This is a genomic window from Gracilibacillus dipsosauri (genome assembly GCF_003176895.1).
GTDB lineage: Bacteria > Bacillota > Bacilli > Bacillales > Amphibacillaceae > Gracilibacillus > Gracilibacillus dipsosauri.
Genome location: NZ_QGTD01000005.1, coordinates 1 through 230,686 on the forward strand (window position 1 = coordinate 1; position 230,686 = coordinate 230,686).

At 36.3% G+C, this 230,686-nt stretch carries 205 protein-coding genes, 1 tRNA gene, 1 other RNA gene, 1 pseudogene and 4 riboswitches (1 of these 212 cut by a window edge); of the genes and pseudogenes, 38 read left to right on the plus strand and 170 right to left on the minus strand.

Annotation, left to right across the window (positions count from 1 at the left end; translation table 11 throughout):
* Positions 1-207: 207 nt before the first annotated feature.
* The 10 genes from sufB to DLJ74_RS04175 all read right to left on the minus strand — a co-directional run bounded on the left by sufB (position 208) and on the right by DLJ74_RS04175 (position 7,775).
* Positions 208-1,605 (minus strand): Fe-S cluster assembly protein SufB, encoded by a 1,398-nt coding sequence (gene sufB / locus DLJ74_RS04135; RefSeq protein WP_109983479.1) that lies wholly within the window; start codon positions 1,603-1,605, stop codon positions 208-210.
* Positions 1,606-1,635: 30 nt separating this feature from the next.
* Positions 1,636-2,079 carry a Fe-S cluster assembly sulfur transfer protein SufU gene (sufU, locus tag DLJ74_RS04140; protein ID WP_109983480.1) on the minus strand — a complete coding sequence of 148 codons (444 nt, stop codon included), beginning with the start codon at positions 2,077-2,079 and terminating at the stop codon, positions 1,636-1,638.
* Positions 2,069-3,289 carry a cysteine desulfurase gene (locus DLJ74_RS04145; protein ID WP_109983481.1) on the minus strand — a complete coding sequence of 407 codons (1,221 nt, stop codon included), beginning with the start codon at positions 3,287-3,289 and terminating at the stop codon, positions 2,069-2,071. The genes sufU and DLJ74_RS04145 overlap by 11 nt, the downstream gene beginning before the upstream one ends.
* Positions 3,289-4,596 carry a Fe-S cluster assembly protein SufD gene (sufD, locus tag DLJ74_RS04150; protein WP_054859961.1) on the minus strand — a complete coding sequence of 436 codons (1,308 nt, stop codon included), beginning with the start codon at positions 4,594-4,596 and terminating at the stop codon, positions 3,289-3,291. Before sufD ends, DLJ74_RS04145 begins: the two co-directional genes overlap by 1 nt.
* Before the next feature lie 17 nt (positions 4,597-4,613).
* Positions 4,614-5,399 carry a Fe-S cluster assembly ATPase SufC gene (gene sufC, locus DLJ74_RS04155; RefSeq protein WP_054859960.1) on the minus strand — a complete coding sequence of 262 codons (786 nt, stop codon included), beginning with the start codon at positions 5,397-5,399 and terminating at the stop codon, positions 4,614-4,616.
* Between the two features lie 309 nt (positions 5,400-5,708).
* Entirely contained in the window at positions 5,709-5,861 is a 153-nt protein-coding gene (locus tag DLJ74_RS21070) for a YuzK family famiily protein (protein ID WP_277678613.1), read from the minus strand.
* A 205-nt stretch (positions 5,862-6,066) separates the two neighbouring features.
* The gene (locus DLJ74_RS04160; protein ID WP_109983482.1) at positions 6,067-6,381 is read right to left on the minus strand and encodes a thioredoxin family protein; all 315 of its coding nucleotides are present in this window, start codon (positions 6,379-6,381) and stop codon (positions 6,067-6,069) included.
* A gap of 11 nt (positions 6,382-6,392) precedes the next feature.
* A complete protein-coding gene (locus DLJ74_RS04165) occupies positions 6,393-6,746 on the minus strand; it encodes a ribonuclease M5 (RefSeq protein WP_109983483.1) in 354 nt (117 codons plus the stop codon).
* Between the two features lie 194 nt (positions 6,747-6,940).
* A complete protein-coding gene (gcvH, locus tag DLJ74_RS04170; RefSeq protein WP_054859958.1) occupies positions 6,941-7,324 on the minus strand; it encodes a glycine cleavage system protein GcvH in 384 nt (127 codons plus the stop codon).
* Between the two features lie 94 nt (positions 7,325-7,418).
* A complete protein-coding gene (locus DLJ74_RS04175) occupies positions 7,419-7,775 on the minus strand; it encodes an arsenate reductase family protein (RefSeq protein ID WP_109983484.1) in 357 nt (118 codons plus the stop codon).
* Between the two features lie 141 nt (positions 7,776-7,916).
* On the opposite strand from DLJ74_RS04175, the gene DLJ74_RS04180 reads away from it, so the two are divergent.
* The 4 genes from DLJ74_RS04180 to DLJ74_RS04195 all read left to right on the plus strand — a co-directional run bounded on the left by DLJ74_RS04180 (position 7,917) and on the right by DLJ74_RS04195 (position 11,312).
* Positions 7,917-8,669, plus strand: coding sequence for a metal ABC transporter ATP-binding protein (locus DLJ74_RS04180; RefSeq protein WP_109983485.1), 753 nt, complete (start codon positions 7,917-7,919; stop codon positions 8,667-8,669).
* A gap of 15 nt (positions 8,670-8,684) precedes the next feature.
* Positions 8,685-9,557 carry a metal ABC transporter permease gene (locus DLJ74_RS04185; protein ID WP_109983486.1) on the plus strand — a complete coding sequence of 291 codons (873 nt, stop codon included), beginning with the start codon at positions 8,685-8,687 and terminating at the stop codon, positions 9,555-9,557.
* Positions 9,554-9,961 carry a Fur family transcriptional regulator gene (locus DLJ74_RS04190; protein WP_054859956.1) on the plus strand — a complete coding sequence of 136 codons (408 nt, stop codon included), beginning with the start codon at positions 9,554-9,556 and terminating at the stop codon, positions 9,959-9,961. Before DLJ74_RS04185 ends, DLJ74_RS04190 begins: the two co-directional genes overlap by 4 nt.
* 202 nt (positions 9,962-10,163) lie before the next feature.
* A complete protein-coding gene (locus DLJ74_RS04195; protein WP_109983487.1) occupies positions 10,164-11,312 on the plus strand; it encodes a glycosyltransferase family 4 protein in 1,149 nt (382 codons plus the stop codon).
* 55 nt (positions 11,313-11,367) lie between these two features.
* Here the strand turns inward: DLJ74_RS04195 and DLJ74_RS04200 are convergent, their stop codons facing one another.
* Positions 11,368-12,258 (minus strand): M14 family metallopeptidase, encoded by an 891-nt coding sequence (locus DLJ74_RS04200; RefSeq protein ID WP_109983488.1) that lies wholly within the window; start codon positions 12,256-12,258, stop codon positions 11,368-11,370.
* Between the two features lie 61 nt (positions 12,259-12,319).
* Positions 12,320-13,468 carry an acyl-CoA dehydrogenase family protein gene (locus tag DLJ74_RS04205; protein WP_109983489.1) on the minus strand — a complete coding sequence of 383 codons (1,149 nt, stop codon included), beginning with the start codon at positions 13,466-13,468 and terminating at the stop codon, positions 12,320-12,322.
* A gap of 168 nt (positions 13,469-13,636) precedes the next feature.
* Between DLJ74_RS04205 and DLJ74_RS04210 the strand changes: the two genes are divergently transcribed.
* The 3 genes from DLJ74_RS04210 to DLJ74_RS04220 are packed head-to-tail and all read left to right on the plus strand — an operon-like array spanning position 13,637 to position 17,310.
* Entirely contained in the window at positions 13,637-15,127 is a 1,491-nt protein-coding gene (locus tag DLJ74_RS04210; protein ID WP_109983490.1) for a spore germination protein, read from the plus strand.
* Between the two features lie 7 nt (positions 15,128-15,134).
* Positions 15,135-16,241 (plus strand): GerAB/ArcD/ProY family transporter, encoded by a 1,107-nt coding sequence (locus DLJ74_RS04215; protein WP_109983491.1) that lies wholly within the window; start codon positions 15,135-15,137, stop codon positions 16,239-16,241.
* Positions 16,228-17,310, plus strand: coding sequence for a Ger(x)C family spore germination protein (locus tag DLJ74_RS04220; protein ID WP_109983492.1), 1,083 nt, complete (start codon positions 16,228-16,230; stop codon positions 17,308-17,310). Before DLJ74_RS04215 ends, DLJ74_RS04220 begins: the two co-directional genes overlap by 14 nt.
* Positions 17,311-17,377: 67 nt before the next feature.
* On the opposite strand, the gene DLJ74_RS04225 is transcribed toward DLJ74_RS04220, so the two are convergent.
* The 6 genes from DLJ74_RS04225 to DLJ74_RS04250 form a co-directional block, all read right to left on the minus strand.
* Positions 17,378-17,845: a chemotaxis protein CheW gene (locus DLJ74_RS04225; protein WP_109983493.1), complete on the minus strand. Its 468-nt coding sequence runs from the start codon at positions 17,843-17,845 to the stop codon at positions 17,378-17,380.
* 16 nt (positions 17,846-17,861) lie between these two features.
* Positions 17,862-18,329, minus strand: a complete 468-nt coding sequence (locus DLJ74_RS04230; RefSeq protein WP_054787531.1) for a chemotaxis protein CheX — start codon at positions 18,327-18,329, stop codon at positions 17,862-17,864.
* A 231-nt stretch (positions 18,330-18,560) separates the two neighbouring features.
* Complete coding sequence (locus tag DLJ74_RS04235; protein ID WP_109983494.1) at positions 18,561-19,601, minus strand: siderophore ABC transporter substrate-binding protein; 1,041 nt, start codon at positions 19,599-19,601, stop codon at positions 18,561-18,563.
* Positions 19,602-19,779: 178 nt separating this feature from the next.
* Positions 19,780-20,550: an iron ABC transporter ATP-binding protein gene (locus tag DLJ74_RS04240; RefSeq protein ID WP_109983495.1), complete on the minus strand. Its 771-nt coding sequence runs from the start codon at positions 20,548-20,550 to the stop codon at positions 19,780-19,782.
* The gene (locus tag DLJ74_RS04245; RefSeq protein ID WP_054787533.1) at positions 20,547-21,503 is read right to left on the minus strand and encodes an iron chelate uptake ABC transporter family permease subunit; all 957 of its coding nucleotides are present in this window, start codon (positions 21,501-21,503) and stop codon (positions 20,547-20,549) included. Before DLJ74_RS04245 ends, DLJ74_RS04240 begins: the two co-directional genes overlap by 4 nt.
* Positions 21,490-22,446, minus strand: a complete 957-nt coding sequence (locus DLJ74_RS04250) for an ABC transporter permease (RefSeq protein WP_054787534.1) — start codon at positions 22,444-22,446, stop codon at positions 21,490-21,492. Before DLJ74_RS04250 ends, DLJ74_RS04245 begins: the two co-directional genes overlap by 14 nt.
* Before the next feature lie 266 nt (positions 22,447-22,712).
* Here DLJ74_RS04250 and DLJ74_RS04255 point away from each other — a divergent pair, with 266 nt between their 5' ends.
* From DLJ74_RS04255 to DLJ74_RS04265, 3 genes are all read left to right on the plus strand, one after another.
* A complete protein-coding gene (locus DLJ74_RS04255; protein ID WP_054859948.1) occupies positions 22,713-23,303 on the plus strand; it encodes an anthranilate synthase component II in 591 nt (196 codons plus the stop codon).
* A complete protein-coding gene (gene pabB, locus DLJ74_RS04260) occupies positions 23,300-25,027 on the plus strand; it encodes an aminodeoxychorismate synthase component I (protein ID WP_109983496.1) in 1,728 nt (575 codons plus the stop codon). The genes DLJ74_RS04255 and pabB overlap by 4 nt, the downstream gene beginning before the upstream one ends.
* 121 nt (positions 25,028-25,148) lie before the next feature.
* The gene (locus DLJ74_RS04265) at positions 25,149-25,577 is read left to right on the plus strand and encodes a BrxA/BrxB family bacilliredoxin (protein WP_054787535.1); all 429 of its coding nucleotides are present in this window, start codon (positions 25,149-25,151) and stop codon (positions 25,575-25,577) included.
* A gap of 164 nt (positions 25,578-25,741) precedes the next feature.
* Here the strand turns inward: DLJ74_RS04265 and DLJ74_RS04270 are convergent, their stop codons facing one another.
* The 10 genes from DLJ74_RS04270 to DLJ74_RS04315 all read right to left on the minus strand — a co-directional run bounded on the left by DLJ74_RS04270 (position 25,742) and on the right by DLJ74_RS04315 (position 36,875).
* Complete coding sequence (locus tag DLJ74_RS04270; protein WP_109983497.1) at positions 25,742-26,482, minus strand: class I SAM-dependent methyltransferase; 741 nt, start codon at positions 26,480-26,482, stop codon at positions 25,742-25,744.
* A 188-nt stretch (positions 26,483-26,670) separates the two neighbouring features.
* Entirely contained in the window at positions 26,671-27,075 is a 405-nt protein-coding gene (locus DLJ74_RS04275) for a hypothetical protein (protein WP_054859945.1), read from the minus strand.
* A gap of 218 nt (positions 27,076-27,293) precedes the next feature.
* On the minus strand, positions 27,294-28,016 hold the full coding sequence (locus tag DLJ74_RS04280; protein ID WP_109983498.1) for a YkgJ family cysteine cluster protein: 723 nt from the start codon (positions 28,014-28,016) through the stop codon (positions 27,294-27,296).
* Between the two features lie 122 nt (positions 28,017-28,138).
* Complete coding sequence (locus DLJ74_RS04285; RefSeq protein WP_054859943.1) at positions 28,139-29,374, minus strand: C40 family peptidase; 1,236 nt, start codon at positions 29,372-29,374, stop codon at positions 28,139-28,141.
* Positions 29,375-29,606: 232 nt separating this feature from the next.
* A complete protein-coding gene (locus tag DLJ74_RS04290) occupies positions 29,607-30,239 on the minus strand; it encodes a YesL family protein (RefSeq protein ID WP_054859942.1) in 633 nt (210 codons plus the stop codon).
* A 68-nt stretch (positions 30,240-30,307) separates the two neighbouring features.
* Positions 30,308-31,147 (minus strand): carbohydrate ABC transporter permease, encoded by an 840-nt coding sequence (locus DLJ74_RS04295; RefSeq protein WP_054787538.1) that lies wholly within the window; start codon positions 31,145-31,147, stop codon positions 30,308-30,310.
* A gap of 3 nt (positions 31,148-31,150) precedes the next feature.
* Positions 31,151-32,047 (minus strand): carbohydrate ABC transporter permease, encoded by an 897-nt coding sequence (locus DLJ74_RS04300; protein WP_109983499.1) that lies wholly within the window; start codon positions 32,045-32,047, stop codon positions 31,151-31,153.
* A 70-nt stretch (positions 32,048-32,117) separates the two neighbouring features.
* Positions 32,118-33,422: an ABC transporter substrate-binding protein gene (locus DLJ74_RS04305; RefSeq protein ID WP_109983500.1), complete on the minus strand. Its 1,305-nt coding sequence runs from the start codon at positions 33,420-33,422 to the stop codon at positions 32,118-32,120.
* 155 nt (positions 33,423-33,577) lie between these two features.
* Positions 33,578-35,119, minus strand: coding sequence for a response regulator transcription factor (locus DLJ74_RS04310; protein WP_109983501.1), 1,542 nt, complete (start codon positions 35,117-35,119; stop codon positions 33,578-33,580).
* Positions 35,094-36,875 (minus strand): cache domain-containing sensor histidine kinase, encoded by a 1,782-nt coding sequence (locus tag DLJ74_RS04315; RefSeq protein WP_109983502.1) that lies wholly within the window; start codon positions 36,873-36,875, stop codon positions 35,094-35,096. Before DLJ74_RS04315 ends, DLJ74_RS04310 begins: the two co-directional genes overlap by 26 nt.
* Before the next feature lie 150 nt (positions 36,876-37,025).
* On the opposite strand from DLJ74_RS04315, the gene DLJ74_RS04320 reads away from it, so the two are divergent.
* A complete protein-coding gene (locus DLJ74_RS04320) occupies positions 37,026-37,484 on the plus strand; it encodes a hemerythrin domain-containing protein (protein WP_054787545.1) in 459 nt (152 codons plus the stop codon).
* A gap of 58 nt (positions 37,485-37,542) precedes the next feature.
* Here the strand turns inward: DLJ74_RS04320 and DLJ74_RS04325 are convergent, their stop codons facing one another.
* The 5 genes from DLJ74_RS04325 to DLJ74_RS04345 all read right to left on the minus strand — a co-directional run bounded on the left by DLJ74_RS04325 (position 37,543) and on the right by DLJ74_RS04345 (position 41,595).
* Complete coding sequence (locus tag DLJ74_RS04325) at positions 37,543-37,986, minus strand: SRPBCC domain-containing protein (RefSeq protein ID WP_109983503.1); 444 nt, start codon at positions 37,984-37,986, stop codon at positions 37,543-37,545.
* Positions 37,986-38,429: an SRPBCC family protein gene (locus DLJ74_RS04330; RefSeq protein ID WP_054787547.1), complete on the minus strand. Its 444-nt coding sequence runs from the start codon at positions 38,427-38,429 to the stop codon at positions 37,986-37,988. The genes DLJ74_RS04325 and DLJ74_RS04330 overlap by 1 nt, the downstream gene beginning before the upstream one ends.
* Positions 38,426-38,929 (minus strand): MerR family transcriptional regulator, encoded by a 504-nt coding sequence (locus DLJ74_RS04335; protein ID WP_109983504.1) that lies wholly within the window; start codon positions 38,927-38,929, stop codon positions 38,426-38,428. Before DLJ74_RS04335 ends, DLJ74_RS04330 begins: the two co-directional genes overlap by 4 nt.
* Before the next feature lie 127 nt (positions 38,930-39,056).
* Positions 39,057-40,970, minus strand: coding sequence for an FIMAH domain-containing protein (locus DLJ74_RS04340; RefSeq protein WP_181397427.1), 1,914 nt, complete (start codon positions 40,968-40,970; stop codon positions 39,057-39,059).
* Positions 40,971-41,178: 208 nt separating this feature from the next.
* Positions 41,179-41,595, minus strand: coding sequence for an Lrp/AsnC family transcriptional regulator (locus DLJ74_RS04345; protein ID WP_109983505.1), 417 nt, complete (start codon positions 41,593-41,595; stop codon positions 41,179-41,181).
* A 107-nt stretch (positions 41,596-41,702) separates the two neighbouring features.
* Here DLJ74_RS04345 and DLJ74_RS04350 point away from each other — a divergent pair, with 107 nt between their 5' ends.
* Positions 41,703-42,755: an oxidoreductase gene (locus tag DLJ74_RS04350; RefSeq protein WP_109983506.1), complete on the plus strand. Its 1,053-nt coding sequence runs from the start codon at positions 41,703-41,705 to the stop codon at positions 42,753-42,755.
* A 301-nt stretch (positions 42,756-43,056) separates the two neighbouring features.
* On the opposite strand, the gene DLJ74_RS04355 is transcribed toward DLJ74_RS04350, so the two are convergent.
* Both DLJ74_RS04355 and DLJ74_RS04360 read right to left on the minus strand, forming a co-directional pair.
* A complete protein-coding gene (locus DLJ74_RS04355; RefSeq protein ID WP_109983507.1) occupies positions 43,057-43,386 on the minus strand; it encodes a CotD family spore coat protein in 330 nt (109 codons plus the stop codon).
* A gap of 242 nt (positions 43,387-43,628) precedes the next feature.
* Positions 43,629-48,644 carry a SwmB domain-containing protein gene (locus tag DLJ74_RS04360; protein WP_109983508.1) on the minus strand — a complete coding sequence of 1,672 codons (5,016 nt, stop codon included), beginning with the start codon at positions 48,642-48,644 and terminating at the stop codon, positions 43,629-43,631.
* Positions 48,645-49,087: 443 nt separating this feature from the next.
* A riboswitch (cyclic di-AMP (ydaO/yuaA leader) is annotated at positions 49,088-49,243 on the plus strand.
* Positions 49,244-49,383: 140 nt separating this feature from the next.
* Between DLJ74_RS04360 and DLJ74_RS04365 the strand changes: the two genes are divergently transcribed.
* Both DLJ74_RS04365 and DLJ74_RS04370 read left to right on the plus strand, forming a co-directional pair.
* Entirely contained in the window at positions 49,384-49,974 is a 591-nt protein-coding gene (locus DLJ74_RS04365; protein WP_425454562.1) for a potassium channel family protein, read from the plus strand.
* Entirely contained in the window at positions 49,974-51,296 is a 1,323-nt protein-coding gene (locus DLJ74_RS04370) for a TrkH family potassium uptake protein (RefSeq protein WP_109983509.1), read from the plus strand. Before DLJ74_RS04365 ends, DLJ74_RS04370 begins: the two co-directional genes overlap by 1 nt.
* Before the next feature lie 500 nt (positions 51,297-51,796).
* On the opposite strand, the gene DLJ74_RS04375 is transcribed toward DLJ74_RS04370, so the two are convergent.
* Positions 51,797-52,081: a hypothetical protein gene (locus tag DLJ74_RS04375; protein ID WP_109983510.1), complete on the minus strand. Its 285-nt coding sequence runs from the start codon at positions 52,079-52,081 to the stop codon at positions 51,797-51,799.
* Positions 52,082-52,268: 187 nt separating this feature from the next.
* On the opposite strand from DLJ74_RS04375, the gene DLJ74_RS20360 reads away from it, so the two are divergent.
* Complete coding sequence (locus tag DLJ74_RS20360; RefSeq protein ID WP_181397428.1) at positions 52,269-52,418, plus strand: hypothetical protein; 150 nt, start codon at positions 52,269-52,271, stop codon at positions 52,416-52,418.
* A gap of 38 nt (positions 52,419-52,456) precedes the next feature.
* Here the strand turns inward: DLJ74_RS20360 and DLJ74_RS04380 are convergent, their stop codons facing one another.
* Entirely contained in the window at positions 52,457-53,023 is a 567-nt protein-coding gene (locus DLJ74_RS04380) for a CBO0543 family protein (RefSeq protein WP_109983511.1), read from the minus strand.
* 212 nt (positions 53,024-53,235) lie between these two features.
* Between DLJ74_RS04380 and DLJ74_RS20710 the strand changes: the two are divergent.
* A pseudogene (locus tag DLJ74_RS20710) lies at positions 53,236-53,415 on the plus strand (site-specific integrase); the annotation flags it as partial.
* Between the two features lie 62 nt (positions 53,416-53,477).
* On the opposite strand, the gene ssrA reads toward DLJ74_RS20710, so the two are convergent.
* From ssrA to secG, 5 genes are all read right to left on the minus strand, one after another.
* Positions 53,478-53,840, minus strand: a transfer-messenger RNA (tmRNA) gene (ssrA, locus tag DLJ74_RS04390).
* 114 nt (positions 53,841-53,954) lie between these two features.
* Positions 53,955-54,416, minus strand: coding sequence for an SsrA-binding protein SmpB (smpB, locus tag DLJ74_RS04395; RefSeq protein ID WP_109983512.1), 462 nt, complete (start codon positions 54,414-54,416; stop codon positions 53,955-53,957).
* Between the two features lie 94 nt (positions 54,417-54,510).
* The gene (gene rnr, locus DLJ74_RS04400) at positions 54,511-56,790 is read right to left on the minus strand and encodes a ribonuclease R (RefSeq protein ID WP_109983513.1); all 2,280 of its coding nucleotides are present in this window, start codon (positions 56,788-56,790) and stop codon (positions 54,511-54,513) included.
* A 31-nt stretch (positions 56,791-56,821) separates the two neighbouring features.
* Positions 56,822-57,562 carry an alpha/beta hydrolase gene (locus DLJ74_RS04405; protein WP_109983514.1) on the minus strand — a complete coding sequence of 247 codons (741 nt, stop codon included), beginning with the start codon at positions 57,560-57,562 and terminating at the stop codon, positions 56,822-56,824.
* 242 nt (positions 57,563-57,804) lie between these two features.
* On the minus strand, positions 57,805-58,035 hold the full coding sequence (secG, locus tag DLJ74_RS04410; RefSeq protein WP_054859929.1) for a preprotein translocase subunit SecG: 231 nt from the start codon (positions 58,033-58,035) through the stop codon (positions 57,805-57,807).
* Between the two features lie 142 nt (positions 58,036-58,177).
* Here secG and DLJ74_RS04415 point away from each other — a divergent pair, with 142 nt between their 5' ends.
* The 3 genes from DLJ74_RS04415 to ptsP all read left to right on the plus strand — a co-directional run bounded on the left by DLJ74_RS04415 (position 58,178) and on the right by ptsP (position 61,257).
* Positions 58,178-59,125 (plus strand): alpha/beta hydrolase, encoded by a 948-nt coding sequence (locus DLJ74_RS04415; RefSeq protein WP_109983515.1) that lies wholly within the window; start codon positions 58,178-58,180, stop codon positions 59,123-59,125.
* 139 nt (positions 59,126-59,264) lie between these two features.
* Positions 59,265-59,534: a phosphocarrier protein HPr gene (locus DLJ74_RS04420; protein WP_054787040.1), complete on the plus strand. Its 270-nt coding sequence runs from the start codon at positions 59,265-59,267 to the stop codon at positions 59,532-59,534.
* 7 nt (positions 59,535-59,541) lie between these two features.
* On the plus strand, positions 59,542-61,257 hold the full coding sequence (ptsP, locus tag DLJ74_RS04425; protein WP_109983516.1) for a phosphoenolpyruvate--protein phosphotransferase: 1,716 nt from the start codon (positions 59,542-59,544) through the stop codon (positions 61,255-61,257).
* Between the two features lie 38 nt (positions 61,258-61,295).
* Here the strand turns inward: ptsP and DLJ74_RS04430 are convergent, their stop codons facing one another.
* The 16 genes from DLJ74_RS04430 to DLJ74_RS04505 all read right to left on the minus strand — a co-directional run bounded on the left by DLJ74_RS04430 (position 61,296) and on the right by DLJ74_RS04505 (position 80,337).
* The gene (locus DLJ74_RS04430) at positions 61,296-63,335 is read right to left on the minus strand and encodes an iron ABC transporter permease (RefSeq protein ID WP_109983517.1); all 2,040 of its coding nucleotides are present in this window, start codon (positions 63,333-63,335) and stop codon (positions 61,296-61,298) included.
* A gap of 4 nt (positions 63,336-63,339) precedes the next feature.
* On the minus strand, positions 63,340-64,332 hold the full coding sequence (locus DLJ74_RS04435) for an ABC transporter substrate-binding protein (RefSeq protein ID WP_054859927.1): 993 nt from the start codon (positions 64,330-64,332) through the stop codon (positions 63,340-63,342).
* A gap of 210 nt (positions 64,333-64,542) precedes the next feature.
* Positions 64,543-64,851, minus strand: a complete 309-nt coding sequence (locus DLJ74_RS04440) for a rhodanese-like domain-containing protein (protein WP_054787042.1) — start codon at positions 64,849-64,851, stop codon at positions 64,543-64,545.
* A gap of 100 nt (positions 64,852-64,951) precedes the next feature.
* On the minus strand, positions 64,952-66,238 hold the full coding sequence (gene eno, locus DLJ74_RS04445; RefSeq protein WP_054859926.1) for a phosphopyruvate hydratase: 1,287 nt from the start codon (positions 66,236-66,238) through the stop codon (positions 64,952-64,954).
* A 40-nt stretch (positions 66,239-66,278) separates the two neighbouring features.
* The gene (gene gpmI, locus DLJ74_RS04450; protein WP_109983518.1) at positions 66,279-67,823 is read right to left on the minus strand and encodes a 2,3-bisphosphoglycerate-independent phosphoglycerate mutase; all 1,545 of its coding nucleotides are present in this window, start codon (positions 67,821-67,823) and stop codon (positions 66,279-66,281) included.
* On the minus strand, positions 67,820-68,578 hold the full coding sequence (tpiA, locus tag DLJ74_RS04455) for a triose-phosphate isomerase (RefSeq protein WP_054787043.1): 759 nt from the start codon (positions 68,576-68,578) through the stop codon (positions 67,820-67,822). Before tpiA ends, gpmI begins: the two co-directional genes overlap by 4 nt.
* A gap of 19 nt (positions 68,579-68,597) precedes the next feature.
* Positions 68,598-69,779: a phosphoglycerate kinase gene (locus DLJ74_RS04460; protein WP_109983519.1), complete on the minus strand. Its 1,182-nt coding sequence runs from the start codon at positions 69,777-69,779 to the stop codon at positions 68,598-68,600.
* A 104-nt stretch (positions 69,780-69,883) separates the two neighbouring features.
* Positions 69,884-70,891 carry a type I glyceraldehyde-3-phosphate dehydrogenase gene (gap, locus tag DLJ74_RS04465; RefSeq protein WP_109983520.1) on the minus strand — a complete coding sequence of 336 codons (1,008 nt, stop codon included), beginning with the start codon at positions 70,889-70,891 and terminating at the stop codon, positions 69,884-69,886.
* A gap of 51 nt (positions 70,892-70,942) precedes the next feature.
* A complete protein-coding gene (locus DLJ74_RS04470; RefSeq protein WP_054859923.1) occupies positions 70,943-71,962 on the minus strand; it encodes a sugar-binding transcriptional regulator in 1,020 nt (339 codons plus the stop codon).
* 179 nt (positions 71,963-72,141) lie between these two features.
* Positions 72,142-72,387 (minus strand): glutaredoxin family protein, encoded by a 246-nt coding sequence (locus DLJ74_RS04475; RefSeq protein ID WP_054787044.1) that lies wholly within the window; start codon positions 72,385-72,387, stop codon positions 72,142-72,144.
* 590 nt (positions 72,388-72,977) lie between these two features.
* Entirely contained in the window at positions 72,978-73,877 is a 900-nt protein-coding gene (locus tag DLJ74_RS04480; protein WP_054859921.1) for an alpha-hydroxy-acid oxidizing protein, read from the minus strand.
* Positions 73,878-74,047: 170 nt separating this feature from the next.
* A riboswitch (SAM riboswitch) is annotated at positions 74,048-74,157 on the minus strand.
* 18 nt (positions 74,158-74,175) lie between these two features.
* Positions 74,176-75,855 carry an acetate--CoA ligase gene (gene acsA / locus DLJ74_RS04485; protein ID WP_109983521.1) on the minus strand — a complete coding sequence of 560 codons (1,680 nt, stop codon included), beginning with the start codon at positions 75,853-75,855 and terminating at the stop codon, positions 74,176-74,178.
* A gap of 22 nt (positions 75,856-75,877) precedes the next feature.
* Positions 75,878-76,615, minus strand: a complete 738-nt coding sequence (locus DLJ74_RS04490) for an ABC transporter ATP-binding protein (RefSeq protein ID WP_425454563.1) — start codon at positions 76,613-76,615, stop codon at positions 75,878-75,880.
* A 12-nt stretch (positions 76,616-76,627) separates the two neighbouring features.
* Positions 76,628-77,401 (minus strand): ABC transporter permease, encoded by a 774-nt coding sequence (locus tag DLJ74_RS04495; protein WP_245902279.1) that lies wholly within the window; start codon positions 77,399-77,401, stop codon positions 76,628-76,630.
* Between the two features lie 104 nt (positions 77,402-77,505).
* A complete protein-coding gene (locus DLJ74_RS04500; protein WP_109983523.1) occupies positions 77,506-78,507 on the minus strand; it encodes an aliphatic sulfonate ABC transporter substrate-binding protein in 1,002 nt (333 codons plus the stop codon).
* Positions 78,508-78,540: 33 nt separating this feature from the next.
* Entirely contained in the window at positions 78,541-80,337 is a 1,797-nt protein-coding gene (locus DLJ74_RS04505) for a PLP-dependent aspartate aminotransferase family protein (RefSeq protein ID WP_109983524.1), read from the minus strand.
* A 102-nt stretch (positions 80,338-80,439) separates the two neighbouring features.
* Positions 80,440-80,546: riboswitch (SAM riboswitch) on the minus strand.
* Between the two features lie 73 nt (positions 80,547-80,619).
* A riboswitch (SAM riboswitch) is annotated at positions 80,620-80,733 on the minus strand.
* 251 nt (positions 80,734-80,984) lie between these two features.
* Between DLJ74_RS04505 and DLJ74_RS20955 the strand changes: the two genes are divergently transcribed.
* Positions 80,985-81,104 (plus strand): SDR family NAD(P)-dependent oxidoreductase, encoded by a 120-nt coding sequence (locus DLJ74_RS20955; RefSeq protein ID WP_342767725.1) that lies wholly within the window; start codon positions 80,985-80,987, stop codon positions 81,102-81,104.
* Between the two features lie 13 nt (positions 81,105-81,117).
* Here DLJ74_RS20955 and DLJ74_RS04515 read toward each other — a convergent pair whose 3' ends face one another.
* The 4 genes from DLJ74_RS04515 to DLJ74_RS04530 all read right to left on the minus strand — a co-directional run bounded on the left by DLJ74_RS04515 (position 81,118) and on the right by DLJ74_RS04530 (position 84,046).
* A complete protein-coding gene (locus DLJ74_RS04515; RefSeq protein ID WP_054787050.1) occupies positions 81,118-82,236 on the minus strand; it encodes an N-acetylmuramoyl-L-alanine amidase family protein in 1,119 nt (372 codons plus the stop codon).
* A 257-nt stretch (positions 82,237-82,493) separates the two neighbouring features.
* Positions 82,494-83,078, minus strand: a complete 585-nt coding sequence (locus DLJ74_RS04520; RefSeq protein ID WP_109983525.1) for a DUF7010 family protein — start codon at positions 83,076-83,078, stop codon at positions 82,494-82,496.
* 3 nt (positions 83,079-83,081) lie between these two features.
* A complete protein-coding gene (locus tag DLJ74_RS04525) occupies positions 83,082-83,708 on the minus strand; it encodes a hypothetical protein (protein WP_245902254.1) in 627 nt (208 codons plus the stop codon).
* A 265-nt stretch (positions 83,709-83,973) separates the two neighbouring features.
* Positions 83,974-84,046: transfer RNA gene (locus DLJ74_RS04530), tRNA-Arg, on the minus strand.
* 262 nt (positions 84,047-84,308) lie between these two features.
* Here DLJ74_RS04530 and clpP point away from each other — a divergent pair.
* Positions 84,309-84,905 (plus strand): ATP-dependent Clp endopeptidase proteolytic subunit ClpP, encoded by a 597-nt coding sequence (clpP, locus tag DLJ74_RS04535; RefSeq protein WP_054787051.1) that lies wholly within the window; start codon positions 84,309-84,311, stop codon positions 84,903-84,905.
* 35 nt (positions 84,906-84,940) lie between these two features.
* Here the strand turns inward: clpP and DLJ74_RS04540 are convergent, their stop codons facing one another.
* The 17 genes from DLJ74_RS04540 to DLJ74_RS04620 form a co-directional block, all read right to left on the minus strand.
* Positions 84,941-85,201: an HPr family phosphocarrier protein gene (locus tag DLJ74_RS04540; protein WP_054787052.1), complete on the minus strand. Its 261-nt coding sequence runs from the start codon at positions 85,199-85,201 to the stop codon at positions 84,941-84,943.
* 124 nt (positions 85,202-85,325) lie between these two features.
* A complete protein-coding gene (gene whiA, locus DLJ74_RS04545; protein WP_109983527.1) occupies positions 85,326-86,279 on the minus strand; it encodes a DNA-binding protein WhiA in 954 nt (317 codons plus the stop codon).
* A gap of 59 nt (positions 86,280-86,338) precedes the next feature.
* The gene (locus DLJ74_RS04550; protein WP_109983528.1) at positions 86,339-87,295 is read right to left on the minus strand and encodes a gluconeogenesis factor YvcK family protein; all 957 of its coding nucleotides are present in this window, start codon (positions 87,293-87,295) and stop codon (positions 86,339-86,341) included.
* A gap of 4 nt (positions 87,296-87,299) precedes the next feature.
* Positions 87,300-88,184, minus strand: a complete 885-nt coding sequence (rapZ, locus tag DLJ74_RS04555; RefSeq protein ID WP_109983529.1) for an RNase adapter RapZ — start codon at positions 88,182-88,184, stop codon at positions 87,300-87,302.
* Between the two features lie 286 nt (positions 88,185-88,470).
* On the minus strand, positions 88,471-89,421 hold the full coding sequence (gene trxB / locus DLJ74_RS04560; protein ID WP_054859913.1) for a thioredoxin-disulfide reductase: 951 nt from the start codon (positions 89,419-89,421) through the stop codon (positions 88,471-88,473).
* A gap of 70 nt (positions 89,422-89,491) precedes the next feature.
* Positions 89,492-90,499 (minus strand): tetratricopeptide repeat protein, encoded by a 1,008-nt coding sequence (locus DLJ74_RS04565; RefSeq protein WP_181397429.1) that lies wholly within the window; start codon positions 90,497-90,499, stop codon positions 89,492-89,494.
* A 200-nt stretch (positions 90,500-90,699) separates the two neighbouring features.
* Positions 90,700-91,221, minus strand: a complete 522-nt coding sequence (locus DLJ74_RS04570; RefSeq protein ID WP_054859912.1) for an acyltransferase — start codon at positions 91,219-91,221, stop codon at positions 90,700-90,702.
* 2 nt (positions 91,222-91,223) lie between these two features.
* Entirely contained in the window at positions 91,224-91,865 is a 642-nt protein-coding gene (ppaX, locus tag DLJ74_RS04575; protein ID WP_109983531.1) for a pyrophosphatase PpaX, read from the minus strand.
* A gap of 325 nt (positions 91,866-92,190) precedes the next feature.
* On the minus strand, positions 92,191-93,027 hold the full coding sequence (gene lgt, locus DLJ74_RS04580; protein WP_109983532.1) for a prolipoprotein diacylglyceryl transferase: 837 nt from the start codon (positions 93,025-93,027) through the stop codon (positions 92,191-92,193).
* Positions 93,028-93,054: 27 nt separating this feature from the next.
* The gene (gene hprK, locus DLJ74_RS04585; RefSeq protein WP_109983533.1) at positions 93,055-94,014 is read right to left on the minus strand and encodes an HPr(Ser) kinase/phosphatase; all 960 of its coding nucleotides are present in this window, start codon (positions 94,012-94,014) and stop codon (positions 93,055-93,057) included.
* Between the two features lie 355 nt (positions 94,015-94,369).
* Positions 94,370-94,711: a phage holin family protein gene (locus DLJ74_RS04590; RefSeq protein ID WP_109983534.1), complete on the minus strand. Its 342-nt coding sequence runs from the start codon at positions 94,709-94,711 to the stop codon at positions 94,370-94,372.
* Positions 94,712-94,713: 2 nt separating this feature from the next.
* Positions 94,714-94,911 (minus strand): PspC domain-containing protein, encoded by a 198-nt coding sequence (locus tag DLJ74_RS04595; protein ID WP_109983535.1) that lies wholly within the window; start codon positions 94,909-94,911, stop codon positions 94,714-94,716.
* A 103-nt stretch (positions 94,912-95,014) separates the two neighbouring features.
* The gene (bshB2, locus tag DLJ74_RS04600; protein WP_054859907.1) at positions 95,015-95,680 is read right to left on the minus strand and encodes a bacillithiol biosynthesis deacetylase BshB2; all 666 of its coding nucleotides are present in this window, start codon (positions 95,678-95,680) and stop codon (positions 95,015-95,017) included.
* Positions 95,681-95,702: 22 nt separating this feature from the next.
* A complete protein-coding gene (locus tag DLJ74_RS04605) occupies positions 95,703-96,056 on the minus strand; it encodes a YojF family protein (protein ID WP_054787057.1) in 354 nt (117 codons plus the stop codon).
* A gap of 252 nt (positions 96,057-96,308) precedes the next feature.
* Complete coding sequence (uvrA, locus tag DLJ74_RS04610; RefSeq protein WP_109983536.1) at positions 96,309-99,164, minus strand: excinuclease ABC subunit UvrA; 2,856 nt, start codon at positions 99,162-99,164, stop codon at positions 96,309-96,311.
* 6 nt (positions 99,165-99,170) lie between these two features.
* Positions 99,171-101,156 (minus strand): excinuclease ABC subunit UvrB, encoded by a 1,986-nt coding sequence (gene uvrB / locus DLJ74_RS04615; RefSeq protein ID WP_109983537.1) that lies wholly within the window; start codon positions 101,154-101,156, stop codon positions 99,171-99,173.
* A gap of 167 nt (positions 101,157-101,323) precedes the next feature.
* On the minus strand, positions 101,324-102,910 hold the full coding sequence (locus DLJ74_RS04620) for a peptide chain release factor 3 (RefSeq protein WP_109983538.1): 1,587 nt from the start codon (positions 102,908-102,910) through the stop codon (positions 101,324-101,326).
* A gap of 170 nt (positions 102,911-103,080) precedes the next feature.
* Here DLJ74_RS04620 and DLJ74_RS04625 point away from each other — a divergent pair, with 170 nt between their 5' ends.
* Positions 103,081-106,290, plus strand: coding sequence for a DEAD/DEAH box helicase (locus tag DLJ74_RS04625; protein ID WP_109983539.1), 3,210 nt, complete (start codon positions 103,081-103,083; stop codon positions 106,288-106,290).
* A gap of 271 nt (positions 106,291-106,561) precedes the next feature.
* Here the strand turns inward: DLJ74_RS04625 and DLJ74_RS04630 are convergent, their stop codons facing one another.
* From DLJ74_RS04630 to DLJ74_RS04705, 16 genes are all read right to left on the minus strand, one after another.
* Entirely contained in the window at positions 106,562-107,722 is a 1,161-nt protein-coding gene (locus tag DLJ74_RS04630; RefSeq protein ID WP_109983540.1) for a PDZ domain-containing protein, read from the minus strand.
* Between the two features lie 131 nt (positions 107,723-107,853).
* A complete protein-coding gene (locus DLJ74_RS04635) occupies positions 107,854-109,335 on the minus strand; it encodes a S41 family peptidase (RefSeq protein WP_109983541.1) in 1,482 nt (493 codons plus the stop codon).
* Positions 109,336-109,515: 180 nt separating this feature from the next.
* Positions 109,516-110,907, minus strand: coding sequence for a murein hydrolase activator EnvC family protein (locus DLJ74_RS04640; protein WP_109983542.1), 1,392 nt, complete (start codon positions 110,905-110,907; stop codon positions 109,516-109,518).
* A gap of 126 nt (positions 110,908-111,033) precedes the next feature.
* Positions 111,034-111,927, minus strand: a complete 894-nt coding sequence (ftsX, locus tag DLJ74_RS04645; protein ID WP_109983543.1) for a permease-like cell division protein FtsX — start codon at positions 111,925-111,927, stop codon at positions 111,034-111,036.
* Complete coding sequence (gene ftsE / locus DLJ74_RS04650) at positions 111,917-112,603, minus strand: cell division ATP-binding protein FtsE (protein WP_054859900.1); 687 nt, start codon at positions 112,601-112,603, stop codon at positions 111,917-111,919. Before ftsE ends, ftsX begins: the two co-directional genes overlap by 11 nt.
* 472 nt (positions 112,604-113,075) lie before the next feature.
* Positions 113,076-114,180, minus strand: a protein-coding gene (prfB, locus tag DLJ74_RS04655; RefSeq protein ID WP_109983544.1) for a peptide chain release factor 2 whose coding sequence is annotated in 2 segments (ribosomal slippage) — positions 113,076-114,107 and positions 114,109-114,180 — 1,104 coding nt in all. Because the reading frame shifts where the segments join, the coding sequence is not laid out codon by codon here.
* A gap of 19 nt (positions 114,181-114,199) precedes the next feature.
* Positions 114,200-116,707 carry a preprotein translocase subunit SecA gene (gene secA, locus DLJ74_RS04660; RefSeq protein WP_109983545.1) on the minus strand — a complete coding sequence of 836 codons (2,508 nt, stop codon included), beginning with the start codon at positions 116,705-116,707 and terminating at the stop codon, positions 114,200-114,202.
* Positions 116,708-117,173: 466 nt separating this feature from the next.
* Positions 117,174-117,734, minus strand: coding sequence for a ribosome hibernation-promoting factor, HPF/YfiA family (gene hpf / locus DLJ74_RS04665; protein WP_054787065.1), 561 nt, complete (start codon positions 117,732-117,734; stop codon positions 117,174-117,176).
* Between the two features lie 554 nt (positions 117,735-118,288).
* Positions 118,289-118,642, minus strand: a complete 354-nt coding sequence (gene fliT, locus DLJ74_RS04670; RefSeq protein WP_054859898.1) for a flagellar protein FliT — start codon at positions 118,640-118,642, stop codon at positions 118,289-118,291.
* The gene (gene fliS, locus DLJ74_RS04675; RefSeq protein ID WP_054859897.1) at positions 118,642-119,037 is read right to left on the minus strand and encodes a flagellar export chaperone FliS; all 396 of its coding nucleotides are present in this window, start codon (positions 119,035-119,037) and stop codon (positions 118,642-118,644) included. Before fliS ends, fliT begins: the two co-directional genes overlap by 1 nt.
* Positions 119,038-119,052: 15 nt before the next feature.
* On the minus strand, positions 119,053-119,415 hold the full coding sequence (flaG, locus tag DLJ74_RS04680) for a flagellar protein FlaG (RefSeq protein ID WP_054859896.1): 363 nt from the start codon (positions 119,413-119,415) through the stop codon (positions 119,053-119,055).
* Positions 119,416-119,527: 112 nt separating this feature from the next.
* Positions 119,528-119,704 (minus strand): YjfB family protein, encoded by a 177-nt coding sequence (locus DLJ74_RS04685; RefSeq protein WP_109983546.1) that lies wholly within the window; start codon positions 119,702-119,704, stop codon positions 119,528-119,530.
* Between the two features lie 21 nt (positions 119,705-119,725).
* The gene (gene fliD / locus DLJ74_RS04690; protein ID WP_109983547.1) at positions 119,726-121,780 is read right to left on the minus strand and encodes a flagellar filament capping protein FliD; all 2,055 of its coding nucleotides are present in this window, start codon (positions 121,778-121,780) and stop codon (positions 119,726-119,728) included.
* A 97-nt stretch (positions 121,781-121,877) separates the two neighbouring features.
* Entirely contained in the window at positions 121,878-123,188 is a 1,311-nt protein-coding gene (locus tag DLJ74_RS04695) for a DUF4129 domain-containing protein (protein WP_181397430.1), read from the minus strand.
* Positions 123,178-124,299: a DUF58 domain-containing protein gene (locus DLJ74_RS04700; RefSeq protein ID WP_109983549.1), complete on the minus strand. Its 1,122-nt coding sequence runs from the start codon at positions 124,297-124,299 to the stop codon at positions 123,178-123,180. The genes DLJ74_RS04695 and DLJ74_RS04700 overlap by 11 nt, the downstream gene beginning before the upstream one ends.
* The gene (locus DLJ74_RS04705; protein ID WP_109983550.1) at positions 124,296-125,258 is read right to left on the minus strand and encodes an AAA family ATPase; all 963 of its coding nucleotides are present in this window, start codon (positions 125,256-125,258) and stop codon (positions 124,296-124,298) included. The genes DLJ74_RS04700 and DLJ74_RS04705 overlap by 4 nt, the downstream gene beginning before the upstream one ends.
* Positions 125,259-125,576: 318 nt before the next feature.
* Here DLJ74_RS04705 and DLJ74_RS04710 point away from each other — a divergent pair, with 318 nt between their 5' ends.
* From DLJ74_RS04710 to DLJ74_RS04730, 5 genes are all read left to right on the plus strand, one after another.
* On the plus strand, positions 125,577-126,638 hold the full coding sequence (locus DLJ74_RS04710; RefSeq protein ID WP_109983551.1) for an NAD(P)/FAD-dependent oxidoreductase: 1,062 nt from the start codon (positions 125,577-125,579) through the stop codon (positions 126,636-126,638).
* A 162-nt stretch (positions 126,639-126,800) separates the two neighbouring features.
* On the plus strand, positions 126,801-127,421 hold the full coding sequence (locus DLJ74_RS04715; protein WP_054787073.1) for a CalY family protein: 621 nt from the start codon (positions 126,801-126,803) through the stop codon (positions 127,419-127,421).
* A gap of 112 nt (positions 127,422-127,533) precedes the next feature.
* Positions 127,534-128,346: an amyloid fiber anchoring/assembly protein TapA gene (tapA, locus tag DLJ74_RS04720; RefSeq protein WP_109983552.1), complete on the plus strand. Its 813-nt coding sequence runs from the start codon at positions 127,534-127,536 to the stop codon at positions 128,344-128,346.
* The gene (gene sipW, locus DLJ74_RS04725; protein ID WP_245902255.1) at positions 128,285-128,875 is read left to right on the plus strand and encodes a signal peptidase I SipW; all 591 of its coding nucleotides are present in this window, start codon (positions 128,285-128,287) and stop codon (positions 128,873-128,875) included. The genes tapA and sipW overlap by 62 nt, the downstream gene beginning before the upstream one ends.
* 23 nt (positions 128,876-128,898) lie before the next feature.
* Entirely contained in the window at positions 128,899-129,528 is a 630-nt protein-coding gene (locus DLJ74_RS04730) for a hypothetical protein (RefSeq protein WP_109983553.1), read from the plus strand.
* On the opposite strand, the gene DLJ74_RS04735 is transcribed toward DLJ74_RS04730, so the two are convergent.
* From DLJ74_RS04735 to DLJ74_RS04830, 20 genes are all read right to left on the minus strand, one after another.
* Positions 129,506-130,495 (minus strand): hypothetical protein, encoded by a 990-nt coding sequence (locus tag DLJ74_RS04735; protein ID WP_109983554.1) that lies wholly within the window; start codon positions 130,493-130,495, stop codon positions 129,506-129,508. The two genes, DLJ74_RS04730 and DLJ74_RS04735, sit on opposite strands and share 23 nt — an antisense overlap.
* Before the next feature lie 356 nt (positions 130,496-130,851).
* On the minus strand, positions 130,852-131,841 hold the full coding sequence (locus DLJ74_RS04740; RefSeq protein ID WP_109983555.1) for a hypothetical protein: 990 nt from the start codon (positions 131,839-131,841) through the stop codon (positions 130,852-130,854).
* A 142-nt stretch (positions 131,842-131,983) separates the two neighbouring features.
* Positions 131,984-133,264 (minus strand): nucleotide sugar dehydrogenase, encoded by a 1,281-nt coding sequence (locus DLJ74_RS04745; RefSeq protein ID WP_109983556.1) that lies wholly within the window; start codon positions 133,262-133,264, stop codon positions 131,984-131,986.
* 36 nt (positions 133,265-133,300) lie between these two features.
* Entirely contained in the window at positions 133,301-135,391 is a 2,091-nt protein-coding gene (locus DLJ74_RS04750; protein ID WP_109983557.1) for a GSCFA domain-containing protein, read from the minus strand.
* 21 nt (positions 135,392-135,412) lie between these two features.
* A complete protein-coding gene (locus DLJ74_RS04755) occupies positions 135,413-137,461 on the minus strand; it encodes a glycosyltransferase family 2 protein (RefSeq protein WP_109983558.1) in 2,049 nt (682 codons plus the stop codon).
* A complete protein-coding gene (locus tag DLJ74_RS04760) occupies positions 137,445-137,786 on the minus strand; it encodes a DUF8042 domain-containing protein (protein WP_109983559.1) in 342 nt (113 codons plus the stop codon). The genes DLJ74_RS04755 and DLJ74_RS04760 overlap by 17 nt, the downstream gene beginning before the upstream one ends.
* Positions 137,787-137,836: 50 nt before the next feature.
* A complete protein-coding gene (locus tag DLJ74_RS04765) occupies positions 137,837-138,808 on the minus strand; it encodes a flagellin N-terminal helical domain-containing protein (protein WP_109983560.1) in 972 nt (323 codons plus the stop codon).
* A 126-nt stretch (positions 138,809-138,934) separates the two neighbouring features.
* Positions 138,935-139,165, minus strand: coding sequence for a carbon storage regulator CsrA (csrA, locus tag DLJ74_RS04770; RefSeq protein ID WP_054787088.1), 231 nt, complete (start codon positions 139,163-139,165; stop codon positions 138,935-138,937).
* A 1-nt stretch (position 139,166) separates the two neighbouring features.
* Positions 139,167-139,613 (minus strand): flagellar assembly protein FliW, encoded by a 447-nt coding sequence (gene fliW, locus DLJ74_RS04775; RefSeq protein WP_054859878.1) that lies wholly within the window; start codon positions 139,611-139,613, stop codon positions 139,167-139,169.
* 12 nt (positions 139,614-139,625) lie between these two features.
* Positions 139,626-140,216 carry a DUF6470 family protein gene (locus DLJ74_RS04780; RefSeq protein ID WP_109983561.1) on the minus strand — a complete coding sequence of 197 codons (591 nt, stop codon included), beginning with the start codon at positions 140,214-140,216 and terminating at the stop codon, positions 139,626-139,628.
* 58 nt (positions 140,217-140,274) lie between these two features.
* Positions 140,275-141,195: a flagellar hook-associated protein FlgL gene (gene flgL, locus DLJ74_RS04785; protein ID WP_109983562.1), complete on the minus strand. Its 921-nt coding sequence runs from the start codon at positions 141,193-141,195 to the stop codon at positions 140,275-140,277.
* A 9-nt stretch (positions 141,196-141,204) separates the two neighbouring features.
* A complete protein-coding gene (gene flgK / locus DLJ74_RS04790) occupies positions 141,205-142,881 on the minus strand; it encodes a flagellar hook-associated protein FlgK (RefSeq protein ID WP_109983563.1) in 1,677 nt (558 codons plus the stop codon).
* A 15-nt stretch (positions 142,882-142,896) separates the two neighbouring features.
* Positions 142,897-143,388, minus strand: a complete 492-nt coding sequence (locus tag DLJ74_RS04795; RefSeq protein ID WP_109983842.1) for a flagellar protein FlgN — start codon at positions 143,386-143,388, stop codon at positions 142,897-142,899.
* 26 nt (positions 143,389-143,414) lie between these two features.
* Positions 143,415-143,663, minus strand: coding sequence for a flagellar biosynthesis anti-sigma factor FlgM (gene flgM, locus DLJ74_RS04800; RefSeq protein WP_054859875.1), 249 nt, complete (start codon positions 143,661-143,663; stop codon positions 143,415-143,417).
* A gap of 133 nt (positions 143,664-143,796) precedes the next feature.
* A complete protein-coding gene (locus tag DLJ74_RS04805; RefSeq protein WP_109983843.1) occupies positions 143,797-144,207 on the minus strand; it encodes a TIGR03826 family flagellar region protein in 411 nt (136 codons plus the stop codon).
* 21 nt (positions 144,208-144,228) lie between these two features.
* Entirely contained in the window at positions 144,229-144,927 is a 699-nt protein-coding gene (locus tag DLJ74_RS04810) for a ComFC family protein (RefSeq protein WP_109983564.1), read from the minus strand.
* Entirely contained in the window at positions 144,924-146,276 is a 1,353-nt protein-coding gene (locus DLJ74_RS04815; protein WP_109983565.1) for an ATP-dependent helicase ComFA, read from the minus strand. Before DLJ74_RS04815 ends, DLJ74_RS04810 begins: the two co-directional genes overlap by 4 nt.
* 132 nt (positions 146,277-146,408) lie before the next feature.
* Positions 146,409-147,251 carry a DegV family protein gene (locus tag DLJ74_RS04820; RefSeq protein WP_109983844.1) on the minus strand — a complete coding sequence of 281 codons (843 nt, stop codon included), beginning with the start codon at positions 147,249-147,251 and terminating at the stop codon, positions 146,409-146,411.
* 207 nt (positions 147,252-147,458) lie between these two features.
* A complete protein-coding gene (locus DLJ74_RS04825) occupies positions 147,459-148,160 on the minus strand; it encodes a response regulator transcription factor (protein WP_109983566.1) in 702 nt (233 codons plus the stop codon).
* Positions 148,161-148,261: 101 nt separating this feature from the next.
* A complete protein-coding gene (locus DLJ74_RS04830) occupies positions 148,262-149,392 on the minus strand; it encodes a sensor histidine kinase (RefSeq protein ID WP_109983845.1) in 1,131 nt (376 codons plus the stop codon).
* 141 nt (positions 149,393-149,533) lie between these two features.
* Between DLJ74_RS04830 and DLJ74_RS04835 the strand changes: the two genes are divergently transcribed.
* Entirely contained in the window at positions 149,534-150,184 is a 651-nt protein-coding gene (locus DLJ74_RS04835) for a YigZ family protein (RefSeq protein WP_054859870.1), read from the plus strand.
* Positions 150,185-150,257: 73 nt separating this feature from the next.
* Here the strand turns inward: DLJ74_RS04835 and DLJ74_RS20365 are convergent, their stop codons facing one another.
* From DLJ74_RS20365 to DLJ74_RS04845, 3 genes are all read right to left on the minus strand, one after another.
* Positions 150,258-150,401, minus strand: coding sequence for a hypothetical protein (locus tag DLJ74_RS20365; RefSeq protein WP_181397431.1), 144 nt, complete (start codon positions 150,399-150,401; stop codon positions 150,258-150,260).
* 40 nt (positions 150,402-150,441) lie between these two features.
* Complete coding sequence (locus tag DLJ74_RS04840; protein ID WP_109983567.1) at positions 150,442-150,936, minus strand: VanZ family protein; 495 nt, start codon at positions 150,934-150,936, stop codon at positions 150,442-150,444.
* A 179-nt stretch (positions 150,937-151,115) separates the two neighbouring features.
* Positions 151,116-151,445: a helix-turn-helix domain-containing protein gene (locus DLJ74_RS04845; RefSeq protein ID WP_054859869.1), complete on the minus strand. Its 330-nt coding sequence runs from the start codon at positions 151,443-151,445 to the stop codon at positions 151,116-151,118.
* Positions 151,446-151,735: 290 nt separating this feature from the next.
* On the opposite strand from DLJ74_RS04845, the gene DLJ74_RS04850 reads away from it, so the two are divergent.
* Complete coding sequence (locus tag DLJ74_RS04850) at positions 151,736-152,323, plus strand: class D sortase (RefSeq protein WP_109983568.1); 588 nt, start codon at positions 151,736-151,738, stop codon at positions 152,321-152,323.
* 65 nt (positions 152,324-152,388) lie between these two features.
* Positions 152,389-154,407 (plus strand): penicillin-binding transpeptidase domain-containing protein, encoded by a 2,019-nt coding sequence (locus DLJ74_RS04855; protein WP_109983846.1) that lies wholly within the window; start codon positions 152,389-152,391, stop codon positions 154,405-154,407.
* A gap of 265 nt (positions 154,408-154,672) precedes the next feature.
* On the opposite strand, the gene DLJ74_RS04860 is transcribed toward DLJ74_RS04855, so the two are convergent.
* Both DLJ74_RS04860 and DLJ74_RS04865 read right to left on the minus strand, forming a co-directional pair.
* The gene (locus DLJ74_RS04860; protein ID WP_109983569.1) at positions 154,673-155,668 is read right to left on the minus strand and encodes a Gfo/Idh/MocA family protein; all 996 of its coding nucleotides are present in this window, start codon (positions 155,666-155,668) and stop codon (positions 154,673-154,675) included.
* A gap of 192 nt (positions 155,669-155,860) precedes the next feature.
* On the minus strand, positions 155,861-156,304 hold the full coding sequence (locus tag DLJ74_RS04865) for an IDEAL domain-containing protein (RefSeq protein ID WP_054859868.1): 444 nt from the start codon (positions 156,302-156,304) through the stop codon (positions 155,861-155,863).
* 188 nt (positions 156,305-156,492) lie between these two features.
* Here DLJ74_RS04865 and DLJ74_RS04870 point away from each other — a divergent pair, with 188 nt between their 5' ends.
* Positions 156,493-157,533 carry an FUSC family protein gene (locus DLJ74_RS04870; RefSeq protein WP_109983570.1) on the plus strand — a complete coding sequence of 347 codons (1,041 nt, stop codon included), beginning with the start codon at positions 156,493-156,495 and terminating at the stop codon, positions 157,531-157,533.
* Positions 157,534-157,636: 103 nt separating this feature from the next.
* Here the strand turns inward: DLJ74_RS04870 and DLJ74_RS04875 are convergent, their stop codons facing one another.
* On the minus strand, positions 157,637-159,352 hold the full coding sequence (locus DLJ74_RS04875; protein ID WP_109983571.1) for a methyl-accepting chemotaxis protein: 1,716 nt from the start codon (positions 159,350-159,352) through the stop codon (positions 157,637-157,639).
* Positions 159,353-159,547: 195 nt separating this feature from the next.
* On the opposite strand from DLJ74_RS04875, the gene pxpB reads away from it, so the two are divergent.
* The 3 genes from pxpB to DLJ74_RS04890 are packed head-to-tail and all read left to right on the plus strand — an operon-like array spanning position 159,548 to position 161,920.
* Positions 159,548-160,237: a 5-oxoprolinase subunit PxpB gene (gene pxpB, locus DLJ74_RS04880; RefSeq protein ID WP_109983572.1), complete on the plus strand. Its 690-nt coding sequence runs from the start codon at positions 159,548-159,550 to the stop codon at positions 160,235-160,237.
* Positions 160,234-161,178, plus strand: coding sequence for a 5-oxoprolinase subunit C family protein (locus tag DLJ74_RS04885; protein WP_245902256.1), 945 nt, complete (start codon positions 160,234-160,236; stop codon positions 161,176-161,178). The genes pxpB and DLJ74_RS04885 overlap by 4 nt, the downstream gene beginning before the upstream one ends.
* 4 nt (positions 161,179-161,182) lie before the next feature.
* Complete coding sequence (locus DLJ74_RS04890) at positions 161,183-161,920, plus strand: 5-oxoprolinase subunit PxpA (RefSeq protein ID WP_054859863.1); 738 nt, start codon at positions 161,183-161,185, stop codon at positions 161,918-161,920.
* 30 nt (positions 161,921-161,950) lie between these two features.
* Here the strand turns inward: DLJ74_RS04890 and DLJ74_RS04895 are convergent, their stop codons facing one another.
* The 8 genes from DLJ74_RS04895 to lacZ form a co-directional block, all read right to left on the minus strand.
* Positions 161,951-162,583, minus strand: a complete 633-nt coding sequence (locus DLJ74_RS04895; protein WP_109983573.1) for a DUF624 domain-containing protein — start codon at positions 162,581-162,583, stop codon at positions 161,951-161,953.
* 103 nt (positions 162,584-162,686) lie between these two features.
* Entirely contained in the window at positions 162,687-163,697 is a 1,011-nt protein-coding gene (locus tag DLJ74_RS04900) for a LacI family DNA-binding transcriptional regulator (protein ID WP_109983574.1), read from the minus strand.
* Positions 163,698-163,791: 94 nt separating this feature from the next.
* Positions 163,792-164,424 carry a YesL family protein gene (locus DLJ74_RS04905; RefSeq protein WP_054859861.1) on the minus strand — a complete coding sequence of 211 codons (633 nt, stop codon included), beginning with the start codon at positions 164,422-164,424 and terminating at the stop codon, positions 163,792-163,794.
* 36 nt (positions 164,425-164,460) lie between these two features.
* Positions 164,461-165,297: a carbohydrate ABC transporter permease gene (locus DLJ74_RS04910; RefSeq protein ID WP_109983575.1), complete on the minus strand. Its 837-nt coding sequence runs from the start codon at positions 165,295-165,297 to the stop codon at positions 164,461-164,463.
* Positions 165,298-165,311: 14 nt separating this feature from the next.
* Positions 165,312-166,241, minus strand: coding sequence for a carbohydrate ABC transporter permease (locus DLJ74_RS04915; RefSeq protein ID WP_109983576.1), 930 nt, complete (start codon positions 166,239-166,241; stop codon positions 165,312-165,314).
* 69 nt (positions 166,242-166,310) lie between these two features.
* Positions 166,311-167,594 (minus strand): ABC transporter substrate-binding protein, encoded by a 1,284-nt coding sequence (locus tag DLJ74_RS04920; RefSeq protein ID WP_109983577.1) that lies wholly within the window; start codon positions 167,592-167,594, stop codon positions 166,311-166,313.
* Between the two features lie 339 nt (positions 167,595-167,933).
* Complete coding sequence (locus DLJ74_RS04925; RefSeq protein ID WP_054787101.1) at positions 167,934-168,116, minus strand: cold-shock protein; 183 nt, start codon at positions 168,114-168,116, stop codon at positions 167,934-167,936.
* A 124-nt stretch (positions 168,117-168,240) separates the two neighbouring features.
* Positions 168,241-171,345 (minus strand): beta-galactosidase, LacZ type, encoded by a 3,105-nt coding sequence (gene lacZ / locus DLJ74_RS04930; protein ID WP_109983578.1) that lies wholly within the window; start codon positions 171,343-171,345, stop codon positions 168,241-168,243.
* 141 nt (positions 171,346-171,486) lie between these two features.
* Here lacZ and DLJ74_RS04935 point away from each other — a divergent pair, with 141 nt between their 5' ends.
* A complete protein-coding gene (locus tag DLJ74_RS04935; protein ID WP_109983579.1) occupies positions 171,487-172,449 on the plus strand; it encodes a LacI family DNA-binding transcriptional regulator in 963 nt (320 codons plus the stop codon).
* Positions 172,450-172,466: 17 nt separating this feature from the next.
* Here DLJ74_RS04935 and DLJ74_RS04940 read toward each other — a convergent pair whose 3' ends face one another.
* From DLJ74_RS04940 to DLJ74_RS04960, 5 genes are all read right to left on the minus strand, one after another.
* On the minus strand, positions 172,467-173,225 hold the full coding sequence (locus DLJ74_RS04940; RefSeq protein WP_109983580.1) for a sugar phosphate isomerase/epimerase family protein: 759 nt from the start codon (positions 173,223-173,225) through the stop codon (positions 172,467-172,469).
* Entirely contained in the window at positions 173,226-174,221 is a 996-nt protein-coding gene (locus tag DLJ74_RS04945; RefSeq protein ID WP_109983581.1) for a hydroxyacid dehydrogenase, read from the minus strand.
* A gap of 169 nt (positions 174,222-174,390) precedes the next feature.
* The gene (locus DLJ74_RS04950) at positions 174,391-175,002 is read right to left on the minus strand and encodes a hypothetical protein (protein ID WP_109983582.1); all 612 of its coding nucleotides are present in this window, start codon (positions 175,000-175,002) and stop codon (positions 174,391-174,393) included.
* Positions 175,003-175,099: 97 nt separating this feature from the next.
* Positions 175,100-175,468, minus strand: a complete 369-nt coding sequence (locus DLJ74_RS04955) for a VOC family protein (RefSeq protein ID WP_054787107.1) — start codon at positions 175,466-175,468, stop codon at positions 175,100-175,102.
* Positions 175,469-175,478: 10 nt separating this feature from the next.
* Positions 175,479-176,489 carry a dienelactone hydrolase family protein gene (locus DLJ74_RS04960; RefSeq protein ID WP_109983583.1) on the minus strand — a complete coding sequence of 337 codons (1,011 nt, stop codon included), beginning with the start codon at positions 176,487-176,489 and terminating at the stop codon, positions 175,479-175,481.
* 182 nt (positions 176,490-176,671) lie between these two features.
* On the opposite strand from DLJ74_RS04960, the gene DLJ74_RS04965 reads away from it, so the two are divergent.
* Both DLJ74_RS04965 and DLJ74_RS04970 read left to right on the plus strand, forming a co-directional pair.
* Positions 176,672-176,923 (plus strand): YkuS family protein, encoded by a 252-nt coding sequence (locus tag DLJ74_RS04965; protein ID WP_054787109.1) that lies wholly within the window; start codon positions 176,672-176,674, stop codon positions 176,921-176,923.
* Positions 176,924-177,107: 184 nt separating this feature from the next.
* On the plus strand, positions 177,108-178,505 hold the full coding sequence (locus DLJ74_RS04970) for a Na+/H+ antiporter NhaC family protein (RefSeq protein ID WP_109983584.1): 1,398 nt from the start codon (positions 177,108-177,110) through the stop codon (positions 178,503-178,505).
* A gap of 148 nt (positions 178,506-178,653) precedes the next feature.
* On the opposite strand, the gene DLJ74_RS04975 is transcribed toward DLJ74_RS04970, so the two are convergent.
* The 27 genes from DLJ74_RS04975 to DLJ74_RS05110 form a co-directional block, all read right to left on the minus strand.
* The gene (locus tag DLJ74_RS04975) at positions 178,654-179,307 is read right to left on the minus strand and encodes an SGNH/GDSL hydrolase family protein (protein ID WP_109983585.1); all 654 of its coding nucleotides are present in this window, start codon (positions 179,305-179,307) and stop codon (positions 178,654-178,656) included.
* Positions 179,308-179,718: 411 nt separating this feature from the next.
* On the minus strand, positions 179,719-181,908 hold the full coding sequence (locus tag DLJ74_RS04980) for a YhgE/Pip domain-containing protein (RefSeq protein ID WP_109983586.1): 2,190 nt from the start codon (positions 181,906-181,908) through the stop codon (positions 179,719-179,721).
* Between the two features lie 185 nt (positions 181,909-182,093).
* On the minus strand, positions 182,094-184,358 hold the full coding sequence (yicI, locus tag DLJ74_RS04985; RefSeq protein ID WP_109983587.1) for an alpha-xylosidase: 2,265 nt from the start codon (positions 184,356-184,358) through the stop codon (positions 182,094-182,096).
* Between the two features lies 1 nt (position 184,359).
* On the minus strand, positions 184,360-186,393 hold the full coding sequence (locus DLJ74_RS04990; RefSeq protein WP_109983588.1) for a beta-galactosidase: 2,034 nt from the start codon (positions 186,391-186,393) through the stop codon (positions 184,360-184,362).
* A complete protein-coding gene (locus DLJ74_RS04995) occupies positions 186,383-187,285 on the minus strand; it encodes an ROK family protein (RefSeq protein ID WP_146202423.1) in 903 nt (300 codons plus the stop codon). The genes DLJ74_RS04990 and DLJ74_RS04995 overlap by 11 nt, the downstream gene beginning before the upstream one ends.
* An 86-nt stretch (positions 187,286-187,371) precedes the next feature.
* Positions 187,372-189,054 (minus strand): ABC transporter substrate-binding protein, encoded by a 1,683-nt coding sequence (locus DLJ74_RS05000; RefSeq protein WP_109983590.1) that lies wholly within the window; start codon positions 189,052-189,054, stop codon positions 187,372-187,374.
* 54 nt (positions 189,055-189,108) lie between these two features.
* On the minus strand, positions 189,109-189,990 hold the full coding sequence (locus tag DLJ74_RS05005) for a carbohydrate ABC transporter permease (RefSeq protein WP_109983591.1): 882 nt from the start codon (positions 189,988-189,990) through the stop codon (positions 189,109-189,111).
* Positions 189,991-190,018: 28 nt separating this feature from the next.
* Positions 190,019-190,879, minus strand: a complete 861-nt coding sequence (locus tag DLJ74_RS05010) for an ABC transporter permease (RefSeq protein WP_425454566.1) — start codon at positions 190,877-190,879, stop codon at positions 190,019-190,021.
* A gap of 453 nt (positions 190,880-191,332) precedes the next feature.
* On the minus strand, positions 191,333-193,015 hold the full coding sequence (locus tag DLJ74_RS05015; protein ID WP_109983593.1) for an ABC transporter substrate-binding protein: 1,683 nt from the start codon (positions 193,013-193,015) through the stop codon (positions 191,333-191,335).
* Between the two features lie 528 nt (positions 193,016-193,543).
* Positions 193,544-194,884 (minus strand): DUF4340 domain-containing protein, encoded by a 1,341-nt coding sequence (locus tag DLJ74_RS05020; protein WP_181397433.1) that lies wholly within the window; start codon positions 194,882-194,884, stop codon positions 193,544-193,546.
* Positions 194,871-195,554, minus strand: a complete 684-nt coding sequence (locus tag DLJ74_RS05025; RefSeq protein ID WP_245902257.1) for a YesL family protein — start codon at positions 195,552-195,554, stop codon at positions 194,871-194,873. Before DLJ74_RS05025 ends, DLJ74_RS05020 begins: the two co-directional genes overlap by 14 nt.
* 15 nt (positions 195,555-195,569) lie before the next feature.
* Positions 195,570-197,087 (minus strand): response regulator, encoded by a 1,518-nt coding sequence (locus tag DLJ74_RS05030; protein WP_109983596.1) that lies wholly within the window; start codon positions 197,085-197,087, stop codon positions 195,570-195,572.
* A gap of 32 nt (positions 197,088-197,119) precedes the next feature.
* Positions 197,120-198,877 carry a sensor histidine kinase gene (locus tag DLJ74_RS05035; RefSeq protein WP_245902258.1) on the minus strand — a complete coding sequence of 586 codons (1,758 nt, stop codon included), beginning with the start codon at positions 198,875-198,877 and terminating at the stop codon, positions 197,120-197,122.
* A 613-nt stretch (positions 198,878-199,490) separates the two neighbouring features.
* Positions 199,491-200,966, minus strand: coding sequence for a glycoside hydrolase family 1 protein (locus tag DLJ74_RS05045; protein WP_109983599.1), 1,476 nt, complete (start codon positions 200,964-200,966; stop codon positions 199,491-199,493).
* Between the two features lie 18 nt (positions 200,967-200,984).
* A complete protein-coding gene (locus tag DLJ74_RS05050; protein ID WP_245902259.1) occupies positions 200,985-203,237 on the minus strand; it encodes a glycosyl hydrolase family 95 catalytic domain-containing protein in 2,253 nt (750 codons plus the stop codon).
* 3 nt (positions 203,238-203,240) lie between these two features.
* Positions 203,241-206,030, minus strand: coding sequence for a beta-glucosidase (locus DLJ74_RS05055; RefSeq protein ID WP_109983600.1), 2,790 nt, complete (start codon positions 206,028-206,030; stop codon positions 203,241-203,243).
* Between the two features lie 404 nt (positions 206,031-206,434).
* Complete coding sequence (locus DLJ74_RS05060; protein ID WP_109983601.1) at positions 206,435-207,568, minus strand: MFS transporter; 1,134 nt, start codon at positions 207,566-207,568, stop codon at positions 206,435-206,437.
* Between the two features lie 180 nt (positions 207,569-207,748).
* Positions 207,749-208,798 carry a Gfo/Idh/MocA family protein gene (locus DLJ74_RS05065; protein WP_109983602.1) on the minus strand — a complete coding sequence of 350 codons (1,050 nt, stop codon included), beginning with the start codon at positions 208,796-208,798 and terminating at the stop codon, positions 207,749-207,751.
* A gap of 14 nt (positions 208,799-208,812) precedes the next feature.
* Positions 208,813-209,676, minus strand: a complete 864-nt coding sequence (locus DLJ74_RS05070; protein ID WP_109983603.1) for a sugar phosphate isomerase/epimerase family protein — start codon at positions 209,674-209,676, stop codon at positions 208,813-208,815.
* 107 nt (positions 209,677-209,783) lie between these two features.
* Entirely contained in the window at positions 209,784-211,157 is a 1,374-nt protein-coding gene (locus DLJ74_RS05075) for an extracellular solute-binding protein (RefSeq protein WP_109983604.1), read from the minus strand.
* Positions 211,158-211,244: 87 nt separating this feature from the next.
* Positions 211,245-212,051: a carbohydrate ABC transporter permease gene (locus DLJ74_RS05080; RefSeq protein ID WP_245902280.1), complete on the minus strand. Its 807-nt coding sequence runs from the start codon at positions 212,049-212,051 to the stop codon at positions 211,245-211,247.
* 105 nt (positions 212,052-212,156) lie between these two features.
* The gene (locus DLJ74_RS05085; RefSeq protein WP_109983605.1) at positions 212,157-213,095 is read right to left on the minus strand and encodes a carbohydrate ABC transporter permease; all 939 of its coding nucleotides are present in this window, start codon (positions 213,093-213,095) and stop codon (positions 212,157-212,159) included.
* 34 nt (positions 213,096-213,129) lie between these two features.
* Complete coding sequence (locus tag DLJ74_RS05090; protein WP_109983606.1) at positions 213,130-214,119, minus strand: Gfo/Idh/MocA family protein; 990 nt, start codon at positions 214,117-214,119, stop codon at positions 213,130-213,132.
* The gene (locus DLJ74_RS05095) at positions 214,116-215,108 is read right to left on the minus strand and encodes a Gfo/Idh/MocA family protein (RefSeq protein ID WP_181397434.1); all 993 of its coding nucleotides are present in this window, start codon (positions 215,106-215,108) and stop codon (positions 214,116-214,118) included. Before DLJ74_RS05095 ends, DLJ74_RS05090 begins: the two co-directional genes overlap by 4 nt.
* A gap of 24 nt (positions 215,109-215,132) precedes the next feature.
* Positions 215,133-216,098 carry a Gfo/Idh/MocA family protein gene (locus DLJ74_RS05100; RefSeq protein WP_109983608.1) on the minus strand — a complete coding sequence of 322 codons (966 nt, stop codon included), beginning with the start codon at positions 216,096-216,098 and terminating at the stop codon, positions 215,133-215,135.
* 2 nt (positions 216,099-216,100) lie between these two features.
* On the minus strand, positions 216,101-216,937 hold the full coding sequence (locus DLJ74_RS05105) for a sugar phosphate isomerase/epimerase family protein (RefSeq protein ID WP_109983609.1): 837 nt from the start codon (positions 216,935-216,937) through the stop codon (positions 216,101-216,103).
* 18 nt (positions 216,938-216,955) lie between these two features.
* Complete coding sequence (locus tag DLJ74_RS05110) at positions 216,956-218,191, minus strand: ROK family transcriptional regulator (RefSeq protein ID WP_109983610.1); 1,236 nt, start codon at positions 218,189-218,191, stop codon at positions 216,956-216,958.
* 338 nt (positions 218,192-218,529) lie between these two features.
* On the opposite strand from DLJ74_RS05110, the gene DLJ74_RS05115 reads away from it, so the two are divergent.
* Positions 218,530-219,321, plus strand: coding sequence for an alpha/beta fold hydrolase (locus tag DLJ74_RS05115; RefSeq protein ID WP_109983611.1), 792 nt, complete (start codon positions 218,530-218,532; stop codon positions 219,319-219,321).
* A 103-nt stretch (positions 219,322-219,424) separates the two neighbouring features.
* Here DLJ74_RS05115 and DLJ74_RS05120 read toward each other — a convergent pair whose 3' ends face one another.
* The 9 genes from DLJ74_RS05120 to DLJ74_RS05160 all read right to left on the minus strand — a co-directional run.
* Positions 219,425-220,579, minus strand: a complete 1,155-nt coding sequence (locus DLJ74_RS05120) for a Gfo/Idh/MocA family protein (RefSeq protein WP_109983612.1) — start codon at positions 220,577-220,579, stop codon at positions 219,425-219,427.
* Between the two features lie 23 nt (positions 220,580-220,602).
* Entirely contained in the window at positions 220,603-223,995 is a 3,393-nt protein-coding gene (locus DLJ74_RS05125; RefSeq protein WP_109983613.1) for a glycoside hydrolase family 2 TIM barrel-domain containing protein, read from the minus strand.
* A gap of 13 nt (positions 223,996-224,008) precedes the next feature.
* Positions 224,009-224,692: a YesL family protein gene (locus DLJ74_RS05130; protein ID WP_054859839.1), complete on the minus strand. Its 684-nt coding sequence runs from the start codon at positions 224,690-224,692 to the stop codon at positions 224,009-224,011.
* 89 nt (positions 224,693-224,781) lie between these two features.
* Positions 224,782-225,567 carry a Nif3-like dinuclear metal center hexameric protein gene (locus DLJ74_RS05135; protein ID WP_109983614.1) on the minus strand — a complete coding sequence of 262 codons (786 nt, stop codon included), beginning with the start codon at positions 225,565-225,567 and terminating at the stop codon, positions 224,782-224,784.
* A 105-nt stretch (positions 225,568-225,672) separates the two neighbouring features.
* The gene (locus tag DLJ74_RS05140) at positions 225,673-227,307 is read right to left on the minus strand and encodes an ABC transporter substrate-binding protein (RefSeq protein WP_245902260.1); all 1,635 of its coding nucleotides are present in this window, start codon (positions 227,305-227,307) and stop codon (positions 225,673-225,675) included.
* Between the two features lie 90 nt (positions 227,308-227,397).
* Entirely contained in the window at positions 227,398-228,270 is an 873-nt protein-coding gene (locus tag DLJ74_RS05145) for a carbohydrate ABC transporter permease (RefSeq protein ID WP_109983615.1), read from the minus strand.
* A gap of 11 nt (positions 228,271-228,281) precedes the next feature.
* On the minus strand, positions 228,282-229,172 hold the full coding sequence (locus DLJ74_RS05150; protein ID WP_245902281.1) for an ABC transporter permease: 891 nt from the start codon (positions 229,170-229,172) through the stop codon (positions 228,282-228,284).
* Positions 229,173-229,573: 401 nt separating this feature from the next.
* Positions 229,574-230,467 carry a carbohydrate ABC transporter permease gene (locus tag DLJ74_RS05155; protein WP_109983851.1) on the minus strand — a complete coding sequence of 298 codons (894 nt, stop codon included), beginning with the start codon at positions 230,465-230,467 and terminating at the stop codon, positions 229,574-229,576.
* Positions 230,468-230,509: 42 nt separating this feature from the next.
* Positions 230,510-230,686, minus strand: partial view of an ABC transporter permease gene (locus DLJ74_RS05160; RefSeq protein WP_245902261.1) — the end only. Its footprint extends 786 nt past the window's final position; 177 of the gene's 963 nt are visible here — the last part of the coding sequence; its start codon lies off the right edge, out of view; its stop codon occupies positions 230,510-230,512.

The following is a 230,686-nucleotide window of genomic DNA, read 5'->3' on the forward strand; positions in this document are numbered from 1 at the left end:
GATAAGTACCATTTTGAGGGTAGACGCTGGCTTTTTGGGCTTTACCTACTTGATAAGTACCATTTCGATTGATCTCTTCCCAAAGCCTGGAATGCCTGCTACGTTTTCCTCCTCTGCCACACGAGAAAAGAGGCACAAATCTGGCATGAATATACAAAATAAATTAGACCCCTGCCACACACTTTGTGTAGCAAGGGTCTTTTCATATTAACCGATTGAGCCTTCCATTTCAAACTTGATCAAACGGTTCATTTCTACTGCGTATTCCATTGGTAGTTCTTTTGTAAATGGCTCGATAAAGCCCATTACAATCATTTCCGTTGCTTCTTCCTCTGAAAGACCACGACTCATGAGATAGAATAATTGTTCCTCAGAAACCTTAGAAACTTTTGCTTCATGCTCAAGCGAAATGTTTTCATTTAGAATCTCATTATAAGGAATCGTATCAGATGTTGACTTATTATCCATAATTAATGTGTCACACTCAATATTAGAGCGCGCACCTTCCGCTTTACGACCAAAGTGAACCATACCTAAATAGGTTACTTTACCACCTTGTTTAGAAATTGATTTAGATACGATTGTGGAAGAAGTATTTGGTGCTAAGTGATGCATCTTGGCACCAGCATGCTGGTGTTGCCCTTTACCTGCTAATGCAATGGAAAGGGTATTACCACGCGCACCTTCTCCTTTCAAAATAATCGCAGGGTATTTCATCGTTAATTTGGAACCAATGTTACCATCAATCCATTCCATTGTGGCATTCGCATCACATGTTGCACGTTTTGTTACAAGGTTATACACATTGTTTGCCCAGTTTTGAATGGTTGTATAACGGCAATATGCATCCTTTTTAACAAAGATCTCTACAACTGCACTGTGAAGAGAGTTTGTTGTATAAGTTGGTGCTGTACAACCTTCTACATAGTGTACGGAAGCTCCTTCGTCCACAATGATAAGCGTACGTTCGAATTGACCCATATTTTCTGAGTTAATTCGAAAATATGCTTGGAGTGGTGTATCAGCTTTTACTCCTTTAGGTACATAGATAAAGGAACCACCAGACCATACGGCAGAGTTAAGGGCAGCGAATTTATTATCTGACGCTGGAATAACTTTACCGAAGTATTCTTTAAATAAATCTTCATTTTCTTTTAGAGCAGTATCCGTATCTTTAAAGACAATACCTAGCTCTTCTAGGTCTTCCTTTAAATTGTGATAAACCACTTCAGATTCATATTGTGCAGAAACACCTGCAAGATATTTTTGCTCTGCTTCTGGAATACCTAATTTATCAAAAGTTTGTTTGATTTCATCAGGTACTTCATCCCAAGAACGTTCAGAACGCTCGGATGGTTTTACGTAATACGTAATTTCATCAAAGTCAAGCTCTGAAAGATCACCACCCCATTGTGGCATCGGTTTTTTATAAAATTGTTCTAATGCTTTTAAGCGGAATTCTAGCATCCACTCAGGTTCTTCCTTCATTCGAGAAATCTCTTCCACGACTTTACGAGTTAAACCTTTTTCTGTACGGAAAATGGAAACATCTCTATCATGGAAACCATATTTATATTCGCCAATTTCAGGTGCTTTTTTCGCCATGTTAATACCTCCTATATTGGGATTTCTTGCTTAGTGCTCTTGATCTGTTGCGACCGCTTTTTCCATCGCCTTCCACGACAAGGTTGCACATTTAATTCTTGCAGGAAATTTAGAAACACCTTGTAATGCTTCAATATCTCCTAAATCGAAATCCACTTCTTCTACATCTTCACCAAGCATCATATCAGAAAAGATCGAAGACATCTTTAAGGCATCTTCTACTTTTTTTCCTTTAATTGCTTGGGTCATCATTGATGCGGATGACATACTGATAGAACAACCCTCCCCCTCGAATTTAGCATCTTGAACAATGCCATCATCAATTTGAAGGTGTAACTCAATTCGATCCCCACAAGTAGGGTTATTCATATCAATTGTAACAGATCCATTGTCTAAACTTCCACGATTACGCGGATTTTTATAATGATCCATAATGACTTGTCGGTACAGTGTATCTAAGTTATTAAAAGACATCGCCGAAATACTCCTTCGCTCGTTGTATTCCTTCCACTAGGCGGTCAACATCATCCGTCGTATTATACAAGTAAAAGCTTGCCCTTGCAGTTGCGGTAACATCTAGCCATTTCATTAATGGCTGAGCACAGTGATGACCTGCACGTACCGCAATTCCTTCTGCATCTAGTACTGTAGCCGTATCATGCGGATGAACTCCCTCGATATTAAAGGTGATAAGTCCTCCCCGATTTACAGGTCCGTAAATCGTTATTCCTTCTACCTCTGATAATTTTGATTGGGCATATTGAACAATTTCTTGTTCTTGCTTTTCAATGTTATCTAAACCTACCTCTTGAAGAAAATCAATGGCGGCTCCTAAGCCAATTGCCCCAGCAATAATAGGGGTTCCACCTTCAAACTTCCAAGGAAGCTCTTTCCATGTAGAATCATATAGATCAACAAAATCAATCATTTCTCCACCAAATTCTACTGGCTCCATTTTCTCAAGCAATGCTTTTTTTCCATAGAGAACACCTACACCAGTTGGTCCGCACATTTTATGTCCAGAGAAAGCATAAAAATCACAATCTAACTCTTGTACGTCCACCTTCATATGAGGAACACCTTGCGCGCCATCTACGACAATTATCGCTCCATTTTGGTGAGCAATTTCTGCTATTTCCTTCACAGGATTAATGGTTCCTAATACATTGGAAACATGGGCAATCGCCACTATTTTAGTTGCCTCGGTAATGGTCGAACGAACCGCATCTAAGGAAAGGGTCCCATCCTCTTCCATCGGTATATACTTTAGCTTTGCTCCAGTATACTTAGCCGCCTGCTGCCATGGAATAATATTACTGTGGTGCTCCATTTGTGTAAGCACAATTTCGTCACCTTCTTGTAGAAAATGACGAGCATAACCATAGCCGATCATATTGATAGAAGTAGTAGTTCCTCTTGTAAAAATCACCTCTTCAGTTGAGGAGGCATGAATAAACTGCTTTACTTTATCTCTTGCACCCTCATACTGATCGGTGGCTCTAGTTCCTAATGTATGCACCCCACGATGCACATTGGAATTGTTTTGTTTATAGTAATTATCTAAAGCTTCCATCACTGCAATTGGCTTTTGTGATGTAGCTGCTGAGTCTAAATAAACTAAAGGATGTCCATTAACTTCTTGGTTTAAAATAGGAAATTGCTCACGAATGGCACGTGCATCCATTAGTATACTTTCCTTTCAATAACCTCAGTTAATTGTTCACGGACTGCTTGGATTGGTATTTCCTTTACCACTGGTGCCAAGAACCCATGAATAATTAATCGTTCTGCTTCTTGTTGAGAAATACCACGGCTCATTAAATAGTACAGTTGAACAGGATCAACACGTCCTACAGATGCAGCGTGACCTGCTGTTACATCATCTTCATCAATGAGTAAAATTGGGTTGGCATCACCACGTGCATCCTTGCTTAGCATAAGGACACGTGACTCTTGTTCTGCATTTGATTTTGATGCACCATGTTCAATCTTACCAATACCATTAAATATAGAGGAAGCACTATCCTTCATTACACCATGTTGAAGGATTAAACCTTCTGATTGTTTACCATAGTTCACAATTTTCGCCGTATAGTTTTGTGATTGGTCACCACGGCCAACGGCAACGGTTTTAGCATAAGAATAAGAATTGTCACCAATCAAATGAGTAATATTTTCGGAAACCGTATTTCCGTCATTCATTTGACCTAAATTCCATTCGATTTTAGCATCTCGGTATGCGACACCACGACGGTTCACATACACCGTTGTACCACTAGAGAAATTGTCAACAGAGCCAAAATTAATGCTTGCATTATCATGTGCAATTACTTCAGCAACGATATTGGCTACCGCATTTTCTGATTTGTTTTGAGAAATATAATTTTCTACATATGTTAAAGAACTATTCGCTTCTGCTACCACGATGACATGATTAAAGGTCGCCGCTTCTGGATCTTCCTGCCAGAAAATTGCTTGAAGTGGTTCCTCTACCTGTACATTTTTTGGTACATAGACAAAGACACCACCGTTCATCAATGCTGTATGCAAAGCGGTTAGACGATGCTCATCTATTTGAACCGCATCCTTCATAAAGTATCTTTGAACTAATTCACTGTGTTCTTTCAATGCTGTTTGAATATCGGTTAAAATGACACCTTGTTCTGCTAATTTAGGCGCAATCGATTTATAGGCAATTGTTTGATTACGTTGAATAACCAGGTTTTCGTTTTGATTTTCCATATCAAGGAAAACTTGAATATCTTCTGGCAATTCATTTAATGACGAAATGGTAGTACCATCTACATCATGTTGATAATCATCAAAGTTCCAACGAACAATACGTGTTTTATCTGGTTTTGGCATTTCTAATCCTGCTGCCAAATCTAATGCTTGTATTCGTAAGTCTTGCATCCATTTCGGTTCATTTCGTTTTTCGGAAAAGGACCGAACATATTCCTGATCATATGGTAATTTTGTTTCCACAGTCATACGATACCTCCTAATCCTTATGCGTTTTGTCCTACTGTTTCATCTTCGATTCCAAGTTCTTTTTTAATCCATTCATATCCTTCTGCTTCAAGTCTTTGTGCTAATTCTGGTCCACCTGATTTCACGACACGTCCTTGCATCATAATATGAACATGATCAGGTGTAATGTAATCTAGCAAACGTTGATAGTGTGTAATAATTAAGCAACCGAAATCGTCACTACGCATTTTGTTAATACCTTTTGCTACAACTTTCAGTGCATCGATATCAAGACCTGAATCAATTTCATCAAGGATTGCAATAGCTGGTTGGATCATCATTAATTGAAGAATTTCATTTCTTTTCTTCTCTCCACCAGAGAAACCTTCATTTAGGTAACGCTGTGCCATGTTCTTATCCATTTCTAGATAATCCATAGCAGAATCCATTTCTTTGATGAATTTCATTAAAGAAATTTCATCTCCTTCTTCACGGTGTGCATTAACAGAAGAACGTAAGAAATCAGATGTGGTCACACCACTAATTTCACTTGGATATTGCATTGCTAAGAATAAACCTGCTTGTGCACGCTCATCTACTTCCATTTCTAATACATCTTCACCATCTAATAGGATTTGTCCTTTTGTTACCTCATATTTAGGATGTCCCATTATTGCTGATGCTAAGGTAGATTTACCCGTTCCATTTGGACCCATTACCGCATGGAACTCCCCACCATTAATCGTTAAATTAACACCTTTTAATATTTCCTGACCTTCAATTTCAACATGAAGATCTTTAATTTCTAAAGTAGATCTAGCCATAAATAACAACCTCCAAAACATATTTATCTTGATATTAAGTGAAATTTACATCCATTCTCACTTTATTCTCATTATAATCTTATACTATTTCGAATCTATAATCAACCATTAAAACATCGCTTCGGTTCATATTATATCACAATTACTCATAGATGATCGAACATTCCAAGACAACAATCTTCTCAGAAAAGTCTAAATACTGATTATAGTGTTGTAACTGTAACCGTAGAGTACTAGTTTTCTTCGTAACAAGCAAAAAAACAACAGCCTAAGATCAGCTGTTGTTCTATTTATTTCTATTATAATGATTTATCTATGGACTTGACGTTCTACATCTTGGACTACTCTTTGGCTTTCCATGTAACTTTTCTCTCTAGCTCTTTCTACGTTCATTCGCTTAGAAAGTTGTCTACTGTATTGTGCATAGCCAACTCCATGGTTTTGTAGCATAGCTTTTTCCATCTCTGTCGTGTAGTTAAGATGTAACTGTTGGTCATTAATAATAAATCAATCCTTTCTTTTGATTACAGATAATATTTTACCATCAACCTCTTTATCATCCAACTTGACTGACGGCGATTCTGAAGTACTGTGTAACCATTAAAGAAGGATATCATTAGATGATTACGGTATTTATCCATTTTTTCTTAAATACTCGTATTTTTTACTAAATACTCCATTTTTGCTTCCAATCTTCTAGCACCCCAAACAATTTCGTAACAGACTCAAACGCATATAATCGTGATTCCACCACATCTTCTTTTACTAATAATAGGGATGGAACACTCTCTATTTTATTTTTTTGCATAAACTCTGGAAAAAAAGAGGCATTCATGCGATGTATCGTCAGATTGATGTCTGCCTCTTCTAATACATGTAACATTTTTTCTGCTAATTGACAGGTTGCACAAAAAGGAGTATGAACAAAAACAATTGCTGGTTTGTGAAATGGGCGCCAGTTGTCTTTTGTTATTTCTTTCATATTTATCCCCTTTATAGCAAATAGTTCGGATTTATCATGATGTGTGAAGAAATCAATGCTGCCGCGAGCTCAGGTTCCGGGGTTGCCGCAACCTCCCTAAAAGCTTTATCAACATAGATATGCACAGCATGCGGTAGTTCTCTCGATAATTGTTTCCTTAACTTTTTTCCAGCATTATCCTCGTCTACTAGAATATAAACATCGCGATGATCCATATGATAAGCTTCAATCAAATTTTCTAGCCGTTCTAATCCAATGGTTCCATTTGTACAAACAATTTCCACTTGATCATCAATCACTTTTTCAATTTTTTCTTTATCTGTTCGACCTTCCACGATAATTAGTTTTGTATCTAAATTTAGCATTGGCTCACCTACTTCATCAGACTACAAACACCGGAGACAAATTAGTATCTGTCTCTAAGACATCCCTAATTAGAAGTCTTACTTTATTGTATGGATAATTGGATAAAAGTTATGAGTATTAACATGAAAACGGAACAGATTCTTATACAAATTAAGCATTCGCCTATTATGCGAATGCCAACTTGTCGTAATGATTACTCTTCATTAATCATATTCTCATAGTCATCTGCAGACATTAAATCATCAAATTCTGCCTCATCACTAGGTTCCACTACGATCATCCATGCCTTTTCATATGGTGATTCGTTTACTAATTCTGGGCTATCCTCTAAATCTTCATTCACCTCAACGACCTTACCGCTAACCGGTGCATATAGCTCAGAGACCGTCTTCACAGATTCTGCACTGCCAAATGGCTCGTCTGCTTCTACTTCATCTCCAACCTCAGGTAATTCGATAAATACAATATCACCAAGTTCTGATTGGGCATGATCTGTAATACCAATTCTTACTTTTCCATCTTCTTTTTTTACCCACTCATGTTCTTCTGAATACAATAATGATTCTGGTAAATTCATCTAAAACCCTCCATAAACTAAGACTGGTGGGGTTTCGCACGCCCCCACTATTAATTAGCTTTTTGTAAATGCTCTCCTCTATTTAATATAATCGTTATTTCCAAGTTTGGTCAAATATTTCCTCTTTAAATCCTACCGTTACTTCTTCGTCACCCACAACTAATGGTCGCTTAATTAACATACCATCTGAAGCTAAATATTGAATTAATTCTTCCTCACTAGCTTCGTTAATTTTATCCTTTAGACCTAGTTCACGATATTTTTTCCCACTAGTATTGAAGAATTTCTTTATCGGAAGATCACTTTTTTGAACAATTGCTCTTAATTCTTCTTCAGATGGTGGATTTTCGACAATATGTATTGGTTCATAATCCACACCATTTTCATCTAGCCATTTTTTTGCATTTCTACAAGTACCGCACTTTGGATACCAAAAAAATTTAATACTCATCGATTTTCCTCCATCCTTTGCTAGTCTAACTTGCTATGCTTATTTTAGCTGATATGAATTAATGGAAGCAAGTAATTCATATTTACAAAACGGAATGATTACGATAAAATGTTTCTATATATTTCTTTAAGGAGTTTTTCTATGAATGAAGACATTGTAAACATGCATAGTGTCGATTTTTATTATGGTAGCAGACAAGCATTATCGAATATAGATTTTTCCATTAAATCCGGTGAGTTTATTGGTTTAGTTGGTCCAAATGGTGGTGGTAAAACTACCTTAATAAAGCTATTACTTGGTCTTGAAAAACCAACTAATGGTTCTATTTCTTTATTCGGGCAATCCATCGAAAGATTTAAACAAAAAAACAAAATTGGTTATGTATCACAAAAATCCAATACCTTTAATCGTGGGTTCCCCGCAACCGTAGAGGAGGTAGTAGCCATGGGCTTAACCTCAAAAAAAGGATACTTTAGGAGATTTACTAAACAAGATAAGCAGAAGATTAAACAAGCCATTGCTCTTGTTGGAATGGAGGCGTATAGTCATGATAATATTGGAGATCTCTCAGGAGGACAGCAGCAACGAATTTTTATCGCTCGCGCCTTAGTAAGTGACCCTGAATTACTTATCCTTGATGAGCCAACAGTTGGAGTAGATGCGGAGAACGTTGAAAAATTCTTTAATTTACTTCATGAGCTAAACAAGAAAAACATTACATTATTACTTGTTACTCATGACATCGGCACAATGACTCATCATGCATCACAGGTTGTATGTCTAAATAAAACGTTGCATTTTCATGGTGATCCTAAAGTATTCCAAGAAATGACGGATCAAGAGGTTTCTCAATTCTATGGACATCAACTGAATCTCGTGTCACATCAGCACTAAATCGGAGGAACATTCATGTTAGCAAATTTATTAGAATTCGAATTTTTAAGAAATACATTTTTAACTGGTATCATCATTGGTATTATTGCACCATTACTAGGTGCTTTTATTGTGGTAAGAAGACTTTCCTTAATCGCTGATGCATTATCACATGTCACTCTAGCGGGTATTGCATTTGGATTATTAATGGAAAAAAAGACTGGAATTCTATGGATTACTCCTTTTTATTCTGGACTAGGCTTCTCCGTTATCGGTGCTATATTAATTGAACGTTTGAGACGTGTTTATACAGCCTTTCAGGAATTGGCAATCCCGATTATATTATCTGGGGGCGTTGGTTTAAGTGTTATTTTTATTTCCATTGCCAACGGATTTAACACGGATTTATATAACTACTTGTTTGGATCTGTCTCAGCGGTAAGTAGAAACGATTTATTTAGTATTATCGTAATAGCTATCATTGTTTGTGCCGTCATTTTTTTGTTTTATAAGGAATTATTTCTTCTTTCTTTTGATGAAGAACACGCAGAAGTAACTGGGATTCATGCAAAAAGAATTCATTTTATTTTCATTCTACTGACAGCACTTGTCATTGCAGCTTCGATTCGAATTGTTGGAGTGTTACTCGTTTCTGCCCTAATGACCTTGCCTGTAGCCGCAAGCATAAGAATAGCAAAAGGGTTTAAACAAACGATTATTTATGCGATAATATTTGGAGAGGTAGCAGTAATTTTAGGACTTATCAGTGGATATTACCTCGAAATTCCACCAGGGGGAACGATTGTGGTTCTTCTAATTTTCTTATTAATAGCTACTATTATCGGTAAAAAAATAACTCAAAGCTTGCTTAATAGAAAGCATCAAAGCCATGGTGAGGTGTTGAAATGAATAAACAAGAAGCTTTAGGTTTGTTAAAGGAAAAAGGATATAAATATACAGAAAAAAGAGAGCATATGATTGATTTCTTCGTTGTGGAGAATCGTTATAGAACAGCACGAGATCTTCTTGAAAATATGGAACCTAACTACGAGGGGATTAGTTTTGATACCATCTATCGGAATTTACACTTATTTGATCAGCTTGGTATCTTAGAGTCGACAGAACTGAATGGAGAAAAACATTTTCGACTGAAGTGTGATCACCATCATCATCATCATTTTATTTGTAAAAACTGTGGAGTAACGAAAGAAATTCATCATTGCCCTATGGAACTAATTGATGAAGAATTAAAGCAATATATGATAGATGATCACAAATTCGAAATTTATGGCTTTTGCCCTTCCTGCCAGTAAGAGGTAAAATTGATTTTTAAACCGTGTAAATCCACCAAGAGATTTATACGGTTTTTTTCATCATAAAAAAATCCTTCATTCCCCTCCTCTACTTGCCCACACCTTTTATGTTTTACATTTATTTTACAATAATAAGTTGTTCTTTACATTTATTCGACATATGTTTGAATGGAAGGACTCAATATACGAGGGGTGTGACAAAATGAAAATCGCCATCTTCACAGACACGTTTCTCCCTGATGTAAATGGTGTAGCGAAAACACTAGGTAGATTAACCCGTTATTTGGATAAGACGAATCATTCTTATATTGTTATTTCACCAAAAAGGAGTCGAAAGGAGCAAGGAACGAAACAAATCTATTTGCAATCAAGCTTTCCTTTCCCACTTTATCCAGACTGTCGTATTTCAGTCCCTAACAAAAATGAAATCAAGGAGCTTTTACATTCCTTTAATCCTGATATTATCCACGTTGCAACGGCTTTTTCAATTGGTTTATGCGGAATTCGCTATGCCAAAAAATTCGATATTCCTTTAGTAGGCTCCTATCATACTGACTTTGATCACTATCTTCAATATTATCATCTTCCTCTATTATCCAAACCATTATGGCGTTATATGGAATGGTTCCACCAATCTATGGCCCGCATTTTTGTTCCATCAACCTATACGTTCGAACAATTAAATAAACGAAATTTCTCCAACATTCAAGTATGGGAGCGTGGTGTCGATTCTTCGATATTTCATCCAAACTATTCGAAGGATCAAATCAGACAAAAATATAATATATCGAAAAAATATATACTCAGCTATGTAGGGCGACTTGCACCAGAAAAAAATATGGATACTTTATGCTATCTTATTAATCATATGTCAGCAGAATTCAATGACCAAATCCATTGGATGATTGTGGGAGATGGTCCAGCCAAAGCAAGCCTTGAGAGTCAAATCGAAAATAATAATGTAACATTCACTGGTTTTCTACCACAAAAAAGAGTAGCGGAAATAGTTGCTTCTAGCGAATGTTTTGTATTTCCTTCTGAAAGTGAGACCTTCGGAAATGTAGTACTTGAAGCACTTGCATGTGGTACAGCAGTTGTAGGAGCTAATGCAGGTGGTGTGAAAACGATTATTAAGGAAAGCTTTACAGGGATTCTTTGTGACAAGGGTGATTATTCTATGTACCTTACTGCTATCGCAAGCATCTTAGGTAACGATAGCTGGCGAAAACAATTAGAGGAAAATGCCGTTCGCTATGCACACAAGCAAAAATGGGAGGATCGCTTTGAAGAGCTATTGGCAGCATATCAAGCCGTTATTTCTCACAAGCAAACGATCACATTAGAAGCATAAAAGGTAAGCATCATCAGCAAGTGGCTTAAGATTGCCGCATGGATAAGAAGCATGTTTAGGTACCTAAACATGCTTCAGCTAAAAAGATACCAACCTCTTTATTTTGTTCCCAAATTTGATCAAAATAGGTAATTGGAACTGGCCTAGGTCCAATATATGGGGCGATTTCAATCGTGAAGCTTGGTCTTTTCATTTGCATCAAAAACCAATCAGTAAACCCCCCACCACTTGGTTCACCGTCTGGTTCGACAAGCTGATAACCTGTCAGCTCTGCCAAATCGTTAGCTAATCCTTTTGCCTGATTTAGAAGTTCGCCAGTAATTTTATATTTCCAAAAAATTTCTTCTCCGGAAGAATGATAACAAGCAGCATTACAAAAGTCTTTCTCAAGGACAAATTGATACAATGCTTTTACTTCTGGTTCACTTAAAGGTTGTGCCCCTTTATACATTGCAGGTGCTGGTTTCTTCATTTGATCATCAATTGATTCCCAATCAACTGGATATTGTCTGTTTAGATCAACTCCACGGATATTTGCCTTCCATGCACGAAAATCGTCTGATTCATTGTTTAATGTGCGGAGAAAAGGAAGATTACTTCCTGTTTGTACAAGAGTAACCCCATCTGGATTGACCATCGGGATAAACCAAATCGAAACATCCTGTAGCAATTTACGGAAATCTGCTTTTAATTGCACTAACTCACAATAATATTCGATCATATTCATCAAAAGCGCTGTCGTTAGCCATTCCCTTGCATGATGTGCACCATTTAATAGGACATTTTTCGAACCTGTACCAAGTTTTATGGCAAACAACTCTCTCTTTTCCACCGAATAACCGATTATTTCCTTTGCTAAGTAAGGATATTTGATACAAAGACAGTCGATGTCCACCTTCATCTGTTCAAAGGTATATATTTTCCTCGGATCAACAATTGCTCCCATTTAGCATCATCCTTAAGCTATTCTTCTATAGCTTATGTATCAAATATAGTCTGGTGTCTATTTACGAAGAAAAAGCGTTCTTTGCTAACATCTGTAATACCATATCATCCATTGGAGGGTTGTGTAGACCTGCACGAACATCACGATAATACTGTTCGAATGGCATTGTTTTCGATAGCCCTCTTCCACCAACGATGCGCATGGCAAGATCGACTACCTCATTTGCAGCATTGGTTGCAACTACTTTTACTGCTGCTAACTCACCCGCGAGGCTTTTTCTTGACTCTGGATGTTGATCCCATTTTTCTGCCACACTATACATAAAATATCGTGCTTGCATTAATTTTAACTCTATCTCTCCCATTTTCTGTTTCACATGCTCTACTTCAGATATCGGATGCTTTAAACTGTTAGGTTGAAAGTTTTTAGCAAATTCGATGACATCGTTCCTTGCAGCCATTGCAATACCTAAATAGCATGCAGGAATATGTAATAGCCATCCTTTTGGCTTTGGCTTTTTCGGTTTATCATTAATTTCTACTAAATACTTACTTGGCACTTGACAGTTTTCTAAAACCAAATCATCACTACCCGTACCTCTCATACCGAGAGTATCCCATGTTTTCTCGACATGAAGACCATTAGTCTCTTTCGGTATGAGAATCGAGCCAATCGCTTTCTTTTCTTCAATATATGCCGTAACGATAAAATAGTCCAACACCTCTGCCATGCTGGTAAAGGACTTTCTACCATTGATAACATACTGATCTCCCTTCTTTACCGCCTTCGTCTCAGGAATTCCCCCTCTCGTTGGACTACCAGTTGCCGGTTCCGTTGCTGCACGATTTACAAGCATTTGTTTTTCGCCCACCTCTTTGGCAAGAAAGTCATACATTGCTTCTTCCCAGATATGCTCCTCACTTAATTCCTTGACAACTCCTAAGTGCCATCCTACAGAAAGCGCAGTAGACGCGTCTCCTTCCGCTAGCTTTTCTTGCAATAGTAAGAATTCATATAAGGATAAAGCTTCTCCTCCATATTTTTTCGGAAGAGTTAATGATAGATAGTGTGCTTTTCTTAGATCCTCTATCGTTTCGATAGGCAATGAAGCCGCTTGATCAGCTATTTTCCGTCTTTCACGAATTTTGATAGATAATTCTGTTGCCATCCTATACAATCTTTTTTCATGTTCTGTTTGGACAAAATTCATCTTCGATTACCTCCTCATGTCTTTATTGTGATCATAACGAACCAAATGAAAAAAAGCCAATAAATTGTAAACAAATCCTTCATGTATAGGATTATGATTTTGATCTAGACTAAAAAACAATCGTCCATTTTAAAAATGGAGCTTACAGCATAGAGAGGGAATTATTTTATGTTACGTAGATTATGGAAAAAAACAAATCACTCTCCTTCTATTGAGAGCTTTCAAGACCTTATCACTTTCATGAGAGAAAGCGATGATTTCAAGCAATTACGTTTTGGCAATAATTCGGCTATTACTGTCTATTATTATCAATCCCTAATCAATACAGAAAAAATTAAAACGAATCTCTTACCATATTTCCAGGATCTATCTATCCATAATGTTCAAGAAATTAAAAACATACTACCTTTTGATGAAACAGAAGTGACCTCTGATTTAGGGGCAATCGAAGAAAAAATACTATCAGGATTTATTGCGATCACTTTAAAAGACGATGACCAACAAGTACTACTAATGCCTGCTAAGTTTGAAACTGACCGAAATGTGGATATGCCTGAAATAGAATTTAGTGTTATTGGACCTAAGATTGCATTTATAGAAGATCTGCATACGAATGTGAACTTAATTAGAAAACGAATCAAATTACCACATTTGCAAATGAAACTATTAAAGGTAGGTAAAGTCACAAAAACGTCTGTAGCGATCATGTATATTGATGGCATAGCCAATCAAGAAAATATCGATACCATTATTCAGAGAATTAAAGATATTGAATATGATCAGATCATCGACAGTTCTTTCATTGGACAAATGATTGCAGATAATTCTACCTCACCATTTCCACAATTAATGGATACCGAAAGACCAGATCGAGTTACTAGTGCAATTATTGAGGGGAAAATTGCGATTATTTGTGATGGTTCCCCCCATGTGTTAACAGGACCAACAACATTGGTCGAGTTCTTTGCATCCTATGAGGACTATTTTCTTACATGGCCACTTGCAACAGCGTTTCGTATCATTCGAATTTTTGCGGTGATGTTTTCTGTTTTAGTAACACCATTGTATATTGCTGTCTTAACTTATCATTATCACGTTGTACCGATTGATTTACTTGGTACAATCATTTCCTCTCGAAAGGATATTCCATTTCCACCAATTTTGGAAGTGCTTATTCTTGAATTAACGATTGAACTTTTACGTGAGGCTGGAGCGAGACTTCCTACGAAAATTGGCCAAACCATTGGTATCGTTGGGGGTATTGTTATTGGAACGGCAGCTGTTGAGGCTGGTATTACGAGTAATGTCTTATTGATCTTAGTTGCATTAGCAGCACTGGCTTCTTTTACAACACCTATCTATCGCATCGGTAACACAATTCGCCTACTTCGTTTTCCCTTCATTATTCTTGCACAGATGTGGGGAATTATCGGATTGGCGTTCGCGATTATGTTTCTTGTTACACATCTATTAAGGCTTACTTCCCTAGGAAGGCCATTTACAGAGCCATTCTATCCACCTAGATGGCCTGATCTAAAGGATGCCTTTGTACGATTACCCTTCAGTGTACAGGGGAAGCGACCTATTTTTACTTCTTCAATTGATAAAAATCGGATTCAATTAAAAAGAACTTTGGCAAAGGAAGGGAAAAGAAAGTAGGGAACTTATGAGCAGTCAAAAACGAAAGATAGATATTTCTCAAATGGTTTCCCCATTTCTAGTTCTTTACATTCTGCACGGAACTCAGATGGGAGAAGGGGTATTAACTTTTACGCGAAGAATTGCAAAGGTTGCAGGATATGATGCCTGGATAGGGATTCTACTAACATGGCTTCTTACAACCATCATTATTGTTATTGTATGGAAAATAGTGCCGGATGGCCAGGATTTAATCGATATTCATCACTCAATATTCGGCAAACGATTTGGTAATTTACTCTCCCTTCTTTTTGGTGTTCATTTACTCTCTCTCTCTTTTTATGTAATGAGATCCTATATAGAGGTGATCCAAGTCTGGTATTTTCAAGATCTTTCAATTGGTTGGTTTTCTTTATTTCTATATATACTCATTTTATATCTTGTATTAGGAGGATTTCGAACGGTTGTAGGCTTTATTTTTTTTAGCTTTTGGATTCCACTTGTCTTGTCCTTCTCGATTTTGATTGCTTTTCAACATGGACATATGGAAAATTTATTACCAATTATGAATACTAGCTATTGGAATATCGTAAAATCTGTGGAACCAATGGCTACTGGTTATTTAGGAATCGAGTTGATTCTAATGTTTGCACCATTTATTCATAAATTTCACAAAGGGTTAAAATGGGCAGTAAGTGCTAATGGGTTAACCACCCTTATCTACTTACTTGTAGCACTTTCTAATTTCGTTTATTTTAATCAAGAACAAATTCAATTATTAGCATGGCCATCTCTACACGTATGGAAGATTATTAGCTTTCCTCTCATTGAGCGATTTGAATATGTTGGAATTAGTCTTCATTTTATCGTAATCATCGCGACAAGCTGTATTTACTTCTGGGGAAGCGTACAATGCTATTATCGCATCAGTAAAGTTTCGTTTCGAGGCATCTCCATATTTCTCGCAATAATAGGATTCATCTCTATGTTCTTAGTTAAAGATTATTTAATGATTGAACAACTTTCAAACATAATATCTAAAATTGGTTTTTGTTTGTTGTTCATCTACATCCCTTTTCTCTATATTTTGAAGTTAATCAAATCAGGAGTGACAAAATCCCATGAGACTATTTAAAAAAAGTTCTATAATTTTTTGTTCACTTCTATTATTGACAGCTTGTGTAAAAACAAAGGTTATCGATGATGTGGAAATTATTATGCTATATGGGTTTGATTGGGAGGCATCGACCAAGGAATACATCGGCACAGGAGTATCTCCATTATATGGATATAGTGAACAAGCAGATACGAGAGAAAACGCTGCATACACAAGTCAATCTAGCTCTATACAAGGAATTACCTCACAAATTCAACATAAGGCACCTTTTCAAGTGGAAACAGGTAAGCTAACCTCCGTTCTTTTTGGAGAGGAGGTAGCGCAAATAGGAATTTCAGACATTTTACAGGGGATTAACGAAATGCCTGACATTGGGAGAATGCTTCATCCTCTAATCGTTGAAGGAAGGGCAGAGAACCTCTTATCGGAACAATATCAATTAGAGCAAACACTTCCTCGTTATATCAAAAGCTTGATTGACAGCAATATTAAAAGGAATTTACCAAAAATGACTTTACATGATCTCAATTATCGTTATTACGGTGAGGGAATGGATCCATTTATGCCGATAATAGCAGATAGAGAAACCATTGTAGATATCGTCGGATTAGGATTTTTTAATCATGACAAATTAGTATACAAGACTGGAACCGATTCATTTTTTGCTTTTAAAGCTTTATATGAGGATAGTAATGATGCGACTTATCAATTCGAATGGAAGAAAAAAAATAAATCACTTTCCGTCATTTCGATTCAATCCAACCAAAAGAAGAAATGGGTTTCGAAAAATAAGCTTGAGATTACCGTAAAAATTGAAGGATATATTGCAGAAGCAGAATCGTTGGGACTGGACAAGCCTCAAAACAAAAGAAAACTAGAAAAACAAATAGGAGAGAAATTAGAGGAAGAGTGCTCTGAGTTAATTAAAAAATTTCAAGAGCTTGATATCGACCCATTGATGATCGGAGCCTCTGCCAAAAGTACTTTTAGAGATTGGAACAAAAAAGAATGGGAAGAAACCTACCCAACTATAGACATTCAGCCTAAGATATATTTTCATATCAAACAAACCAATCTTACCAAATAGTATCGATAAACATATTAAAACTCGCATTCATCATGATGGAATGCGAGTTTTTTCAAAACTTTTGACATTATTCGTCTATAACCTGTTGCACCTCATCTAATTCCTCATAGCTAAGCACATGGTCTAAATCTAAAAGTAGTAACATACCTCGATCCTCAAGCTTTGCTACACCCTTTAAATACCGGTGATCTACATCACTAACTAATTCAGGTGTCTCTTCTACTAAATCATTGGTTATATCGATCACATCTGTCGCCTCATCGACGATCAATCCTACCTGAATATTTCGTACATTTGCAATTAGAATTCTAGTTTGCTCTGTTGCTTCTAGCTCCTCTATGCCTAATCTTGTCCGAAGATCAATAATAGGTGTAACTTTTCCTCGAAGATTAATAATACCTTTAATAAAATCTGATGTTTGTGGTAGTGCAACTATTTCTTGTAATCGTTCGATGGATAGGATCTGTCCAATATTGGCCCCATATTCTTGATCATTTAATTTAAATATTATCGTTTTGGTCATTACTTCTTCCATTACTACCACCTACTTATTATTGATTGATTAACAGTGCCATCGTCATACTTCCAATATTCACAAATTGGATTTGGACTTCTAACACTCTCTTGAATCCAGTTAATTTGGCATCACCACTTATTACAGTGGGATGCGTAATATCCGTTTCGATACCTTGTTCAGCTAAATGTGTCGAAAGACCCCCTGCAATCATATTGCCTAATTCACCTGAGAAGGAATCGAGCATCTCATCTGATAACGGCATTCCATAAAGAGCTTCACCGATCGCACTAAATACCTCTTTGTTGGCGCGTATTAATAAATCACCTTTAAAACTACCACTATAACCAATTAATACACCATAATTCACGAACAATGGATCTGTAGATAATTTAGGTGCTTCAAATTGAGGATCAACAGGTACTACTTTCTTTATCGACTGAACAGATCCATTATAAAGCTCTTTAATTATTTCATTAATATTCACTTCCGCAGACGTTACCATATACTCACTTCTCCTAACCTTAACACAAAATATAGTTATTTTTCATTATGTTCTATAATACATAATACCTAATATATTTGAATAACACAATAAAATTTTATCGATAGATAGTCTAAACTTACTAATAAACTACATTTCATTCATGCTAAGGTTAGGCAGAGTATACATTTCCCCATACAAAAGGGCTATTCCCCGTCAGTCTTGCCGAATTGGAATAGCCCTCTATCATCATTATTGACCTAATTCATTTATAATTTCCTCGATCTTAGCAAGCTCGGATTGAAGACCTCCACCGCTTAGGTACCATAGTGCACCATCTAAATAAATGATGTGCTCATTTTTATAGGCTTCTGTTTGTTGGATGATATCATTCTCCATATCTTTTTCGATATTAGATTCCCCATTTATAGCAGCAGTACGGTCGATTACGAATAAAACCTGTGGATCAAATTCTAATATTGCTTCAAACCCAAAATTAGATCCATGTGAAGAGGATTCAATGTCTTCTGTAACTGGCTTAAACCCATATTCATCATATATGTAACCAAAACGCGAATTGGATGCAAAGCCAGAAAGCTTTCCTTCATTATACATCGTAACTAAACTAGTCTCATAGTTTCCTGCTAATGTGTTTATTTCTTCTAGGGCAGAATCAAATTTTGCAAGATGCTCCTCCGCTTCTGCTTCTTTATCAAACATTTTCGCTGCAATGTCTACTGAGTCTAGAAATGTATTCCAATAATTATTCTGATCTGTACCTACAAATACAACATTTGGTGTGATTTCCTTCAATTGATCATAAAATGCAGATTGACGACCAGATATAAAAATGACATCAGGCTCTAATGCCGCTATATCTTCCAGTAAGGGTTCTTTTAATGTACCAATGTTCGTATATTCGTCTGATGCGTACTCTTCCAGATGAGAAGGTAATGTACTACCTTTTGCTACACCAACAATCCCATCAACACCAAGTGCATCTAATGTATCTAACATGCCATAATCAAATACAACGATTTTCTCTGGCATTTTCTCGAATTCCACTTCTTCAAAGCTATAAGCGGTACCATCTCTGCCTTCAGATTTAGTAACGGTTGGAGTTATTGTCATCGGATAAGCACCTGAACTACCCTCTTCAGCTGTTTCATTAGCATTTTCCTCCGATGCAGTAGCTTCATCTGCTCCCTCTGAGTTAGAGTCCTCGTTAGACCCACATGCTACTAGCATAAGGGTTAAAATTAATAATGCAATTGCTAATTTCCAATATTTCATGTTTTTCTCTCCTTTTAAAATAGATCGATGACAGCAATAATGATAATCATTATCACTGATAATAATTATCATTATATATATATTCCACATGACAGTCAATACCATATTTAATATTTAAACTATATTTATCCCCCAGTAAGATCATCACTGAGGGATAGGAGTGGACTTTAAGCATTGTCTAGGAGGTTTGCGAATTAAAATAAACACAAATTCGACAACCATTTTGCTCTTGTATAGGAATATCCATATCGTAAATATCACGGAGTGCATCTGAATTAATAATCTCATTGGTTGCCCCATTTTTAACTAATTTGCCATTTTTCAAGGCAACAATCCGATCCGAATATACAGATGCAAAATTAATATCATGTAATACGATCACGACTGTTCTACCAAGATCATCGACAAGTTTGCGTAATATTTTCATAATTTGAACAGAATGCTTCATATCAAGGTTATTTAAAGGCTCATCCAGTAAAATATAATCTGTATCCTGTGCAATAACCATCGCTATAAATGCTCGTTGCTTTTGACCACCAGACAATTCATCTAAATACATATCCTGCATATCTGTTAAGTTCATGTATTCCATCGCTTGATCGACAAATTTGTTATCTTCACTATTTAAGCGTCCTTTTGAATAGGGATAACGACCAAATGATACAAGCTCACGAACGGTTAAACGCACATTAATATAGTTTGCCTGCCTTAAGATCGAGACACGTTTTGCAAATTCTGTAGATTTCCATTTTTTTACGTTGTTTTGATCAAGCAGAACTTCTCCTGTATCTGCTTCTAAGAGACGACTAACCATTGAAAGAAGTGTAGATTTACCAGCACCATTCGGACCTATAAATGATGTAATTGTTCCCGGCTCAATCGTTACGGATACATCTTCTACGACAGGCTTTTTACCAAACTGCTTTGTTAATCCTTTAATTTCTATCATCCTGATGCCCTACTTTCTTTTATTAATAAATAAATGAAATATATTCCACCGACGAAGTTAATAATGACACTAATGGTTGTGCGTAATTCAAAGATATGCTCTACCAAGAATTGACCACCAACTAATGCAACAATACTGATTAAACTAGCACCTAAAATTAATACAGAATGTTTATAAGTGACTAAATACTGATAAGATAAATTCGCTACAATTAAACCTAAAAAGGTAATCGGACCAACTAATGCTGTTGATGTCGCTATTAGTATGGAAGACAAGATGAGAATATTCATTACCATTCGATCATAGTTAATCCCTAAATTGATAGCATTTTCACGACCTAATGACATAACATCTAATTTCTTCATAATCCGGTAACCATATATAAACGAAAGCAATAAAATACCAATAGCAATATATAATAGCTCTGCTTTCACATTTGTAAAGCTTGCAAATAATAGTGTTTGTAAACCTAAATATTCTACAGGATCAATCATTACCTGTAAAAAGGTAACAAAGCTTCCTAATAGTGTTCCAAGAATCATACCAATTAATAGCAGTAAGTAAATCGGATGCTTATCAGCCCTAAATAAAAATCGATACAAAAATAGGGCAAATAAAACCATCGCCAATACTGCTGCTCCAAAATTTAAATATTTATTAATAATCCAAACTGACATCGATCCTGCAAAGAAATAAATGAATGTCTGGACCACCTCATACATAGAATCGAGCCCCATTACAGAAGGGGTTAAAATACGATTGTGAGTAATGGTTTGAAACACTACCGTAGAATACGATATAGCGATCCCTGTAATTATCATGGCTGCAACACGAATCATCCTTCTAGGAAATGCATAATCAAATCCACCCTTGATATCATAAAATCCATATAACAGTACACAGATAATGACTAATAGGATTAGAAAGATCAGTTTAGTACTATTTTTTTGCATAGGCTCTCCCCCTAAATAACATAATTAAGAAGATCGCACTACCTATTACCGCTACCGTTATATTGACTGGAATTTCATATGGGTGAATAATAATTCTACCAACAATATCACAGACTAATAGAAAAACAACTCCTAATAACATGGTATGTGGAATGGTTTTGCGTAAATTATCACCAAAATATAATGAAACAATATTAGGTACGATTAAACCTAGAAAAGGGATCATTCCAACCGTAAGTACGACCGTTGTAGAAATGATAGCAACAAGTATTAGTCCAATATTCAAGACTACTTTATAACTTAAGCCTAAGTTTTTCGCAAATTCTTCCCCCATCCCTGCAACGGTAAATTTATTAGCATAAAGATAGGCTAGGATAACTGCTGGTATACTTACATATAACAATTCATACCGACCAGCAATAATTAAGGTAAAGCTGCCCATAAGCCAAGCAGAAATATTTTGAATAATATCTGCCTCATAGGCGAAGAAGGTTGTAATAGATGACAAAATATTACCAAACATAATTCCGATTAACGGAACAAAGATCGCATCTGTAAATTTAATTCGATCTAAAATTTGCATAAAAAGCAATGTTCCCAATAATGCGAAGATAAAGCTAAAAATAATTTGTTCCGTATAGGTTACATTCGTAATAAACAACATAGATATTAAGATTCCTAGTTTTGCTGCATCTAATGTACCTGCTGTTGTTGGAGAAACAAATTTATTTCGACTTAATGCTTGCATGATTAATCCCGCAATACTCATTCCGGCACCTGCTAATATAATAGCGACCAATCGTGGGATACGACTAATTAAGAAAATTTGTGTCTCTTCTGACTTCCAATCTAGTAAGTCACTTAAGCGAATATCAATCGCACCGATAAATAATGATACAATTGACAGAATAATTGTAGCTATTAATAACATCCAAAGTCTCATATGTAATCCTCTTCTAATCGAAATAAATGAAAATGATTATCATTCCAATTGCGATTATATTATATTAAAGCAAATAAGGAAAGTCAACCTAAAAATGCTATGATACTAATAAATGAAATGAAATTTCTCCTTTTCATCCTAGCTCTGGGAATTTATATTAAAAAAACACCTTCCTTCCATTTTGAATCTTGCGTTTTTAAGCTTTAATATCTATCATTAACAATGAATGTTCATTCTATAAAGTAAGAAGCAAAGGAGAATATAGCTTGATTATTATTATCGATAATTATGATTCTTTTACATATAACTTGGCACAATACTACCTTCAACTAACAGGTAATGTCACGATATTTCGCAATGATCAAATAACGATTGAAGAATTAAAAGCATTAAATCCCACATTAATCGTTCTATCACCTGGTCCTGGTTCACCTACTAATAGCGGAATTTGTCGGTCTATATTGCAGCATTTTTTTCAAACCATCCCAATTTTTGGTGTTTGCTTAGGCATGCAAATTATAGTTGATTTTTTTGGCGGAAATATTATTCAGGCTCGTGAACCAATGCATGGGAAAACCTCTCTCATCACACATGATCAAACAGGTATTTTCTCTTCGTTGCCATCACCACTTAAGGTAACTAGGTATCACTCTTTGAAAGTAGAGAATACTAGTTTTCCCACACAGCAATTATCGATTACCGCAACAACCGTTGATGATACCATTATGGGTGTCCGACATAAGTCTTTACCTATTGAAGGAATACAATTTCACCCTGAGGCGATTTTAACGGAACATGGTTTTCAAATGGTACAACAAAGCTATGATCATGCATTAAGAACGGAGGTGCTTGATTGAGACAACATATTGTGCAATTTGACTTTGAGAATCAACCTACTATGGCCTTTACCAAACCAGTTGAGATTTTGACTACGTATAACTTGCATGAGATTGAAATAATATTTAAAAAAATAGAAAAAGCATTAAATAACGGTTATTATGTAGCAGGATATGTATCCTATGAAGCTGCCCCTGCTTTTGACTCAAGCTATCAAGTTCATGATCCATCCTCGATGCCACTAGTTTGGTTTGGTGTTTATCCCGATCCTGAGTCATCGTTGCATTTCGAAAATAATGAGATGTATCAAATAGCAGCCTGGAAAAATACTATCAGTGAAAAACAGTATCATCAAAATATAGCAAAGATCCAACATGCCATTTCTGAAGGTTTTACCTATCAAGTCAACTATACAACAAGATTAACCTCACATTTTTCAGGAGACAGCTATTCTTATTATCATCAATTACGCAAGAACCAGGGGACTTCCTATAGTGCTTTCTTGGATATAGGCGATCATCAAATTATCTCTGTTTCTCCTGAATTATTTTTTAAAGTGCATCAGAACACGATTACTACGAAGCCAATGAAAGGAACGGTACATAGGGGAAAGACTTTAGCAGAGGATATACAATTAAAAAAAGGGCTTTACGAATCAGAAAAAAATCGTGCAGAGAATGTGATGATTGTTGACCTATTGCGCAATGACTTAGGTCGTATTGCTATCCCTGGTTCTGTTAAGGTGAAGCAACTATTTAATATTGAGCCATATCCTACCGTGCATCAAATGACCTCTACAATTGAAGCAAAATTAGCTGCGAGCAGCAATGTCTGGCAATGGTTTGAAGCATTATTTCCTTGTGGCTCCATCACTGGGGCACCAAAAGTAGAGACAATGAAATATATTAAAAAATTAGAGAATTCACCTCGTGAAGTTTATTGTGGTGCCATTGGCTGGATTTCTCCAGATCGTGAGGCAACATTTAATGTTCCTATAAGAACCGTTTGGTTGGAAAAGGAAACAGGTGTAGCTTATTACGGCACAGGAAGTGGTGTTACATGGGATTCATCCAGTGCAGATGAGTACAAGGAGCTCATCCAAAAAGCTGCCGTACTTCATGAAAATCGATCTGCTTTTTCACTTTTGGAATCGATGTTACTTAAGGACGGGATTTTTCCATTACAATTTTATCATCTAGAAAGACTGCAGCAATCCGCTGAATATTTTCATTTTCCTTATAAAGAAAAAGAAGGTAAAGCCTTATTAACTGAAGTAGCAACAAATTATCCGAATGGATGCTTTAAAGTGCGTTTAATGCTTAATTCTAGTGAGCTGAACTATACAATTGAACCTATACAGACCACCACTTCCCCGATCAAGGTACGTTTAGCTGAAGATTCAATAGATAAGAATAATATATTTTTCTACCATAAAACGACCAATCGATCTATCTATCAGTCATTCGATCAAAAGTTATCAGAGGAACATTTTACTACCCTACTCTGGAACAATTATGGTATGGTTACCGAATTCACTACTGGAAATGTCGTATTCGAGAAAAACGGAAATTATTATACTCCTCCAGTAAGTGATGGTTTATTGCCGGGAACGCTTCGTGCAAAGCTTTTAGAAGAAGAAAAAATAACGGAACGTCAAATTCGAGTAGATGACATTGATTTATTTGAACGAATTTGGTTTATTAATAGTGTGCGAGGATGGCTGGAGGTGTGTTTAGAAGTGTAAATTCCTAATAAGGAGTCACATACAATTAGTTTTGTGAAATATTTCTAAACAAATCATTCGTCTGCTTATTGGACATTTGGTACAATGCAATTAAATGGTATGTTTTTAAGGAGGATTATCAATGAATGCATATGAAGAATACATGAGGGAAATGGCTCGCCCTATGCGCGAAGAATTAACAAATGCTGGTTTTGATGAATTAACAACACCTGAATCAGTGGACCAATTTATGGCTGAAAACAAAGAATCAGCACTTGTTGTAATAAATTCTGTGTGTGGTTGTGCAGCTGGACTGGCTCGTCCTGCGGCAATTGCCTCACTTACAGGTGATAAAAAGCCTTCGAAGCTCGTAACCGTTTTTGCTGGGCAGGACCGTGAAGCTACATCCCGAATGAGAGAATACTTTGAAGGAACCGAGCCCTCCTCTCCTTCGATGGCGCTTGTAAAAGACGGGAAACTGCAATACTTCATACCTCGGGAGCAAATAGAAGGCTTCGAAGTGGAAGAGATTATGACCCAATTAACAGATGCTTACTCAAAATATTGTTAAGGAGTTAATAAAGAGCAAGTTTTACCTTTATAAAAGGATAAAACTTGCTCTTCATTTGTATTCTCTTAGTTTAAATTAAAATCTGATTATAATGGGGCTATAAAAAAGATTGATCAGAACAACTTACAATAATAGAAATTTGGACAAAGTTACTGTGATATCTATCAGCTATTTTCCTTTTCTACCGATACCATTAAAAACATAGGTCTTCGAGTCTCATCTTTCATTTCAGGAATACTCTTTAGCATTTCATTGGAAGGCACTGATTCCTTGACTGCTTTTATCATAAAACCAGTGTCAATTAAGTTATTTATATATGTCGAAATCGTCCGATGGTATTTTGTCACATTCTCATCTAAGAATATTGTTTCACGTATTCCTTCTATTTGATAATTGTCAACTGGCCAATGTAGGCGATTTCCTTTTTCATCATATATCCAATCTTGTACATTCCGAGAGGTGAAAATGGGATGTTCAACAGAGAAAACGAACCTTCCCCCAGGCTTTAGACAATCATATACCTTCTTGCAAGTTAATTTAAATGACTTAATATAGTGAAAAGCCAACGAGCTAATAACCACATCAAATTCTGAATTTGAAAAATTGATGTCTTCAATCGGTATCTTTAAATACGAAATTAAAGGATCATTTGTCATTTCACGGGCTTTTTGAAGCATGTTTTCAGAAATATCTACACCTATTACAGAACTTGCTTGCTGCTCACGTGCATAACGGCAGTGCCAACCAAAACCACAGCCTAAGTCAAGTACAATTTTACCCTTTAGTTCTGGTATTAACTCTTTTAATATATGCCATTCACCAGCACCTTTAAGACCATTAACTGATCGTGGCATTTGTTCATATGCAGAAAAGAACTTTGGATCATCATACTTATTTTGTTTCATTATTCATTCATCTCCTATTATTTAGCTCCCCGCTTTAAGAGGCTACTCGTCTTCAGTTAACCATCTCTTACCTCATTATTTAACTAAATTTTAAAAAACACAGTTACCTATACTAAATCCTTCTAAGATCAAGGAAATATATTCAGTTACCCTACGCTATTCAGAATAAATCTGTATGTTTTAAGCTCCTACATTTTACTATATCCAATAACAGCAAGGATAATAATAGTGCTGATTACAAACATGGTCTTGATTAAAAATAAACGGTCTTCCTTAAGTTTAAGGAAGAAACTCCGTATGATTTTAATAATCAGAAGTATGATTATTAGGATCGTAATTGGACCTCCGACGTCTTCACCACCTGAACCACCTTTCCCTCTACCATATACTATCCGAGTAGGGAAAATCAAAATGACGGCAATACAAACAAATGCAGTCATTACAATAAAAAAAGCTATAAGTTTATCATCAACGAGGCCAATATTTACAATCCAATCTGCTACTGTATCAATTAACCACGTTGCACCTATAAAAACAGCATAATGAAATCCTTGAATCAACTCCAAGAAGTCTTGCCCGAAACTTTTTAACATTTGATTGTAATTACTATCCTCCATCCTTATAAATCTTTTATTTATTACTTTTAAAAAGAAGCCTTTGAAATAAGTGAAATAGAGCAAAATAATTTAATAAAAATTAACCTTATTCTATGAATTTACCCGTTTGTAAAAATGTCGCAAAACTAGCCGTGAATGTAATTGTATGAAACATAATTTTCAATTATTGAACTTTACTCACACTTTTTTCAACGTCATACCTTCATCCAGTTTATCAGATAATCATGTTTATAGAGATCGTCTGGATAATAAATAATACCTGTATCCCCATCCTCATACAGAAATTGAAGAAATTCATTTAACGCACCCATATACTCTGCATATAAAAATTCAAAACTAATCGTCTCCTTCGGCATAAGGTTCTTCTCACAGACAGCTGGATCGGTATAATTCATATATGTACGACAAGGAATCGGGCGAATTTCATATGCTAAGCACTGATTGGTCTCCGTATTTAACAATGGGCATGGAAGGAGACTTTGACGATATTTCATCTTAAAATCTTCGTCCTCTTCAAAACTTATTTGACTAACTTCTTCTATTTTTTTGCTATATTTCTTATAATAAGCGGAGAGATGCCTCTGGATAACAATCTGTCTTTCATTAGAAAACTGATTGATTGCGGCCAGCATTAGCTTAGCTTCCATTTCATTTATTATGATAGGAAAGTAACAGCAAAAGGCACAGCCCATACGACAGGTCGATGATAGCTCAACATGGTCTTCCATTCTCGTTATTTCATCACTCACTACCACTAATAGCTCTGTAAAACTTGCCATAAGCTTTTCATCAATCGTAGCTTCTTTATCCGCCCATTTTTCCACGACATGATAGAATCTATCTCCATCTATTTCATATTCGTTTGTTAGTTGCTCACACTTTTTTTGGATAGTTTCAAAGGATAAATATTGTTCCATATAGTTAAACTCCCTATTTTTGATGTACCGTTCTATTGTTAACCATTTTTGAATAGAAGTAAATACTTATCCTAGTAAAACAAAAAAGCTAACCAGAACGTGGCTGATTAGCTCAAATTTCATTATTGAATTACTCGACGAACATGTCCTGTAAAGGTGCTCTTCCAGTAGCTATTACTCATGCTTTCAACCGCGACACCTGAAGAACTTTGAGACCCAATAAATTTATTGTTACCAAGATATATTCCTACATGGCCATTTGTTTTATAAGTATTGAAGAAAACTAAATCTCCTGGCTTCATCTCACTTGTTGATACCCTCTTACCTACAGAAGAAAGAGCTGAAGTACTTGAAGGGATACTTACACCACCTTGTCTAAATGCCCAACTAACAAATCCAGAGCAATCAAATCTTCCATTCGCGATATCATATGCTGTTCTACCGCCACCGAAGACGTAAACAGAATTTCCGATGTATCGATTACCAGCATTTATAATTGTTTGTAGATTTCCACTAACTGTACTATTATCTGAACTACTAGCATATAATTCAATACCTGCACTTCCAGAAGCATCATTAGAAGAAGATTGAGCTTCTAATTCCTTTTGTCGTTGCTGTGCTTCCTTTAATGCTTGTTGTTTATTTGCTAAAACTTCGTCTTCGATTTTTAATTCTTCTAAGACATCTGCATTAGCATCTTGCTTTTGTTGTAATTCTGATTTTAATTGTTCATTTTGATCTTTTTGAGCAACAATTTGCTTTTGCATTGCTTCATATTCGACTTTCATCTCTTCTAACTCTGTAAGTTTATCATCTAAAGTAGATTTCTCTTGTTCTAATTCTAGTTTATCGTTCTCTTGTTCTTCTAAAAGCTTTTGATCAGCATCTGTAATCTTTGTAACAAGTGCGAATCGATCAATAAAGTCCAAGAAATTGTCTGCACCTAAGATTACTTCAAGATAACTAGTAGAACCACCGTTTTGCTGCATTGATGAAATTCTATCCTTTAAGATCTCATTTCTTTTCTCTATCTTTTCTTCTTTTTCCTCAATGGTTTCATTTAAACCTTCTACTTCCTTCTCCGTGGAAGCGATTTCACTTTTCGTTTCTGTGATTTTTTTCTCATTGTCTTCTATCGCTTCATCTAATCGATTGGTTTGTTCTGTTAAAGAGATTAACTCTTGTTTTATCTTTTGTAATTCTGTTTCTTTTTCATTTATGTCTGATTGTAATGAAGATCGTTGTGCTTGAATGTCTTCTACTGTTTCTGCTTGCACTGTAGTATGTACGAAAAACAAACTTGACATAACCGTAGCGGTTACGGCTGAACGTTTCATAATAACTTTCCAATCTCGCACTATTTTCCCCTGCCTTCGATCTTTTTTTCTCTCGCCCTTGTAGTCTAACATAAAAATATGTCAAAAATATTATTGAAATGTTACAATTATATTTCAATAAGACTAATTCTTTTATCCTACTTACAAAAAATTGGTTCTTTTCACCTTTCTAGTATTCTGTCGGTCTCTTTTTTTCTACAAAATTAAAAACAGAAGCAAACAAATTAGCTCCTGTTTTTTTAGTAGTAAAACGTTATTCTTCAATTAAATGCTCATGCTTCATAAAATCTTGTTTTTCTTGTATTTTTTTAAAGGCCCGGTGTGCTGGCATCATAAGAGCTATTGCTAGAATACTTAAGCTGAAAAATATCGCTAACCCTTGGAATTGCCATAGAACGAATAGGATCCCGAACATTCCTAGTATCATCACAAAAGTGGATAATGGATTTAAAATCATAATAAAGAAAGCACTTTTCAAAACCTGTAAGATCTTCATATCATAGTAGACATAGACAGGGAAAACGTACATTACTGTTAAAGTAAATAATATACTAATAAACAGAAATGGAATCGTTAATAATAATGTATGGTCATTTTCTGATATTGTTATGAATAAAAAATCTAAATATAATATATACCCAAAAACTAGTAATATATACCCTATGATATTAGCACCCTTTAAAGAATCACGAAAGGCTCTCCAAAACGTTTTAAAAATAGCTACATCCGGATACCCGGTAATCCACTTTCTTACTACTGTAAATGTCGCAGCTGTTGCAGGAAATACTCCGATTACTATGCATCCTAGTATAGAAAAGGCAATCCATAACATGTTTAAATAAGCGACCTTTGTTATCCATTCCAATGCCTTATTAATTGCTTGCATCCTTCTCACCTCTCAAAAAATTACAGTAGAGGTAACTACTAATGACTGTAATTACCTCATTGATATTCTTATCCTTTTAAACCACTCGTACTGATCCCTTCTACTACATATCTTTGGAAAATAAAGAAAATAATAAAAACTGGTATCAAGGAAACTACTGACATGGCAAACATTGCCCCCCAATTGGAGACTGTTTCATTACTCAGGAACATGTTTAAAGCCATCGACACGGTGTATTTTGATGGACTGTTTAAGTAAAGAACTGGTCCTAGTAGATTATCCCATGTCCAATAGAATGTAAAAATTGCCGTAGTTGCCAATGCTGGAACAATTAATGGCAGAATGATTCGATAATAGATACCAAAAGTATTACATCCATCTATTGTTGCTGCTTCATCCAATTCTCTTGGGATTGTTCGAATAAATTGAACAAGCAAGAAAATGAAGAACGGATGACCGAAAAAGGCTGGAACAACTAATGGTTTTAAAGAATTTAGCCATCCTAATTCTGCAAAGATAATGTACTGTGGAATCATTACTACTTCATATGGAAGCATTAATGTCACAATCATAATCGCGAACCAGAAGTTTCTTCCTACAAACTTTAGTCGCGCAAATCCAAAAGCGATTAACGAACAGGATACTAAGTGACCGACTAACACAAATGCGACAAATATCGCTGTATTTTTAATAAAGGTTCCAAACCCGTGGTCACCAAAACCTTCCCATCCTTGTGCATAGTTACCTAAAACGAATGGATCAGGAATGAAGGATTCTGCTGTCACAAATATTTGCTCACTCACTTTAAAGGAACTCATTACTAACCAAAATACTGGGTACAATAACAGAATGGCAAAACCACCAACAAGCACATGATAAATGATCTTTTTTAGATGTTTTGGCTTCATCGTTTATCTGCCCCCTTCTGATTCGTAGTGAACCCAAAATTTTGATGTAAGGAAAATGATCGATGTTAAGATCGCAATAATGATTAGCATTATCCATGCCATGGCGGAAGCATAACCCATACTAAAGAACTCAAAACCTTGTTTGAATAAGTATAAAGAGTATAGTAAGGTACCATCTAAAGGCCCACCAGTTCCTTTCGAAATAATAAACGCTGGAACGAATGTCATAAATGCAGCGATCGTTTGCATAATGGCATTAAATAAAATAACAGGACTTAACATTGGAATCGTAATGTGAAAAAACTTTTGAAAAAAACTTGCTCCATCGACACTTGCTGCCTCGTAATAACTTTGCGGTATCGACTTTAACCCTGCTAAGAAGATGAGCATGGAAGAACCGAATTGCCAAACAGAAAGGAATATTAGCATCCAAAGCGCAGCAGTTGGGTCACCAAACCACCGAACAGGATCAATCCCCATTGACAATAATGCTAAGTTAACAATACCTTCGTCACCGAAAATGTTTCGCCACATAATCGCAACTGCAACACTTCCTCCAATTAATGAAGGTAAGTAATACAATGTGCGATATAAACCAACAGCGCGAGAAGCTGTATTTAATAACATGGCTACGATTAATGCAAATGCAAGACGTAAAGGTACACCTGCAAATACATAGATAAAGGTGATTTTTAAGGAATGCAAGTACCTAGGATCATTTGTAAACATTTCTTTAAAGTTATCAAAACCGATCCATTGTGGAGCGGAAAAAAGATCGTAGGATGTAAAGGAAAAATAAAGGGAAGCGATGATTGGAATGATCGTAAAGGCTAAAAAGCCAATGATGAACGGTCCAATGAATAGATATCCCCATAGATTCTGCTTTATATTTGTTTGCATTTTGTGAGCTCCCTTCACTTATTTTTGAAGGATAGCTGATCCAGACAGGATCAGCTATCCTCACCACAAATTACTTTAGTATACTTTCTGCATTCGTTCTAAAGTGTTCTGCAGCATCCTCTGGTGTAATTTCTCCATAAGAAATTTGTTCCGATAAATTGGTTAGTAACTCAATGATTTCACCTGCTGCTGCTGGATCTGCTGGTCCCATAGGTGTACTGTTTTCTTCCACCCATGAAATATATTCGAATACTTCTGCTTGAGAAGAAGATACTTCTTCAGCTAGAGCTTCTTTAACAGCTGAGGAAACTGGTACTCCACGTTCACCAAGAATTAATTTATTTGCTTCGATATTGTTAACAAAGAAATCGATAAATTTAGCTGCTTCTGCTTTCGCCTCTGAATTCTCTGCTACAGAGAAGAACATACTAGGCTTTAAGAAAAGACCATCTGAAACATTTGGACCAGGCATTGGTGCAATATTAAAGTCTAATCCCGATGTTTGCTCTAATCCTACAAATTGGTTAGACCATTGGAAGATCCCAACTCCTTCACCTTTTACAACTGGGTCATCCTCTGGACCAGCCAGTTGAGCCATAAAATCTGGTGTTGGGGTAGCGCCTTTTTCCACTTCCTTTTGAATCATGGAGAAGAAGTCAACAAATAATTGATCATCTTCATAGCCTAAACCACTACCATCCTCTGCATATAAGCGCTTACCATTTTGTCTTAAATAGTAATTGAAGAATACATCTGCTTGGAATCCGTTATCGAAATAAACACCTGCATCTGCTGCTTTTTGTGACATTTCCATAAAGTCATCCCAAGTCCAATCTTCAGGAATTTCTTCAATACCAATTTCTTTTAATTTTTCCGGGTTATATTGGAAGCCAACTGCATTTACCCCAAGATTAAAGCCATAAAGACCGTCATTCACTTTTCCTGTATTAATATTATCTTCTGAAATATTATCTACATTAATTTCACTACCTATAAAGTCAGATAAGTTAGCTAACTGTCCATTCTCTGCATATTGAGAAAGATAGGATAAATCCATCGCTATAATGTCTGGTAATTCATTTGCCGCTGCTTGCGGAGCCAGCTTTCTCCAATAGTCATCCCAGCTTGCATATTCTGGCTCAATCGTGACACCTGGATTTTGCTCTTCATATAGTTCGATAACTTCTAATGTATAGTCATTTCTACTTTGTTCACCCCACCATGCGATTCGAAGCTTTACATCACCAGATGCTTCATCAGAGCCTTCATCGGAGGAATCTCCACTTGTATTTTCTTCGGATCCTTCCTCGCCACCACATGCTGCTAGAAATAGAACCATGACTAATCCTAACAGTAATAATAAAGATTTTTTCATTTCTTTCCCCTCCCCTTTTTAAATAACGCTTATCTGAAAGCGATTACAGTTACATCATATCATTTCTTTTTCAAATGGTATGATAGAAAAATCAGAGTTAAATGTATAAAAAGTAGAGGCTTTCCTTCTTAGGAATTCGCTCTACTTTTTCCCGATTAATCATACGATTTTATTATTTCAGATGGTGTGTATCCTTTAATGCGTTTAAATAGTTGACTAAAATATTGTGGATTATTACCAAAGCCCATTCTTTCCGCTAATTCAAACACTTTAACATCTTCCTCTGTTTCAATAATTTCTACTGCCCGATTAATTCTCACATTCGTAACATACGACGAAAACCGTTGACCAACCTCTTTTTTAAATAATTTCCCTAAATAATCTGGATTCATGAACATGCAATGATTTCCGATCCATTGTAAGGATAATTCGGGGTTCTCCAATTCCATTTCAATACACTCCAACATTTGCTTTACGACTTTAGAATAACGTTTAGGATTTTGTTGTTGATCAATCAATGTTTCAAATAGTTGATGGAAAAACTGTTGGAATTGTTGAATATGAGAAAAATCCTCCATCCGAGTAATTGCCTCTATTCTATTCTCTTCCATATTCGAATGATATTTGCTCATCATTAATAAATAAATTTGAATAAAATAACCTTTGGCAGCTTTAGGTTCGATGTTATAATCCTTTAATCCTTCACAAAACGTTTGGATGAATTCGTTTGCTGTAGATATGTCTTTTTTCTTTAACAGAACAATTATTTTATCAATATCAACTATTTTTATTTGCTTTTGATTATATCCTTGATAGTTGATCCAATTCTGACTTGTAATGAAATCACAGGAGGAAGCATAAAAGGATTGTGCAATAGCATGCTCTAGCCGAAATTCAAAGAGAAGTAATTCATCAACTGTAAAACTTCTAGAGATAATGGTCGTAATATGCTGACCTGTTTCCCTTATTAATCGCTGGTGGTATTGTTTGAGTATACCCTCTGTTGTAGAAGTGAAAGGCTCCATGATCACAACACTTTCTCCCACAATTGTCCCAATAAGCTCCTTATCCTCATGATCTAACGAATATTTTTCTAATATCGTTTGTAGTGACAAGTATTCTTTTAGATCTTCTAGAAAGAATACAATAAAACAAATTGGCTGCTTAAATTTTTTCCACATTATCTCCTTTATTTGTAGCTCTAATTCCTCTGATAATTGCGGATAAATAAGATATTTTTTTAAAATATCCTCATATTCATAGTGATGGAGCTTTAGTGCTTCTTCTTGAATGGATTGCATATATTCGTTTGCTTCATCCTCTTCCTTCTTTTCCCTCACAACTTCAGTGAGAGCTTCCGAGATTTTCTCTTCATTACATGGTTTTAATAAATAGTGACGGACACCATACCGCATAGCTTGCTGGGCATACTCAAATTCACTGTATCCTGATAGAAAAATCCACTTGATTGCAGGAAATCTTTCCCTTGTTTTTGAAACAAGTCCAATTCCATCTAATCCAGGCATCGTAATATCCGTAATGACAATATCAGGTGGATCCTTCTCGATAAATTCTAATGCTTCAATCCCATTCATCGCTTTTCCAGTTAATTGGACACCATAACTCTCCCAATCAATGATCATCGAGATTCCATCCAAAATCATTCTTTCATCATCCACTAACAACACTTTGTACATAGGCTGTTTCCCCCTCTTTTGGTACCTTGATCATTACATGAGTACCTTGACCCTTTTCACTTTCAATGGTAAGACCATAATTCTCACCAAATAAAATTTTTAGTCTTTCCTCAATATTTTTCAGTCCGATTCCTGTCCCCTTCGGCTGATAGTCTCCTGTCATGATCCTATTTATATAATTTTCTTCCATCCCTGGCCCATTATCCTTAATCGAGATCAATATATCTTCCCCACGTTCTTCTATTTTTACTGTGATCGTACAAACCCCAATCATTTCTTGTAATCCATAACGAATAGAGTTCTCGACAATTGGTTGTATGATCGATTTTGGAACAAGTATATGACGATATTTTTCCGGAATATCTTGTTGAAAAACTAATCTTTCTTCAAAACGATAGCGTTGAATTGTAATATAGTGCTCAACAATCGTCATTTCTTCTATTAGAGGTATAAGTGTACCCTTCATATTTATAGATGCTCGTAATACATAGCCAAGTGATTCTGCCATTTGTGATATTTTCTTTTCTCCAACCATTTTGGCAGACCAATTAATGGATTCAAGTGTGTTATACAAAAAGTGAGGGTTGACCTGTGCTTGTAATGTTTGATATTCTGATTCCTTTATAAGCAGTTGCTTTTTATAATTTTCACTGATTAAATCATTAATTTGTTTCATCATTAGCTTGAAATTCTCATGCATTTGGCCCGCTTCATCTTTTGAAAAACTTGTCCCAAGTTCAGTATCCTTATAATCTAAATCTCCTGTTTGCACTTTTTTCATTTTTCGATTGAGGCTTTCAATGGGATTAACAATACTACCTGTAAATTTTGAACCTAAAAAGATCATGAGTAAGAATAAAACAAAATAAGTAATGAAGACTGCTGTTCTTGTTTTGGTAATGACAGTAAAAAGATTGCTGTACGGAGTTAATATCATATAAGTCCAATCTAGATGATTAGCTTCTGAATAAGTAAGAAAATATCTCTCTCCATTATATTTTACAAGTTGATACCCTTTTTCACTGAGATCATATTGAGATGGGTAAATATTTTCCACCTGACTCTGATTAGAAAATATTTGCTTTCCCGCTTTATCAAAAATAAGAAAGCTCGTCTCCTCCTGCTCCAAGTTATTCGTAAGTTCATGAACGATTTCTTCAATATCTACCCTAACTCCAACAAATCCAATTGTATCGAACGAAAACTCTAAGTATTCTCTTATCTCTCTTGTTGCAATCAAGGTTGGATCCTGTTCAGATGGTGATACCCAGCTTACCCCGCCCTCTTCTGAAGTTGCATTTTGCTTCATCGTCTTTAATCGGTCACTAGGAAGGTTCATGGAAAAATTCCCACTAACGAATTCTTTGTCCGCCACATCATAGACTTGGATAGATTGAACATATTTGTTCAGTGCACCAATATCGACAAGTCTTTTCCTTAACTCCATGCCAATTGTAAATTGATCATAATTAGAGTCTGAATTACTTAACTCTTTTAAATATGATTGGACGTACGTATCTGTTGCAATTTGATAGGAAAGCCGCTCCATTTTTTTTAATTCTGCCTCCACTGAATTGGATGAGACCTGAAGAGCTTGCGCTGATTGACGGTAAATTTCTTTATTATATTGCTGGAATGCATACTGTAAAATGGATAATCCCCCAATACTGAACGCAACTAACACTAATGATGTCAAAATAACCATTTTATATTTTAATCGTAAGTTAAGATAAGCATCCTTGATTTTACCGATCATTTTAACACCTCACCCCATCTGTTAACGCTTTCAGTCATTGCATTCTCATTATATTTCGAATTAAGGGGTTCGTCAATGTAACCCAAACTGTTTTAGGAGAGGGTATAATAAGAGTATAAGAATAAATTTTATCTGAAGGGAGTAGTATGGATGAAACGACATGAGGCTTTAAATCCTTTATCTCACCACCATCATCACGCTCTATTGATGGCAGTTGAAATGAAAAAGGCAGGAACTAAAGATAATAAGAAAAAATACAAAGAATTAATACGAGAGTTAATCGATTTCTGGGAAGGTGATGAAGAGGATCACTTTCGCGATGAGGAAGAAACTTTATATCCATTATATTTGGTTCACGCAGAGAATGCGAATACAGAATTAGTAAAAGAGGTACTTTATCAGCATGCACAAATCAGGGGCCTTGTTCACTCTTTAAGAGAAAATCAACAAACCTCTTATGATAAAATGCAGCAATTAGGTAATTTACTAGAAAAGCATGTACGCTTAGAGGAAAGAGAACTGTTTCCTTTAATTGAACAAGCTGTCCCAGAAAAATACTTATATCAAGCAAATGGAAAGTTTCACCGAGATTCTTATAGTGGATATTAGAAAAAGATTAGCTAGTGGGATTACCAAGTATCGTCAAGCCTAGTAATCCCACTTTTTGTTACATGCTACTTATCAAATTCTCTAATCTGTCAAGGTTTTGCTCATTTGCTTCTTTTACAAATGGCTTTGCTTCGTTATAGTCTTCTATTGTTTCAAAGACCATGCTCCAGCCAATACGTGTGTAACCCTCATCCGCAATCTTCATGGTGATCTCTAATGTAAAGACATGGTCTGGTTCAAGGTGCCGAATGAGCAGACGTTCATTTGGGGTTATTTTTACAAACTTGCTCTGATTTTCAAAGTCCATGCCATTAGGGCCATGCATAGTATATTTCCAAAGCCCACCTTCTGTAAAATTAAATTCATGAAAAGTATTAGTAAACCCTTTCGGTCCCCACCATTTTTTTAATAAATTTTGATCACGGAAAGCCTTAAATACTTTTTCAGGTCTAGCCAATAACATTCTAGAATGATTGATCTCTAAATGAGAAGTCGAGCCCATTATCCTTCTCCTTTCATTAATTTCACTAGCTTGTCCAACATAATCCCCGTCCCATGCTCACGAATTTCAGGTTTATCATGGCCATCTACATAGGTGCCTTGTTCTGTATAGATTAAATGTGTCCCCGTTTCTGTTGCGTTAAATTCAACCGTAACTGTAGAAACAGAAATACGGTTTTCCCCCTGGTCCATAGTATAGGAATAAATAATTCGTTCATTTGGTACAATTTCTTGATAGGTTGCTTCAAAATGAAAGACTGGTCCTTCTGGTGGTCCACCATGATTCGTTTCTTTTCCACCCACTTGAAAATTAAATTGATCTGCCTTGGCAAACCATTGGGCTTTTAATTCAGGAGTCGACCAAGCTTTAAAAACCTGCTCATTCGGTACTTCCAATGTTCTATCGATAATAAAAGTATCATGTGTTACAAATCGTTCTGTCATTTTTCATCTTCCTCCTTTTTTTGTTGATTAGTCAACATTGCCTGTAGTCGATCAAGTGATTGATCTACTTGTGTTTTTTGCTTCAAGAAATACTCTTCGTGACTTTTTCTCATCATCTGTAAAAGCATGGTGAAATGTTCAATGGTTAACTCCTCATCCTTTTGCATGAGCCTTACTACATGCTGCAACTCCTTCAGTAAAATTTGCTGTGAATGAATGTTTTTCTTCATTCGATCCATTTGAATATACAGTATATCTAATGGATTATAATCGTCACTAGCCAAGATTGCCTTAATCTCTTCTAGGGAAATATCAAGTTCCTTTAGAGCTAAAATTTGTTGTAGACGCTTTATATCTGATTCATTGTATAACCTGTAACCCGAGCTCGTGTATTCAGAAGGAATAAACAATCCAATCTGATCATAATAACGCAATGTTCTTATGGTGAGTCCTGTTAATTTGGCTAACTCCCCCACTTTCCAATACTTTTTAGTGATCATGATCACCCTCTTTTAGTTGGGTTTTTACCGGTAATTCCATTATAAACCATTACGTCACGTTAGACTCAAGAGAATAGGAAAGAAAAAATGGGATTACCAAATAACTGATAATCCCAATACCTGAATCTTATCCTTGGTTATTCAACAAACGTTCTGTATAGTAGCGAAGTGTATCATACGCATATTTGCTTATGAAGTGACGTTTGTACTGTTGATCCACTAACTTCTTAAAAATCCTCATCTGACTGGCAACCCTCTCATGCTTCCTTTTTTGTTCAAATTTCTTAGCTATATTTAATTGGGTTGACAAGAGATGTGCTACACGATCATTTATTATGTCATCATTTTCTTGATACTGAGTAACGAGATTAATGATATCCTGTACTACAGGGTCATAGTGAATGGTTAACCATTCCGTTGGGCTCATGGTAACTTTTCCTGCCCCGGCATATTTTGTAACCGTTGAGACAACTTTCTCTAATGGAACAATTTCATAAGTATAAGGGAGTTTCTCTTCATAACGATATTCAAAAGTAAAAGGCTCACTAGGTGGATCTGTTTTACTCATATTCTCACTGCCGACAATATGAGAAGACCATGCCCAATTCCCGATGGTAGATTTATCATGCCATGTAAAGCCTTTTGTGAATAGATTTTCCCCGTTATTATCCCAACTACTTCCGATATAACTTCCATACTTGTTTGTTACTTTGGAGTTGACGATTAAATTCCTGTTATAAGCATGCTGAAATAACTTTGCCCATTGTTCATCCATATTTTTTGTATCTAAGCCTTGTATTTCTGCACCTATAATTGGTTCACTAAACCCATTAAAAACAGTTGTATCTGCAGCAATAGACGCACCATTCCTAGCATTTAATGCACGTGATAATGTATCACGTGCGTAGGTTGCAATAGCATTAACATTATCTAATACCTTTATGTGGCTAGAATTGTCTAGATACGTATTATACAGATGACCGGAACCTTGACGAATCATGGGAACTCTTTGTCCTACATTTTGATAGTGGCTATAGGCGATAGTTAATCGAATTCTCTGATTACCATCTTTAATTTCATTGCCATTACTACTAACATAGTTGACATAATCTTTATCTCCTGATCCATTTAAATGTACCTTACTATGATAAGCTGCATATGCCATGATCTGCTCTTTCGTAGCACCTTCGTTTCGCATTTGATAGTAAGTACTATCAGATTTAAGGTTGTTGGCAATATATTGCTCTTCCATATATTTAATAGACGGATAAATGACACCATTAGGATCTGGATTTTCGGAAGCCGCTAGACCAATTTCATTCCAGGAAAGAGTTACGTTTGTCGATCCGTTCTCAATATCAATTAATCCATCTGAAGCAATAGAAAATGTATTATGGTCAATCCATACATTATTTGCTCCGTTTACTTTTATAAAGGTCCAGCCTACTTCCTTATGTCTTTGAGTATCATCCCACTGCCACATTCCATCGAAGTTTAAATTTCTTATCACAATATCATTACTAGAACGATTCAATTTAAATTCTACATGTTTAATCGTTGGTTCACCGTTTTCAGAAAATATGGTTAACCCATTTACATCACTGATACTAAGCTTGGAAACACCTGATTCTGCAATAACAGGGTTCGTATAGCCATTAGATGGATCTGAATACTTGGTAATAAAGCTATACTTTTTCCTTTCTTCGTCACTAAGATTTAATTCATGCCAACCGAGGTTAAGGTCACTCATTACTTCAATTACTTTCACACTACCAGTACGAGCATCTAATAGTGCTTGTAGAAATTCCCTTTCATTACTAATTTCCCGATGATACGAGGTTCCCTCATAGCTCGTTCGATCCTTAACACCTAATGAGGCAAATCCAGTTACAGATAAAAAACTTTGATCATAGTCTTTCACTTCTCTTGAGGTGTTTGGAATCGTATCTATATTCTCTGCATGGATAACTTTACTGCCATCTAAGTACAAGGTAGAAGTTACGAATACGAACAGCACTAAATAAAGAAATGTCTTCTTCATGTCATGGCTCCTTTCTTTTTTCATTTTACAAGTGATAATTTTTGATAACGCTTACAATACAGGGAGTAATAAAGGGAGTTACACATTAGAGTTAATCATGGTGAGGAATTTTATGATGATAGATAAGAGCTGAGTAACAACGTTGTAAAAGAATTATACATCGAATTTTTTTATTTGTAAAGGTGATCTTTTTCTACTAGTTCAAGTACTAATGGTCACAAACATTATATTTTCCTAAAACAGATAATATATTAGAGAACGCAAAATGAGTTGTATCTTTAGAGATTTGCTCTAACTCACTTATTTCTTCACAAACCACTTCAGCTAAATAGTTAGACTCTCCACTTATTCTCCATAAATTTATGATATTACTGTTCTTTTCACAATAATTGGTTAACCTTTCACATTTCGTTGTTTGAAATAAAACGAATCCATGAATCCCTTTATTAAGTTCTTTATTATTTACCTCTATTGTATAACGCTTGATCACATTATCCTCTAATCTTTCTATTCTTGATTTAACAGCAGGAGATGACATGTTTATTTGTTTACCAATATCAGTGTATGTAAGTCTCGAATTTTTTCGTAATAAATCTAAAATTTGGTGATCGATGTGATCCAACATTCTCTTCCCCCACTTTCTTTAAATTTTAAAGTTTTTCATAGTATATAACTTAAATATCCCATTGTAAACAACACTGCATAAAATTAAAATACTTATGAGGTGATAATATGACATGTTCGATCTTTTCCAATTACAACATTGGAAACTTAAATCTTGATAATAGAATTGTCATGGCTCCCATGACAAGGGGATTTGCTGATAATGAAACAGGTGAAGTCAATTATTTGATTGCGGACTATTATGGAAAGAGAGCAAGATATGGTGCAGGACTAATCATCACAGAAGGTATTGCCATTAATGAATTAGCCAAAGGGACATTTGGGATACCTGGAATTTATACTCACTCTCAAACTCTAAGTTGGCAAAAGGTTACTAGAGAAGTTCATCAATATAAAACCAAAATCTTTGCACAGCTTTGGCATGTAGGCAGATTAAGTCACCAGAAGGTTTTAGGAGGGCATGCTCCCGTTTCACCGTCTTCCTTAGCTGCAAATGGCTTCGTTCATAGATTAAGACACCCATATCAAACACCTAAATCATTAAGTAAGCAGGAAATATACAGCATTATAGATGATTATAAAATAGCAGCAAGAAATGCAATGGAAGCTGGTTTTGATGGCATTGAAATACATGCAGCTCATGGATATCTCATTGATCAATTTATAAATGAAAAAACAAATCTTCGCAAAGATGAGTTTGGAGGATCTTTAAAAAACAGACTAAGATTTTTAGATTTAATAATTAAACAAGTAAAGAAAGTTGTACCAAAAAATAGAATCAGTATAAGAATATCTGAAAAAAAAGATGACGATAAGGATTACACATGGGAACAGCCGGAGGAAATAGTACTAGCTATTATTGAAGTTCTCACCAAACATAAGATAAAAATCGTGCACCCTTCTGTAGAAAATTATGATTATGCGCTCAAAAATGATAAAAGATCCCTTCATGAATTATTTAGACAATACTGGGATCATACCATCATAGCAGTAGGCAATATAGATCCTGATAAAGGAAGTTCTATCATTAATAAAAAACAGGCAGACTTAGTTGCATTTGGACAATTATTTATATCGAATCCTGATTTGGTCATTCGTCTTAAAGCGAAACAAGAAATTTTTCCGTATAATACAAAAAATCAATTAACATGTTTAAATTAACAGTGAGAAAACTCTCGGGCTCCAGGGTTATCTGTACTTGGCTCAATTGGTATAGGTATTGCAGCTTACAATATGATGAATGGACAAGGCCAAGGAGGACAAATGCAAAAAATGCTTTCAAATGTAACAAATATGAATAATCAAGAACAATAGTTGTCTTCATCTAATTCTTCAATATATTCTTTGAGATATTGTGCACACAAATATTTCATTTATTATAACTATCTATTTTGTGATGGGAAATTAGTTAGGGGAGGCCACTTTAGGCTCCCCGTATACTAGTGATGGCTCTTATATTTTTTTAAATCCAGCTCCATCCTTTACGTTTTCCATCACAACCACAGTCATTACCCCTACCACTTGTTGGACTAACTCTACGACAGTTAGACGCATTTACATCAGTTCCACAGTCATAATCTTCTACTACTGTTTCATTAACATCTGAGTTATAAACTGGGTAGTAATTTTGATTTCTAATAACGGTCCTGTTCACGTTCCTTACTTCAGTCGGGTGAATATTCTTAACAGTCTGATATTCTGTACGCGTATTTTGTACTCTTCTGGTTGGATGCACAAATGTTTCCTCCCGATCAGGTGAAACAGCATTACGCTTATTACAGTGACGTCCCATAGACTATCCCCCCTTTTCATGAGATATTACATCATATGTAAAAAAGGTGGAGTTGTCCAAGACAAATATCTTTCATTATAAAAATATGTTTTTTCAACAAAAGGTTAACTCTGGTATTAAATTAAAAAAATTTATTGACAGCTCAATGCTCCAACCTTATAAAAACACCTTAGAAATTAGATTTTTGAGTCTAACTTCTAAGGTGCTGGTATCTTTATTCTTTCAAATGAAGCATAAAAAACCTAAGAAATGTCTACTTTTCCTCTGCGATTTTGTAGCATTAATAGTATAATACCTATTATTAAGATAGCTGATCCCATTAATAACCAATTGAATATATCGGTTGCTGTATCAGGTAAATCCTTCTCAGCTTTTTCTAATGCTTCTCTAGCTTTATTTAATTCTGATAAAGCTCCATTCACTTCTGCTTGTGTGGTATTTTCATCAGCAAGTACTGCTTTGGCATGTTCTAATGCTTTTTGAAAAGCATTCCAGCTTTCTTCGGAGTAATCAGAGGCTGTAAGTTTATCCGATTTTGACTCTTCTTTAACAAGTGCTTCTCTATCAACTTTAAGTGCTAAACGAGCTTTTGCTAATGCTACTTTTGCAGCATCAATTTCTGCCTGTGTTGCATTTGGATTGTTTAAGATAACTTGTGCCGCCTTTACTGCTTTTTGGTAGGTTTCCCAGCTTGCTTCAGAGTAATCCTCCCTATTAAGCTCTTGTGCTTTATTTTCTTCTGTGTCAAGTAAAGTTTTATCAACCGTTAACGCTGCTCTCGCTGCTGCCAATGCTATTTTAGCCTCATCTATTTCTGCTTGTGTTGCTTTAAGATTGCTTAATACATCTTGTGCATGCTCAAGAGCATCTCGATAACTCCCCCAACTCGCTTCAGAATAATGGCTTTCTTCCAGACCTTCTGATTTTTTCTTTTCTTCTTCTAATGCTTGTTTGTAAACAAGAGCGTTGTAGGCTTGTTCAAGATTAGCGTTTGCTTGTTCAACTTCTGTTTGAATAGCTTCAGGATTTGCGATAACATCTCTTGCATGATTAAGTGCTTCTTCAAATTGAGTCCAAGAATTTTCTGTATATTCTCCTTCGACTAAATTTTCACCTGTTATATTGTCATCTGTCGCAATTAATTCTGTTTTGTCAACAATCGTGAAATAATGATCCTTTGTTACATCTGGACGACCAGCTTGTGAAGTAGTGACTTCCACTTTGTACTTACCCGGCTCAAGTGATTCTTCAATGTTATACTCCCATGTTCCATCAGAGTTAATAACTAAGACAACACCTTCAACAACCATTTCATCACCATTCGGACCTGAAATTGTAATTGTTGCAGTTTCCGTACCATCATGCGCAGTACCTTTGATGATTGGAGTTAAATCATTTGTGATACCATTTGGATCATCTATTTGTAGTGCTTGTCCGAATGGATCACCAGCTATGAATGTAAAGTCTACTACAGCAGTTCCATTTTCTTCATCACCGTAAAGATTCGACTTTGCCGCTTCTTGATTATAGTGAACTTGCACTAAAGCATCACTTGATAAAGCAACACCTTCAGATAATATTAGCTTCACTTTGTTTGTTTTACTTTCAGTATCTGTTTTCACTAATTGTGAAGCGATAACGTCTATTTTTTCACCATCAACAGTAACAATAAAGCCTTCTTTTGGGTCTATTTCATCGTTTGTGAACAACACATTTTTGTCAAACACTATAGTGATTTCATTTTGTCCATGGTGGAAAGTTGCCTTTTCTGCAACCGCAGGATGTTTTTCTAATTCATCTCTTGTTGATTCCAGTTCGTCCAGTGCAGTATTAACATCATCTTGAGATGCTGTTGGGTTATTAAAAACTTCGATTGCTTTTTCTAATTTCTTTGCAAAATCTCCCCAATTTGCACGATGATCATCTTCGACTAATTCTTTTCCACTATTAACCGCTTCCTCTAATGTTGTTTTGTCAACCACAGTAAAGTCAGCTGATTTAGCTACTGTTCTTCCGGAATCCTTGTCTTTTGCTGTAACATAAACGGTATAGTTACCTGGTAAAAGCTCGTTAAGTTCTGTCCAATCATCCAAAATCCAACCCTCACCGTTAATAGCTGCCATTTCCTCAATTACTAGTTCATTACCTTTGCTATCAACAATGGTTAATATAACATTATCCGCATCTAGGTGCATTTCACCATTAAAAGATGGTGTACGATCATCTGTATTACCTTTTGTTCCAATAATTTGAAGACCCTTGCCAAACTCATCTGTTGCTGTAATGTCAAATGGTTCATCAGGTGCACCATTTTCTTCAGCTCCAAATAGGTTTGGATTTTCCTCATTTGGTGTATACATTACTCTTACTTCCTCAGTATCACTGTTTAGCGGCTGATCCACCGTTAACATAACTTTGTTATCATTTGCTACGGCATCTATAACATTTATTGTTGTCTCATCAACTGTTACTGTGAAGCCTTCTTCAGGAGATGCTGAATTTGCTAGTGCAATATTTTTGTCAAATTCAATTGTAATTTTATTGTCCCCATGCTCATAATTAGCTGGGTTTGTTTCTACAGGAGGATGCTTTTCTAGTGCACCTCTTGCTTCCTCAAGATCTATTAATGCCTGATCAACATCATCTTGAGAAGCAATTGGGTTGTCTAAAACCTCATCAGCATAATTACGTGCATCTTCAAAATCAGCCCAACCTTTACGATAGTCATCTTCCACAAATTCATCTACCTCATCATATTCTCGTTGAAGATTCGATTTATTAACGACTGTAATTTCTTCCTCTTTTGTAACAGGATTACGCCCCTCTTTAGCTGCAGTAACAACTACTTTATAATCGCCTTGCTCCAATCCTCCGAGTTCATCCCACTCGGCATCTGTTACAGTCCATGTACCGTCTGTAATGTCCACAACAGCAGGTATTCCTGTTTTTATCGGATTGCCAGCGAGATCCGTAATATTAAGGGTGACACTATCAACTTCTTTATCAACAGTTCCATAAAATAATGGTGTACTATCATCTGTAATACCTGTCGTACCTTCCATCTGAAGTGCTGCACCAAAATCATCAGTTGCAGGGAATTTTTCATCAAAATCTCTAACAGGTCCTGGATTTTCTGCTTCAGCACCAATTAAGTTAGATTTAGCTACTTCTTCAGCGTATGCAATGATTACTTTTTCATCACTATTTAACATTTCATCGACAATCAACGTGATCTGATTACCATTAGCAACGGCATCATTGACCGTTAGTTCTCGCACGTCTTCACCCTCACCAACTATTACAGTGAAGCCATTTGTAGCAGTTAATGGATCATTAAATGTAACATCTTTATCAAATTCAATCATTATTTCATGATAGCCGTGCTCAAAGCTAGCTGATAGTTCTTCTGGTGAGACTCTGACTAGTGCGTCTTTAGCATTTTTAAGTTCCTCTAAAGCAAGATTAATAGCTGCTTGGTGAGGATTTGGTTGACCAGGAGCTGTAATATCTTCTAAGATTTTCTTCGCATTTTCTAATGCTTCGGCAAATTCTGGATCATCATCAGAAGCATCGTCGTCCCAACCATCTTGGTAATCTGCTTCAACTAGGTCTTTCACTTCGTTGTAATAATTTTCCAACTCCAGCTTGTCTACATAGGTGAATTTGGCTGTTTTTGGATCAGACGTTGATCCGCCTTTGGAAGCAGTTGCTTCAATGTTGTATTCACCTATTATTAAGCTATTCTCAAGCTCGATTGACCAATTACCATCTTCCGCTACAGTTGCTAGACCATTAAAAACTACGTTATCACTTGGATCAGTAACAATGACACTTACTTTTGTACCAGGCTCTGTTAAACCCTCTATGGTTTTCTCTGCTGGATCATAAATAGTAGTATCATTTCTAGGCTTTTCAATGGTTAAAGCGTTACCTAATGAATCTGACGCTTCTTCTTTTGTACTCATGTGAATAGTTGCATCTGGATCCACTACCTTGCTTGGGTTCCCCTCTCCGTTTATAACACTAATATAAACAGGACGGTTACCACTATACGTGTCATTTGAGTAATGAACCATTTGGCCGATGGCGTTTACAACACCTTCAACTACTTGTGAACTCACCACACGAATATTGTCAATACTTAAAGTTGCTCCGTGTGTAGTACCATCCGTACGATTGAACGATCCAGCAACAAAGCGGAATTTATATGTACCATCTGCTGGGACTTCTCCGGAATTTGTTGTCCACCCTTGAGCAGACCCTCTACCATAAAGTATCTCTGTATGATTTCCTTCTAAATCAACTAAAAAGCCATATACTTCATAATCGTCTCCACCATCATTGGCTTTCCAATCAAATGACAGTTTATCACCTTTTTTTGCTTGAAAAGAAGAACTAATGGCCTCAATACCGAATGAAGAAGCAATTTTACCATCTTTTACAGCATAATCCCCACTGGCTAGTAATGAGCTTAAAAAGCCGATTTCAAGAGCTTTTCCAGAATGAGCTACATCATCATACACTTTTTGGACATATTTATCCAAGCTTGTAAAGATTGCTTCAAAACCTTCAACATTTTGAAGATCATTTGTAGATGCTAAGTCATTATAATTTACATTCGTATTGTAGGTATATTCAATATCTGGTCCGGTTACAGTATAGGTTCCGTCACTATTATCTACAACAGCGTCATATGGACGATTTTGAGTTTTGGAAGCTAGATCTCCTAACCAAATCTGGTTAATTGTATCACCTTCAGGTCCAATGCTTTGGTTATTAATCGTCCAGCTTGGAATCGTAACACCTTCACCTATTGCACCTTCTTCAAAGTTTCCGTTAGGTAGTGGTGCAGATAGATCTATTTGCAGCGCTGTACCATATCCGTTGTCCGTATTATTCACAGAAGCAATCGGCACATCATCTAATAAAAATTGTCCATTTCTGTAGGTGAGGGTTGAACCGTCCCCTAAAGGCACACTTTCTCCTTCAGGAATAAACAATCTATCAGTTTCTGTATAGCCATTTGAATCTGTGATTTCGAAGCGTATATTCCCTTCTGCAAATTGCTCTCCATTAGCTTCTACAGTAAAGTCTGGGTCAACCTGTGCAGCTTCCCCCAATAATGGATCATAGTTAAAATCACCATTCTCTTCATAATCTGGTGTAGCTGCAAATACAGTAGCCCCACCGGGTAACACTATACCAATTAGTAACACAATAATTAAAAAAACTGCAATTTCTGATTTAAATTTCTTCAATCCTTTTTTCACTCCTTTATCTTATCTACAAATTTTACTTAAATGGACCTTTTTACCTCCTATTCTCAAAAATGAAAGTGTGATCTTGACATCAAAAAAGGATTATATCAAATGGAATTCGACAAAAACTATACAAATTTAATTTCTATTCCAATTATTAATAGGTCTTTATACTTATTTTAAATAGTTATAAATCATGAATTACTATATATTGCAGTACATTAGTTTCGTCAATAATTATCAAACAATTTCTCAAAATAGAGAAAAAGTTCGAAAGAAACTCTTCTTCTACTAATGGAGATACAGAAGATATAAGCATATGTAAAGAATCCTTAGATAGACAAATGCATTTATTTTTTTGCCCTTGGGATTTTCCGGAAAAAATCTGAAATACTATTGACTTTTACAATGCGAAAGAGTATCTTATATTTTGAAAAACAAATACAACCTTTTTGCTTAATCATATGAGCGGGGGAACCATTTTTGATAGATATTTTCTATCTTGGGGTGAATCTTAATATAGAATTTCTATATTAAGAGGGGCTACTCTCTATCCCTAATCCGACAGCTAACCTCGTAAGCACTTTAAGAGAGAAGGGTTAATGATACATTGACCATTCTTTTTTTGGAATGGTCTTTTTGTGTTTACTTTCAGAAAGAAGGATGAAAATGAAAAAAACATTATGCCGTATTTGGATTAGGTCAGTTTGGTGGAAGCTTAGTAAAGGAACTTTCAGATATGGATCTAGAAGTATTAGCTGTAGATAACGATCCTTTAAAAGTAAAGGAATACAGTAAAATCGCAACTCATGCCGTTCAAGCTAATGCAGTTGATGAAAACATCTTAAAAGATTTAGGGGTAAGAAATGTCGATCATGCCTTTGTTTCTTTTGGTGAAAATATTGAGGCAAGCATCTTGACCTCTCTTCTTCTTAAAGAAATTGGCGTACCAATAGTATGGGCAAAAGCACAAAATAGTTATCACCACAAGGTTCTAAGTCGAATAGGTGTTGAGCGTGTAATACATCCAGAAAGAGAAATGGCAAAGAAAATTGCGCACCATGTAACCAACGATAATATTGTAGATTTTATAGAGCTCTCAAAAGATCACAGTATTGTTGAAATATTAGCATCAAATAAGTTTGATAATAAATCCATTCTACAGCTAGATATTCGCAATAAATATGGTTGTAACATTATTGGGATTCAACGGAATGAAGAAACGATTATTTCACCAGCTGCCGATCAATTGATTCATAAAAATGATATTTTAATTATTGTTGGTCAAAATAAAGACATTGAGAGATTTGAGAAAAAGGGTGGACAATAATGAAATTGAAATACATGAATTTGAATCCATCTCAGTTATTAATATCCGTATTTGTAACCTGTATTCTGATCGGCACACTATTACTGAAGCTTCCTATTGCAACAACTGAAACCATTACCTGGATAGATTCGTTATTTACTGCAACTTCAGCTATGACGGTTACTGGTCTAATAGTTGTGGACACACCCTCTGCATTTACTTTATTTGGGGAAATAATTATCGTAATTTTAATCCAGCTTGGGGGACTAGGGATTATGACATTTGCGGTAATGATTTATATTATGCTTGGTAGAAGAATAGGCATAAAAGGAAGATTAGTGATTCAACAGGCATTGAATCAAACCTCTATAGGGGGAGTTGTGAAGCTAGTACGAAATTTATTTATTTTTTCCTTGACCATCGAGACAATAGCGATGATTTTTTTAGCTATTAGATGGGTGCCAGTTTTAGGGTGGGGAAAAGGGATCTATTTCAGCTTGTTTCATGCCATATCTGCATTTAATAATGCTGGGTTTGCTCTATGGTCTGATAGTTTAATGGGGTATGTAGGTGATCCGCTGATTAATATTATTATATCGCTTCTTTTTATAATCGGAGGAATTGGTTTTACCGTTCTCTCTGATTTATGGTATAAAAAGAAATTTAGGAAATTGTCTCTCCATTCAAGATTGATGCTAGTTGGTACTCTTGTCTTGAACATGGTAGCGATGTTTATTGTTTTTATTTTGGAATATAATAATCCCAGTACTTTAGGAGGATTAGCCTCTTTTACGGATAAAGTATGGGCTTCTTACTTTCAGGCTACTTCCCCTAGAACGGCAGGGTTTAATACGTTAGACATCGGTAGTTTAGAAGAACCAACCGTTTTCTTCATGTTATTATTAATGTTTATTGGTGCGGGAAGTGCTTCAACTGGAGGTGGAATTAAGTTAACCACCTTCATTATTATCATTTTATCTGTTTTAACCTTTTTACGAGGAAAAAAAGAAATAACCATTTCAGAAAGGACGATTAATCAAACTTATATATTACGTTCCCTCGCCATTGCCACAATGGGGCTTTTCTTTGTTTTTATTGCTGTATTCATATTAACTATAGTGGAGGATGAGCCTGTCATCATGGTTTTGTTTGAAGTGATTTCGGCATTCGGTACCGTTGGGTTATCGATGGGGTTAACTGGGTCACTATCCATTCTTGGTAAAATAGTGATCATTTGTATCATGTTTATCGGTAAATTAGGCCCACTTACACTAGCTTTTTCTCTTGCTAGATCGAAAGAGGAAAGAATTAAATATCCTTATGAGGAAGTATTGACAGGATAAAATGTTAACTAAAGGAGCACAATTTCACTGTGCTCCTATCAAAATATAATCAAAAAATCACGAAATCAATTTTGCCTTGTCATAAATTCTTCTTTTCATTTTAGGGATCAGGTGCTTCTTAAATGTACTTAAAACAAAAAAACACCAACAATGTATTGGTGGAGACAGTGGGAATTTATATAAAAGTTTAAAACATACATGAATCAACTCTTATGTTTAGAAATTACAATAATCAGAAAAATTTACTAAATTGTTACAAAATTTTTTACCGAGGTAGGCACCCCAGCGTCGTATATAAATATTACGACTTTTTTTTAGGAGGTGCTTTTTATTACTCTTATTGCAAATTATTTTCAGCACTAGAAAATATTAAATCTAATTCAGTAATCAATTTGTCCATATCCTCTTTTGTAATCACATGTGGAAGGTCTTGTTGGTGGTGCCCTTCCATATTTACATTATTCCCCTTTTTTCATAATCCTTGTTAAAAGTGGTAAATCTTAATAACCTCTTTTTTCTTCAGAAGGCTCTTCGTCAAGATCTGGTTCTTCTTCATCCATGTTATTAGGTATATCAGGTTCATTAGGTTCCCTTACATTACGAGGTTCTGTATCAATATTCGGACCCCTATTATTATTTAAATTATCTCCCTCATTGTTACGAGTAGGCTCATAGTTAACATCTTCCGGTTGTTCATTGATTTCATTGTCATTATCCACGTTACATCCAGTTAATACACTAGTTAAGATCATAGCAGAAAACATTATCGTGATTATTCTCTTCATCATTTATCCTCCTATAGTTTTAAATCATTTTTAATATATACGACTTTTGGATTTTTACTCACTGATTTAGGGAAAATGAATTTCCAAATTAAAATAGTGAGAAAAGATTTCCACACATTTTTTTATTCCTTCCTCACAAATTAAGAAAGGCTTAAAAAGTCAATATCATATTAGGAGGTGAACGTAAATGAGAAACATTCAATGGCTATCTGTACTTGGTTCAATCGGTATAGGTATCGCAGCTTATAATATGATGAATGGCCAAGGTCAAGGAGGACAAATGCAAAAAATGCTTTCTAACGTAACAAATATGACTAATCAAAGTCAAGGTCAATAATACTCCTCGATAAGACAGTCTTTTTGGCTGTCTTCTTATTATGAACGATCAGATTTTTCATGATAACTATCTATTTTACTAAACAAATGCGCTACAAGAAATAGAAATAAAAAAATGAAAAAGTCATAAAAAGTAGGCCAACCTTTTGGATTATAAAAATCAAGGGCATCAAATAAATTCATTCCCACAAAAGCCCCCACTGCTGCAAAAATAACCCCTTTCACTATTGGATGGGAGTTTGGTTTTATTTGCAGAGCAAACATGACTCCAACAGGAGCTAATGCAAAGTGATAAGGAAGAAATAATAATGGTGATATTGGTACGAATTTCATCGGGTATGACCATAATCCATAGGAAATGGCGATAAGATCAATTGATAGGGCTAAAATGATGGTTATAAAACCCCCGAGTAAAAGTCGTCCTGTATTTTTCTTATCCCTATACAAAATCCAAAGTACCCAGGGTAGAATGAATAATATTATACCTAACCACCACTGCCAAGAAAATAAAAACGCATTTAGCACAGCATCTGTTAGCAATTGATTGACTTCCACTAATTGGTCATATGCTCTTTCTGATTGTTCAAGTCCTTCTATAACAGTCAATATCATCACACCTTTTCTAACACTATCATCTGCATTCTATTCTAAGAATATACATTATGATAATAAAGAAGACCCATCACGTCTGGCTATTGTAGTGGGAATAAGGTCAATGGAGGAGCACCACTTTTTTTTATTTTCTCCAATATGAGATATCTTTAGACATTTCACAAGTATACTTTTATTTAGAAAGGTAAAGAGGATTTTCGCCATAGCATTCCAGTTTTTTAATTAATCGAAATGCTATGTCATCAGTGATTGCTCAAAGATTAGGGCACAGCGATGTAGGCACAACATTAAACATTGACAGTCACTTATATCCGAGTACAGAAAAAGAAGCCGTCCTTAAAATGGAAGACGACTTCAAAACTACTCCAATATATAAAATTAATTAAAATGTTATCACGTATGTTACCACCAAATCCAAAAGCTTGTCATATCAAGCCTGAATATGTATTGGTGGAGACGGTGGGAGTCGAACCCACGTCCAAGGATATCGCCACTCAGGCTTCTACACGTGTAGTTGGTAAATTTAAATTCGCTAACTATTTTGCCTACCAACAGGCGTCCTAGTAGCTAGTCTGATTGGTCTCTTCTATCTATCCTCAGACGGTGGATGATAGCGTAGCCCACTGATAAGTGAGACCCTTCAATCTACCACATGGGCGATGATAGGAAGGATCCTTTAGACAGTGCTTACGCAGCTGCTAAAGAGTAATTGTTTTCTTTGCCAGTTATTATTGGCGTTAACGTTTAACGAGACGTAACCTCGACGCGCAACCTGAGCTCGATCTACCCCTGTCGAATCCGTAACGTCCCCTTATAAAAAGAAGATACGGATTAGAGTGATCAAACTCTAATATGAAATTGTTAAGTAAGTTCATTATAACACATGAGTAAGAAAATTCAAGCTACTAACTGTTGGTAATTCGTGTTAAACACGATCTTTTATAGCTCTGTCCATGTCTCGTTTCGCTTGTTTTTGTTTTAAATCTTCACGCTTATCGTATTTCTTTTTTCCTTTACCGAGTCCAACCAAAACTTTGGCAAAGCCATTTTTAATATAAACCTTTAGTGGTACAAGAGAATAACCAGCTTGTTTTGTTTCCCCGATCAGTTTATCAATTTGCTTTCGATGTAATAAAAGCTTACGGGCTCTTGTGGGTTCATGATTATAGCGATTACCTTGCTCGTATGGAGAAATATGCATGTTATTTAAATAAACTTCCCCATTTCTTATGGTAGCAAAACTATCCTTTAAATTTACCTGTCCAGCACGAATGGCTTTTATCTCTGTCCCTTGTAAGACGATACCTGCTTCATACGTATCCTCAATAAAGAAATCATGTCCCGCTTTTCGGTTTTGTGCAATAACTCTTCCTTCATTCTTTGCCATATCTTGTTCCTCCTAATGCTACGTCCCTTTATTGTAACAAAAAAGCGGAAAACATGCTACGTAAAGAAGATAGGAAAGCTCACAGGAAGCCTTCCTATCTCTTTTTCTTTTTGCGACCATTTTTCTTCTTTTTGCCTTTTCCTGTTTTTTGTGCTTTCTTCGCAGTCTTTTTCAAGTCGCCTTTATCTTTTCGAGCATGAATAACCTTTTGTTCTGATTTAGGTCGATTTTTTCTTGGGGCCATTCCAACAATCTCAAAATCAACAGATCTTTCTTCCAAATTCACTTGCGCTACTTTGACTGTTAAGGTATCTCCAACCTGAAAGACATTTCCTGTTCTTTCACCAATCATTGCATAGGCTCGTTCATCAAAATGATAATAATCATCTGTTAGATAACTGACATGGACAAGTCCCTCTACTGTATTCGCTAATTCAACAAAAAGTCCAAAATTAGTAACAGAGCTGATGACTCCTTCAAACTCTTCTCCAATTTTATCCTGCATAAATTCTGCTTTTTTCAGATCGTCAACCTCTCGTTCTGCATCTACTGCAGCCCTTTCTTTCATCGAAGCTTGTCTGGCGATCTCTGGCATCTTTTCCTTCCAATGAGCTCTTGTCTTTCCACCTAACTGATTTTGAATCAAATAAGTTCGAATCAAACGATGGACAATTAAGTCAGGATATCTTCGAATCGGAGAGGTAAAATGTGTGTAAAATTCTGTTGCTAAACCAAAGTGACCGATGCTTTGCGGATCATATTTCGCTTGCTTCATGGATCGAAGCATCAATTTTGAAATAATGATATCCTCTTCTGTTCCTTTTACTTCATCTAATACCTTCTGTAATGCTTGTGGATGAATTTCATTCGAGGTCCCTTTGACAACATAACCAAATCTCGCGATAAATTCGAAGAAGGTTTGCAATTTGCCTGGGTCTGGATCCTCATGAATACGATGAATAAACGGTACATCCATCCAGTGAAAATGCTCTGCAATCGTCTCATTGGCACAAAGCATAAATTCCTCGATTAATCGCTCTCCAACTGATCTTTCACGTATTACAACATCCTCTGCATTGCCTTTTTTATCAACTAATACTTTTGCTTCTTTAAAGTCAAAATCGATCGCACCTCTGCCAAAACGTTTGGAGCGTAATATTTCCGCTAGATTTTCCATATCCTTAAACATAGGAACAAGCGATTGATAGTGTTCGATCACCTCTTCATCGTTATCCACGAGAATTTGATTCACCGCTTTATAAGTCATTCGCTCCGTCGTTTTGATCACCGCTTGAAAAATATCATGATTGACAACTTCCCCTTTTGTGTTAATTTCCATATCACAGCCTAATACTAATCTGTCTACCTGTGGATTCAAGGAGCAAATACCATTCGATAAACGATGAGGAATCATTGGTATAACACGGTCAACTAAGTAAACACTTGTGCCTCGTTCAAATGCTTCCTTATCAATAGGAGAATCTTCCTTAACATAATGGGTAACATCAGCAATATAAACACCTAGCTTATAATTGCCATTTTCAAGCCTAGTAACCGTAACAGCATCATCTAAATCCTTTGCATCTGCTCCATCAATTGTCACAATTGTTTCATTTCTTAGATCTTTTCTATCCTGTAAATCTCTCTCCGAAATCGTCTCTGGAATACTTTCAGCTTGATCCAGTACCTCTTGAGGAAAGTCGATTGCGATCCCATTTTTATAGATAATCGACAAAATATCCATCCCGGGATCATTTTTATGCCCTAATATTTGTATAACCTCACCCTCAGCACTCATTCGTCCTTCAGGGTATTTCGTTATTTCAACAATTACTTTATGACCACTAATGGCACCTTTTGCTTGTCCTTTCGGTACGAAAATATCATTGGGAATTCGCTTATCATCCGCAATCACAAAGCCGAATGCTCCGTTATCCTCATATGTTCCGATAATTTGCTTCGTTTGCCTTTCAATAATACGAACAACAACGCCTTCAGGTCGCTTTCCTGCCTCATCGCTTCGTTCTACACGAACAAAAACAGTATCGCCATTCATGGCAGATTGTAAATCAGTTTGGTTGATATAGACATCATCCATTGATTCTTCTTCTGGGATCAAAAAGGCAAAGCCCTTTGCATGCATTTGAATCGTTCCACGAATTAAGTTCATTTTTTCCGGTAAACCATAACGATTTTTTCTAGTGCGTATGAGTTGTCCACTATTTTCTAATTCATTTAATGTCTTGACAAGATTAGTGAATTCATCTGCTTCACTTAATCCTAATAGTTCTTCTATTTCCTGAACAGATAAAGGCTTCGTTGCATTATTTTGAAAATAATCTAATAGCTCTTGAGATAAATTCTGTCCCTCCATCTAATCACCTCTTTCTTTTTATTATGGCGATTTACCACTTAAGTGATGCGAAAAATTGTGCAATATCTTCATGTAGCTGATCTTTTGCATCACTGAAAGTAATTGCATGCCCTGCATTTGCATACCATTTGATCTCTTTTTGATCTGCTTCAACATTCTCATAAATATAATTAGCACTATCTGGGTTTATCATTTCATCCTTTTCAGCTTGTATTACAAGGGTTGGAGTATACAACATATCTACATTTTCTTTTACCCTTTCAATTGACTCTGCAATTTGCTTAAATAATTCCTTAGAACGTTCTAACAGCTCTCCCATTTCCTCTTGGATCGTTGCTTCATCTTTTCCTTCTAATTGTTTGTAGTCCTTAGCGAATTGTTTAAAACCAATCGTTAATTGCTCTTCATTATCAAAAAACATTGGCGAGCACATGGTTACTACGGCTTCTAGTGGATGAGTACAAGCAAGTCTTAGTGCTAATACACCACCTAGTGATAGACCTGCAACGGCGATTTTTTCGTAGCCTTCACCTTTTAGATAAAGATAAGCATTTTTGACATCCTCCCACCACTGTTCAGCTGTAGCTTCAATTAAGTCTTCTGGGGATTTGCCATGACCACGATATATAGGAGCATAACATGTATAGCCTTTACTATTTAAGAAGCGACCAAGCATTCTTACATCTGCAGAATGTCCAGTAAACCCATGTAATAGTAATACCGCACGCTCGTCTCCTCTAAACATAAATGGTTCTGGTTGTTTTATTTTCATTCTTTTTCACCTCAGGTTTATTATGTTCATTTACTATTATAAGTATAATGATGAAAGTCCACGTTCTTATAGTGTTAGAAAAACTCGTATTCGCTCGTCCTTTGGCGAATACCTGCTTTGCTTATACTTGACACCTTAAAATTTCATCTACGTCAACTATCCTAACGTGCAAAAAAACATCCTTTGCTTTGCCGCAAAGGATGCTCTTCTTTTTGCTTACTATCTTCTCCAATAAAATTGGTTTATAACAGATAGGCAAGGGAAAATGTTAGGATAAAAAACAATGTTCCTGTAATGACTGTTCCACGATGAAGAACTAGATCCATCCCTCTCGCCTTTTGTTTTCCAAATAATTGTTCAGCACCACCTGAAATTGCTCCAGACAGTCCTTCACTCTTACCAGATTGTAATAAAACAAAAACAATTAATACGATTGCATCAATGATGAGCAATGTCATAACAGTTGCTATCATCTTGAAAGCACCCCCTAGACGTACAATTACATAAATACAATGTAGCATAAGTAATAATCATACACAAGTTATTTTACTGAAAATTCATCCAAATTACATGATATGATGGAATTAAGCAGTGTATCGATTGGAGATGATTTACATGAAAAGTAAAAAGTATTGGCTAACAATGAGCGATAATCATTCCGTTTATCTTAGAAAATGGGAGGATGTGGAGACACCGACAGCTATTGTTCAAATTGCTCATGGGATGGCTGAACATATTGAACGATACCACGGGCTCGCACAATTTTTAAATAACCATCAGATCATCGTATATGGCAATGATCACCGCGGACATGGGGAAACAGGTAACCGAGCAAATACACAAGGCTTTCTGGGGAAAAGGAACGGTTTTGATCGAACAGCTCAGGACCTTAAGGAAATAACCTCCTTTATTCGAAACGAACAGCCGGACTTGCCCATTTTTTTACTTGGACACAGTATGGGCTCCTTCCTTTCCCGACGATATTTATCCTTTGCCGATAGGGAGCTTTCGGGTGCCATTTTCATTGGAACATCCTATCAGCCTCCTCTACTATTACATATGGGGAAGTTTCTTGCACGTCTGAATATTGCAATACAAGGAAAAAAAACTCCTGCAACATTCTTAAATAAACTCACATTCGCTAATTATAATAAAAAAACGGAAGCAAATACGGCATTTGATTGGCTGTCGAGTGACAAAGAGATAGTTAAAAATTATATAGAAGATCCATATTGTGGATTTCTTCCATCTAATCAATTTTTTTATGATTTATATGAAGGAATCGGGAAAATCCAAGACAATCGTTATGCTGAAGCAATCGACAAAGAACTTCCACTCTTATTTTTAACCGGTGATCAAGACCCAGTAAGTCAATATAGTCAAGGAATGTTAAAAGCAGTCCATTTTTATCGGAAGGTAGGATTAGAGAATATCACCTATCATATTTTTAAAGATAAACGACATGAATTATTAAACGAAAAAAATAAACAGGAAATTTATCAATACATCTTTACTTGGATTAAGGAGCACATTACTTGTATGGAAACAACTAAGTCATTATAATTAATATAATTGTGCTACTTTAAAGAATTTTTACAAAAAGTTTAAACTTTTATCATAGTATTCTTGAAATATTACCTAGAAAAAGAGTAAAATTAAAAGGTAGCAATACATTAATTAATTCCTTAGGAGGTTTTTAACTATGGCAGTAGAAAAAACAGTAACAATCACAGATGAAACAGGAGTTCACGCTCGTCCAGCGACAGTACTTGTGAATAAAGCGGGAAGTTTCTCCTCTGATATGACGTTAGAATATAATGGAAAATCTATTAACTTAAAATCGATCATGGGTGTTATGTCCCTCGGTATTCCACAAGGCGCTGAGATTAAGATTATTGCAGATGGATCTGACGAGCAAGAAGCTGTCGATGCAGTAGTAGATGTGATTAAATCAGAAGGACTAGGAGAGTAATCTTTACATGAGTAACTTAAGTGGTATAGCAGCATCAAATGGAATTGCCATTGCGAAAGCATACAAGCTGGCAGTTCCTGATCTGTCTTTTGAGAAGCAGACAGTCCAAGATACAGACAACGAAATCAATCGTTTAACAGAAGCACTTGAAATATCAAAAACAGAGTTGGAGAAAATTAAAGAGCATGCTCGCGCATCATTAGGAGAAGAGCATGCAGAAATCTTTTCTGCCCACTTGCTTGTGTTAAGTGACCCTGAATTGATTAATCCGATAAAGGATAAAATCAGCACAGATCAAGTTAATGCAGAGTTTGCTTTAGATGAAACAGCGCAAATGTTTATTCAAATGTTCGAAAGCATGGATAATGAATACATGAGAGAAAGAGCTGCTGACATTAAAGACGTTACAAAACGTGTAATGGCTCATTTATTAAATGTATCTTTTCCGAATCCTGCATTAATTAATGAAGAAGTCATTGTGATTGCAGAGGATCTCACACCATCTGATACGGCACAATTAAATAAACAATTTGTTAAAGGCTTTACAACTAATATCGGTGGAAGAACTTCTCACTCAGCAATTATGGCAAGATCTTTGGAAATACCAGCTGTTGTTGGTACAAAGGAAATAACCACACAAGCAGCTGCAGGCGATATTTTAATTATTGATGGGATTGATGGAGAAGTCATCATTAACCCTTCCAATGATGAGATGGAAAAGTATGAAAAGAAACAAGCAGATTTTGAAAAACAAAAAGAAGAATGGGCAAAGCTAAAGGATGAGCCTACGGTTTCTTCTGATGGTACACACGTTGAGCTTGTTGCTAACATTGGTACACCTGAAGATGTGGAGGGTGTGAAGAACAATGGTGGCGAAGGTGTAGGGCTCTATCGTACAGAGTTTTTATATATGGGGAAAACAGAGCTTCCTACAGAGGAAGAGCAGTTTGAGGCCTATAAATCCGTTCTTGAGCAAATGGGAGACAAGCCTGTTGTCGTTCGAACATTAGATATCGGTGGCGATAAAGAATTACCATACTTAGAACTACCGGAAGAAATGAATCCATTCCTAGGCTTTCGTGCGATTCGTCTATGCTTAGAGCGCGATGATATTTTCCGGACACAATTGCGTGCATTGTTACGTGCAAGTACGTACGGGAATTTAAAAATCATGTTCCCAATGATTGCAACATTAGATGAATTCCGTCAAGCAGAAGCCATTTTATTAGAAGAAAAAGATAACCTTATTACGGAAGGTGTAGAGGTATCTGATTCGATTGAAATTGGTATTATGGTAGAAATTCCTTCGACAGCGGTAATTGCTCGTCAATTCGCTAAAGAGGTAGATTTCTTTAGTATTGGAACTAATGACTTGATTCAATACACTTTAGCAGCTGATCGTATGAATGAACGAGTGAGCTATTTATATCAACCATATCACCCAGCAATCTTAAACCTTGTTAACAATGTGATTGAAGCAGCACATGCTGAAGGTAAATGGGCTGGAATGTGTGGAGAAATGGCCGGAGATTCGATTGCAATTCCAATTCTCTTAGGTTTAGGATTAGATGAATTTAGTATGAGTGCAACCTCTATTTTACCTGCTCGTACCCAAATTAAACACCTATCCAAAAAAGAATTAGCTACTTATAAAGAGCAGCTTCTTAGCATGAATACAGCAGATGAAGTAGAAGAATTTATCCGAAGCAAAACGAATCAGTAATAGAAAAAGCGACTTGTCCAATCGACAAGTCGCTTTTTTTAGATTTTTATTTTATTGGATCGATGCATTAACCACAAAAAATACGGTGCACCGATAATCGCAATGATAATCCCTGTTGGTATCTCCTTTGGAACAAGTAAAGTACGACTAAGGACATCAGCAATCATGAGGAATATTCCTCCCAACAAGGCTGTGGTGATAAATAAGTTTTTATGGGCAGGTCCTAGTAAGATCCTTGCCATATGTGGGGCGATCAATCCAACGAATCCAATCGTACCAACTGTTGCTACACTACTAGCGGCAATGATTGTTGCCAGCAGTGCTAATAAAAACCTCGTTTTTACAACATTCAATCCCAATCCTTTTGCTGTGTCATCTCCTAAAGCCAATGTATGAATACGATCACTCACTAGGTAAACAATTGGAATGAAGACAATGAGTGGACCTAATAAATAATATCCTAACTCTGACCAGCCTTTCGCATAAGTCGTTCCTGCTAACCAGGTTAAAGAGGAAGCTACAGCCATTTCTGAGTTAACAACAATAATTTGAATAATCGCTGAACCAAATGCGGAAATACCAATACCTAAAAGAGCTAATAAGGTAGGTTGGAATTCGGACCGATAGGCAAGCATCATGACAATGAGAAAAGCAATAATAGCTCCTATAAAAGCCCCCACTGGCACCCATGTAGCTGTTATTGATCCAAAATAGATAAATAGTAATGCCCCAACCCCTGCACCTGAGGTTATCCCAATGACGGATGGATCTGCTAAAGGATTTCGAAGCACTCCTTGAAAAATATACCCACTGATGGCAAGTAATATCCCGCTTACAAAAGCAACCAGCAATCTGGGCAAACGAAAATCGATCGCCATATTACGAATAAACGGATCGTGATTAGAAAAGATCGATTTTATCGTTTGTACAACTTGAAATCCTTCATTTCCTGTAGATATACCAACTAAAACAGTAATCATACAAAGGAATAAGAGGACTGGAATAACCATTTGCTGAAATCTTTTATTGTTGACTGCTCCAACAAGTACTCCTGTTTCCTTACCACTATAGCTACGATTCTTTCTCCGCATAATAAGCCAAATAAGCCAAGGTGCTCCAATGAATGCAGTAATCGCCCCAACTGGTAGCTCAGAAAAGCTTGGATCGATTATTCTTGCCAATACGTCTGCACCTAACAGCACATTTGCTCCCCATAAAAAGGAAGCAAGCAGAATGGAAAGATGTTTTCGAAAGCCTAATAGCTTGATTAAATGTGGGGCTATGATTCCAACAAAGCCAATAGGGCCAACTACGCTTACCGTGACAGCAGTTAAAAAAACTGCTAGCATCACTGTTATGATCCTTAGTCTGTTCGTCTTTTGACCAAGTCCTGTTGCTACTTCTTCCCCTAGTAGAAAAATATCTAATGACTTTGCTATCGATAATGTGGCAAGTAACCCACATAGAACAAATGGGAGTGCAAATTGGACGCCTTCCCAATTGTTTTGTACAAGTGTACCAGATCCCCATAAAAATAAACCAGCTGTTTCGTTTTCGAAAAAGATTTGAAGTAAGGAGGTAAAGGCAGAAAACATCATCGTAATAACCATTCCTGCTAATACCATTTTAACAGGATTTGAGCTATTAATACCTGCAAGTATATAAACTAAAATAGCAGTTAATACCCCACCTAGAAATGCGACAAATAAGCCATTTAATCCTGCAACAGTCGTAAAAAATACACTAGCAAAAACAACCGCAAAATACGATCCCGCATGGATTCCAAGTGTACCTGATGAAGCTAATGGATTTTTCGTAATGGTTTGTAATAGACTACCAGATACCGCTAACGCACCACCTGCTAAAATTCCTATAATAGCTCGTGGCAATCGCAAAAAACGTACCGTATGATGTGCCAGGTCATCCTTTGGTTGAAAGATGGCTTCTAATATGACGGAGGGAGCAATAGAAACACTGCCCTGATTTATATGTATAAATAACAATAGAAGCAAAAGGACGGTTCCTCCCCCAAAGGTCAGAACCGTTGTCCAAATATAATGTTTTTCCCATCTTGTCATATGATCACTTCGCTTGTACTAGAGCTTCTTTAATCTGATTAGCAAATACTTCTGCTGACAATGGCCCGCCAAATGTCCATGTACTACCAGGAAGCTGGTGGGTCCGATTTTCTTTCACAAATTCTAACTCCTCCCACGCTGGGTTACCTGCTAACTGATTGGTAAATATATTATCATCCTCTTGTACAATATAGAAAAAATGAGCATCCTGAGCAGTTTGTAATGCTTCTACACTTGTTTCATCATACCCATAAAGCTGGAATCCGTCTGATTGATAAGCATTTTCTAAGCCTATCTTTGTCATAATTTCCGTTGCCATCGCATTATCCTTGAACAAACGGATTACGGGTGTATTATCAGAGCTATAGGCTTGTGATAAAACAAATTGCTTATTATCAATATTTGCTTCTTTTATCTCTGTGCTTGCTGTTTCATAAGCTTTGTCTAAATCGGACAATACTTGATCTGCTTCTTCTTCCTTTTGTAAGGCTTTAGCTATTTCTTGAAAGGTCGTTTCCATTTCTTTATATTGGGTTCCTTCTCCTTCTTCTGGATATGGATTAAATGCCAATGTTGGTGCAATATCCTTTAGACTATCTAATATTGCTTCATGACGGAAGCTAGCTGTGATAATCAAGTCTGGCTCCAATGCTCGAATCGCTTCTAAATTAGGTTCCTGTCTTGTACCAACATCTTGAATATCTTCGGAAAGCTTTGGTTCAATATTCACCCAATCCTTATATCCCTCGATATCTGCCATTCCTACTGGCTGAACACCAAGTGCTAATAAATCCTCTGCATAAACCCACTCTAAAACAACAATTCGCTCAGGTACTCCATTAATTGGCTGTTCACCATAATAATCATTGACCGTGATCTCCGACATATCTTCATTCTCTTTCTTATCAGATGAGGAATTTTCCTCCCCACTATTTCCACAAGCAACGAATAGGATACTAATTGTACTCAACATGAATAAAAGCAATATTTTCTTCATAAAGACTGACCCCTTTTATGTATAATATATAATTGATAAAGATTATCATTTACCTGTTTAATACTACTGAACCAGACTAGAAAAGTCAAGTGCAAATCGTCTGTTTCAAATGTTAAAATAAGGTGTCATGTCACCCCAAAACATCATCGTTTACAAAACCTTTTAATAATAAAAAGAACCTTCATTGAAGTGGAAGGTCCTTCTACGTTATTATTTATTTGGGAAATCCATATCATCTTCCCATGCCAGCATACCACCAGCCATGTTTGTCACATTATAGCCTTTTGCTTCTAGGTATTCTGTTGCTTTACCACTGCGGCCTCCAGAGCGACAAACCATGTAGTAATGCTCTTTTTCATCTAATTCATTTAATCGATCTGGTACTTCACTTAATCGAATATGCTTTGCACCTGGAATTATACCAGTTGCTACTTCGTCGTCTTCTCTCACATCAATTATATTTAAATGTTCACCCTCATTTAATTTCTGCGCTAATTCAGATGCTTGAATTTCTTTCATGTTTAAATACCTCCACGATTTTTTCTAGCACTTATTATATAACACCAACTATAAAAAATGCCAGTATCTTAAATCAAAAGATACTGGCATAGATCATAAATTACTTGTTCAAGTTATAAAATGCTGTTTCTCCAGCATATTTTGCTGTACCAACTAACTCATCTTCAATACGAAGTAATTGGTTGTATTTCGCTACACGGTCTGTACGAGACGGTGCACCTGTTTTAATTTGCCCAGCATTTGTCGCAACGGCAATATCTGCAATAGTTGCATCTTCTGTTTCACCAGAGCGGTGAGAGATAACTGCTGTATAACCAGCACGTTTTGCCATTTCAATTGCTTCGAATGTTTCTGTAAGTGTACCGATTTGGTTCACTTTCACAAGGATAGAGTTACCTACACCTTGTTCGATACCCTGAGCTAGTCGTTTTGTGTTTGTTACAAATAAGTCGTCACCAACTAATTGTACACGATCACCGATACGATCTGTTAGAAGCTTGTGTCCTTCCCAGTCGTTTTCATCTAAACCATCTTCGATAGAAACAATTGGGTATTTGTTGATCATTTCTTCATACCAAGCAACCATTTCTTCAGACGTACGAACAACACCTTCTCCTTTAAGGTTGTATTTACCTTCTTCGTAGAATTCAGAAGATGCTACGTCCATTGCTAGCTTAACCTCTTCACCTGGCTTGTAACCAGCAGCTTCAATTGCTTCAATAATGGTAGAAAGAGCTTCTTCGTTAGATTTTAGGTTTGGAGCAAATCCACCCTCGTCTCCAACACCAGTATTATAACCTTTTCCACTTAGAACTTTTTTCAAGTTATGGAAGATTTCCGCACCCATACGTAATGCTTCACGGAATGTTGGAGCACCTACAGGCATAATCATAAATTCTTGAATATCTACGTTATTGTCAGCATGCTCTCCACCATTTAAGATGTTCATCATTGGTGTTGGAAGAGTTGTCGCATTAAATCCACCTAAGTAGGTATATAATGGAACACCTAAGTAATCAGCTGCTGCATGTGCTGCTGCCATCGAAACACCAAGAATAGCATTTGCACCTAATTTACCTTTGTTTTCAGTACCATCTAATTCTAGAAGAAGCTGGTCAATGACGACCTGACGTGTTACGTCAATTCCTACCAATTCAGGTGCAATAACTTCATTTACATTTTCTACTGCTTTTAAAACACCTTTTCCTAGATAGCGATCTTTATCGCCATCACGTAATTCCACTGCTTCGTGCTCACCAGTTGATGCACCACTTGGTACTAGTGCAGAACCGAAAGCTCCTGATTCTGTAAAAATTTCAACTTCAACTGTTGGGTTACCACGAGAATCTAATACTTCACGTGCATAAACATCTGTAATGTATGGCATAATGTAAAACTCTCCTTTTATCATTTTATTGTTTGTAGCTTTATTTTTCTTTCTTAATTAAACTTTCACCAGTCATTTCAACTGGTTTCTTTACATCAAGAAGATCTAATAGTGTTGGCGACAAATCGGCTAGGATTCCTCCATCACGAAGGCTAGCCCCTTCCTTCGTAACAATGACAGGCACAGGGTTAGTAGTATGTGCTGTCATTGGATCTCCATCTAATGTCACTACTTCATCTGAGTTACCATGGTCTGCTGTGATAATCGCATAACCGCCTTTTTCGGTAATTTTGTCAACCACTTTACCGAGACATTCATCGACCGTTTCAATTGCTCTAACAGTAGGCTCTAGCATACCAGAGTGACCTACCATGTCAGGGTTGGCGAAATTTAAAATAATCGCATTTTGTTCCCCTTTATCTAGCTCTTCTAGCAACGCATCTGTTACTTCATATGCACTCATTTCTGGTTTCAGATCATAGGTTGCTACTTTTGGTGAATCGATTAAAATACGCTTTTCACCTGGAAATTCCTTTTCACGTCCACCACTCATAAAGAAGGTGACGTGAGGATACTTTTCCGTTTCCGCAATACGAAGTTGGTTTAAATTATTTTGTGAGAGTACCTCTCCCACTGTATTATCTAAATTAACTGGTTCATAAGCAACATAACCGTCAACTGTTTCACTGAAATTAGTGAGACAGACAAAATGAATATTCTTTGGCGCCTTGTCCCCTCGATCAAAGTCACGAAAATCTTCATTCGCAAATGTACGAGATATTTGAATTGCTCGATCTGGACGGAAATTGTAGAAAATCACTGAATCGTCATCTTGAATTGTTGCTTTAGGATTACCATTTTCATCTGTAATAACAGATGGAATGACAAACTCATCATAGATTTCGTTTTGATAAGAATCTTCGACAACTTCGATTGGATCAGTATAGCTTGGACCCTCACCATACACCATAGCATCATAAGATTTCTTGACACGATCCCAACGCTTATCACGATCCATGGAATAATAACGACCTGAGATTGTGGCAAATTCTCCAACCCCATATTCGTCCATTTTCTCTAATGTTTGTTTAATGTATTTTTTCGCAGATTTCTGGTCAACATCACGACCATCTAAGAAAGCATGTACATATACCTTCTTTAGACCGTAGTCTGCTGCAAGCTTTAACACTGCATATAAGTGACGGATATGGCTATGTACACCACCATCAGACAGTAATCCAAAGATGTGTAATGCTTTGTCATTATTTTTTGCATGTGAGATTGCATCGATTAAGATTTTATTTTCAAAAAATTCTCCATCCTTAATCGATAGATTTACACGAGTTAAGCTTTGATAAACAATACGGCCAGCACCGATATTTAAATGCCCAACCTCAGAGTTACCCATTTGTCCCTCAGGTAAACCTACCGCCTCTCCACTTGCTGTTAGTTGGTTATGTGGATAGTTATTCCAGTAACGATCAAAATTAGGGGTATTTGCTTGTTTTACTGCATTACCCTTTGTTTCATCACGAAGAGCAAAACCATCTAAAATGATGAGTGCTGCTAATTTATTTTGGCTCATTTTGCACCAGCCTCCACTAGCTGTAAGAAAGACTCAGCCTCTAAGCTTGCACCACCTACAAGTGCACCATCGATATCGGATTGAGAAAGCAATTCATCTACATTGGCAGGCTTCACACTACCACCATATTGGATGCGTACAGCATCTGCTGCGGTACTGGAAACTTCTGCTGCAATTACTTTACGAATGTGTGTACACACTTCATTAGCTTGTTCTGATGTAGCCGTCTTCCCAGTTCCGATAGCCCAAATTGGTTCATAGGCAACAATCGTTTGATTCACTTGTTCTTCTGTAAGTCCAGCAAGTGCTGCTTTTACTTGATTTTCAACAATGGACATCGTCTCATTTGCTTCTCGCTGCTCAAGTGTCTCTCCAACGCAGATGATTGGTATTAAACCATGCTTAAATGCTGCGTGTGTTTTTTTGTTTACTGTTTCATCTGTTTCTGCGAACATTTCACGACGTTCAGAGTGACCTAGAACCACATAGCTTACACCAAGGTCCTTTAACATAGCCGGACTGACTTCACCAGTAAATGCACCACTTTCCTCAAAATGCATGTTCTGAGCTGCAATAGCAAGGTCTGTTCCTTTTGCTTTTTCTACTAATGTTGGTAGGTACGGGAATGGTGCACAAACTACTGCCTCCACTTTTTCAGCTGAGGCAATTTTGTTTTTGGTTGATTCGACAAAATCTACCGCTTCGCCTAGTAGCTTGTTCATTTTCCAATTCCCTGCGATTACGTTTTTACGCATCAGTCACCTCTCCTTTCACTTATTTATCCGTTAGTACACTTACACCTGGTAGCTCTTTACCTTCCATAAATTCCAAGGAAGCTCCACCACCTGTTGAAATGTGATCCATTTGGCTAGCATATCCAAATTTTTCAACAGCAGCTGCGGAATCACCGCCACCAATTACAGTATAACCTTCTGTCTTACTTAATGCATCTGCTACCGCTTTTGTTCCATTAGCAAATGTTTCTAACTCGAACACACCCATTGGCCCATTCCAGATCACAAGCTTGGAGTCAGCTACTATTTTAGCATATTTCTCGCGAGTTTTCGGACCAATATCTAATGCTTCTAAATCTGCAGGAATGCTGTCAATATCGACTTCCTTCGTATTTGCATCATTGGAAAAGTCATCTGCAACAATTACGTCCTCAGGCATGACGAAATTTACACCTTTATCTTTGGCTTTTTGCATGTATTCTTTCGCTAAATCAATCTTATCTTCTTCCAATAGTGATTTTCCTACTTCAAAACCTCTAGCCTTTACAAAAGTATAAGCAAGTCCACCACCAATAATTAAATTATCGACTTTGTCTAAAAGATTATCAATCACACCAATCTTATCTTTAACCTTTGCTCCACCAATAATTGCAGTAAATGGTCGGTCAGGATTAGAAAGAGCCTTCCCTAAAACCTCTAGTTCTTTTTCTAATAAGAATCCTGCAGCTGAAGGAATATGCTCCGCCACTCCCGCAGTCGACGCGTGCGCACGGTGAGCTGCTCCGAATGCGTCATTTACAAAAAAGTCTGCAAGATTTGCAAATTCTTTGGCAAGTGCTGGATCATTTTTTGTTTCACCAGGTTCAAAACGAACATTTTCAATTAACAAAATGTCCCCATCATTTAGTTCACTAACCGCTTGGTTTACTTCGTCACCATACACTTGGTCCGTTTTAACAACGGTTTGGTTAGTAAGATCACTAAGACGTTTTGCAACGGCGTCCATGCGTAGTTCTTCTACTACTTCTCCACCTGGACGGCCTAAATGGCTTGCTAGGATTACTTTTGCGCCTTGTTTACTAAGATAGTCGATGGTCGGTAATGCTGCTTTAATACGTGTATCATCTGTAATTGCTCCATCTTTCATTGGAACATTGAAGTCTACACGACAAAATACTTTTTTTCCTTTTACATCAATATCTTTAATCGTTTGTTTGTTCATTAAGAATGAACCTCCTTAGGACTTTATTTTATTCGAGATCACTTTATACGGTCATACTGAAAAACGAGAGAGGATTGATCCCCCTCCCGTTATCTCTCACTATTTTATAGTCCTTGAGCTTTAAGGTATGCTGCTAAATCAACTACACGGCTAGAGTATCCCATTTCATTGTCATACCAAGATACTACTTTTACCATATTCCCTTCCATTACCATTGTAGAAAGTCCATCAATAGTAGAAGAGTTCGTGTTACCAATATAGTCTACAGATACTAATGGCTCATCAGAGTATCCAAGGATACCTTTTAGTTTACCTTCAGCAGCTTCTTTTAGTGCTGCATTTACTTCTTCAACTGTTACATCTTTGTCAAGCTCTGCAACAAGGTCTACTAATGAACCATCTGGAGTTGGTACACGCATTGCCATACCATTTAATTTACCTTCTAGTTCAGGTAATACTAAAGATACTGCTTTTGCAGCACCAGTAGTTGTAGGAATGATATTTTCAGCTGCTGCACGTGCACGACGGTAATCTTTGTGTGGTAAGTCTAGGATTTGTTGGTCGTTTGTATAAGAGTGAATAGTTGTCATCATACCACGCTTCACTCCAAAAGTATCATTTAATACTTTGGCATATGGAGCTAAACAGTTTGTTGTACAAGAAGCATTAGAAATTACATGGTGTTGAGCTGGATCATATTTGTCCTCGTTTACACCCATAACAATTGTAATATCTTCTTCTTTTGCAGGTGCAGAGATGATAACTTTTTTCGCACCAGCGTCTAAATGTTTAGCTGCTGCATCACGTTGTGTGAAAATACCAGTAGATTCTACTGCGATTTCTACCCCAAGGTCACCCCATGGTAAATTAGCTGGATCACGTTCAGAAAGTACTTTTACTTCTTTTCCACCTACAACAAGCGTATCACCTTTTACAGATACTTCTTCTTCTAGTTTTCCGTGAACTGAGTCATATTTAAGTAGATGTGCAAGCATGTTTGCATCTGTTAAATCGTTAACAGCAACTACTTCCACCTCATCATTTTTTAAAGCTTGACGGAATACGTTACGACCAATACGGCCAAAACCATTAATACCTACTTTTACTGCCATGCTAATTTCCTCCTTTTTAAAGTGAAACTTAAATTTTATATTTAAAGGGGATTAACCCTTTAATAACTCTTTTGCTGCTGCCTCGTCTGTAATCAGCACATTGCTTTTCCCTTGTTTGAAGTATGAATAGATAGCTTTTGCCTTTGATTTACCTCCAGCTACGGCTACTACATAGTCTGCTTTTTCAAGATCTTCTAGCTGTATTCCTACAGTTCTTGCCTTATAGACTACTTGACCATCCTCATCAAAGTAATAACCGAACGCCTCACTGACAGCATTTCCTTTTTCCAGCTTTGCCAATACGTGATCGGATGCTTTTCTTCGTTTACCCATCGTTACAGCATCACCAATACTATGAAGAACAACTCTTGCATCATGTATCAGATCAAGGATCTCTTTGATAGTCGGTTCCTCAATGATCGTATGGTAAGACTCTTCTCCTAAGGGATCTGGTACATATAGCAAGCGATATTGACCATTTGCTTTTTTCGCCATTTGCGCACAAATGGTATTAGCTTGAATCTCTACTTGTTCACCGAGACCACCGCGAGCCGGTACAAAGGTACAATTTCTAGCATGTTCGAGTGGCTTCATTTGATTCGCAAGTTCTGTCATTGTCGTGCCACCTGTCACAGCTATCGTTTGACTGGAAGTTAAGATCGTATTTAAGTACTGGACACATGCTTTCCCAAGTTCCTGTTTTACCGTTGTATGCACATCACTATTCCCAGAAACGATAATAACATGCTCCAATTGTAATTTATCCTTAATTTGGTTTTCTAAAACACGGAATTCGGAAATTTCATTCATGAATTGCGCCAATTTGACAATAATCTCGTTTCCTTCTTCCGTCACGCGCATTCCCTTTGAAGTGACGATGATAAATCCATGCTTATTTAGAAATTCAATCTCAGCCCTTACTAGACGTTCCTTGAAATTAATATTTTCAGATAAACTTCTTCTGCCAATCGGTTGCATTTGCTGAATAAATTGTAGAATTTTATATCGTTTTTGCATGACATCTAAAATATCTGGGAACAATTTTTCTTGAATATCTAATAATTCCTTCAAACAGAAACGCTCCTTTTCTCCGGGAAAAATATGTCCCTCCTAGCCAAATTACGTCCCACTCACTACAAAAAATTGGGCTTTTCGTCATGAAAGCCTTCATTTCCCTAATTTGGTTAGTAATTTTGGATGGCTAAATTAACTTCCAAAATAATTGTATCAAAATGTATGGAATGACTCAACTATTTTTGCTGAATTGTTTTCAGAAAATTTTCTATTTTAGGTAGATCAATTATTTCTGTGTCGACAATTTCCCCTTCTATCTCGACAACTGGGATGATTAAATGAAATTTATCTAATAATGTCTCATCTTGATAAATATCAATTACTTCTATCTCAAAACCATACTCTTCTTGTAATATTTCTAATAATATCTTTGCATCTAAACATAGGGAGCAGTCCTTCTTCCCATATAATTTAACAATCAATAATTACCCTCATTTCTCGTATTAGAATTATTATCTGTTAATTTACTATATCCTATTACTAAAATTTTTTAAACAAATGTTCACTAGTATCGCATTAAGATAAATTATGAACAGATGGTGGTCAGATTATTCAGAAAGTGATTTAATAGCAATAAAGAGTGAGATGCAAAAATGAGAGTGTGACTTGCAAGAATATGGAGCTTGTTGCAAAAATGTGAGCGTAACTTGCAAGAATATGGAGCTAGTTGCAAAAATGTGAGCGTAACTCGCAAGAATATGGAGCTAGTTGCAAAAATGTGAGCGTCACTTGCAAGAATATGGAGCTTGTTGCAAAAAAGAGAGTGTGACTTGCAAGATTATGGAGATAGTTGCAAAAATGAGAGTGTGACTTGCAAGATTATGGAGATAGTTGCAAAAATGAGAGTGTGACTTGCAAAATAAGCAACTAACTTTACTCAATTGCAGGACAAATGTTATATGAAACTGGGACAATAAGAAAGAAAAAAATATGTATTTTGACTACGTTCAATCATAGTACCGTTCAGATTCTCATCTTCTCTATTCAGTTTTGTCCCAGATTCAGTTGCTTCCTAATATGATATCAATTGATCGATGACCTTTTTAACTCCACTTATTCCATCTGTACTCAGCCCATAAATATAAGCCTTCTGAATAGAAACTGCATCGGCGCCAGATGCCAAATAGTACTGTATATCCTCCTTGGAATAAACATCAGTTTCCACAATCAGATGAAATGCTTCTCCTACTATATCTCTCATTGCCCTCAACTTCAGCCCATTCGGCAAAATCACTCCACTAATACGGTATTTTAGGGCTTGTCGAATGTCTTGTTCTTGTACATCACCTTGGAGATACACAGGTAATGTCGTGAACTGTTGAAGGTAATTAATCTTCTCCCAATTGACTGACGAAGTATTATATTCAGAAAGAATTAACTGTTGAAAAGCTTCTTTATCTTTTCCATAAGCTTTTCGATGAAAAATAGGATCTACGACAAAATTCCCATTACCTTTTTCGCACGAATCCATACCATTAACCGAATTATTTGATAATGGGATAACAATGGCTTGATATCCTGCTAATTCTGCCCGTTGGACGAAGTGCTTTGTTAAATCAATGTCTTGTAATAGATTAGCGGAAAACCATAATGTATGTTCATTGGATACATCACTAATTTCCTCCACACTGTAGGATGAATTGATGCCTACTATAAAAGGGATATTTTTTTCAGCTGCTGCTTTTGCTGTCGCTAGTTCACCATCTTCATGGAAATAAGTTTGTGCTCCCACTGCACCTAATAGTATTGTAGGCAATTTATTGATCGTTTTCTTCGGATTATTGAATTTTATTTCTTCATTACCGTAAGTAGATTCCGTACTTCTATTTAAATATTCCAACACAGTTGGTGTCAATTTTTGTTTTGCCTCTTCCTCTAATAATTTGATCCAGTTCATTTTGGTTACTGTCATGTTGTCTCCTCCTATTGTAAATGGTTTTCCTTATCCTTAACCCAAAAGGGTACGCGACCGTCCGTTAGTCAAAGCGACGCTTTCGAATCCTAGAGGCGATGTCCTAAAGACGGCTTTTCTTTAAGAAAAAAACTCCCTCCTGTTCATCAAAACAAGAGAGAGTTATTTCCCTCTTATCTTCCAAACTTTTGACGTTTGCTGGATTTAGCACCTTGTAAACATTTAGTTTATAGGTTGCCGGGCTTCATTGGGCCATTCCCTCCACCGCTCTTAATAAGAGTATGTTGTATTATTTTTTTCATGTTTGTTGTTTTTGAATTTCTTGTGCTTTCAATTGTCTTCGCAAAATCTTTCCACTAATTTTCGTTTTTGGTAGCTCTTCTACTACTTCTATTTCGCGAGGAGCAGCATGTGCTGAAAGATTTTTGCGAACAAATAAGCGAATCTCATCGAGTAATTCCTCTGACTCTGTAAAGCCCTGACGTAAAGTAATAAATGCCTTGACTAATTCACCACGTAATTCGTCTGGCTTTCCAATAACCCCAGCCTCTTCAACAGCTGGATGCTCGATTAATTTACTTTCTACTTCAAATGGACCAATTCTTTCCCCTGCAGAATTTATCATGTCATCATTTCTACCTTGAAAAAAGACATAGCCTTCTTCATCCTGTAAGGCCAAATCCCCAGAAAGATACCAGCCTTCATATTGAAAATACGATTGAAATTTATCTTTATTTCCCCATATCTCCTTCATCAAGCCTGGCCAAGGAGTTTTTACTGCTAATTGTCCTACTTCACCACTATCCAGGATATTTCCTTCATCATCAAGAATACCAACTTCCATTCCTGGTAGTGGTCGCCCCATTGAACCTGGCTTAATCTTTTCAGATGGTAGATTTACAATTAAGTGACCACCCGTTTCTGTCATCCACCACGTATCATGAATTCGTACACCGAGATTTTCCCAAGCCCAATTAATAACTTCGGGATTTAGTGGCTCTCCAACACTTAATACATGACGGAGAGAGGATAGATCATATTTTTCATGGAGTTTTCCTTGTGATAACAGCATTCGAAATGCGGTTGGGGCACTATACCAAATTGTAACACCTAATTCCTCAATTAACGAATACCAACTCTCTGCTTTAAATCTGCCCCCTTGAACCACCACCGTTGCTCTGTTTAATAATGGGGCGAACAATCCATACACACTACCAGTCACCCACCCCGGATGTGAGGTACACCAATAGACATCCTCATCTTTCATATCGAGCACCCATCTACCTGTTACGATATGATGCTGAACGGCTCGGTGGGCATGTAACACACCCTTAGGCTTTCCAGTTGATCCACTTGTATAATGAATTATTAAACCATCTTCCCAGTCAACCCATTCTACAAGCTCATCACCTTCAACAGGTACTAAAGGTTGTTTTTCCAAGTCTTCTACAAATAAAATAGTATGTAGACTAGGAATCTCTTTTTGTGGAACTCTTCCTACTAGTTGTTGATCTGTAATTAGTACTGTTCCTCCACAATCATTCATCCTATCCTTTACCGCCTCTTCCATAAAGGCTTCAAAAAGCGGCCCTGCGATTGCTCCTACTTTGATAACCGCTAAGATTGCTATATAGCATTCTGCTGTTTTTGGTAAAAATACAAAAACACGATCCCCTCTTTTGACTCCCTTTTCTTTTAAAATCCTAGCATAATGATCTGTTTTATCTTTTATTTCTTTAAATGTATAGGACTTTCGCTCTGTTCCATTTATATAATGTATCGCAATCTTATTACCAAAGCCTTCTTCTACATGGCGATCAATCGTTTCATAAGCAGCATTGATCTTTCCTTGCTTCACAGCATTCGATAGGTAATTTTTTGCTTCTTTCCAATCAAATGACGCTTGAATTTGTTCATAATTGGCTAAATTGTGGTCTGCTTCGAAACTTGGAATAGGTTTCACTAGTTGTTGTGTCACGTGTTATGCCCCCTTACAACGGTTAACTTCTATGGTTTAAGTCAAGTGATGCTAGTATATCTGATTTTATCTTGGCTAATTGTTCACTTGCTCGATCTCTTGGTCTTGTTTGATCAATAGTTATTTCTTTTTTGACCACCCCTGGCTGTCCCCGAAGAATAATCACTCGATCACATAAGTATAGTGCTTCGTCAATATCATGGGTCACTAATACGATAGTAGATTGATATAATTTCCACACATCAAGCAATAAATCCTGTAGCTGCATTTTCGTAAAAGCATCTAATGCACTAAACGGTTCATCAAGTAATAAAATTTCTGGTGATGTTACTAAAGCTCTGGCAATAGCTACCCTTTGTGCCATTCCACCTGATAACTCTCTTGGATACAATGCTTCTTTCCCTTTTAGACCAACACTAGCTAAATATTCAATCGCTCGATTTTCTTTATCTTTTCTTTTACCGTTCAAGCCAAATGTTACATTCTCTAATACATTTAACCATGGTAAAAGTCTGGGCTCTTGAAAGATAAAACCAGTAGTATCATGTATTTCCTTTGAAACTTTTCCATTGATTTCTATCTCACCATCGTATTCTGCATCTAAACCGGAAATGGCACGAAGTAGGGTGCTTTTTCCACAACCACTTGTGCCTAATAGGCCGATAATCTCGCCAGGCTTGACCTCAAGATTGACATCTTTCACTGCTGTTGTTCCATTAAATGTACGACTTACCTTTCGTAAAGCTAAACTCAAGTCCATCATTCCTTCCTGTTATTGTCCCATGCGATCCTGCCAGTGAAGTGATTTTGTTTCGATTTTTTTCAGTATCCAATCTGTAAATTTACCGATAATGGCGAACAAAATAATACTAGCTAAAATCGTTTCAGGCTGTGCCATGTTTTGACCGAAGGTAAGCAGGAATCCAAGACCTTGACTGGCTCCCATCAATTCTGCTGCCACAACAAACATCCAGCCAAGGCCTAAGCCGCTGCGCATGCCAACTAAAAAGGATGGCATGGATGCAGGAAGTATGATTCTTTTTATTAGCTGAAATGTATTGAGTCCATACATTTTTCCCACTTCAATCAGCTTGCGATCAACTCCAATAATTCCACTTACAATGTTTAAGTAGACAGGAAAAAATACCCCAATTGCTATCATCACTATTTTAGATGTTTCACCAATACCCATCCATAAAATAAAGAGTGGTACCCATGCTAAGGAAGGGATAGAACGAAAAGCTTGAATTAATGGATCAAATAATTGCTCTGCTTTTTTATAAAAACCTACAAATGAACCTAATATAATTGCTATGACTGTTCCTAAAATAAATCCAACAAACACTCTATATGTCGTAATACCAATGTGCCCCCATAGTGTACCATCTTGGGCCATGTTATAAATTTTTTCTACAATAGTTGATGGTGCTGGGAGCTGATAAGAAGGAACAATACCTGCACGACAAACTAGCTCCCAAGCAATAATTAATAGAATTGGGATGATACTGCCAAGTAAAATTGTCTTAACGGTTGAATGTTTGTTCATATTCTTGGCCTTATCATCTTTTTGATTAACCTTATCTATATAGGCTCCACTTGTTAATTCTTGGTTATCTGCCATGATTGTTCCCCCTCTAATTCCCTACCATCTCATTCTATTATTTCTTTTGCATATTCAGGATTGATTAATTCTTGTGTTAATTTTTCTACATCCGCATCTGGATTTAGTACATCCGCATCCTGTAATACCTTTCCTGCTTCCACAATCGCATCCTCATGAACTTGACCAGGTATTGCATTAGAAAAATCATTTCGTTCCATTTGTATCTTGGCTACTTCTAAATCTATATCTGCTTCTTCTGCTAATAGTTGAGCTGCTTCTTCAGGATTCTCTAAAACCCAATTACGAGCGCGCTCATACAATTCAATTACTTTATTTACATATTCCGGATATTTGTCTGCAAACTCTTGACGAACATTTAAAAAGCCATACGTGTTTAAGTCTGCATTACGGAAGAATAATTGCGCATTTTCTTCTAATTCTAATTTTGCCATATGTGGATCAAGCCCTGCCCATGCATCTACATCGCCTGATACAAGGGCTGAACCACCATCTGCATGCTGCAGGTTAGTCAATGTAATATCATTAATCGTTAAGCCTTCTGAATCCAATGCTCTTACTAGAAAGATGAAGGGGTCTGTTCCCATAGTTGCTGCAACATTCTTTCCTTTTAAATCTTTAATGGATTCAATTCCTGAGCCTTCATTCGTTACTAATGCCGTCCATTCTGGCTTCGAATAGATGTATACATTCTCTATTGGTGCACCACTCTCCTTAGAGATTAAGGCTGCAGCACCTGCCGATGAACCAAAGTCAATACTATCACTTCTTAAAAACTCTAATGCTTTATTACTTCCTTGACTTAATGTCCACTCCACCTCTATATCTTCTTCCGCAAAAACTTCTTCTGCCCATTCGAATTTCTTTAATACTAAGCTTGTTGGCGAATAATAAGCATAATCTAAACGGATTTTTTCAGGCTTTCCCTCTGTTTCTCCTTCTGCTGCACAGCCTGATGCAATAACAAGAATGAAACCAAAAAGCGCGATAGCTAAAAAACTACGTAAATCTATTAATGGTATTCTTTTCATGATAGATTGTCCCCTTTTTTATTTTCTTTTCTATTAAATTTCACAAGCATAAGTGGAAATTGTTCCTCTTAACCGCTGGGCTTCTTTGTACGTACATCTATTGTGTACAACCTGTAACCCTGCTTCTCTTGCCACTTCTTCTGCTTTTGGTGAAACAACACCTTCCTGTAGCCAGAATACTTTTGGTTTAACTTCCACCGCTTCTTTTGCTACTTCTACCGCAGCATCAGGGCTACGGAAAACTTGTACAATGTCAATAGGAACAGGAACACTTTTTAAATCTGGGTATGCTTTTTCTCCTAAAATCTCTGTTTCCCTTGGATTAACTGGAATAATTTTATATCCAAGACGTTGCATTTTTCTTGCTAGACGGTAGCTCGGTCTTGCTTCCTTCCCACTCAGACCAACAATAGCCAATGTTTTTTGGCGAGTCACCTCTTCCCCATTCTCGATTACCCGCTCATATGGAGAATTTAATGCCCATTTAATTACCCCTTCATCATTTACGACGATTTGTTTTGCTTCATCTGCACCGATTCCTGTTGCTTTGGCAAGTGCTTGATCAAGATCATTTTGAATATCACGAATTGATTCGATTCCTACAGATAAACGAACAAGCTCTTCTGTTACTCCTGTTTCCTCTAATTGCTCTTTACTTAACTGTTGATGAGTAGTAGAAGCTGGATGAATAATTAATGACCTAGCATCTCCAACATTGGCTACATGGGACCATAGAGAAACATTATTGATTAGATCTCTACCTGCATCTCGTCCACCTTTAATACCAAAGACAATGATTGAGCCAAAGCCATTGTTCAAAATACGCTTCGCTAGTGCGTGTGATGGATGGCTTTCCAATCCTGGATATCGAATCCATTCCACCGCTTCGTGTTCTTCTAGATATTCTGCTAATTCCTGAGCATTTCGATTATGTCTTTCCACTCTTAAATGAAGTGTTTCTAATCCTTGTAGTAACTGGAAGGCATTAAATGGGCTAAGTGCCGCACCGAAGTCTCTCAATAACTGGACACGCACTTTTGTGATAAATGCTAATGTTCCAAAGTCTATTGCATAACGAATTCCATTGTAGCTCGGATCTGGTTCAGTAAATTGAGGATATTTTTCTGAATTCCAGTTAAAACGACCTCCATCAACTATAATTCCGCCAATCGATGTACCGTGACCACCTATCCATTTTGTCGCAGAATGAACCACAATATCAGCACCTAATGTGATTGGTTTACAACCATAAGGTGTGGCAAATGTATTATCAACGATCAATGGTACACCTGCCTCATGAGCAATCTCTGAAACTTTTTCTACATCCAATACTTGAAGGCCAGGATTTCCGATAATCTCGCCATAAACTGCTTTCGTATTTTCATTGATGGCTTGACGGAAATTCTCAGGATCGGTTGGGTCTACAAATTTTACGTTGATTCCGTATCTTGGTAATGTTACAGCAAACAGATTATAGGTTCCGCCATACAAGTTCACACCTGCAACAATTTCGTCTCCCGCACTTGCTAGATTTAAGATCGATAGGGTGATGGCTGACATCCCCGAAGCTGTTGCAACTGCTGCAACGCCATCTTCTAAAAGGGCTAATCTTTTCTCAAAAACATCGACAGTTGGATTACCAATTCTTGAATAGATGTTTCCTGGTTCATCAAGTGCAAATAGTCTCTCTGCATGTTCTGTGTCATGGAAAACGAACGAAGTAGATTGATAGATAGGCACTGCTCTTGAACCTGTTGTTGGATCAGGCGCCTGACCACCGTGTAAATTTAAGGTCTCCGCATCATACGTTGAATTTTTAAAAGCTGTCATGTTAGTTTCCTCCTTGAATATTCCATTCATTTAATTAATATAAGTATAAAGAAAAGCCTTCTTCGACAAGAAGAAGGCTTTGGTTATCTACCAGCTGTCTCCCTCTTATCTATCAGGAATGTTTCCTGCAGGATTTAGCACCTTTTAAGCTGAAGCTTAATGGTTGCTGGGCGTCATCGGGCCAGTCCCTCTGCCTCTCTTGATAAGAGCTATTTAATTTTTATCGGATCAAAAAATCCTCTCTACATGGAGATAGAGAGGATTCAGTGTGAATAATTCGCTCTCTTATCTCTCCAAGCATGATCACTTAGTGGAATTGGCACCTTTATTAAGCTTTTGTGCTTAATGGTTGCCGAGGTTTCATAGGGCCAGTCCCTCCACCTCTCTTGATAAGATTTATTGTCAAATATTGTAATTCCGAGTGGATTACTTATATTTAATTTAGTTATTACATACTTTAGCATGGTAGACCACCACTGTCAACAAGTATTTATAAATTATTGAATATTTTTCTTTTAAGAGTATTCATGATTTATATCGACATGAAATAGCTTTTTTTTAATCCATTCATTTATGTTTTCAAAAAAATAGCGCATACTCATCCTAGAAAGAGGTTTTATTATGATCAACTACAAAAAAAAGTTGCCATCGTAACAGGAGGTGAAAGTGGTATCGGACGAGAAACATGCTTGCAATTAGCCAAGAAAGGTGCACGCATTGCCGTTATTAATATTTCCGATGATAGAGAAACGCCTGCATCCATTTGATGCAGCCACTTCTCTATTTAAAATAAGCTAAAAGACCTTTGGTGATCCCTTCTGCTAAGTTATCTTGATAGTCGCTTGTTCGGATTGTGAGTAAGTCATGAGGATTCGTAATAAATCCCATTTCTAATAAGAGTGCTTTATTTTGATTGTTTCTTAGTACATAGAAATTACTACTTCGAACCCCTCGATCTCTCATTGTGACATGTTGAGATAAAGAGGACTGCATTTCATAGGCAAGCTCTTTACTATCTGGGCCAAAATAGTGTGTGCTAATTCCATTAGCAGAAACTATTGGACTTGCATTAAAATGTAGACTTATAAAAGCATGAGTCTGATAAGCATGACTTATTCTCAAGCGGGTGGCATGATCTACATAGCTATCATTACTTCTCGTTAATAATACCGTTGCACCTGCTTGACGGAGCTCACTTGCTATCTCAGAAAGCACCTCCATAATGACATCCTTTTCAAAGATACCCCCAAGTCCTATGGCTCCAGGATCCATGCCACCATGCCCTGGATCGAGCACAATATTAAAGCCATTTAAGTTCTGCTCATTGCTTACCGTAGTTGTAGTAGCTGTTTGTTCCACAGATTGCTCTGTATCTGACGTAGCCTGGGCTGATGGTTCTTCAGGTATGTATGTGGTACTTTGATGATTCGTCAACCAGCCCGCAATCCATCCAATTTTACCATTCTTTAAATCTACTTTTATCCATTGATCTTCAGTATCAACGACCGAAAAAGACTCTCCAATTGTTGTAAAACCGATAATAGGATAATTTGTACCTGGTCCTGAACGAATCCGAACACCAGTGGCAGTAATAGAAACATCGTTTAAACTATCATTAGTAGCTGCTCGCTCTTGCTCTTCCACCATTAAAAATTGTGAAGCTATCCAAGCCTCTTTCCCATTATAAAAGGTTTTATACCAGCCATATGCCTCATCAAACACTTGTACTTGATCTCCAGCTTGTAATTTACCAAGAATTTGTCCATTTAAAGATGGCTCTGAGCGCACATGTAAATCTGTTGCTCCCACATGATATGTTTTCCCCTCTGCCTCTATAATCAAAGGGAAAACAAAGAAAAACGATAAAAATAAGATGATGGCTGTACTCTTTTTTATCAAAACAATATCACTTCCTTTTTCAGGATTTACTCGATAGTTTCTGATACCCAGAAGTGACCAATACTAAACCTATTTTTTATCGATTTTTGTAGAAAATATGATGATTAGTCATAATTACTGAATAGTCTCCATGAATAAAGATCATTTATTTATACATAAAAAAGCCCCACTACATCGATTAAACGATTTTAGTGAAGCTCTTTTATAAGATAATGCACCCGGAGGGGGCTTAAATTGTTGTACTAATGGAATAAACGTTATGAATTCAATTTTTTCCTGTAATCAATATAAAGAAGTATAGTTAAAATAAGCAAAAATATGATCATAGAAAACGGTATTAACCACAACTCATTCTGATTTAAATTCCATCCAATTAAGATAATAGCAAATGATACAATTGGAGCCATTATAAAATAAGGTCTTGAAAGGTAAAACCATCCATAAGGGAAAAAATGTGCTGCTGTAATGATGGAAAAAAAGATAATAGCTTCTTCTGGGCTTTTACCTATCGCCCAAAAAAGAATTGGAAAATATACGAGCTGAGCAATGTTCAAGAATACTCCTAACTTACCTAAGGGATTACCTTCAAATTTCCAATCTGCTTTCAAGAGATTGGAAAGACCCATCGATAAAGGAAACATTAATCCCGTTGAGAATAACATATAAATATTTTTTAGTTCTAGTGTGATTGGTTGTAAAAATATTATGGTAATAATTAACCAAATGATTACAGCTGACAACAAAAAGGAAACACCATTTTTCCCACTAATCGATAATCTTTTACGGAGATCATTAATTTGCAAACTAATTTCCCCTTCTTTTTTAAAATTTTCATCATTCATAAGCTACTCCATTGTTTGCATATCTTCTGGGTAATGAATGGTGTCAAATACCTCATCTGATTTAGAATCTTTAACATTGATCGTGACATCATAGTCATCTGGAGATGCTCCATCATAAAGTTGATACATCATTCCTGTTATTCCAATTCCCAGCACAGCAAAACCGTCCATACTATTTTCATACCCTTCTCTATCAACACTTAAATGAAACTCTGAAAAATCTTCATTGGATGTAATGTCTTGAATTGACGGGAAGTCACCACTTGTCTTAATCTCCTCCATGGATTGATCTAATTGTTTTTTTATTTCATTCATCATTTCCTTGTGTTTGGATTTTGACATTTTATAAGTCAAGCTTCCGTCTTCATTCTCTGTTACTTTTAACCCTTCCTCTTCAGCTTTCGCTATCGATTCATCGGTAGATTCTATCATAGAGGAAGGTATGGTAACTTCCACACTTAATAAGTTTTTATCTACTTCAACCGCTTCTTTATCGTCATTCTGATTTGGTTCTGAATCTTTAGTATCTGTATCTATAGCTTCTTTTCCTTCTTCTTCATTTTTCTCGACTTCGAATCCACAAGCAGTTAAAAATATAATACAGAATAAAAAAACTAATAATTTCTTCATGCTCATTTCCTTCCTATGTATATTTAATAGGATTTTATCACTATTTGTAGGATATTACTATGGAAAAAGCGTCTGTAACTAAAAACTTTGATAATGTCATCATTATTTTGTTCGTTGTTTATTCGATTTCATTCAATTATTTTTCGACTTTCTTTGGAACAAAAAACCCCTCCTCCGGCTAACTACTTAGGTAGACGGAAGAGAGGTGCTTTTATTACCTATATGCAATTCAATGAGCTTATTGACATCATATACAAGGATATTACGCGCCCGGAGGGATTCGAACCCCCGACACATGGTACCGGAAACCATTGCTCTATCCCCTGAGCTACGGGCGCATGAAAAAATACGACAAGATTAATTATAGCGAAAGATATAATTAATTTCAACGAAATCTATATTTTTCTTTTGCAACAATTGAATTGATTGTTTAAATTATGTTATTTTCGGGTAGGATGAACATAGATTATAATAGACGAAAAGATCATCCATCCAAGAAGGTCAAAAGTCAATCAAATCTTTTGACCTTTTTTGACCATTAAGTTATGATGTTAATAGTTAAATAATAAAATGATGAAGCAATAAAGGAGGAGTTTTCTTATGAATTTAATCCCTACAGTTATTGAACAAACTAATCGTGGTGAGCGTGCTTATGATATTTACTCTCGCCTATTAAAAGACCGAATTATTATGCTAGGTAGCGCCATTGATGACAATGTTTCTAATAGTATCGTGGCTCAACTATTATTCCTTGCTGCAGAAGATCCAGATAAGGATATCTCCCTATACATTAACTCTCCTGGTGGTTCCATTACAGCAGGTATGGCGATCTATGATACGATGCAATTCATTAAACCAAATGTATCTACCATCTGTATTGGAATGGCAGCATCTATGGGAGCATTCTTACTCGCTGCAGGTGAACCTGGAAAACGATTTGCTCTACCGAACAGTGAAGTCATGATTCACCAGCCACTTGGCGGAACACAAGGTCAAGCTTCTGATATTCAAATTCATGCAAATCGTATTATCGAAATGCGTAAAAAATTAAACCAAATTCTAGCTGATCGTACTGGCCAACCGATTGAAGTTGTTGAAAAAGACACAGATCGCGATAATTTCATGACAGCAGAGCGTGCAAAAGAATATGGTCTAATCGACCGAGTGATGGAAAAGAAACCAACTGATTTAAATTAATACATTGGAAAACCCTGCATCATCGCAGGGTTTTTCTATTCTGAATTTCCTTCTATAAAGCTTACTAGATCTGCTAATGCTTGTTCTTCATCCGTACCATCGACGATTATTTTAATTTCACTCCCTTTGGAGAGTGCTAAACTCATCAATCCCATAATACTTTTCGCATTGATTCTTTTTTGATCTTTTTCAATAAAAATTTCGGCAGTATAATGATTTGCCTTTTGTACAAATTGTGCTGCAGGACGAGCCTGTAAGCCAGGATCTACCCCTATAATAACTGTCTGTTCAACCATTCCCATCCTCCTCATTTTTGAAAGCGTTATCATTTTATTATACTATATCACTTCTTCCAATATTACACAAAAGTTTTTACTTAGCATTTTAAAAGGTAAAGAGCACATGTTTAACACATATGCTCTAGGATTTATTTACAGTAAGTTTTTCACTTCTTATTTGTTCCGCAAATTGATCTATTTTCTTCAATCGGTGGTTAATTCCTGACTTACTAATCTTCCCTCCAGAGACCATTTCCCCTAATTCCTTAAGAGATACATCATTATGTTCTAATCTAAGTTCCGCAATTTCCTTTAACTTATCTGGTAGTGCATCTAGTCCAACCGTTTCTTGAATATATCGGATATTCTCCACTTGTCTAAATGCCGCACCAATCGTTTTATTTAGATTTGCTGTTTCACAATTCACAAGGCGATTTACGGAATTACGCATATCACGAACAATTCGAACATCTTCAAATTTAAATAATGCCTGATGTGCTCCAATATAGCTTAAGAATTCGGTGATTTTTTCGGCCTCTTTTATATACGTAATAAAACCTTTCTTCCGTTCTAAAATTCTTGCATGTAATTCATAATTATTTAATAAATCACATAATGCTTGATTATGCTCTTCATAAAAGTTATAAATTTCAAGATGATAAGAGGAGGTTTCTGGATTATTCACAGAACCACCTGCTAAAAAAGCCCCTCTTAGATAGGCTCTTCGACAGCAGTCTTTCTTAATATACTTATCTGAAATAGTTCGAATAAATTGATACGGCTCTTGAAGTATGTCCATATCCAAGAGCATTTCCTTAACTCCTTCATTCATTCTTACAATATATACATTATTTTTTTTCAGTTTCATTTTTTTCCTTACGAGTAATTCAACAGGATAGGCATAAATTGTTTTAATCAATGTGTATATTCTACGTGCTATTGCTGCATTTTCTGTTTGAACATCGAGTGAATAATGTAAGCGTGAAAAGGAAACTGCTCCATTCATTCTAATCAGGGCAGCCAGCTCTGCACGATTACAGCAATTATCGTTCTCGATTTTCGTTAATTCTTTCTTAATTTCCGATGCAAATGACAACTTTCTCCCCCCTCCTTATACAGGTCGATTCTTGAAGTGTCCCTTACAGACATTTAACACTATTCTAAAAAAGACATAAGAACATCCGCAATTTTATCCTTATCATGTCTTAGAGAATGGTTTTTTTGTTTTACTATATCTGCTTCAATTATTTCTATGTCTAAGCTTTTTAATTTTTCGACATCAATTTTAACAGGAGCAGCATTTTCCTCTGCATAAATTAATTGTACGGATGGATCAATCGATTTATTATGAACAATAATAGATTGAATACATCCTGGTCCAATATGATCCATAATTGCTTGAACATGATCAGAAGCTGTGTAACCATTAGTTTCCCCAACCTGTGTCATCACATTACATACATATACCACTTTGGCATCTGTTTCCTTTAATGCTTGACCAATTTGAGGAACAATTAAATTAGGTAGAATACTTGTATAAAGACTACCAGGTGAAATGACAACTATATCCGCCTCTTTAATCGCTGTCACTGCTTCAGGTAGTGGTAAAACCGGGTTCGGCTTTAGGAATACTCGTTTAATTCGTTTTCGTGCTTTTGGAATATTGGATTCACCTAATACAATCTCTCCATCCTCATATTCTGCATGAAGGAACATATTTTGATTAGCAATTGGATAAATATTGCCTTCCACATTAAGAACACGAGAAATTTCCTTTATTCCTGTATAAAAATCGCCTGTAACAGATGTCATCGCTGCTAACAGTAGGTTTCCCATGGAATGACCTAATAATCCATTTCCTTTCGTAAACCGATGCTGAAACAGATCCATTAGCATTGGTTCTACATCGGATAATGCAGCAATCACATTCCTTATATCGCCCGGTGCTGGTATTTCCATCTCTGTGCGAAGGCGACCAGAACTCCCACCATCGTCTGCCACTGTTACAATAGCGGATAGGTCAATGGGATATTCCTTAAGACCACGCAAAAGTACCGGCATACCTGTTCCACCGCCGATCACAACTATTTTTTTTCTATCTGTTTGTGTCATATTTTTATTTTCCCTTTCGCTTATCGATATCACGATGGCTTACATGTGTGACATAGTTCTTTTGAAAATATTTTGCTAAATATTCCGCAATCGCAACAGAACGATGCTGCCCGCCGGTACAACCTATTGCGACAACGAGTTGACTTTTTCCTTCCCGTTTATATTGTGGAAGCATAAACTCTAATAAATCAACCGTTTTATCAACAAAGGCTTTTGTATCCGACCATTTGAATACATAAGAGGATACATCTGTATTTAAACCTGTTAGTGGTCGTAAATTTTCGACATAGTGGGGATTGGGTAAGAAACGCACATCAAATACTAAATCTGCATCAATAGGCAATCCGTACTTAAAGCCAAATGATAACGTATGAATCGAAAAGATTTCTTGCTCTTTTTCACTATATCGTTGCACTATTTTTTCTCGTAATTGCTTTGGTTTTAATTCAGAGGTATCGATAAAATGTTGTGCACGTCCTCTTAATTCATCTAGAATCTTTCTTTCTGCATGGATCCCCTCTAACGGTAATCCATCCTGTGCAAGTGGATGTGATCGACGCGTTTCTTTATAGCGCGAAACAAGTACTTGATCACTCGCATCTAAAAAAAGAATATGCTCCTCTAACCAATTTTCCTGACCCAATTGGTCCAAAGCCTCAAATAAGGAATCAAAAAATTCTCTACCTCTTAAATCCATCACAAGTGCTACTTTTTGAATATTATTCGTTGCATCTCGCATTAATTCTAGGAATTTAGGCAATAACGCTGGAGGCAAATTATCAACACAATAATACCCTAAATCTTCAAAACTTTGCACAGCGACCGTTTTACCCGCACCAGACATCCCTGTTATAATAACTAGTTTTGTTTCTTCCTTTTTTGTCCCCATTGCATTACTCCTCCCATTTCATCCACTTACCGCAAAAGGTTATCTTTTTTTGCTCTCACTCTATTATATACTGAGTGGAGAAGGAGTTACAAATATCGAAAATAAAATTTACTAAGGGATTTAATGGATAAAAAAAATTGGCATAGGTGAAAACCTATGCCGTCAAGTAATATATTTATTAAAAAGGGGGTCAATTAGTTAACTACATTATATCCTTTTTATATTTCGTCCGTGTTACAGGGAAGTTAATTTCTTTTTACGTTCATATGTCGAAAAGATGACAGGACTAGCTAGGAATATTGACTGACTCCTTTAAATTCTCAATATATGCCTGTGCTGCTTGTGCCGCGATACTTCCATCTCCTGTAGCTGTTACGATTTGACGCAATTCTTTTTCACGAATATCACCTGCAGCAAAGACTCCTGGTACACTCGTTTCCATATTCTCATTTGTTGGAATATAACCTTCCTCATTCGTGATTCCTAGAGATTTAAAAGGCTCACTTAATGGCACCATACCAATATAAATAAAGGCACCATTAGTTTCATGTTCAAATTCTTCTCCCGTTTTTTTATTGAGTAATGTGACGCTTCCTACTTTGCCATCCTTCTCATTGATCGATTTCACAATGGTATCCCAAATAAAATCAATTTTGTCATTTTTAAAAGCGCGGTCCTGTAGGATTTTCTGTGCACGTAGTTCATCACGACGGTGAATAATTGTTACTTTGCTGGCAAATCGAGTCAAATAAACACCCTCTTCTACCGCTGAGTCTCCACCACCGACAACTACTAATTCTTTTTCTTTAAAGAAGGCACCGTCACAAACAGCACAATAGGATACTCCACGTCCACCTAATTCTTCTTCACCTGGTACTCCAAGCTTTTTATACTGTGCACCAGTGGTAATAATTAATGCACGTGTCTTATACTCTTTTGATCCAGCAATCACGGTTTTATATTCGTTTCCATCAATTACTTCTTTTATGTCACCATAAGCATACTCTGCACCAAATTTTTTGGCATGATCAAACATTTTATTCGACAAATCCGGACCTAAGATATGGTCATATCCTGGATAATTTTCGACATCTTCTGTATTCGCCATTTGTCCACCAGGTATACCTCTTTCCAACATTAATGTATCTAAATTAGCGCGTGATGTGTATACAGCTGCAGTCATGCCTGCAGGTCCTGCACCAGCGATAATAACATCATAAATTCTTTCCTCTGACATCGTAGCTCATCCTTTCTTCTAATCCTACACTTATTATCTTATTCAAGATGAAAAAGGTCTAATGTTTTGCTCATGGCTTTTCAGGTGTTTGCCATGGTGGTGATTGTTCTAATAAAATATTATGTTCCTTACATCCTTCTCGCCAAAGATCCTCTGCCTTTTTTTCATCACCTAAAAAATAATAACAAGTACTATACCATCTATAATAAGAAGGATGTCCTCTTAATTTACCTTTATTCAACTGTTTAAATCGATCTAATGCTTTTCCATATAAACCGATTTGTGCAAAAGTTGTCGCCATTCGGAGCTTTTGTTGCTCATGTATCGGAAATGTATGATCGAGAAGAGAAATGATGTGCTTCAACATTTTGACTTCATTTTCATGATAATAGAAAACAGCAAGATTCATATAACTAAAAAGGCTATCTGGATGTTCCTTTAGATATTTTTCTTCTAGCGCAATTGCTTCTTCACGTTCACCTGCGAAAAATAGGGCATAATGATATTCATGGCGAGCTTGAGTGAATTCAGGAAATAAGGTAATCATTTCTTCCAATAGGGCAATCGCTTCCTGCCATTCTTGCCGCTCTAAATGATAAAAAGCAGTTTCTTGGTAGATAAGGACATCATCCTCTTCTTCTAATGCCCATTCATCTTCCTCTTCTTCCTCATCAAAATCCAATACGTTTAATAGTCCAATCGCTTCCTCAGCGAATTCACCATCAGGTGCTTTTTCTACATATAGCTCTGCATATTTTGTAGCATCCTGCAATAAACCAAGATGTGCATAATTATTAGCAATTAAATAATAGCAATCCATATAGTCTTCCCCATGCTTTGCTAGTACGTCTGTTAGTAATTGATTCGCCAGATGGTAAGAGCCTATCTCTGTATAAACAATGGACAATTGACATTGATATAAAGGATGATTAGGTTTTTCAGATAGAGCCTTCTGAAACCACTTGATAGACAGCTCAAATTTTCGCTTCTGGTAAGCCTCCACACCTTTTGAAAAATAAAAATCCCCTTCAGGGATGAAAGGTATGACATTTTCCTTTGTTTTGTTAGGTTTGGGCACGCTGATGATTCCATCCTCTCTATTTTTCGTTCTATATCTATAATAATTAGTTGTATTTAATATCGATGACTAATGCATTATAACATATATTTTAAGGATGAAAATACTTTTTTTTAAAATGAGAGAAGGAAAGAAGGAGATCTTTTATTATAACCGTCAGCAGGGCCATACTGATAAAGTCTCCTTATTTACACTTTCTCCTATAAGAACTCATCTTGTGTGATTCGTTTTTCCATTTCTTCTTTTGTATAAATAACCTTCATCGGATTTCCTCCAACAAATGATCCTGGTTGTACATCCTTATGGACAATAGTGCCGGCAGCGACAATGGCATTGCTACCAATCGTAACTCCTGGCAAAATCGTACTATTGGCACCAATCATAACCTCATCGCCAATGTACACTTCTCCTAGCCTGTATTCCTTAATCAAGTATTCATGGGCCAAAATGGTTGTATTATAACCAATTACCGAATTCTTACCAACATGTATTTTCTCAGGGAACATAATATCTAGCATGACCATTAAAGCAAAAGCCGTCTTATCTCCTACCTCCATTTTTAACAATGTTCGGTATAACCAGTTTTTTACTTTTAAAAAGGGGGTATATCTTGCTAATTGGATCACAGTGAAGTTTTTTATAACCTTCCAAAAAGGAACGGTTTTATAGACATGCCACAATGAATTAGCTCCATATACTTTATAACGGTCTGTTTTTCGCATGATTATTCCACTCCAACTATTGCTAATAAATCGCGCATTTCTTCAAGCATGTAATCTGGATCATGCTTTTCTAAGACCTTTCTTCCCTTTAGTGACCATGCAACCCCGGCTGTTTTTACTCCAGCATTATGCCCTGCTTCGATATCATGATAATTATCTCCAACCATCAAAGTTGTCATTGGATTTGCATGTAAGAGATTCATCGCCTTTAATATTGGCTCTGGGTGTGGTTTAGCATTCTCTACATCATCTAGACCAATAAGCACATCAAATAGTTGATCCATTCCTGTAATTTTCAGTCCTAGCTTTGCTGTATCAGACAATTTTGTTGTGACGATTCCTAGCTTCAGCCCAGCTTGTTTTAGTTCATTTATTGTCTCTACAACGGTTGGATATGCTTCTACATATTGCTCATGATGGGCATAATTGTGTTCCCGATATGTCGCCATCATTTCTTCTACTAGGTCAGGATTTACTTTTTGGAAACTATCGATTAAAGGGGGGCCGATAAAGTCAATAATTTCCTCTCTCGTGTATGGTCGATCAGCATATTTCTCTATCGTATGAGTAAATGAAGCGATAATTAATTCATTCGTATCAATTAACGTTCCATCTAAATCAAACAAAACAGTTTCCATCCTCATTTTAATCCTCCTACTTTTATGAAAAAGTTTGGCTGGGACAAAAGTAATAAGGAAGAAAAAATCCGAACATTAATATTTATGCACTGAAACCGCTCCGTCAAAATACTTCGCTTTTACCGATAGGGCGTCAACATCTGCTCAAGTAAACTTTCGCAGTGTTTCCTTTACAGTGGGCACGGCAATCTGCTAACTTTGCAAAGTCGCAAAGTAAATCCAGCTCGTACTGTTCCCAAAGAGTCTACGTATTTTGACTACGCTCAGTCAGAAGATGTTCGGATTCTCATTCTCCCTATTTAGTTATGTCTCAGTCAATTACTACACCATATTATTTTTTCTCTATTTTTTTACCTTGATACGTTTTATCGGATAATCCTTTCTTACGACGATAAATAATGAGAGCAATCGCAACAATAATTAATATTACAGAAAGTAATTGTGCTGCTCTTAGATTCGCTACCACATATAAGCTATCCGTTCTCATTCCTTCGATAAAGTATCTGCCAATTGAATACCAAATGACATAGGATAAGAATAGCTCCCCTCTTCGTAGTGGATATTTTCGTAATAAAAGGAGTAAACCGAAACCAAGAATATTCCAGATCGATTCATATAAGAAGGTCGGATGATACATTGTTCCATCTATACACATTTGATTCATGATAAAATCAGGCAAATATTGATGGAAATTGTTATATGTAGCTTCTGAAATTGGACCACCATGAGCCTCCTGATTCATAAAATTACCCCAGCGGCCAATTGCTTGTCCTAAGATAATACTCGGTGCAAGGATATCTGCAATTTGCCAGAATGACAAACGACGAACTCTTGTAAACACAATAGCGGTTAGTACTGCACCGATCAGTGCACCGTGTATCGCAATTCCGCCTTCCCAAACAGCGAAGACCTTCCACCAAGGCCCGCCAGCATAACGATCCCATTCAAATATAACATAATATATCCTAGCAAATAGAATGGCAATCGGAATAGCAAAGACAACTAAATCAATGATATAATCCTTTTTAACTCCTAAACGATCTGCTTCTCTTGTTGCAACCCAAAGTCCTAAAAATGCTCCAGAAGCAATAATCACCCCATACCAATAAATAGGTAAGGAGCCAACCCAGAGAAATACTGGATCTAATGCGGGTGCTTCACATGCCAAGCTCCATCTCCTCCATTTCCGTTCCGCTTATTCGATATCGAGATCAAATTCTGATTCGATTTCGCGTTCTCCATTTTGAATCATTTTAGATAATCTTTGTGAAAACTCCTCTGCTGCGTTGACACCCATTCGCTTCAATCGGAAGTTCATTGCAGCCACTTCTATAATAACAGCAAGGTTACGTCCAGGTCGAACAGGAAGGGTTGCCTTAGGTACCTTTACATCAATAATTTGCATCGTCTCTTCCTCTAGACCTAATCGGTCATACTGCTTTTTTTGATCCCATGTCTCTAAGTTTATGACTAACGAAATTCGTTTATGAGAACGTACAGATCCCGCACCGAATAATGTCATCACATTAATAATACCAAGTCCTCTAATTTCAAGAAGGTGTTCAATCAATGGAGGAGAAGAACCGATTAATCGATCATAATCCTCTTGACGAATCTCGACACTATCATCTGCTACAAGACGATGTCCTCTCTTTACAAGCTCTAATGCAGTTTCACTTTTCCCTACACCACTCTGGCCTGTAATAAGAACGCCAATCCCATATATATCTACAAGTACACCATGGACTGCTGTAAATGGTGCAAATTTCGCTTCTAAAAAATTGGTGATCCGACTTATCACACGTGTTGTCTTATAGGGTGATCGCATAAGTGGCACCCCGGAATTTTCACATGCCTCTACTAATTCTTCCGGAACCTCCATATCTCTTGTTACTACAATGCCTGGTGTAATGTCCGTACATAATTTATAAGAGCGATCCTTTTTCTCCTCCACTGTTAGCTCAGAAAAATAAGATAACTCTGTCTTACCTAATAATTGCAGTCTATCCTTTGGGTAATATTTAAAATAACCAGTTAATTCAATCCCTGGTCGAGATACCTCACTCATAAAGATTTCTCGGTGAACCCCTTCTTTACCTGCAATAAGCTCCATCTTAAACCGATCAAGTAAATCCTGTGTACGAACTTTCGCCATTTCTAAAGCCCCCCCTTTAACTACCACTTCATCTGTTGTTTTTGTTCTCGTGTTTTGTGAACGACACCTTACCATATAGCACGAATAATTTCATTATATATTGTAGCATTTTTTTAAAGTTTTCGTATACTTTTATTCTGATTTGTTGAAAAAGTGCGGTATGGATTATGTCCGGTTCATTTCACGGAATCTCTTTATTTTGCTAGGTTAATCTATTAGTAAAACGCAGATGGTTAGCTTTTCTTATACTTTGGACTTCAAAATTTTCGATTCGTCGCTTTACTTCCTGCAAAAAATTTATACTTTCCTAACGTACAAAAAACCGTTATAACTAAATAGTCATAACGGCTCATTTCTAATCTCTTATGATTCGGTTGATGAATAAGTTTAGTATCGAAAATAGAATAGCAGCAAGAATAGCTGTTCCAAAGCCTTCAATAATAAAACCATCCCCTAATAAAAGCTGTGTAATCATTAATGTTATCGCATTAATGATGAACAAAAACAAACCTAAAGTTAAGATGGTAATGGGCAATGTTAATACTACTAAAATTGGCTTTACGATCACATTAAGAATAGATAATATGAGGCTTGCTGATATGGCGATGAGAAAGCCCTCAATAATAATTGAGTCAAATAAATAATCGATAAGCATTAAGGCTAGTGCATTTAGGACGAGAGAAATGAGCCAACGCATTCTTACTCAGCCTCTCTTCTTGGAATAATAATCGCACTTGCTATATAAAGCACAAAAAGGGGAAAACCAGCAGTGAAAATAGTCAAAATCACGTAAATAATTCTTAAAATGGTTGCATCTAGATCAGTTAACTCTGCTACCCCACCGAGAACTCCTGCTAGCATTTTGTCATGATCTGAGCGGTATAGTTTCTTACCCATTGCATTTCCTCCTTAGGAAAATCATTAAAGCCTATAAGTAGAATTCCACATATTCACGATACTAAACTTATTTTATGCTAAATATTTGTTATGATGCCAATCCTTAAGACTTAAAATCCCAAATATAAAAGGATTCTACGCCCAACCAACTTTGTGCTGCCTTTTCAGCATCTTCTGACTCTTTTTTTACCTTTGCCAGCATACCATCTGCTTGTGATTTGTGAGCGGTAATTGCTGCAAATTTTTGTTTAAATACTGGTGTAATGTCATTTTTAATTTGCGGCTCTCCTAATTCCTCGACATGTGTTAAACTAATTGCTTGGGCCCATACAGTAGGTCGCTCGTCTACTGGAAACTTTTCAACAGCCGCTATTGCTGCAGCCCCAAAAGCATCATGATCCGGATGAACGGCATGTCCTGGGTAGTGTGTAATAACTAGACTAGGTTTTATTTTATTCAAATACGAAAATAAATGCTCTGCCATTTCCTCCTTTGATTCAAACTCTAATGTTTTATCCCGGTAACCAAGCATCTCTAATTGAACATCCATGATTTCACATGCCTTGATCAATTCTTTTTTCCGTATTTCTGGTAGGGTTTCTCTTGTAGCAAATGTTGGGTTTCCCATATTTCTCCCCATTTCGCCTAATGTACCACATAAGTATGTAACTGGAATTCCCTTTTCCCTAAATGTTGCAATGGTTCCGGAAGCACCGAACGCTTCATCATCTGGATGTGGGTATATGACAACAACATGTTCCTCCTGCATGTTGATTCCTCCTTTTTCTAAATTAGTAATGAAATGGTGTTTCACCTATTTGGAGTGCAACCATTAAACGGCCTTCTCGATCATGTCCTGCCATCAAAAGTCTACCCTCTTCATCTACTTCAAATTGGTTAACGCCCTCTGCATAAATCCAGCCGATGTCTAATTTCAAGCCAACTCGATATGTACTCCCCGTACCGACGACCTTTCCTCTTTGATAGGTTACTTTCGCATTACGTATAAACGCTCCAACATTATAAGCATCTTTATTAAAATGACTAGCATACGCTCCATTCGTCGTTTCCAAATGTACATATACTTCTCTATTGGCTAATTGATCAATTTCTACTTGTAGCTTCTTCATTTCAATTGGTTCCATGTTCGTTGCCTCCTTTGCCTCTTAATGATACATAGAATATTTTATCACAGACATGTTTTAAACGCTTGTAATGGAGCTTAGATAGAAGCTTTTAATTAGATAATAACAAAACTGCACCATCGGATGATGTCATCCATCCAAGGTGCAGTATCTTGAGGTGCTGGAACAAGAGAGTTGTAAGCAGGATCCGAACAATAATATCTGTATATTTTATCCGCTCTGTCAAAATACTTCGCTTTCCGGGGCACGGCTTCAGCTTGTTACTTCGATTCCCATTCTTTTCTTATCTCGTTCTAAAATAGGTTTTAAATAACGACCAGTATGTGATTCTTCTACCTCTGCAATCTCTTCTGGCGTACCAGTAGCTACTATGGTACCTCCACCATCTCCCCCCTCTGGGCCAAGGTCAATGATGTAATCCGCAGCTTTGATTACATCGAGGTTATGTTCAATAATAACGACAGTATCACCATTTTTGACTAGTCTTTGAATAACGTCTAACAATCTAGAAATATCATCAACATGTAAACCAGTTGTCGGCTCATCAAGAATGTAGAGAGACTTCCCATTCGAGCGACGGTGTAATTCACTCGCTAGCTTCACCCTTTGTGCTTCCCCTCCAGAAAGAGTAGTAGCAGGCTGTCCTAGACGTACATAGCCAAGCCCAACATCAAACACTGTTTCCAGTTTTCTTTTAATTTTCGGGATATTTTCGAAAAATTTTAGTGCTTCTTCAATGGTCATGTTTAGAACATCGGCAATATTTTTCCCTTTATATTTCACTTCCAATGTTTCTCGATTATAGCGTTTTCCTTCACATACTTCACACGGAACGTAAACATCTGGTAAAAAGTGCATTTCGATTTTTATAATCCCATCTCCCCGGCAGGCTTCACAGCGACCACCTTTTACATTAAAGCTAAAACGACCTTTTTTATAGCCCCTGATTTTGGCTTCGTTTGTTTGGGAGAAAACATCTCGAATATCATCAAATACCCCTGTATATGTTGCCGGATTGGAGCGGGGTGTTCTACCAATTGGGGATTGATCGATATCTATAACCTTTTCAAGGTGTTCGATCCCTTTAATCTCTTTATGCTTACCGGGCTTATGTTTAGCTCGGTGTAATTTTGCTGCAACGCTTTTGTGTAAGATTTCATTGATCAGACTACTTTTCCCTGATCCAGATACACCTGTTATAGCAGTAAATACACCGATCGGAATTTTAGTATTGACATTTTTTAGATTATTCTCGCTTGCCCCGATAATTTCAATAAAACGCTCTTTAATTTCATGGCGCTCGCTTGGAATAGGGATGAATTTATTACCAGAAAGGTACTGTCCTGTTAAAGAGCCTTTCTTTTTCATTACCTGTTTAGGTGTACCTTGAGCAACAATTTCTCCACCATGCTCTCCAGCTCCTGGACCGATATCAACTAAATAATCAGCAGCAAGCATCGTATCCTCATCATGTTCGACGACAATCAACGTATTGCCAAGATCTCGCATTCTTTCTAATGTTGCAATTAACCGATCATTATCACGTTGATGCAGACCAATCGATGGCTCATCCAATACATATAAAACTCCCGTTAAAGCTGAACCAATTTGAGTCGCAAGACGTATACGTTGTGCTTCTCCACCAGATAATGTCCCTGCAGCTCTCGATAAGGTTAAGTAATCCAGTCCCACATTGGACAAGAAGGTTAGGCGATCATCCAATTCTCGAATGATCATCGCAGATATCTGCCGCTCTTTCTCTGATAAATTCAATGTTGTAAAAAAATGATGTGCCTCCGTGACAGATAATTCGGTAACTTGTCCTATATGTTTTTGATTAACTTTTACTGCCATCGCTTCTTGGTTCAATCGATAGCCTTCACAAGTTGGACATGCTTTTGTTGCCATATATTTTTCCATCTGCTCACGAATGAAATCAGAGGAGGTTTCTCTATATCGACGAGCAATATTGTTTAAAACACCTTCAAAATAAATATCATTCTCTCTCGTCATTCCATAATCATTTTCATAGCGGAAGTTTATCTTTTCTTTGCCACTACCTTTTAAAATTTTATCCAACTGGCTTTTCGGAAGCTTCTTCACAGCTATATCCATATCAATACCATAATGATCACAAACACTTCTCAACAACTGTGGATAGTATTGCGAGCTAGTCGGCTCCCATGCTGAAATAGCCCCTTCATTTAGTGATAGATCACGATTTGGAATAACCAAATCTACATCAACCTCTAACTGTGAGCCAAGCCCATCACATGTTGGACAAGCACCAAAAGGACTGTTAAAAGAAAATAGTCTTGGTTCTAGTTCGTTAATAGAAAATCCACAAATTGGACAGGCATGCTTCTCACTAAATAGTAATTCTTCTTGACCGATAACATCTACTACTACTTGACCGTCTCCTAATCGAAGGGCTGTTTCAAGCGAATCGGAAAGACGTCCTTCTATGCCTTCTTTGACGACAATTCGATCAATAACTACTTCAATCGAATGCTTTTTATTTTTATCCAATTGAATTTCATCACTTATTTCACGCATCTCTCCATCTACGCGTAGTCGAACATATCCTTCTTTTTGGAGATCTTCTAATACTTTAGTATGCGTTCCTTTACGTCCAGTCACAACTGGAGACAGGATCTGAAGTTTGGTTCTTTCTTCATATTCCAATATTCGGTCAACCATTTGCTCGACCGTTTGAGAAGTGATTTCAACCCCATGATGAGGACAAACGGGGTGCCCGACACGTGCAAACAGTAGTCTCATATAGTCATATATCTCCGTGACCGTACCTACGGTAGAACGAGGATTTCTACTGGTTGTTTTTTGATCAATCGAAATGGCCGGTGATAATCCTTCAATTGCATCGACATCTGGTTTGTCCATCTGTCCTAAAAATTGACGTGCATAGGCAGATAAAGACTCAACATACCGGCGCTGTCCTTCTGCATAGATTGTGTCAAAAGCTAGTGATGATTTACCTGATCCTGATAAACCAGTTAAAACGACGAGCTTATCCTTAGGGATCTCTATGGATACATTTTTTAAATTATGGGCACGTGCTCCCTTAATCGATATTGTTTTTTTTGCCATTGAATGTCACCCTTCTGCTTTCCATTCTAAAACTAAATCACGAAGCTCTGCTGCTCGCTCGAAGTCTAATTCTCTTGCAGCTTGCTTCATTTCTTTTTCCATTTTTTCGATTAGCTTGTCTTTCTCTTTCTTTGTCATATCCTTTAGTTTCGGTGTTTCCTCACCATACGCTTCTTCTGTCTCTGCTGCCATCGTTGCTCGAATCACATCACGAACTTCTTTCTTAATCGTTTGTGGTGTAATGCCATGCTCTTGATTATATGCTTGTTGCTTTTCCCGTCGACGATAGGTTTCGTCAATCGCTTTTTGCATAGAGTCGGTCATTTTGTCTGCATACATAATGACCTTTCCATTTTCATTTCGGGCAGCCCTTCCCATTGTTTGAATCAACGAACGCTCTGATCTTAAAAAGCCTTCTTTATCAGCATCTAATATCGTCACTAAGGAGACCTCAGGAATATCTAACCCTTCACGTAACAAGTTAATTCCTACTAGAACATCGTATTTACCAACACGTAAATCACGAATGATTTCAATCCGCTCTAATGTTTTTATTTCAGAGTGTAGATAAGCTACCTTCATTCCAATTTCTTTTAGGTAATCCGTTAAATCCTCGGACATTTTTTTCGTCAATGTCGTAACCAACACTCTTTCATTACGTGCTATTCTTTGGTTAATTTCCCCAATCAAATCATCTATTTGTCCATCGATTGGTCGAACGTCTACTTTAGGATCTAAAAGCCCAGTTGGACGAATAATTTGCTCCGTCATTTTTGGCGTATGTTCGAGCTCATATGGCCCAGGTGTTGCCGAAACAAAGATAAATTGATTAGCTTTTTCTTCAAATTCCTGAAAGGTTAGTGGTCGGTTATCTAAAGCAGATGGCAATCGGAATCCATGATCTACTAATACTTGCTTTCTTGCCTGGTCTCCATTATACATTCCCCTTATTTGCGGTAAGGTAACATGAGATTCATCAATTACGATTAAGGAATCCTCCGGAAAATAGTCTAGTAATGTATAAGGAGTAGAGCCTGCATCTCGTATTGCTAGGTGACGGGAGTAGTTCTCAATTCCTGAACAAAAGCCCATCTCTGCCATCATTTCGAGATCATAATTGGTTCTTTGCTCAAGTCTTTGTGCCTCCAATAATTTATCCTCTTCCCGGAACTTCTTCAATTGATCGGCTAATTCCTTTTTAATGTTTTCCATTGCAACCTTTAGCTTCTCTTCTCTTGTGACGAAGTGGGAAGCTGGAAATATAGCAATGTGTTCTCGATCTCCGATAATTTCACCTGTTAGAGCATCAACTTCACGAATTCTGTCAATCTCATCACCGAAGAACTCTACACGGACACAATGCTCTTCTCTTGATGCTGGAATTATTTCAACCGAATCGCCCCGTACACGAAATGTTCCACGCTGAAAATCTATATCATTCCGTGCATATTGGATGCTAACAAGTGTTCGCAACAATTCATCACGTTCCTTCTCCATTCCCACTCGTAAAGAAAGAACTTGACTACGGTATTCCTCAGGTGAACCTAAACCATATATACAGGAAACACTTGCTACAATTAAAACATCATTCCGTTCGAACAATGCAGAAGTAGCAGAGTGCCTAAGCTTATCTATTTCATCATTAATGCTCGCATCTTTTTCAATAAAGGTATCTGTTGATGGCACATATGCTTCTGGCTGGTAGTAATCATAATAACTGACAAAATATTCGACTGCATTATTCGGAAAAAATTCCTTGAATTCACTATAAAGCTGTCCAGCTAATGTTTTATTATGGGCGATAACAAGAGTTGGACGATTTATTTCTTTTACAACATTAGAGATGGTAAAGGTTTTCCCTGTACCTGTAGCTCCTAATAATGTTTGATATCGTTTCTTTTTCTCTACTCCATAGACTAATTCCTTAATCGCGCTTGGTTGATCCCCTTGCGGCTTGTAAGGCGATTCTAGTGAAAAAACATTTTGCTCCATCGTGATACCTCCATTCAACATATTCTCTATTATACACTAACTTCCAACAAAAAGCGAACAAATATTCGTTCGTGTAGTTATATTTTTCATTATAACCAACTAGCGAACGTCAAAACATCCCATAGCAAAAACACAGCTATCGAATTATAGCTGTGCTTCCTCTTACATCACGTCGCTTGGTCATACTGATTCACTTCAAACAAATCAATTAACTCAATATCCGCATGTTTATCTATAAACCATCTTAACGCAAAATCATTTTTAAATAAAACGAGAAACTCATCCTCACGATCCTTTACAAGTAAATTACGCTCATCAAATAATGCTGGATCTACTTGCTCCTTCTTCAACCACCGTGGTATTCTATCACCGATTGATTCAAGCAGGACCTCGACATTATATTCGTGCTTCATACGATGCTGAAATACTTCATATTGAAGCTGACCAACTGCACCTATAATGTAAGAATCCGTTGGATAACCACGAAACAGCTGAATGGCTCCCTCCTGTACCAGCTGTTCAATTCCTTTTCGAAACTGTTTAGCCTTCATGACATTCTTTGCTGTTACACGTTGAAATAGCTCTGGTGGAAATTGTGGTAATTCATCATATTCAAAGGTTTTCTTTCCCTCTAACAACGTATCTCCAATCCGATAAGAGCCCGGATCATATACTCCAATGATATCACCAGGATAGGCTTCTTCTACTGTATCACGAGATGAAGCAACGAACTGCTGTGTTTGGCCTAATCGAATGGTTTTTCCTGTTCTAGCTAGCTGTACATTCATTCCCCGCTCAAACTTCCCTGAGCAAACACGTAAAAAAGCAATTCGATCACGATGCTGAGGATTCATATTTGCTTGGATTTTAAAGATAAAACCTGAAAAATCTGGATAATCAGGGTGGATTACCTCTTCTTTCGTTCTTCGCGGTCCTGGTGCAGGGGCTAATTTAATAAAAGTATCAAAGAATACTTCCACACCAAAGGGTGCTAATGCACTACCAAAAAATACTGGAGTTTGCTCACCTTGGAGAACCCGTTCTAAGGAAAACTGATCACCAGCCTCATTTAATAATTCCAGCTCCTCAAATGTTTCTTTGTAAGTCGGATGTTCGCTAATCTCTTTATTCTCTTCTAGATCCATATCCTTTAAATCAATATACGTCTCCGCTTCATTACCATTAAACCGAATAAATTGATCATGATAACGATCCAAAATCCCTAAAAATCTTTTCCCCATACCAACAGGCCAATTCATTGGATATGTCTCAATATTTAATACTTCCTCAATTTGGTCTAATAAATCAAGTGGTTCTCTACCTTCTCGGTCTAATTTATTAATAAAAGTAAAAATAGGAATTCCGCGCATTTTACAGACTTTAAAAAGCTTAATCGTTTGTGCCTCAATCCCTTTCGTTGCATCGATGATCATCACAACACAGTCAACAGCGGTTAATGTTCGATACGTGTCCTCACTGAAATCCTCGTGCCCAGGTGTATCTAGAATATTAACTTTCAATCCTTCATATTCAAAGTTCATCACACTTGACGTTACCGAGATACCCCTCTGTTTTTCGATTTCCATCCAATCCGATGTGGCAAATTTTCCAGATTTCTTCCCTTTCACTGTTCCTGCCGATCTAATCAAATTCCCTTGTAAAAGTAATTTTTCTGTCATGGTCGTTTTCCCTGCATCAGGGTGAGATATAATCGCAAAGGTCTTGCGCTTTTGAACCTCTTCCTGTAATCCCATTCCAATCCCTCTTTCACCGATTTATTGATTTCATTACTTATAACGTCAACTTTTTCCGATAGTTAAAAATAGCAGTTTATTGATCAAAAGTCAATCATGATGAAATCCGTTATTTTTCTTGTTATAATATAATGATGGTTTGCAAAAGTGTTTGATAAGGATGGGATTTTATGCAACACATACAAATGAACGAACAATCGATTCGCCAATTAACTGGTGATCGTTTTTATCATAGAGGACTTCAATATTATAAAGATGGTAAGGTTTACGGCCTGTCCTACAACCCTTCTACAAATTCGTGGAGAGGATTAGTAAAAGGAGCAAAGGTATATACGATTCGCATCTATTTTACAGACAATTTAGATATAGAAACCACCTGCAATTGTCCAGCATTTGCATCACATGAGACGTGTAAACATATTGCAGCGGTTTTGCTTGCTATCACACAGGATGCTCAATCGAATCGAAGGAGATATGCGGTGGACCGTGATACACGTTCCGCTCCTACTCAAGATACAGATTTATTTGCTAAGCAATTACTTCACACCTTCCGTGAACAGAAGAAAGCAGATGGATCGCCACAAATGCTCCAAACCGAATTTCAACTTATTCTAAAACGAGCAAATAAAAATACGCAATATGCCTTAGCTTTAGAATTAAAAATAGGGGACAAGAGACCTTATGTCATACGGGATATTCGCTCTTTTTTTAAGGCATGGCTAATGGGGGAATCCTATAAAGTCAACCATTCCTTTACCTATTTTCCATCCCAACATTTTTTTCCTTCATATGACAAGGAATTAATCGAGCTATTATTGACCTGTTATGAGCAAGAAAGGCTATTTGGTAATAGCTATACACTAAAAATGGAGCAACCAAGAAGTGTTTATTTACCACCAAGTGTTAGTGATCTATTTTTGAAAAAACTATCGAATACGAATCATACATTTAAACAAGAGCTGAACAGAGAATTTAGTTCGATTGAATTTAGCGAAATGACCGAACAGTTAGAATTTAAAATTGACTATTTACAATCAAATGCTTATTCATTAGAAATGTCTGATTTAAGCTCCTATTATTTTCTGGAAAGCTATCGCTATTTAATTAAAGATCATCATATTTATAAGATGAATAATAAGCAAAAGTTAATTTTAGAGAAGCTATTTCGAATTGTTCCACTTCAATCTAAGAAAAAACAACTTATTTCACCATCTGAAATGGATACGTTTGTTCGAAATGTTCTGCCCCAATTCGAACAAGTTGGGAAACTGGAAATGACAGAACGGATGTCTAAACAATTAAACACAAATCCCCTTAAAGGCAAGGTGTGGGTAGAGGAAGTGGAAGGGGCTATCAGATTAGATATTGCCTTTCAATATGGAGAAACAACTATTTACCCATTAAAAGATGAAATCATTGGGGAAGGAATTGTAAAAAGAGATCCTGTAAGAGAAGAGCAACTAATCCTTCTCTTGCGCGATAGTGGTTTTATCGAGATTAATCAAGCCATGTTTTTGTTTCAAGAGGAAGCTATCTATCAGTTTCTTCACGATGGCTTAGAAGCATTAGAGCAGCTAGCTACCGTCTTGGTTTCATCCCAAGTTAAAAATATGATCATTGATCCATCACATTACACGTTAAACTCTATGGTAGATTATCAACCTTCCGAGGGTATGCTAGATATCACATTTGATATCGAAGGAATTACAGAGGAACATGTCACAAATATACTACAAGCATTAATTGAGAAAAAACGGTTTTATCGAATACCGAACGGCGCATTATTACAACTCGAATCTGAGGATTTCTCATCCTTTCAACGCTTACAGGAGCAATTACATTTAACCAAAAAACAATTACAAGAGGGACAAATCAGTGTTCCCGCAGCAAGAAGCTTTCAAATTGAGGAGCTGCTGGAGGCTAACAAGCATCGTTTCACAGATGCCTTTAAGAAAATGCTAACAGAGCTTAAAAACCCTGCACAATTAGAGTTTTCGCTTCCAGATAAGCTCAAAGCAGAAATGCGTGATTATCAAATTACTGGATTTCAATGGATGAAAACCTTGTCCCATTACCATTTAGGTGGCATACTGGCAGATGATATGGGACTTGGAAAAACATTACAAACGATTAGCTACCTATTATCAGAAGTAGAAATGACAGCAGATCGATATCAGGCATTGGTTATCGCACCGGCTTCCTTGCTATACAACTGGCAAAAGGAAATCGAAAAATTCGCACCAACTCTCAGTTCGGCGGTTATCATCGGTTCCAAGACACAACGGAAAAGCCTATTAGAAAGGAATAAGGATACGAATATTTTAATCACATCCTATCCCACTTTAAGAAAGGATCAAGATTTATATGAGGATAGCAGGTTTGATTGTATTATCTTAGATGAGGCACAAGCCATCAAAAATCACCTAACCTTGACAGCAAAGGCCGTTCGTTCCTTACAAGCTAAACAATTTTTTGCATTAAGTGGTACACCGATAGAAAATTCACTTGAGGAGCTTTGGTCCATTTTCTATACGATCTCACCTGGTCTTTTTGGTAGCAAAAAGACATTCAGCAACCTAGACTCCAGCTATATTGCAAGAATTACAAGACCATTCATTTTACGACGTGTAAAAAAAGATGTATTGGATGAGCTTCCAGAAAAAATCGAGTCTGTTCAATATTCTGAATTAACTAAGCCACAAAAAGAGGTATATTTAGCTTATTTACAACGGATACAACAAAATTTAGATAAAACGATTGAACAAGGTACTTTTGATAGAGGTAAGATAGAGATTTTAGCAGGTATCACAAGATTAAGACAAATCTGTTGTCATCCGAGCTTATTCCTTGAAAATTATCAAGGAAGCTCTGGAAAGCTGGAAGAATTATTAGAATTAGTGAAAGATCTGAAATCTCAAGGAAAAAGGGCGCTTATCTTTTCTCAATTTTCGAGTATGCTTACAATTATACGCAATGCACTAGAAGAGGCAGAAATTAATTGTTTTTATCTCGATGGATCGACACCATCTGATCAACGGATGAAAATGACCGAGGCATTTAATGAAGGGGAAAATGGATTCTTCTTAATTTCATTAAAAGCCGGTGGTACAGGTCTAAACTTAACTGGTGCAGATACAGTCATCTTATTTGACCTCTGGTGGAATCCGGCAGTAGAGGAACAAGCAGCAGGTCGCGCCCATCGCATTGGACAGAAAAATGTGGTCCAAGTCATTCGCTTTATTACAGAGGGAACGATTGAGGAGAAAATCTATCAGCTCCAGCATAAGAAACGGGAATTAGTGGAGCAAATTATTCAGCCTGGCGAAACCTTATTATCCAAACTCTCCGAAGACGAATTAAAAGAATTGCTACAATTTTAAACTTGAATATGGAATTGCTCCCGAAGATTAGATATTTAGTCTAATTTTTGGGGGTAGCTTATATTCGAGGATTTTTTTTATAATATAATTTGACATAATGAGTTGTTGCAAGGCAGGATAAAAGAATTTATCTTGGTTAAAGTAGGTTTGATTAGTGAGATCACCAAGATAAAAAAATATATCTCGGCTATACCCAGCTTGCTTACTGAGATAACCAAGATATAGACTATTTCTAGATTTTATCAAAAGCGTCGACCTATCAGCACACATGTTATTCTTTTACAAATAACGCTCCGAGCTCATGGTGCTCTCCTTCATAAAGGGCAGCCTGCGCAAATCGCACCTCTCCATTAGTGTCTTTAATCGAAAGCTTGCAAAATGCACGATTTGCTTGTACTGCGTGATAAAACTGATTTTCTGTTTCTACTTTTTCTCCATTAACCTTCACAATTCGTTCACTTGGCTTCAATCCTAAGGTAACAGCAACCGTTCTTGGTAGGACACCAAGAACCATGACCCCTTCTCCCCCAAGCTGAAAAACAGAATCCTGTTCTTGATCATGTAGTCGAAAGCCATATTGGATAATAAACCTTCCAATCATCGAAACTATAACGGCAATCAACGAAATGACCGGATAAAAATATCCGGCAATTGCCAACAACACGATGACGCCAGCTAATAGCATGACATTTCTAGCAATCCACCTTGCACCCTTTACAGGTAAAATATTGCTCACTGCATGCTCAAAACCAATAATAAACGGGATCAGCATTAAACCATAGGATTCTCCTCCAACATTTAGTACTGGCCACCAATCTGCAAAAGGCTCAATTGCACCAGACGGTAACAAACAAAATAAAGGGACAATCGTTGCTTTTTTAATGCGATGTCTACCTAGATTCTTTCCACGTTTACTTTTCGTAACTTCTGGATAGGTGTCCATTGTTTTCGTTCGGTATAATAAGATACTTTCGATTATAAGTAATGCAGCAATTAAATATGGTATGTACATAAAATCAATATTGCTCAAGTCTTTCCACCAGCTTACAGGTAAGATAGCTTCGCCAAACACGTCTAATAAATAAACCATAATTGTTAGAATTCCTAATGTATAGCTTGCTGACAAGAAAAAAAATCGTTTAAATAACGATAATACGATCATAATAATCGCCAAAAGATATACAACAGGAATGGTTACAGTAAGTCCAAGTCCTACTACTAAAATGGATAGAAGCAGTCCACTTATAATGGAGAAGGCCCATGTTCCCTTAGCCTCATGAAAATAAGAAAATACTTTAGTACCAAAAGTAGCTCTTTCTTTCTTCATTCTAAAATAGCTACTCCACCATAGTAATATTAGAAACCAGTACAAAAATGGCTGTGCAAACATTCTTATAATAGCTAAGCCCACTTCTATGATCCATTCCAACATGACCTACCCCTTCCGAACAGCTTGTACTCTCTATTATGATAAAAAAATTAACTTTTGGCTACCCCTAAATTGCATTTATCAAAAAATTAAAGAAGTGAAGGAAACAATAGTCTCCTTCACTTTATATTGGTTTATTTTGTGATTATTTCTAGGGCTTTTTCTAACTGTAGATCGTCTTCCCCATTTCGAATATGTTCCATTAGTTCTGATTGTAAGACTTCAGCTGTATTTTGGTCTACTTGACCTGTTGCTTCTAGATCATTATCTGTCTGGAATGCCTTCACTGCAGACGCTGTTGATTCATCAAAATAGCCATCATTTCTATCGACTTCATATCCTAACCCATCTAACATAATTTGCAAGTTCTCAATACTTGGATCACTTTCGTCAAGACTTAAAGGATCGTCTTCAATTTGAATTGGATTAGCATAGTAATAGTCTGGCATTTTTTGTTCAACCGTTGGTTCCACCCCTTTTTCATGAATCCAGTTTCCTTCTGGTGATAACCATTTAAAACGAGTTAACTTAATCGTAGAACCATCGCCCATAGGCACTGTTTGCTGAACGGTACCTTTACCAAAAGAAGTAGTTCCAACAACCTCATAATTTAATGCTTCCTTTAAAGAAACTGCTAATATTTCCGAGGCAGATGCACTACCTTCATTTATTAACGTAACAACTGGATAATCTTTTGGTGACTCTAGCTTAGAAAAATACCTTGATTTTTTACCCGTTGGATCTTCAATCTGTAGGTAAGGTGTTTCTTTTGGAACAAACATTTTTAAGAGTTCCTCCACTGTTGGAAGTAAGCCACCAGGATTGCCACGAACATCGATAATGAGTCCATCCATTCCTTGTTCCTCTAGCTTAGTTAGTTCTTTTTTAAAGTCACTAGCTGTGTTCTCTGAAAACGAGGTAAGCTCCAAAATACCAATTAGTTTTCCATCTACCTCTTTTGTATCCACATATACCGTTTCTAATGGGATAGCATCACGGGTTATTTCTAATTCAATGAGTTCTTCAACTCCAGGTCTCCGAATTTCAAGACTAACCTTAGAGCCCTTCTCTCCTCTAATTTTGTTCACTGCTTCCTGCAAATCTAAACCTTCTACACTATTTCCATCCACTGTAATAACTTGGTCATTTGGTTTTAATCCGGCTTTTTCTGCAGGAGAATCTTTTATAGGTGCAACAATGGTAACATTTCCACCGACCATGGAAACCTCTGCGCCGATTCCTTCAAAGGAGGATTCAATTTGTTCATTAAATTGCTCCATGGTTTCTTGATCCATGTAGGAACTGTAGGGATCCTCTAAGGAACCTAGCATTCCTTGAATCGCACCTTCAATTAGCTGTTTATCTTCCACGTCTTCTACATAATTTTCTTTAATGACGGTAAATGCATTCACTACTTTTGACATTTTCCCCATGTTCTCTTGTATGGACTCTTGTTGATCAGCCAATTCTAATAAAAGATCTTGATCTGAGCTAGCTGCACCATTATCTAGTATTTCAAATTTAGATAGCAATTGAACACCAAAATATGTACCAAACCCTCCAATAAAAATTGCTACCACTACAATTAAAGCAAAATATCTTTTCTTTATATTCATTGTTCCACCCCATACGATACAATTAATTTAATTCCTTGTATTCAAGCTTATAAAAGCCTTTCCTATTTTATACTATTATTTCATTTATATTTTTAGTATAAAAATTCTCACATTATATATTATGACCGTTTAAAAAAGACATCACAAGTATTTTGTGATGTCTTACTAGTATTTATTTCTTTATGGTAGATAATTCGCTGGATTTACTCCCCCATGATAGCTCCATTTTCCAATATGAACTTCAAAGTGTAAGTGACTACCGTAAGAGTCTCCAGTATTCCCCATCCCGCCAATTTTTTGACCTTGGGAAACATTCTGCCCAGCACTTACACTTATGCTATTTAAGTGTGCATAGACCGTGGTTAGATCTAAAGCTGTATGATAGATATAAACAACATTTCCATAGCTTGAAGAGTAATTGGCTCTTGTCACTACACCAGATGCTGTGGCATGCACTGGAGTTCCTACACTATTCGCAATATCTAATCCATAGTGGAAGCCACCACCATTAAAAGAACGGTAACCATATTCTGAAGATCTTCTTCCGGTTGTCGGCCATTGTAAACTACCGCTACCACCTGCTGATAGGCCTGATCCTCCAGAAGAAGATGGGCTATTAGAAGATCCGCTACTATTTGATTTTTCCTCAGCTAATTGATTAATCTTCTGTTGTGCTTCTTTCTTTGCTTTTTCAATGATTGCTGCTTGATTTGCTAAGGTTTCTTGTTGTTCAGCCAAAGACATTTTATGACTATGTAATTCTTGCTCTTGTTGCTCTAGGTCACTCATTAAATCCTGCTTTGTATCCATCTGTACATTTAAATCTGCCTTAATTTGATCCAGCTCTGCTTTTTGGGTCTCAAGATTCGCTCTATCTGCCTCTAATTCCTTTTTATTCGCTTCTAGAGATGCTTTTTCTTGTTCGATTTCTTTCTTGTTTGCTTCTACCTTTTTCTTATTTTCACTTAATTTTTTCTTATCAGCTTCTTGATCTTCCATGATTGTTTTATCGGAATCCATGATCTTATTTACCGCTGTGGCACGATTAATAAAATCACCAAAGCTTTGTGCACCAAAAATGACTTCTAGGTAACTTATATTTCCACCATTTTGTTGAATAGAGCGCAATCTGTTTTTTAAAAGTTTCTCACGCTCTTTTATCTTCTCTTCTAGTATTTTAATTTCTTCTTCTAATGCTTTTATTTCTTCATTCAAGGTATTGATTTTTTCTTCTGTTTCTTGAATTTCATTTTCTGTTTGTGTAATCTTACTAGTTGTTTCAGCAATCTCTTGCTCTTTTGCCACTAATTGTTGTTGAGTAGATGTTAATTCAGAATCAATTTGATTGATTTCAGAGTTAGTCTCTGCTTGTTTTGCTTGATTTTCCTCTAACTCCTCTTCTGTTTCGCTTACTTTACCTTCTATTTCACTTGATTCACTCTCCACACTTTTTTTATCACTTTCTAAATCATTGATTTTATCCTTTAATTCATTTACAGATTCAGCTGAAACTGTACTCGAAGCACTAAATATGAATAATATAGCAAAAATCATTGTGAATAGCTTCTTCACACCTATTCTCCTCTCTTCTTGTAAAACATTTCTCGTCTTTATATGTAATAATTCGTGTTGTTCTATGTTTCTATGAGGAAAGCGATTCTAAAGCAAGTTCCTGCTTGCTTTAGAATGCTAATTAGACTAAACTTTTAGGAATTTTCGTACACTCATCAAGCTTCCCCAAACACCAATGGAGACTCCAATAGCGATAATTAGTCCTGCCACTTGAAAAGCAAATGGATTAAATGGAAGTATTTTTACAAAATTAAATTGCTGCAATAGCACTAGATTACCTGATAGATAGTAATATCCTATCATGATGATAGCTATTGGAATAATACTTCCTAGTAGACCTAGAATCATTCCTTCCACAAAAAATGGCCAGCGAATAAACCCATTCGTTGCACCTACTAGTTTCATAATCCCAATCTCTTTTTTCCTTGCTAAGATTGTAATCTTAATAGTATTGGAGATTAGGAAAATAGCTGTAAAGACTAATGCTGCAATTAATACAAGACCAATATTTCTTGCATATTGATTAAATGTGAACAATTTCTCCACATAGTCTTGTCCATAGTTAACCTCATACACGCCATTCAATTCTTCTATTTGACTTGCAACCTTTTCCGTATCTGTAGGATCTGTTGCTTTAACGATAAATACATCATTCAAAGGGTTATCTTGTTCATACAAGCTCCATGCCTGACCTTGTTCCCCCATGCTCTCAATCAGATTATCGAGTTCCTCTTCCTTTGTCGAAAATTCTACTGTTTCTACTTCCTCAATGCTTTTAATATTCTCTTCTAGTTGATCTACCTCTGTTTGTTCTACTGTCCTGTCAATTAGTGTTTTAATTTGTACATCATCTTCCAATGCTCCAGCTATGTGATTCAAATTTAACATCACAACTAAAAATACGCCTACGAGAATCAAAGTTGTCGTCACTGCGCCTACTGATGCTATTGTCATCCAACCATTTCTAACTGTATTTTTCGCGCCTTCTTTTAGGTGTCTTTTTAGTGTATTAAATTTCATAGCCATATTCACCTCGATGCTCATCACGGACAATAACGCCGTCTTCCATTGCGATTACACGTTTTTTAATCGTGTTTACGATCTCTTTACTATGAGTCGCCATGATGATCGTTGTTCCACTTGCATTGATATCTTCTAAGATGTGCATTATTTCCCAGGAAGTATTTGGATCAAGGTTACCTGTTGGCTCATCTGCAATTAATATACCTGGGTGATTGACTATTGCCCGGGCAATAGCTACCCTTTGCTGCTCTCCACCAGATAATTCATCTGGTATAAACCTCGCTTTATTTTTCAATCCTACTTGATCTAGCACATTCATCACTTTTTTACGAATGCTCTTTGGATTTTCCTCTATTACTTCTAAAGCAAAAGCAATATTTTCATAGACTGTTAGCTTTGGTAATAATCGAAAGTCTTGATAGACAACACCAATATTCCGTCGAAAATAAGGTACTTCTTTCCATTTGAGCTTCGTTACGTCTTGATCATTGACTAGTATTTTACCCTTCGTTGGGATTTCTTCTCTGAACATTAATTTGGTGAAGGTAGATTTCCCTGCACCACTATGCCCTACTATGTAAACAAATTCACCTTGCTTAATGTTCACACTTATTCCATTTAGTCCGACTACTCCGTTCGGATAAGTCATGTATATATCTTGCATCTCAATCATATATAAAATCACCTTTTTATTAATTTTAGTCATATTTCGCAGCATTTACCCAAAATATGATACATTCAAACCTCACAGTTGCAATTATAACATTTTTCGCGCAGAAATTCGGCTAAATTTTTATTACATTTGTGTTTCGTTTGATAGTTCTTTTTACCCAAAATAACAATAATAGTAATAAAGAACCATGAACTTATGTTCTTTTTAGGATAAATTCCCAATAAAATTAGAGCTTCATTGTATTTCATTAAATAATTACAATACTTTGCAATATGGAGAATATTTTCCCAGTCATTATATATGTATAAAGAACTAGTTTCAATTACCTGCTTTTAGGCCATATGTAAAGATTACCATTATGGAGTTTTTAGAGGAGAACCTCCTTCATCGCTGTTTATTTTCTACAATTTATGTATCTATTCGACAAAAAGCTGCAAGCCCACAAAGGTGGGATTGCAGCTTTTTCTTCCTATTAATTATTCATGACAGATCGCAAATAGGCGTCAATAAAGTTATCAATTTCTCCATCCATTACTGCCTGAGTATTACCAGTTTCGTGATCAGTGCGATGATCTTTCACCATTGAGTACGGATGGAAAACATAAGATCGTATTTGACTTCCCCAGCCTATTTCCTTTTGTTCTCCACGAATTTCATTTAATTCTTGTTGCTGTCTTTCTATTTCAAGTTGGTATAGTTTTGCTTTTAACATTTTCATTGCTTGATCTCTATTTTTAATCTGAGATCGCTCAGATTGACAGGTTACTACTGTATTTGTTGGTAAATGTGTAATTCGAACTGCTGAATCTGTTGTATTTACATGCTGTCCTCCCGCACCACTAGAACGGTACGTATCGATTTTCAAGTCTTCTGTTTTTATATCGATATCAATATCATCATCTAATTCTGGCATCACATCACAGGAAACAAAGGAAGTGTGTCGACGGCCTGATGAATCAAATGGCGAAATACGAACAAGTCGATGTACCCCTTTTTCAGCCTTCAAATAGCCGTAGGCATTATGCCCTTTGATTAATAATGTCACACTTTTCACACCAGCTTCTTCGCCAGGTAAATAATCCAATGTCTCAACTTTAAAACCTTTTGCCTCTGCCCATCTTGTATACATTCGAAGTAACATACTAGCCCAGTCCTGTGATTCCGTGCCTCCAGCACCTGGATGCAATTCCAAAATGGCATTATTCTTATCATAGGGTTCACTCAATAATATATATAATTCATATCGATTGAGTGATTCCGTTAAGTTAACGACATCCTTTTCAAGCTCTTGATGTAAATCCTCATCCTCTTCTTCTTTTACTAGTTCATAAGAGACTTCTGCATTTTCAAGACTTTCTTCATTTTTATCAAATGTTTGTACAAGTTCTTTTAAACTATTTGCTTCATTAATAATCTTTTGTGCTGTATTTTGATCATCCCAAAAGCTTGGGTCTGTCATTATTTCTTCTAATTCAGCGATGCGAGCACGTTTCGTCTCTAAGTCAAAGAGACCCCCTAAAGTCCGCTATACGTTTAGCCATTTTATCTAGTTCTTGTCTAATTTCTACCAATTCCATCTTTCCACCTCATTTATGTTTACTTACCATGGCATTGTTTATACTTTTTACCACTACCACATGGACATGGATCATTTCTACCCACGCTCTGTGCTTTTACATAAGGTTTTTTTACTTTTTTCTTCTCTTCTCCACCTGATACTGCTTGTGTATCTTTTACCACAGCTTCCCGTTTTAAATTCTCCCGTATCTGTGCTTTCATTACATATTTAGCAACCTCTTCGTTTATAGAAGCAATCATTTGTTCAAACATAGCAAAGCTTTCCATTTGATATTCTCTAAGTGGATCATTTTGTCCATATGCTCTGAGATGGATACCTTGACGTAATTGATCCATTTGATCGATGTGATCCATCCATTTCGTATCAACCGTACGTAACAGGATAACTTTCTCGAATTCACGCATTTGTTCAGGCGTAAGCTCAGCTTCTTTTTGGTCATATTTTTCTTGTACTTTTGCTAATATCGTATCCTGAACCTCAGATTTTTCCTTCCCTTTTAGGTTGGCTTCTGTTATCCATTCAGGCTCTAATAGGGTTGCATGGATATACTCTATTAAACCAGAAATGTTCCAGTTTTCAATCTCTTCTTCCGGCATATACATATCAATCGCTGCTTCCACTGTTGTTTCAATCATTTGTTCAATGATTTCTCGCAGGTTATCAGATTCAATAACATCAAAACGTTGCTTATAAATAATCTCACGCTGCTGACGTAAAACATCGTCGTAGGAAAGAATTGTCTTACGAGCATCAAAGTTATTCCCTTCTACTCGTTTTTGTGCAGATTCCACTGCACGAGAAACCATTTTACTTTCAATTGGTTGCGAATCATCCATGCCCAGTCTTTCCATCATGGCTTTCATATTATCTGAACCGAATCGACGCATTAATTCATCTTCCATAGACAGATAAAATTGAGTGATACCGGGGTCTCCTTGACGACCAGAACGACCTCGCAGCTGATTGTCAATTCTACGAGACTCATGACGTTCTGTTCCTATGACAGCAAGTCCACCTAATTCCTTTACCCCTTCACCTAATTTAATATCTGTACCACGACCTGCCATATTGGTAGCAATCGTAACAGCACCTTTTTGGCCAGCATTTTCAATAATCTCAGCTTCGCGGAAATGATTTTTTGCATTTAAAACATTATGCTGCACACGAGCACGAGTGAGGTATTTTGAAATTAGCTCAGATGTTTCTACAGCCACTGTACCAACTAATACTGGCTGTCCATTTTCGTGTCGACTTTTTATTTCTTCTACAACAGATTTGAATTTACCTTCCATTGACTTATAAATTAAGTCTGGCTTATCATCACGAATAATCGGCTTATTCGTTGGGATTGCTACGACATCCATATTATAAATATTACGGAATTCCTCTTCTTCTGTTTTTGCCGTACCAGTCATCCCTGCTAATTTTTTATACATTCTGAAATAGTTTTGGAATGTAATAGAAGCAAGTGTCATACTTTCATTTTGAATTGGTAAGCCTTCTTTAGCTTCAATGGCTTGGTGAAGACCATCACTATAGCGGCGTCCTTTCATTAACCGTCCAGTAAATTGGTCAACAATGACTACTTGTCCTTCCTCCACAACATAATCCGTATCGCGATGCATAGATACATGTGCTTTTAATGCTTGATTAATATGATGCGTTAATGTCACATTATTTAAATCAAAAAGATTCTCTATGTTAAAAAATCGCTCGGCTTTGTTCATTCCTTCTTCTGTTAGTTGAACTCCTTTTGATTTCACATCATATGTGTAGTCATCTTCATTTTTCAATGTTCGGACAAAAGAATTTGCTTGTTGGTACAATGCTGCAGACTTTTGTGCTGTACCTGAAATAATTAATGGAGTTCTCGCCTCGTCAATTAAAATGGAGTCTACTTCATCAATCACTGCAAAATTAAGCGGTCTTTGGACCATTTGCTCCTTATAAAGCACCATATTATCACGCAAGTAGTCAAACCCGTATTCATTATTCGTACCATACGTAATATCTGCTTGGTATGCTTCTCGTTTTTCTTCCTTAGAGAGACCGCTTTGATTCAATCCAACAGATAGTCCTAGGAACTCATATAATTCTCCCATCTCACGTGCATCACGATCTGCTAAGTAATCATTGACCGTAATAACATGAACACCTTCACCTGGTAATGCATTTAAATAGACCGGCATAGTGGAAGCTAATGTTTTCCCTTCCCCTGTCTTCATTTCCGCAATATCCCCGTGGTGCATCGCAATCGCACCAAGAAGTTGCACATGGAAAGGGCGCATCCCTAATACTCTTGTAGAAGCTTCTCGAACTACCGCATAGGCTTCTACAAGTAGATCATCTAATGATTCACCATTTTGATACCTTTCCTTAAATTCCACTGTTTTATTTTTTAATTCTTGATCAGACAATTGCTGCATTGTTGATTCTAATGCAGCAATTTCTGTTGCTATCTTCTCTAAACTTTTTAATTGTCGTTGATTTCCATCACCAAAAACTTTTTTCAATAATCCACGCATTCTAGCCGCTCCTCTTTTCTACCAGAAAGTTCAATTACGTCTATCTTATATCATAACATTTGCATGAATAAAATGACAAGAATCCTACGATATAAGTCCTTATTTATAAATTGCGTCAACACTATCCTAATCTCAAAGATGGTTTAAGCTATGTTAAAACAAATGCACGATCTGAGGAAAAGAAGTAGTCGAAGGAAGCGACTACTTCTTTATATAGAGAAGGTTGAAATTGGAGGAGCAAAAACACCTTCTCTGGAGAGGAAGTAAATTAGTTATACCACGTTTATTTCTAAGAGCAAAATAGACAAATAGCGATTTTTGACGTATTCTCATTCTACAATTTCATCTTATGGACATTAGAAAAGGAAAATAGAATGGTCATATTCTAGCTAAAAAAAAGCAATTTGATCATAAAAAGAGGTGGCCAACTCTAACTAGAATAGGCCACCTCTTCTCTATTATTTATTTAACTTGGTTCGATCAAGCCGTAACGGCCATCTCTGCGCTTATATACTACATTGGTATTTCCAGTAATGGCATTTTCAAAAACGAAGAATGCATGTCCTAACATATCCATTTGTAGAACCGCTTCTTCTGAATCCATTGGTTTTAGATCAAACCGTTTTGTTCGGACAATTTCAATTTCATCATCATCAAACTCATCTTGTTCCTTTGTTAGTACCGCTTCCTTCTCCAATTCAGCAAAAACATGCTTAGGAGCTCCTTGCTGACGGAATTTACGGTTTACTTTTGTTTTATGCTTACGAATTTGCCTTTCTAGTTTGTCAACAACAAGGTCAATAGCTGCATACAAATCCATGTGCTGCTCTTCTGCACGAAGCAAAAGATTCGTCATCGGAATTGTTACCTCAATTTGTTGCTCCTCATTATAGACACTTATATTTACATTTACATCAGAAGTAGGAGTGGAATCAAAATATCTTTCTAATTTCCCTATTTTTCTCTCAACATATTCCTTAATAGCTCCTGTAACTTCTACATTCTCACCACGGATGTTGTATTTCATAAAAAGTGTCCTCCTTTCAAACTATAAAGCTATATAAGCTATATATCTATAATACCACACTTGAGATAGAATAAACGAGCAATATGTCAAGATCATTCAAATAATTTTTACAAAAACTTAACTTAGCCATTAAAGTGATCTTTAAGGAAAGCCTTAAAATTGAATTACGCTCGTACATCTATGTTATTAACGTCATTTTAAGCAAAGTCCCAGCCAAAAATGATGCTTACTCTTGCTATAAACACCATTTCAAGCTAAAACCCAGTCGAAAATGACTCTTATTCTTGCTATAAACACCATTTCAGACTAAAACCCAGTCGAAAATGACTCTTACTCTTGCTGTAAACACCATTTCAGACTAAAACCCAGTCGAAAATGACTCTTACTCTTGCTATAAACACCATTTCAGACTAAAACCCAGTCGAAAATGACTCTTACTCTTGCTGTAAACACCACTTCGTCTATTCTACAGCCCAAAATGACTTTTACTTTAAGGATGTCTTCTATACAAAAAAGCCTTGCTTCCTATAATGGATGCAAGGCTTTGAACATCATCACTTTTTAGAATCCATGAATCTCCCATCAAGTGTGGATATACTTTGATAAGGATTTAAATATTTTGTATTTGATCTTTGTTGCTTTTTATTATTGCGCATATCCTTTTTTATGCTTTGAAAAAGCTGCTGCAGCTTGTCATTTAGCTGTCGGTCAAGAATCACTGTTTGCTTCCCAAGCTCTTCTTCCTCTTGCGTATATGGTGGTTTAATTTGTTCCATCCATTGTTGTCTGTTGTCGATCATTTCTGTGATATGGTCAATTAATTCCTTGCGTTTTTGGCTACCTGATGGAACATTTAGTAAACTTAGCATCTCTTTTGTGAGCTGATAATATTTTTGAATGGCTTCCATTATGCTTTAGCACCTTGCCCGTATTGTCTTCTACGTTCCGTTTGAATGACTTCCTTCCATGTATCACGAAACTGGCGAATAATCTCTTCAGCCTCCGATAACCTCTCTAGGTCATTATGGACATTTGCTTGGGTCAATGATTGGTAAGCAAAATCATATAATGGTAGCATTTCTTGAGAAATTGTAGCCTCCGGATTCAGTGTTACCATTAATTCTCGTATAATATTTTGAGATTTTTGTATATATTCATTCCGTACTTGATGATTATTTTCTTCGATTGCTTTTCTAGCTTGCTTTATAAATTTCAAGCATCCATTATAAAGCATTAAGGTTAGTTCTCCTGGAGTTGCTGTTGTAACTGAATTATTTTGGTATGCTTGATATTGTTTAGCCATAAATTGAACGCTCCTCTATATTTTTTCGTCAACGATAAATCCCATTAATTCCGCCATTGAGGCGTACACATCCAATAATTTTTTCGGAGGAATTTCTTTTACAACTTCATCTGTCTGAGAATCCACAATGGTAACATAATATCTATCCAATTTTTCATGAAATTCATAGCGAATACTTGTATCATATGGTTCTAAAAAAGAATTAAGTCCATCCACTAAATCCTTTGTTTCTATCATAGAAATTTCATCATTATCTGAATTAGGTTGTAATTCATCACTCTCTTTTACTTTAGAACTATCTTTTGGAAGCAAAGATATATCTTGTGCTGATTCATGCTGAGGGGAGAGAGTTCCAATGTTCATTTTACTTATATCCATAACAACAATCATCTCCTCTTACGCCATTTAATTATAGTATCGGTTAAAAGTATTATTTTGTTAGCTTCTGATAGAAAAATCTAGAGCAACTTGAGCTCTAGATTTTTCAGCACTATCCTTTGATGTCAATGCTACTTCCCAGATGAGGTTGCATGGATTGTTCTAGCATTTTTATCATTTCGTTCGAATCTACTTGTTGCTCATTGATTGCTTTCTTTAATACGGCAATACTGGCCTCTTGTTTTACCTGTGCTTGATTCATTGCAATCGACATTGCTGCGATATCCATAAAAATTCCTCCCTATTATCTTTAGCTCATTCCGCCTCCAAATTGTTGCATTAAATAGCTTGATTGCTGATTATATCGTGCAATGGCTTGCTCCATTGCTGTAAATTGTGACCAGTATCTTTCCTCCACTTGTGCTAAACGATTTTCAAAATTAGAAATTCGATCCTCGATATCTTCTAGATTTCGGCCGATCGTAAATTGGTAATTCGTTGCGGTTGCTCTGCCGGCTCTTTCGTAGATTTTATCCATCGCACCTTCTACGGAATCTGTCAATCTTCTAACAATTCCTTTTTCACCATAGGAGTCTCCATCTCCACGGAAAAGGTTTTCTACTGCATCAGGGTCCGCTTCAATGGCTTCTTTTAGCTTTGCTTCATCAATAACGAGCTTACCGCCCTCCATGTAGTTTTTTGTGGTAGTAATTCCGATCGCAGCTAGCTGATTGAATACACCTGTTGATTCATCATTATTGACTGGTGTGTAAAAATCCCTTCTCATTTCTGATAATACACTCTGAAGAATTGGGTCTCCTTTTAACAAACCACTCTTTGCCATTGCCTCCCAATCTTCCTGTTGCTTTTCTGAAAGAGACTCTCTTTCTTCGTCTGTCAAAGGCTTGTAATCTCGGTGGTACTCTTCATTTAATTTATTATTAATATTGTCTATTAAAGTATTATAGGTTTCTACAAATTCTTTAATATTTTCGAATACTTCTTCCGTATTATTGGTAACCCCGATCGTTACTGGCTGTGCACCGTCTACCTCGTCAAAGGTTTGTTTAAGACTAAATGTCACTCCATCGATTTGGAAACTATTTGAATGTCTTTCTGTACTTAGTCCATTTATCGTAAACTTAGCATTTGTTCCTTCCTCATAATTGGTTCGGTTATTTGAAAATTGCAACACAGAGGTCATGAAATCTCCACTTACTTGAATATCCTCTGTGGTAGAATCAAAATCTCCTGTTTCTGTTCTAGATAAGGTCAATTGGTCAGAGAAAGAATCATACATCATAGAAACACCTAGCTTTGCACTATTGACTCTGTCCACGATTTTATTTAATGATTCATTTCCTGAAACGATAAAATTCCGGTGTGTTTCTCCATTAGCAGTGCTTGCACCAATTGAAAAGGAAGTATAATTTTGCTGGTAGGTAACACTAATATCAGTAGTTTCTGTCAGCTTTTCGTCAAATGTAATGGCACCTGAATTTGTGTTGATTTTCCCTATTGAATTACCCGATCCATCTACTAAAGCATATTCGTTCGTTCCTGTTGATGCCCCGATAGAATAGTTTGTCCCATTAACGGTTAAAGAAAAATTGCTATCAGCTACAATCGATCCACCATCTAATTTATAACCATTAGAGCCTTCCGACAAGGTTGTATCAATTGTTTTGTTATCTTTCACATATTGAGCACTAATGGTATCACCTGTTTTTACTGCACCATCAGCAAAAGTTAATTCCCCTGTACTAGCATCAAAATATACTTGATTTGCTTCTAAATTATTTGCGGAATCAACTACCTCAAATCCTTTTCCATTGACTTGGATATCTAGTGATGTATCGACATCATACACAATATTGTCATCCAACTTAACAGTCTGTCCTGATTCCACCTTAATATTTTTCTTCTCGATAACCCCTTTATTCCATGTTAAATTATTAGCTAGTTTGTCAGCTTCATTGTACAAGCTTTTGGATGCATCTATTTTATTCGTTTGGTCACTAGAGATTTTCCCATCATTTACCCATGACGCAGCTGTTGCTAGTTGCTCCACCTTAGAAATCTCAAAAGATGTCTGATTGGCAGCACTAGATGCTACAGCAGTAATAAAATCTTCATTCGATGATGTAACTTGTCGAGCACGAAATCCCGTTGTTAATCTCATATTAAATAGTGAATTATCTCTAAAATCTAATAACAACGTATTGATAGAACGATAATCATCACGTTTCCATTCTAAGACTTGCTTTTCTTGCTCCATTTTTTGCAATGGAAGTCTTTCTACCTTCATTAAATCATTTACGATTGACTCAATGTCCATTCCGCTTGCAAATCCACTAATTCTCATCTTCATTCACGTCCTTTTTACACTCTTTTTTTCTATATCGGAATAAACTCCCATTTGTTAAATGGATATTTTGAACTATATTTCAATGAGCCAATCGTTATTTTATTGTTTTCCAAATACTATTCAGTTCAGTTTCCATGGTTTTATCCAACTTATCTTTCCCATATCTCGCATCATCATATAGCTCTCTCAACCGAGCTAACTGTTCATTCTGTTCAGCATTTTGTAACACTTCATGTGCCGTCATTGAATGCCTCCACTTATGTTGTCTTTTAAGCTCTGTTGCTATCTCTTTATAAAGAAAACGTGCTTTCTCTGCTGGAGACAGCTGCTCAAATTTCGGATTGCGTTTCACGATTCTCGTAATCGCTTCTTGGAATTCTTCCTGTTTTGTTTTTCTCCAATCCTTCCAGTTGAACAAGCTTTGTTTTTCATCTGAGTAGTCTGTCGATATTTCATCTGTTTTTCTTCGTGAAAATACTTGTGTTATAATCTGCCATAATTTTAGTAAGACTGTTTTAATAGCTCTTCGCACCTTCTTGATAAATATAGCAAGAAATAATAGGAGGAGAAAAACAATTAAAACAAATCCTAAGATAATCATGATCTGTTCCATCAACTCCGCAAAAAATGAAGGATCCTTTGGTTCTTCTTCTGGTAGCATTGGCGTCATACTGGATTCTTGCTTCTCTTCTCGGATAATCTCTTCCTCGTTCGAGAATAAAGAAGCAAACCAAATGAAAAATCCAATGATGGAGCGTGTACCATTATAGAGTGCTGATTGAATGATGTGGAGATTGGTGATGGCAAGAACAAATAGTATAGTAATGATTATAAATAGATCATTCATTTTTTTCATATCCTGATTTGGTTTATGCTTGCCCTTGGCGAGAGACTCTCTTTGTAAATGTTGTTGATTCGTAATAAACAACAGACAAATGATAAAGCTAACACCGAATATTGTTAGTAATCCTTTGAACGGAGTTAAGCTAGCAAAATAATGAAAAGCCAAATAAGCGACAAAATAACTAGGCAATCCAATTGCCCAAAGAAAGCGACTTGGCAAAATATCCTCCCATTCATTTTCCCCATGCTGCACCCCTCGAAATGCCACGACGATGGTGACAATGAAACTCCCTATGTATGAGAACAAGGACTGCCCTATCAGGATGGTTAAGAGTACTGCTATCGTAGAAGCAAGCACAATGGATAGCACACGCTTCTGCTTTAACAATGTACGAATAATGGCTGTTAAAGTCAATAAGACATATAGGGAGAGGAGCCATGGAAAAATAAATTCCTGTCGATGAATAAGTACACCAATCAACAATACAAACGGAAATAAAGCGAGATACTCCACAAGCCCATGCCAACATAATGGTAGTAAATTCTTCTCTTTAGCTAACATTTTCTTCACCCACTTTTCCCGCATCTTCCTCTAATAACACCACTTCCACAGCATTACCAAGCTGTCTTAATCGAGCCATTTGGATTTCCATTTTTTCTGTAACTCTGCGTGAAAAAATAATGATATCTGTTTTCGTCAAGCCACGATCAATATCCTCCTGTAGAAAAGCACGGAAATTTCGCGACCGATCCATCTTAATTTTGGCAATAGAATCTAAAATATATTCGGATTGCTGGCCACTGCTTGCCGGCTCTATTCTAATCGAAGACTTCATACGATCTGTTGTGTTCGTAAATGGTTCAACAAAATATCCATTACATCCAAAGCCTGTTGCAATACCCTGTTCTAATGTATATGTAGCTAACGAAGCCGCATAGGATAATCCCTTTTCAATCCTAACTGGATTATCAATAGGTAACCGAATGTCTTCATCCCAATCAAAATTAACATATATCATTAAATAGTGATCAGCCGTATAGTCCTTTTTGTTAATTTGTAAGGATTGAGCACGAGCAGTTGCCTTCCAATTAATCGAGTTCAATGGATCTCCTTTCTGATAATCCCTTACACCAGATTGTAAAAAGGGATCCTCGATTATCCAGCGCTTCACGGTTATATCTCCAAGCCAGCTATGAGAAGGTAACGGAATATCTTCAATGGGTACCAGCTTTGGATAAACAGTAACAGCTGTTTTTGCATTAAATGAATCGAATACTTCCCCAAATCCAATCGCATCTCCAGTCGTCACCGAAACGGTTTCAAGTGGGTAATACCCTCTTTTTGCTCCAATGAGATAATGCCTTCTCGTTATTTTTTGGTAAGGAAATAAGCTGAAAAGAGTCCGATGAAACATCTCTTCTTCCTTACTTTTTCCAATCTCGGATTGCAATTTTAAATTTCCACTCATTTTAGATTCCAAACGGATCCACGGAACCGGTAACAACTTGTTATTTGCAATTTCATCGACCATTTCAATTTGTTCCCCTTCAAAAACAGTTTTCTGCTTGAAGGCACGATGATATGTTATTCCCTTTAAGCCCCATTTACTATAAATCATTCCTTGCAAGAATATAATGATTAATAAGACAACTATGATCCAGGCAATATTCATCCCTTTACCAAATCCTTCTCAGTTGGCACTGGGACATCCTTTAATATATCTGCTATTACATCCTCTACCTCTCCATCTCTAATTCCAATACGCTTAGCCAAAACCAATCGATGGCCCAGCACTGGCTTAGCCATTTTTTTCACATCATCAGGTATAACGTAGGTTCGACCTTGGAGTAAAGCATACACCTGTACAGCTTTTAAAAGGGCTTGACTTCCACGTGGACTAACACCTAACACGATTGCTTCATGATTTCTTGTTTTTTCAATCAGATCCATTAAATAATGAAGAACATCCTCACTCACCTCTACCTCACTATAGACTTTTTGCATACTAATAATCGCTTCCGTGTCTATCACAGCTTTTAAGTTATCTAACGGGTTTAGCTGTTTAAATCTTTTTAATATTTCCATCCCTTCTTGCTTGGACGGATAACCCATATGTATTTTTAATAAAAAACGGTCTAGCTGTGCTTCAGGTAACGGAAATGTTCCTTGATTTTCAACTGGATTTTGTGTGGCGATAACTAAAAAGGGTTCATCCAACCGATGTGTCTCGCCGTCAATAGTCACTTGGCGCTCCTCCATACTTTCCAGTAGACTTGATTGGGTTCTCGGAGTTGCCCGATTAATCTCATCCGCTAATAGAATATTCGTAAAAATCGGTCCAGGTCGAAACTCAAACTTTCCCTTCTCTTGGCTATAAAAATGAATACCTGTAATATCAGAAGGCAACAGATCTGGTGTAAATTGAATCCTCTTAAACTGTCCTTCCAAAGATCTTGCTAATGCTTTTGCCATTAAGGTCTTTCCTGTGCCCGGTACATCCTCTAATAGAACGTGACCTGAAGCAATGATTGCTACCATTAATAAGTCCATCGTATCTCCCTGTCCAACAACCACCTGCTTCATATTCTCTTTTATTTCTTCCGCAACAGTTTGCACATTTTGTAATTCCATTAAATAATCTCCCTCTCTTTTTTGTACACGCTTACAATATCTATATTTCATTTATACCATGAACTATATCTTATTATCAAAAAATTACGTTAATTCTAAAAAAGAGAAACTCCTAAGGGAGGTATGATACAAAGTCAGACACTGTGATAAATATAATTTTCTTCTAAAGGAAAAAATGAGCATTAAATAAAGAATTTTCTGAATTTAATGTGTTTTGCTCTTTCTATAGGAAAAGGATAGTTTTTTTGAACTAATTTTGTTAGTCTTAAATATAGAAATAATCACTATGAATTATATGATAGACGAGGAGTTTTGAAGATGAGAAAAGTTGTCATCATTGGTGGTGGCTATGGTGGTATGAATGCCTTACATCAATTGCTAGATCATGATTTACCTGATGATGTTCACATTAACGTAATTGATCGAAATCCATACCATTCATTAAAAACAGAATTTTATGCCATTGCTGCTGGTACGAAATCTGATAAAGAAGTACGGATTGATTTTCCAATCCACGAACAAGTTAACTATACCTTTGGAGATATTATTGAGATCGATACAGAAAATAACCAGATCCGTTTAAAAAATAATGAAGAGGCTGTAACCTATGATTACTTACTGATTGGGCTTGGCTGTGAGGATAATTATCACGGCATCCAAGGTGCAATGGAATATACAGAAAGTGTACAAAGTATTGCAAATGCTCGTCAAGCTAATATAAAAGTAAATAATTTGCCAGCATATAGTCAAGTCTCTGTCGTAGGCGCTGGACTAAGTGGTATCGAAGTAGCTTCCGAAATTAGAGAAAGTCGTCCTGACTTAAATATTCGTTTATTAGACCGAGGTGCATCTGTTTTATCTGCATTCGACGAAAAAATCCAATCCTATGTGGAAGAGTGGTTTCATCGTAACGAGGTCGACATTCTTCACCACTCAAACGTAGAGCTAGTAGCAGAAGGTATTTTTTATAATAATGGTGAGGGTATTGAAAGTGATGTCATTATCTGGACTGCAGGTGTGCGTCCGAATTACTTAGTTCGTAGCTTACCTTTTGAAAAGGATCGTCACGAAAAAATTATCATTAATGATTTTTATCAAGTTCCCTCCAATGATAATGTATTTATTGTTGGTGATTGCGCTGCGTCCAATTATTCACCAAGTGCACAGCTTGCCGGAATTCAAGGAGAACAAATAGGAGAAATATTAGCCGCGATATTACGAAATGAAACACCTAAAAGGCCAAAAGAAATTAAACTGAAAGGACAATTAGGCTCTCTCGGCAAATCTGACGGCTTCGGTAACATGTATCGTCAGCCTGTCACTGGACTACTTCCTAGACTAGCAAAATCAGGGGTACTTTGGTTAAACAAACGACATTAAAATTAGATATACAAAGAAAATAGAAGAAAATAGAAGGAAATCACTTGATAAATATTTAAAACGATTGATTTTCTTCTTTTTTGGTTCTTTTCTTTTTCGGTATATGCGTTATAATACACTTAATGTTCTTTATATAGAACAAAATTTTGAGGAGGAATTAACATGTCGTTAAAGAAAAAGCTTGGAATGGGATTAGCGTCTGCTGCACTTGGAATTGCATTAATTGGTGGAGGTACATATGCCTACTTTAGTGACACAGAAGTGTCGGCAAATTCATTCACTGCGGGTACATTGGACTTATCTGTCAATCCTTCTACCATTATTGATGTAGACAATTTAAAGCCTGGAGATTGGATGAGCCGTTCTTTTGAGCTAGTAAATGATGGTAGTTTAGACATTTCAGCAGTTGATTTGCACACAGATTATACTGTCATTGATGCAAATGGTGACAATGGCTCTGAAGATTTTGGTGAGCATATTCGAGTAAACTTCCTTAAAAACTTAGATAAGGATTCCTTGTTCCAATATCCTCATGAGAATGTCATCACGTCTGCAACATTGGCAGAGCTTCAGGGAGAAGTTCCAGATGCCGTTGAAAATAAAATCTGGGCATTCCTTGGTTGGGGTGACGAAGCAAGTGGAATTGAAGTAGGAGAATCCGATGATTTAATCGTCCAATTCGAATTTGTGGATAATGGTCAGGATCAAAACGTCTTCCAAGGCGATTCTTTAGAGCTAGAATGGACATTTGAAGCACAACAAACGGAAGGTGAAAGTAGATAATGATTTTACATGGGGAGAGAATGCTTCTCTTCTCTCTCCCTTATTTTTATGCCTATATGCTTTCATATGTGTATAAAAATGAGAATGTCCTAATTTAAAAGGGGGGACCAGCTTGAAATTATTTGTTCGTTATAAAAAACTAATTATGCTATTTGCATTACTGATTTCTATTTGTTTAATTGGTCTATCCGGGCTAACCCATCTTACTTCTGTTACCCAATCGAAATTGATTCATTCAACGAGGGATTCTTTTACTGTTCAACTAGGGAATTGGTGGGATAAGAGTGAGCTGGTTATTACTGAACAATCGTATCAAATGAAAGATGCTTGCCCTTCTGTCCAAATTCATTTTACTGTTCAGAATCAGGGGGTTTCAATGTTAGAGTCTACTCATTATTATCTTTATTTTTCAGAAAATGGATCTCCTATAAAGAATGGAAATTTAATCAAAGAAGGTACGATCTCACCCCTTGCCTCAATGGAGGAAAAAACGTTAGTATTCCCTAATCTACAAAATGGACATTACCAACTCAAAGTAAATCAACATCCACTTTACCAAAATAAAAAGGAACAACAGTTTACAAAAAGCCCAGTCATTAAGGCATTTTGTGAATTAGAAAAGGGAAATGTCAATAAAGAGCAGATAGAGTCCACCCCAACTAAAGAACAGACAACCGATCATCCGACGCAGACGAAAACTCTAACCGAAGAGATAAAGGAAAATACAGAACAGAAAATAGAAAAAACAACGGAAGAGAATGCTGACGAAATAATAAACAATGAACAAGAAATAACGGAGCAAGAGGAAGAAGTAGTAAAAGATCATAAAGATGAAGCTTTGAATACAGAGGAGGAAAACGAGGATGGAGAAAAATCAAATGAAGGAATCGAACAAGAAAATAAAGTTCAAGAAAATACTGAGTAATACTATAACAGCCATATTGTTCGTCCTATTAATTACGATTTCTATCTTCGTGATTATAACAAGAGTTAGTGGCAATGAACCGGAAATTTTCGGATACCAGTTAAAAGTCGTCCTCTCAGGGTCAATGGAACCAACCTTCCGAACAGGCTCTGTAATTGCTGTGGAGGAATATACCAATAACTCCTCCATAGAAGTCGATGATGTGATAACATTTGTGGACGAATCTGATCAACTCATTACTCATAGAGTAGTCGATATTCAACAGAATGGTACTCATACACTTTATCAAACGAAAGGGGATAACAACCGTACTCCCGATCAAGCTCTTGTCCAAGATGACAATGTAGTGGCGACATATTCTGGAATGACCATCCCCTATTTAGGCTATATTGTGCATTATATGCAATCACCATTAGGCAGTGCTTTATTATTGATTATTCCAGGTCTTGGTTTATTAGGCTATGGTATGTATAACGTTTGGAGTACGATTATTAGGCTAGAGCGTAAGGCTAAAAATATTTCCGAATGAATGCTTAGGAGGAGGTGTTAATCATGAAAATACTTTTCATTCGAAGTGGGATAATAGGCATCGTGAGTTTGTTCTTATTCTATTCATACCCTATCCATGCTACAGCCTCAAATTTAATTGACATATCTGGCTCACTTACAAAAACGAATCATTTATTTTCAATTGAAAATATTAAGCCAGGTGATTGGGCTGATCGTGAATTGATAATCTCCAATGCTAGTAAGGAAGAAACAACCTATGACTTCGACATCCGTTTTGTGAATGGTTCTAAAAAGTTTTTTCATGCATTAACAATGGAAATTCGTTATGGTGATGCCGTTCTCTTCCATAATAAATTACATGAATTATCTGATCTCCCCTCTCAAACATTAGCTGTAAATGGTCAGGACAATTTAAACATGAGACTCTCTATTCCAAAAGAGCTCGGCAATGAATACCAAGGTCTTTCAGTAGATGCAGAAATTATCATTACAGCCAAGAGTAAAAAAGGGGAGCAAGATAGTATACTTCAGCTTTCCACCAACAGTCCAATAAGCGCTGATAAGCTCCCAAATACAGCCTCCTATATTTTCAACTTCTTACTAATAGGATCTGTTCTTTTATTATTGGGAAGTTGCATTATCTTGCTTATTAAGAGGAAGGATTTTGCTTAATATATTGATCGAAGCTTTGTTGATATTGAAGAACAAAAGCTGGATCAATATATCGTTTTAAACAATTTAAATAATTCTTTTGAATAGATTTTATGAAGTTGTCTTGTAAACGGAATTCAAAAAAGTTAGCTTTTGGCGTTTCTAATTCAAGTAAGTTGTACAATTTGGCAATATCTGAGTTTGTAGCACGCTCGACTAGCTTTCGATATAGTGAATGAATCTTTAATGATTCATATTTTTCCATTACATTGTCATATGGTACAAAATTTAATAATTTTTCATTTTCATCAGGAGGCATTTGATTAAGATATGATAATAAGAATGCTTTTTCTAAATCGAGCGATTGATTCAGCTTATTCTCTATTCTTGTCTCAATTGCTGGAAACTGAAAAGTATCCGTGATCGTATGCCAGAATTTATCTTCGTTTTCTTTTAACAATTCAAATGGCAAAACTAAAATCTTTTCGAAATACCGCTTGTAATACCTTAATATCATTTTCAATTGGAGCGAATAAAATAAAAACAGCCCTTGTTCTTCAACAAAGTCCTGTGCCGAGCCAGACCATCCTTGTTTTATCGATTGAATATAAATAGATCTAATCCAAGAGATCGGTTCTCTAACTGTAATAAGAAGCTGATTCGTTCTTGTTTTATAACGAAGTTGACTACTTGTATAATCAATAAATTTCCAAACCCGCTGTTGGCGACGTATCTCATTTAAAAATGCAGTAGAAAACCCCTCATTACTTAATATCATTATTTGATTATCTTGTTTCGGTCTATCTGTAGAAATATCCGTCTTAATAAGACTATTCATTTTTCCCTTTCTCACTTCTCTTCGTAAATGATGAAGATACTCATTACTACCTTTATTAGACAAACAATAGTTAGGGTCTCTTAACCAAATCTTCTGCATATAGGTAGTGGCAGTCTTCATCATTCCGATATGGATGAGATCGAAGTTCATCGGATCACCTGCTTTTTTTTAGTCGCTAATGAAAGAGATTGAATTTCAGGTCCTTAACTTATACATTTTATGCAAGTTGATAAAATAATGTTATTAAATTAATGAAAGCTTACACATTGCTTATGTAGGCTTTAACATTCTAATCATGCTAATCTTACATTACTATAGTTTCCTTTAAATTTTCCTCTGGTATCAATTATGTAAGTGTAAAAAAAGTCCATACCTAGGATTAGATGTGGACTTATTGTATGCTTTATTTAGTTTCATTAGGAATGTAACAATCTCTTGGCAGTAACTTTGACCAAGGTAAAAGGGCAGCTACTTGTTATTATTAGGAAGTAGCATTGTCTTGCTTATTAAGAGGAAAAATTTTGCTTAATATATTGATCGAAGCTCTGTTGATATTGATGAACAAAAGCTGGTTTAATATAAAACTGTAAATAATTTAAATAATTCTTCTGAATAGATTTTATGAAGTTGTCTTGTAAATGGAAATCAAAAAAGCTAGCTCTAGGTGCTTCTAATTCAAATAAGCTGTACATTTTAGCAATATCTGATTTTGTAGCACGCTCTACTAACTTTCGATAAAGCGAATTAATCTTTGATGATTTATATTTTTCCATTACACTTTCGTATAGTGCAAAATTTAATAATTTTCCGGTTTCATGAGGAGGCATTTGATTAAGAGATGATAATAAGTATGCTTTTTCTAAATCCAGCGATTTATTGAGCTTATTCTCTATTCTTGTCTCAACTGATGGAAGCTGAAAAGTATCTGTGATCGTATTCCAAAACACATCTTCGTTTTCTTTTAACAACTCAAAGGGCAAAATTAAAATCTTCTCAAAATATCGCTTATAATAACTTAATATCATTTTCAAATGGAGGGAATAAAGTAAAAACGATCCCTGTTGCTCCACAAAATCCTGTGCTGAGCCAGACCAACCTTCTTTTATCGATTGAATATAAATGGATCTTATCCAAGAAATCGGTTCCCTTACCGTAATAAGAAGCTGATTACTTCTTGTTTTATAACGAAGTTGACTACTTGTATAATCAATAAATTTCAAGACCTGCTTTTGATGATTTATTTCATTTAAAAAAGCTGTAGAGAAGCCCTCATTACTTAATATCATTATTTGATTATCTTGTTTTAGTTTATCTGTTCGAATAGTCGTCTTAATTATACTTTTCGTTTTATCCTTTCTTACATTTTTTCTCAAATGATGAAGAAACTCTTTACTACCTATATTAGCTAAACAGTAGTTAGAGTCCTTCAACCATACATTCTGCAAATAGGTAGTTGCTGTCTTCATCATTCCAATATGGATGAGATCGAAGTTCATCGGATCACCAGCTTTTTTTAGTTAGTAATGAAATAAGATAAATACAGATTGTTAACTTATTTATTTTATGCAATTTGATTAAATATTGTTATTAAATTAATGAAAGCCTACACATTTATTGTGCAGGCTTTAAGCATTCTGTTTATGCTAATCTCACATTACTATAGTTTTCTTTAAATTTACCTCTGGTATCAACTATTAATTTTGAATATTCTAAAATAGTATCATAATCAAATGTGTCGTGATCAGTTACTAATATTACACAATCAAATGATTTTAGAGTTTCAGAATCTACAGAAATTGACTTCAAATTAAAATGATAGTTTCTCATAGATGGAATTTCTTCCACATAAGGATCTGAATAACTAATAATAGCACCTTTTGATTGAAGTAAATCTATAATTTTCATTGCAGGAGACTCTCTTGTATCATCAACATTCTTTTTATAGGCTAATCCTAAAATTAGTATATAAGAACCATTGATTGACTTCGAAAAATCATTTAAAGCGTCGAATGTCTTTTGAACAACAAAATTTGGCATGGATGTATTTACCTCCCCAGCCAATTCAATAAACTTAGTTTGTACATCGTATTCTCTTGCCTTCCATGTTAAATAAAATGGATCAATAGGAATACAATGGCCACCTAAGCCTGGTCCGGGATAAAAAGGAACATAACCAAATGGTTTAGTAGCTGCTGCTTCGATCACCTCATATATGTTAATGCCTAATCTATCCGCAACTAATTTCAATTCATTTACAAGGCCAATGTTAACAGATCTATATATATTCTCTAACAGCTTTGTTAACTCAGCAGTAGCGGTAGAGCTCACTGGGATCATTTCCTCTATTGCTTGCTCATAAATTTCTAATCCTTTATCTAAACATTTATTTGTAATCCCACCGATCACTTTAGGTATATTTCCGGTGGAGTACGCCTCATTACCAGGATCTTCTCTCTCTGGGGAATAAACAACAAAGAAGTCCTTACCGACTTGAAACCCTTTTTTTTCAATTAATGGTACAATGATATCCTCAGTTGTACCAGGATAAGTAGTGCTTTCTAAACTTATCAATTGGTTTGCCTTTATATAGGGCAAAAGTGACTTCATTGTTTCTTTAATATATTTTAACTCAGGTTCTCTTTGTTTGTTAAGTGGTGTTGGTACACAAATAATAATAGCATCCACTTCTGCTATCTTTGAAAAGTCATTAGTTGCAGTGAAATTTCCTTCACGAACTATTTTATAAAGTGTCTCATGTCTAATTGTTCTAATATAACTCGACCCGTTGTTTAATTTAGATATTTTAATAGTGTCAATATCAAAACCAATAACTTTAAAGCCTGTATTCGCAAATCTTATTGCCAAAGGTAGACCTACATATCCTAAGCCAATAATTCCAACACTGTTCTTATTATTCATTTTACCTCAGCCTTTTTAAAAATTAGATAATTAAATTTACCAATCCGTATTACTTTCGTATCCAAGTTCTGTAAGTAACTTTCCAGCTTCTGATTTAAATTCTTCTTTATCTTTAGAATTATAAGTTTTTTTCCACCGTTTTAGTGCTTTAGAATTAATTTGTTTACTAACTTGATTTGTACTAGATTCAACTGGTTCTTCTCCTCTTTCAATTTGATGGTATTGAAGAACGTTCGGATCCCAATCCTCATCTAGAAATGCTAATATATCTTTCATAACATCTTCTGTATGAAGAATTAAATCCTCATATTTAATCAACTTAACTCTGTCATTTAATATGGGTAGACTAGCATCCTCCAAGCCTTTTCTTACAACGATATTCCAATACTTAGCTGCATTCCTTATGTCTTTAACATACCAAACAGGGTTACCAAATGAATCAACCCATTTCATATTAACAAGTGATGAAGCTACATCTCTTCCATCACGCACTACATGAATAAATTTCGCTTTTGGGAAAATTTCAGCTAGCTCCTTCATTACTAAAATATTATGAGGTGTTTTCTCCACAATTCTTGCTGCTTGATTTTTAATTCTAAAATTTTCAAAAAAAGAAGCGATAAGAGTGGAAAAGCTGTTTGATAAGATTTCGTCACTTATATCATATGATTTACGAATATCTTTATAATTTTTAATTTGATTATAAACTTCAATTATATTATTAATTGCTTTAAACTCTGGACCAGATGCGAATCTGTGATGAGCATTTAGCATTACCCTCAATAATGTTGTTCCTGAACGTCCAGCACCACCGATAAATACAATATCATCATTAACATTATGATTTTTTTTTGCATTATGTGGTATTGATTCTTTAATGGTTGAAGTTTCATTTTTAACTTCTATTAATAAGTTTTTTAGCTCCTTATTTTCTTTCCATCTTTTTGATGCCTCTAGCAATTTGTTCTCGGCATCGTAATAATCTTTTTTTCTTATATCTAATTTAATTGAAATAAGGTGAAAGTCTAACTCGTTTGCTGCAAAAAAACTTATTTTATTTAGTATTTTTTCTACCTTATCAAGATTATTATTATCGAGTTCGCTAGAAGCTTTAGATAGAAAATAATTAATCTTCCTTCTAGTAACATCATTTGAGTTAAATAATTCATGATTCGAATTAGTGTTAACGACATAATAAGATTCAAATAAACTCATAATCTCGTCTACCGTTTCTTTTTTTACATGCCTGTTATCAATTTCATAAGGATCTTCCTCTAACAATGTTACAATTTCATAAGCAGGGAAGTAAAAAACTGATTCAGAATTATCTTTAACAAATGTCTCCACCGCTGCCCTAAGCATTGATTTATTAGCTACATTCGCAATTACACTATTCGTTTCTTGAAATGTAGCTCTCAACGGAACTGGTGAAACAGTTATTATGATTTTTCCATTAGGATTAAATTTATTGTAAAGTCTCCTTATTTCGTTAAGATTACTTAAATTTTCCTCAAAAGTAGATTGTCTAAAACTATGTGTTTCCTTATTAAATATCTGTGTCGGGGGCACTAAGGGATAAACAGATCCATCAACCTTGTTGTACCATATTTCTGATTGACCTACTGTTATGATTAATACATCACAGGTTGTGAAGGCTTGGTACACATTATTCTTATGTTCTTTAAGCTCAAATTCCATTTCATTCTTGTTTTCCCAAGCAATCATTCTTCTATAAGGGTCTAATAACCTCCACTCTTCACCATCATTATACTCCCAGTACTTTTCAACAGGAGAAAAATCCTGAAATGCTCTTTTAAATTCTTGTAATATGGTAAATGTATTATAGACTCGATCATATCTAGCAGAACCAGGTTCAGTTCCTGGCCCACTTGCAGTTTGAATAAAAGAATAATCATTATGAATAAGCCATTTTTTTATTTCTCTTGCGAAACAACTACCAATAGATGCAATTTTTGTTTCCTTATTTATCTTCAATAACTTCTTATTATCTAATTTTAAGAAACTGCTATTCAATTCTTCTCCCCTTGGATAGATACGCCATGGTTCTAGTTTTAAAATCTGGACTTCACTCAATCCTTTACGGTCAGGATTATAAAGATAAACCATATAAACACCTCAGTATGCAATTTAAATACAATTTTCGATTTGTTCTAAAATAAATTGATGCTGCTTCTCGTTAATTGACTTTAACAATGCTTCCTCATACATTTCTATTGCATCATCCATTTTATTTTGCTTTTTAAAGATATCACCGAATTCAATATAAGTATTAATAAATAGTACATCATAAAATTTAGAGAGTGACTTAAATGTTGTTACTGTTTCTTTTAAATACTTTAGGCTTGCTTTAATATTTTGTTTTGCTATGGCATCATCCATTATTAGTAATAAACAAAACAATTTATGCTCTGCGTCATTTATGGTTTGATAATACAATTTCAATTTATCTTTATTATAAATAATTCGAACAGCATTTTTTCCACTCTTTATATATCTTTCAAATAAATCAATAAATTCATCGGTTATATTTCGTTTTTCAATAGTAGCCTCTTGATTCTCAGCGATTAACAAAGGTAAAACAATACTGTAATATATTCTGTTATTATTATAATCATTGTCTCGAATTGGTTTTATATTATTTAAATAATTGATGATCAACCATTTTGAATCTGCAGCACTATTTAACACAAAATTCATCATTTTTTGAATGGAGTTACTATCGAAATTTTTAAAATATCTAAACAAAGAAATATTATTTTTTAGACAAAGAGTAATGATTTCGCAATAAAAAATAGGTAATTCTATTAAGTTATGTTTATTTATTAAATCATTTGCGATATTTTTGATTACTTCTGGATCGCTACTATTTCTTGCATTATTTAATAAACTATATGGTGATGAAAGATGAGAAAGAGAAATTTCTAAATCAGTTTTTTCGTCATCACTTAATCTGCTCTTGTGGTCTTCGATTAAATATTCCAACTCCTGTTGACTAGATTCATTAAGACTATCATAGTGTTCACATAGATCTTCGAGTTTTCTAGCGGCTAAATATATCTTTCCTAATGCTTTGTTTCTAATGGAAGAATCATCTACTTCATTAAGTAGCTTCTTAGCAGTTTCGAATTCTTCTTGTTCAATCATTATGTACACCATATCTTGAACTACACTGTCTTTGGACTTTTCATCTATATACTTAATCTCTAAGGATAAATCTTTTAAACAACCTAAGTCATTGCCTTGTTTATATAATTTTAAATAGTTACGGTATGCGTTTAACGCCTCATTGTTCATTTTTTTATTATATTTCGCTTTTCCTAACAAGAAATACAAATCGATATAATCTTTTCTATATCCTATGCCTTCCTCGGCAATTTCAATCACTTTATCGAATTGCTTTAAGTGTAAAGCAACTCTTGCATACACATTATAAATATAAGATTGAGACCTATTTGTTTGTTTTTTTTGCATGACATTATAGGCAACTTCGATTTGATTCAATCCATCTTCATAATCACCATGCATTATATATGACTTAGCTAATTGATACTGATAATATACATTATTTGGATCCTTCTCTAACTCAGATTTTAAGAGCGTTGCCGTTCTCCTGAATTTCTTTTCCATCAGTACCTTATCATCGTTAAAATAGCCATAATGATTTAAAAGTATTTCGGTTTCTAGAGTGGGTTGTTTGAAGACCGGCTGATTATGGACAACTCCGTCATATCTGAAATCCTCATCATATCTAAATATCCTTAATGCTGGGAATATAGATTGCTCTGTACCAGATTTAGTTAAAAAGTTTTTAATTAACAAAGAAATAGCATTAAACTCTTTCATTTTCTTACTATTCAGTAGGTCCATTAGTTCAAATGGATCTACTAATTCTTCATCTGCGTCCAATATAAATATCCATTCACCAGTCGCATAGGATATAGTGATATTTCTCATTTCAGAAAAATTATCATTCCATTTATGGAAATATAATTTGGTTGTATAGTTTTTAATAATATCCACAGAGTTATCTTCAGATCCTGTATCAACAACAATTAATTCAACATCTTCACGATCAATAAGTGGCTTAATAGACTCAAAACAGCGTTCTAAGTTCTTTTCCTCATCTTTAACCATCATACAAATACTTAATTTCTTTACTCTATCCAACTTCCCCATTAGTAAAATGCTCCCTTATGTCTTCTAATAATGGTAATAATTCATATAATAAAAGCTCTGAAATTAACAGATAATCTTCCTCTTCGAGTTCATTTAAAATAAGTTGTAATTTATCTTGCAATTCTTCTATAACATCAATATCAAATAGTTCCTTGTAAAGGTCTACAGCCTCAATAAAAGGTGAAAAGTCTTCAATTAAAAAAGACAAACGTTCACTCGCCTTATTTATTTCATTATTTGCATACATTGTGGCAATCTCATTTGCTCGCTTAATTAAATTATTATTTAGTTCAACAATAGTTGAAATTAATTCATTATTTTCCATAAACTACCCCTTTATATTTAGAAAAGCCGACGATAGTCGGCTTTTAAATATTATCCTAATAATTGTAATACTGATTGTGGTTGTTGATTCGCTTGAGCTAACATTGATTGAGATGCTTGAGAAAGAATGTTTGCACGAGTCATCTCCATCATTTCTTTTGCCATATCTACATCGCGAATACGTGATTCAGCTGCAGATAAGTTCTCAGAAGAGTTATCTAAGTTAGAAATGGTATGCTCTAAACGGTTTTGGAATGCACCAAGATTTGAACGTTGAGCAGATACAGTTTCAATAGCATCATTGATTACTTCAATCGATGCAGAAGCTTTTTCATGATCAGCTACAGATAGAGCACTTGTACTACCAGTAGTTCCATCTTCTAATAGAACACCAGCCTCATCTGCATAAACTGCGTTAGTAACTGCAGAATAATCAGATCCAGTTCCAGCTCCCATTAGTGTAGATACAGATGAACCTAATGCATGTGAAGAACCAGCTGTACCTGTAAGTCCTAGTGCTTCTGCTCCCATATTTTGAATTGAAATAGTCATGCTTTGACCATTATTCGCACCAACTTGGAATGTTGCAGAGAAACCAGTTGTAGTATCATCATTCAACATCTTTTGAGTGTTAAACTCAGTAGTTTCACTGATACGGTTGATTTCTGTAGTTAATTCGTTAATTTCTTTTTGGATTTCGTTACGATCCACACCTACGTTTGTATCGTTGGCAGCTTGTGTAGCTAGCTCACGCATACGTTGAAGGATATTTTGAGTTTCTTGAAGAGCACCTTCAGCAGTTTGGATCATAGAGATACCGTCTTGAGAGTTACGGCTTGCTTGATCTAAACCTTTGATTTGAGCACGCATTTTTTCAGAGATTGCAAGACCTGCTGCGTCATCTCCAGCACGGTTGATACGTAGACCTGAAGAAAGCTTCTCCATTGAGTTTTGCATTGCGCCTTGGTTGATTCCTAGTTGGCGATAAGTATTCATCGCTGGAATATTAGTATTGATAATCATAAATAAATTTCCTCCTTGAAAGTTATGTTTTCCCACATCCTTGTGGAGTTACCGACTAATGTGATTGCGGCCGTCAACCACATCAACCAGCTTCTAATAGTATTATCGGCTCATGTATCGTGATGTTTAATTATTTTTATTATTTTTTTTCAATAAATCAATGATACTGTCTGAAAGATTCGCTGCATCACTATTCTCCGCTTGAATCGACTCATAAACCTCTTGTCGATGGATATCGACATCTCTTGGGGCTGAAATACCTATTTTCACTTGTTCTCCATCAACCTCGAGTATCTTGATCTCGATATCTTCACCAATTTTTATTGCTTCATTAGACTTTCTTGTTAAAACTAACATACTACGCCTCCTTCGTGTTGGAGGATTGCTGGAAGATCGCTTCCCTCGTGGTATATTTTGAATGCATGGTAACTAATTGTTTGGCTTGTTTGTTTGATTGATTAATAATCACTGGTGCTTGAAGATTGGCTGTGCTGGTAGTTAAAGGTTCCCTCACTGTTACAATAGATAATGCTCTTACTTCCTCCTTCTTTTCGATAGAAAGCTGATTTATCGTAGCATCATCTAATTTAAACTGATAGTCTTCCACAAACAAAAACGGATCGATCACCACAAATGCAGGGTTTTGTTGATGAATAGATTGCAATACTTGAAATAAACCACTTTCTTCAAAATTCAATAACACAAAATCTTTTTCATCTAAAAAGCCTGGTATTCCTTGTGGAAAACGAATAATGTCCTCTTCTTTTATTTCTACCACACCAAAATATTTCGTTTCGATTCTCATATGTCACCTCTTTTATAGATCCATTTCAAAATGATTGCCTACAAATTTCATATTAGTAAAATCAATTTCCAGCCAGTTTTTTTGTTTTAAATAGACCTCTACTCCTCCTGGTTGATACTGAAATTGATTTTTCGTTTGTTCTGTACGTATAATAGGCTCGTTTGCCTTTGCTTTAATATCCACCCTAGCTGGTTGGTAATCAAACTTCACACCATCCAAGGAGGGGATCCAGCCAATATTAAACTGCTTCATCGGTCTTTCCCCGTTTTGTTTCGCTATTTGTGCAATACGATTACCACCATTTTCGATTTTCATTAATTGATCACCTTGATGGCGACGTTTTTTTGAGCCTTGTATAGCGGTTTGCATGGCTTCTTGTGCCATTTTTTTCACAGATTGCTCAACAGGTATTATACCAACATCTGCTAACGCTTTTGATTGGTCTATCGTTAACTTACCTGGTTCCACATTAATTTGGAGCTCTGCTTCTGGCTGTTTAATTGTTTGTTTAGCAGGTCCTGAATCAATGCTAAGCTTTGCATTTTTAATATTCAGTCCAATCATGGCATTCTGTGACTGAATGCTTATTTGAGGTAATTGCATGATCATTTCTCCTTTTGCGAAAAAGCCTCACCTTAGAATGTAAGGTAAGGCTTTTTAATCAGCGTAAAAAGTCAAGTAAAGTAGGCTGGATCACTCTCGCTCCTGCGCTTAGTGCTGCACGATGGACTGCTTCTTGTGATGTTAAATTCAAAATGACTTCTTCTAAGTCTGCATTTTCATTTTTTGACATCATATCCGTTGCGGTCACTTGTTGTTCTAATACCCGATTTTCGATTAAATCAATTCGATTTTGTCGAGCTCCAAGGTCTGCTCGAGCATTGACGTTATTATCTATATGTCCATCAATTTTTTCTATAAATTGGGCAATTTCCTCATCTGATGCATTATCATCATCTAAAGTATTTGCGAAATCAGTTAGGTCTTTGAATAGGTCTTCTGTAAATACTTCATTCCCTTTTGTATTTACTTGGATTTTTGACCCGGTAGAAACTTCAATATTTACTGCATCTTGATTGCCATAAAATTGAAAGAAATCTGGATTTGCTGCTGAAGTATCCTCTCCATCTAATACATATGGTTTGTCTCCACCATTACCAGTTGTTGCGGTTCCACTGAAAATATACTTATTATTTACTTTCGTGTTAGCAATCTCTAGAATATGCTCTTTTAGTTGTCTCACCTCAGAAGCCATATTGCCTCGCTGGCCTTCTTCATAAGTACCATTTGCCCCTTGAACAGCTAGCTCCCGTAAACGTTCAAGCCCCTTTTGTACTTTTTCAAGCGCTGAATCTGTATTATCCATCCAGTTATGTACTTCCCCAATATTTCGTTCATATTGCTCTAATTGATTCACCTGTGTGCGATAATTCATCCCTTTCATCGCAATCACTGGATCATCAGATGGTCGATTTATCTTCTTTCCTGTAGATAATTGCTCCATATATTTACCTAAGCTATTATAGCTGTTACTCAAATTACGCAGCATATTGTTCGTTAACATACTTTGTGTGACTCTCATTTACTCTACTTACCTCCCTACTAATCCCATATTGTTAATAATTCGATCTAACATCTCATCAACCACCGTCATGTTACGTGCAGCAGCATTATAAGCATGTTGGAATTGAATGAGATTTGTCATTTCTTCATCCAGTGAAACCGTACTAATAGACTGTCTTGTTTCTACTACCTGTTTACGGAGAATTTCCGAGTTTCCTTGCATGCGAATGGATTCTTCTGCCTTTACTCCCATTTCACCAATGATTGATTCAAAATAGCTCTTGATAGAAGCTTTCTCATCTAATGTTGGAACAAAATCCGGTGCTGTATTGTTAGAAGTAATGTATTGTTCTACTCGTTTTGTATAAACATCAGCAAGTGAGATAGCATTTTCACCGTCTCCTGATGCTCCATCACTACTAGCTGCTATTAAATCTGTATCATTTTTAATTGCCTCTGCAACATCAATGGTATCGGCTGTGCTTCCTACGAAAAAGTCAATCCCCTGATCTCCTAAGCCATCCCCATCTGAATCTACTAAGGAGTAACCATTTTTATGTACTGCATTGAATTCATTGACAAAATGCTCAACCATTACATCTAATTCATCTAGCATTTCGTTATATTCACCGGCAGGTACATTCGTTCCGGTACCATCATAATTAAAATCTTGTAAATAACCTGCTCCATCTACTATTGCATTCAATTTACCCTGGACTTCATAATTCTCCCCATAAATAAAAACTTCTTGGTCATAATTAGCAACAAGTGCCTCTATTTGTTCTTCAGAGGTCAGATCTCGATCTGGTTGCGCAAAAAACATAGCTTGTACATTATTTTGATTATCAAAATCAACAAATACGTGGTTAACTGCCTCATCACTACCAGCAATAATGTCTACACTACCATTTACTAAGGTAATTGGGTCTGATCCATTGTTTTCTACACTAGTATTCTCTGTATTAAGAGTTATTGTTACAATCCCTTCCGCTATCGGACTAGGTTGTCCAGTACTCTCACGATAACTCACATTTATATCTACATATTCCGATAATTCATCAATCAAACTATCCCGTTGATCATATAAATCATTTGGAACATAACCGTGTGGCTCTATTTTTGCAATCTGACCATTAAGCTGATTAATTTGATCAATTATAGAATTAACATCTGTCTCTCCAACCCCAATTTCATTTTTTAAATTGGCTCGGACATCTTGTAAGGAGGAATGAACATACTGAAAGGATTCTGCTAATGCTATTGCTCTTTCTTTTACCACGGAACGAGCACCTGAATCCTCTGGGTTAACGGATAAATCTTGTAATGCTTGCCAAAACTGATCCATTGTATGAGACAATCCTGCTTCCGATGGTTCATTAAGAATAGTCTCCATCTTGGACATGATATCTGCTTTAGACGTATAATACCCTACCTTCGCATTCTCCTGACGATATTGCTTATCAATAAAACTATCTCTTATTCTCTCAATAGATCCTGCTTCCACACCTGTTCCAATCTGCCCCGGAATTTGTGGGCGATTCCTAGACGCTGGCGGGAATGGTGTTGTAGCATTAAAATTCACCCGTTGCCTCGTATATCCTGCTGTATTAGCATTTGCTATGTTATGACCTGTTGTATATAAGGCGGTTTGCTGTGCATGTAAAGCACGTTTTGCTACCTCTAATCCACCAAAGCTTCCTAACATTTTTTCTCCTCCTCATTATGCCTTTGAATCAAATACGGACCTTTTCGACAAGGAATCCTGTGAAGTTTTCCCATTCCCATAGTTCAAATTTTTAAGGGATGGCTGCACCATATCCAAGGACAAACGAACAAATTGAAGTGATTGTTCCGTCAATTGTTTATTTAGATCCTCTTGTCTTCTTAGATCTAACAGTAATTCTGCTAGCCTTAAGGTTACCGCTTCAAGAGCAGTTCTTTCTTCTCCTTCTGCGTATTCCTCAATAATAGTGGAGACTGAAGTATTCTGATCAAGCTGATTTGAATTAGCCCAGATCTCCACCATTTCATTACGCTTCTGTTCCATTTGATTAATCGCCTGGACATGCTTTTGCTCTTGATTCAATAAGCGTTGTAATCCCTCTATATTGCCTTCCTTCAGCACTTCTGTTTTTTGTTTTGAAACGTGAAGTAGACTTTCATGTAACTGAATCATTTTCTCTAACTGTTGCGTTATTTTCCGAACTGACATGTAAGTGTCTGCTCCTTTTAGCTTAATTATTTCCAAAAATTCAAGATTTTCCTTGCTGTTTCTTTTACATTTACTTTATATTCGCCTGTTTCGATTTGCTGCTGAATTTCCTTCACATAGGCTTGGCGACTATCCTTTGCTTGCATTTCTTTTGCTTTATTAGAAATTTGTAATTGGTCTTCCTGACGTGTAGTGGATTTATGGGATGTTTGTTTTTTCTGTATCTGTTGTTGATATGGATTAACATTCGTATGGTTTGGTCCGTTCACTTTCATGACCACTCACCTCTTTCCTAACTATTGCGTATCCTATATTCTATATCATGTATATCGACAACTCAGCCAAAAAGTTAAATATATTTTTAGTATAACTAGGTTGAGCGACAATGAGAAGTAATTTTTAAGAACGCTAGTCTTTCGTAAAATATGTTCGAATTTTCTTTTCGTCTTCTTCATTTCGTTGCTTTATTTGATCTATCTCATGATGTTTTTTTAAATCATATTTTATGTCATTCTTACATTTATCACATAGTACCCCAGATGACACGGGCTCACCACATCGTTCACAAGAAGTATACAAATTAGGAAACTGAGATCGCCGTAAACGTTTATCCTTCACGAATTGTAGAATAATTTCATGTTCGACTTCTGTTGCTTCTGAAATCTCTGTTATTGTTGCTTGTCTATTTTTTCTTATTCGTAAAAACTGAACTACCCTTTCATATTTTTTCTCTTCTTCCTTCATACAATCTGGACAGATCGATCTGTTTATCTTCGCAAAAACTTTATCACAATATTCGCAATTTGCCAGTTCAGCCATCATGGGCTACCTCCCTTTTATCTATCGAATTAACGTAAAACTATATACATGTGGGCAACCAGCTAATTTCAATGTTTTGGCTGCATGATAGATTGTAGTACCTGTTGTATAAATATCATCGACAATAACAGCGGTTTTGTTTAGGCCTGTTTCTAGATAAAATGGATTGTTAGATTCTAAACGAGCTCTTTTAGATTTTTTGGATTGTTTTTCTGTTTTTGTTGGATCCCTTTTTAAAATCGATGGAATAATAGATTTCTTTGATATAATCTTTGCAATAGCTTCTGATTGATTGAAGGCACGCTCATATAACCTCTCTTCTGTTAGTGGTATTGGTATCATAACAAAATTTGAATCTAATTTTGAAAAATGTTGATCAAATACTTCGAGAATATATGGTTTGAATATTTCAATTAAATGGTAATCACCTCTGTATTTCCATTGTGAGATAATTTCTTTCATGAAGGAGTTATACTGGAAAACTGCACGGTTTTTCTCTAGTACTTCTTTACACTCCCCACGCGTTTCCCACCTTATGCAATCCGAGCATAGCCCTTGTTGCTTCATTTGTCGACCACATTTTTCGCATATGTCTCCTTCTATCTGTTCTATCTTTTTTTGGCATTCTTCACATAGGTTGCTAGCTTTATTAGGAAAAAGAAAATTGGACCATGTCACCTCTGTTTGAATAAAGGACTGACAAATTAAACAGTAGCTCATAACGCTTTTCCTTTCTGGTTCATTCGTTTTATTTGCTTGACCGCTTGAATCATAGCTTCTGTCTTACCTTGATGAATCAACAATACATCTCCTGTTGGATCTTTTGGGCTTCTGCCAGCGCGTCCAGCAATTTGAACGATTGCTGCTTCATCAAAAACGTCGTGACCAGCATCGATCATAACCACGTCAATGGAAGGAAAGGTGACGCCTCGTTCTAAAATCGTTGTTGTTATTAATACATTTATTTTCCCTTCACGGTATGCTGTAATTTTCTCTTTTCGTTTTGGATCATCGGCATGAACGGTAGCAAGGTCCAGACCTTTTTCCTCTAGTAATTTCGCAAAAGGAGTTAGCAGCTGTATCGTTGGAACAAATAGTAACCATTGTCGCTTCGGATCATGGCTATCTAGAAACGCTTCTAAACTATGAAGCATTTTATTTTGAGAGATTTTTCGCTTGAGACCTAACTCAAGCCTTAAACGTGGAACAGGTAGTGGATAGCCATGAAAACGAATCGGGACAAAGATAGCTTTTAATTTGTTCGATTCAATCAATCGTTTTTGTTTTGGACGAGGCGTTGCGGTGAGATAAATTTTAGTGGCATATTTTTTGGCAGATCTTACTGCAAACTGATGTAGTAATGGATCATGATGAAATGGAAAGGCATCGAGTTCATCAATGATAAGTAAATCAAATGCATTCTGATAACGGATTAACTGATGGGTAGTTGCGATAATAAGCTGCCCAACACCTGTTCTAACCCCTGTTCCGCCATATAATGCCTCCATTTCTGTATTTGGAAACACCTCTTTTAGACGGGGGTATAATTCTTGGACAACATCTGCTCTTGGTGTAGCAAGACAAATCCTTTTATTATGTCTAATCGCTTCTGTAATTGCTGGATAAAGCATTTCTGTTTTACCTGCACCGCAAACTGCCCAAATCAGTAGCTCTTGCTTCGGTTTACTAGTAGCATGAAGGATAGCATTTGCTGCTAACTGCTGATGCTTAGTTAGAGTACCATCCCAGTAGCATGGATTTTTTTGCTGTGGCCAGACGATATCAGGTCCCGTCCAAAGGAATAGTTCTTCACAAAAAAGTACTCTACCAGTTTGGATACAATTTCGGCAATATACATGGGTGGTTTGGCAACGAGAGCATGGGATTTTACCAAAGTGATGTAGGGTAGTGGTGTGACATCTATTACATTTATATTGATGAAATTTTCTCGTGATTGCTGGAATTGATTGAAGGTAACCAAGTTCTATTAGATGGTGAAATTGGTCATTGTGGATATTAATTTCTTCACGAAGTAAAATTTTCCCTGCTAAATAATGACTTTCTTTCATACAAACCTCCTATTCTACCATTTTGTTCGTCATCAATAGAAGGAGTTGCAAACTAAAACCTAAGGTAATGTCTGCATGACCAACCTCCTCCTCTGATGAAAGTCTCGCTTTATTTCAATACAGAAAAATTGCTTATTTTTTGTACCATCCTATCCCTAAAGACCCTTCTCCCAAATGTGTCCCGATTACCGGACCAAAATAGCTAAGTTCGAAGTCGACATGAGGATATTTTTCCATTAACTGTTGCATGATTTCATTTGCATCTGCTTCTCTGTTAGCATGGATAATGGTTGCTCGAAGCGGTTCTCCACTACTTGCATCCTCATCAAATAACTGAAAAATTCGTTTTAAAGCTTTCTTCTCTGTTCGGATTTTTTCAAATGGAACGATAATCGTATCTTCAAAATGTAGAATTGGTTTAATTTGAAGCATACTTCCGATTAGGGCTTGAGCTCCATTCAATCGGCCACCGCGATGTAGATGGGAAAGATCATCCACCATAAAGTAGGCTCTCAAGCTTTTCTTCATTTCATCAAGCCTTTGAAGAATAGTAGGAGCATCCTTTCCTTCTTTAGATAATCTTGCCGCTTCTAAAACGTAAAATCCTTGGGCCATACAACTAATCTCTGAATCAAATGGATAGACCTCTATATTATCTGCCATTGATTGTGCAGTTCTAACCGTTTGATACGTGCCACTAATACCACTAGATAAAGTGATAAAGATAGCTTGGTCATATTCCTTTGATAGTTCACCTAGTTTTTCATTTATCTTACCAATGGATGGTTGGGTTGTTTTGGGTAGCTGTTTAATTGTTTTCACTTTTTCATAGAATTCATCTGTCGTGATATCTACCTCTTCTTGATAGGCCTTATCACCGAACACTACACTTAGTGGCACCATGTGAATATGATTTTTTTCTCTTTGCTGTTCAGGTATATATGCTGTACTATCTGTAATGATTGCAACCTTCATCACATCGTTTCCTTCCTATAATTTATATTGCCTTCTATTTTACCTAATTATGAATGGGATGCATAGTAATATTATATAAATTTCTAAGTGTTCATTCTGCTATGTCCGGTTCTTTTTAGTTAGAAATCTATATATTTTGCTATAATACCCGTTTTTCCTCCCACCAAATAATAAAATCCCCGAACATCTCCGGGGATTTCGCGTAATTTATAAAATTTCAACCCAACCTTTTTTGATCGCGATAACGACAGCTTGGGTTCGATCCTTAACTTTCATTTTTTGCAGGATACTACTCACGTGATTTTTCACGGTTTTTTCACTTATATAGAGGGATTCAGAAATTCCTTTATTGCTTTTCCCTTCAGCTAGTAATTGTAGAACCTGGCATTCCCTTCGAGTAAGTAAATGCAATGGTTTACGATGATCAATTTTCTTTAATTTAGATAATGTATTATCCGAACCATAAAGCGCATCTTCTTCTGCTATTAATCTGCGGTACTCTTGAACTAAGTTATGGGTTACTTTCGGATGGAGGTAAGATCCGCCTTCACTTACAACAGTAATTGCTTCAATTAGGGCATCAGAATCCATTTCTTTCAACAAATAGCCTTGAGCGCCAGATTTTAATGCATGTGTTACATAATTTTCATCATCATGGATGGACAAAATAATGACTTTAACTCCAGGATATTTTTCTAATAATTCTGCAGTAGCTTCGACACCATTAACATCAGGCATGTTAATATCCATCAAGACTACATCAGGCTTGTACTTTTTAACTAGGTCAATGGCAATCGAACCATCATCCCCTTCTGCTAATACGTTAAAGCCTGATTCTAATTCTAGAATTCGCTTGACACCTTCCCTAAATAGTTTGTGATCATCGATTAGTATGATATTTGTTGTCATGTAAAAACCTCCTAGATTTTATTCTATTTTTATCTATGCTTTTAGGAAAACGTTCTTTTTTACTAGCTCAAAGTTATTATACACTGATTCTAAATAATGTGTTAATTTTTAGTTATTGGAATTCGCATCAAAACCTGTGTCCCTTTTCCGAGTTCACTTTTAATTTCTAGTTTGCCACTTAACATTTCAATCCGTTCTTTCATCCCTATAATCCCGAATGATTTTTCATTTTTAAGAGACTGATCAAAGCCTTTTCCATTATCACGTATTAAAACAGTAGCTTGATCCTTCATAATCTCTAGCTTTACATCAATTCTAGGTGCTTCAGCATGCTTTAAAGCATTTTGTATCGATTCTTGTATTAACCGAAAGAGTGCTACTTCATATTGTCCTGCTAATCTTTCCTCCGGTGCTCTGTATGTAAAATAAATCTCTCCATGCTGATCCTCGAGTGTAGCTATATATTTCTTTATCGTCGGAACAAGTCCTAAATCATCTAAAGCCATTGGTCTGAGATCATAAATAATCCTTCTAACCTCATGTAATGAATCACGAATCATAACACGAGTGCTTTTCAGCTCTGACATCGCATTTTCTACATCCCCTTTACGATAAGCACGCTCGACAATGTCGGATCTAAGCAGGATATTCGCAAGCATCTGTGCAGGACCGTCGTGCATTTCTCTTGAAAGTCTACGCCTTTCCTCCTCTTGTGCTTCAATTATCTTCAAGCCAAAAGCTTGTTTTTCTTGGGCATTTTGTAGTATATCTGATATATGTTTGAAATCTTCACTTAAATAATTGAGGATGATCGAGATCTTCCCCATAACATTCTCAGCTCTCGCAACGGTGCCTTCGATGGTTTTCAGGCGTAGCTCGATCTCATCCCTTCTATGACGTAAAGATTTTTCCTTATCACGCTTCATAATGAATTCTGACTGAATTTGATGAGCTACATCATAAGCATTTCGTATCGCATCCTCCGAATAAGTGGCGAAATTTCTACTCACCTCTGAAAGCTTTTTTCGTGCTAAGCTAGACTTACGCTCTAGTTCATTACCTTCTTCGATGGTTTTGGCTACTTGCTTCTTCAAGGTTGCTAGCTCTTTCGTCAGCGCTTCATATTCTTTACGTGATTCTTCAGTGATATCGAAAACATCATCCTTACTATTTTTGACTGTTTCGATCATTTCTTCTATTATAGAATCTAAATCATGCTCCAGGTTCTCCATATTATTCAACTTTCACCACCTAGTCTCATTTACACATTTTCGATATAATTAGTACTTTTTATGGGGGTATAAATAATTTTGTTGTAGTACGATTTTACACATTATTTGTGTGATAATACAAGTTTTTTAGGAGGAAAGACAATGCTCGATCAATATTATACTGTAAAACACGAGGGAGTTGATGAACAAGTCATCCAAAAATCTCGTTTTATCGGTTATGTAAAACGTGTAGAAACCGAAGAAGCTGCTCAGCAATTCATTTCTCAAATAAAGAAAAAACACCATGATGCAACACATAATTGTTCTGCATATATGATTGGAGAACATGACCAACTACAAAAAGCAAATGATGACGGCGAGCCGAGTGGTACAGCTGGTGTACCTATCCTAGAAGTCTTAAAAAAGAGGCAGTTAAAAGACACAGTAGTTGTCATAACTAGGTATTTTGGTGGTATAAAGCTTGGTGCTGGTGGCTTAATTCGTGCATATGCAAGTACCACATCTCTTGCAATCAATTCTACTGGTGTTGTGGAAAGAAGTCTAATGCAAGAAGTAATCCTAACCATTGACTATCCATTACTTGGAAAAGTCGAAAATGAACTACAACAATCCTCTTTCATTTTAGACAAGATAGAATACTTAGCACAGGTAACACTACATGTTTATGTAAAAAAAGATGAAACAAACAAATTTAAGGATTGGCTGATAAATCTTACTAATAGTCAAGTTATCTTAACAGACGGTGACGTGAAATATATCGAGGTTGATCTACCTATTACTAATGACCTTTAATCACATTTCCCTGGGAATAATTTTTTAAAAGAGTGTGGCAAATCTATAATTCTAGTTGCACACTCTTTTATTTTTACTTTTTTAATGTAATCACATTAGATTGTTTGATTTCATCTGATAGTTTTTTTATAAAATCAGAAGAATTTTCAATTTGATCACGCTCTGTTTCATCTAACATTTTTTGTAGGATAGATTTGTAAATTTCCTGTTCGGACAAACTCTCAACCCCTTTTTCGTACCCTCTAGTATATAATATGTTAGTGCATGATTTTTGTTCGATGCTGAATGATACGAAGAATAGAAATAATAAGCACAGCGATGATTGCACCAATCCCATCCAAAAAGATATCCCCTATATATGGGGTGCGATTTGGTGTCCAACCTTGATGCCATTCATCGAAAATAGCGTACAATATCGTGGAAAAAAATGCAAATAAAACTGCCATTCTACTACTAGCTATCGTTCTCGTAAATGCATAGTATAGCAATAGACAAAGAATTAGAAACACCGTAACATGTGCTCCTTTTCGAATAAAGAATTCGATGAATCCTCCGATCCCAAGAGATGCGATGCTTACTTCTGATTGATGATATACAAAGGAAACATGATCAAATATCGGTTCCAAAAAGGTTAGATCCAAATATTTTGCTAATGTTGGCTTTAAATCTTGGTCTTCGTAGGGCTGTGAAGATGAATAAAAGATAACCCCCATCCAAAGTAATGCTGGTATATAATAGGTATACTTTTTCATCTGCCTCTCCTTTACTTACGAATAAATTATCCCCTATGCCGACTCTACTATATCATTGGCAATTACCTATTTTATTTCGGGGGTATTTTGATAGATTATACAACATATTATAAAAACAAGAAAGAATGCGCGAAAGAAAAAAAGCCAGTCTCTTGAGTAAGGACTGACTTATTATTAGTTTAATGTGATTGTTTTTTCCATTTATTAAATTCTAAAAAATCTTTAAATTCCTCTTTTGATACACCTGACTTCATGGCTTCTTCCGCTAATTGTAACCATTCATCGTCTAATTGTTGGCGAAGTGTTTCATTATCTGCACTCATTAACAGCTCATTGACAGATACTCCAAGAACCTTTCCTACCTTTTCCATAAATTGAATAGACGGATTGGACTGAATTCCACGTTCAATGGAGCTTAAATATGATTTAGCAACTCCAGCTTGTTCTGCAACCTCTGAAAGAGACATTCTCTTTTCTTTTCGGATTCCTTGTATTTTTTTGCCAATCATAGTGACTCACCTACTTTCTATTTTCCAATATCATTATAGCACAATCTTCCCATTTGTTCTATATAAAGTTACATTTTTTGTCGAAATCATGAATAATATATGAATAAAACGTGTATTTTAGACGAATAATTAGTTCTAAATACCTATTTTGGTTCTTGAAATAGAATGGGTATTTTTACAAGTATAGGCATTAAATAACGAAAATATGATGAATTTTTTTATTTTGCTTTGCGTGCATTTTTCACCATTTACCAGTATAATATGTATAACATATGTAGTGAGGTGTTTCAATGAGGAAATTAGCCTTAATCTTTATCATTGCTGGTTTAGTATTACTAGGAGTTGGGGGCTATCAATATTTCAAGATCCAAGCGGCTGAAAAGCAAGCGGCAACAGAGGCAAAGGAATTCCTAAAGCAACCTTCAGATCAAAAGTCAGCAGAAGATTCTTGGAAGTACTCTTCTGATACCTTTTTCCCTGAAACAGGGCTTGAGGTTGGTTTTTTAAGAATTCCTACACTAGATGCTGAACTTCCTATCGTGGAAGGAACGGATCCTGATGACTTGGAGAAAGGCGTTGGGCATTATAAAGGCTCAGCATATCCATTACAAAATGATCAAATTGTACTGTCTGGACATCGAGACACTGTCTTTCGTAGTCTTGGTGAAGTGAAAATTGGTGATACTTTTGTGATTGAATTACCATATGGTGAATATACATATGAAATGGTAGATTCAAAAATAGTAGATGCAGATGATACAACGATTATAAAGTCTACAGCACCTCGAGAAGAGCTTGTGATTACAACCTGCTATCCATTTTCTTATGTAGGTAATGCACCAGATCGCTACATCATTTATGCAAAACCTGTTTACTAAAAAGCGTATGATCTTATACGCTTTTTCTATTTATCACAACAAATAATGAGGGGGAATAATTTGTGATGAAAAAGTTTTTATTTTTAGGCACTATACTCTTTACAGTATTACTCATCGGTTGCCAAGAAAAAGAGGAAGTGGAGCCAGAGGAACGCTTACAAGAGTATGCTGATCATTGGATGAACCAGGAGTTTGAAAAAATGTATAAGATGGTAGCGGAAACAGAGAAAGAAGATTTTATTGATCGTTACCAAAAGATATATAAAGACTTAGAAATAAACAAAGTGGATGTTTCGTTTGACGTCCCAGATACAGAAGAAAAAGAAAAAAACGACGAAGCAGAAACAGAAGTATTTCCTCTGAAAGTCAGTATGGAGTCTGTTGCAGGACCGATCACTTTCGATACCGAAGTCGAAATGAAAAAGGTCGTTAAAGAGGTGGAAGGTGAAGAAAAAACGGACTGGCTTGTTAATTGGAATCCTGGACTTATTTTTCCTGAAATAAAAGATGGGGGCACAATAGGTTTAGAAACCATTGAGCCTAAAAGAGGAGAAATCTATGACCGAAATCGAGAAGGACTTGCTGTTAATGCAAGTGTCTATGAGTTAGGCGTCGTACCTGAACAGTTCACGGATGATAAGATCAAGAGTGAGAAAGAAACCATTGCTAAAGCATTGGGTATTACTGTAGAAGAAATAGATAATGCTTTAGATGCTAACTGGGTCCAACCTAATTATTTTGTCCCATTAAAGGTTGTTCCTTCTTTAACAGACGAAATAGAAAAGGCGATTAGTTCTGTCCCAACACTAAAAACCCAAACCACCACAGGCAGAATTTATCCATTAGGGGAAGCAGCGGCCCATTTAGTAGGATATATTGCACCAGTTACAGCAGAAAAATTGGAAGATTTAGATGATGCCTCTTATTCAGAGAATGATATGGTTGGTTATCGAGGATTAGAAGAACTATATGAAGAACAACTTCGTGGAGAAGCTGGGGTCAAGATTACCGTTGAAAAAGAAGGGCAAGAGCCTGTTATTCTAGCGGAAAAAGAAGTGAAAAATGGTGAAAATCTAAATTTAACGATAGATATAAAAGCACAAAAGAAAATATTTGAACAAATGGACAATGAACCTGGAACGGCCACTGCTATTGATCCTAAAACAGGAGAGACATTAGCTTTAGTCAGCAGCCCTTCCTTTGATCCAAATGCCTTTATTTATGGATTGAGTAATACCCAATGGACAGAATGGCAGGAAGATCCGAATAACCCATTACTAAATCGATTTGCTTCGACCTTTGCACCTGGTTCCGTTTTTAAACCGATAACTAGTACAGTTGGCTTGGAAAATGGTTCGATTGATCCTAATGAAACATTTGAAATTGACGGTCTCACTTGGCAGAAAGAAGGCTGGGGAAATTATTATATAACAAGGGTTTCTCCATCTAATGGACCTGTTGATTTAGATGATGCACTCGTACGCTCAGATAATATTTATTTTGCTATGCAGGCATTGGATATGGGAGCAGATGCCTTTGTGAAGGGATTAAAAGAGTTCGGATTGGGCGAAGATGTTCCGTTCACTTACCCGATTGAAAAAAGTACGATTTCCTCTGATGGAAATATTACTGAGGAAGTACTTCTAGCAGATTCTAGTTATGGGCAAGGGGAAGTACAAATGAGTGCCCTTCATCTCGCAAGTGCTTTTTCGATATTTCTAAATGATGGAAATATGGTAAAGCCTACTTTATTGTTAGATGAGGCAGATGGCGAAAGCTGGAAGCAAGGATTAATATCTGCTGAGAATTCCTCATTAATAAAAGAATCCATGAGAAGAGTCGTTACTCATGGCACGGGAAAAGCAGCCAACTTAGATAGTATAGAAATTGCTGGGAAAACAGGTACTGCAGAATTGAAACAATCCAAGGATGAAGAAAACGGTCAAGAAAATGGCTGGTTTGTCGGATATCCTACAGACGGAAGTATCCTCATTTCTATGTTTATCGAGCATGTGGAAGATAATAATGGAAGTGGGTATGTAACAGAAAAAGCCGCAAACGTTTTGGCTGAGCTTAAAGAATAGAGTAACGGACATTCCGGAAGTGATCTGGAATGTCCGTTTTAGTTATTGTTGGCTATTGTGTCAAGAGTTTAACAATACTAGGATATATTTTTTATCTTAGCTATCCTGCTTCGCAACTGCTATATTACCGAGATATATCTTTTTATCTTGGCTATCTTGCTTGGTATCAACTATATTGCCAACATATATCTTTTTATCTTGACTATCCTGCTTGACATCGATCTTGTTACCAAGATAAACCCTTTTATTCTACATTTTTATCACACTATAATTTAATCACTTTGTTTTCTCGACTACTTTGATAAACTGCATCTAAAATAGCCATCTGTTTTTTCATTTCTTCCACATTATAAGCTAATGGTTTTTGTTCTAAGACAGAACTAGCAAAATTTTCCACCATTAATTTATATTGATCACCAGCTTCTTTATGAGTGACAGGTGTTTGCCCTTCTTTTTTTAACACCAATTCTCCAGCCATATTCTCATTCTCATCTGGACGAAAGGCTGTCGTTACGGTTATCGTACCTTTAGAGCCTACAACTTCGTAGGATTGACGGTTAATTGTATCAAAGCTTGTATCAAATACTCCTAATTTCCCATCATGAAAGGTTAGCACTCCTATCATTGTCGTATCTACTTGAGACTCTCCTTTTTTCGTAGAACTAGCATAAACCGATATAGGCTCGTCTGATAAAATATTTCGAATTGCATGTAATGTATAACAACCGACGTCATACATTGCCCCTCCTCCTAGGTGGTTTTGCAAGCGGATATTTTGATCATTATCTAAGTAAAAGGAAAAGCTGGCCCTCATCATAACTATTTCTCCAATTTCTCCATTGCTGATTAACTTCTTCACTTTCTGATGTTGTGGATGAAATTGATACATAAATGCTTCCATAAATGTAATTTTGTTTTGTTTTGCTGTCTCTATCATTTCTAATAATTCGCCATTATTCAAAGCTACAGGCTTCTCACACAATACGTGCTTTTTAAAATTCGCTGCTTCGATCATCCATTGTTTATGCATGGAATTAGGTAGCGGAATATAGACAGCGTCAATTTGCTCGTCTTTTAACAATGCATCATAGCTATCATAAGCTTTAGGGATAGCCCATTTATCTGCCACCTCTTGTGCCTTTTCCAACTTACGACTTGCTATCGCCACAACCTCTCCATTACTAGATCGTTGAATAGCTGGAATAACCTGCTCTTGTCCAATTTTTGCAGTACTTAATACGCCCCATCTTAGTTTTGGCATATGTAGCTCCTCCTTCTTATGCTATAACCGAACTATATTGTCCAGTGATATAAGTATTCGCCTCTGCGTCGGTAAATACAACTGCTTTTGGAAATTCTACTCGAAATCCCAAGTACTTCCTACTCTTTATCATACAAAAACTTTTATAGTTACAAGTAAAAAAAGCAGGTATGTTCACCTGCTTTCAAGTAATTACATCTCATTTAATTTTGTTGTATATAGTTGAAATTTTGCTTGATCTCTTTCATCAAGAGCTTTATCTATTAATCTTAATAAATTATTTCTTTCCAATTCCATAATCGCATGGTCAATATTATCCTTTTTATTTTTTGTTTGTGGCATGACCATATATGAACTTAAAACGATGGACAGATGATCTTCAAAGTCTTTTATTTTCATAAGATCTTCTAATGTAATGCGATTATATTTCTTTCCTTTTTGGAAAACAAATACAGCATCCTTATTTTCTATTTCCTGTGTATCGCGATTGATTCGGATTTCTCTCGCTTCGAGTGGAACAAAATGGTATACTTTTTCATCCATTAATAATGAAAAGTATTGATATGCTAACATCACCCGAATGTAGTTGCCTTCTTCCTTTACGTAATAGGGTTTGAACATTTTAACCGAAAGCAAGTCTGCCACCTCCTCAAAAATTCGCTGAAACAACATTCTAGAAGATATATCTCTTATTTTACATCATATGCACCGAATAAGAAAGCGTTTACACTTATTTTATTTTTATTTCAAAAAAATTAGTACTATAGTTTTTTTTCACTTGTTGCGTTATACTATCGGATAGAAAGTTGAGGGAGTTTTACGTAATGAAGAATTATTTAAGCAATCGGATTCTTGGTAGGCGTATTATTAAGACAGCATTAGCCGTATTCTTTACTTCCGTCATTTGTGAGTGGTTGGAATGGCCACCTGTTTTTGCTGTCATAACCGCTATTGTCTCCATCGAACCAACTGTTGGTGAATCTATTCGAAAGGGGATTGTCCGGTTCCCAGCTTCTGCTATCGGATCTTTTTATGCAGTCCTCTTTATATACTTTTTTGAAAATTCACCAATTACATATACATTGGCTGCTTTTTTCACGATTATTACTTGTTATAAGCTTGGATTACACGCAGGACTTCTTGTGGCCACATTAACATCTGTTGCAATGGTAGAAGTAATTCATGCTAATTTATTTATTTCATTTGTTATTCGTCTCGGAACAACAACCGTTGGGCTACTCGTCTCCACTATAGTGAATATGTTTATTTTGCCACCAAATTATACGAAGCGGATTTCGATGGATTTACATCAGCTCTTAAAAGGAACAGGAGAGACACTAGAGCTCATCGTTGATCCATTAATGAAAAATGATCGTAATCAGCAGAAGAAAGAACGTATTTTGTCTCGATTTGATCAAATGAAGCGATCCTTAGATAAAACAGAAAGATTGTTACACTATCAAGCAGATGAAGCCAAATATCATCGCTTAAAAGAATCGACCAAAAAACTTTTTGATCAAGAGCAAAAAAATTTAACCAAAATTCGCCTTATTCACTATCATATTGGAAATCTTATCAATACACCTATTCAGTCAATCTGTTGGTCGGAAAAAGAATGTCAAGATATCTTCCATCTGGTGCACTCATTAGCAGACTATATGAGGCATCCTGATCACTATAAAGCGAGTATCTACAGAAAACAAGTAAAATTGTTAATGGACCAATTTTGGGCGAGTAAAAAGCCTACGAATGATATGAATACAAATCTATTCACACCTGAAATTATTGTATTATATGAATTACTATCCATTTTTAATCTTACTGAGGACATCCTAAAAATAGAAAATAAGGTAAGAGCTACATAATCTATTCACTTAAATTATAAAACCCGTGTCAGTATAGGATGCCCTGAAAAATTAGAGTGAAATCTAACCTTTCGGGGTTGCTCCCTAGACACGGGTTTGTTATTTAGATCTTGAATTGTCTCACTAAACTATTTAGCTCTTCAGCTAATTTTGCTAATTCATCCGAATTGGCGGATACCTCCTCCATAGAACTACTCGCTTGCTGAGCAGATGCTGATGTCTGTTCAACTCCTGCAGCAGATTCTTCAGAAATGGAAGCAATTTCTTCAACAGATGTATTAATTTCTATACTACTTGAAGAAATCTCTTCAAAATTTTTATTAATAGTTTCGAGACTGCTCACCATATTGTGGACGGCGTCATTAATCTTCACAAAGGTTGTACCTGTTTGTTCAATTTGGGCCGATCCATGCTCTACTTCGTCATATCCCTCTTCAAGTGCTTTTGTAACAACTGTAGATTCCTGCTGAATATTAGTGACAATGGACGTAATATCTGTCACCGAGCTCCCTACCTGTTCCGCTAATTTTCTTACCTCATCAGCAACAACAGCAAATCCTTTACCATGCTCACCAGCTCTAGCTGACTCAATGGCAGCATTTAAAGCAAGAAGATTTGTTTGTTCCGCAATGTCTTTTATAACAGAAACAAGCTTTGATATCTCTTTAGTCTGTTGGTCTAGTCCTTTTACTTTTGCTACTGCGTCTTTTACAATCTGGTTCACACGCTTCATTTGCTCGACCGAAACACCCATCATATCACGACCGTCTTCTGTCATGGACAACACGTTAGCAGAGGCCTGTTCAATTTTTGCTCCATTTTCATTAGCATGACTAATAGCATTAGAAAAATCTGCCATTTTGGTAGCGACATCACTTGCTTGACTTGCTTGTGTTTCTGAACCCGATGCAAGTTCCTGCATTGTTGTCGCAATTTGCTCTGTACCATTTTTTACTTCGTTTGCTGATTGATTTAACTCTTCACTCTGTGCACTAACTGTATCCGACACAGAAGAAACCTGGGTAATAATTTTTCGTAAATGTTCACTCATTGCATTCATTGAAGAAGCTAGTTGTCCAATTTCATCTTTTCCATTGTAATCAATTGCTTTAACACTTAGATCGCCTTCCGTGATACGATTACTCGTTTCCACTACCTTATTCATATTTTTGGTAATATTACGCGATACAAAGAAAATTAATAATATACTAATAATCGCAGAAACAATAATGGATGCAACTAACGTAATAATAGCAATAAGCTGATCCGATTTTGCTTTTTCGATTGCCTCTTCTTGTTGTTTATCCACTAATTGTTGGAGCTGATCTATTAATGGAATAGCCTCTGCTTGAGCCTCATGTGCATCTATCGCACTTCCATAGGCAGCTTCTGTTTCTCCTTGTCTCATATAACCAATGATTTCATTAAAACTACTACTAACCTTCATATCAAGCTCGACAAATTGATCAAAAAGCTCCCTTTCCTCTGTTGTATCCATTTTGCTGTCTAATTCTTTGGAAAGTGCAATGATTTGTTCATTTCTTTCATTAAATTCCGTTTCCACTTCTGTCGTTGGATTTAGTACATATTGATAAATACGGGCACTTTTGGACCTTAGAAGTGAACCCATTTGGCCAACGGATGATGCGCGATCACCTCGACGTTCTACTGCATCGATGTCATCGGCGATATTTTGCAAAGAAAAAATAATGATAATAGCAGAAATAATAAATAATGAAAGCACAATTCCTAGTATAATCCCATACTTTTTACCTATTCTGGCATTTTGAAAACTTAATTTTCCCCAAATACGCTTCAAGCTGATCTCCTCCTGTTCGATTAAGTCCATTGATTCACATCGTGATTATAAATTTGAATTTATAATAAGACTATCTTATCATTTGTAGTTATATTTTACTATTAATTTTTCTGGGAAATTCCATTCTTTTTATCAAAGGTTGTTGTTTTTTACCGAAGCTTCTCCTCATGATAAAATATAATTGGAGGGATCAATATGCAATTTTTTACGCTTGCAGAAAACGCCTTGATGTTACAGCTCGGTGATAAAGTAAATACAGCACTACACCAAAAACTACGACATATTCAGAAATCGATCGATCGTTTGCAAAATCCCGCTATTATTGAAACCGTGATCGGATATACAACTCTCGTCATCTACTTTGATCCATTTCAAACATCTCATCGCGAAATCAAAAGGATTCTATCTCACTGCATCGATCAAACCAGCTCTATGATAAATTCTCAACCTTCTACTATTCATCAAATACCTGTTTGCTATGAGGATAGCTTTTCACCGGACCTTTCGTATGTCGCTACAACAAATGGACTAACCAAACAGGATGTGATTAAACGTCACACGGATAATACCTATCTCGTCCATTTCATCGGATTCTCTCCAGGATTTCCATTTCTAGGAGGGATGGACCTAAGTATCGCTACACCTAGAAAAACTCGCCCAAGAATGAATATTCCAAAAGGGGCCATCGGTATCGCGGGTGGACAAACAGGGATTTATCCTAGTTCTTCCCCTGGAGGCTGGCAAATCATTGGTAGAACACCGATAGAACTCGTTGACCTTTCGAACGAGCAACCAACCTTATTGCGTGCCGGTGATCAGCTAAGATTTTATGCAATTTCTAAACAACAATACTTGGAATGGAGTGGGGGGAAGCGATCAAAATGAGAGTGATTGAGGAAGGCTTACACACAAGTATTCAAGATTTAGGTAGAATAGGATATCGATCCTCCGGGTTTCCTATCAGTGGACCAATGGATTCATTTTCAATGAAACTAGCGAATTATCTTGTCGGCAATAAGGAGAACACTGCCGTTGTCGAAATGAGTTTTGTCGGTCCAACCATTGAGTGGACAAAGGATGCCATTATTTCGATTACTGGTGCAGATATGGTACCACGTCTTAATGGGAAACAAATTTCATTATATCGTCCGATTATCATAAGAAGTGGGGACATCCTGCAATTTCGTACTGCGCGAAATGGTCTGTATACCTACCTTGCGATTAAAGGGGGATTAGCCATTTCCAAAAAATTAGGTAGCAGGAGTATGCTCGTTCGTACGGAGGGAACAGGGCTTCTCAGCCGAAAATTACAAGTTGGTGATCAAATTCCGATCAACTCTATTACTACTCCAAATATCAAGCTAAACTGGTCGATGAATCCAAATACTTTTGAGATATATTCATCTACTGAGGTTATACATTATATCGAAGGGCCACAGGCAGATTGGTTTAAACAAAACCAACTCGATATTACGGAGTGGTCTATCTCGACAAGATCTAATCGCATGGGGTACCGGCTAATGGGGGATGAGATTGAGACAACAAGAACCCAACAATTATTAACAGAACCGACTAGCTTTGGCTCTATTCAAGTACCACCAGATGGTCAACCAATCATTCTAATGGCTGATAGTCAACCTACTGGGGGATACCCAAAAATTGGCCAAGTTATACTAGCCGATTTACCAAAGCTTAGCCAATTACTACCAACTAAGCGATTTATGTTTGAGAGATGCACTATATCAAATGCCTATAAAGCACTGGCTACCCAAAAACAACTTTTAACCAAACTAAGCCATACACTTAAACAAAAGTGGGAGGGATGAGACCATGATTAAGCCTGAATTAAACTGTGATCTAGGAGAAAGCTTTGGTATATTTTCAATTGGAAATGATCAAGAAATTTTGCCGTTTGTTGATGCCATAAATATTGCTTGTGGTTTCCATGCAGGAGACCCACATACAATGAAACAAACGATTCAATTAGCGAAACAGCACAATGTACATATAGGGGCACACCCAGGTTTTCAAGACATTCAAGGCTTTGGTCGCAGAAGGATTAATCTTTCTTCTGAGGAAGTATATGATCTTGTGTTGTACCAAATTGGTGCCCTATATGGATTTACGAAGGTTGAGGATGTAACTCTCCATCATGTAAAGCCACATGGCGCACTTTATAACATAGCCAGCTCTGACAAAGAAATTGCATTAGCTATTGCTCAAGCGGTTTATGATTTCGACAAGAGCTTGATCCTCTACGGATTGGCTAATAGCTTTATAACGAGAGCTGGAGAACAGATTGGTTTGAAGGTTGCACATGAAGTTTTTGCCGATCGCACCTATCAATCAAATGGTACGCTTACAGACAGAACATCAGAAAATGCTGTGATCCATGATCTCGACCGCTCGATGCAACAGGTAGAGGAAATGATGAAAACAGGACACGTAACATCAATAGATGGTCAAAAAATACCTATCCAAGCAGATACAATATGTGTCCATAGTGACACCACAAAAGCATTGACCTATGTAAAACACCTCAAGCAATTTATCACACAGTTGAATTGAAAAAAACCTCGAAAGAATTCCGAGGTTACACTAGCGGTAATTATATTTTAACAAGCATTGATCCAGAAAGTCAGATGGTAGTTTTTTAAGTGATTTTTGCCATATACGCATATGCATAAAAGCAAAAAGACCAGAGCATGTAAATAAGATAATTGGAAAAAGCAATGATCCAAAAATAATCATACCTCCAACGATTCCTATAAACGAAACTTGCGGAAGGATGGAGATGGATGTAATCCATGCATTCTTCCAGAGTTTTCTCCCCCGTAAATGAGAGGTAACAATTAGTGGCAGTATAGATAAAACGGTAAGTAGGATTAGACTTGTAGCAAATAACACAAGCCAACTCATTGTCTGAGGCATCTTTAAAATCATATCTGACCATAAAGTAGGATACATATAGAGCAACATTAGGACAAAAGACAAATTAGTGCTTGGAAGAATCGTTCGCCTGAAATAAAATTTAAATGTTTCAAAGAAACTCTTCCAGATATTAAGATCAATACCTTTCTTCGTCCACTCTACAACAATCGCGTACATGGAAATAGTTGCAGGAATGACTGTAATCACTCCTAAAGAAAAGAAGAACCATAAAAACTGCAAAGTCAAAAATGCTGCAAAAACATGTAACATGTGAAAAAATCTTGATTCCGACTGGTTCATTCCATCACCTACTTCACAAGAAATGTTTAGATTTTGTTTACAGTATAACCGTTTGGACAAATAGTAAACATATTTAAACAAATTTGTGAAATAGGTTTTTACTCTATACTTCTCCTGATTTTCGTATAATTAATTCTGGATCAACAAATACCGAATTCTGTACTTGTCTATCATTTATTAAATCATGCAATATATGTGCTGTTAATAATCCAATCTTCACTTGATCCTGCCTAACAGTAGCAAGAGGAGGGTCACTATAACGGCACGCTTCTATGTCATCACAGCCAACTATTTTCATCTGTTCCGGGATGGAAAGCCCTTTTTCCTTTATCGCCTTTATCGCACCTAGTGCCATCATATCTGAAGCAGCAAAAACCGCCTCTGGCTGTTCTTCCTTTTGTAATAGTTGAAGCATGTTTTCATAGCCACTTTCTTCAAAATAATTCCCGTATTTGACCCATTCTTCGCGATAATCCATCCCATAGTCATTCATCGCTCGAATAAATGCATCTCTTCGAACTATCGTTATATTAGAATCTCGATTCCCACCTAGAAAAGCAATACTACGTATTCCTTTAAGATAAAAATACTCCACTACTTGTCTTGAAATTTTTTCATTATCTGTCATGACATAGCTAGAGCGATCTCCTGAAAGCTTTAAATCCACTGCCACGGTTGGTATATCACTTTGGTCTAATTCATAAATATCATCCTCTATCTGTTCTCCCGCAATAATAAGACAACCATCCAGTTGATAATGCTTACTTCTGGCAACATAATCTTCTTTTCCAATATTAAAGGATTGATTAGAAAAAACTAAAATGTCATAGCCAAGTTTACCTACCGCGTTTTTGAATGAATTAATCACTTGATTAAAAAAAGGGTGGTTGAACTCTACATTTACTTCTCCAGCATAAATTAATCCAATCATATTGGATTTTTTCGTTGCTAATGCCTTAGCAGAGAAACTAGGCTGGTAACCGGTTTCTTCGATTACCTGCTTTACTTTTTGAATAGTTTTGGGGCTTAAACTGCCTGTCTGATTCATCACCTTGGAAACAGTACCAGGCGATACCCCAGCCATTTTGGCGATCTCTCGTATAGTTAGCTTCATCTTTTCTCCCTCTAAACGTCTGTCTAATCTCTATCATCTACTTTTATTTATTATAATCTATTTTTAGTTTCTAGCGATTCATATGTCAAGTATATCAAGTCAGAATTTCGGATGTTTGCTGAGAATTCTTAGTAAGCTGCTCAAGTTTTCTTAGCAAGCTTTGGAATATATAATATAGAACAAATGCCAAAAAACTACCAATAACAAGCAGGAAGAATGGCATGATATAAGTGAATAAAAAGGTTACTACGACACAGCCAATACAGGCTAATGTATGTGGCAGACAGCTAATTGATAAGAACAGGGCGTTTTTGATTATAGCAAACACTCCAAGTTCATAGTGAACAAGTACAAAGAATAGATAAATGGTTAAAAAGAGAAAGAGAATTAACAGGAAGGTGTACAAGCTTAAAATAACCCATTTACCTATGAACTGTACATGAGATAATATCATACCATCCATGACTAAAAAGACCATTGCAATTTTCCACATTAACCCGATTAAAAAGCTCTTCCTAAAGTTTTCGATAAAATAACGATAATAAGTGGAAATAACGCCAAAGTCTGTTCCTTCTTTATGCCACTTCCTTACGGTTGCAAACAATGCAGTTGTAGCAGGAAATATGGTTACAATAAAAAGACAGCTGACCATCCAAAGCAAATTAAGCAAAACAAAGTTTGCAAAAATATCTAACACCTTAAAAAATACATTACCTTTATCCCTCACATGCTCCCCTCCCTCTTGCTCTTTTATTTCGTTCGGTTAGCTTTTAACTGCACCTTCCGTTAGACTTTGGATAAACAAACGATTCAGTAATAAAAAGACAATAATTAACGGTACCGTCGCCCAAAAAGTCCCTGATAAAATCATACCATTGTCACGTACATAGTTATCGATTAATCCACGTAATGCCACTTGAATGGTAAAAGAGGATTCCTCTCTTAGAACAACTAATGGCCACAAGAAATCATTCCAAATATACATAAACTTGATAATCGCTAATGTAGCAAAGGCTGGGATGATAACAGGAACTGCAATATTCCAATAAATTCTTATATTGGAGCAACCGTCGATCTTTGCTGCATCAACTAGCTCATCCGGAACATTACTACTTATATATTGCCTCATCCAAAAGATACCGAAAGCATCAATAAGACCTGGTACAATAATAGCTTTCAAATCATTTAACCAGTCTAGTTGTGTAATAATATAATACTGTGGGATCAATCCAAGCTGTGGTGGTATCATCATTGTGACGAGTATCGCAATAAACAAAATATTTTTTCCTTTGAAATGGAATTTGGCAAAAGCAAATCCCGCTAACGAACATAAAAATAAAACACCGATCGTTGTGATAGTGGATACAATAACGGAGTTCCACATTGCGCCAAAGAAATCAATCGTATTGATCACATTGGTGAAATTGGTTACCAATTCTTTTCCTGGAATATATGCAGGAGGCAGACTATTGATCGCACTGTTATTATTCGTCGCCATAACAAACATCCAGTAAAAAGGAAAAATAGAGAAAAAAGCAGCAAGAATGAGTATTAAATAAACAAATAGCTTTGAAAATGAAAACTTATGTGATCCCTTCATGTTCACATACCTCCTTATCGCCCTAATCGATTCGCTATCCATACATTTACAGAGGATAGGAGAATGATAATAATAAATAAAATAATCGCCGCTGCTGATGCTGGTCCAAATGAAAGATTAGCAAATGCTTCTCTATATAAATAGAGCACTACAGAAATACCTTCCTCTCGATAAGTTCGACCTAAGAAGATTAATGGTTCTGTAAATAATTGAAGTGCACCTATAGTAGATGTAAAAACAGTTAAAATAATAATCGGACGCAGCATTGGGATGGTAATATATTGAATTTTTTGCCGAACGGTAGCTCCATCGATTTGAGCCGCTTCGTATAATTCATGTGGAATCGCCTGTAATCCAGCTAAATAAATAATAGTGTTATAGCCGACCCAGCGCCAGAAAACCATAGAAGAAATAGCTATTTTGACACCCCACCATGAAGTGGACCAACTAACAGGGTCTTGACCAAACCAGCTAAGAATGACGTTCATCAAACCGAACTCTTGACTATTGAACATGACGCCAAAAACAATGGCAACAGCCACTGTCGAAGTAACGTATGGCATAAAAACAGATACACGGAAAAAGCCTTGCATTTTTATTAAGGCAGAATTAAGTGCATATGCTAGAATTATCCCGATAATTAACTGAGGAATGGTTCCGAGAATCCACATTATAAGTGTGTTAGATAAAGAAACCCAAAACACTTTATCTGTTAAAATCCATTGAAAATTTTGAAGTCCAACAAATTCCATTTCCCCTAGTCCATTCCATTTTTGAAAACCTAGATAAAAGCTAAACAAAATCGGAAATAAACCAAAGATTGCAAACAGAATGAAAAACGGAGAAATATATAAATAACCAGAAATCGCTTCTTTTTTCTTTTCTGTAAAAAATGATTTTTTTGGGATTATGTCAGTTTTGGCATTGGTTTGCCCCATTTCCATACTCCTTTCCCTTCTTGCTAAGATTTGGGACCTACGATAGACTTTCTATGTTAGGTCCCATTCTCTAAATTATTGTCTCTCTAATTGGGAATTGATTCTCTCAACCGCTGCATCCCATTCTTTTTCAGGATCTGCACCTTCTATCGCTACATTCAAGAGCGCTGTACCCAATTCGGTATCTACAATGGAATAATTCACACCCATGTATACTGTTTTTACAGACTGAGCAGCCTCTGCGAAGATCTTAGCAGTTGGTGCATTATTAAAGAATTCATCAGTCGTTGCTAGAAAATCTTCATTCTCATATACATCTGGAGTAGATGGGAAAAGTCCAGCAATTTCAAAGGATTTTAATTGTTGTTCAGGTGCTGTTAACCATGAAATGAATTCAAATGCCTCTTCAGGATACTCTGATTGCTTCGGAATAGTTAGAAAAGAACCTCCCCAGTTACCAGCACCTTCTGGGATTTTTGCAATATCCCACTTTCCACTTGTATCTGGTGCATTTGCTTTCACATTAGCAACCATCCAACCTGGAGCTCCTGGCATTGTCGCATACGAACCTTCTGCCATAGCACTTCCCCATTCAGGTTCCCAGAGTTCATTTTTGCCAACAAGACCTTCCTCAATCATCTTAGTCGTATAATCATATGCTTCTTTTACTGTATCCTCAATAATTAATTCGTCCTCTTCATTAAAATATTGCTGTTCCAACTGGTCCCTTAATGAATTAAACACAAGCTGAGGTGAGTCAGATATTGGTTTTCCTGTCTTGTCTTTTATCGTTTTTGCTGTTTCATAATAGGCTTCCCATGAATCGATTTGAGCGGCAACCTCTTCCCGATCAGTAGATAATCCCGCTTCTTCCATAACATCCGTACGATAGAACATGGTTGTAGGTCCGATATCTGTAGGTAACCCAATTTGGAACGATCCATCCGCAGATTGTGCCTGTGCCCATTTCCAATCTAAGAAATTACTAGAAACATCTTCTGCACCATAATCAACTAAGTTATAAAATTGATCCTGTGCTTCTAGGAATTTTTCGACTTGACTAATTTCAATCTGTGCAATATCGGGCGCCCCGCTTCCAGCAGAGATAGATGTAAATAAGTTATTATGCATATCATTCATTTCGCCCTCGTTTATGTTGATCTTCACATTCGGGTTGTCTTTCATATACTCCTCTACTAGCTGATCATACCCAGTACTTCCAAATATCCAAAAATCTAGTTCTACTGTATCGTCACTTCCACCATCACTGTCAGATCCAGCGCTCTCGTCATTATTACTACATGCGACTAGTCCTACGAAAATCAAAGAAAACACCACTAACATTAACCATTTTTTCATGTGAAAAAACCCCCATTTTTTAGTTTCTTCAGTCATTCAAACTATCGTGCCCAAAAAGAAATCGGTTTCCTTCGTGATGAAAATAAAAGATTTCATATTTCGCTGCAGCCTGATGAAATCGCTTACTTAAAAGAAGTATATTATTAAATCTGATGAAAATCAATCCTTTTTTTGCTAAAATACTTAATAAATTGCTTTTATTAAGAAAACGGTTTCTTTAATTGATACTATTTTATAAAAGATTAAGCTTTGTCTTAACCTTTAAAACGAAAAGTATTCTTCGCGTATAATAGTGAAAAGAAAAAACTGCTCTCCATATCATGGAGAACAGTTTTTGACTTATTTTAATTCTGGTATTACTCGAACTTCTCTTTTCATTTCTGAATGACAGATTGGACATGTTGGTTCTTGTTCAAAGGAATAATTTTCACGCATCCATCCCTGACAATCATCACTCAGACAGGACCACACATTCGTTTCTACATTTTTGACAGGTTCCTTCTGGTTATTAAAATAAGCCATTCGGCACTCCCTTTCATGATATTCACCATGACAACAGTGAAATAAGTAGGTATCCCGTTGATTTTCAGGACGATGTTTGCCATACTATTCCTTATTATACGCTTATTTCGAATTTAATACAAAGTTATTTCGAAATTCCTTTAAAGCTAAATCGATAACGATAATTCCTGTTTGCAAACAAACGATATTCTGGATGAGTTTGTTGTCCCCAGCTATCATCTCCACCAACACCCATCTGCAAGCCGTTAATTGTCACGACCACTTTGTTTGGTTCAGGCAATTTATAGTGATGGCTTGCCTCTTCCAATTCCTCTATTGCATAATGTAGAGCATTTGCTTCTATCGTCGGCTCACCTTCCACCCGTACTCCTAGACCTGCATTGTTTTTGACCTCGAACCAACGAACCCCACATTTATTCCCACTTTCTTGTGGCTTTAAGTATGGCTGTAATTGGTCACTAACAATACCCTTGTATATACTAACTTTCCCGCTTAGTTGGCGATCCAAATAGGTTTCATGAGGACCCTTTCCATACCAACTTAATTGATCAAAGCTCCTATCCATTTCCCATCGCATCCCTATAGCAGGAATCTCTGGAAGTCCTTCACCTGGTTGTAGTTGCTGTTCCACTTCAACCGTTCCATCAGCACGTACCACATAAATAACTTCTACTACACTGATAGGCTTTGTAGGTAGTTGATAGATTGCTTTCACTCTCACACCATCAGCATTATTGGTTACATTAAGTGAAGCTAAATTACGAGAAAAGCTTGCATTTCGCCATATCTCACTTCGTTTATCTAACTCACAACCTCGATCATTGTCTGTCATCGCTCGCCAAAAACTAGGTATAGGGGCAGCTGTTAAAAGTTCGTTATCCTTTATCCTATAAGAACTAAGCACACCTGTTGCCTTATCAAACGTAAGTGAAAAACTTTCTCCTGTTATTTTAAACGTATCTTCCAATTCCTGTAGTTGTAATGCCCCTAAAGCAAATGGTTTATGACGAATAGCAGGTTCTGCATATTGAGTAAATGCTACTTCATGATCTGCTGTAGCCCAGCTTGGTGTCTTATCATAAACGACCGACAATGTTAGCACCTGTTCCTTATCATTTGTAAATAGTGCACCAGGATATTCTAAAGAAATCTCTTGTGTCTTTCCTGGTTCTGCCTCTAATGGTGCCATTCCTGATGCTTTCGTCAAGCCTTCCTCTGCAACTGTCCATACTAGTTTAAATGCATTTAAATTGGTAAAAAGGTATTTATTGTGAAGCTTAACAGTACCTTTTTTGTGATTTATTACCTCAAAATCGATATTTTGATAGCATGCCTTTACTTCTTCTAATTTTGGCGAAACAGTCCCGTCCGCAAATATTAAGCCATCTCCAGAAAAATTGCCATCATGTGGAGATTCCCCAAAATCTCCACCATATGCTAAAAAGCTTTTGCCATCTGAGGTTTGGTGCCACAATGCTTGATCCTTCCAATCCCAAATAAATCCTCCTTGAACGATGTCATATTTATCAAAAAGCTCTGTATACTTGTGAAGGTTCCCTGTAGAGTTTCCCATAGAGTGTGTATATTCACAGAGAATGTAAGGCTTCTTTTCTCCAGGCATATTAGCATATTCCTCTACCTGCGCAGGACTTCTGTACATTGTGCTTTCGATATCAGATGCCTTCTCGGAATCACGGTAATGGAAGACCCCTTCATAATGGACAAGTCTAGTTGGATCTGTTTCCTTAAAGTACTGATGCATTTTCAAAAAGTTGTCTCCACCAAACGATTCATTTCCAAGTGACCAAATGATGATTGATGGATGATTTTTATCTCTTTCATACATCGACTTACAGCGATCTATTAAATTATTTGTCCATTCTGGTCTACTCCCAGGCACCGTGTTCTCAAGCGTTTGTTGCCCATAATACCAAGATCCATGTGTTTCTAAATTGGTTTCATCAATAACATACAGCCCATATTCATCACATAAATCATACCATTTCGGATGATTTGGGTAATGGGAAGTTCTCACTGCGTTAATATTATATTTTTTCATTACAATGATATCATCGATCATATCTTGAACCGTTACTGCTCGTCCCCGATCTGCGGTGAATTCATGTCGATTGACGCCTTTAAAAACAATACGCTTCCCATTAATATGCATAATATTGTCGATCATTTCAAACTGACGGAATCCAATTTTAGTAGCAAAAACCTCTAACAACTGATCTTTGTCATCCTTTAAACGGAACACTAATGTATATAAATGAGGAGTTTCTGCGCTCCATTTTTTTGGCTGTTTAATTTCATTACTTGAAGAAATGGAGACATGTTCTTTTTCGTTTATTGGTAGGGTTGCCGTTTGGGTAGCTACTTGATGGTTTTGATCATCCAACAGCTCCCATTCTAGCTTGGCATCGACATATTCTTTTTTAAAGTAATTAATTACATCTGCTGTTATTTCCAGTGATGCGTTTTCATAATTTTTATCAAAAGTCGTTCGAACACGGTGATCATATAGATGTAGATTGGGCAAAGCATATAGAAATACGTCACGGAATATACCACTCAACCGCCAAAAATCCTGATCCTCTAACCAACTGGCATCTGACCAACGATAAACTTCCACTGCTAGTTTATTCTTTCCATGCTTCAAATATGGAGTAAGATTAAATTCAGCAGGTGTAAAGGTATCCTCACTATAACCTACTAATTCACCATTTAACCATACATAAAAAGCAGATTCTACTCCTTGAAAGTTGATGATGACTGGTTTATTTTCCCAATTATTTGGTAAGGTAAAGGTAGTAACATATTGCCCTACTGGGTTATAATTAGTTGGAGCAAAGGGCGCCTCAATTTCATCATGATTGATCCATGGATAGCGGACATTGGAATATTGTGGATAATCATATCCTTCTAGCTGCCAATGTGCTGGAACCTTTATTTTATCCCAACCTGAACTATCAAAATCCTCTCGATAAAAATTGGCAATTTTAGCATCAGGATTTTTGGAGAAATGAAAGGACCATTCCCCATTTAGATTCTTGAATAAGTCTGATTTTTCTTGATCAAGGCTTAGAGCTTCCGACTCTGTTAAAAATGGTGTAGCAAGTGCATGTTGTGGCATACGATTTAGTTCAAAAATTTCTGGGTTATTGTTCCATTCCGGATAACCATTTCTAGGTGCTTGATACTGAAATTTGGTTTTCTTTAAATCCATTTGTCATACCTCCTATTTGAAATCGGATTCATAAACAACTAGACAATTCATTGCAATTAGCATAAAATATCAAGTAAAATAAGTCAAGTTAAATTTTACTATTAGTTTTACTTACTATGTATTTGGAAGGATGTTATTACTATGGCAACTATTAAGGATATCGCTGAGAAAGCTGGTGTATCCATCGCAACCGTTTCACGTGTTTTAAATTATGATGCAAGTCTATCTGTAGGAGAGGATACAAAAAAACGGATTTTCGAAATTGCGGAAGCACTCTCTTATCAAAAAAAATCCTCTCGTAAAAAGCTATTTCGTCGGGTTGCTTTTATTCACTGGGTTACAGAGGCAGAGGAATTGTCAGATCTCTATTACATGGCGGTTCGACATGGTATAGAAGAAGAAGCGGAGAAATATCATATACATTTACTAAAATATCTACTCTCAGAAATTGACCAAATTCCTAATGATATAGATGGAATTATCGCAGTTGGACGCTTTAGTAAAAAAACACTTAATCAACTTAAAATGAAATCCAATCATGTTATTTTGATCGAGTCAGAAATGAATGAAGGCTGTGATGCCGTACTAACCAACTTTGAAACGGTTATTCAACAGGCTACCGATCATTTAATCGAAAAAGGGATGGAAAAGGTTGGTTTTATAGGAGTAAAGGGTACTATTGATAAGGATATTCGTGAAAAGGCAATGAGAAGCTATTTAGCTGAGGCCAATAGGCTAGATGAATCCCTATTTTTAATTGGAGATTATCATGTGGACAGTGGATATGAGCTAATGAGTCAATTTATCGAATCTTACAGTAATCAACCAATCGGTTTTGTTACAGCGAATGATCCGCTAGCAATCGGAGCAATTAAGGCATTAAATGAAGCCAAAATAGAAATACCTCAACAAATTAGCATTGTCGGAATTAATGATATCAGTGTATCGAAATACATTTATCCGGCATTAACCACTGTTCGGATTGAAAAAGAATTAATGGGAAAAACGGCTGTAGGTATACTAATGGAGAGATTGCGTGAAGAACGAACAGTGGCGAAGAAAGTGTTCATTGATACTGTTTTAATCAAAAGAGAAACAACCTAAAAGGTATTTAGGTTGTTTCAAATGATGTTATCTATCCAGTCTTTCAATACTTTTGCATCTCTTAAAAACTGCTGTTCATCATCCTTCTTAACAAATTCCATTAATAGATGACGATCTCTCTTGTCCTCTACTATTTTTCTCAGATAGGCAAGCCATTCCTGCTCTCCTTCTGCTAGCGCATAACGTTTTTCCCATGTTTCCCAATGAAAAACATGGACATTTGAGATCCATCTCCTAACCGCTTCAATACTTGCTAAACGCTCTTCCACTGAAGCTTGATTCATCGGCTGCCAATAAAGGAATACATTGTCATGTGAAATCTCTTCCATTAGCTGACGGGCACTCTCTTTTGTATCGGTTAACGTACCATTATGATATTCCAAATGGATGGAAATACCCTCCTTCTCAGCTATTTCTGCAATTCTAAGTGCATCCTGGATTACCTGCTGCCGGTAAATTTGATCCGCCTCATTACTACCTAAACCACCTGGCCAAACTCGTATTTTGGTGGCACCTAGAGCACTGGCAGTCTCTACTATTTTCTCAAAGGGATAATCATTTCTATCTCCAACACGGTAGTAGGACCCGTAGCTCGCTACTTCCATTCCATAGCTCTTCGTTTTTTCTGCTACCTTCCTCGCATGATCAAGATCGTCTGGGGGAACATGAACATCTCCTCCCCATTCTACACTGTCTAATTCAGCCTTAGCGGTGATTTCTAGAACTTCTTCTACTGTTTTATGACGGAATGTAACCGAGCATATACCTAATTTCATTCATGCCATCCTCTCAAATTGTGCTTTCGTAATCCTCCACTTAAGATTTTCCCCTTTAATATATCGGCCCAATTCTTGTAGCATATATTCTCCCATTCTTCCACACTCTATGCCTTCGCTTCCTGCAAGATGGGGGGTTAGCACGACATTTTCCATGTGATAAAGTGGTGATTCCTTCACAGGTGGCTCTGGATCTGTTACATCGAGAACTGCTGTTATATCTGTTCTTCTTTGAAGTACTTCTATCATTTCCACTTCCTTGACTATAGCCCCTCTTGCGGTGTTTAAAAAGCTCGCCCCTTGTTTCATTTGTTCAAAATGCTCTCCTGTTATCATGCCAATCGTTTCAGGTAATAAAGGAGCATGTAAGGATACTACATCGGAAACCTGAAAAATCTCTTCTAAGGTTGTTAGCTTTACCCCAAGCTTTTCAGCTTCCTCTTTAGAAACAAATGGATCATATGCTATTACCTCCACATCAAACGACGAAAGTAGTTGGGCAACCTGCCGTCCAACCGTGCTCAGTGAAATGAGTCCGACTATACTTCTAAAAGCACCACATATAGGAAAAGGCTTTTGCGGAAATTGTCGTTGATTGCGAATTCCTCTAACAAATTGCCAGCCATTCTTTAGACAAAATAATATTTGAGATAAAGTGAATTCGGCTACTGGTTGTCCATTTGCATTTACTGCTGTTGTGAAGATTATTCCTTTATTCCACGCCTCCTCTGTTGCTAATTGTTTAATAGAGCCTGCTGCATACAATACTGCTTTTAAATTTGGCGCATAATCGAGTAAATGTTGATCTATTTTAGGTCCTCCCCAACCAGTCAACAAGATTTCCACCTCATTTAAAATGGACGGATCCTGTTCTAACTCACTGGCGGTCAATTGAGGAGAAGGTATGTCCACTAGCTGCGCAATTTCTTCCCTAATAAACGTTGGATACACAAGATCAAACGGTTCTCGGTTCATTACATAAATAGCTTTTTTCATGATAAAACTCCTTTATCTTCTATATTAGTTCATATATGACGAGAAGATTGATCAATATTTTACTTAAAATAATGTTATTATGTTTTTCTTGAAAGCAATGGGTTCGATAAGGCATTTCATTTCTAATGTTAAAACGACAAGCGTGAGTCACCACTTGTCGTCCTTTTTGTTATGGTAATAATGCTTCTAAAAAGTCATCTGTTAAATCTACTTGTTCAGCATTGGAAGGAAAAACTAATACGCGACTTTGATAATGTTGATTATCCTGAAATACATCCAGCTTATTTGACTTAATTCCATAAGCAGTTCCACTACCAAAGTCAACAACTTCCACCCCATGTTGTTTGAGTTTTTCTACATCAAATAAATCTTCAATAGGAGTAAGCCCTTCTTGTTCTACTAGATCTAATGCAAAGCTTTCCTCTGTTACCATTACGTCCACCATTCCAGCAGCAATTTTTGCTATTAATTTCTGTACTTGATCATACGACTGATTAGACAAATCGCCACCATCATAAATAATATTATCTACCGCTACTTCGAAATCCTCGTAGTGAGCTTCATTGATTTGATCAGAAAATACATTCACTTCGTCATAAGGTATGGGAGCAACTACCATCATATTGTATAGAACCTCGTCCTCTTTCAAAACACTCGAGATAATAGATCCTAAAATAAACAAACCCGCTATAATACCTATAATATGAATCTTATAATATTCCCAAATATAATCAACTGCCTCTTTAAAAGACATCGTTTTCAAAGTTTCCCATAGCTTCATTTGTTTCTATCCCCCCAGAAAAGCTTTCTTTTTTAAAAAGTATAACATAATGAAGAGAAATAGAAATCGTTTGCTTAATATTTTCACAGACTTTCCATTATTTCCATTCCAGCAATTCCAAGCGATTTCCAAAAGGATCATTTACATATATTCTGTTAGCGCCAGGAAGATTATTGTCATCCATAAACTCAATATGATGGTTCGTGAGATGGTCCTTTAATCCATCCAAATGTTCCACTTCAAAGGCGGGATGTGCTTTCTTAGCAGGTTGGAAAGGATCTTCTATTCCAATGTGAAGCTGATAGTCGCCAAATTGAAACCAGACACCACCACGTTTCTTCAAATTTTCTGGTTTTTCTATCTGTTTCATTAATAATATATCCTTAAAGAAATGAATAGCCTTTGCTTCTGATCCGATTGGTGCAGCGAGTTGAACATGATCAAGTCTTTTCCAATTAAAACTCATAATACCACTCCTACAAGAGTTGATTTTTTAACCAGTCGTATGCTTTTCGACCACTAATTTCATGTGAGCCTGGAAATATGTCATAAGCAAATTTTTCCGGTCTGTTATGATATGCCTCTTCTATTTCCTTTATTGCTTCTAAAACAGATCGATGTGGAAAAATAGGATCTTTGTCTCCAGCTTCGATAAACAATGCCCTTGGTGCGATTAAGGAGATCCATTCTGGTAATTCTGCAAAATTTAAAATGCCTGGTACATAGTTATCAATACAATGGCGCATAGCCATAATGCTACCTCTAAATGTGTTGGTGAATCCTGTTAGTACGGTTGCCTTCACTCGTAAATCTAAAGCGGCAGTATATGCAGTTACTAATGCACCTCCTGAAAAGCCCATCATTCCCAGTTTATCTGCATTAACATCAGGATGTTTTTCCATATAAGAGAGCACTTGACGAGCCTCCCATATTCTCAAGCCAGCAAGCGTCTTCCCTTCCATCAAAAGGTTTGTCGCCATCGCTTCACAGGAATTTTGCTTTCCTTGTTTGATATCACGAGTTAACATCCTCTCCCCAAATCCAATTACTTCCGGAGCAAATACCTTTAACCCCTTTTTGACGAGTTTGACAGCAAAATACTGGTGAATGCCAGGTTCCCCGTCATCCTCCTCCCCGTTTTCCTTAAGACCAACAATTTCCTTCACACCATAACCATGTCCATGTAATGCCAAGACCGATGGATAAAAATTTTGCTCACTTTTTGGTGTTAATACATACATTTTACATTCTAATAAAGGAGTAATAGGAAATAGAAATAATTCACGAGTATATTCTGGAAATTCTCTTTTCTCCAATAATTCTGGTTTAGCTGTTAGCATTTCCTCTTCCAATTGGGAGAAGTCACCCAATAAATTTAGTAGACCTGTTTTTAGTGTCAGTTTTCTTTCGACTGGACCAACTGCTTTGACGGAATCTGTTAAAGCATGATCGTAAAACTGATCAAACAATTCATCTAATTTATTCATTCACACTACTCTCCCTTTTCATAGCTTTGAAAACGTTTTTTTTAGTTGTAGTTCTATTATAAACTAAATTTGAAATAGAGAAAGCAAAAAAATTTGAATTACGATTTAGAGTTAGAATTTTGTGAATAAATCAAGGAGTTACGACAAACATTAAAATGATTGAAAATCAAGGAGGTTTTAATATGGCACGCATTGGTGTAGAAGAGTCTTTAACAGATGTACAGCAAAGACTACAAGAGGATGGCCATGAAGTGATTACATTAAGACAAGAACAAGATGCAAATGGTTGTGATTGCTGTGTCATTTCCGGTCAAGATCAAAATATGATGGGGATGCAAAATGCTGTGATTCAAGGTTCTGTCATTAGTGCTCATGGACTTAGTGCAAATGACGTATGCCAAGAGGTACAACAAAGATTACAACAGCAACAGTAATCGAAAAGTATGTTATATCAAATGAGCACAAGTGATGTAATCATACATCACTTGTATTCATTTAGACATCATTTTCTACTTTAGGTGCTTGCTTTTCTTTATGAGACTACTAATGTTATAAGAATATTTTCCACTATTTTCACACAACCTAACAAAAATCTGATCAACCAAAGGAGAGGAAAGGATGGAAGGAAGCTGGATTTCAATTATTCCATTTGTCGTTGTTATTATTACTGCGATCAAAACAAAACAAGTTTTTCCTGGGCTCACGCTTGGACTAATTGTTGGAGCATACTTCGTTGAACCTTCCTTACTTGGGGGGATTCAAAGAGCAACTCAATATATTGTAGATAGCTTAACAGATATTAATAACTTAAAAATTATTATTTTCTTATATATGTTTTCTGGACTTGTCGGAATAATCAAAGTGTCTGGCGGGATCAGAGGATTTGTGGATCTAAGTGCTAAAACGATTGATTCCAAAAAAGAAGCTGTTCTTTTAACATGGGCTTCTACTCTTGGGACCTTTAGTGCTCCAAGCTTTCGTATCGTTACCGTTGCGCCTATTATGAAGGCTTTATTAAAGAAAATAAAAATGACAAGAAAAGAACTTGCCTTTATGATCGAAACAAGTACACAGCCTGTTATTGTTTTAATCCCTATTGCAACAGCATTTGTAGGATATATGGTGTCTGTTATTGAAATGGGGTTACAAAACCAGGGAATTGAGGCAGACTCCTATACGCTGTATGTTCAGAGCATTCCTTTTAATTTCTTTGCCATTTCAATGATTATTGTTGGTACACTATTTGTTTTATTTCGCCATTCAAAGGAACGGGTGACACACGAAGAAAATGACCCATCTGTTGTGAAAGAAGAACAAGAACAATCCTCTGAACATGAGACACCTTCTAGACCTTGGAACTTGATTATCCCTGTTGCGCTTGTTATTATTTTTACCCTGTTTTTAACATGGTGGGATGGCTACTCCAAGGGATATGATTTTTTTCAAGCTTTTATCCAAGCAGATGTGCTTGAGGCAATGGTTGTCGCCTTATTCATCACATTGTTAGTAACAATTGTAATGTTGCTCTTCCAAAGAAATTCATTAAAAACAATGATTCATGAATTTATCGAGTCTGGTAATAACTTAATGTCAGTAATATTACTTCTTTCTGTTGTTTGGGCACTATCTTCTGTAACAGAGGACTTAGGCTTTTCTGAGTTTGTCACCAATAATGTTAGCTGGGTACCAGCCTTATTTATTCCACCTGTCATGTTTGTCATTGGTGCTTTTGTTTCCTATTTTATCGGCTCCTCTTGGGGAACGTGGGGGATACTAATGCCACTTGGTATTTCATTAGCAACAGCTGCTGATGCTCATTTACCATTAGTTATTGGGGCAGTTTTTGCAAGTGGATCGTTCGGTTCTATATCATCACCATTAAGTGATAACAATAACACGATTGCACAAATCCTTGATATCAATGCACTTTCCTATGCGAAATACAAGCTATTACCTGCGATCATCTCAGCAGGTATTGCCACTGTTTTGTTTGGCGTAATGACCTTTATTCTTTAAAGGCTTTGATACCATAATTAGGGATTTGCAAAAATACGATCGACATAAATTAAAGGTGCAATACCTGTCAAATAGTAAAATAGCTGTTGAATTAAAAGGTGATAGAGGAAGGTTCGTAAACCTACTCTACCACTTTTTTAGTTGAATTTTATTTCGTCCAATCAAAGCCTATTTTGTTTAAAAATGCTTTTGCTAAAATAGTATGACCTATTTCATTTGGGTGCACTCGGTCCCATGCAATGGTTGCAGCATATAAATTTTTTAGAATCTTGTTAAAGGCAGCCTGTGTATCAATAAATAAACAACCTTCCTCCTCCGCTATCTGTTTCACCACTTTTCCATACTGGTCCATTTTCGCTCTCATTAGATCATTTTCATTTATTTCTATGTAATATGGGGTCATTAAAAGAATATTCTCAGTCTGTAATTTTGACTCTTTAACGAGTGCTGTTAAAGTCTCCTGATATTCTTCTATGTATACATGGTGATCCTTAATAAAAGGGGAATCGAACTGTCGCCATACATCATTTATTCCAATCATAATGGATAACCAATCAGGATTTTGTGTAATGACATCCTCCTGCCATCTCGCTTTTAAATCACGCACTGTATTTCCTGAAATTCCTTTGTTAACAACTCGAATTCCTAATTCAGGATAATTCGCTTTTAGGAAAGCATCGACAACGGAAACATATCCATTACCAAGCGCATGAAACAAGCCTTCACCATGTGGCTTTGCACGATCACAATCTGTAACTGAATCTCCAATAAATAATAATTTCTGCCTTTGTTCTAATAACATGAAAATCCCTCCTCAACCATTTTATTCTATCACAACCAGAGCGAAAAGGGAGCGCTTTCCTGATTTTTAAGACGATTATTTGGATTAATCTAAAACACCCGTGCAAACATGGTTTGATAGAGGTGAGTTCACGATTAGTCCTACTCTTGACACAAATGATAGAGGGAATACATTTAGAACTATTCACTTTACGATTTGAATAGTGAACTCACCATTCTCACAAAATCGCCTTTGAATTTTATTCATTGTGAGCTCGTTCAAACTATCGTGACTTCATATCTGGTTAATGCGCTGTAACTCGATCGATTGTGAGCTGAAGTTTCTTTATTGTGCTCTTAAGCTCTCTAATGCAGGCTCAGTCTTCCCTATTGTGCATTTTTAAAAAAGTAGGAAGATAAAATCTCCCTACTTTTAATGAAACAAGCCTGATTCTTTTGATTTCTTTTTTAGTTTATTCGTGTAATGATTAATTGGTTTCTTCAAAAATGCTCCGATAAGAATGGCGGCAATCCCGAATAGTGTGAGTATCGAAGCGTCTGCATAGACCTTATCCCAAACAATTCCACCTACTGCCTCCCTCATGAGATTAATCCCATAAGTAAAAGGCAAAAATGGGTGAATTACCTGAAAGAATTCTGGTAATAAAACAGCAGGATAAGTACCCCCAGCTGCTGCGATTTGTAGGACGAGAAGTACAATCGCCATCGCCTTTCCGACATCTCCAAAGACGGACACTAATGTGTAAACAATAGAGATAAAAATCAAGCTAATCAATAATCCGAAGAGAACAAACCATACTGCCGAGTCTACGCTTACTCCTAATAAGAATAAATCTCCAAAGGTGACGATGAATGTTTGTAATATTCCGATGACATAAAAAGTCAGTAATCTTCCAAAATACATATGTCTTTCGGTATAAATAGAAGGATCATGTGGCTCTGTAGACATTAGAGATATTAATAATAGTCCACCAACCCAAATAGCTAAAACAGTGTAGAATGGTGTCATTCCTGTTCCATAATTCTCAATTGGAAAAACTTTATTCGTATCTAATGTCACAGGCTCCTCAAAAAATCCCTTTTCTGCATTCGGATCATTTTGGAGGAGTTTAATAATCTCTTCCATATCTGTTTCGCTTTGAATGCTTCGAATTTTGTCAGCTAATGTATTGATCTTATCATTTACATAAGGGAATTCGCCTAGCACATAATTAAGCATTTCTTCCCCTTCGGCTAGGTTTCCTTCGGTATTATTCAACATTTGTTCAATTTCTGGTAATGTATTTTGGACTTCCACTAGAATGTTTTTCGCAGTCGTCAACGTTGATTCTGCTTGCTTGATTTCTTCTTCTACTCTTGGTGCGATGGTTTGTTGATATTCCTTTACAAAAGAGTCAATGGTTGTGTTCACATCATCTGAAAATTGTGTTAATGATTGAAACCTTTCATCGATTTCCTGTTGTTTCTCCTGTATCGTTGATTCAACTTCTGATGTATTTGTCTTCATTGTGTTTATTGATTCTTTTATTGAAGCAATTTGATTTAATGCCGTTTCAATTTGTTGATCATTTTGTTCTGACTCCCCATTATCGGGATTATTTTCGTTATTATTTTGCTCCTGTAATTGTTTTAATGCCGTTTCTATTGTGTTTAAGCTTTCTAACGTACTATCTAATTGCCCATTTACCTGATTTAAAATTTCACTACCTTGAGTAATTTCTGGTTGATTATTCTCGATTTCATGGAGAAAATCATTAATTTTTTGGCTAGTGGATTGGATCTTTTTCAAATCCTGCTCTATCTTTGGTGCCATTTCCTTCAAGCGATTCTCCGCTTTTTCCAAATAGCCAAGCGTATCATTCACTGTAGTTAGACCATTATTTGCTGCATCTTTCACAGTCGGGATTAAGCCTTGGGCATCATTAATCATCCCTTCAGCTTTATCTGCATCGCTAAGGGATTGATTTAATATTTGATGAATTTCTGGTAAATTTTCCTCCAGTGTAAAAATATAGTTTTCAAATCGCTTAATATCTGGTAAAGATTGTTCCATTTCTATACCAAGATCATTAAACATCTCAAAGATTACACCATTTACTTCCGAAATAAATTGACTACTCACCTTATCAACAATCGCCCCCGCACCTTTATCTGTAATCTTTGGTGCGATTGCATTAATCTTTTCGTTCACGTAATATTCTATGTTTGCTTTTTCCGGGTTGTCTGTGATCACGGTTGATAATTTCTTTGAAAAATCCTCTGGTATGATGATTGTAGCGAAATAATTACCATATTCTAGCTCATCCATAGCTTTTTCTTTGGTCACGAATTGCCAATTCATCGTATCATTTTCTTTTAATGAATCCACCAGTGTTTCTCCTACATCAATTGATTCACCACGAACTTCCCCACCGGTATCTTCATTCACAACACCTATTTTTATATTTTCTGTTCTTCCATACGGATCCCAGGATGCCTCAATATTCATCCATGCATATAAGGATGGTAGGATAATCAAACCACCCAATAATATAGCGGCAACCCAATTTGTTGTTCCATGCTTTAAGTCTGTCTTAAATAGATGCCAAAAACCAAATTTCAATTTTTCTTCGCCTCTTTAATAAAATTTTGATAACCAAAATTATAACACTACTTAAGGTTATTATGAAAGGAATACCATTAATAATGAAGCTTCTCGGCAAGACATTCCTCATGCCTTGCACGCCTATAGTAAAAAAAGCTATCTTACTGGTTAGATTCAACCAATAAAGATAGCTTTATTCTATATTATAGCTTTATTTTCACTTGTTCTGTACCTTGCTCTGGACTAACCTTCGTATGTCCAACCACTTCAACATGGTATGATTTATCCAATCCTTCAACATGAATGAGTAATTCATTATTTTTTCGAGCTACTTCGATGGAACCTACCTCTTTTCCGCTTGCTTCAACTAACCTCTTGCGGATGATTACTCCATCCTCGATTTGGTAAAGCTTAAAGGTTACGCTATCGACATATTCATAAACTGGAGTATCCTCACTCATGCCAATCGGTAAAATGGTATTCGGACGAACAAACAATGGTAAGCTAAAATAATCATATGGCTGCTTAAGCCATGTTCCACCCTCCACTACTTCCCCTGTTAAAAGATGTGTCCACTTTCCCTTTGGTAAGTAAAAGGAGCCAATCCCTTCCTCATTAAAAATTGGAGCAACTAGTAGGCTATCTCCTAACATATATTGACGATCGAGCGTTTCACAAAGTGGATCTTCAGGAAATTCCAATACCATGGATCGCATGACTGGTATCCCTGTCTTACTATTTTCTACAGATTGTTCATATAAGTATGGCATCAAACTATTTTTTAGTTTCGTAAAATGGCGTGCTACATCAACAGCTTCCTCATCGAAATTCCATGGAACACGGTAGGATGAGCTACCATGGAAGCGGCTGTGGCTAGACAGTAGTCCAAATGCCGTCCAACGTTTAAACACATCTGGAGTTGCTGTATTTTCAAAGCCACCAATATCATGACTCCAATAGCCAAAACCGGAAGTGGTTAACGACAAGCCTCCTCGTAAGCTTTCAGCCATAGCATCATAGGTAGAGTCACAATCTCCTCCCCAATGAACGGGGAATTTTTGACCACCAGCTGTTGCAGAACGGGCAAAAACAATCGCTTCTTCTTCCCCTTTTTCTTGTTTCAGTAGATCAAATACGACATCATTATATAGATAAGCATAATAATTGTGCATTTTATTTGGATCAGATCCATTAAAATAAACGACATCTGTTGGTATTCTTTCCCCAAAGTCTGTTTTGAAGGAATCCACTCCCATTTCGAGTAATCCCTTTAGTTTTTCCTGGAACCACTTACTAGCTTCTGGATTAGTAAAATCAACAATTCCCATCCCTGCTTGCCATAGGTCCCATTGCCAAACATCACCATTCGGTTTCTTCAATAAATAACCTTTTTTTAGACCTTCATCAAACAGAAGCGATTTTTGTGCAATATATGGATTGATCCATACACAAATTTTTAAACCCTTGTCCTTCAATCGTTTTAGCATTCCTTCTGGATCTGGAAAATTACGACGATCCCAGAGGAAATTGCTCCATTCAAACTCCTTCATCCAAAAGCAGTCAAAGTGAAAGACACTTAATGGTATGCCACGCTCTGCCATACCATCAACAAAATGATTGACTGTTTCTTCATTATAATCAGTTGTAAAGGATGTGGATAACCATAAACCAAATGACCATGCAGGTGGTAATGCTGGGCGACCAGTTAATGTTGTGTAGCGACTGACCACTTCTTTTGGTGTTGGTCCATTAATGAAATAATAATCAAGATATTCTCCTTGCACACTAAACTGTGTACGAGAAACGGTTTCCGATCCAAGCTCAAAGCTTACCTCCTCAGGATGGTTGACAAATACACCATAGCCTTTACTGCTTAAAAAGAACGGAATATTTTTATAGGATTGCTCGGAGCTAGTTCCACCATCTTTGTTCCAAATATCTACCGTTTGGCCATTTTTTACAAACGGGGTAAAACGCTCACCTAATCCATATAAATGTTCTCCAACGCCAAGCTTTAGCTGCCCACGCATATATGTTTTCTCCTCTGGACCATTAATCCAAGCAAGTCCTTTGCCATCAGCATCCGTGAGCTTTCCATTCTGATTTTTGAATGACAAGGCAAAATCCTGTTTCTGTAGTGTTAAATACAAACCACCACTGGAAAAGGAAATTTCATCTTCTTTATCTTCTACGTTGATCATATTTACCTCATCTAATACATCAAAATTTGGATATTTTGCTTTTTCTCCTTTAAAATGCCATGTTTGAACACGAATCACATCATCGATAGGAGAGGACAATTGGATCGTTAATAAAGGACCATCTAGTGTATCCCCTCGATGATTAATATACTTACACGGTGCATATAAGGTTATGGCACCATTCTGCTGTTCCATCTCATGAATTGTTTTTGGAAAATGTATTTGATAACCCTCTCGGATCATCCAATTACCATCTGTAAATTTCATGCTAGTTTTCCTCCTTTAATATCAGCACATCTCTACCTGCTATTTCTGCTTTTCCGTTATATTTCTCACCGGTAATTTGATCCACATACGTACGCTCACCTGTATCGAAGGTATTGTTATCTACAGAATGATTTAGGACAAAAATGATGGTGTGACCATCTTTTTCTCGTGCAATAACCTCTACGCCTTCCTCAGAAGTGAATATACCCTGCACCTTTTTGTTCGTACAAATCGTATCCACAAAATCTTGAACAAATGCCTGATCAGGACTTGAGGCAATGTAATAAGCTTCCCCTTTTCCATAATTATTTTTAGTTAAAATTGGCATACCTTGATAAAAATCGGATCCATATGTTGCTAGCACTTCTGCATTTTCTGCATGAATTAAATCAAATAAAATATTGCATTTATATTTGCCTTGTAGGGAACCGAATGATTGATTAAATACAATCTCGTTGTAATGGGATGGCTCTAATGCATCAATTTCTTCTGCCCAAACGCCTACAAGCTCACGTAGTTCACCAGGATAGCCTCCTAATGTGACAAGATCATTTTCATTGACAATTCCACTGAAGAAGGTCGTCACAAACGTACCTCCATTTTTAACAAACTCCTTCAAACGATCGGAATGGCCTTCCTTCACCATGTACAACACTGGAGCAATAACAATGTCATACTTACTTAAATCCTCTTCGACGGATATCATATCAACTGGAATATTGTTCCGATAGAAGGCATCATAATATTTGTGTACTTCTTTGACATAATCAAGGGCAATCGATGGACCACTCGACAGCTGGATTGCCCAACGATTTTCCCAATCGAACACAATAGCTACTCTAGCATTCACTCTACTACCAATAATTTGATCTCCGAGCTTTACTAGTTCTTGTCCAAGCTGTGCAGATTCACGGAATACTCTTGTGTGCTCATGACCGACGTGTTCAATTACTGCACCATGATATTTTTCCGTCGCACCTCGAGAACGTCTTAATTGGAAAAACATCACCGTGTCCGCACCATGTGCTACCGCTTGATAGCTCCATAATCGCATCACGCCCGGTCGTTTCAAGGCATTATATGGTTGCCAATTTTGCTGACTAGGTGTTTGCTCCATTAACATAAAGGGTTGTCCACTTTTTAAGCCTCTCATTAAATCATGGGTCATTGCGGTCATACTAACTGGTGTATCAATCGATGGATAGTTGTCCCATGACACGACATCCATTTCTTTTCCCCATTTAAAATAATCGAGTTCAGGATATAATCCCATCAGATTTGTTGTCACTGGTATATTAGGTGTATGCCTTTTCAAGGCATCACGTTCCAATTTATAGACATCTAGTAAACTATCTGATTGAAAACGACGATAATCTAGTGAAATACCCTGAAAATTCGTATTTTGACCGCCTTGCCACTCTTCGCTTAGGCCATTAGGTGGAACAATCTCCTCCCAATCATAAAAGGTATGCCCCCAGAAACGTGTATTCCACGCTTCATTGACCGCTTCTAATGTTTGATATTTATCCTTGAGCCAAACACGAAATGCTTTTTGACAATTTTCACAATAGCAATAACCACCATATTCATTTGAAACATGCCAGACTAAGACAGCAGGGTGATCTTTATATCTTTCTGCCAATCTCTCCGCTATTCGTTCTGCATATTTACGATAGGTTGGGCTATTAGGACAGGAATTATGTCGACCGCCAAACTGTCGTTTTTTTCCATCAAAATCTACTCGGCGAACATCTGGATAGCGTTTTGCCATCCATGCGGGGTGTGCTGCTGTACTTGTTGCTAGACAAATAGACACCCCATCTTGATATAAGCGATCAATTGTTTCGTCTAACCATGAAAAGTCATAAGTATTCTCATCTGGTTGATTCAAAGCCCATGAAAAAACATTAATGGTTGCAACATCTATTCCTGCGAGCTTGAACATTCGTTGGTCCTCAGCCCATGTTGCTTCATCCCATTGTTCAGGATTATAATCACCGCCATACCAAATCTTTTGTAATTTATCATTTATCATATTTTTCCTCCTCTAAACATTTATATAAAGCACCAAGGATTCCAGCATCATTATGATGCTTACATGGTACAATTTTTGCTTGAATATCGTGCCACGATGGGATGTTATTTAATTTCACTAATAGATTTTCATATAAATCGGATCGAACGCTAATAGCCCCACCTATTAAGATTCTTTCGGGATTTAATACGGTTGCTAGATTAAATATTCCATAGCTAATAGAGGCAAACCATTGATCAAGTAGCTCTCTTACCTTTACATCTGTTTCTGCTTCTTGGAAGACTTGCTCTCCATCTACCCAACAATCATCATCCATATGCTTTAATTGTTTAAATTGATGAATAAGGGCACTAGTAGAGGCAATTTCATGCATTGTTTGATAGCCATCTCTCATCCCATCCACAATCATTAATCCAAATTCTCCAGCTTTAAATGCATGTCCATTTACTAATTTTCCATTAACGACTATTCCCCCTCCTATACCTGTCCCGATTGTCATGCAAATAAAATGGTCACAACCAACCGCGTTCCCACTTAATTTCTCTGCAAGTGTCGCACAATTCGCATCATTTTCTATTAGAATGGGTAAATCTACTGTTTCCTCTAATTGTTCTTTTATGTTCGTTCCATGTAAAACCGCAATTGCTCCTGCAAATTCTGCAAACCCTGTCTGTGGATTAATAAAGCCTGGAAAACTTATGCCAACCTTTTCAATAGCATATTTCTTACTCATTTCATTTATTGTATTCGCTAAGTCTGATAGGAATTCCTGCCTCGAACTTAGTCTTGTTCGATAGCTATCTTGAAAAATAAACTCTCCCATATGTGTTAAAACACCATATTTAACGCTTGTTCCTCCAATATCCATGCATAAGTATTGTTTTCTACTCAATCCTGTCACTCCCTTCTCTCAGCTTAGAATAGAATAGATGGAGCCTGATCCAAATGATTGGAATCAGGCTCATGGATTGATTTACATTATTCGTTCGTTTCCCAAAGCTCCATTTTATCTTTTGTCATTTGTGTCATTTCTTCATTTGCTTTTTGGATATTCATTGCTTCTAATTCAGCGATCATATCCTCCCATGCCTTATCAAAGTCCGCTGGATCACCTAATATAGCTTGAGTGATTTTTTGTTCGGTTAAATCATCTGCTTTTTGTTGGATAATTTGAACATCACTGCCTGGTGGTATGGTATAATTGGACACTGTGCCATGATTGGATCTACCAAGCTCTTCTGTAGATGGGAACCACTCAATCCAATTAGTCATTTCATATTCTTTTAATGCTTCTTTCTCAGCACTGTTATAGTTAGCTACAATTTGTTCTTCAGAATTTGGTGTTATTGGTTGACCCTCTGAGTCTACAGCACCATTACCCCATTGTGGGAATGGATAGACATAGTAGCCGACACCTGTTTCTTTTGCATAATCTGGATCATTGTTCATTCTTTCGCGATCATCTTCTTGCATGACACGTTTTCCATCAACTATATCGTAATTCTCGCCTTCAATTCCCCAATTAGTAAGAATTTGTGCTTCTTCTGATGCCATCCAATCTAGAAATTCAAATGCTTCTTCCTGATGTTCACTCGTAGATGAAATAGCTATACCCCAACCACCTGCAAATCCATAATCCTTTAATGCTTGAGATTTATATTCCTCTCCTAATGTTACAGGTAAAGGAGCATAAGTTCTCCATTCTTTACCATCAGCAACTAATGCTTTATCGGCATCTCCAAAGTTCCAATTCTGATCGGCTACACTTAGCACGCGTCCAGATGATAATTTGGAGATATACGTATCATAAGTTTGCGTAAAGGATTCTGGATCTAGTAATCCTTTTGCATTCATTCCATTTAACCATTTGAAATATTCTTTAAATTCTGGTAGTAAAAATTTATAGGATGTTTCACCTGTTTCGTCATTAACCGCCCATTGGCCATCATCTTGTAATCCTGCTGCAAATCCTGCAGGGTTTCCTACGGTAATAAGCCAACGCCAATCACTACCTAAAAGCGATAGCGGGAGTGTTTTCTGTCCATCAATTTCAGGATATTTTTCGTAGTATTCTGTTAACGCTGCTTCAAAATCCTCTAATGTGCGAATCTCAGGGTAACCTAATTCACGTAATACGTCTAATTGAATTTGGAAGGTTCCACTCGTTTCCCAGTAGGCATTTTCCACACCATATGTTCCTACTGTATAAATACTTGGATCCTCAATTGAATTACGAAGACGGTTAATTTGATCGCCATACATTGCTTTTAGATTATCACCTTTTTCTTCGATCAAATCATCCAGCTTAATGACACCTCCAGCTTCGATTAATTTACCGATATCACCTTTGGCAAAAATAAGATCAGGGTATTCCCCACTAGCAATCATTAAAGGAATCGCTTCATCATTTCCACCAACTGGATAATCCATTTCTAGTTTGATACCAGTTTTTTCTGTTATTTTTTTGGCAACTGGATCATCAAACGTTTTTTCTTCTCCTCCATCAGCATTGAAGAATGTTAAAGTTAATGGTTCATCTGAGGAACCCTCTCCTTCCTTCTCTGCATTATCTGAAGTTTTGCCATCACTACATGCAGCAAGTACGACTAAGCCTAGTAAAATAAGTACTGCTAGCGAAAATTTTGATAGCCTCTTACTCATATTAACCCCTCCATTTTGAATGTTTATATATATATTAATTATAAAATTAATACCTTAGCTCTTGACTGCCCCCAATGTTAGCCCTGTTACAAAATATTTCTGTAAAAATGGATAGACTAGAAGGATTGGAACAGTTGCAATAATGGTAATCGCCATTTTAATTGACTGTGGATTCGTTTGACCTGCTACAATTTCAGCATTTTGTGAATTAATATCACCACTGGAAATATTGGCATTGTCAATAATCTTCATCAGCTCGAATTGCAAAGTCGTTAATGCTTCATTGCTTCTAGCATAAAGATACGTATCAAACCAACTATTCCATTGTGCTACGGCCAAAAATAATGCTATCGTTGCAATTACTGGCATACAGAGCGGGATAATAATCCGACTAAAGATCACAAAATCATTAGCCCCATCTATTTTTGCTGATTCCTCTAACGCTGCTGGTAAGTTATCCATAAACGAGCGGATTACGATTACATTAAAGGCAGACAGTAGCATCGGTAGAATATAAACAGAAAAATCATTAATTAAACCAAGATTACGAATTAACATATATTCTGGAATCAGACCACCACTAATGAACATTGTTAGCACTAATAGTAAGCCAACAAAGCCATTTAAGACGAAATCCTTTCTACTCAACGTATATGCCAGCATGGTACTTGCAATAATTCCTGTAACCGTACCAATGACTGTTCGTAAAATAGACATGAAGAAGGCTTGTAGTAAACGATCGTTACTACCAAAAATCTCTTCATAATTCGCAAAGGTAAATTCCCTAGGCCAAATATGAATACCACCTCTTGCTGTATCTGTCGCATCATTCAAAGAAATCGCCAATATATTTAAGAACGGGTAAAGTGTAATGACAACAACAAATAGCATAAATAGCGTCAATATGATATCAAAAGCTGTCCATTTCTTTTTCATTGTGTATGCTCCTTTCGTTCATTTATCATTAAAATACCCTACCTTCGCCTATTTTTTTGGCAAAGCCATTACAAATCAAAATTAGAATGACACTTATGACTGACTTAAAAATACCGATAGCTGTACCAAACGAATATCGGAACATACCAATACCATAATCTAAAGCATATAAATCTATAACAAGTGCCTTTTCCTGTACAATGTTGTTTCCTAGTAACATTTGTTTCTCAAATCCAATATTGATTAGATTACCAATATTTAAGATTAATAAAACGATGATCACAGAACGAATACTTGGCAAGGTAATATGCCACATTTGGCGGATTCTACTTGCTCCATCCACTTTTGCTGCTTCATATAATTGAGGATCTACACCCGCCATTGCAGCTAAATAAATAATGGCATTCCACCCTGTTTCCTTCCACACATCAGCTGCTGTTACAATCCCCCAAAACATCTCAGGCATTGCCATGAAATTGATAGGATTATCAATGAAGCCCATTCCTGTTAAGAGATTATTAATAATTCCTTCTTGTGAAAGCATTGTTATCACAATGTTAGCTGCAATAACCCATGAAACAAAGTGTGGTAGATAAGAAATCGTTTGTGTCCACTTTTTCACCACCATAAAGCGCAATTCATTTAATAGTAAAGCAAATACAATGGCTGAAGCGGTACCAAAAATAAGCCCTAAAATCCCCATACCTAACGTATTTTCTAATGCCGTATAAAACATGGGCTCATTGAATAAATCTTTAAAGTGATCAAGACCTACCCAATCCTGCTCCAAAAAACCAAATTGTGGTTTATAATCCTGAAAGGCCATTAACCATCCTGCAATTGGGATATATTTAAAAACAATTAACCAAATAACAAATGGTATCGACATGAGAAGAAGTGCCTTTTGCTTACTTGCCCTTTTCCAAAAGCTTTTTTGGTCTGGTCCTGCAGAAGGTTTCTTCTTCTTTCTTAATCCTGTTCCCGTTCCAAGCTGAATTTGTTCTCCTACAGAAGTAGCAGCTTCAGGCTGTGTGTTTGACGCATTATTTGCTTGACTCATATTTTTCTCTCCTTACCTGAAAACCTAATTATCATGATTAAAGAAATCCTTAATCTATGTAAGCGCTTCTTACTTATATAATATTATAACGGAAACCGCTTTCCCCATATACCGTATAAACTAGTGATAAAACCTAGTAAAAAGAAGAGGTGATCGAATTTTATAGGCAATTATTAGATGTTGACTAAAATACTTAAGGAAGAGATTAAGACATAAAATACAAATTCGAATAGAGAGAGCCTGAATCCAGAAAAATCGGAATCAAGCTCTACCTGATACTTTTTATTCGTTCGTACCCCAAAGTTCCATCGTATCTTTTACTTTTTGACTCATTAATTCATTTGCCTTTTCTATGTTCATTGCTTCTAATTCAGTAATCATATCATCCCATGCCTGATCAAAGTTTGCAGGGTCTCCTAAGATAGCTTGTGTAATACGTTGTTCTGTTAAATCATCGGCTTTTTGTTGAATAATTTGAAGCTCACTTCCAGCAGGAATACTATAATTGAATGCCTGACCATGTTTCGAAATTCCTAAATCTTCTGTTTGTGGGAACCAGTCAACCCAGTTTTCCATTTCATACTCTTTTAGAGCTTCTTTTTCTGCACTATTGAAGTTAGCAATTGTCTGTTCTTCAGAGTTAGGAGTGATAGGCTGCCCACTTGAATCTACCGCACCATTACCCCATTGCGGAAATGGATAGACATAGTAACCAACACCTGTTTCTTTAGAATAATCAGCGTCACTGTTCATTCTTTCGCGATCCTCTTCTTGCATAACTCGTTTACCATCAACAATGTCATAGTGTTCGCCTTCAATCCCCCAATTCACAAGAATCTGTGCCTCTTCCGATGCCATCCAATCTAGAAATTCAAATGCCTCTTCTTGATACTCACTAGTTGAAGAGATTGCTATTCCCCAACCACCAGCGAAGCCATAATTTTTCAAAGATTTAGATGTGTATTCTTCACTGATAGTCACTGGTAGTGGTGCATACGTTCTCCACTCTTTCCCATCTGCTACTAAAGCCTTATCAGCATCAGTAAAATTCCAGTCTTGGTCTGCAATGCTTAATACTCGTCCTGAAGATAACTTAGAAATATACGTGTCATATGTGTGTGTAAATGATTCCGGGTCAAGCAACCCTTTTGCATTCATACTATTTAACCATTTAAAATATTCTTTTAATTCTGGACGAAGGAATTTATAAGTTGCCTCTCCTGCTTCCTCATCTACTACCCATTGACCATCTCCTGCAAATCCTGCCGCAAAACCAGCTGGATCCCCGACTGTAATTAACCAACGCCAGTCACTCCCTAGTAAAGATAGTGGAATGGTTTTTTGCCCATCGATTTCCGGGTACTTTTCATAATATTCCGTTAGTGCCGCTTCAAAGTCTTCTAGTGTCCGGATCTTGGGATAGCCTAACTCACGCAAGACATCTAATTGAATTTGGAAGGTTCCACTTGTAGACCAATAAGCATTTTCTACACCATAAGTACCAACTGTATAGATACTTGGGTCATCTAATGAATTACGTAGTCGATCTAATTGATCGCCATACATCGCTTTTAAGTTTTCACCTTTTTCTTCGATCAAATCATCAAGCTTAATAACACCACCAGCTTCGATCAATTTTCCAATATCGCCTTTGGCAAAAATAAGATCAGGATACTCCCCACTTGCTATCATCAAAGGAATAGCCTCATCGTTTCCTCCAACTGGGTAATCCATTTCTAATTTGATACCAGTTTCTTCTGTTATTTTTTTGGCAACTGGATCGTCAAACGTTTTTTCTTCTCCTCCATCAGCATTGAAGAATGTTAAAGTTATTGGTTCATCTGAGGAACCCTCTTCTTCATTTTCAGCCTCTTTTGAAGTTTCGCCATCACTGCATGCTGCAAGTGCGATCAAAGTAAATAGAATAAGCACTGCATGCAACCATTTTGATAGCTTTTTAGCCATATTAACCCCTCCATTTTTGGATATTTTTATATATTAATTATAAAATTAATACCTTAGGCCATTGACTGCGCTTAAAGTCAGTCCCTTTAAATTAAATTTCTGTAAAAATCGATAAACAAGCAGGGTTAGAACAGTTGCATTGATATAATCATCTCTTAATCGATGATAGATGGCTTTGACCTGCAACAATTATTCCATGATTAGAGAAATCATCGGTATCTGTAAGCGCTTCCCTATAATTATAATGGAAACCGCTTTCTCCATATACCGTATAAATTAGTGATAAATCCTGTAAAAAGGAGAGGTGATCGAGTTTTATAGGTAATTTTTAGATATGGATAGCAATGCTCTGTTAGAAAAACTCGCATTCACTCGTCCATTAACCGATGTGTTAGCTTTTCTAATACTTTAGACATCAAAATTTTCACTTCGTCGCAATACTTCCTGAAAAAAATTTATACTTTCCTAGCGTAAAAAAAGAGAAGCTGTTGCTAAAATCAACTCCTCTTCTTGAAACCTCAGTTTAAGTTATGGTAGAACATTGGCCAGTGCCTCTAATGCCTGATAAACCTTATCTTTCTCAATAATAAAATCGATCCCTTCATTATTTTTGTTTAGCGCAAAATATTTATCATCCATCGATAAAAATTCCAAGGAGTAAGTTGGGTCTTGTTCCTGATCCGTATCAGCTGTATATTGAATCATTAATTCCCGCTCCATCTCTTGAGGCAAATCTTCCACAACTTCATCAAAAGTTAGTCCTGCTAAGGTTTGATATGCCTCTCTCCAATCTATTAAACGTATTGGCTTATCATTTATTATAAAGGACGACTCTGTTTCTTCTTCGTCCTCTGATCTCTTGTGTTCCCCCAAAACCGTCCAATGGTATTCGTTTGATTGAATTTTTAATTCTTTCACTGCATTTAATGGGAGAATATGAACAAAATGATCAATTAAATCAAAGGAAGGATGACTATATGGCTCTAAAGCTTCCGTTGTCACAGTAAATACTTCGTCCTCCCCTTCCAATTTAGCATAGTATTGCTGATTGGCAGCAGGCTCCCCGATAAGCAATGTTTCTGATTGGTCCTTTGCTTGAAAGGTAATTTTAAAATCTGTTTTTCCGAGCTTTGTTGCATCCTCCACAACTTGAGTTTTAGTTAAGCCTTCGAGTCCACCCAGGATTGCTTCCATTTTCGAAAAGGCTACACTATATACACTTTTATATGGCTGATACATATACCATCCGCTAATATGGGCAAGTGACTCGCGTTCCGTAAAAGGGGAGTCATTACGAAGCTGGATAATTTCCGTTCCATTCTCAATATCAATCTTCTCTAATTCTTTGGCATTGATGCTAATAATTTGATTATCTAACAAGCTATTTACATTTAATGGAATGGTTTCAATATCCGTTCGATCCACTAGATAAATCGTTTCTGTTTCATGATGTTCAATATAATATTTATCCCCATTTACATTCGTCTGACCAACTGATACACGTTGTTTGTCTCCATCCTCATCCGCAAATACGACAGTAACCTCTGGAAATTGCAAACTTACCTCATTTGGTTTAACATTTGCTTCGACTCCTTGTAATCCTTGCATTGTTTCCACAAAATGAGAAACCTTTTCATTATTTTGTTCACGTCCCACCCCCTGTAATCTCCATTGATCACTTTCCTTCTTTAACTCCACTTTTTTGTCTGCTAATACTTTAATACTCGTAATCTCCTTAAAATCTTTCACGATAGCCACATTTTTGTTATCATTCTTCTCGGAATCGGTCTGATTTGAAATGATAAAAAGTAGGGCGACAATGGCAATGATACCTAGTACTAACCAAATGATAAATTTATGCTTTTTCATCCTTACGCTCCTTGTTCTCATTTGACATTTCTAATTCCATTACTTCAAATGGCTTACGCATATTAAACATAATAAAAAAGGTAGCAATACTCATACAAAACCAAATCGTAATACTAGGTGCAAAGTAATAGATAACACCTAATGATACAAAGGTAGATAGATTTAATAATGTTGTTTTAAAAAATTTAAAATTGGCATATATCGCGACAAGCCATAAATTTTTTATTTTCACTTCAAACCTTGTTAATATAGGAAAGGCATATAATAAAATGAGTAATGCGACAATAATTAAAATAAAGATAATCGGTGTTAAAACCTGGATATTAAAGCCTGTATAACGCAAATCTAACAATAGAATAACGAGGATCGTCCATTTTAACAGCCAGTACTTCGTACCAATCATGAAGTTCTTCTTATAATAGCTCCAAAAATCCTTTGTCGGACTGATTTCTTTCTCTCGAACTAACTTGCCCATTGACGCAAAAAGTGCAGCAAAGGCAGGCCCGGCTGGTAATAGCGCCAAATAAAATAATAGAATATTATCCAATGTTAATTCGACAAATAAAAATATCACCAAAAAAAGAATATTTGCAAGCATAAAATAGATATTTGTCATCAAAAAATAATAAATATATTGTAATGCAACATAAAGCGGTCGATCTATCCCCATTTCCATTCCCCCATTCTATTCATGTCTTTCCTGTAATTCTATCGCTCTTTTTTGAAATTCCTTTGGACTAATGCCAATATATTTTTTGAACTTTTTATAAAAATAATCAATATTATGATAGCCAACCATTTCTGACACTTCATAAACCTTTAGCTTTCTTTCTTCTAGTAATTGTTGTGCCTTTTGCATCCGTACTTTGTCTAAATATATATGAAAATAATCCCCTGTATAATTTTTAAATTTTTTTCCTAAATAAGACGGATTATATTTAAATAGCTCTGCCATCAATTTCAAATTGAGTTCCTTATCATAATATTGCTCGATATATTGGATGATTTTTTTGACAGGATCATCAATATTTCCAACAAATCCGTTAACCTTTGTCGACAATTGAATAAATCTTTGCTTAAGACAATCTAATAACATGATTAAATTAGGAGATTGGTAGATTTGTTCCATCCATTCGTCAAGCTTTATTTCTTTTACATCAGGATTAGTTTTGCTAAGGCGATTATAGACATTTTTCACCAGCTCGATTAATTCGACGAGAATATTTTCCTTTTTAACCACATGTCGTTGATAGTATTCCTTGATTTCGTCCAACAAATGATCTAGCTTTAAAAAGTTCTCAAATTCAAGTACTTGTGATATTTTATCATCCCAATTCTGCGCTGCTTTTGGTCTATTTTCTCTAGAATGAATGATTCTATCTGTAAAAATAATGGTATCGTCATAACTAAATCGAAAATCTTCCAAATGACGTAAGGACTGATAACCTGTAGATAAATCTAATAGGGAGAATGTTTTTTCTACTAGTTGTATCTTAGTATCCCTTGCAATCGATTTTATTTTCATTCTAGCCTTTTCCAAATAACTCTTTATTGTGGATCGATCATAATTAATGAATAGAATGCAAATACTCTGTTCCATCTGTAAGATTTTTGTCTGATAGTCCTCCATAGACAATAGCTTATTCTGTATGTTTTCCCAATCAATTGGTTTACTTGCAATTATATTTGCTAAATGAAAGGTATCATTTTCATAAGTGAATAAAAGCCTCTGACTTAATGTGTCTAGTTTTCCTACTAATAGATCCTTCCATTCCTGCTTCTCCACCATTTTTTCATAGTGAAGTAGTTGGGAATCCAGCTTACGTTCTTCGATACATTTTTCTTTTATTTTTTGGATTAATGGGATTAATTCATTTTCGTCTACTGGCTTTAACAAATAGGATTCCACTCCTAAACGGATCGATTCCTGTGCAAAGGTAAAGTCAGAGTATCCCGACAATACGACATATTTAGCAGTATTTCCAAATGCCTTTGCACGGGCCACCATATTAATTCCACTAATTCCTGGCATCTTAATATCCACAAAGACGAGATCTGGGTTTTGCTGTCTAATTAATTCCAATCCTTCTCTTCCATTTTTAGCAGTTCCAACTATTCGATAACCATACGACTTCCAATCAATAATTGAGCATAAGCCTTCACGAATTAATGGTTCATCGTCAACAAAGAGTACTTTTAACATAGGTGAATTACCTCCCTTTCAAAGTCGATTGTTTAGTTCTTCTGCTTAGGTAAATTCATCGACATTGTCGTTCCGCTTCCTTCAACACTGTCCATCCTAATGCCATATTTGTCACCATATAGTAAGCTAATTCGTTGATGGACATTGTGTAACCCAATACTATTCCCATTTGATTGATAGTCTTGATCTTTCATTCTATTATTTAATTCATTTAACTTTTCTAAAGACATACCTACCCCGTTGTCATTTACTTCTACAAGAATATCGTCCCCATCTTCTTGGATGCGAATTCGTAACATCCCTGGCTCTTCCTTCATTTCTAAACCATGAATGATCGCATTTTCGACTAATGGTTGAATCAATAATGGTGTTATTTTATAAGAAAGGATATTCTCATCTATCTCCATTTTATAGGATAAGTGTTCCCCAAATCGTAGCTTCTGAATTTCTAAATAGTTTTCAATTAAAGCAACCTCTTCACTCAATGGGATCGATTGATCAGTTCGCTTTAGGGAAGAGCGCATCATTTTGCTGAGCATTTTTATTACTTTTGCTACCTCAGGATCTTTATTCAATATAGCCTTCATTCGTATCATTTCTAATGTATTATAAAGAAAATGTGGATTGATTTGACTTGCGAGCATCTTAAAATCCATCTCTTTTTGTTTGCGCTTCCAAGTCTCTTCTTTAATCTTATGAATATAAACTTCATCAATTATTTTTTGCACACTTTTGGATGTGGTTTGTAAATCCTTGTACACTTCTTTTATTTCATCATGACCCTTCATTTCCTGTGTAATATGGAAGTTTCCTTTTGCTACTTGGAACATGGCCCTTCGTAATTGCTGAATTCTTTTATGAAAACTATTCGTAAAAAAGCCAATGAGTATTAGTGAAATAGAAAGTGCACCCAAACTAATGAGAAAGCCTCGTGTAAAAATAGTATTCGGTTCATGAATAATGCCGTCAATTGGAACTTGTGTTGCTATTTGAATCGTATTATCTAGTGATTTCTCTGGTCGAAAACTATGAACATTAATCTTCACTGTTTCCTCATTAATCGTTTTGTCCATTACATAATTACCAATATCTGCATTTCTGTTCTGATAAAAATTAGCGTGTCTACCAAGTAAGGCAATATTTTGATTATACACGATCCTTTTATTATCAAGTGTAATAAAGGTATTATAGGAAACACCTTCTACTACAGATTTTAATATATCGGGGGATATATAAATAACTAATACACCTAAAGGTTGATTCTCATGATCAAAAACCGTTCTTGTGAGCGCTAAGTATTTCTTGCTTGTCCAATGATCCTGCATATATAACCATGTCAGTCTCCCACGCTTCATTAATGCATTTTGATACCAGTGTTGATTTTGGATGACCTTATTCGCATAAATAAAATGAGAATCAGTAATGATATCCTTTTTCATAAAAAATTGGATTTTTTCGATTTCTTCATAATAGGTTAAATAATCATCAAAAACTGGATATTGATTATAGGCATTATACACTTCAAGTGGAGAGTCATACTGACCAGCTAGAAATGTTTTTAAGTCTTGATTGATATAGATTAAATCAGATATATTGATCACACGCTTGATGATTGATTTTAAGCGCATCTCCATTTTATCTGCATTTGCCTCTACTTCACTCATCGTATTGGACAAAACGATTTCCCTTGTTCCAAAATTCAAATAAGCACCAACAAGAAGAATGGGGATTGCAGTCACCAAAATGAAAATTCCTAATAGCTTGTACTTCACCTTAAGTAGTTTTTTCAAAAACAATCCCCCTTCTCTTCTTTCGTTTTTTTGCCACTCTCGATTTGGATTACGTACAAATTAGTTCAGGATTTTGCTAGAAATGGCGTTTATAGCTTGGATAAATGTCATTTTGGGCCGGCAGTTTGCCCATTCTGACGTTTATAGCTTGGATAAACGTCATTTTGACCTCGCATTTGCTCATTCTGGTGTAGCTTGGATAAATGTCATTTTGGGCCGGCAGTTTGCCCATTCTGACGTTTATAGCTTGGATAAACGTCATTTTGACCTCGCATTTGCTCATTCTGGCGTTTATTGCTTGGATAAACGTCATTTTAGGCCGGCAGTTTGCTCATTCTGGCGTTTATAGCTTGGATCCCACATTCTCTAGTTAAGAGTTATCTCAGAACAATTCTGTAAAATCTTTTCACTACTTCCCCTCTAATGAAGCAATAAATATCCTATTCATGGTGCAAACGCTTTTAAAAGAGGAACAAAAAAAGCATCTGTAATATCCTTATGCAGAAGAAGTTGTTCCAATAGCTGTGGACTAACAGACGCTAATAGTCTAAGTATCGTATGGAGCATCAATTACTTTGGAGATTGCACCATCTGTGGCTGGCTAACTTAGAAATTAGTCTACCAAGTTACCATTTGTTTCAATCAGTTTTTTATACCAGTAATAGCTTTTTTTCGGAATTCTTTCTAATTCCTTTTCATCTTGTTCATCCCGATCAATGTAGACAAAGCCATATCTTTTTTGATAACCGTTTAACCAGCTTAAAAGATCGGTAAAGGACCATGCGCAATAGCCGAGTAATTCTACTCCATCTGTCAATGCTTTTTGAATTTCTACAATATGTTCCTTTAGGTAATTAATTCGGTAGTCATCCTCAATGGTACGCTGCTCTGTTAGATGATCATAAGCACCTAAGCCATTTTCCGTCACCATCATTGGTAAATGATAGCGATTTTGTAGTCTTCTTAAAGCAATTCGAATACCAATCGGATCGATTTCCCATCCCCATTTCGTTTTTTCTAAATGAGGATTCGACACATTGGCAAACATCCTTTTTTCAGGACTTTGTGCTTGCTCTTCTTTTGGCTGCATGAGATAAGGATCGGTTGCTTGAAAATCTTTTTCCAAATCTGCCTCACTTTCTTGAAGAGGGAATTCAATCTCATTTGCCCTTACCGTACCTCCATGATAATAATTTACACCAAGAAAATCTGGTTTAGCAGATTGCAGCAGCTCCAAGTCACCATCTTTGATGGATGGTGCTACTCCTAATTTTTCTAGTTGCTTAAAAGTCACTTTAGGATATTTACCATTTACATAGACATCTAACCACCAGTGATTTTGAAATTCTTCCCCATTCAGTGCTGCTAACACATTATTCGGTTCACAATCAAGGCTGTACATGGGTCCATAGCCAAAGCTTGGTCCAATCATACCATTTGGAACTAATTCATGAAAACTGTTAATGGCCTTTGCATTTGCTAGATTAATAATATGATTTGCTTCAAACATTCGCTTCACATCAGCGATATTTGGTGGATGTGCTTCCCAGCGGTAACCAAGTGCTGTAAATACGTTTTGTTCATTAAAGCTTACCCAATATTTTACCTTATCTTTAAATCTTTCAAATAAAATTCTAGCATAATGATCAAAATCGTCTATCACTTCTCTCGATTCCCAGCCTTGGTATTCGTCCTGTAAGGCTTGTGGAATATCCCAATGATATAATGTCAAAACAGGCTCAATGTCATATCTCTTAAGTTCATCAATGAGATTTTCATAGAATAGTAACCCTTTTTCATTTACCTCCCCTTTACCACTTGGAAGAATTCGACTCCATGCAACAGAAAAACGGTAGGCCTTCAATCCCATTTCTGCCATTAAACGAACATCTTCTTTGTAACGATGATAATGATCTACTGCTATATCTCCATTTGTTCCTTGGAAGGTTTTCCCTGGTATCTTCGTAAATTGATCCCAGATGGAAGGACCTTTTCCATCTACATCCCATCCTCCTTCGATTTGATATGCTGCTGATGCCGCTCCCCATAAAAACCCTTCAGGAAATTTGTCTAATTTATCATGATACATCTGACTGATCGGCTCCTTTTATAATTGTATTACCAAGCTTTTTGGTTGATTGGGATATAAAGTGAACCTCTTTTCCGACACATCTGCTTCTGAATAAAGAGGCAAATAGATTTCCAATGTTTGTTCAATCTCACTTAAAAGCTCCATAGCTATATTTTTCTTAGTAAGATCCCACTTTAAAAAAGTAACCTGCATTTGTTCCGGAAGTCGAATGCCACGAATCTCTCCCTGTTTCAATGAATTAGGTAAAGCACCTAATAGTGTTAAGCGATGATGGCTATAGTCAACGAGCATTTCATGAACCACTTGAGGTAACGCCCCATTGCCATCTACATTAAACACCTCTTGATCATTATAGTGTGACATCATTAAAGAGGTATAGAAGCAATTATTTTTTACGAGCAAATGGAAGACCTCTTCCACAAGATCTGGCATATGAAATTGCGTCGCACAAAGAGCAGAATGCATACGACCATGTGTCGAGGACGTATCTGCTTCTTTATTTAAAAGCCATGCTTCTAACCTCTTATCAAAAGCTATTTTGGCTGCACTCCACATCTTCGGATCTGTAATTTCATTAAATTCTCTGCTTTGAAAGACAGGGTAAAGATGAGAAAAATGCCGATGGTTGTAGTTCTCTTCTTTTCCTGGAGTTAACCATTCCTTTAAAGCACCATCTTCATTGATTTGATAGGCAGGTAATTTTTGTAGCATTTGTTGCCACTTAGTGCGCTCTGGTGAGTCCATTGATAAAATATCATGTGCTATCATTAAATTTGTTAACACTTCCTTGGCTACAGCTATATCCTGTGTTGCATTATCCGCGCATCCATTTTCAGCAGAATAGGAAGGGGTAAATCGATAGGTGCCATCCTCGTCCTCGATTAAGAAATCCTCATAGAATAATACAATTTCCTTTAAAAACGGTATCGCTTCTTCTTTTAGAAAGATTTTGTCCCCAGTAAACCGATAATATTGGAAGTACCAATGGGCGAGCCAGCCTGCTCCACAGGTCCAAAAATGTAATGGCCAATCCTCATTCCAATGAAGGTGCTTACCACTGTTACTAGCATGAATGGCAGCCATCACCCCTCTTGCTCCATAATATTTTTTAGCATTTTCTCTAAACTCTGGGATGAGTTCTTTTATTAAGCGAAAGTAACCTTGCATACCCTCAAGTTGATGACTAGATAAAGCTGCTGCAATGGATAACTCTACATTGGTATCAAAAGTGAAATCCCCACTCCAGGCAGGCTCAAAGGTTCCTGTCCAGATTCCTTGTAGGTTAGGAGTTAATTCACCGGCACTACATATATACATATACCTTCCTGCATCATACATTTTTTCTAACAACACTGGTGAAATCGATTTGTTTCTTTTAGCTTCTAATACGATATCATCAATTGATCTCAACCTTTCGTGATCAGTTGTTAGACTTAGCTCCACCCGCTCAAATCTATCTCGATGAATGTCACAATGTTTCTGAAAAAGCTTAGTATAAGTTATACCATTCTCTATCATTTTGGAAAAAACTGATCTCTTGCTCTCTATATCATATGGTATAATTTTCATGACGAGTATTGTAGGTGAAGTGGCACAAATATTGATTGCTTCATGACTAGTGATTAGCTTATCCGCACCAATTACTTGGATCCAAACATCATATCCAGCATCACTATACTCATAATCAAATTGTGCATGAATGACATTTTCTTCTATGACTGTTCGCTGTTTCATTTTTTTATCCACATATTGCTTTAAAGAAATATGATAATTTCCTGGACTTAATTCATGAATAATAGCATTATTCGTTTGGGATACGAACGTTTTCCGACGATAGCTCTGATGATTAACTTGATAGGAAACTTGCAATTCACCAGTTTCATAATCGATACTTCGCCTATATCGGGAATAATTGTGATGATCTGTCTCGATAAATAAATGAAAACCAGGATGGTAAGGATCACTCATCGTCAATCCTTCATAGCCTAATTCTGTAGACTTTCGATAATAATAGGCAATGGCCTCTTCATACCCTTTTGTTCGGATTATTTCACGTACTTTATCTAGATATGGTGCCATTTCTGGCAGCTGATCACTATTTCCTTGAGGTAAGTATAGTCTACAATGATTGCCAACAATCGTATCCTTTATTGGATCTCCAAAAACCATGACACCATGGCTTCCGTTACCACTTACTAGCGCATCCTCCCATTTCTGGGCTGGGGTTTCCGTCCAAATACCTTTTCGTGGTAGAATATGCTTCATCATTTCTCAGCCTCTCTTCCATTGAATAGATTGTAATTTTAATTTTTCTATCCATAGATAAATGTCCTTCTTATCTTGCCATGGTTTCAATACACAATTGACATCGTTCCATGTCTTCGTATCGATTTCTTTCGAACATAGAGGCTCTAGCATTTTCTCGTTATCATATATTTTTAATACACCACTACCTTTAGCGCGGATTGTTATCTGATTGTTATCGCTCGCTTCCACATTTCTGAACATGATCCACCCCTCGTTATCCGTTGTTACACAAGGTTTCTCCTCTTCGCCTTTTGTTAAATAAACGTTGTCGTATGCATCATAATTCTCGGTAGGAGTGAGGCCATCAAGCGATCTTCCCGTTATTTCCTCGCCTTTCATAGGGTATAGATCAGATCTAATAAAAAGCTCTTCACTGGATGAACCTACTAAAAATTGAACAAAGCCTTTTTCAAGTATGTATTGTTCTTTCCTAACATCAAAGACATGTAATTGATCCGAATGTATCGATATCGTCATACTTTTTTCTTCTTTGGGTAAAAGAACTACTTTTTCAAATCCAACGAGTAATTTATTTGGTCTTTCGTAATAGGTTTCCGTAAAACGGACATATATTTGCACAACCTCTTTAACTGGTATATTACTTTCATTCCTAATTGTAAAGGATAGTTTTATAGGTTGATCATTTGATATGATGGCTGGTTCAGTCTGGAGATTATGATAAGAAACTTCAGCATAGTGTAAGCCATGGCCAAACGGAAATAATACATTGTCTTCCGCATACTGATACGTACTTTTCCCTTTTCGAATATCATAATTCAAAATGGATGGAAGCAGATCATTATTCTTGTACCAGGTCATGCTCAGCTTTCCTGATGGATTATTTTCACCGAAAAGTGTAGCTGCTAAGCTGTTTCCTAATTCCTGAGAGCCATGCGAACTATAGATAATGGCAGGTATATGCTCTTTTTCCCAATTTAAAGCATAAGGATAACTACTAATCACGACAAGAATCATGTTAGGGTTTGCTTGATAAACTGCACGAATCAATTCCTGTTGATAATCTGCTAAATTAATATTTTTCCGATCTTCTGTTTCTTTGCCATTTATCATTGGATGATTTCCTACACAGACAACTGCAACCTCACTATTTTTTGCCATCTCTACAGCCTGATCAATACCATTCTCAATAACGATACGCTCAAATTGCGAGGGATCTTGCTCAGAAGTATTGACACGACCTTCTTTATCAATGGATATATTTTCTCCATTCCAGCTTTCTAATTGGTAGTATGCATTCGTCTTAAGATTAACTTTTACTTTTTCTCGGTTAAACCAATCAAAAACCTCTTCTTTTGTAGCTATAAAGGAATCAGCAGACTCGTGCAGTGTTAAATATTTACCTGTTACTGGACTCTTAAATAAATGCCAATTTCCACCCCAATCTTCATCTACTATCATCGCTTTTTTCGGTTCATTTTTTCCTAATGCCATCCATTCTTTCTTTTCATTAATTGTTAACGTTTTTCCACCTTTTGTTCGCCATATAACCCGGTCAAACCCATCACAAAAAGAAATTTTGGTATCTGGCAAGTAGTTTTGAATTCCTGCTAGTGGTGTAATGGTATAAGGAGGATAGCCAGTATACCAATCTCGATAAATATGATTTGCGGTTGGACCAATGATAGCTATATCTTTAATCTCTTTTGATAGTGGTAGTAATGATTGGTTATTTGTCAAAAGAACAATGGATTCATCTGTTGCCTCTCTAACCAGCTTCTGATGTTCCACACTACACATTTTGTCTAGATCAACACTGCTGTAAGGGTTTTTGTGATTGTTTTCATCAAAGTGGCCTAAACGAAAACGAACTTTTAATATACGATTTACAGCTCTGTCGATATCTTCAGGTTGAATAAGCTGCTTGTCTAGTGCTCTTTTCGCAGCATCCTCGACCACTTTTTTGCGATCAACAAAACAATCGATTCCTTTTTTTAGTGCATCGGCAAGAGCTTCCTCATAGGTAGGATAATATTTATATTCTTCGACATTTAATGTTAGTGCTCCACCATCACTGACGATAAATCCATCCATGCCCCATTCCTTTCGAACGATTTCCTCGATTTCATTTATTTGCATGCATGGGATACCATTGACACCATTATAAGCTGTCATCATTGATAATGCCTTACCTTCTTTAAAGGCAGGTTCAAATGCTTTTAAGTAATATTCTCTTCGGTTTCTTAGATCAATGCTATTAGAGGTGGATTCTCTTCCGACCTCATTATTATTGCCATAAAAATGCTTAGGAGCTGCAACAAGCTTGACATAGAAAGGATCTTCACCTTGCATCCCTTTAATCAATTCTTTTGAAAGCTCTCCGGTTAAATGAGGATCCTCACCATAAGCTTCCTCTGTTCTTCCCCATCTAGGGTCTCTTTCCATGTCTATCGTTGGTGCCCACAAGGTTAATCCTGTCTTCTCATTCTTTAATTGATAAAAAATTCTTGCCTCATCCCCGATCATACTTCCAACCTGATACAGAAGTTGTTTATTCCAGGTTTGGGACAATCCGATTGGCTGCGGAAAAACACTAGTTTTACTACCTTCCCTATCTACTACTCCGTGCGCTGCTTCCCCTCCAACCGCATATTCTTTTATGCCTAACCTTGGTACAGCACTTTGCGAGGTGCTTAAAAGGGTAATTTTTTCATCTAAAGTCAACGCTTCCATTAAAGTTTTTAATCTTTGTTCAAGTGAATATTTAGTCGATTGAATAATAGCTAAACGATTCATTTAAAACCCTCCTTGAAGAAACCGGTTTCTTTTTTTTACAAAAAAATAGTGCATTTTTAAAAAAAGTTCCTACGATGTCTGATGGCATGTTTCATTTATTAAGCAATATGGTTAAAAGGGATTACCTCATACTTAAAATGCTCCTATAAATTTATTTTATATATCATTATATTAGAAAACCTTAGTATGAAAAACCAATAAAATTAGACATAAAAACATTAAATTATAGTGATTCTTTATGAATTTCCAATTAAATACAGTTCCTTATTATATTACTTTCTTTTATGTTTTCGTCAAAAGAATATATTCTCTATTATTTATCATCAATAAACCTTACCTCTTTAATCAAGTGATTCATATTGATAAACTCTTAGCTAGAGGAGACGTACATTGAATGACGCTTGTCAGTCTTCCTGCTTCGTCTTCCGTTTTATCCATAATAGGAAAATAGAGGTAAAGGAAACTGCTGTCGCTAACTGATACATCTGATTTATTTCGATAAAACGTAATAACCACCCAGCTATTAAATTCCCTATTATTCCGGCTAAACCGAGTGCCACTGCCCAATAAATTGTTTGACCAGTTGCTCGGTATTTAATAGGTGTCAGCTCATCAACATAAGCGACAGCAACAAAATAATGAATGCTATATGATAGACTTAGTAAGATTTGTGACCATACTAATGTATCTAGATTGTCGCTTATACCTAGTACAAGCCAACGTAGGCCATAAAAAAAAGCTACTGATGTTAACAATATAGGAAAAGTAAAAACACTCATTAGTTTTTTTGACATAGAGAAAAATGGGACTTCTAAAATGGATTTAATTAAGAGAGCGATACCAACTAAACTAATCGATGCACCTAAATCCTGTAAGTATACGGCATAAAAGGAGTTATTTGCATGAACTGGCAAGTGTAAAAAAAAGCTGAAGATTAGAAATAGAGAAAATGCTGGATTATAAAATAAACGAATAACCTTCTTTAAATGAAACTGCTTTTTTTTAGCTGTCTGAACCGGTAATTGAAGTGCAAGGATTAGAGCAAAAACAATTAAACTACTATGTAAAACAAACATAATATCTAAACCAAAAATGTCTAGCAATCTTCCAATCGCCACCACCCCTACTGCGTATCCTATGGATCCCCACAGACGAATCTTTCCAAAATCTTTTCTACTTCCAATTATTGATATTGCTGTCACATCTGCAATCGGCGGAATAGCACTATGAAAAAAGAAATAAATAATATTTAAAATGAGTAAATGTTCAAAATTTATAGTAATAGGAAACCACAAGGCAGTTGTTGCTGCACCTAAAATCATAATCAATAATGTTATTTTAGGGGAATTAAGATAATCGGTTAACATGCCCCATAACGGTTGTGCAACGACCATTACCATCGGGCCAACCGCAAATAATACACTAATTTCCACAGAGTTTAATCCGAAATCGACGTAGAATAAATTTAAAAATTGAAATGCACCAGTACCAAGAGAAAAACAAAAGTAAAATAACTTTAAAAATCGATACTTGTTCATCGTTAAATTATCCTTCCTTATAAGAAAATTGCTAACCTTAGGTGAGTCACTTTTTCTACTTTATGAGAAATGTCCATATATTGTAGAATACTGAAGCTATCCAATGATAAGCATTTATTAACAAAAAAATTAAATAAGACCTTGTACCAAACAAATGATACAAGGTTTTTTTAATCTAATTTAAAACTGGACTTCGATTCCTTTTTCACTCGATTCATAAATACCACAAAGTATCTTCATTATTTCAACACCATCTTCCACAGGGCTAAAAGTTTGTGTTTCACCTTTTACACTTGCAATAAAATGATCAATTTCATTTTGAAAGGCCTGCACAAAGTCAAAGGATTTATTGTCTATTTGTGGAGCGGCATTTAAAATAGTATTATATCTCTCTGTAATTACATGTAGTTCTGGCTCTAGTTCGATTCCTCCGTTTTCTCCATAGAGATTTACAGTAATCATATCTTCTTTGGCGTGAAGAGTAAAACTAACATCTACCATTAGAGATGCTCCATTTTCAAAACGAATAATAGCATTTGCTAAATCTTCAACAGTATTTTTACTTGGATCATAATCTGCCGCTTGATAAAATGATAAATTTTCAACATTTGAGCGGTTACCAAGCTTACTATATGTATTTCCACTAACTGACTTCACTTTTGGCTTACCCATTAAGTACCAACATATATCAATAACATGTACACCTAAGTCTATTAGTGGGCCGCCTCCTGAACGTTCTTTATCAGCAAACCAACCACCTGGATTTCCCAATCTTCGTAAACATGAAGCTTTTGCATAATAAATTTCACCTAAATCCCCGCCATCGACAAATTTTTTAACAATTTTGGTGTTTGTCGCATATCTGCGCACAAAGCCTACTTGTAAAATTTTACCGCTACTTTTAACGGCCTCCTCCACTTTCAATGCTTCTTCTACTGTTTTACAGAGAGGCTTTTCTACTAGAACGTGCTTCCCTGATTGTAAGGAAGCAATAGCTATTTCAGCATGTGTATTGTTCCATGTACATATGCTTACTGCTTCAATATCTTTATTTGCTAGCAATTGAAGATAATCTGTGTATACATGTGTTGCTTGATACTTATTTGCTTTTTCATTGGCCCTTTTTTTATTCAGATCACAAATTGCAAAAATCTCCACTTCTGGATGATGATGATATGACTCTAAGTGACTTTCAGAGATTGATCCAGCTCCAATGATACCTATTTTCATGTTAAAATCCTCCTTTATATTTCGTTCCACATTCTTCGAAGATTGTCTAGGCTAAGCTTTGATGCCCGCCTGCTATCCTCCATACCTTCAAACTCGACAGATAGATATCCGTCATATCCATTATCTTTTATTACTCTTAGAACTTCTCTCATCGGAATGTCACCATGACCCACTATGGCACCGCGTAGATAATCTCCAGAAATAGTCTCTAGCCACCCTTCTCCTGGATATAGATGGGCAGGACGATGATAAAAATCTTTTATATGCACCATTGAGGCATAACGTATATTTTTCTTAACAGCTGTAACAGGATTTTCATCGGCACACAAGAAATTACCAACATCTAAAGTCGTTTTAAAATTCGCACGGTTTACATGGTGAAGAACAGTTTGAACTCGATCACTAGCTTGCACATAATAACCATGATTTTCAATACTTGTAGTTATGCCGTATTGGCTTGCATAATTAGCAATTTCTTGACAAGCCTCCACAAGCATTGGTAAATCTGCTTCGAAATTTGCAATGGATGTTTCGGGAATCGGTCTCCAAGCAATATCATGACGCATCAGTTTAACACCTAGTTGATGTGCAATATCTACCTCTTTTTTCACACGGTTCATTTCTGCTTGATAACTTTCTTTATTAGGTTGTAGAAAATTCGCACCAATCGCATAATTGGATATATCTAGACCAAGTTCTTTTGCCTTATTGCGGACCTTCTCTATTTGAGTTTGATCTTCTAATGTAAAACCCAAATTAGGTACTAATTCAACATGTTCTCCCCCTTGTTCTGCGATCCATTCCATTACATCAAGAATAGTCATTTCGCCAGATTTCAAAGTAGCAAACAAGCTATATGAGCTTAACCCTATTTTCATGCCTATAAATCTCCTTTAATTTGAATTTCAGCTTACTAGTTGCGTCATTTTCCTCTATTAGGTGAGCGTAGGGGAACAAAAACATCCTCTACACTCACCAGCTTCTATTATTGATTAGCGGACCATTTTTCAGCTCTATCTTGAAGATCGTCTAAATAGCTTTGAATATCAGGAGCATCCCCATTGTGCGCTTGGCTAATAAAACCATTTACAGCAGGGGCAATCTCACTTCCAAAGAATGGGTTAGCCTCATCCATTAAGGTCGAATTGGTCACACTAGCGATTTCAGCTGCAGTTTTCATATACTTATCCTGATCTGAAACAAAGTCTGCATCTACTAGAGTTGGAGTATACGTGTATTCTTGATAATTATGCTTTTGGGCTTCATAACCTGTTAAAAACTTTAATACTTCCCAGGAAGCATCCACATTTTGCGTGTCTTTCGCCATAACGAATGGATCGACGGCAACCCAGCCCTCACCTTCAGGCCCTAAGTTAAGAACTGATTCAAAACGCTCTAATAACTCTTCATTATCAGATGCTCTCACTTCTGCCATTGTACTTGCGCCAGTTGCATCCAGATGGATCGCAATATTATTGTTTTCTAAACCAAAGCTTTCATTTCCTAATGCATTTAAAAAGTCGGAGGGTGGTAACTGAGCAGCTTTTTCTAGCCATTCAAAGACTTTTACCATTTCAGGAGAATTTAAGCTCCAATCTATATTTTTAGGATCATCTAACGTTCCTTCTCCCCCAGTCGCACCATAAGCATGTGTTAGAGCAACAAAGGTAGAGAGATTTAAAGACTTACCATCCAACCATAATCCATAATTTTGTTCGCCTGTCTCAGGATTTTCGCCAGTCATTTGCTTAGCCTTTTCTAGAATTTCTTCAGGAGTTGGATTTTCTGATAAATACTCTACTCCCCATTGGTCAAATAATTGTTTATCATAGATGGTAACCCGTCGTCCCAAAACAGCAGGAATTCCAAAATGAGCAGACTTATCTGGAGACTTAGTACTGTACGAGTTCTCCCATACTCCTTTTAAATATATACTCGGATCAAAATTGGTGTCGTCTTCGATTAAGTCATCTAATTCTCGTAGTAATCCTTGTTGATACCATTGAGTAGCAAAAGCTCCTCCGGTATACAATATATCGACATCACCTGATTGTAACATTGCCGTTTGTTTTGATTGCGCATTTTCCCAGGGAACCTGTGTTAATTCTATCTTAATATTCGGGAATCTAGGTTGAAACTCTTCTTCAATAAAAGTTTGCATGCCTTTGTTCTCTATACCTGTTATTGGATCAATTCCATCTTCTAGCTGAAAACCTGCCAACGCCACCCTAACAGTACCTTCAATCTCAGAGACAACTTCAATATCACTGTTTTGACTATCAGAACTTGAACTATCTGAACATGCAACAAGTAACGGAATAAATAGAATAACCAACCAACAAACTAATTTACTTCTCATTACTAGCTCCCCTTTTTATTAAGTTTTTTCTTCGTTCGAACCAGCCTAACCATTTATAGAAGTAATCCCCTCCTTCTCTTACAATTTTTATTGTTTGATTCCCGATAAAGCAATACTTTCCACGATGTATCTTTGCAGGAATAAATAAGTAATAATAACTGGGAGTAAGCTTACTGTTGTTGCAGCCATAATGACTGATGGTAAAGGAAGAGTTTTATTATACGAAAACATGGCTAACCCGAGTTGAATGGTAAATTTATCTGGAGTTTGCAACGCCAATAGTGGCCACAGCAAATCATTCCAAACCGCCAAGAATTGTAAAATTGTCATCGTTGCTAGAATTGGAACACATAAAGGTAAGTAGACTTTAACAAATACTTGAAATTCATTTGCACCATCGATAATCGCCGCTTCTCTTAAAGTACTTGGAAGCTGATCTATAAAAGATTTTGCTAAAAATGTACCAAATGCAAAATTTAACGCCGGTAAATAAAATGCCCAATAACTATCAAGCAATTCTAACCAGTCAAATAATAAATACTGTGGTATCATGGTCATTTCAAATGGAATCATCATTGTACTTAATGCCAGAACCAATACAATTGTAGCGCCTTTAAATTTTAATTTTGAAATGGCATAGCCAGACAACAGTGCAGATCCTAAGCTTACGACAATTACTCCTACTGAAACGATTAATGAATTTAAAATGTATTTGAACATTGGGATATTTGTAAAGGCTAATTTGTAAGTTTTTAAAGAAAACTCTTCAGGCCAAAAACGTGGTGGGAAAGGTATATTCAACCTTGCTTGCCAATCAAAGCTAGTAAGAACCATCCACAAAAACGGGATGATCATAATGAGTGAGCCTATTGATAAAACTACCATTAATAAGATGTTTCCAAAAAGTCTCTGTTTTTTAGCAGAACGTCCAAAACTCTTGTTAGAATACGACTCCTTTAAATGACTAACACTCGAAGGTTCCAATTATTACACACTCCTTCAATCCAAATTACTATTTTTATTGGCAAATAGTAAAGCAATGGTTAGTACTAATATGATCATAAATAAAATATAGGAAGCGGCAGTTGCTATACCCATTTGTGAGGATAAAAATGCATTTCGATAGATATATAATACAGCTGTCATCAAAGAACCTGCAGGATTACCAGCAGTTCCCCCAATCAACCAAACGTCTGTAAACCTTTTCATTGCAGTTATCGCACCCATAATGACCATAAACAAGATAATTGGCCTTAAGTATGGAACAGTGATATAAAACCATTTTTTGAACCAATTAGCTCCATCCACTTCTGCAGCTTCATATAAATCTCTAGGAACACTAGAAAGTGCTGCAATAAAAATAATAGTGTTATAGCCTAACATTCCCCATAAAGTCATTAGAACAATACTAAACTTTGAAAAAGTCGGATTAGTAAACCATCCAATTGGATCTATACCAATTAGTCCAATTGCATAATTTAAAAGCCCTTCTTTCCCAGGACTAAAAAGAAAAGTAAATAAAATACTAGCAGCAACCAAAGACACCACATTCGGTAAGAAATAGACTCCTTTAAAAAAATTTTTCCATTTTAGCCATGGAACATTATGAATTAATGTTGCTAATATAAAAGAAAGGGAGACACCTAAAATAACGGATAGAATACCCATATAAAGAGTATTGAAAATTGATTTCCAAAACATCGAATCTGTTAATACATATTGATAATTCTTTAATCCTACCCATTCACCAGTTAAGGAATTTGCAGTTTGTTGGAAACTCATCACTAATGCAGCAATCATAGGGTATATTGCAAAACCAAATATACCAATTAACAGTGGTGTGGAGAACAACAATCCCGCCCAGTCTCGAGAACTTAATAATTTCTTTTTTGAGCGAGTAATTGACTTGCTATCTGCCATTTCAGATCCCATTGCCATTTTGACGCACCCCCGTCTCAAGTCCTAGCTATTTTTACAAATCGATTCTGTCCAATTCTACTAGTTTCTTATTGTTTGATGATTGATATGCGGCTTTCACAACTTCTAACGCTCTAAACCCATCTTCACCAGTAATGGAAGGTTCTCTACCTTCTTTCACACAAGAAATGAAGTCTTCTATTAATCCTTGATCCATATCCCTTCCCCATGGTAATTGTTGCACCTTGTTATCCCGATCGTTGTACCATACTAAATGCTGTTTAAAAACATCGATAGATAAATCACCTTTTGTTCCAGTAATTTCCATCGTCACATCCCCCCAAGTAGGAAACGTTTTGGGGCGAGACCAACTAGGATCAATGGAAACAATAATACCTGATTCTAATTCTGCCGATACCATGCCACAATCCTCTACATCAATATCATAAAACTTCGTATCCAATTCTGCGTATATGTTGCGAACTTCATCATTTAGCAACCACCGAGTCAAGTCCAGAAGATGTACAATATGATCAGTTGCTGCTCCGCCCCCTGATAAGGATTTATTGATAAACCAACCACCTGGCATTTGGCCATGATTGGTTCCATTAATCGCAACTATCTTACCAATTTGTCCTGATTCAATGATCTTTTTCACCTGTTGCATTACTGGCGAAAATCGAACTGGATAAGCAATCTGTAGTACAACATTCTCTTGATGACAAGCATCAATCATTGCTTTTGCATCAAGCAAATCCGTAGCGATTGGCTTTTCACATAAAATATGCTTTTTTGCTTTTGCAGCAGCAATCACATGTTCTTTGTGCTTAGCATTTTCCGAGCATACTACTACAGCCTCTATATTAGTAGCTAGGAATTCTTCTAGCACTGTATAACAATGACAATAATATTTTTCTGCCATTTCAACTGCTCTTTTGGCATCTTCATCCCAAATCGCAACTAATTCAACTTCTGGGTGTTCCATTAAATAATGAGCATAAGCAGATGCGTGTAGATGAGCAAAACTAATGATTCCAACTTTCATTCCTGCACCTCCTCTTCAGCAAGATACACTGGCACTCCATTACGAGCAGAAAATATCGTAGCCTGTGCTAATTCAACTGCTTTCACTGCTTCTTCAATGGAAATGATTGGGGAGGCTCCATTGACGATACAATCTTTAAAATGACTTAATTGTTTATAGATGGCGGATTCGGTAACTAATTCTTTCGGCAAATAATCGGAAGATTGATTTGGTTGCTTTGTAGCTATTTGAATTGGCTCTTTACTGTCACTGTTGCCCACAAGCAAACCTTCCTTGCCTGCAATCTCAAAGGAAGACTTCAAACTACTTTCTCCCCAAGAAAGCTCCAAGTGAACAATCACTCCATTTTTCATCCTTAAAATAATTAAAGCATAGTCGAATTCTCTATCATCCTTTTGTTTGATATGTCGAGCCAATACTCTTTCCACATCTCCAAATGTCCATAGCAACCAATCCAAATCATGAATACCTAAATCTAACAATATGCCTCCACTCTTGTCATTGTCTCTAAACCAACGACCTGGAAAAGAAGTCTTCCTTGATAACCGGACCACCCCTACTTCCCCTACCACACCTTGCTTAATCTGTTGACGGAGAAAAGCATATTCTGGATCAAATCGTAGTGTATGACCAACCAAAATTTGAATATCCTTCTCTTTGCTAAGCTGCAGGATTGCTTTTGCTTCGTCTTCATTTAGGCAGAGTGGTTTTTCACAAACAATGGATACCTTTTCATCTGTTCCTATCACCTCTTTCATAGCTTCATAATGTAAAAAGGTTGGTAAACAAATATCAACAATTTCTACTTTCTGATCCTCCAATAAACTTCGGATATCGAGATAAGATGTTGTGTTATACGTTTCCGCTAACCGCTTTAATTTATCTAGATCTCTACCAACAATTCCCACTACGTCGATATTACTTATCTGTAACCAATTCTCTAGGTGCCGCTGCCCCATTTTCCCCACACCAATTATTGCAACTTTCACCATTTTGCCACCTTCTTTCTTACATTAAGTCAATGGAATAGGTTTACCTAATTCTTGAGATTTGTTTGCAGCTAATGTGACTTCCAGTGTATTTAAACCGCTTTCATAATTAGATAAAATAACAGCTCGATTTCCAGTTAAAACAGCTTCAATAAACGCCTTATCCTGCTCTTCATAGAAATCCACTTTCGAAGGGTATGTGATCGTTGAGTCTTTTTCTACTATCGTTAAATTTACCCCATCTATTACAACGCGAAAATCCTTTCCTAATAATTCGACGCCCATTCGATGATCTGTTTGAGTAAATGAACAATCTAAATGGCCCACAGCCCCAGAATTTAATGTAAAATTAACAGATGTGGCATCTGGAATATCAATATTTTCTATATCCTTGAGAACTTGTAGATTCATATTGGCGTAGACTTGATTTATTTCTCCTCCAAGATACCGAATGAGATCCATCGTATGAGTAGCTTGCTCTACTAATTGCCCACCAGACTTATTCATTTCCCGATACCATGGGGTGGGTACAAAGGAAGTAATATAATGTCCTCGAATCATCGCTATTTGTTTATCTTTCAAATATTCTTTTGCTTTTTTTACTGTATCTAAATAACGAAGACAGTAGCCAGAAGCACAGATAATACCAGATTCTTGAATAACTTTTAGTTTGTATCTTGCTGTATCAACATCTAACCCTAAAGGTTTCTCTACCATTAAATGAATTCCTTTTTGAGCAGCCTTTTCTTCAATATCACCATGAGCAAATGGAGGAACACATAAGAACAATGCGTCTACACTTTCTTTTTCCAACATTTCCTCCGCATTCGTATATGCTTTTGCATTATATTTAGAAGCGGTTTTTTCAGCATTTTCTTTTACAATATCACAAATTGAAATGATCTCGACCCTATCATCCTTAGCTAAATTTTTTAAATGTATGGAAGCAATGCCTCCTCCACCAATAAACCCAACTTTTACTTTATCCATTTTTATGCCTCCTTTTCACTAGAATTTAATATCATTTCCATATGCCTCGCTGTATCAATTGCTAATGCTTTAGGATCAATTGTGTATGGCGTGAGCTCTGCGGTAATTGTATCCTGATAACCGATATCATTTAAAGCTTTATTCACTTTGATCCAATCTACATCACCTGCTAGTAATGGAACAAATCCTGTTATATTCCCAACGGCATTACTAAAGTCCTTCACATGGACTTTTCGTATTCGATTTCCTAACAAAGTAATCCATTGTTCAGGGAATCCAAATTGTAATACGTTTCCAACATCGAAATAAACACCCACATAAGCTGAACCTAATTCATCCACATAATTAGCCATTTCTAGAGGAGATAACAAAAATTTGTTCCAGACATTTTCAATTCCAATATGTATTTGATACTTCTCTGCAAATGGCATAACTTTTTTTAATTCCTGTTGGCTTCGATGGTAACAGTCTGAATAAGCTACTTCCTTTGTCACTACTCCTGGTACTACAAGTACTGTATCAATATCCATTTGAGCAGCAAACTCAATTTGCTTTTCTATCACCTTCCTCGCTTGTTGACGCACTGATTCATCAGGATCTGAGAGAGGTGATTCCCAAAACAACCCCGTCGATAAGCTTCTTAATTGCAAGTCATACGAATCTGCTAATTGTTTAATTTGCTTAATATCATCGGATGTTGAATCCATTGTTAATCCTACACCACCAGATGGATTCACATTCAGCTCCACAGCATCAAATCCAGCTTCTTTACTATAGCTAAATACTTTTTCTAGTGGCGTGCCTTCAGGATAACACCATTGATTAATACCTTTTAGCATAATACCCCTCCTATTTGTTTACGTACTTCTATTAAGTCTTATTTCATCATGGGTTAATTTAAATTGAAATTTATCTTGTAATAACACGGATGCAGCTCCTATCATTTCAAATTCTTCTCCTAGTGAAGCGATTTTTATATTTACATCTTTATATAGTGTTTTTAGCGATCGATCTTCAACCAAATGACTAAGTCTGTTAAATAATAATTTGTTATTATTCGTTATCTCACCTCCCAAAATAATGATATCTGGGTTAAATAAATGAACGAGATTCACTAAACCCGCTGCTAAGTAAAAAGAAACTTCGTTTAGTACTTCATTTGCCAGCTCATCTCCTGCATTTATTGCTTGGGTAAAATGTTCAGGTAAAATTGATTCGTTCTTACCATTTGATAAATCCGTTAGTAATGTATTTTTTCCATTTTTTATTGCTGTAATTAACCTTTCATGAATGGATGGCCAACTAACGTAATTTTCTAAACAGCCTTTGTTTCCACACTCACAAGGCTTTCCATTAATATTAATCGTGGTATGCCCGAATTCACCCGAGCCTCCTTTAACTCCTCTTGCGAGCGAGTCATTTACAATAATGCCAGCACCAAGTCCATCCCCTATCGTAATATAAACCATATTTTTATATTCTTGGTATAGGCCAAAATTTTTCTCAGCTAATACATACGCATTTGTATCATTATCAAGCCAAGTTGGAAGCTCTAATCTATTTTCGACGATGTTCTTCAAGTACACATTATTTAATTGAAGTTTTGGATTGTGGTGAATAATTCCTTGATAAGCATCCACAATTCCCTGTGTAATTATTGAAATACCTACACAAATTCTATTATCCTTTCGTTCAGTCAAAAATCCATGCAACAACTCCAGTAAATACTCAATTAAATGTTCATTCGTATACCCATTCGTTAAATAAACATTTTTTTGGTTTATCTTTGCCTCCAAGTTCATATCTGCAATGGTAATTTTGGAATATGATATTGATACTCCAATTAAATAATGATTATCTGGAGAAAACTGAAGTAAAATTGGTTTTCTACCACCACTTGATAATCCAGTTCCATTTTCATTGACCAATCTTTCCCTTATCAGATCTTGGACTGCAGATGTTACGGTGGTTGGGCTAAGTTCATTTTTTTTAGCGATCTCACTTCTCGAAATTGGTCCATATCTACGAATAGTGTCTAATACAATGGATCGGTTTAATTCTTGAATTAATTTTAAATCCCCAGTTCTTTTCATCTATTCTCATTCCTGTTCTGTTGTAATAAACTTGTTTATTTCTATCTTACTTTTTCCACCGCGATTATTAAGTTGATGTAAAAAAATATTGGAATACTATATATAATGATTTTTACAGCTAACTTATTCCAATCAGCTGATTAAGTTACGGAGAATATATCACAATATTGTAAGCGTTGTCAACACAAAAAATTAAACTCATTGCTGCGTAATATTTTTTAAGCTTAATGAATAATAATTCCTTAAGATTTTTATTATAGCAATTGATAAGAAATGATGAAAAGATACAATTGATAAAATAAGTAGAGGATAACATTATTGTGAAGGGATGAAAAAAAGTGAATATTGTTCAATCCAAAGATGGTACGCAAATAGCTTATGATGTGCTAGGTAAAGGGCCAGTTCTTATTTTTATTACAGGGGCCACATGTTTTCGTTCATTTGAACCTGTAATACATGATGCATCAACCTTTGCGCAACAATTTACTGTTTACAATTACGATAGACGTGGACGTGGGGACAGTTCCAACACTCTACCTTATTCGATAGAAAAAGAAATAGACGATTTGGAAGCATTAATTGATGAAGCCGGAGGAGACGTACATTTATATGGACACTCATCTGGAGCGATTATTGCACTTGAGGCAGCTATCAGGTTGGATAATAAAATCAATAAGGTAGTTCTATATGATCCTCCTTATGTCGAAGATGAAGCAGCCAAAAAAGAATTTAACCAATTAAAAGAACAACTAAATGAACTACTTGAGCAAAAAAAATATGCTGAGGCACTTGCCTTTTTCTTAGAGGGTATTGGTATTCCAAGAGAAGTAATTGACGGAATGTTTCGCCAATCACCTCAATGGAATAGCATGCTGAAAATTGCCCCAACTCTTGCCTATGACACGATGTTAGCAAGTGATCTAGCCCCTTTAAAAAAAGCTTCAAAAGTCACTGTTCCAGTACAAATCATTGTTGGTAAGGAAAATCCAAAGAACATGCAAGAGGTTGCTAAACAATTGAGTGAAGCAATCCCAAATGCCAAACTTATTGAATTAGAGGGGCAAAATCATATGCCAGATCCTAAATTGGTGCTGCAAATCATGTCGAGCTTCTTAAAAGCCCACAGGTAATAAGAATATTCAACTATTAATGGCGGCTGCTTATAGTCGCCATTTCTATTGTCAGTTTCGATATGGAATCGCTATTTAGCTATATCTTTCATCTATCCTCTCATCATTCCTTATTACCTCCAGAAGTAATTCTGTTATCAGTAAAATTTTCAACTGCTTTCTTTTTTTCATAAAAATGATGCGCATTCTGTAGAATTCCTTCTCTTGTATAAAAAAGACTTTCTTCATTTAGTGGTAGCTTGACCGTTTTTCCCAATTGGGCAGATTCATAGATGGCCGTGATCAATTCAAGTGTATTTCTTCCTTGCTTACCATCGATTAATACTTCCGCTTCCCCGAGAATTGCTGATAAAATATTATCAATTTGCCCCAGATGACCCTCAAATGCTAAATCAGATAATTGGTCATAGGTTCGTTGTATTTGTTCATTTAAATCATTATCATCTTCTGGAAAACCATTTTCTCTTGATTTAGAAGCTACTACTTTCCAAGGAGCTGAAACTCTAGCATTTTTCCCTTGAAAAATAAGCTGTTGCTCCTCTCCATGATGAACGACTGAACTCGTAATTTGAGCTAAACTGCCATCCTCATATTTCGCTATTGCTATGGATATATCCTCAACTTCCGCATTATCATGAGACGTATTGCTTGTGACAGCAGTGATCTCACCAGGCATACCATTCATCCACTGGAAAATATCAATATGATGAACAGCGTGATTCAACGTACAGCCACCACCTTCTTTTTCCCAAGTGCCCCGCCACCACAAATCGTAATAGCTGTGCCCTCTCCACCAATGTGAATCTACTTGTGTATGCACAATTGGTCCCATCAGCTTCGTATCTAAAATTTGCTTTAACTTCATCATAGGTGTTGTGAAACGATTTTGTGCGACAACAGATAAAATTTTATGATTTTGTGCTGCTGCTCTATTCATTGCATCACATTCCTTTAAGGAAGAAGCCATAGGTTTTTCTACTAAAACATGCTTTCCGGCGTTTAAAAAATCTATCGCAATATCAGCATGTGTATATGGTGGGGTACAAATGGATACTAAATCAATATTTTCACTTGTTAAAAAATCTTGATAATCCTTACTTATATCAACCTTTAATTGATGTTTTATTGCTTTTTCCTCCGCTTTCTCTACATAAAAATCACATAGTGCCACAATATTACATCTGTCTTGGAATTTCAGATAGGCATGAATATGGGCATCGGAAATCGCGCCTGTACCAATAATTGCAACATTAATCATTCTTCCATCCTCCTAGTTCAGCATTATTCAAAACGGAACCATGCAAAATCAAACTTTGATCCAGGTAAAAATATAAAGCTAACCTTTTGAACTCCCGTTATTTTGTCTATGGAAAACACTTTAACCTCATAACCATCTGTTTGGTTAAATTCTACAATTTGATTTGTATCCTCTTTGTCTCCTGAAAAACGAACGTGAATCGTGTTCTTATCAATTGAGGAATTTCCACATATCATTAATTTAGTTGTACCCTTTTCCGTAAAATCAAGCTCATCGAATTCTAAGGTAACATTGTTCCCAATGCCTTCCACACCTTCCTCTGTCAATGTATAGGTATCCCCATATATACGGTCCATTTCTGTTGCGTTATTTTGTTCGAACCCGCGATTTTTCGGTTCAAAGGAAAAACCTTTGATATGAACCTTTTGTTTTAAAACAAAACAGATCGATGTGACGCCTTTTAATCTCTTCGACAGTTGATAGGTTTCCTCCTGATAAACATTCCATTTGGATTCCTTTTGATAAATAACATCCGCTACGAGCTCACTACCTTGCTCTTCTGGCATTCCTTCCCATATCTCTATTCCGTATTTCTCACTTGATAGTGCAAAAATTGGGATGGTGATCATATCTGAGCCATAAGATCCGAAGTCAATATCACGAAATCCTACATGGGTTTCCCCATCTCTACTTGTTGCAACACCACGCTCATTACCATTCCCGAGGTTTCCTTTACTATAATCATATAATCCAGCGGAGATGAATTGATACGGATTTTTATAAGCTGTTCCAAGTCCTGTTGCTTTCATCTCTAATTCAGAGATCAGCGTTGTATGATTGGTACCATTTTTACTAGTACATCGAACACGAAAATCCCCATCACCTAATGCTATTATTTTTGCTTTCTTCCCATTTGATTCAATTTTTGCAATATTGGACTCGACACCGATATCTGTCACAACACTCCATTCCACATCATGGTAGGAGGTATTGGCTGGATAAAGCTTTGCCTCGACCTCAATCTCTTTTTTATTAGAAGTAAAAAACTGACCTGCTTCACTAATAAGCTCTATCTTTCGCAATGGTATTTCTGCTAGATTTCCCATAACTGGTGGAATGTCTTTATTTTCCATTGATGCAGATATTCCCAAGACTTCTTCTTCAGAAGGTATAGCTGTAAGCTCGATGAACTTTGGATCCATCCCTTTTGAGGTAACCTTGACTTCTATTTTTCCGGGATCTAGTGTAGCGGCAAGGATAGCCATTAGCTTTCCACTAAAAAGCCTTCTGCTCTTTCCTTTATACGAGTCATAATCTGTGCTATCTCCATTATCAAGACCTACTAGCCTAGCTGCACCATTTACTTCCACTTCTACCCGATTTGTGGCATTTTCTACAGGATTACCCTTCTCATCCTTCATCCCAATTTCGATAAAGATCAAATCCGTGCCATTTGCTATTAATGTTTGTTTATCTGCCTTCCATTGTATCTGACTCGCATCACCAAATGATCTCCTAACATCTGTTGCAATTACATTCCCTTTCTCATCATAAGCAATTGCTTTGATTTCGCCTTCCTGGTAGGCAAGCTTCCACCACCCGGTAATCTCCTTAGCGTATTTATGATCGATTTCAAAGATACCTATTCGCTTACCATTGTGTTGTAATTCGACTCTTGGCGCATTAGAACATACTCTTATATCGATGATCTGACCAGGATTAAAATCCCAATACGGAAATAGATGAACCATTGGATGCTTTTTATAATCGCTCCAAGCCGCTTGGTAAATATAATAAGAATCCTTTGGAAAGGTTGCTGTATCGATTTGTCCTAAATAAGCATTCTTCGTATGGTAAGGAGTTGGTTCTCCAATATAGTCAAAACCTGTCCAAATAAACGTACCAAGTGAAAATGGTGCATCTCGGTCTGCGATAATACATGCCTCCGATGATTTAGCACCCCAGCTCGTGGAGCTATTACCAAGGGCAGAGCATTGCTGATCATCATCTGCTAGAATCGATTTCTCAAAGGGAAAATGGTAAATCCCTCTACTCTGAACTGTTGATGCTGTTTCACTTCCATATATAATCCAATCAGGATGCTCCTGATGATGCTCATGATAATATTTTTCTGCATAGTTATAGCCTGCTAGCTTGACAATATCGGCACATTTTTGGGCATTCTCCCAAGGCATATAATTGGAACCAATCGTTACTTTAGCATTTTCCTTCGGATCAAATTTTTGAACATATTCTGTTAGCATTCTAGTAATCTCTTGTCCTCTTGCATTTGCGTGGGTATCATAAATCTCATTTCCAATACTCCACATCAATAAGCTAGGATGGTTTCGATCTCTTCTCACCCAGCTTTTTACGTCTTGAAATGCCCATTTCTTAAAGTATCTAGCGTAGTCATAAGGAGTTTTCGATCTTTCCCACATATCAAAGGCTTCACTTATAACAAGAAAACCCATTTCATCAGCTAGGTGCATGAGCTCCTTCGCTGGCATATTATGTGCGGTCCTTATAGCATTAACACCCATTTCCTTTAGGAGTTTAAGCCTTCTTCTGAGGGCCGTTTCATTAAAGGAAGCACCTAATGCCCCTAAATCATGATGCTCACATACCCCATTCAGTTTCATCTTCACCCCATTCAGAATAAAGCCTTTATTTGGGTCTAACACAATATTTCGAAAGCCAATGGAATGCGAAATTGTCTCCACATTTGATTGATTAATTTTTAAAGTAGTAACTAATCGATAGAGATTTGGATTACCCATACTCCACAAATAAGGATGTTGGATTTCTAGACATTGTACGTTCCGATCGCTCTCAGTCTGTTCGGAAGTCGAGGCAATCTCTTTTCCCTGATAATAAAGCGTATGAGTAAGCTCTGCAGTCTGAACAAGGGAAAGCTCTGTCTCGATTTCAACATGCCATTCGTTTTCGCTTGATGTTGTTGTAATATATACACCATCTGTTGGAATATGATTTTTGTCTCTCTTTTTCAACCAAACATTACGATAAATCCCAGCGCCAGAATACCAACGACTATTTGGGCTTTGATGAACGACTTTTACGAGGAGTTCGTTTTCACCCTCTACTAAAGCATCTGTAATATGATGTTCAAACGCGGAATAACCATATTTCCATTCACCGATAAATTGTTGATTGACATACAGAGTAGAATCCATATAGACCCCATCAAAGTAGAGTAGAATATCTTGATTATTTTTTTCATAAAAAAATTTTTTACGGTACCACCCAATACTATTCTCGTATAGATTCATGGAATCATATATAAGCCAATCATGTGGTATATCTACTGGCTTAAAATCTAGCTTTTTAGCATCTGATACATTTAAGCTACTTTTTGCAAAGGTCCAACCATCATTAAAGAGCATCTGAGTATTCATATTCCGTTCCTTTCTATTCTTGTTTGACAAAGCTAACTTTCACATCATCAATAATTGGCTTCGTATTCATCATTAAAAACCAAGTAACTAAGCTAGTGATAAAAATAAGAATAAAATCTGTCGTAAAAAACATGAGCACGATTGTAAGAAAAACAATTCCCAAATTACCTGTCGTAATTTTTATGCGTGTAAAAATATAGTAGATAGATAAACGATAAATATCCCTTATTCTAAACTTATAGTGGGTAGTAATTACAAGCACGTAGAAGGTAAAGATCGTCAGCAATAAAAGAGCAACTAAAAAAATGCCGTTCAAAATTTGGTAAAATACAGTAGGATTTTGATTGAAATATTGGATATCAATAACTAATATAAAAAATGTCATTAAAATCGGTATCCACACCTTCATTACATCTAAAAAATTCTCCCTATATGCCTTCCAAAACTCCGCAAATGGAGCGATATCTTTGTCACGCACTAGTACTCCTAAACTATGAGATAATGCTGCAAAGGCAGGCCCTGATGGAATAAAGGCAATAAAGTAAAAAATCGCATTAGATATACTCGGAATAAGGAGCATAAAGGCAGCAAAGAATAATAGGTTGGTAAAAATAAATAACATATTGAGGACCAGCAACCAGTATACATAATTGGAAAAACGATAAAATCCACCTTGGGAGTATTGGTTTGTATTCATTTATAAAAACCCTTTCATTTATGTATTTGTCAGATGTAAACTAGCTCTTCTTATTTATTTTACTATGAATTCCCTGACAATAGGTGATTTTATTTCCATTTAATACATTGTTCGGTTGCAATAAATTCAACTGGAATCGTTGGGAATCTTTTTTCTATTCGCTTTGCAAAATATCGCATTCCTGATTCTTCACTTTCTAAATGGCCTAATATAATAGCACCAATGCGATTGCCTTGGTTATTAGCATCACGAATATACTCAGGAGTTTCCCATTCAGGTCCTTCTCCATAGATAACAAGATCTACTTGATCTACTTCAAAAGCAGGGATAGCCGTTAATCCTCCACCTCTATAACCTACCAACATAGCAATTCGACTACAATTCATGGATAAATCGCCAACATAACGAACTGTAGAGAGATTTAATTTATGTTTAACATAATCTATCACATCACTTAGCTTCCGTTTTGGAATTTGAATGATCGTCGCTATTTCTTTATGTTCCTCCACATCATCCATCCAATCAAGATGGTGTAGTAGGCCTTCCATAATACCATCTGGTTGGTATTCATGATGGATCGCATCATGAAGTCGATAGATCGCTATACCAGAGGATTGAATAAGCTTCCATTTCTTTTGACCAACCTCACTCTCCACTACTTGATCATCATCGTGTTGAAAGAATACACCCTCATGACAAATTAATAAATTAACTCCTTGTTTAATAGCTTGCTTTATTACTTCATATGTCGGCATAAAACAGATGGCTATTTTTTTAATTTTATTATTTTCGTCTCCAAATTTCAGGGTATCCACTGTATTTTCTATCGGGTTACTCGTCAGCTCGTTCACTACTTGTCGAATCGTCCATTCCATTTTCTTCACCTATTCCAAATTTTAACTATTTAATCCAAAACTTTTGAAAACCGCTTATAGAGGAAAAGGAAACATAACACAATCGTATTATGTTTCCAGATAACATTATTTATTTTCTTGATACACTTGGTTTGCTAGTTCTACATATCCTTGAACATTTTTCGCTTCTATTTCTTTCACATATGCATCCCATTCATCTAAACTTCTTTCACCAACAATAAATTTAAGTGTGTTTTGTGTCACATGGTCTTTTAATGGTGTACTGATAAGGGACGATTGTTCTAATTGCATGGCATCATATTTGATTGGTGGGTCTGGTAAGACGAGTTCTTTTGTTTCATGCATAGCATTTTGGAACTCAATCTCTTCTTCACTAAACATGGAGTGAAGTAATTCAGTAGGACCACCATAGGAAAAGTTTCCTCCCGAGAATCCATAATCGATTTGAAGATGATTTTCAGCTTCTGGATTCATCCCTCTAAAGGTCACATCTTCTGCCAATTGACGTTCTCCGTTTTCCTTCGTATAAGTTTCGCCCTCTACACCCCATTTAGCAAACTCCAAGCCTTCATCACTGTACATGAGCCAGTCAATAAATTGCAGCATTGCTTCAAAATTAGGGTCATCCTTCGCGTTAGCGGAGAACATAATACCATTTTCTAATTTAGATCCGCCCATCAAATGACCAGCAGGTCCGCCTGGTACGACAATTTTCTTAATCTCATAATTGTCAGCACCTAAGGTTTCATCCATCGTCGTACGATATTGCGTCAAAGTTTGACCATTTGTATTAATTACAAAGGATTTGCCACTTGTGAATTTTTCAATTGCTGGGTCATCCTCTTGTGTTACACTCTCAGGGTCTAACAAGCCTTTCTCTACTAAGCCATGAAAATATTCTACCATTGCCCGATATTCATCCGTTGTCGGGGCAAATATAAACTCATCAGATTCTTCTACATAAGTAAGCATATTACCGAGGCCCCAACCTGCCTTCGTGCCAAAAGTAACTGCAGCAATATTTAATGTACTATCCAGTTTAAATCGATCAGAAAATGGAATAACGTCTGGATATGCTTTTTTCATTTCTTCAAGCATTACTTCGACTTCTTCCCATGTTTCCGGTTCTTCTAGACCGAGTTCTTCTAAGATATCTGTTCTAACAGCCAAGCTATAATCTGGCCATACTTTTTCATGCACCCCTGGAAGGACGTAATATTTTCCATCTTGTTGGCGCAAGCCTTCAAGGAATGGTTCAATTTCCCACTTTTCCACCTTTTCTTGGTAGTGTGGCATCATATCAACGTAATCACTAATCGGCAAAATAGCTCCAGAAGATACAAATGGTGTTTCTTCCCCTGGGTATGTTTTTGGGATTATATAAGGGGCATCCCCACTACTGATTAGCAAACTTCTTTTCTCCGTATAGTCACTCATTGGTACAGAAGTTAATTCTAATTCCACATTGGTTAATTCCTTAATCTTATCAAAAAACAACCAATCATCCTTTATCGGATAATTCGGATGATCACTAAATAGAGAAGTAAATGTAACCGGTTCTGTCGCTTTAAAGGTATCACCAACTCCATAATCCTCCATTGCTGCACCAGATCCTGATTCACTCGAACCTTCTTCACCCTTACCATCTCCATCAGATTCCGCATCATTACACGCTGCCAATAGACCTAGAAACAAGATAAACATAAGTGCTAACATCCATTTTGTCCAATGCTTTTTCACTCTTTTTCCCCCTCTATTTGTTTAAAAGTTGAATGGTCGTTTGCTAAAACAGTTTTCCGTTAGGGATCACCTCCTTAAAACCTATCTTCATTAACCCTTTACTGAGCCTAACATGACACCTGAAACAAAATATTTTTGAATATAAGGATAAACTAATAAAATCGGTAAAACAGTTAACACCATAGTTACTGATTTAATGTTGGCAGAGATTTGAACTAAATTATCAGCACTCGTCGCACCTGTTCCAACACTCGCTTCTGCGCCTTTAATCATATTTCTTAAGTAAATCGATACAGGAAACAATTCTTTTTCCGTAAAATAGATAAAGGCAGGAAACCAGGAATTCCAGTGGGTAACAGCATAGAATAGCATCATGGTTGCTAGAATCGGTTTTGACAATGGCAAGACAATTTTAAAGAGAATCCCGAATGTACTTGATCCATCCATAATCGCCGCTTCTTCCAATTCATCCGGTATATTTTCGAAGAAGGTCCTCATGATTAACATGTTAAAAACACTAATCGCATTCGGAATAACAATTGCCCAAATAGAATTACCAAATCCTAAAGAGGTTACGAGTACATAGTTTGGAATTAATCCCCCATTAAAGAACATGGTAAAAACAAAGAACATGGTTAAAAATCTTCTACCTTTTAAACGCTTTTTCGCTAACGGATAGGCAATCATTGTCGACAAAACAAGCGATATTAATGTTCCTATCACCGTATAAATGACGGTGTTCTTATAATTAATCCAGAACATAGAATCAGACATAATCACCTTATATGTCTCCATATTAAAGCCCTTTGGCCATAAGCTAACCTTCCCTGCATTGATATAGGCTTCAGAACTAAATGATTGTGCTAAAATATTGAAAAATGGAAACAAAGTAACAAAAACAATGAATAATAAAACCGCTACATTAAAAATTTTAAATAGTTTATATTGCCAAGATTCTTTCATCTAGATCCCCCCTACCACAAGCTGTTGTCAGTTATTCGACGTGATAAATAATTCGCACCAAATACTAAAATTAAACCTATAATGGATTCAAATAGACCAATAGCAGTACCATAACTAAAGCTTCCTGATTCAAGACCAACCCTGTACACATAAGTAGCAATGATATCCGCCGTTTCATATGTGAGTGGATTGTAGAGTAGTAATACCTTTTCAAAGCCAATTTGAAGGAAATTCCCAATATTTAAGATTAAAAGCACCACAATGGTTGGCAATATTCCAGGAATCGTAATATGGATCGTTTGCTTCCATCTATTTGCCCCATCAATTCTAGCTGCCTCATATAACTCTTCATTAATTCCAGTAAGTGCTGCTAAATATAAAATCGCTCCCCAGCCTAGTCCTTGCCATAAGTCAACGCTTACAAAAATGGTCCTAAACCATTCTGGCATCTGTATAAAATTAACCTTTTCTAGACCTAGGAAGGAAAGCAAACCATTGATTGGACCATTTAATGCTACTAACTCGAATACCATACCTGCAACGACTACTACCGAAAAAAAGTGTGGTAAATAAGAAGCTGTTTGAACAAATCTTTTAAACAATCGGTTCTTTACCTCGTTCAGCAATAAAGCAAAAATAATCGGAGCTGGAAAAGTAATAATAAGTAATAACAGCGCTAATATTAATGTGTTAGCAAAAACATTATAAAAGGTTGGATCACTAAGAAACATCTTAAAATAATGAAATCCTACCCACTCTTCCCCGATAATATTTCCACCAGGTATAAATCTTCTAAACGCAATAATATTTCCAAACATAGGAACATATTTAAAAATGATTAAGTAAACGATTGGAATAATAATGAGAGAATATAGCTGCCAATCTTTTAAAACTACTCTCATACCACTTTCTCTCGACAATCTCCATTTTGATAATCTTGTTTCAGGATTTTTATTCGTTTGCTCCATTCCATCTCCCCCTTATGTAGCTTCTGTCAACAAAGAAAAGGCTTACATTAAAATGAGTGTAAAGTCGTTTTCTCTTATTTTTTGTTAAACCCTAGTATGACTAGTATGCTAGTTAAAACAAAATATTCCTTTACAAAGAACTCATCTGCACTTTGTTTAATCGTTGCACTTATTATAAATCGAATATTTTTATTTGTCAATATACTAGAATGGTAGTATTTTATTTTTTTTATTAGTTAGTTAGAGAGCAGGATCAAGGATAATCAATATTTATGGAATAAAAGAAAGCCTCGAAAAGAAATATTTCTTTTCGAGACTTTTTGTAATAAGCTTATCTATTTTACTGCTCCAAGTGTCATCCCTTTCACAAAATACTTTTGCAAAAATGGGTAAACTAAAATAATTGGAACACTTGCAACAATTGTCATCGTCGCTTGAATGGATTTCGGTGTAACTTGATTAGATCCAGAATCCGATGAGTTAGCAAACGCTGACGCCATATCTCCACTTGACGTAGTACTAGAATTTTGTAAGATTTTCATTAATTCATATTGTAAAGTGGTTAAATGTTCATTACTCGAATTATATAAGAAAACATCAAACCATTGATTCCATTGAAATACTGCCACAAATAAAGCCACCGTTGCAAGTACAGGTAAAGACAGTGGAAGAACAATTTTAAAAAATATTCGAAAATCCCCTGCCCCATCGATCCTTGCTGATTCGAAAATACTTTTCGGCAATCCTTCGATAAAGGATCGCATGATGATAAGGTTAAATGCACTAATGAGTGTGGGTAGTATATACACCCAAAATGTGCCTATTAACTGCAACTCTTTCATCAGTAAAAATGTTGGTATTAGCCCACCATTAAAGTACATTGTCATAATAAAGATAATAGTGACAGATTTTTTGAACATAAATTTTGGTTGTGCAATAGCATAAGCTACCATTGCAGTACAAAGTAATCCGACCCCTGTACCAATAAGCGTTCGTAAAACCGAAATAATAATCGCCTGAATGACAGCTGCTTCTTCGAATACATGTGAGTAATTATTCCATGTGAATTCTCTTGGCCATAGATATATTCCACCTTTTACTGAATCCGTTGCATCATTTAAAGAGATAGCGATCTGGTTTAAAAAAGGATATAGCATAACTACACATAAAAGAACGAGGAAAATAACGTTACAAGTATCAAAGATAACATCCTCTCTTGTTTTTCCCATCCCGCTTTTTTGAAGCTTCCAAAATTCCAATCCACACACCTCCTAGTAAAGTCCGCCTTGGCCCATTTTTTTAGAAAAGGAATTCGCTGCGATCAAAAAGATAAAACTAATAATTGTTTTAAAGATCCCAGCTGCAGTCGCTAGCGAAAAATTAAACATCGATATCCCATACTTGATAACAAAAACATCGATATTCTCGGAATACTCCACGTTCATTCC

Bases quoted from the DNA above. Each gene is read 5' to 3' on its own strand.
- rapZ (WP_109983529.1), bottom strand. From the start codon at position 88,184: ATGGGGACAAAAAAGGAAGAAACAAAACTAGTTATTATAACAGGGATG.
- DLJ74_RS05120 (WP_109983612.1), bottom strand. From the start codon at position 220,579: ATGATTAATGTTGCAATTATTGGTACAGGCGCGATTTCCGATGCCCAT.
- DLJ74_RS04835 (WP_054859870.1), top strand. From the start codon at position 149,534: ATGCTCGATCAATATTATACTGTAAAACACGAGGGAGTTGATGAACAA.
- DLJ74_RS04280 (WP_109983498.1), bottom strand. From the start codon at position 28,016: ATGGAACAATATTTATCCTTTGAAACTATCCAAAAAAAGTGTGAGCAA.
- DLJ74_RS05090 (WP_109983606.1), bottom strand. From the start codon at position 214,119: ATGAAAGTTGGAATCATTAGTTTTGCTCATCTACACGCATCTGCTTAT.
- DLJ74_RS05125 (WP_109983613.1), bottom strand. From the start codon at position 223,995: ATGAATACTCAGATGCTCTTTAATGATGGTTGGACCTTTGCAAAAAGT.
- DLJ74_RS04220 (WP_109983492.1), top strand. From the start codon at position 16,228: ATGAGACTATTTAAAAAAAGTTCTATAATTTTTTGTTCACTTCTATTA.
- DLJ74_RS04175 (WP_109983484.1), bottom strand. From the start codon at position 7,775: ATGAGTATTAAATTTTTTTGGTATCCAAAGTGCGGTACTTGTAGAAAT.
- DLJ74_RS04215 (WP_109983491.1), top strand. From the start codon at position 15,135: ATGAGCAGTCAAAAACGAAAGATAGATATTTCTCAAATGGTTTCCCCA.
- DLJ74_RS04195 (WP_109983487.1), top strand. From the start codon at position 10,164: ATGAAAATCGCCATCTTCACAGACACGTTTCTCCCTGATGTAAATGGT.
- DLJ74_RS04490 (WP_425454563.1), bottom strand. From the start codon at position 76,615: ATGGACTTGAGTTTAGCTTTACGAAAGGTAAGTCGTACATTTAATGGA.
- tpiA (WP_054787043.1), bottom strand. From the start codon at position 68,578: ATGCGTAAAAACGTAATCGCAGGGAATTGGAAAATGAACAAGCTACTA.
- yicI (WP_109983587.1), bottom strand. From the start codon at position 184,358: ATGAAATTTACAGATGGTAATTGGATGATCCGAGAGGGTTATCAAATA.
- ppaX (WP_109983531.1), bottom strand. From the start codon at position 91,865: ATGAGGATGGAAACTGTTTTGTTTGATTTAGATGGAACGTTAATTGAT.
- DLJ74_RS04625 (WP_109983539.1), top strand. From the start codon at position 103,081: ATGCAACACATACAAATGAACGAACAATCGATTCGCCAATTAACTGGT.
- DLJ74_RS04320 (WP_054787545.1), top strand. From the start codon at position 37,026: ATGAAACGACATGAGGCTTTAAATCCTTTATCTCACCACCATCATCAC.
- DLJ74_RS05105 (WP_109983609.1), bottom strand. From the start codon at position 216,937: ATGCTAAAAGGTATTAATCAATGGTGTTATCCTGAAGGCACGCCACTA.
- DLJ74_RS05005 (WP_109983591.1), bottom strand. From the start codon at position 189,990: ATGAAAAAGAAATGGACAGCTTTTGATATCATATTGACGCTATTTATG.
- DLJ74_RS04965 (WP_054787109.1), top strand. From the start codon at position 176,672: ATGGCACGCATTGGTGTAGAAGAGTCTTTAACAGATGTACAGCAAAGA.
- DLJ74_RS04275 (WP_054859945.1), bottom strand. From the start codon at position 27,075: ATGTTAAAAAGTTTCGGGCAAGACTTCTTGGAGTTGATTCAAGGATTT.
- DLJ74_RS04365 (WP_425454562.1), top strand. From the start codon at position 49,384: ATGGATCTAGAAGTATTAGCTGTAGATAACGATCCTTTAAAAGTAAAG.
- DLJ74_RS05045 (WP_109983599.1), bottom strand. From the start codon at position 200,966: ATGTATCATGATAAATTAGACAAATTTCCTGAAGGGTTTTTATGGGGA.
- DLJ74_RS04160 (WP_109983482.1), bottom strand. From the start codon at position 6,381: ATGAAAGAAATAACAAAAGACAACTGGCGCCCATTTCACAAACCAGCA.
- DLJ74_RS04230 (WP_054787531.1), bottom strand. From the start codon at position 18,329: ATGGTAACGTCTGCGGAAGTGAATATTAATGAAATAATTAAAGAGCTT.
- DLJ74_RS05145 (WP_109983615.1), bottom strand. From the start codon at position 228,270: ATGAAAGAATCTTGGCAATATAAACTATTTAAAATTTTTAATGTAGCG.
- sufD (WP_054859961.1), bottom strand. From the start codon at position 4,596: ATGACTGTGGAAACAAAATTACCATATGATCAGGAATATGTTCGGTCC.
- DLJ74_RS04755 (WP_109983558.1), bottom strand. From the start codon at position 137,461: ATGGGGAAGTTGGATAGAGTAAAGAAATTAAGTATTTGTATGATGGTT.
- DLJ74_RS04750 (WP_109983557.1), bottom strand. From the start codon at position 135,391: ATGGTTTATCTTTATAATCCTGACCGTAAAGGATTGAGTGAAGTCCAG.
- ftsX (WP_109983543.1), bottom strand. From the start codon at position 111,927: ATGAAATTTAATACACTAAAAAGACACCTAAAAGAAGGCGCGAAAAAT.
- DLJ74_RS04825 (WP_109983566.1), bottom strand. From the start codon at position 148,160: ATGACAACAAATATCATACTAATCGATGATCACAAACTATTTAGGGAA.
- DLJ74_RS04295 (WP_054787538.1), bottom strand. From the start codon at position 31,147: ATGAAGCCAAAACATCTAAAAAAGATCATTTATCATGTGCTTGTTGGT.
- DLJ74_RS04250 (WP_054787534.1), bottom strand. From the start codon at position 22,446: ATGAGACTTTGGATGTTATTAATAGCTACAATTATTCTGTCAATTGTA.
- DLJ74_RS04325 (WP_109983503.1), bottom strand. From the start codon at position 37,986: ATGGGCTCGACTTCTCATTTAGAGATCAATCATTCTAGAATGTTATTG.
- DLJ74_RS04840 (WP_109983567.1), bottom strand. From the start codon at position 150,936: ATGAAAAAGTATACCTATTATATACCAGCATTACTTTGGATGGGGGTT.
- DLJ74_RS04950 (WP_109983582.1), bottom strand. From the start codon at position 175,002: ATGAAGCTATGGGAAACTTTGAAAACGATGTCTTTTAAAGAGGCAGTT.
- uvrA (WP_109983536.1), bottom strand. From the start codon at position 99,164: ATGGCAAAAAAAACAATATCGATTAAGGGAGCACGTGCCCATAATTTA.
- DLJ74_RS05030 (WP_109983596.1), bottom strand. From the start codon at position 197,087: ATGTTAAAAGTACTCTTTGTTGACGATGAACCATTAATTCGTGAAGGC.
- DLJ74_RS04525 (WP_245902254.1), bottom strand. From the start codon at position 83,708: ATGAAGAAATTATTAGTTTTTTTATTCTGTATTATATTTTTAACTGCT.
- DLJ74_RS05060 (WP_109983601.1), bottom strand. From the start codon at position 207,568: ATGAACAAGTATCGATTTTTAAAGTTATTTTACTTTTGTTTTTCTCTT.
- DLJ74_RS04165 (WP_109983483.1), bottom strand. From the start codon at position 6,746: ATGCTAAATTTAGATACAAAACTAATTATCGTGGAAGGTCGAACAGAT.
- DLJ74_RS04815 (WP_109983565.1), bottom strand. From the start codon at position 146,276: ATGAAAGAAAGTCATTATTTAGCAGGGAAAATTTTACTTCGTGAAGAA.
- DLJ74_RS04860 (WP_109983569.1), bottom strand. From the start codon at position 155,668: ATGCCAAAACTAAGATGGGGCGTATTAAGTACTGCAAAAATTGGACAA.
- DLJ74_RS04685 (WP_109983546.1), bottom strand. From the start codon at position 119,704: ATGGATATCGCAGCAATGTCGATTGCAATGAATCAAGCACAGGTAAAA.
- DLJ74_RS04605 (WP_054787057.1), bottom strand. From the start codon at position 96,056: ATGGAACCAATTGAAATGAAGAAGCTACAAGTAGAAATTGATCAATTA.
- gcvH (WP_054859958.1), bottom strand. From the start codon at position 7,324: ATGAATTTACCAGAATCATTATTGTATTCAGAAGAACATGAGTGGGTA.
- DLJ74_RS04780 (WP_109983561.1), bottom strand. From the start codon at position 140,216: ATGCAATTACCTCAAATAAGCATTCAGTCACAGAATGCCATGATTGGA.
- DLJ74_RS04180 (WP_109983485.1), top strand. From the start codon at position 7,917: ATGAATGAAGACATTGTAAACATGCATAGTGTCGATTTTTATTATGGT.
- DLJ74_RS05085 (WP_109983605.1), bottom strand. From the start codon at position 213,095: ATGGCAATGGGATCTGAAATGGCAGATAGCAAGTCAATTACTCGCTCA.
- DLJ74_RS04550 (WP_109983528.1), bottom strand. From the start codon at position 87,295: ATGACACAAACAGATAGAAAAAAAATAGTTGTGATCGGCGGTGGAACA.
- DLJ74_RS05155 (WP_109983851.1), bottom strand. From the start codon at position 230,467: ATGGGAAAAACAAGAGAGGATGTTATCTTTGATACTTGTAACGTTATT.
- bshB2 (WP_054859907.1), bottom strand. From the start codon at position 95,680: ATGCAGGAGGAACATGTTGTTGTCATATACCCACATCCAGATGATGAA.
- DLJ74_RS05000 (WP_109983590.1), bottom strand. From the start codon at position 189,054: ATGAGTAAGAGGCTATCAAAATTTTCGCTAGCAGTACTTATTTTACTA.
- DLJ74_RS04435 (WP_054859927.1), bottom strand. From the start codon at position 64,332: ATGAAGAAAATATTGCTTTTATTCATGTTGAGTACAATTAGTATCCTA.
- DLJ74_RS05065 (WP_109983602.1), bottom strand. From the start codon at position 208,798: ATGAAAATAGGTATCATTGGAGCTGGATCAATCTCTGAAAGTCACTTA.
- DLJ74_RS04945 (WP_109983581.1), bottom strand. From the start codon at position 174,221: ATGAAAAAAGCTATTTATGTAATGAACCGAGAACCGTTTGATCTTGTG.
- sufU (WP_109983480.1), bottom strand. From the start codon at position 2,079: ATGTCTTTTAATAACTTAGATACACTGTACCGACAAGTCATTATGGAT.
- DLJ74_RS04540 (WP_054787052.1), bottom strand. From the start codon at position 85,201: ATGGTTGAACAGACAGTTATTATAGGGGTAGATCCTGGCTTACAGGCT.
- csrA (WP_054787088.1), bottom strand. From the start codon at position 139,165: ATGTTAGTTTTAACAAGAAAGTCTAATGAAGCAATAAAAATTGGTGAA.
- ptsP (WP_109983516.1), top strand. From the start codon at position 59,542: ATGAGTAACTTAAGTGGTATAGCAGCATCAAATGGAATTGCCATTGCG.
- DLJ74_RS04330 (WP_054787547.1), bottom strand. From the start codon at position 38,429: ATGACAGAACGATTTGTAACACATGATACTTTTATTATCGATAGAACA.
- DLJ74_RS04805 (WP_109983843.1), bottom strand. From the start codon at position 144,207: ATGGCTGAACTGGCAAATTGCGAATATTGTGATAAAGTTTTTGCGAAG.
- DLJ74_RS05015 (WP_109983593.1), bottom strand. From the start codon at position 193,015: ATGGCTAAAAAGCTATCAAAATGGTTGCATGCAGTGCTTATTCTATTT.
- DLJ74_RS04855 (WP_109983846.1), top strand. From the start codon at position 152,389: ATGAAAAAGTTTTTATTTTTAGGCACTATACTCTTTACAGTATTACTC.
- gpmI (WP_109983518.1), bottom strand. From the start codon at position 67,823: ATGAGCCAAAATAAATTAGCAGCACTCATCATTTTAGATGGTTTTGCT.
- flgL (WP_109983562.1), bottom strand. From the start codon at position 141,195: ATGAGAGTCACACAAAGTATGTTAACGAACAATATGCTGCGTAATTTG.
- DLJ74_RS04705 (WP_109983550.1), bottom strand. From the start codon at position 125,258: ATGGAATTACAAAATGTGCAAACTGTTGCGGAAGAAATAAAAGAGAAT.
- fliD (WP_109983547.1), bottom strand. From the start codon at position 121,780: ATGAGAATTAGTGGATTTGCAAGCGGAATGGACATTGAGTCAATCGTA.
- DLJ74_RS04975 (WP_109983585.1), bottom strand. From the start codon at position 179,307: ATGTTATTAGAACAAAGGCAGAAATTATTATTTATTGGAGATTCAGTT.
- DLJ74_RS05075 (WP_109983604.1), bottom strand. From the start codon at position 211,157: ATGAGAAGTAAATTAGTTTGTTGGTTGGTTATTCTATTTATTCCGTTA.
- DLJ74_RS04630 (WP_109983540.1), bottom strand. From the start codon at position 107,722: ATGTTGGAATGGATCATAGAAGTGGGCTTAGCTATTATAAGAATGTTT.
- DLJ74_RS04700 (WP_109983549.1), bottom strand. From the start codon at position 124,299: ATGAATATTGCCTGGATCATAGTTGTCTTATTAATCATTATATTCTTG.
- DLJ74_RS04190 (WP_054859956.1), top strand. From the start codon at position 9,554: ATGAATAAACAAGAAGCTTTAGGTTTGTTAAAGGAAAAAGGATATAAA.
- DLJ74_RS04315 (WP_109983502.1), bottom strand. From the start codon at position 36,875: ATGATCGGTAAAATCAAGGATGCTTATCTTAACTTACGATTAAAATAT.
- DLJ74_RS04620 (WP_109983538.1), bottom strand. From the start codon at position 102,910: ATGGGATTACAGGAAGAGGTTCAAAAGCGCAAGACCTTTGCGATTATA.
- DLJ74_RS04375 (WP_109983510.1), bottom strand. From the start codon at position 52,081: ATGAAGAGAATAATCACGATAATGTTTTCTGCTATGATCTTAACTAGT.
- DLJ74_RS04845 (WP_054859869.1), bottom strand. From the start codon at position 151,445: ATGATTGGCAAAAAAATACAAGGAATCCGAAAAGAAAAGAGAATGTCT.
- DLJ74_RS04495 (WP_245902279.1), bottom strand. From the start codon at position 77,401: ATGAACAAACATTCAACCGTTAAGACAATTTTACTTGGCAGTATCATC.
- DLJ74_RS05070 (WP_109983603.1), bottom strand. From the start codon at position 209,676: ATGAAAATAGGGTTAAGCTCATATAGCTTGTTTGCTACTTTGAAATCT.
- DLJ74_RS04735 (WP_109983554.1), bottom strand. From the start codon at position 130,495: ATGAACTTCGATCTCATCCATATCGGAATGATGAAGACTGCCACTACC.
- DLJ74_RS04590 (WP_109983534.1), bottom strand. From the start codon at position 94,711: ATGCGTTGGCTCATTTCTCTCGTCCTAAATGCACTAGCCTTAATGCTT.
- DLJ74_RS04890 (WP_054859863.1), top strand. From the start codon at position 161,183: ATGATTAAGCCTGAATTAAACTGTGATCTAGGAGAAAGCTTTGGTATA.
- DLJ74_RS05100 (WP_109983608.1), bottom strand. From the start codon at position 216,098: ATGGATAAAGTAAAAGTTGGGTTTATTGGTGGAGGAGGCATTGCTTCC.
- sufB (WP_109983479.1), bottom strand. From the start codon at position 1,605: ATGGCGAAAAAAGCACCTGAAATTGGCGAATATAAATATGGTTTCCAT.
- DLJ74_RS04765 (WP_109983560.1), bottom strand. From the start codon at position 138,808: ATGATTATCAATACTAATATTCCAGCGATGAATACTTATCGCCAACTA.
- DLJ74_RS04900 (WP_109983574.1), bottom strand. From the start codon at position 163,697: ATGAAGCTAACTATACGAGAGATCGCCAAAATGGCTGGGGTATCGCCT.
- DLJ74_RS04810 (WP_109983564.1), bottom strand. From the start codon at position 144,927: ATGAGCTACTGTTTAATTTGTCAGTCCTTTATTCAAACAGAGGTGACA.
- DLJ74_RS04405 (WP_109983514.1), bottom strand. From the start codon at position 57,562: ATGAAAATAAAACAACCAGAACCATTTATGTTTAGAGGAGACGAGCGT.
- DLJ74_RS04335 (WP_109983504.1), bottom strand. From the start codon at position 38,929: ATGATCACTAAAAAGTATTGGAAAGTGGGGGAGTTAGCCAAATTAACA.
- DLJ74_RS04245 (WP_054787533.1), bottom strand. From the start codon at position 21,503: ATGCAAAAAAATAGTACTAAACTGATCTTTCTAATCCTATTAGTCATT.
- DLJ74_RS04210 (WP_109983490.1), top strand. From the start codon at position 13,637: ATGTTACGTAGATTATGGAAAAAAACAAATCACTCTCCTTCTATTGAG.
- DLJ74_RS04910 (WP_109983575.1), bottom strand. From the start codon at position 165,297: ATGAAGGGATCACATAAGTTTTCATTTTCAAAGCTATTTGTTTATTTA.
- DLJ74_RS04695 (WP_181397430.1), bottom strand. From the start codon at position 123,188: ATGTTAGCTAAAGAGAAGAATTTACTACCATTATGTTGGCATGGGCTT.
- flgK (WP_109983563.1), bottom strand. From the start codon at position 142,881: ATGTTAGGAAGCTTTGGTGGATTAGAGGTAGCAAAACGTGCTTTACAT.
- DLJ74_RS04310 (WP_109983501.1), bottom strand. From the start codon at position 35,119: ATGTACAAAGTGTTGTTAGTGGATGATGAAAGAATGATTTTGGATGGA.
- DLJ74_RS04415 (WP_109983515.1), top strand. From the start codon at position 58,178: ATGAAAAGTAAAAAGTATTGGCTAACAATGAGCGATAATCATTCCGTT.
- fliW (WP_054859878.1), bottom strand. From the start codon at position 139,613: ATGAGAATCGAAACGAAATATTTTGGTGTGGTAGAAATAAAAGAAGAG.
- eno (WP_054859926.1), bottom strand. From the start codon at position 66,238: ATGCCATACATTACAGATGTTTATGCACGTGAAGTATTAGATTCTCGT.
- DLJ74_RS04570 (WP_054859912.1), bottom strand. From the start codon at position 91,221: ATGCGAAAAACAGACCGTTATAAAGTATATGGAGCTAATTCATTGTGG.
- DLJ74_RS05055 (WP_109983600.1), bottom strand. From the start codon at position 206,030: ATGAATCGTTTAGCTATTATTCAATCGACTAAATATTCACTTGAACAA.
- gap (WP_109983520.1), bottom strand. From the start codon at position 70,891: ATGGCAGTAAAAGTAGGTATTAATGGTTTTGGCCGTATTGGTCGTAAC.
- DLJ74_RS04270 (WP_109983497.1), bottom strand. From the start codon at position 26,482: ATGAAACAAAATAAGTATGATGATCCAAAGTTCTTTTCTGCATATGAA.
- DLJ74_RS04520 (WP_109983525.1), bottom strand. From the start codon at position 83,078: ATGAATGATGAAAATTTTAAAAAAGAAGGGGAAATTAGTTTGCAAATT.
- DLJ74_RS04885 (WP_245902256.1), top strand. From the start codon at position 160,234: ATGAGAGTGATTGAGGAAGGCTTACACACAAGTATTCAAGATTTAGGT.
- hprK (WP_109983533.1), bottom strand. From the start codon at position 94,014: ATGGCGAAAGTTCGTACACAGGATTTACTTGATCGGTTTAAGATGGAG.
- DLJ74_RS04460 (WP_109983519.1), bottom strand. From the start codon at position 69,779: ATGAACAAACAAACGATTAAAGATATTGATGTAAAAGGAAAAAAAGTA.
- clpP (WP_054787051.1), top strand. From the start codon at position 84,309: ATGAATTTAATCCCTACAGTTATTGAACAAACTAATCGTGGTGAGCGT.
- DLJ74_RS04290 (WP_054859942.1), bottom strand. From the start codon at position 30,239: ATGCAAGCAATTAATAAGGCATTGGAATGGATAACAAAGGTCGCTTAT.
- flgM (WP_054859875.1), bottom strand. From the start codon at position 143,663: ATGAAAGTGAACGGACCAAACCATACGAATGTTAATCCATATCAACAA.
- DLJ74_RS04205 (WP_109983489.1), bottom strand. From the start codon at position 13,468: ATGAATTTTGTCCAAACAGAACATGAAAAAAGATTGTATAGGATGGCA.
- DLJ74_RS21070 (WP_277678613.1), bottom strand. From the start codon at position 5,861: ATGGAAAAAGCTATGCTACAAAACCATGGAGTTGGCTATGCACAATAC.
- DLJ74_RS04505 (WP_109983524.1), bottom strand. From the start codon at position 80,337: ATGACAGCTTTTAAAAATTCAACGTATGATGCGGAGACCTTAAATTTA.
- DLJ74_RS04710 (WP_109983551.1), top strand. From the start codon at position 125,577: ATGAGAAAAGTTGTCATCATTGGTGGTGGCTATGGTGGTATGAATGCC.
- DLJ74_RS04920 (WP_109983577.1), bottom strand. From the start codon at position 167,594: ATGAAAAAATGGTTAATGTTAGTGGTGTTTTCTTTGATTTTCGTAGGA.
- smpB (WP_109983512.1), bottom strand. From the start codon at position 54,416: ATGGCAAAGAATGAAGGAAGAGTTATTGCACAAAACCGAAAAGCGGGA.
- DLJ74_RS04240 (WP_109983495.1), bottom strand. From the start codon at position 20,550: ATGATAGAAATTAAAGGATTAACAAAGCAGTTTGGTAAAAAGCCTGTC.
- secA (WP_109983545.1), bottom strand. From the start codon at position 116,707: ATGCGTGGATTATTGAAAAAAGTTTTTGGTGATGGAAATCAACGACAA.
- DLJ74_RS04960 (WP_109983583.1), bottom strand. From the start codon at position 176,489: ATGAATAAATTAGATGAATTGTTTGATCAGTTTTACGATCATGCTTTA.
- DLJ74_RS04925 (WP_054787101.1), bottom strand. From the start codon at position 168,116: ATGGCTTATTTTAATAACCAGAAGGAACCTGTCAAAAATGTAGAAACG.
- hpf (WP_054787065.1), bottom strand. From the start codon at position 117,734: ATGAAATACAACATCCGTGGTGAGAATGTAGAAGTTACAGGAGCTATT.
- DLJ74_RS04350 (WP_109983506.1), top strand. From the start codon at position 41,703: ATGACATGTTCGATCTTTTCCAATTACAACATTGGAAACTTAAATCTT.
- sipW (WP_245902255.1), top strand. From the start codon at position 128,285: ATGGAGAAAAATCAAATGAAGGAATCGAACAAGAAAATAAAGTTCAAG.
- DLJ74_RS04830 (WP_109983845.1), bottom strand. From the start codon at position 149,392: ATGGAGAACCTGGAGCATGATTTAGATTCTATAATAGAAGAAATGATC.
- secG (WP_054859929.1), bottom strand. From the start codon at position 58,035: ATGATAGCAACTGTTATGACATTGCTCATCATTGATGCAATCGTATTA.
- DLJ74_RS04370 (WP_109983509.1), top strand. From the start codon at position 49,974: ATGAAATTGAAATACATGAATTTGAATCCATCTCAGTTATTAATATCC.
- lacZ (WP_109983578.1), bottom strand. From the start codon at position 171,345: ATGGATTTAAAGAAAACCAAATTTCAGTATCAAGCACCTAGAAATGGT.
- DLJ74_RS04430 (WP_109983517.1), bottom strand. From the start codon at position 63,335: ATGACAAGATGGGAAAAACATTATATTTGGACAACGGTTCTGACCTTT.
- fliS (WP_054859897.1), bottom strand. From the start codon at position 119,037: ATGGCTAAACAATATCAAGCATACCAAAATAATTCAGTTACAACAGCA.
- DLJ74_RS05025 (WP_245902257.1), bottom strand. From the start codon at position 195,554: ATGGGGATAGATCGACCGCTTTATGTTGCATTACAATATATTTATTAT.
- flaG (WP_054859896.1), bottom strand. From the start codon at position 119,415: ATGGATATAAGTAAAATGAACATTGGAACTCTCTCCCCTCAGCATGAA.
- DLJ74_RS04265 (WP_054787535.1), top strand. From the start codon at position 25,149: ATGAATGCATATGAAGAATACATGAGGGAAATGGCTCGCCCTATGCGC.
- DLJ74_RS04955 (WP_054787107.1), bottom strand. From the start codon at position 175,468: ATGAGTTTTAATTGGAAAAGACTTGATCATGTTCAACTCGCTGCACCA.
- DLJ74_RS04760 (WP_109983559.1), bottom strand. From the start codon at position 137,786: ATGGAAAATAATGAATTAATTTCAACTATTGTTGAACTAAATAATAAT.
- DLJ74_RS04200 (WP_109983488.1), bottom strand. From the start codon at position 12,258: ATGGGAGCAATTGTTGATCCGAGGAAAATATATACCTTTGAACAGATG.
- DLJ74_RS04820 (WP_109983844.1), bottom strand. From the start codon at position 147,251: ATGAAGGTTGCAATCATTACAGATAGTACAGCATATATACCTGAACAG.
- DLJ74_RS04595 (WP_109983535.1), bottom strand. From the start codon at position 94,911: ATGGGTAAGAAACTATACCGCTCAGATCATGACAAAATGCTAGCAGGA.
- DLJ74_RS05010 (WP_425454566.1), bottom strand. From the start codon at position 190,879: ATGTCGATACCATTTGTTATTTGGTTAATTGTTTTTAAATATATCCCA.
- DLJ74_RS04795 (WP_109983842.1), bottom strand. From the start codon at position 143,388: ATGTCAGTTCGGAAAATAACGCAACAGTTAGAGAAAATGATTCAGTTA.
- DLJ74_RS04235 (WP_109983494.1), bottom strand. From the start codon at position 19,601: ATGAAATATTGGAAATTAGCAATTGCATTATTAATTTTAACCCTTATG.
- DLJ74_RS04300 (WP_109983499.1), bottom strand. From the start codon at position 32,047: ATGCAAACAAATATAAAGCAGAATCTATGGGGATATCTATTCATTGGA.
- fliT (WP_054859898.1), bottom strand. From the start codon at position 118,642: ATGGAAGCCATTCAAAAATATTATCAGCTCACAAAAGAGATGCTAAGT.
- DLJ74_RS04915 (WP_109983576.1), bottom strand. From the start codon at position 166,241: ATGGAAATGGGGCAAACCAATGCCAAAACTGACATAATCCCAAAAAAA.
- DLJ74_RS04935 (WP_109983579.1), top strand. From the start codon at position 171,487: ATGGCAACTATTAAGGATATCGCTGAGAAAGCTGGTGTATCCATCGCA.
- DLJ74_RS04340 (WP_181397427.1), bottom strand. From the start codon at position 40,970: ATGAAGAAGACATTTCTTTATTTAGTGCTGTTCGTATTCGTAACTTCT.
- DLJ74_RS05130 (WP_054859839.1), bottom strand. From the start codon at position 224,692: ATGAATACAAACCAATACTCCCAAGGTGGATTTTATCGTTTTTCCAAT.
- DLJ74_RS04940 (WP_109983580.1), bottom strand. From the start codon at position 173,225: ATGAAATTAGGTATATGCTCGGTTACATTCCGTCATAAAACAGTAGAA.
- DLJ74_RS04970 (WP_109983584.1), top strand. From the start codon at position 177,108: ATGGAAGGAAGCTGGATTTCAATTATTCCATTTGTCGTTGTTATTATT.
- DLJ74_RS05050 (WP_245902259.1), bottom strand. From the start codon at position 203,237: ATGATGAAGCATATTCTACCACGAAAAGGTATTTGGACGGAAACCCCA.
- DLJ74_RS04500 (WP_109983523.1), bottom strand. From the start codon at position 78,507: ATGAAAAGAATACCATTAATAGATTTACGTAGTTTTTTAGCTATCGCG.
- pxpB (WP_109983572.1), top strand. From the start codon at position 159,548: ATGCAATTTTTTACGCTTGCAGAAAACGCCTTGATGTTACAGCTCGGT.
- DLJ74_RS04850 (WP_109983568.1), top strand. From the start codon at position 151,736: ATGAGGAAATTAGCCTTAATCTTTATCATTGCTGGTTTAGTATTACTA.
- DLJ74_RS04870 (WP_109983570.1), top strand. From the start codon at position 156,493: ATGAAGAATTATTTAAGCAATCGGATTCTTGGTAGGCGTATTATTAAG.
- DLJ74_RS04635 (WP_109983541.1), bottom strand. From the start codon at position 109,335: ATGAATATAAAGAAAAGATATTTTGCTTTAATTGTAGTGGTAGCAATT.
- DLJ74_RS05110 (WP_109983610.1), bottom strand. From the start codon at position 218,191: ATGAAAAGAACTGGGGATTTAAAATTAATTCAAGAATTAAACCGATCC.
- uvrB (WP_109983537.1), bottom strand. From the start codon at position 101,156: ATGGAGCAAAATGTTTTTTCACTAGAATCGCCTTACAAGCCGCAAGGG.
- DLJ74_RS04345 (WP_109983505.1), bottom strand. From the start codon at position 41,595: ATGTTGGATCACATCGATCACCAAATTTTAGATTTATTACGAAAAAAT.
- DLJ74_RS04715 (WP_054787073.1), top strand. From the start codon at position 126,801: ATGTCGTTAAAGAAAAAGCTTGGAATGGGATTAGCGTCTGCTGCACTT.
- ftsE (WP_054859900.1), bottom strand. From the start codon at position 112,603: ATGATTGAGATGCAAGATATATACATGACTTATCCGAACGGAGTAGTC.
- DLJ74_RS04440 (WP_054787042.1), bottom strand. From the start codon at position 64,851: ATGAAAGAAATTCAAGCATCTGAATTAGCGCAGAAATTAAATGAGGGT.
- rnr (WP_109983513.1), bottom strand. From the start codon at position 56,790: ATGGAGGGACAGAATTTATCTCAAGAGCTATTAGATTATTTTCAAAAT.
- DLJ74_RS04420 (WP_054787040.1), top strand. From the start codon at position 59,265: ATGGCAGTAGAAAAAACAGTAACAATCACAGATGAAACAGGAGTTCAC.
- DLJ74_RS04730 (WP_109983553.1), top strand. From the start codon at position 128,899: ATGAAAATACTTTTCATTCGAAGTGGGATAATAGGCATCGTGAGTTTG.
- DLJ74_RS04225 (WP_109983493.1), bottom strand. From the start codon at position 17,845: ATGGAAGAAGTAATGACCAAAACGATAATATTTAAATTAAATGATCAA.
- DLJ74_RS04355 (WP_109983507.1), bottom strand. From the start codon at position 43,386: ATGGGACGTCACTGTAATAAGCGTAATGCTGTTTCACCTGATCGGGAG.
- sufC (WP_054859960.1), bottom strand. From the start codon at position 5,399: ATGGCTAGATCTACTTTAGAAATTAAAGATCTTCATGTTGAAATTGAA.
- DLJ74_RS04305 (WP_109983500.1), bottom strand. From the start codon at position 33,422: ATGAAAAAATCTTTATTATTACTGTTAGGATTAGTCATGGTTCTATTT.
- DLJ74_RS04990 (WP_109983588.1), bottom strand. From the start codon at position 186,393: ATGATAAATGATAAATTACAAAAGATTTGGTATGGCGGTGATTATAAT.
- DLJ74_RS05020 (WP_181397433.1), bottom strand. From the start codon at position 194,884: ATGAAAAAGCATAAATTTATCATTTGGTTAGTACTAGGTATCATTGCC.
- DLJ74_RS04745 (WP_109983556.1), bottom strand. From the start codon at position 133,264: ATGAATAATAAGAACAGTGTTGGAATTATTGGCTTAGGATATGTAGGT.
- trxB (WP_054859913.1), bottom strand. From the start codon at position 89,421: ATGTCAGAGGAAAGAATTTATGATGTTATTATCGCTGGTGCAGGACCT.
- DLJ74_RS20360 (WP_181397428.1), top strand. From the start codon at position 52,269: ATGAGAAACATTCAATGGCTATCTGTACTTGGTTCAATCGGTATAGGT.
- DLJ74_RS04145 (WP_109983481.1), bottom strand. From the start codon at position 3,289: ATGGATGCACGTGCCATTCGTGAGCAATTTCCTATTTTAAACCAAGAA.
- DLJ74_RS04480 (WP_054859921.1), bottom strand. From the start codon at position 73,877: ATGACAGTAACCAAAATGAACTGGATCAAATTATTAGAGGAAGAGGCA.
- DLJ74_RS04740 (WP_109983555.1), bottom strand. From the start codon at position 131,841: ATGAACTTCGATCTCATCCATATTGGAATGATGAAGACAGCAACTACC.
- DLJ74_RS04895 (WP_109983573.1), bottom strand. From the start codon at position 162,583: ATGAACCAGTCGGAATCAAGATTTTTTCACATGTTACATGTTTTTGCA.
- DLJ74_RS05135 (WP_109983614.1), bottom strand. From the start codon at position 225,567: ATGGAATGGACGATTCGACAAGTAGTGAACGAGCTGACGAGTAACCCG.
- DLJ74_RS05150 (WP_245902281.1), bottom strand. From the start codon at position 229,172: ATGAGAGTAGTTTTAAAAGATTGGCAGCTATATTCTCTCATTATTATT.
- DLJ74_RS04185 (WP_109983486.1), top strand. From the start codon at position 8,685: ATGTTAGCAAATTTATTAGAATTCGAATTTTTAAGAAATACATTTTTA.